Below are 228,891 nucleotides of genomic sequence, written 5' to 3' on the forward strand. Positions count from 1 at the left end.
CAATGACGATGCACGGGCCGCGACCGCCCACAATGGTCTAGCATTCACGGTTTTCCGCAGGTCTTTGCCCCCATGCCGTTCCTCGAACTCTCCCTACGCTGCAGCGAAGCCACCCAGCCCCGCTACGAAAACGCGCTGGACGACGTCGGCGCGCTGGCGGTCACCCTGCTCGACGCCGATGCCGATACCAGCAACGAGCGTGCGATCCTGGAACCGGGCGTGGGTGAGACCCCGCTGTGGAACGACCTGGTGCTGACGGCGCTGTTCGCCGCCGAGACCAACGCACTGGCGCTGTTGGCCGCGCTGGAAGCCTTCGATCCCGGCCTGGACTGGTCGCAGGCCAGCTTCCGCGCCGTCCAGGATGAAGACTGGGAACGCGCCTGGCTGGACCAGTTCCATCCGATGGCCTTCGGCGAGCGCACCTGGATCGTGCCGTGGAACCACGAACTGCCCGACGCCGCGCAGGCCGATGACGCGGCGGTGATCCGGCTCGACCCGGGCCTGGCGTTCGGCTCGGGTACCCACCCGACCACCGCGCTGTGCCTGCGCTGGCTTGATGGGCTGGCAGCGCAAGGCCTGCTGGAGGGCCGTAGCGTGCTCGACTTCGGCTGTGGCTCGGGCATCCTCGCGCTGGCCGCGCTGAAGCTCGGTGCCGCGCAGGCCGTGGGCGTGGACAACGACCCGCAGGCGGTGATCGCCACCGGCGACAACGCCGAGCGCAACGGCCTGCAGGACCGGGTGCAGGTGTACCTGCCCCATGACGAACCGCAGGCTACCTACCCGGTGGTGGTGGCCAACATCCTGGCCTCGGCACTGGATGCCTTGGCCGAGGTGCTGGCCGCGCGCGTCGCCACCGGCGGTCGCATTGCGCTGTCGGGCATCCTGCATGGACAGGAAGCGGAGCTGCTGGTGCGTTACGCACCGTGGTTCGAGCAGCTGGAGGTGGCACAGGACGACGACTGGATGCGCATCACCGGCATCCGCCGCGCGTGAGGCGGCTTGAACGTGCTTGAATGGGCGCGACCCTGCTGCCCGGCCCCGACCCGATGACCGAGCCTACGCCGCCGCCCCGCCGACCCCTGGCAACGTTCCTGCGCACCCGCCAGGACGATGCGTCACGTCCCGACCCGGCCGCCGCGGACGATGCACCGTTGCCGGCGCCGGAGGTCCGTGCGGAGGAACGGGAATCGCCGCCGGTCTCGGTGTTCGATCCACCGCCCGGCGAGCGCGATGGCGATGGCGAACAACCGCAGCCCGTCATCGAACCCAGCCAGGACACGGCCCACGCCGCGCCTGCGGCAGCGGCTGACATCGCGCCGACGGCGACGGCGACGGCGGCCGGCACTGACGATGCCGACCACCGCGCCACACCCGCTGACGCGCGTGGCGGCATCGCGCCACGTTTCATGCACGTGCCGCCCCAGCGCCTGCACACGCCACGCTGGCAGTGGGCAGTGCTGGCCGGCCTGATCGTGCTGTTGACCGTGCAGATCGCGGTGGCCGATCGCGCCCGCCTCGCTGCCGATGCCGGCACCCGGCCGTGGATCGCCGGGCTATGCAGCGTGTTGCGCTGTCGCCTGCCGGCCTGGCAGGAGCCTGCGGCGATCAGCATGCTCAGCCGCGATGTGCGACCGGTCACCGGCCAGCCCGGTGCCCTGCAGGTGCAGGCCAGCTTCCGTAACGATGCACGCTGGGCCCAGGCCTGGCCATCGCTGCGGTTGTCGCTGTCCGATGCCGACGGCCGCGTCATCGGCACCGGCGTGTTCGCACCCCGCGATTACCTGGACCCTGCGCTGGACACCCACAGCGGATTGGAACCGGGACAAAGCGCACAGATTGCATTCCGCGTGCGCGAACCGGCCGCGTCCACCGTCGCATTCACCTTCGAGTTCCTGTAACCGGGCATTCCAGGGGTGAGCGTGGCAGCCTGCCCACGCACGCGCTAGACTGGCCCCCTACATTTCTCCGCCAGGGGCTGCTGTCTACCCCGGCATCTGCACCGGGATACTTCTTGAACGCTGTCCTTTCTCGTCCTGACAATAGTCGTGGCGCGCCGAAGCCACCGCTGCGCGAACACGTGGCCCAATCGGTCAGGCGCTACCTGCGGGACCTGGATGGCTGCGATGCCGACGATGTGTACGAGATCGTCCTGCGCGAAATGGAAATCCCGCTGTTCGTGGAAGTGCTCAACCACTGCGAAGGCAACCAGAGCCGCGCGGCGGCAATGCTGGGCATCCATCGCGCCACGCTGCGCAAGAAGTTGAAGGAATACGGCATCGCCACCTGAGCGATGACGCCCGTACAACGCCTCAACCGCTCCAGAAATACCGCACCAGGTGGAAAAATACCGGTGCGGCGAAACACACCGAATCCAACCGGTCGAGCATGCCGCCATGGCCCTCGATCATGTGGCCCCAGTCCTTGATGCCGCGATCGCGCTTGATCGCCGACATCACCAGGCCACCCCAGAATCCCATCAGGTTGACCACCAGCGACATCCCGAACGCCTGCCACGGCGTGAACGGGGTCAGCCACCACAACGCCGCGCCCAGCGCGCTGGCCGACAGCACGCCGCCGATGAAGCCTTCCACCGTCTTGGAGGGCGACAGCTTCGGCGCGATCAGGCGCCTGCCGATCAACTTGCCCCAGATGTACTGCAGCACGTCCGAGGACTGCACCACGATCACCAGGAAGGCGAACAGCAGCAGGTTGCGCGCCGGCTCCACCCCGGCCAGGCGAAGGTTCAGCAGGGCCGGCACGTGTGAGATGCAGAACACGCAGATCATCAGGCCCCACTGCACCTTGGAGGTACGCTCCAGGTAATCGGTGGTATCGCCGCCGATCGTGGACAGGATCGGCAGGAACAGGAACGCGTACACCGGGATCAGCAGCGTGTACATGCCGTACCAGTCGGTCCACACCAGCCAGTACTGCCAGGGCAGCACCACGTAGAACGCCACCAGCAGCGCGTAGTAATCGCCAGCGCGGGTGGGGGTGAGGGTGATGAACTCGCGCAGCGCGAACAGCGACACCAGCGCAAACAGGATCACCACGCCGGTACGGCCGAAGAAGAACGCCAGCGCCACCACCGCCGCCATCACCCACCACGCACGGATCCGCGATACCAGGTTGGCCAGCACCGTGCTGGGCGCATGCCGTGAGCGCCAGCGCAGGGTCTCGGCAATCACCGTGGCCACCACCAACACCACGGCGATGCCGACGAACAGCAACCGGGTCTGCGCGTGGGTGGACAACCGCGCCACGTCACCGGCCAGGCTGGAGAACAACAGCACGCCCGCGGCCGCCATCATGCGCGGCCCCGGCGCGGTTGCGGGTCCAGTGCCAGCAGCGCCATGCGGGCACGCTCAAGGAACCGTTCCTTGTCCTCGTCGGCCTTCAGCCGCAGGGGTTCACCGAAGGTGGTGGTGCACAACAGCGGCAACGGCAACCAGCGGCCCTTGGGCATTACCCGCTTGAGGTTGTCGATCCACACCGGCACGAACTCCAGCTCGGGGCGCTGCCGCGCCAGGTGGTAGATGCCACTCTTGAAGGGCAGCACGCCTTCGTCGGTATTGCGCGTGCCTTCCGGGAACAGGATCAGCGAATTTCCCTCGTCCACGGCTTGGCACAGGCAGGCGATCGGGTCCTCGTGGCGCTTGCCCGGGTCGCGCTCGATCAACACGCCATTGAACACCGCATGGATCAGGTAACGGCGCAAGCGGTCGCGCTGCCAGTAGTCGGCCGCCGCGACCGGACGCACCTGGCGCCGCAGGGTGATCGGCAGTGCCGACCAGATCAGCACGAAGTCGCCGTGGCTGGCATGGTTGCCGTAGTACACCCGGTGCTCGCTGGAGGGCGCACAGCCCTGCCACAACGCACGTGCACCGGTCAGCGCGCGGATCGCACCGCTGCAGCCACGCGCGATGAGGTCAGCGAACATGGGCCGGGCTCCCTGCAGGGGCTATGTGCGCCGTCATCACACCACCGTCTTCAGCAGCAACGCGGCCAGCAGGGCCAGCGCCTGCCCCGCCACGCACAGCAACTGCCCGCGCAGCAGCCGGCGCATGCCCTGCCAGCGCGCGTGCCAGCCGCGCGTACTGGCCGCCGCCTCGCGCAAGCCCAGTTTCTGCAGCACGTCGTCGATCACCCCCGGCGCGGCGTCGGGGTGGCTGGCCTGCATCGCTTCCAGCAACGCCGCGTCGAAACTTGCCCGCGCACCGTAGTAAGCCTGCCCGGCGGCCGCCAACAACGATACAAACGCCAGCGCGGCCACGTCCCGCGCTGGCGTGGCCAGGCACAACAGCACCAGCGCGGCGGCGGCCAGCAGGCCCGATATCACCGCTGCCGTACGCGCCTGGCGCAGCACGGCGGTCATTACCCGCAACTGAAACAGCATGCTCATGCATTCACCTGTGGGGTTCCATTGACTGCCGCCGGATCCTGCACGGCCTGTTCGATTGCCGCGCGATGGCGCTCATGCAGCACGATCGACGGGCAGTCCAGCTGGAGCAGCTTGATCGCAGCATCGGCGCTGTCGGCGTGCCCGCTGCGGCACAGCCAGGTCGCAATGGCCGCGGCACTGCGCGAGTAACCCAGCGCGCAGCACACCAGCACATCCCCTCTGCGGTGCCCATGCGCGATGGCCTCGGCGGCGCGGCGCAGCGCGTCCGCTGACGGCGTGGCCAGGTCCAGCATCGGCACGCTGCGGTAGTGGCGCACCTTGCTGCGGAAGGGCAGCTCGGCACATACATCCACCACGGTCGGCATCGCCAGCGATGCCCCTGCATCGGGCATCCGCCCCAGCCACACGCCGTCGATCACCAACTGCGGCTGCGGCGCGCGTCGGGTCCACCAGCGCGAGTTCACCCATGCCGCCAGCAGGTACGGCGCCAGCAGCCAGCTGGCGGCCATGCCGAGGCGTCCGTTCTCCTGCTTCTGGAACACCGCGCTGCCCAGTACCGCATAGCCGAGCGCGACCAGCAGCAGCGACAATGCCGGCCAGGCCAGCCACAGCATCCATCCGCTGAAGGTCACCGCCAACGAGGCGCACAGCGCGCTGCCCAGTGCATACAGCCCGGCCAGGCGCCAGCGTGCCGGGTCCCGCGCCCATCGCCCCTGCGCCAGCGGTGAGCGGCCGTGCAGCGGCCACAGCCAGACGCATAGCCAGCCCACCGCCACACCGGTGGGCACATCGACAAAATGATGTTGCCAGGTGGTCAGCACCGACAGGCCGATCAGTGCGAACCACACGTGCAGCGCGGTGCGCCACGCGCCGCGCAGGTGCTGTTCAAAGCGCACCCACAGCACCACCAGCAGCACGATATGCAGCGACGGCGCCTGGTTGAACGGCTTGTCGAAGCCCAGCAGCACATCGAACAACCAGCCGAACACGCCGCCGGTTTCCGGTCGCTCCAGGCTGAAGCGCAGCGGCCACAGCAGGAAGCACGCTACCGACACCACCTGGGCGGTGAACAACCGCCGCGCGTGCATGTCCAGCTCGGCGCGCTGGGTGCAGATGAAGAACGAGGCCACGTAGAACAGGTCGATGGACCAGTACGGCACGATGGTCCAGGCCTGGAACGGGATCTTCGCTTCCCAGCCGAACACGATCGAGGGCACATACGGCAGCTGCCCGGCCATCGCGTTGGCCAGGCCGTAGCTGAGGAAGAAGAACGGACCCAGCAGGGCCAGCCAGAGCAGTGCACGCCGCCACGGCCGCGCGCCCTCAGTCATGGCCGACCCGGCGCGCCAGCGACACGGTGAAAATGCCGAAGCGGTCGATGCGCTGGGTGACCTTCTCGAACCCGGCCAGGCGCACCAGCTCGTCCATCTCCTGCTGGGTCCGGCGGCGCATCACCCAGGCGGCGCCTTCGCGATGGCTGGTCAGCGCGCGTGCGATGAACTCCAGCTGTGGGTGCCACGGCTGCCCGGTATAGACCAGGTAGCCACCCTCGCGCATCGATGCGGCAATCCCCTGCAGCGAGCGCAGTACCGCGTCGTTGTCGGCGAACAGTTCGTACAGGCCCGATACCGTGGACAGCGTGGGCGCCAGCGGCAGCGCGGCCAGCGCGGCTGCGTCGAACGCATCGCCCTGCTCGAAGGTGGCGATGTCCCCGGCAGCGAACGCGGTGATCAGCTTGCGCCCGTCGATGACGTTGCGTTCGCTGAAATCACGCAGGGTGATCGCATCGGCGCGCAGTTCCCCCTGCGCCAGCGCGTCGAGCACGTAGCGGCCATGCCCGGCGGCCACGTCCAGCACCCTTACCGGACGGCCTTCGCCATGCAGGTGCAGGGCGGCCAGCTGCAGTAGTTCGCGCACATGGGTACGGCGGATGCGGATGCCACGCCAACCGATCGCATCCAGGTAATTGCGGTCGATCATGCGCCCCAGCGGCCCCCGACCACGCGCTTGGTCACGGTAGATGTAGTCCAGCGTGCTGCCCGAATCGAAGCCGCTCTCCAGCCCCAGCGCGATGCCCTCGGACAATGCGCCACCCACCCGCAACCCGGCCCGGGTGAAGCGCCAGTACGCGTCTTTCAGGCTGTTGCGTTGCGGCGGCCAGGACAGGATTTCCGCCTCGTCGAAGGTCGGGCCGGTGCGATGCGCATCGCGCAGACTCGGGCGCAGCAGCGGTTGGGCGAAGCGTTCGCTGACAAAGCGGCGGATCGCGGCGATGGCCGGGGCGCGATCGCGTTCGCCCAGGGTGTCGTGGAAGAAACCCGGCAGCAGGTGGCGCTCCTTGATCGGCGAGGACAGCCGCTGGTAGAAGCGGTCCTGCGGCGCGCGGTGCACCACCAAGTCCGACCCGGACACCAGCAGCTGGGTCGGCACGGTGATCGCCTGCGCATCGCCGACCACGCGCTCGGCGGCCTCGTACAGGCCCAGCAGCACCCGCACGGAGATCGGCCGGGTGATCAGCGGGTCGTCGCGATAACTGGCCACCCGCGCCGGATCATGGGTAAGCCATTGCGGCTTGACGTAGCTGTTGACGAAGAAGTTGCCGCGCAGCTTCTGCATCAGCTTCAAGCCGGGCACCGCCAGCGGCACGTACAGCTTCACCTTGAAGGCCGGCGAGGCCAGTACCAGCGCGCGCAGGGGCGGCGCGTAGTCGTGCACCCAGGCGGCGGCGACCACCGCGCCCACGCTCTGGGCGACGATGGCGATGTCCTGCACAGCGATGCCATGCTGCTGGCCGATGTGCGCGATGAAGCTGTCCAGGTCGCGCACCAGCGCCTCGAAGCCGGGCGCGTCACCGCGCTCGCCGGGCGACTGGCCGTTGCCGCGCGCGTCCCAAGCGAACACCTCCGTATCGGGCAGGTCCAGCTCGTCGGCCAGGTGCGCCACGCGGCCGGAATGCTCGTGGCCGCGGTGCAGCAGCACCACCGCCCGGCGTGGCGCGGGGGCCGCGCTGGCCGGCCAATACCGGTAGAACAGCGGCTGTCCGTCAAAGCTGTGGAACTGAAGGTGTTCCTGTACGCGCATGCATCACTCCGTTGTGCATCCGACGGGCCGGCTGGTTCAGCCGGCCTCCGCCAATCCTTGTCGAACCCGCCGCCAGGTGGTCAGCAGGCACAGTGCCGCTGCCGCCCAGGCAATCCATCCCACCACCGTTGCATCGATCCAGCCCAGCGCCAGCAACAGCCCGATCACCCCGACCACCAAGGCACGGTCGCTTTTGCCCATCGGCCCGTCGTAACGGCGGCTGGCCCCCACCATCAGGCCCAGAACGCCAGCGTACTCGCAAACCGCGGCCAGCCACGCCAGCACCCACACGGCGGTCGCCTGGAGGCCGGGCAGGCTGAGCAGGCCCAGGTAGAGGGCGGCGTCGGCGATAACGTCGCAAAGCTCATTGAGATAAGCGCCCAGCCGCGATTGCTGGCCGAACTCGCGCGCCAGCATGCCGTCCACGGCGTTGAGTGCCATCCGCAGCAGCATCCACACCGGCAGCGCCAGGTACCACAGTGGCTGCGCCGGGCCCCACGCATACACGGCGGCGGCGACCGCCAGCGACACCCCGGCCGCCGCCAGGGTCACTGCATTGGCGCTCACCCCGGCGCGGAACAGTGCGCCCACCGCCGGGCGCAACAGCGCCTGGAATTTCCCTTTCAACGCATAGATCGACACGATCCGGATCCTGCAGGTCCATGGCAGATGCCGGTCAGCCTACAATATGCACCCGCTCCGCTACGACCTCCTGCCCCCATGAGTTCCGATCTGCTGCCCGTGCGCCGGGCCCTGCTGTCTGTTTCCGATAAAACCGGCCTGATCGACCTGGCCCGTGCCCTGGCCGCCCGCAACGTGGAGCTGCTGTCCACCGGCGGCACCGCCAAGGCGATCCGCGAGGCCGGCCTGGCGGTCAAGGACGTGGCCGATGTCACCGGCTTCCCGGAAATGATGGACGGCCGGGTCAAGACCCTGCACCCGACGGTCCACGGCGGCCTGCTCGGCCGTGCCGGCCTGGATGAGGCGGTGATGGCCGACCACGGCATCGAGGCGATCGACCTGCTGGTGCTGAACCTGTACCCGTTCGAGTCGGTCACCGCCAAGGCCGACTGCACGCTGGAAGACGCCGTGGAGAACATCGACATCGGCGGCCCGGCAATGCTGCGCTCGGCGGCCAAGAACTTCGCCCGCGTTGCCGTGGCCACCGACCCGTCGCAGTACGCCGAATTGCTGGCCGAGCTGGATGCCAACGACGGCCAGCTGTCGGCGGCCAGGCGCTTTGCGTTCTCGGTGGCCGCGTTCAACCGCGTGGCCCAGTACGACGCGGCGATCAGCAACTACCTGTCGGCGGTGACCGCCACCGACGCGGCCGTGCCGCTGCGCAGCGAGTTCCCGGCGCAGATGAATTCCAGCTTCGTCAAGGTGATGGACCTGCGCTACGGCGAAAACCCGCACCAGGCCGGCGCGTTCTACCGCGACCTGTACCCGGTGCCGGGCACGCTGGCGACATTCCAGCAGCTGCAGGGCAAGGAACTGAGCTACAACAACCTGGCCGATGCCGATGCCGCCTGGGAATGCGTGCGCCAGTTCGAGGCGCCGGCCTGCGTGATCGTCAAGCATGCCAACCCCTGCGGCGTGGCCGTGGGCGCCGGCAACGGCGATGCCTATGAGCTGGCCTACGCTACCGACCCGACCAGCGCGTTCGGCGGCATCATCGCCTTCAACATGCCGCTGGACCTGGCCACCGCCCAGGTGATCCTGGACCGTCAGTTCGTGGAAGTGCTGATCGCCCCGGACTACGAACCGGCCGTACTGGAGTACGCGCAGAAGAAGGCCAACGTGCGCGTGCTGCGCATTCCGCACGGGCAAGGTCGCAACAACTACGACACCAAGCGGGTGGGTTCAGGCCTGCTGCTGCAGTCCTCCGACAACCGCGGCATGAGCCGGGACGAACTGACGGTGGTGAGCAAGCTGGCACCGACCGACAAACAGTTCACCGACCTGCTGTTTGCCTGGAAGGTGGCCAAGTTCGTGAAGTCCAACGCGATTGTCTATGCCAAGGACAACCGCACCATCGGCGTCGGGGCCGGGCAGATGAGCCGCGTCTATTCGGCACGCATCGCCGGCATCAAGGCGGCCGACGCCCACCTGGTGGTGGAGGGTTCGGTGATGGCTTCCGATGCCTTCTTCCCGTTCCGCGATGGTATCGATGCCGCAGCGGCCGCCGGTATCAAGGCGGTGATCCAGCCGGGCGGTTCGATGCGCGACAGCGAAGTGATCGCCGCCGCCGACGAACACGGCCTGGCGATGGTATTCACCGGCGTGCGGCATTTCCGCCACTGAGGCTGCGATGACCACGACAAGGAACGTCGACGGCCGCCTGCGCCCACTCCCGGTTGGCGCGGTGCTTGCGCTGGTGGCGCTGGTGGCCCTGCTGGCCGGCTGCGACGGGGCCGCCCCGATCGACGCCGGCAAGCCCCGGCGTCAGCTCGACAGCAGTGCACCGATCGAGCAGACGCTGCATCCGCCGGGCACCCCGGACCAGCGCCTGCTGGCCTTCCTGCATGACCGCTACGGGCCCAAGGCAACGCTGGAAACGGCGTGGAAGGACCGCTGGGACGATCGCGAGGTGGAAGCAGAACGCCCCGTCGAGCGCCGCCTCTGCGCCCGGCAGACCGTGGAGGTGGCCGGCCAGCCGCACTACCTGCTGGCGGTCTGCCAGACCATCGAGCAGGCCGCGAGCGTTGAACCGGGCCGTATCGATCTGTTCGTGCTGCGCGATGGGGCGGTGGTCCCGGCCACCGGCGAGGTCGCGACACCGCGGCCGTTGCTGCTGATTGCCCAGCGCCTGCAGGTGAACTCGGGCAGCCGTGGCCAGCCAGGCACGGTGACAGTGGACCAGCTGGGCCCGCAGCGGCCCGCGTTCCGCGTTGTGGATGGCTGGTATGGGCAAGGCTTTTCGCTGCTCACGCGCACCTATGTGGCCCTGCAGGACAACCGCCTGCGTGAGGTGGCCAGCTACCGCGAACACATCGACAACCTGGCCCGTTACGACTGCGATGCGGACCCCGCCGAGTGCGAAGACAGCGTATTCAACATTGATTTCACCACCACGCCAGGTGGCAGCGACGAGGTCGACGGCTACAGGCCGATCGTGGTCCGCGGCACCGGGCAGGACTGCACCGGGCCTGCCTCCGAGTACTACCAGTTGATCTTCGATCCGGACCAGCGTGCCTACCCGGTACCGGAGGCCCTGCAGCGTGAGGACTGCGGCACGCCCTGAGCAGAGGCGACGCATTCACCCCCGGGCGCCGAATGCAGCCACCGCCCGCACCGCGTAAAATCCGCGGCTTGCCTTCCCTTTTGCGAGAACTGCATTGAAGATCCTGGTCATCGGCGCTGGCGGCCGCGAACACGCCCTGGCCTGGAAGCTGGCCCAGTCCGCGAAAGTAAGCGAGGTACTGGTGGCGCCCGGCAACGCCGGCACCGCGACCGAACCCAAGTGCCGCAACGTGGCGGTCAAGGTCACCGACCTGGACGGGCTGCTGGCGCTGGTGGCCGCCGAAGACATCGGCCTCACCGTGGTCGGCCCGGAAGTACCGCTGGTGGCCGGGGTGGTCGACCGCTTCCGCGCTGCCGGGCACCGCATCTTCGGGCCCACCGCCGCCGCTGCGCAGTTGGAGGGCAGCAAGGCCTACGCCAAGGATTTCCTGGCCCGCCACAACATCCCCACCGCATTCTATGCGGTGCATACCGAAGTAGAGCCGGCACTGGCCTATATCCGCGGGAAAGGCGCGCCGATCGTGGTCAAGGCCGATGGCCTTGCCGCCGGCAAGGGCGTGATCGTGGCGATGACGTTGGCCGAGGCCGAGGACGCGGTACGCGACATGCTCTCGGGCAATGCGTTCGGTGATGCCGGCGCGCGCGTGGTGGTCGAGGAATTCCTCGACGGCGAGGAAGCCAGCTTCATCTCGATGGTGGACGGCACCACCGCACTCCCAATGGCCACTTCGCAGGACCACAAGCGCGTGGGCGATGGCGATACCGGCCCGAACACCGGCGGCATGGGCGCGTACTCGCCCGCGCCGGTGGTCACCGAGGAGGTGCATGCGCGGGTGATGCGCGAGGTGGTCAACCCGACCGTGCAGGGCATGATCGCCGACGGCATTCCGTTCACCGGTTTCCTCTACGCGGGCCTGATGATCGATGCCGACGGCGCGCCGAAGGTGATCGAGTTCAACGTGCGTTTCGGCGATCCGGAAACGCAGCCGGTGATGCTGCGGTTGCAGTCGGACCTGGTGGACCTGATCGATGCTGCCATTGACGAGCGCCTGCACGACGTACAGGCGCAGTGGGACCCGCGTCCGTCGCTGGGTGTGGTGCTGGCCGCCTCGCCGTATCCGGAGACGCCCATCACCGGCGAGGTGATCCACGGCCTGGACGCGGTGCCGGCCACGGCCAAGGTGTTCCATGCCGGCACCACCCTGGGTGCGCAGGGCCAGGTGCTCAGCGCGGGCGGCCGCGTGCTGTGCGTAGCGGCGCTGGGCGACAGCGTGAGCGATGCGCAGGCCCATGCGTATGCGGGTGTGGCAGCGATTTCGTGGGAGCACGAATTCCACCGCAACGACATCGGCTGGCGCGCGATTGCGCGCGAGCGCAGCTGAGGCTGCTTGCGTCCCGGTAGCAACTGGCTGCCACGCAATGCGAAAGGCCCGGCATTGCCGGGCCTTTTTTCTAGAGGTGACCCGTCCTGAATTGAGTTGACACCTTTTCCCACAGGAAGAGGAATGTTCAATGAATTCAACAATCAGGCGCAGCCAGCGGGATTACTCGCTGGCCTTCAAGTTGTCGGTGGTGGACCAGGTCGAGCGTGGGGAGCTGACCTACAAGCAGGCCCAGGAGCGCTACGGAATCCAAGGACGGAGCACCGTGCTGTCGTGGCTTCGGCGACATGGTCGGCAAGACTGGTCAGGTGGGGCATCATCTGCCCCCATGACCACAGCTCCCAAGTCCGGAACGGCCAAGCCGCTGACACCGGAACAACAGATCAAAGTCCTGCAGGTTCAGCTGCGGGAGGCGACCGAGAAGGCGCAGCTTTTCGAGGCCATCGTGGATGTGCTCAAGGAAGACTACGGGGTGCGCATCGTAAAAAAGCCTTCCGGCAAGTCCTCACGCAAAGGCGCCTCCAAGGCGTAAGCGTGGCAAGGGCTTGCCGGCATTTTGGTATCAGTCGCCAAGCGTACTATCAGGCAGGCCATCGTCAGCAGCGGCAATTGGCCGACGGTGCTCGGGCGCTCGCGCTGGTAGGTGGCTATCGAGCGCGCCAGCCGCGCATCGGCACGCGCAAGCTGCATCATCTGATTGGACCGACGCTTCAAGCATCGGGAGTGGCAATGGGGCGCGACCGTCTGTTTGGCGTCCTTCGTGATGCCCGGCTGCTGGTCCCCATGCGGCGGGCGTACCACAAGACGACCGACAGCCATCACCGCTTCCGGCGGCACCCCAATCTTCTCAAGCCCGGCGAAGGGCGCGTGGTACCGACCGGCAGTGAGCAGGTCTGGGTAGCCGACATTACCTACCTGCCCACGCAGGGGAAATTTGTATACCTGAGCCTGATTACCGATGTGTGGTCGCGCAGGATCGTGGGCTGGAGCGTGCACGACACCCTGCAGACCGAACAGGTCGCCCAAGCACTGCAGATGGCGCTGAAGGAACGAAAAACGCGGCAGCAGCTGATCCATCACTCCGACCGGGGTATCCAGTACTGCTCGGACTACTACCAGAAGATCCACGCCAGGCATGGGGTGACCTGCTCGATGACCGATGGCTACGACTGCTACCAGAATGCGCTGGCCGAACGGGTCAATGGAATTTTGAAGGGCGAGTTCCTGCTGCACCGGCCTCGGGACCTGCTGCAGGCACGCCAGATGGTCGCCGAGTCGGTGGGGATCTATAACGCCGAGCGGCCGCACCTGTCGCTTAAAATGCAAACGCCCGATGCGGTGCATCGGGCGTCTCTGGCCGCCTGACGGCGGCCAGATCATCCGCCACAGGTGTCAACCTATGGCAGGACGGGTCAGGACGGCGTCGAGGCCCTTTCGATCGATGAGGTTCAACAACTTCAGCGATGGTCCACTGGGCTTCTTGTCACCCTGCTCCCAGCTGCGGACGGTGGAAACGCTGGTGTTGAGAACGCCTGCGAACACTGGCTGGCTGAGCTGCAGCGACGTGCGAAGTGCACGGATCTGGGCGCTGCTGTACGCGGGTACCGGCTCCAGGCAAAGCGCTTCGTAGCAGCTCAACCGGCGCTTATCGATGACCCCATGTGCATGCAGGCGCACGGCAGCATCATGCACCTCCTTCAGAAGCCTGCTCTTCGCGCGCCTGGGTTCAGATGCCTTTGTCATGACAGATCTCCTGCAGATCCTCGCATTCCACGGCGCGATCCAACTGTGTCGAGTTCATTCCCAGAAATTCCGCGGCATACAGCTGGAGCGCATCCCGTTCCGTACGGTTGATCGTCACGCGCTCATTCTTCTCATAGCCAAAAAGGAAGAACCAGTGTGTCCCGCGCCGGGTCGCCACGATGGTTCGGACACTGCCGCGCTTTCCACGATCCGGCAACGCCACCCGCTTCTTGAAAATACCACCGCCCAGGTCCGCATCCACCAAGCCCCGGCGCATCTCTTCCACCGCGCGGCACAACGCCAGGTCGGTCAGCGCGGACCTTCGCAGGCTGCGGTTGAAGCTCCGGGTGCGGAAGACACGTTGCATGATCATACCGTCCCACTAAGTGGTACGGCGTGAACATCAGCATAGAGCGCGTCTTCCTGTCGGAAAGATCAGCGGCGAGGCACTGGTGTGGATCTACCGGAAAAGAAAAGGTTCATCGCGGAATAGCGTGGAGCTTTTGCCGGCTCCCGTTACCCTTGAAGCCTGAAATCAGGGCCTCAGGGGTCAGGTCATGCTGGATCGGAAGACGATTGAGAGGCTGGGTGGCTGGGAAGGCTACCGGGTGGAGCGGATCGCCTGGCCGGAAGGCGACAGCCGGACCGTCACTATCTACCTCAAACCCACGGCCCGCACGATGCATTGCGAGCACTGCGGGAGCCGATGCCGGCAAGTGCACGAGACGACGGTGCGCCGGGTACGCGATCTGCCCCTGATGGCATTGCGCGTTGCGCTGGTGGTGCCGCGACGGCGCGTCTGGTGCCCCCAGTGCGCTGGGCCGCGCCTGGAGAAGTTGAGCTGGCTTGGCCGCTACCAGCGGGTCACTGACCGGCTGGCCGAAGCGGTCAGCCAGTTGCTGGTATCCAGCAATATCCTGGCCGTGGCACGCTTTTTCCAGTTGGGCTGGCATACGGTCAAGGCACTGGATAAAGCCTTGTTGCGTGAGTCTGTCCAAGCCCCGGACTGGAGCCAGATCCACTACCTGGCGATGGACGAATTTGCGCTGCACAAGGGTCACCGCTATGCAACGGTCGTGGTGGATCCGATCAGTCGCCAGGTACTTTGGCTGGGCAACGGGCGCTCCCGCGATACGGCGCGTGCCTTTTTTGAGCAGCTTCCCCCGGGCGTTTCCGAGCAATTGCGCGCCGTGGCGATCGACATGACGACGGCCTATGAAGTGGAGATCCGGGCCAACTGTCCCAATGCCGAGATCGTCTTCGACTTGTTCCATGTGGTGGCCAAGTACGGTCGCGAAGTGATCGACCGGGTTCGCGTGGACCAGGCCAACAAGCTCCGGCACGACAAGCCTGCGCGCCGTGTCATCAAATCCAGCCGATGGCTGCTACTGCGCAATCGCAGCAACCTGGACCGGCATCAGACGGTGCGGCTGGATGAGCTGCTGGAAGCAAATCAACCGCTCCTCACCACCTATCTGATGCGTGATGAGCTCAAGCGACTGTGGTTTTACCGCCATCCCGGATGGGCCAGGAAGGCTTGGAACCAGTGGCTGGAGCAGGCCCAGCGCAGCGGAATCGCCGCCTTGGCGCTGTTTGCACAACGGCTCAAAGCCTATCTGCATGGGATCGTGTCGCGTTGCCGACACCGCCTCAATACCAGCATCGTCGAAGGCATCAACAACACCATCAAGGTCATCAAACGCCGGGCCTACGGCTATCGGGATCAGGAGTACTTCTTCCTGAAAATCCGTGCAGCGTTCCCCGGTATTCCGCGATGAACCAAAGAAAAGGCCCGGCAGTGCCGGGCCTTGTCATCCCTTCAACGCCGCACCGCATCACGCGGTAAACAGCGCCTTCATCTTCTTCAGCGCGTTGGCTTCGACCTGGCGGATGCGTTCGGCCGACACGCCGTACTCGTCGGCCAGCTCCTGCAGCGTCACCTTGCTGTCGGCATCCAGCCAGCGGCGGGCAATGATGTCGCGCGACCGCGCATCCAGTTCGGCCATGCCTTCGCGCAGCAGCTGCAGCTGATTGTCTTCGCTGTCTTCGCGCTCGTAGGCCATCGACGGATCTTCGGCGTCGGCCATCAGGTAGGCAGCCGGTGACGGCGGCGCATTCTCGTTGTCCTCGTCGCTGGGCGCATCGAAACCGATATCGCGACCGGACAGGCGCGACTCCATTTCCAGCACTTCGCGCTCGGACACGTTGAGGTCCTTGGCCACCGCGCGCACTTCGGCCGCGTTCATCCAGCCCAGGCGGGTCTTGGACTTGCGCAGGTTGAAGAACAGCTTGCGCTGCGCCTTGGTGGTGGCGACCTTGACGATGCGCCAGTTCTTCAGGATGAACTCGTGCATTTCGGCACGGATCCAATGCACTGCGAACGACACCAGGCGCACGCCCATGTCCGGGTCGAAACGCTTCACCGCCTTCATCAGGCCGATGTTGCCTTCCTGGATCAGGTCGCCCAAGGCAAGCCCGTAGCCGTTGTAGCCACGGGCCACGTGCACCACGAAGCGCAGGTGGGAATGGACCAGTTCGCGCGCGGCATCCAGATCGAGCTCGTCGCGGAAGCGGCGGGCCAGATCCTGCTCGTCATCGACCGACAGCACCGGGATCTGGTGCACGGCACCGATGTAGGCGTCCAGCGAACCGAGCGCACTGGGAATCGGGAGATTGTTTGCCACAAGGGCAGTAGAGGTGTTCTGGCTCATGGGTCTCATCTTAGCAGTCCGGTTATTGGAGTGCTAAAGGGGAAAAAAGTTCCAGCGTTCTACTATTGAGATGCTGGCGCTGATTACCCTGCTAACCTACCGCGAAATGATGACAATGGCGAGGGCACCCCCTTGCCTCACAAATCGCTTGAAATTCAATTGGATAGGCGAAAAATCAACCCCACCTCGTGGTTTTGGGCTGGATAATCCCACGCCGCGAGCCCTATTCAGGCGGAGAGCGTTGCCAGACATTCAGCCCAATGCCGCCAGACCGCTCAACCGGTGACGTCCAGCGCCGCCCGCGGCGGCAGCGACCAGTCGATCCGGCCCAGGCCGCGGCGGCCCAGATACTCGTTGGCCATGGAAAAATGCCGGCAGCCCAGGAACCCGCGATGCGCCGACAACGGCGAGGGATGCGGCGCCTTGAGCACGCGGTGGCGACCGGTGTCGATGACCTTGCCCTTCTGCTGGGCGTAGCTGCCCCACAACAGGAACACCAGGCCCTCGCGTTCGCGGTTGAGGGTATCCACCACGTGGTCGGTAAAGCCTTCCCAGCCGCGCTTCTGGTGCGAGCCGGGCTTGCCCTCTTCCACCGTCAGCACCGCGTTCAGCAGCAGCACGCCCTGCCGCGCCCAGGGCAACAGGCAGCCGTGGTCCGGGCGCGCAATGCCCAGGTCGGCGCCCAGTTCCTTGTACATGTTCAGCAGGGACGGCGGCACCGGCACACCGGGCATCACCGAGAAGCTCAGGCCATGCGCCTGGCCGGCGCCGTGGTAAGGGTCCTGGCCAAGGATCACCACCTTGACCTGCTCGAACGGCGTGGCGTCGAAGGCGGCGAACATCTGTGGGCCGGGCGGGAACACATGCGCGCCGGCGGCTTTGCGCTGGCGCAGGAAGCTGGACAGCTCACGCATGTCCGGTCGCAGCAGCCACTCGCCAATACGTGCCTTCCAGCTGGGTTCCAGCTGGATGCTCGGTTGCGTCGCCTCGTTCATCGCACCACGGGTCTGTCGTTGAGTCGGGCCAGGCGCAGCTGGAACAGCACCTTGGTCACCAGCAGCCGTTCTTCGATCGGCTTCTGCACCAGGTCATTGGCGCCGGCCTGCAGCAGGCCCGACTGGTTGAGGGGGTTGCCATCGCCGGTCATCACCAGCACCGGCAGGCGGCGCTTGCCGTAGCCGAAGTCCACGCGGATGCGTTCCACCACGTCCAGGCCGCTGAGTTCGCCCTTGAGGGTGACATCGGTGAGCACCAGGTCGATGCGATGGCTGCTGCGGCCCAGCGACTCGGCAGTCAGCAGCGCGAACGCTTCTTCAGCGGTCATCACGTGCAGTACGTTCAGGCCCTGGCGCTCGAGCATGCGCTTGGTGGCCTCGGCCACCACCCGGCTGTCCTCGACATACAGGAGGGTCGCGCCGGGAATGGTTTCCGGCTGCACATAGCCCCGGATGAAGGTGGCCAGCGCTTCATGGCCCAGCGCCTTGTCGAAGTAGTCGGTGACGTACTCGGTGAAACGGCGCTCCTCCAGGTGCTGCTGGGCATCACCGGACACCACGATCACCGGCACGTAGGCCTGCCCCGCGGTTTCGCGCACCAGCCGCGCCAATGCCAGCCCATCGCCGTCGCTGAGCGTCAGTGACGTGGTCACCAGGCTTACCGGCCCGGCCGCCAATGCCTCACGCGCCTCCTCGATGCTGGCGCAGCCCACCACGTCCACCGCCGGCAGTTCGCGTTGCAGCACATCGGCAATCAACTTGCGGACCAGCCGGGAACCGTCGACCACCATCACGCGCGGTGCATCGTCGGCCAGGTGCTTCAGGGCTTGCGGGCGCATGCGGGCCTCAGGTTTCGGTCGGTCGGGTCTGGCGCAGGAAATGCCCTGTCACCAGCCACGCGCCCAGCCAGCCCAGCACCACGGTGCCGACCAGCACGAACGATGAATGCAGCAGGTCCAGCCCCTTCAGGACGAACGGGCTGGCATAACTTTCCGAGAGCGCCGCCAGGGGCGGACGCAAGGCCAGGCCGGCAGCGCCGATCAACGCCAGTGCCAGCGCGCCTGCGCCCAGGCCGTACCACGCGCCCAGATACAGGAACGGGCGGCGGATGAAGCCATCGCTGGCGCCCAACAGCTGCAGCACGCCGATCTCGTCGCGGCGGGCCTGGATGTCCAGCCGTACGGTATTGCCCACCACCAGCGCAGCGCCCAGGCCGAGCAGCACCGTCAGCACCTGCACCAGCCGCGCACCAAAGCCCAGCCACGCATCCAGGCGCTTGCGCCAGAGCGCGTCATGCTGGACCAGGTCGGCCTGCGGCAGGCCTTCCAGCGACTGCGCCAGGCGCGCATCGTTGCTGCCCTCGGCGGGAGTCACGATCAGCAGGGTGGGCAGCGGGTTGTCGTGCAGCGCGTCGATCGCCTCGCCCAGGCCGGCACCCTCGCGCAGTTCGGCCAGGCCCTGCTCCGGTGTCTGCACGATGACCTGGGCCACATCGGCACGGCCGCGCAGCGACTCGGCCACCTGCCCGGCCGCGGCGGCATCCACGTCGGTCTTGAGGAACAGGTTGATGTCACGCGACTGCTGCACGCTGCCGGCGAAATGCTTCAGGTTGTCCAGCGCGATCGACAGGCCCAGCGGCAACGCCAGGGCCAGCGCCATCACCATGATGGTCAGCAAGGTGGCCCACGGCTTGCGCCACGCGCGGCCCAGGCTGAACACCACGCTGTGGCCGTGGTGGTGCAGCCACACGCCCAGGCGCGACGGGGCGGCAGCGTCCTTGTTGGTGGCAGGCTTGGAGGCGGGCTTGGAAGCGGCGGTGTTCATTCGGCCAGGTCCTGCGGCGAGATATCGTCGATCAGCTTGCCGTGGTCGAGGATCAGTACGCGCTTGCGCATGTGCCGCAGCAACGCCAGGTCATGGCTGACCACCAGCACGCTGGTGCCGCGGTCGGGCAGTTCGGCGAACAGCGCCATGATCTCGGCAGCCAGGGTGGGATCGAGATTGCCGGTGGGTTCATCGGCGACCAGCAGCGTGGGTTCGCTGACGATCGCCCGGGCAATGCCGACGCGCTGCTGCTCACCGGCCGAGAGCTGCGAAGGCAGCGCCTTCTCGCGGTGGCCAAGGCCCATGCGTTCCAGCACCGAGCGCACCCGCTTGCCGATATCTGCCCGGCGGGTGCCGCGCAGGATCAGCGGCAGTGCGACGTTCTCGGCGATGCTGCGGTCCATCAGCAGGCGATGGTCCTGATAGACCGCACCGACCTGGCGACGATGCCGTGGAATGTTGCCGCCACGCACCTTGAGCAGGTTGCGCTCGTTGAAGATCACCGCGCCGCGGCTGGGCCGCTCGTCGAGGTGGATCAACTTGAGCAGCGTGCTCTTGCCCGCACCGGAATGGCCGGTGACGAACAGCATTTCGCCGGGCGCGACATCGAAGCTGACGTCCACCAGTGCCTGGTGGCCGCCGGCATATTGTTTGCTGACATTGTCAAAACGCAGGACGCTCATAACCTGATTATGCAGGACGAGTGCGGCGGCGTGCAGGTGGCAGGTGCCGTCCGTGGGTTGGCACGTCGGTGGAGCCACCCGACCAACGGTCGGGTGCTACCGGTTGATCGGCGATGCACCGGTCTGATCGGCGATGCCACGGCAGGTGCCGACCGTGGGTCGGCACGTCGGTGGAGCCACCCGACCAACGGTCGGGTGCTACCCGCTGATCGGGGTACCCGATCAGCTGCCTGACAGCATCCGGCGGATCTTGCGACCAATGCGGGTCAGGAACGACGCGCTCGGGTCGGCGGCCGGCGCCGTGCTGCGCATCGGCTTGGCGGTGACCTGCACCGGGGTCACCGGCTGCGCGGCGCCTTCGGCACCCTCGACCGGACGGCCGTGGCGACGACGACGGCGCTTGCGCGGGGCGCGCTCGCCTTCCACGGCGGTATCCGGCGCGCCTTCGGCACGCGGCGGCTGGGCCACCGGAGTGGCCGGCGCGGCTTCGCCGCCCTCGGCCAGCGCGGCGACCGCTGCCTCGCCTTCCACGCGCGGCTTGCGCTCACGACGCGGCTTGCCATCGGCACCGGTGGCGCCACTGCGCTCGCCCGGACCGCGGCGTTCGCCACGGCCACCGGACGACGGCTTGCCGCCGCGACCACTGCCACCACCACGGCGCTCTTCCTCGGCGGCACGCGCTTCGCGCGCCTCGCGGAAAATCTGGCCGACGCTTTCGTTCTGGTCTTCGTCGACCTCTTCGCCTTCGGCCGGCGGTGCGCGCTCGGCGCGCGGCAGCGAGGTCAGGATTTCGCTGGTGACCGCTTCCACCGGGATCTTCTGCTCGATGTAGGCCTCGATATCCGGCAGGCCCATCGCGTAGCGCTCGCAGGCGAAGCTGATCGCATCGCCTTCCTCGCCCAGCCGGGCGGTACGGCCGATGCGGTGCACGTAGTCTTCCGCATCGAAGGGCAGGTCGTAGTTGTAGACGTACTTGATGCCGTCGATGTGCAGGCCGCGCGCGGCCACGTCGGTGGCCACCAGGATTTCCAGCTGGCCCTTCTGGAAGCGGTTGAGCAGGCTCTCGCGCTTCTTCTGCGGTACGTCGCCGGACAACACGCCCACGCGGTAACCAGCCCGTTCCAGCGAACGCGCCACGCGCTCGACGAATACCTTGGTGTTGACGAACACCATGGTGCGCGCGCCTTCGCTGCGCGACAGCAGGCCCAGCAGCAGCGGAATCTTCTCTTCGTCGGCGGGGAAGTAGATGCGCTGGCGCACGCGGGCGGCGGTGATCGACTCGCTCTCCACCACCAGCTTCTGCGGCTCGTTCATGTGCTCGTAGGCCAGCTCCAGCACGCGGTGGCTGAGCGTGGCGCTGAACAGCAGGGTCTGGCGCGCGGTGCGCTCGGGCATGCGCCGCAGCAGGAAGCGGATGTCCTTGATGAAGCCCAGGTCGAACATGCGGTCGGCTTCGTCGAGCACGCAGATTTCGCAGGCGTGCAGCGAGACCACCTTGTGCTGCTTGACGTAGTCGATCAGGCGGCCCGGGGTGGCGATGATCACGTCCACGCCCTGCTGCAGGATCTCGCGCTGCTTGTCGTAATCCACCCCGCCGTAGACCAGCGCGAAGCGCAGGCCCAGGTCCGAACCGAACTTGACCGCATCCTTGTGGATCTGGATGGCCAGCTCGCGGGTCGGGGCCAGGATCAGCGCGCGCGGATCCTCCGGCTTGCGGTCGGCCAGCGCCGGGCGGGTCAGCAGGCGGTTCACCACCGCGACCAGGAACGCCAGCGTTTTGCCGGTGCCGGTCTGGGCCTGGCCAGCGACATCGCCGCCGGGCAATGCCACCGGCAGGGTCAGCGCCTGGATCGGCGTGCAACGGGTGAAACCAGCGCCTTCAAGGCCCGCCTGCAGGGACGGATGCAGCTCGAAGGAGGAGAAGGTCAAATCGGTCAGCGGTTTGTCGCTCATGAGTCCGTCTTGGTAAGGCCGGCCCGGCAACGCTGCACGGGAGGCTTGCAATCTTGGGGGCACCGTCGCCATTGCGGGCCCTGCGCCGGGATCGGCGAGGCCGGACCCATCGGGTCATCGGGCGCCGCACAATGCCCCAGTTTAGCGCAATGTCGGCGCCAAACCGGCGGCAACGGTCTCAAACACCCACGAGACACCAACCCCTGGCCCCAGCCGGACCCTCGCCGCCGCGGCCCGAGGGCGCGTTTTCACCGCGTTCACCGCGCCTGCCGGCAGTTGAACAGCCACCCCGGCAGGGCTGGATACAGCCGCGCGGACCCCACATCTCATGACCAGCGGCCCGTGCAACAGGGGATGCCAACGACAGGAGGCTTCTTTCCAGCCTGCCTCTGTCCGCCCACGACGATAGGGGTACACTGCCCGCCGTGAGCGACCAGGCATCCAACCTGGCGCACCGCTGGCCGCCTTCGCGGCCACGAGGCAGCAGACGCGGACGGCACCGGTGGGTGGCGCCCAACTTCAACCTCCCTCCGGCCCTGCCGGGTGCATTTCCAGATGAGAGACCAAGATGAGCGACAAGGTTGTACATGTCGGCGATGCCGACTTCGATAGCACCGTGCTGAATTCCAAGGAACCGGTCCTGGTTGATTTCTGGGCCGAATGGTGTGGTCCCTGCAAGATGATCGCCCCGGCCCTGGACGAACTGGCCGACGCCTACAACGGCCGCGCCAAGATCGCCAAGGTCAACGTGGATCAGAACCGCGCGCTGGCCGCCAAGTACCACGTGCGCTCGATCCCGATGCTGCTGGTGTTCAAGGACGGCGAAGTCCAGGCGCAGCAGATCGGCGCGGTCGGCAAGGCACAGCTGGCCGGCATGCTGGACAAGGCCCTGGCCTGATTCCAGCAGGCAGCCGGCCTGGGTCGGCTGCCCCGCGGGCCTTCGCCCGCATGAATGACCCTGCCCCACCCGGCTTGCGCGCCGCCGCGAGCCGGTGGTAGTGTCGGCAACATCCGGCCGCATTCGCGCGCCGCATCTTCTGGACGACGTTCTTTCCAGAATCCTTTCCCAACGTTCGCTGCCCTGCCGGGCGCTCGCACCTTCTAGCGAGGAATCCAGCACTTGTCCGATATCACTACTTCCGAACCCGGGAGCGCCGACGCGCCCGCCGAGAAGCGCGTGCGCAAGCCGCGCGTTGCCAAGGCCGCCGCCAACACCGCTGCCGACGCAGGTTCTCCTCCCTCCCAACCCGCCCTGCCTCTGGCTGCCGCGCCTGCCGCGCCGGCGCCGGTTGCCGCTTCATCGGCACCGCAGCAGCAGGCACCGTCCGCGCCGGCCGGCGATGCCTCGTCCGCCCAGGGCGGCGCGCAGCAGGACACCGGCGACGGTGGCCAGCGCCAGAACAACAACGGCAACAACCCGGCCAAGGGCGGGCAGAACCCGTACCAGCAGGGCCAGGGCCAGAACCAAGGCCAGAATCAAGGCCAGGGCCAGGGCAACCGCCGCGACCGTTTCCGTAATCGTCGCGACCGTCCGCGGGGCGGCGAACGCTATCCCGATGACGGCATGCCGCAGGACAATGGCGAACAGCAGCCGTTCGTGCGCAGCCAGCAGGCCAACGTGCCCGAGGGCTTCCCGGTCTATTCGCTGAGCGACCTCAAGCGCATGCCGGCGCAGAAGCTGCTCGACATTGCCGACCAGCTGCAGATCTCCGAAGGCGTGGCCCGCGCCCGCAAGCAGGACGTGATCTTCGCCCTGCTCAAGGTGCTGACCCGCCATGGCGACGGCGTAGCCGCCGACGGCGTGCTGGAAATCCTGCCGGACGGCTTTGGTTTCCTGCGCGCGGCCGAAGCCAGCTACCTGGCCGGCCCGGACGATACCTACATTTCGCCCAGCCAGATCCGCCGCTTCAACCTGCGTACCGGCGACCACCTGTCCGGCCGCATCCGCTTCCCGAAGGACGGCGAGCGCTACTTCGCGCTGTCGATCGTGGACACCATCAACGGTGAGCCGCTGGAAGCGTCCAAGAACAAGGTGCTGTTCGAGAACCTGACCCCGTTGTTCCCGCGCAAGCGCTTCACCCTGGAACGCGGCAACGGGTCGTCCGAAGACATCACCGGCCGCATCCTCGACCTGATGGCACCGCAGGGCAAGGGTCAGCGTTCGCTGATCGTGTCCCAGCCCAAGGCCGGCAAGACGATGATGATGCAGCAGGTGGCCACGGCGATCACCACCAACCATCCGGACGTGCACCTGATCGTGCTGCTGATCGACGAGCGCCCGGAAGAAGTGACTGAAATGCAGCGCACCGTGCGCGGCGAAGTCATCAGCTCCACCTTCGACGAACCGGCCGCCCGCCACGTGCAGGTCGCTGAAATGGTGATCGAGCGGGCCAAGCGCCTGGTCGAACACAAGAAGGACGTGGTGATCCTGCTCGACTCGATCACCCGCCTGGCGCGCGCCTACAACAACGTGGTGCCCAGCTCCGGCAAGGTACTCACCGGTGGTGTGGACGCCAACGCCCTGCACCGCCCGAAGCGCTTCTTCGGCGCGGCGCGCAACGTGGAGGAAGGCGGCAGCCTGACCATCATCGCCACCGCGCTGGTCGACACCGGCAGCAAGATGGACGAGGTGATCTACGAAGAGTTCAAGGGCACCGGCAACAGCGAAGTGCACCTGAGCCGCCGCATCTCTGAAAAGCGCGTGTTCCCGGCCATCGACATCAACCGTTCCGGCACCCGCCGCGAAGACCTGCTGATCGAACCGGAACTGCTGCAGAAGATCTGGATCCTGCGCAAGCTGCTGCATCCGATGGATGAAATGGCCGCGATGGAATTCCTGCTCGACAAGATGAAGAACACCAAGTCCAACGACGAGTTCTTCGGTTCGATGAAGCGCTGATCCCAGCGGTTCAGGTGAACAACAGAAGGCCCCGCACTGCGGGGCCTTCTGCGTTCTGGGTAGGTGCGGACCGTTGGTCCGCACGGTGCCGATGCTCACGATGCAGGTTGACCGCCAACAGCGTGCCGACCAACGGTCGGCACCTACCGGGACGCGGGGTTATGGGCAGCGCACTGCGCCCTCGGCCGTGTCACTGTTCACGGCCACGCGCACCTGGGTGAAAGCTGCTGCGAATGGTTTATCGGCACTCACCACGAACGGAGCTTCCACCGCGCCCAGGTCCACGCCGTGTTTGGCAAAACACGCCAGCGGCACCGTCAGGGTCTGCTTCTGCCCCGGCGCCAGCGTGGCCAGCAGCGGCGCGATATCCACCCCGCCCTCGCAGCCGGTGCCGCACTGCATGGTTACCATCACCGGCGATGCCGGCGCATGCACCAGTTGCACATCGAACTGCAACGCGCCGTGGTTGCGCGCCAGCGCGCCCAGGTTGCGCCGTGAACTGCTGCGCGCGATCAGCTGCGCCGGGGCCAGCCAGGTCACCTGCTTGGCATCCTGCTGGGTGTTCACCTGCACGGTACGCACCTGCACCACCGGTGCCGCCGCCGGCCAGCGCAGCGTAGCGTTGAGGTCGTTGCCCAGCGGTTGGGTGGCACCACCGGCGGCGACGTGCAACCCGAATGGGGCGACGTCGGCGCGGTTGAAGATCGGCAGCGTGGTCACTTCGCCGCAGTTGTCCGGATTGGCCTCGGGTAACCGCGCGACGGTGGCCGGAGCCGCATAGCCCAACCCATAGCCGAGCTTGAACAGCGCCGGCCGTTTCGGATCGGGCTGGTCGAGCGGCGCCGGGCACGGTACGCCCGGCCAGGGGAAGCTCAGCCGCCCGCGGAAGTCGCGCGCGGGTTTGCCGTCCTTGCCCGCCACCAGCACGTCGCTGATGCCCTTGCCCTCGGTACCCGGCAACCACGCCGCCACGAACGCCTGCGACAGGTTGAGCAGGTCGTTGGTGTACATCGGGCGGCCGGAGAAATACACGGTCACCACCGGCTTGCCGGTGGCGTGGGCAGCGCGCAGCACCGCCAGGTCCTGCGGGTCGGTACGGCTGTGGCTGACGCTGTCCGAATGCAGGATGTCGCCGTTGGTTTCGGCATACGGGGTCTCGCCGATCACCGCCACTACCACGTCGAACTGCGCGCCATCCAGTGCGGCGGCGTCGGCGCTGTAGGCCACCTGCTGCGGACCCAGTTCGGCGCGCAATGCCCCCAGCACCGAATCGGCGTTGGGGAAGTCGGCGTTGGTGTTGTCGGTGCCCTGCCAGGTCAGCGACCAGCCACCGGCCTGGTTGGACAGGTTGTCGGCACTGCCGCCGACCACCATCACCCGTGCATCGCGCCGCAGGGGCAACGCCTGGGCATCGTTCTTCAGCAGCACCAGCGATTCGCTCACTGCGCGGCGGGCCAGTTCACGGTGCTGCACGGCCGTGTCGTCGCCGGCGTAACGGCTGTCCGATGGCTTGTGCGCGAACAGGCCGGCACGCAGCTTCACCCGCAGGATGCGCGTCACCGCGTCGTCGATGCGCGCCAGCGGAATCTCGCCACTGTCCACCTGCGCCATGGTGTTGGCGATGAACGCCTTCCAGTCATCGGGCACCATCACCATGTCGATGCCGGCGTTGATCGCCTGCGCGCAGCTGTCATTGCGGCAGCCGGGCACCTGGGCGATGCCGTTCCAGTCGGAAACGACGAAACCGTCAAAGCCCATCTTGTCTTTCAGCGCGTCGGTGAGCAGTGCCTTGCTGCCGTGCATCTTGCCGTAGTCGACCTTGCCGGCACGGTCGTTCCAGCTGTTGAACGAGGCCATCACGGTCTGCGCGCCCTGCTCGAAGGCGCCGTAGTAGCCCTGGCCATGCACGTTGATCATGCGCGCGCGGTCCACCAGCGCCTCGCCCTGGTCGCGGCCGTTGTCGGTGGCCCCGTCGCCGATGTAGTGCTTGGCGGTGACCACCACGTTGCCGTCGTCGGCAAACCGGCCTTGCGCGCCTTTCACGTAGGCGCTCGCATACGCGCGTACCAACGCAGGGTCCGAGGAAAAACTCTCGTAGGTGCGGCCCCAGCGCGGGTCATGCGCCACCGCCAGGGTAGGCGCGAACACCCAGTCGATGCCGGTGGCGCGGGTAGCGCGCGCGGTGGCCTCGCCAATGCGTTCGATCAGCTCGGCGTCGCCGGCCGCCCCCAGCCCGATGTTGTGCGGGAACAGCGTGGCGCCGTGGACGTTGTTGTGCCCGTGCACCGCATCGGTGCCCCAGATCACCGGGATCGGCGTGGCCGCATCGGTGGCCAGCGAGGCAGCCCGGTAGGCATCGGCCAGCGCCAACCAGTCGGCCACACGGGCGTGCTTGTTCATGCCGGGCCATGAGCCACCGCCGTTGAGCACCGAGCCGATGTAGTACTGGCGCACCTGCGCCGGGGTGATCATCTTGATCTCCGGCTGGGTCATCTGCCCGACCTTCTGCGCGAGGGTCATCTGCGCCAGGATCTGCTGGATGCGCGCTTCGAGGGCGGCATCGCGCCCGATCGCGCTGGTCACCCGCGGCCAGTCCTTCAGCGGCGCGGTGGTGGCCGGGGCGGCGGCAAGCGGGGCGGCGAGGGCCAGCAGCAGGCAGCTGCCCAACAGGGTCATGGTGGGGCGGTTCACTGACATCTACCTCCGGAAGGACGCGCGATCGGGATGGGCGCTGCAGGTGCCCAGCGGCATGCGCAGCGCGCGGCCGTGTGGAAGAGACACCGTTTGGATCGTTTCAGCACCCCTGTCTGACAGCGCTGTCATACAAAGCCACGGCAGCGGTGTCAACCGATCAGGGCACACGGGGCGACGCCGGTCCCGCCGACACTGGCGTTGCCCCCCACCGCTGCGCACGATCAACGCTGCGGGTGTTGCAATGCCGCACGAAAAACACGGACGCGCCACGGGTGGTCCTGGCATGGCAACATCCGCCTGCATCGGCAACCTCGTCATGACATCCCCGCACTACCATCGGCATCTGCCGCCCTGCCCACCCAGAGGATCCACCGCACCATGCGTAGTCGAATCGAGGATGTGGCTACGCTGGCCGGCGTTTCGATCAAGACCGTCTCCCGCGTGCTCAACAACGAGCCCAACGTGCGCGCCGAAACGCGCGAGCGCGTGCGGGCGGCGGTGGCGCGGCTGGGCTACAAGCCCAACCTGTCCGCGCGCAGCCTGGCCGGGCAGCGCTCCTACGCACTGGCGCTGGTCTACAACAACCCCTCGCGCAACTACCTGATGGAAATCCAGAACGGGATGCTGGAGGCCTGCCACGCCACCCACTACAACCTGATCCTGGGGCCGGTGGGCATCGGCCGGCGCACGCTGCCGGATCTGTCCGCGCTGTTCGAGAATTCGCGGCCCGATGGCGTGGTGCTGATCCCGCCCCTCACCGACGATGCCGTGGTGCTGTCCTGGCTGGAAGAGCAGGACATCCCGTTTGCCAGCATCGCCCCGCGGCATCCGGAAGGTCGCATCGGCGTGCGCATGGACGAGACCACCGCCGTGGTCGAACTGATCGACCACCTGGTCGCGCAGGGACACCGCCGCATCGCCCACATCAAGGGGCCGCGCGCGCACGGTGCGTGCCAGTGGCGCCACGCCGGCTACCGCCGGGCGTTGAAGCAGGCCGGCATTGCCTACGACCCGGCACTGGTGGTGAACGGGCAGTTCTCGTTTGAATCGGGCATCGAAGCGGCCAATGCGCTGCTCGATCTCCCCGAGCCGCCCACGGCGATCTTCGCGGCCAACGACGACATGGCCGCCGCGGTGTTCCGCGTGGCCGGCCAGCGTGGTCTGCGCATTCCGCGCGACCTGTCGGTGTGCGGCTTCGATGACACGCCGATCGCCGGGCACATCTACCCGGCGCTGACCACCGTGCGCCAGCCGACATCGGAAATGGGGCGGCTGGCCACCGAACAGCTGATCGACCATATCCGCGCACCCGGGGCCGGCCGCATGGTCACCGTGGACCATGCGGTGCTGGTGCGCGAATCCACCCAGGCGCCTCGTCGGCGCTGAGCGCACCGTTTACGCGGCGTGGCGCGACCCGCGCCAAGCGTAGAAGACGATGTACAGGTAGCACAGCATCGGCAGCAGGAACGACAGCTGCAGGCCATGATGGTCGGCCAGCCAGCCCATCGCCAGCGGAATCACCGCACCGCCCACGATGGCCATCACCAGCAGGCTGGAGCCCTGCCCGGTCAGGTTGCCCAGGCGTGCGATCGCCAGCGCAAAGATGGTCGGAAACATGATCGAATTGAACAGCCCGATGCTGACCACCGCCCACTTGGCCAGCGACCCGCTGCCCAGCATGGTCACCACCAGCAGCGCCATCACCATCACCGCGAACACCCCCAGCACCCGGCGCGGTTCCACCCGCGCCAGCAGCACCGTGCCGATCAGCCGGCCCACCAGCGCGCCGCCCCAGTACAGGGAGACATAGCGGGTGGCTTCCTGCTCACTCAGCCCTTCGCCAATGCCCGGCATCGACAGGAAGTTGACCAGCACGCTGCCGATGGAAACCTCGGCCCCCACGTAGAAGAAGATCGCCAGCACGCCGTAGAACAGGTGGCGATGGCGCAGCGCGTCGCGCAGCCGGCCCCCGCGGGCGCCTTCTTCGACCCCGGCGATGGTGGGCAGGCGGAACATCCAGAACGCCACCGCCAGCGCGAACAGGGCCAGCGCCAGGCCGAAGTACGGCAGCTGTACCGACTGCGCCTCGGCAGCGCGGTAGGCCAGCGCCTCGGCCTGCGGCAGCAGGGCCAGCGCCTCGGGCGTCTTCGGCTCGGCCGACAGGATCAGCAGGCCGCCAAACAGCGGCGCCAGCGTGGTGCCGAGTGCGTTCATCGACTGCGCCAGGGTCAGCCGGCTGGAACTGGTCTGCTCTGGACCCAGCAGCGCCACGTACGGATTGGCCGCCACCTGCAGCACGGTGATGCCGGTGGCCAGCACGAACAACGCGCCGAGGAACAACCCATACACATGCAGCTGCGCGGCCGGCCAGAACAACAGCGCGCCGACCCCGGCGATGGCCAGCCCGGCGACGATGCCACGCTTGTAGCCTACCGCGGCCACCAGCCGGCCGGCGGGCAGCGACATCAGGAAGTACGCACCGAAGAAGGTGAACTGCACCAGCATCGCCTGCACCCAGGTCAACGCGAACGCGGCCTTCAGGTGCGGAATCAGGATGTCGTTGAGGCAGGTAAGGAAGCCCCACATGAAGAAGATGGCGGTCACCACCGCCAGCGCCACGCGATTGCTTTGTACGTGTTGCCCGCGATCCGCGGCCGGGTTGTCCATTGCATGTCCTTGATGTTGGGAATGCCGGCCACGCGGCGGCCACACATGGAACCCGCTTCGTCCTCGATTGTCCAGCGCTGTCAGACAATCGGTCATTGCAGCGGTCATCCCCTGCAAACGCTGTTTGGCGAGGTTTCGCGCAGTTCCGTTCTGCACTGCACAACGTATGGAGACGGCCAGGACAGAGCCATCACGTCCCGCATGAATTGCACGGTAGTGCCTGCATTGCAGTGCTTTCAGACACACCGGCTACCGGTTTGGAGGCAGCTGCGGTGCAGCGTATGCGGGCAGCGGATGGGGCCGTGGAGCAGCGTTTGTTGACAACGCTGTCAACCATGGCCCCCAATCCGCCCACGTGTGCAGTTGAACGATCCCAAACGACGACGAACCGCCATTTCAAAATTCCCTGGGGAGGGAGCTTCCATGAAGACGTACAAGGTCGTACCCCGCAAGGCGATGCTGACTACCGCGCTGCTCGCTGCCCTGGCAGGTCCGGCGTGGGCGCAGGAATCCACCGGTGCTGCGGCCGGCACCGACAGCCCCGATCCCACCACGCTGGATGCGGTGCAGGTCACCGGCATCCGCGGCAGCCTCACCTCGTCGATGAACCTCAAGCGCGACAGCCAGGGCGTGGTGGATGGGATCGTGGCCGAGGACATCGGCAAATTCCCCGACACCAACCTGGCCGAATCGCTGCAGCGCATCAGCGGCGTGTCGATCGACCGCACCTCCAGCGGTGAAGGCTCCAAGGTGACCGTGCGCGGCATCGGCCCGGACTTCAACCTGGTACTGCTCAACGGCCGCCAGATGCCGGCGTCCAACCTGGGCAACGGTGGCGGTGGGCTGTCGGGCTCGCGTTCGTTCGATTTCGCCAACATCGCCTCCGAGTCGATCTCGGCGGTGGAGGTGTACAAGACCACCCGCGCCGACAATCCCACCGGCGGCATCGGCGCCACCATCAACATCAAGACGCTGCGCCCGCTGGAATCGGCGCCGGTGATCAGCCTGGGGGTGAAGGCGGTCAACGACAGCTCCAACGACAACCTGCCGCGCACGCTGCAGGGCGCCAACGTCACCGGCGAACTGTCGGGCATTTTCAGCCAGACCTATGCCGACGGCCGCTTCGGCGTGGCGCTAAGCGCCAGTCACCAGGAGCGCGATTCGGGCTTCAACCAGGCCACCGTGGCCGAAGGCTGGGCCACCTTCCAGGGCAACAAGACCGATGACTGGCGCGTGCTGCCACAGCCCGGCCAGGGCTATGCGGACCGCATCCAGAACCGCCCCGGCCCGGAGGACATCTACGCCCGTCCGCAGAACACCGCCTACAACGTCAACGGCGTGCAGCGCCAGCGCACCAACGGCCAGGTCACCCTGCAGTGGAAGCCGGCCGACAACATCACCACCACGCTGGACTACACCCGCATCGAGAACAAGGTGCAGCAGCAGCGCAGCGAGCTGTCGGTGTGGTTCAACTACGGCCCCGGCGACAGCATATGGACCAATGGGCCGGTGGCCGCGCCGATCATCTACAGCGAGGACATGGTCAACTCGGACGTGGCGATGGGCGGCATGAAGCTGGCCACCAAGAATGCGATGGATTCGTTGGGCTTCAACGTCGACTGGGAAGTCAACGACGCGCTCAGCCTGTCCTTCGACGCGCACAACTCCACCGCCGAGTCCAAGCCGGACGGCCCGTACGGGTCGGCCGGCGTGCTGGGCGTGGCTGCCTATGTGCGCGGCAAGACCACCGTGGACTACAGCGGCGACCTGCCGATCATCAACATCGCACTGCCGCCCGGTGGCGTGCAGGCGTCCGATGCGCTGGTCACCGGCTCGGTGTTCCAGAACAGCTACAACAAGTCCAAGGTGGCGCAGTACCAGGGGCGCGGCACGTTCAAATTCGCCGACTATTCGGCGCTGGATTTCGGCGTGGGGCACACCAAGGTGGAAAACCGCTCGGCGTCGGCGATCATGCAGCGCGACAGCTGGGGGGGCGTGGGCAGCCCGGCCGACTATGACGACGGCATCTGGTATGCCGACGACATGGCCAAGTACTTCAAATCGTTCTCCGGGCACAGCGATCCGCGCCTGACCGGCCAGTTCCTGGTATTCGATTTCGATCGGCTGCGCGAACGTGCCGGCCAGGTCCCCAACGGTACCGAGCCGGCCTGCCCGACCTGCTACCTGGCGCCCACCGAGTACACCGAGGACATCCGCACCACCGAAACCTCCAAGAGCGCCTACCTGCAGTACCGCACCACGTTCGACTGGTCGATGCCGCTGCACGTCGCCGCCGGCGTGCGTTACGAGCAGACCGAGGTGGAGTCGCAGGCGCTGGTCAAGGTACCCACGGCCATCAGCTGGAATTCGGCCAACGAGTTCAACATCGGCTATGCCAGCCAAGGCACGTTCGTGGGCGGCAAGGGCAAGTACGATTACGTGCTGCCCAACGTCGACCTCAAGCTGGACCTGAGCGAGACCCTGGCACTGCGGGGCAGCTACAGCCGCAGCCTCGGCCGCCCGGGCTGGACCCAGATCGACAGTGGCCAGCACCTGGACAACATCGTGCGTACCCAGGGCGGTACCGGCTCGCGCGGCAACCCGGCCCTGGAACCGCTGCTGTCGGACAACTTCGACCTGTCGCTGGAGTGGTACTACGACGAGTCCAGCTATGCCTCGGTCGGCTTCTTCCGCAAGAACATCAAGAACTTCATCAGCAACACCATCGTCCGCGAAGACGCCGGCGCGCTGCATACGCCCGTCGGTGGCGCCTACTGGAACCAGGCGCTGGCGTCGGGCTGCGCTGGCACCGACATGCCCTGCATCCGCGATTACATCCTCATCAACCACGCCGGCGATCCCGGCGTCACCTCGACCGGGGTCAACTCGGCCGGGCAGCAGACCGGCAGCATCGTCGGCCAACCGGGCGATCCCATTGCCGGGTTCGACATCACGCTTCCCGCCAACCAGCGCTCGGACCATCTGGATGGCTGGGAACTGAGCGTGCAGCAGCTGTTCGGCCAGACCGGCTTCGGCTTGGCCGCCAACTACACCAAGGTGAAATCGGGGCTGACCTTCGACAACCTCAGCCTGGGCGACCAGTACCCGATGATCGGGCTGAGCGATTCGGCCAACCTGGTGCTGTTCTACGAGAAGTACAACTGGCAGGTGCGCGCGGCCTACAACTGGCGCGACAAGTTCCTCAACGGCATCGGTGGCCAGGGCCCCAACCCGAACTACACCGCCGCCTACGGCCAGCTCGATCTCAACATCAGCTACGCGCTCACCGAGCAGCTGTCGGTGAGCGTGGAGGCGATCAACCTGACCGACGAAACCATGCGCACCTATGCGCGCCACACCAACATGCTGCGCTACGCCACCCAGACCGGCCCGCGCTACATGTTCGGGGTACGCTACAAGTTCTGACCGCAGGGGCATCGGCGCAATGGCCGTCCAGCTCGACGAAGTACATGGGCTGGACCCGGCGCAGCTGCACACGCAGCTGCCCGGCTGGACCACGCCCAAGGTGGTCCGCGGGCTGGTGGCGCACTGGCCGATGGTGGCCGCCGCACGCGGGTCGGCCGAGGCGGCCGTTGCCCACCTCAAGCAGTTCGACCACGGCCAGCTGCCGGTCACCGCCACCACCGCCGCCCCGCAGGCACAGGGGCGGATCTTCTACAACGCGGACCTGACCGGCTTCAACTTCCGCCGTGAGCAGATCGCGCTTAAGGTGGTACTCGATACATTGCTGAAGTACCAGGCCGAGGCGGCACCGCCAACCATCTACGTGGCCTCCACCACGCTGGACAGCTTCCTGCCCGGGTTCGGCACGGCCAATGGGCTGGCACTGGGGGTGGACGATCCCCTGGCCAGCATCTGGATCGGCAACCGCTCCCGCATCGCCGCCCACCAGGACGTACCGGACAACCTGGCCTGCGTGGCGGCGGGGCGACGGCGCGTCACGCTGTTCCCACCGGACCAGATCAACAACCTGTACATCGGGCCGCTGGACTTCACCCCGGCCGGGCAGGCGGTGAGCCTGGTGGATTTCGCCGCGCCCGACCTGGACCGCTTCCCGCGCTTCGCCGAGGCACTCGCGCATGCGCAGGTCGCTGAACTTGGCCCCGGCGATGCGGTATTCATCCCGTCGCTGTGGTGGCACCACATGGAAGGGCTGGCGGCATTCAACGTGCTGGTCAACTACTGGTGGCGGCCGGTACCGGCGTGGATGGACGCACCGATGAACGCACTGATGCTGTCGGTGCTGGCGCTGCGCGACCTGCCCCCGGAACAGCGCGCGCACTGGCGTTCGATCTTCGACCACTACGTGTTCAACGCCGACGCGCACACCGCCGCGCATATCCCGGTGGGCGCCCGCGGCGTGCTGGGCCCGCTGGACAGCGCCAGCGCGGCGCAGATACGCGCGGTGCTGCGAAAGCGGTTGGAGCGTTGACCGACCCGGATCGGGCCAGTTCACCCACCGAACCCTGGAAACCGCGATAATCCGCCGTGATCCGCAGTTCGCCCGGGGGCGGGATGTCGACGAACCGGTGCAGCCCCGCTGCACCGCCGCCACACCACGCAGTGCGCTCCTGATTGCTTCACCGTTGCCGTTCCATCCGCCTCCCGGATGGCGCTGCACCCGCCCGTCAAGACGACCGCATGCGCCCGTTTTCCACCCGCCTCAACCTGGGCAAGCTGATCCTTGGCCTGGCCCTGCTCAGCGCGCTCATCGCGCTCGCCAATACGCTGCACGCCAGTTACCGGGTGCAGCGCGAGCAGTTGATCAGCACGACACTGGAAGCCAACCGGGTCTATGCCAGCAAGCTGGCCGAAACCACCCAGAACTTCATCCAGTCCGCGCAGCAGCAGCTGGCCTACAGTGCCACTGCACTGGGCCAGCGCGCCTATGACCGCACCGAACTGGAAGCAGAAGCGGCCCGCCTGCAACTGCAGACCAACAGCTTCAACTCGGTGCTGATCGTCGATCCGGCCGGCACCGTGCTGGCCACCTCACCGCAGAGCCTGGCGTTGCAGGGGCTGGTGCTCAACAGCCGCGGCAACACCGAAGCGCTGGCGCGCCGCGTACCGTTCATCAGCGACCCCTACCAGTCCGCGACCGGCCGCCTGCTGGTGGCCATCTCGCACCCGGTGTTCAGCGCGCAGGGCCAGTACAAGGGTTATGTCAGCGGCACCATCTACCTGCGCGAACGCAGCATCCTGCAGACCCTGCTGGGCAGGCACTATTACCGCGATGGGTCCTACCTGTACGTGGTCGACCGCCACGGCCGCATCCTGTACCACCTCGAGCCGAGCCGGGTAGGCCAGTTCGCGATGGAGAATCCGGCGGTGCAGGCCGTCAGCAAGGGCCACTCGGGGGCCCAGCAGGTGCGCAACAGCCGCGGGGTGATGATGCTCGCCGGCTATGCACCGGTTCCGATCGTGGGCTGGGGCGTGGTCGCACAGCGGCCGACCACCGCCACGCTGGCCGCATTGTCACGTCTGATGTCCTCGGTGATCTGGAATGCGATTCCGCTGGGCGTGCTGTCGCTGCTGGTCACCTGGTGGTTTGCCCGGCGCATCTCGCTGCCGCTGTGGCAGTTGGCCCGCAACGTACAGAACCGCGACACCGGCCTGGCCATCGGCCATGTCACCGGCATCCGCGCCTGGTATTACGAGGTGGCCCATCTCAAACAGGCGCTGCTGTACAGCTTCAACCTGCTGCAGGACCGCATCGGCAAACTCAACCGCGCCACCATGACCGACCCGCTGACCAGCCTGCAGAACCGCCGCGGGCTGCAGCAGGGGCTGGAGGACTGGCAGGCGCGTGGGCAGCCGTTCGGCATCATTGCGCTGGACATCGACCGCTTCAAGGCCATCAACGACCGCTTTGGGCATGCCGTGGGCGATGCGGTGATCCTGCGTATCGCGCAGCTGATGCGCGACGACTCGCGCGATACCGACCTGCTGTGCCGCAATGGCGGCGAAGAGTTCCTGATCCTGCTGCCCGGCATCGATACCGCCGGCGCTGCACGGATCGCCGAACGGCTGCGCCGGCAGGTGGCCGCGGAAGTGTTCGAGGAGGTCGGCTCGGTGACCGTCTCGCTGGGCGTGGCGCACTACCCCAGCTATCACCAGGACCCGCAGCAGGCGCTGCGGCTGGCCGACAAAGCGTTGTACATGGCCAAGGAACAAGGCCGCGACCGCACCGTGGTGCATCCTGAACCGGAGCGGCGCGAGCCGGGCTGATCGCGGCACCGGCCGGGGCGCGCATCGCCGATGGCCGGGCCACGCCCCGCCATCGCGATGGCTCGCCGCTTCAACCGCCCAGCGGGGTCAACAGGCGCGGCCCGGACTGGGCATCGGCCATGTACACCCCACCTGCCGGCAGCAGGTCGGCGGCATCATCGGCCAGGGCCTTGTCCGCACGCCACGGCGCCTGCTGGCGTGGGCCGGGAATATAGGCATCCCACATGCCGTAGCGGATATCCTCGCCGTGCAACTCAAAGCTCACCGGCATGCGCACGGTCCAGCTGCTTTCATCCTTGTCCTTGCCCGTGGTCGGGATGCGGAAGGTCCACTTGCGCGCGGCCGTGATCGAAGTACGTGCCAGGGCATCACGCATCCGGCGCATTTCCACTTCGTTGGCGATCACTTTCAGGTTGACCTGCTCGGCGGCCACGTCGATCACCCTGCCATCGCGCCCCACCTGCACCTGCAGCAGCACCAGGCCTTTTCCGCCCACTGAATAGACACTCTTGGGGTAGGACGGCGGCGTTATCTTCACCCGGGTGACGCTGTCGGTGGCCGTGGGGTCGTAGCGGTCGAAGTTGGCGGCCAGCAGCGTGACCTCCATCGTCTCGTCGTTGAGATTCTTGCCGCCCAGGCGGATGCTGACCGGCGCGCGTGCGCGTACCACGCGGCCCTCGACGATCACCGGCTCGAACCGCCAGCCCTGCACCGCGCGCTCGACGAATGCCACCAGCGCATCGTTGACCTTTTCGCGGTGGTCCATCTGGAAGGATTCCACCTGCCCTTCCGGACCGATGTCGATGACGCCGGTGAGCACCATGCTGGCCTCGGCCTGCGCGCGCACAGCACGCGCACTCTGTGCGGCGGCCTCCGGGATGACGGTCATGCCGACGCCGCTGAAGGCCAGCGCCAGCGCAAGAATTGGGATCGTTCGCATCGCACTCGCTCCTTGTGGATGTCAGCGAGCGTAGCGCAGGCCGGCCTTCACTGCCAATCAGGCCAGCCGATGGCTGGCGGCATAGGGAGGGGTGTCGGGGAAGTCGCCCGCCGCGAAGCGCGCCTGCAACCCCTGCCACCAGCCGGGATCGAACAGGTGCCGGAAATGCTCGCGCACGACGGCCAGCTCGGCGGCCGGCAGGCCCATGAACATCCAGAAGCGTTCGGGAAACACATCCCGCGGGCCGATCTGGAACCAGGGTTCGTCGGCCAGGGCTTCCTGCTCGTTGCGCGGCGCCGGCCAGGCGCGGAAGTTGCAGTCAGCCACCAGGCACAGTTCGTCGTAGTCGTAGAACACCGCCCGCCCGTGCCGGGACACACCGAAGTTCTTGGGCAGCATGTCGCCGGGAAAGATATTGTTGCGCGCCATGTCAGTGATCGCCTGGGCGTAGTCCAGCGCCGCGTTGCGCCGGGCCTCGGCACTCTGCTCGCGCAGGTACAGGTTGAGCGGGCGGAAGCGGCGCTGCACGTAGCACAGCGCGATCACCAGCTCATCGCCTTCTTCGCGGACACTGCTGCTGCAGTGGGCGAGCAGTTCCTCGCGCAGCGCGGGGGCGAAGCGCGCCCTTGGAAAACGCAGCGCGCGGTAAGGCTGCGCATCCAGCAACCGGCCCACGCGATCCAGGTTGAAGACCAGCGCGTACTTCTCTTCCACCTGGTGCCGGGTCAGGGTCTTGGGCCACGCAAAGCGGTCGCGGATCAGCTTGAACACCAGCGGATAGCTGGGCAGGGTAAACACCGCCATGACCATGCCCGGGGTGCCGTCGGCATGCACCAGCTGCTCGCCCGGATGGTCCTGGAAATGCCGGAAGAAGGTCCGGTAGCGCTCGGTCTTGCCCTGCTTGGCCCGGCCCAGCACGGTGTAGATCTCATCGATGGGCTTGGCCGGCAGCAGGCTGCGCAGGAACACCACCGCATCGCCGACCGTGGCCAGGTCGGCCTGGAAATAGCTGCGCGACACGCCAAACAGGTGCGCTACATCGCGACGCCGGGTCAGCACGGCTTCGGCCCGCAGTCCGTTCTCATCGTTGACCAGCGCAATGATGCAGGGCGAGAAGCGATGCTCCCCGAACACCCGGCCCACCAGGTAGGCGCGGCGCTCACGGTAGAACACCGTGTCGAGCAGTTCGATGCTGCGCACCGGATAATCGCCCCAGTGGGCCAGGTCATCCTGCAGCCGCACCGCGATGGCCGCCGCGCAGCGCAGCTGGTGCGCATAGGGCACCTCGAAGCGGTAATCGCCCAGCACCCGCAGCAGCGCCTCGGCCGGACGCGCCGCCGACAGCGTGTAACTGTGCCGCGCCACCGGATGGGTAATCGCGTCGGAGGGCTCCACGTCCATCGCCATGAACTCTACCGCCGCATCCACGCCCTCGGTAGCGAACAGCCGCCGCGCCAGGGTGTTGTAGAAGGTCTTGTACAACTCGGCGTCCAGCAGGCCCTCGAGCCGCCCCGCATAGGCCTGGCGTACCTGTTGCCACAGCACGCGGGTGCCCACCTCATCGCCGGCGGCACGCCGCAGCGCATCCACGGTGTCGGCGATGCACAGGTCGTACAGGCCGATACGCTCCACCGCGTCCTGCCGGGCACCGGCCCAGTCGCGGGTTTCAAAGCGCACCCGCGCTCGCCGCGTGACCGCCGCAAAACGCGCAAGGTAAGCCTCGAACCCCTCGCCGATGCGGGCCGCAAGCACGGCTGCGAGCGTGCTCATCGCAGCACGCCGCCGTAGCGGTATCGACACTGGGTAACGCGCATGCGGACACACCCGGAAGACCTGCCTTCACCATACGGCAGCCGTTGGTGGCCTTCAACGCATGATGGGACAAGCCACCGCCGGTCGCCCTCCTCGGGCAACCGGCGGCAGAGCGGAAGCTTACAGCGCCAGCTCGGCTTCCACGTCCTGCACCTTGCGCCGGGCCATGGCCAGGTTGGACTTGTTGCGATCCAGCACCAGGTACAGGAACAGCCCCTTCTTGCGCGCGACCGGACGCAGGATGTGGTACGCCTTGCCCAGCGAAATCAGGATGTCCTCGATCGTGTCGTTGAGGTTGAGCGAGGCGGCCGTCTTCATCTTCGCGCGGATCACCTCGGTGTTGCCGGCGGCCGCGACCTCCATGTCCATCCCCGATCCCGCCTCCCCCAGCAGCATCCCGCTCTCGTAATCGACCAATGCCACTGCCTGGGCACCATCGATGCTCATCAGCGCGTTCAAGGTATCGTCCAGTCCTGCCATGTTGCACCCCGTTGGTTATCGAGCCCTGGTATTCCCTGCGGATCGGCTCGTGATCCGCTGAGTTCGGCCATGATGTTGCGGCCACATTCCTTCGCACTCCACAGCACCTTGCCGATCACGCAGCGCGCATCGCAGGCGGTCATCAACAGCAGCGGCAGCGGCACCGCAGGCAGTGCCAGCATCAGCACTTTGCCCTCGCCGGCTTCGAGCATCAGTACTTCCAGTTCGCCCAGCGACAGCTCTCGCCCCACCGCCGCGGCCAACGCCAGCATCGCGCTGGTCATCGCCGCGAGCCGTTCGCCATTGCCATGGGTACCGGCAGCCGGAACCAGGGCAAAGCCATCGACGCTGGCCAGCACCACGCTGCGCACGCCGTTGATGTCATCGGCAAATGCCTGCAGGTGCCAGCCAAGCCGCTCGCGCAATGCGGGGGCCAGATGACGCGCATCGTGTCCATCAGCCATGTGCGGCCACCAATGCACCGGCTTCCATTTCACCCATCAGCACGTCCATCAGGCACAGTCCCTGTTCGCGATCCCGTGCATCGACCGGCACCACCGGCAACCAACGCCCTTCGTGCCCGGCCTGCCGCGCGCAGGCATCCAGGTCGAACTGCGGGGCGAGGTCGAGCCGCGAGATACCGATCACCGCCGGTACCTGCGCGGCATGCTGCCGCAGCACCGCCAGGTAGGTGCCCAGTTCATCGGCCACTGCCTCGCGCGTGGCGTCCAGCAGCAGCACCACGCCACTGGCGCCCTGCAGCAGGATCGGCCACAGGAAATCAAAACGCTGCTGCCCCGGCGTGCCATAAAGACGCAGCCGGTCGCCGTTGGGCAGGTCGATATCGGCGTAATCCATCGCTACCGTGGTCGAGGCCTTGTCCGCGCCTGCGCGGTCGCTGTTGTGGACGTCGGTATTGATCACCGCGCCAGCGGCGATCGCGCGGACCAGGGTCGACTTGCCGCAGCCCATGCTGCCCAGCACCACGATCTTGTATTCGCGCACGCTCAGCCCCCGCCGCGTTGGCGCACGCTGCGCCACATCCGGGCAAGCAGGCCGCCGCCCTCTGCACCGGGCCGTATCCCGCCACCCGCCGTGGCCGGCGCGTCGATGGCGGCATAGCCGCACAGGTAGGCCGGGTGCACGAAGGCACGCACGGCCTCGGCGGGCATCTCCAGCAACGATGCGCACTCGTCCACGCTGCAGGCGCGCTTGAGCAGCAGCGAGCACAGCCGGAAGCTGTCGTGCTGGTGGCCGAGCACGCGGAAATCCGGCCAGCGCAACAGACGCACCCGTGCGTGCTGCTTGAGGCGTGCGTCCAGATCGCGCCAGTGCGCCGGGTGCTGACCCCACTGCCACAACAGCGGCCGCAGCGACTGCCGCGGCTGTTCACCGGCCAGTTGTTGGTAACGTTTGGCGGCAATGCCATGCAAGGCCAGCTGCTCGAACGTATCGGACAGCATCATCGCCTGTTCGCCAACGGGCGTGCCGTCGGGCGCTACCCACTGGTCCTGTTCAAAGTCGAGCAGCAGCACCGGCTCGCCGTCCACTGCCAGCAGCCCATGCCCATGACGGGACTGCAGGCTCTCGCGCAGCGCACGGGTGATCGCTTTGGCGCCGCGGGCGGCACAGGGCTCTTCGATCGGCGCCGGGCCGGCAGGCATGCGGCGCAAGGCGTGTTCGATGGCATGGTCGTCCAGCACGGCGTGCTCATCGCCCTGGCCGTGGCGCAACTGTCCCTGCTGGTCTTCGATCCAGAACTGGATACGCGGTCGCTCGCGCACCATCCGCAGGGCGGCGTTGCGCAGGGCCGGAGTGTCCTTGATCACCAGCAGGTCGCAATCATCAAGGTCGCGGCAGCTGCGTACGGTATCGCCCGGCAACGCGGCGGCGACGCGCAGACGTTGCAGCAAGGCGTTCTCCTCCTGGATATCCGATCCGACCACCAGCACCCTGGCCATCGCCTTCCCCTGCGTTGTGAGAGATCACACTTACTGCAGTAAAGATCGTCGATAGGCTATGTCAACGCTCACGCGGCAGAAGTGATGGATCGCACAGATTGAACGGACGAAACCCGGCGTAGGTGCAAGGGATGCCGCGCCTTGCGGCAAGCAAGTTTCATGCCGTCTTTACGTTGGTCACCCGCGCGTGTGCGGCGCAGATCGGGATCGACGAAGGTCACAGTTTCTTTTGCTGCGCTGAGAAAAAGGTCTTCTCCGGTGTGAGGGGAGAGGTTCACTCACAAGGCGACAGCCGCTTGCGCGGGGGTTTCGCTTGGCTATGGCGTGAGCGTCCGCGTGCCCCTTGGCGGCCGGCAGGTCCTTGTGCAAATGTCCCCCGGCCGACGCCTGCGGCGACGGCCTCCTCCTTTATTTTGCCAAGGGCCTGCCGACCGCCAAGGGGCTCGGCTTGCGGAACGCGCAGGCGCACTCCGGTGTTTGCCGTGGGCGGCCAGAGTTCTCGACACGCGGGTACCGATGCCCGACCCACACCCAAACGTGCGTTGTGCTTTTCCCACGGAGGGGAGAGGAAGCATAAAAAACCCGCGCCGAAGCGCGGGTCTTTATCGATCACACGGCAGGCGGAATGATCGCTTACAGAGCCGCCAGTGCACCGTTGAAGGTGGCACTCGGGCGCATAGCCGCCGCGGCCTTGGCCACGTCCGGGCGGTAGTAACCGCCGATGTCCACCGGCTTGCCCTGCACCGCCACCAGCTCGGCGATGATGGCCTGCTCGTTGTCGGCCAGTGCCTTGGCCAGCGGGGCGAAGCGTGCCTTCAGTGCGGCATCGTCGTCCTGCGCGGCCAGGGCCTGGGCCCAGTACAGCGCGATGTAGAAGTGGCTGCCGCGGTTGTCGATGCCACCGAGCTTGCGCGACGGCGACTTGTCGTTGTCCAGGAACTGGCCGTTGGCCTGGTCCAGGGTCTTGGCCAGCACGCTGGCACCGGCATTGTCGTAACGGTTGCCGAGGTGCTCCAGCGAGGCGGCCAGGGCCAGGAACTCACCCAGCGAATCCCAGCGCAGGTAGTCCTCTTCGACGAACTGCTGCACATGCTTCGGCGCCGAACCGCCCGCGCCGGTCTCGAACAGGCCACCACCGGCCATCAGCGGCACGATCGACAGCATCTTGGCACTGGTGCCCAGTTCCATGATCGGGAACAGGTCGGTGAGGTAATCGCGCAGCACGTTGCCGGTGACCGAGATGGTGTCCTCACCCTTGCGGATGCGGTCCAGCGAGAACGCGGTGGCCTCGATCGGGGCCAGGATGCGGATGTCCAGGCCGGTGGTGTCGTGGTCCTTCAGGTAGGTCTCGACCTTTGCGATCACCTGCGCATCGTGCGCGCGCGCGGCGTCCAGCCAGAACACGGCCGGGGTGCTGCTCAGGCGGGCGCGGTTGACGGCCAGCTTGACCCAGTCCTGGATCGGGGCGTCCTTGGTCTGGCACATGCGCCAGATGTCACCGGTCTGCACGGCGTGCTCGAACACCACGTTGCCGGTCTCGTCGGTGACGCGCACGGTACCGTCGGCCGGGATCTGGAAGGTCTTGTCGTGCGAGCCGTACTCTTCGGCCTTCTGCGCCATCAGGCCGACGTTGGGCACCGAGCCCATGGTGGCCGGGTCGAACGCGCCGTGGGTGCGGCAGTCATCGATCACCGCCTGGTACACACCGGCATAGCAACGGTCCGGAATGACCGCCTTGGTGTCCTGCAGCTTGCCGTCGGCGTTCCACATGCCACCCGAATCGCGGATCATCGCCGGCATCGACGCATCGACGATCACGTCGCTGGGCACGTGCAGGTTGGTGATGCCCTTGTCGGAATTGACCATGGCCAGGCCCGGGCGCTTGCCGTACTCGGCGGCCAGGTCGGCCTTGATGGTTTCCTGCAGCGCCTCGGGCAGCTGCGGCAGGCGCGCGTACAGGTCGCCGATGCCGTTGTTGGGATCGAAACCGGCCTGCTTGAGCACGTCGGCGTGCTTGGCCAGCACGTCCTTGTAGAACTCTTCGACCACCACGCCGAACATGATCGGGTCGGAGACCTTCATCATGGTCGCTTTCAGGTGCAGCGAGAACAGCACGCCACGGGCCTTGGCGTCGGCGATCTGGGCCTGTACGAAGCTGGCCAGTGCGTTGCGGCTCATCACCGCCGCATCGACGATCTCACCGGCCTTGACCGCAGTCTTGTCCTTGAGCACGACGCTGCTGCCATCGGCCTTGCGCAGTTCGATCTTCAGGCTGCCGGCGGTGGCCAGCGTGGCCGACTTTTCACTGCCGTAGAAGTCGCCGCCGTCCATGTGGGCCACGTGCGATTTGCATTCGGTGGACCACTTGCCCATGCGGTGCGGGTGCTTGCGGGCATAGTTCTTGACCGACAGCGGGGCACGGCGGTCGGAGTTGCCTTCGCGCAGCACCGGGTTGACCGCGCTGCCCTTGACCTTGTCGTAGCGCGCCTTGATGTCGCGCGAGACGTCGTCGGTGGGCACGTCCGGGTAGTTCGGCAGGGCGAAGCCCTGGTCCTGCAGTTCCTTGATGGCGGCCTTCAACTGCGGCACCGAGGCGCTGATGTTGGGCAGTTTGATGATGTTGGCATCCGGGGTGGTCGCCAGCTGGCCCAGTTCGGCCAGGTGGTCCACTTCCTTCTGGTCGTCCTTCAGGTAATCCGGGAACAGCGCCAGGATGCGGCCGGACAGCGAGATGTCGCGGGTTTCAACGGCGATGCCGGCGGTGGCGGTGTACGCCTCGACGATCGGCAGCAGCGACTGGGTGGCCAGGAACGGGGCTTCATCGGTGAGCGTGTAGAGAATCTTGGGCGTGCTGGACATGGGGGACTGAGGCTCTCTTGCGGATCTGATGAGTGACACCGCGCCGGTGGGCGCGCGCTGCGGAACCCCGTCATTGTCGCGTGTTCGGCGCGCCGGGGCAAAGCCCGGCCATACGCGAACGTATTGGAACGCTGTGGTGCGTGGTGGGTGGGTATCGGGTGAAACCCGCGCATGAAACGGGTTCTTCTGCCGTCTGCGGGGCGAGCAGAAAGCGCCATTGGGTTTCCTGGCGCTGGCCAGGCAATTGGGGGGCAGCCCTCGCGCCGCAGGTGGGTCGGGCGCCGGTTACCGATGCCCCCGGTGGCAGGCAGGCCCTTGTGCAAATGTCCTCCGGCCGACGCCTTGCGGCGACGGCCTCCCCCTTTATTTTGCCAAGGACCTGCCTGCCACCGGGGGCATCGGTAACCGCGTGCCGGAAACTCTGGTCGTGCATGGCAAATATCGGATTACGCATGTGCGTCCCGCAAGCCGAGCCCCTTGGCGGCCGTCAGGTCCTTGGCAAAATAAAGGTTCATCGCGGAATAGCGTGGAGCTTTTGCCGGCTCCCGTTACCCTTGAAGCCTGAAATCAGGGCCTCAGGGGTCAGGTCATGCTGGATCGGAAGACGATTGAGAGGCTGGGTGGCTGGGAAGGCTACCGGGTGGAGCGGATCGCCTGGCCGGAAGGCGACAGCCGGACCGTCACTATCTACCTCAAACCCACGGCCCGCACGATGCATTGCGAGCACTGCGGGAGCCGATGCCGGCAAGTGCACGAGACGACGGTGCGCCGGGTACGCGATCTGCCCCTGATGGCATTGCGCGTTGCGCTGGTGGTGCCGCGACGGCGCGTCTGGTGCCCCCAGTGCGCTGGGCCGCGCCTGGAGAAGTTGAGCTGGCTTGGCCGCTACCAGCGGGTCACTGACCGGCTGGCCGAAGCGGTCAGCCAGTTGCTGGTATCCAGCAATATCCTGGCCGTGGCACGCTTTTTCCAGTTGGGCTGGCATACGGTCAAGGCACTGGATAAAGCCTTGTTGCGTGAGTCTGTCCAAGCCCCGGACTGGAGCCAGATCCACTACCTGGCGATGGACGAATTTGCGCTGCACAAGGGTCACCGCTATGCAACGGTCGTGGTGGATCCGATCAGTCGCCAGGTACTTTGGCTGGGCAACGGGCGCTCCCGCGATACGGCGCGTGCCTTTTTTGAGCAGCTTCCCCCGGGCGTTTCCGAGCAATTGCGCGCCGTGGCGATCGACATGACGACGGCCTATGAAGTGGAGATCCGGGCCAACTGTCCCAATGCCGAGATCGTCTTCGACTTGTTCCATGTGGTGGCCAAGTACGGTCGCGAAGTGATCGACCGGGTTCGCGTGGACCAGGCCAACAAGCTCCGGCACGACAAGCCTGCGCGCCGTGTCATCAAATCCAGCCGATGGCTGCTACTGCGCAATCGCAGCAACCTGGACCGGCATCAGACGGTGCGGCTGGATGAGCTGCTGGAAGCAAATCAACCGCTCCTCACCACCTATCTGATGCGTGATGAGCTCAAGCGACTGTGGTTTTACCGCCATCCCGGATGGGCCAGGAAGGCTTGGAACCAGTGGCTGGAGCAGGCCCAGCGCAGCGGAATCGCCGCCTTGGCGCTGTTTGCACAACGGCTCAAAGCCTATCTGCATGGGATCGTGTCGCGTTGCCGACACCGCCTCAATACCAGCATCGTCGAAGGCATCAACAACACCATCAAGGTCATCAAACGCCGGGCCTACGGCTATCGGGATCAGGAGTACTTCTTCCTGAAAATCCGTGCAGCGTTCCCCGGTATTCCGCGATGAACCAAAATAAAGGAGGAGGTGACGGCCACAGGCCGGCGCCGGGGGACATTTGCACAAGGGCCTGCCGGTCGCCAAGGGGCCCAAACGCTCGCGACACGCCTAGGCGCCTCTCCCCTCCAATGAGAGAGCCACGCATAAAAAAAAGGACGCAGCCTCGCGGCTGCGTCCATCGTGAGCCTGTTGCCGGGAGAGAGTCGGCGTGGGCTTACTTGACCTCGAACTCCTGCGGCATTCCAGCCGCCTTGCCATCTACCGTGACTTCCGCGCGGTACTTGCCCGCCGGCCAGCCCTTGGCATTCTTGAAGCTGACATTGGTGGTTTCGGCACCGGTGGTGTTCAGCGCCTGGGTCTGCTCACCGGCCACCTGGCCATCCTGGAAGGTCAGTTTGGCACCCACGTTGGCGTTGCTGGCCGCACCGTCGGTGCGAACCGAGACGATGATGTCGTCCTTCGGGGTGAACAGCGCCGTGGTGGCCACGCTCTTGTCGGCCGCCGCGGTCTTGCCAACGGTCACGCTGGAAACACTCACCGCCGCCGCAGCAGCCATCGGTTCAGGCGCAGCCGGGGTCATCGGTGCCGGCTCGGCCGGGGTCATTGCAGCCGGCTGGGCGTTGTTGTCGGCAGTGTCTTCTTTCTTCTTGCAGCCGACCAACGCCACGGTGGCCAGCAAGGCAGCGAGTACGGCAGTACTGATGGACGTCTTCTTCATGGAATTCCTCCCTGGGAATCTAGTGGACTACAACGGAGCGACTCAGTCTTTGGGCGGCAACTTAAGGGTCTGGCCCGGGAAAATCTTGTCCGGGTCGTCCAGCACATCGCGGTTGGCCTCGAAGATCTTCTTCCAGGCGTTGGCGTCGCCCAGTTCCTGTTTGGCGATCTTCGACAACGAGTCGCCCTTCTGCACGGTGTAAGAGCCTCCCACCTTCTCGGCAGTGCTATCCACCGAAGCGGTCACGCCGGAAAAATCGGCCTTTTCCACCTTCTGCGCAGTGCTGTCCACGCTGGAGGTGACACCGGAGAAATCAGCCTTCTTATCGGTACTCATCCACACACTCCCGTCTTCATTGACGACATGGGAGGCACGGTGTCACAGCGCTTGTTAATAGGGCATGGCGCAGATGTGAAGACGTACGGAACGCGGGCCCGGGGGACGCCGCCACGCAAGGCATGGCCCCAGCTGCCGGGCAGCGCCCGGCGTCAGGTTCATCGTCCCACGGTCGATGGCTACTGGCGCAGGTCGCGCACGGTACGAGCGGGATGCTCGATGCCCGGGCTGGCCCGCCACGGGTTGATGTCCAGGCCGCCGCGGCGGGTATACCGCGCTTCCACTTCCAGCCACTGCGGCGCGCAGCGCTGGCTGATCTCGCTGAAAATCCGCTCCACGCACTGCTCGTGGAACTCGGCATGCTCGCGGTAACTGATGAGGTACCTGAGCAGGCCTTCGCGATCCAGCTGCGGGCCCCGGTAGCGGATGCTCACGCTGGCCCAGTCCGGCTGGCCGGTGACCGGGCAGTTGGACTTGAGCAGCGCCGAGCTCAACGTCTCGGTCACGATCTGCCCCGCATCGGCGGACAGGTACTCCGGTGCCGGCGGGCCATAGCGTTCGATCGCCACGTCCAGCTCGTCCAGCGACTCACCCTCGGCCTCTTCGACCAGCAGCGGCACCCCGAAACGCACCGTGACCACCGCCCCGGCGCAGGCGGACAGGTCCGTGGTGATCTGCAGGCGGGCGGCCTCGTCGTCGTCGAAGCGCGTGCTGTTGAGCGAATTGAGATACAGCTTGAACGACTTGGACTCGATCAGGTTCGGCGAGGTGCACGGCACGCTGACCGTGGCCACCGCCACCCGTGGCTTGCCACGCCGGTCCAGCCAGCTCAGCTCGTAAGCCTGCCAGCGGTCATGGCCCACGAAGGGCAGCGCCGCCTCGTCCAGGCCGATCTGTTCGCGGGCGCCACGGCGCGGAATGGGGAACAGCAGGCCGGAATCGTACTGCGACGGGTAAGCAACCTCGCGACCGAGGCTGGAGTCCTGGGGGGTATTCATCGGGCCATTTTACGCCGCTGTAACCCGCACGTTCGACAACCAGGGCACAACGTCCTGGTGCCAAACCGGCGCAACCGATCGGCTGGCCCCGCCGAAGCCATGGCGCCCGTGCCGGTTTTCGCCCCGACCAACGGTCGGGACCTACCGGGATTCCCCCCAACTCCGGGCCGCTCCACACGCGGCAGCCCAGCGCCGACCAGGCCGCCGTTGCGGTTGCCTCAGCCCGCCGCAGCCGGCGCAGCCGGCGCACCATTGAGATAATCCAGGCTCACCTGCAGCAGCGCGCGCAGGCCCACGTCCAGCGCCTTTTCATCGAGCAGGAACTTGGGCGAGTGGTTGGCCGGGGCCGTGGCCGGGTCGATGCCTTCGCTGGTGGCGCCGACGAAGAAGAACAGGCCGGGTACCTCCTTGGCATACAGCGAGAAATCCTCGGCGCCCATCTGCAGCGGCGGTTCGTAGACATTGTCCTTGCCCACCACCGCCTGCAGGCTCGGCAGCATCCGCGCGGTCAGCGCCGGGTCGTTCACCGTGGCCGGGTTGCCTTCGGACTCATAGATGTCCGTCACCGCCTTGGCGCCGTGCGCGGCGGCCGTATGCTCGGCCACATTGCGCAGATCGGCGAAGATCTGCTGGCGCATACCCTCGTCGAAGGTGCGGATGGTGCCTACCATCTCCACCTCGTCGGGAATGATGTTGTAGCGGATGCCACCCTTGATCGCCCCGAACGTCAACACTGCCGGCTGCTTGGACAGGTTGGCGCGGCGGCTGACGATGGTCTGCGCGGTACCCACCAGGTCGGCGGTGGCCACGATCGGGTCGACCCCGTTCCACGGCGCCGAACCATGGGTCTGGCGGCCGATCACCTTGATCCCGAAGCGGTCCGAGGCGGCCATCAGCGGGCCACCGCGCACTGCGATCTGGCCCGCCTGCACGCTGGAGAACACGTGCAGGCCGAACACCGCCTCCGGCTTGAAATCGGCGAACAGGCCTTCCTTCAACATCAGCGCGGCACCGCCCTCTTCCGGCGACGGTGCGCCTTCCTCGGAGGGCTGGAAGATCAGCATCACTTCACCGGGCAGGGTGGCCTGCATCTTCACCAGCGCATCGGCCACCCCCAGCAGCGTGGCGGTGTGCGCGTCGTGGCCGCAGGCGTGCATCACCCCGACCGGCTCGCCGCGGTAGGTGCTGGTGGCCTTGGAGGCAAACGGCAGCCCGGTCTGTTCGGTCACCGGCAGCGCGTCCATATCCGCGCGCAAGGCGATCCGCGGGCCCGGCTTGCCACCCTTGATGATGGCGACCACGCCGTGGTGGGCGATCCCGGTCTTGGGCTTGAGGCCCATCGCACGCAGTTGTTCGGCGACCTTGGCGGCGGTGCGCTCCTCACGGTTGGACAGCTCCGGGTGCTGGTGGAAATCGCGCCGCCAGTCGATCACTTTGGCCTGCAACCGGGTTGCCGCAGCGGTCACTTCCGGGCGTTGCACAGGGGCGGCCACGGCCAGCGCGGGGCAGGCAAGCAGCAGGGCGGACAACAGCAGCGACAGACGGGGCATCGACAATCTCCAAGGGCGACAAGGACGGGCCAACCTGAATGTAGGGCATCAGCACGCTTGCCGCTGTAACTTTCTGCCTCGACGGGCGTTGTTCCATGGAACCTGGCCGGTCACATCCGGTCTGATCGCCCGTCCCATCGGACATACATGAAAGGCAGCGCACCGCAGGTATGCTTTGCGCCTAGCCAATCGGGCCTTGCCCTCCGCCAGCCTCAGGAGTTTTGAATGTCGCGTTTCTGGAAGATCGTGCTGCTGGTGGTCGCAGTGCTGGTGGTGGGCTTCATTGGCATGCGCATGCTCGGCGGCGGCAAGCCCAAGGGCGATGCAGCGGCGGCCAGCGCCAGCCAGGGCGGCGACGAACGCAACGCCGGGCCGGTCCCGGTGACCGTGGTCGATGCGGCGCGCCAGGACGTGCCGGTCTACGCCAGTGCGCTGGGCACGGTGGCGGCCATGAACACCGTCACCGTCAGCCCGCAGGTCGGCGGCCAGCTGGTCAGCCTGAACTTCAAGGAAGGCCAGGAAGTGAAGCAGGGCGACGTGCTGGCGCAGATCGACCCGCGCAGCCTGCAGGCCAGTTATGACGAAGCCGCCGCTGCCAAGCGCCAGAACCAGGCGCAGCTGGCCACCGCGCGCTCCAACTACCAACGCTCCAATTCGCCCGAATACCGCCAGTACGTGGCCAAGACCGACCTGGACACCCAGCGTAACCAGGTGGCGCAGTTCGAGAGCGCCGTGGCCGCCAACGAAGCCAGCATGCGTGCCGCCCAGGTGCAGCTGCAGTACACCAAGGTCACCGCGCCGATCTCCGGCATCGCCGGCATCCGCGCGGTGGACGCCGGCAACATCGTCAGCGCCGGCACCGCACTGGTCACCCTGACCCAGATCCACCCGATCCACGTGGTGTTCAACCTGCCCGAGCGCCAGCTGCCAGAGGTGCGCAAGGCCCAGCAGGCCGGTCCGGTGACCATCGCCGCGCTGGACCGCAACGATTCGCACGTGCTCACCGACGGCGGCACGCTGGACGTGGTCGACAACCAGATCAGCAGCGACAGCGGCACCTTCCGCGCCCGCGCGCTGTTCAACAACCAGGACAACAGCCTGTGGCCGGGCCAGTTCGTCAATGTGCGCATGCAGCTGCGCATGATCGCCGGCGGCGTGGTCATTCCCACCCAGGCGGTGATGCGCGGCCCGGATGGCGAGTACGTCTATATCGTCAAGCCCGACAGCACCGTGGCCATGCAGACCATCAAGAGCGGCGTGGAAGTGGGCGACAGCAACGTGCAGATCACCGAAGGCCTCAAGGGCGGCGAGCGCGTGGTCAGCGAAGGCCAGTTCCGGCTCAAGCCGGGCAGCAAGGTCACCGCGCTGAAGCCGGGCGAAACCCCGGCCGCGCCGACCGAGGCCGAGCTCAAGGCCGCTGCCCAGCAGGAAAAGGGCGGCGGTCGCCGCGGTGGCGGTCCGCGCTGATCGCGCCCGCCTGACGTTCCCGATGCCGGCCGCACTGCCGGCATCTGCCCGCTCCAACGCCGCATGACGTAACAGCAAGGATCCGCCCGTGGGCTTTTCGACGATCTTCATCCGCCGCCCGATCGCCACCTCGCTGTTGATGGCAGGCCTGCTGCTGCTCGGCATCCTCGGCTACCGCCAGTTGCCGGTGTCGGCGCTGCCGGAGATCGACGCGCCCAGCCTGGTGGTGACCACCCAGTACCCCGGTGCCAACGCCACCACCATGGCCGCGCTGGTGACCACCCCGCTGGAGCGGCAGTTCGGGCAGATCTCCGGGCTGGAGATCATGACCTCCGACTCCTCGGCGGGCCTGTCCACGATCATCCTGCAGTTTGCGATGGACCGTAACATCGACCTCGCCGCGCAGGACGTGCAGGCCGCGATCCGCCAGGCCACCCTGCCGTCCTCGCTGCCCTACCAGCCGGTCTACAACCGGGTGAACCCGGCCGACGCGGCCATCGTCACGCTCAAGCTCACCTCCGACACGCGCCCGCTGCGCGATGTCAACAATTACGCCGATTCCATCCTGGCCCAGCGCCTGTCGCAGGTGCAGGGCGTGGGCCTGGTGTCCATCGCCGGCAACGTGCGCCCGGCCGTGCGCATCCAGGTCAACCCGGCCCAGCTGTCCAACATGGGCCTGACCCTGGAAGAACTGCGCAGCGCGCTGACCCAGGCCAACGTCAATGCGCCCAAGGGCTCGCTCAACGGCAAGACCCAGTCCTACAGCATCGGCACCAACGACCAGCTGACCAGCGCCGCCGAATACCGCGACACCATCATCAGCTACAAGAACAGCCGCCCGGTGCGGCTGTCGGACGTGGCGCAGGTGCTCGATGGGGTGGAGAACGACCAGCTCGCCGCCTGGGCCGATGGCAAGCCGGCGGTCCTGCTGGAAGTGCGCCGCCAGCCCGGCGCGAACATCGTGCAGACCGTCGAGCGCATCCGTGCGTTGCTGCCGCAGCTGCAGAACGTGCTGCCCGCCGATGTGCACCTGGAGATCTTCAACGACCGCACCGAGACCATCCGCGCCTCGGTGCATGAAGTGCAGTTCACCCTGATCCTGACCATCGGGCTGGTGGTGGCGGTGATCTTCGTGTTCCTGCGCCGCCTGTGGGCCACCATCATTCCCTCGGTGGCGGTACCGCTGTCGCTGGCCGGCACCTTCGGGGTGATGGCCTTCGCCGGGATGTCGCTGGACAACCTGTCGTTGATGGCGCTGGTGGTGGCCACCGGCTTCGTGGTCGACGATGCGATCGTGATGATCGAGAACATCGTGCGCTACATCGAGCAGGGCAAGAGCGGCCCGGAAGCGGCCGAGATCGGCGCGCGCCAGATCGGCTTCACCGTGCTTTCGCTGACCATCTCGCTGGTGGCGGTGTTCCTGCCGCTGCTGCTGATGCCCGGCGTCACCGGCCGGCTGTTCCACGAGTTCGCCTGGGTGCTGACCATCGCCGTCACGCTGTCGATGCTGATCTCGCTGACGCTCACCCCGATGATGTGCGCCTACCTGCTCAAGCCCGACGCGCTGCCCGAAGGCGAAGACGCGCACGAGAAGGCCGCGGCCGCCGGCAAGCAGAACCTGTGGACGCGTACCGTGGGCGCCTACGAGCGCAGCCTGGACTGGGTGCTGGAACACCAGCCGTTGACCCTGGCCGTGGCCGCCGGCGCGTTGGTGCTGACGGTGGTGCTGTACATCGTGATTCCCAAGGGCCTGCTGCCCGAGCAGGACACCGGCCTGATCACCGGCGTGGTCCAGGCCGACCAGAACATCGCCTTCCCGCAGATGGAGCAGCGCACCAAGGCGGTGGCCGAAGCGCTGCGCAAGGATCCGGACGTGACGGGAGTGTCGGCCTTCATCGGCGCCGGCAGCATGAACCCCACGCTCAACCAGGGCCAGCTGTCGATCGTATTGAAGGAGCGCGGTGAACGCGACGGCCTGGATGAGGTCCTGCCGCGCCTGCAACAGGCGGTGGCCGGCATTCCCGGCGTGGCGCTGTACCTCAAACCGGTGCAGGACGTGACCCTGGACACCCGCGTGGCCGCCACCGAGTACCAGTATTCGCTGTCGGACGTGGACAGCGCGCAGGTTGCGCTGCAGGCCACCCGCCTGACCGAAGCGCTGCGCCAGCGCCCGGAACTGGCCGACGTGGACAACAACCTGTCCAACCAGGGGCGGGCGCTGGAGCTGACCATCGACCGCGACAAGGCCAGCGTGCTCGGCGTGCCGATGCAGACCATCGACGACACGTTGTACGACGCGTTCGGCCAACGCCAGATCTCGACCATCTTCACCGAGCTCAACCAGTACCGGGTGGTGTTGGAAGTAGCGCCGGAGTTCCGTACCAGCACCGCGCTGATGAACCAGCTGGCCGTGGCCTCCAACGGCGCCGGTGCGCTGACCGGCAGCAATGCCACCAACTTCGGCCAGGTCACCTCGTCCAACTCGTCCACCGCCACCGGCATCGGCGCGCAGAACACCGGCATTCCGGTCGGCGCGGGCAACATCATTCCACTCGCCGCGCTGGCCGAAGGCCGGATCACCAGCACCCCGCTGGTGGTCAGCCACCAGCAGCAGCTGCCGGCGGTCACCGTGTCGTTCAACATCGCCCCGGGCTACTCGTTGTCCGATGCGGTCAAGGCCATCGAAGACACCAAGGACGGGCTGGACATGCCCTCGCAGGTGCATGCGCAGTTCATCGGCAAGGCCGCCGAATTCACCGGCAGCCAGACCGACGTGGTGTGGCTGCTGCTGGCCTCGCTGGTGCTGATCTACATCGTGCTGGGCGTGTTGTATGAAAGCTACATCCACCCCTTTACGATCATCTCCACCCTACCCCCCGCCGGCGTCGGTGCGCTGTTGGCGCTGATGGTGTGCGGGCTGCCGCTGTCGGTGGACGGCATTGTCGGCATCGTGCTGCTGATCGGCATCGTCAAGAAGAACGGCATCATGATGGTCGACTTCGCCATCGAGGCGCGTCGTTCCGGTGCCAACGCACACGACGCGATCCGCCGCGCCTGCCTGCTGCGCTTCCGCCCGATCATGATGACCACCGCCGCGGCCATGCTCGGCGCGCTGCCGCTGGCGCTGGGCACCGGCATCGGTTCGGAGCTGCGCCGCCCGCTGGGTATCGCCATCGTCGGCGGCCTGCTGCTGTCCCAGCTGGTTACCCTGTACACCACGCCGGTGATCTACCTGTACATGGAACGCTTCTCCGAGCGGCTGCGCGCGCGCCGCGAACAGCGTGCGCTGCGCCACGCTGCCGCGCAGGACCGCGCATGACTCGGCTGACGTCGCGCATGCTGGCTGCCGCCAGGGCCCTGCACGCATGAACATCTCTGGACCGTTCATCCGCCGCCCGATCGGCACCGCGCTGCTCGCTATCGGCCTGTTCGTGGTGGGGCTGTTCTGCTACCTGAAGCTGGGCGTGTCGGCGCTGCCGAACATCCAGATTCCGGTGATCTTCGTGCACGCCAGCCAGTCCGGCGCGGACGCCACCACCATGGCCTCCACGGTTACCGCACCGCTGGAACGCCACCTGGGCCAGCTGCCCGGCGTGGACCAGATGCGCTCGTCCAGCTCCGAAGGCAGTTCGCTGGTCTTCATGATCTTCCAGAGCGGAGTTGATATCGATTCGGCCGCGCTGGACGTACAGACCGCGATCAATTCGGCCCAGGCCGACCTGCCCTCCGGGCTCGGTTCGCCGATGTTCCAGAAGGCCAACCCCAACGACGACCCGGTCATCGCCATCGCGCTGACCTCCCAGACCCAGTCGGCCGACGAACTGTACAACGTCGCCGATTCGCTGCTGGCCCAGCGCATCCGCCAGATCAGCGGAGTGTCCTCGGTCGACATCGCCGGTGCGTCCACGCCCGCGGTGCGGGTGGACGTCAACCTGCGCCTGCTCAACGCGCTCAACCTCACCCCCGACGACCTGCGCAATGCAGTGCGCGCGGCCAACGTCACCTCGCCCACCGGCTTTCTGACCGACGGCAACACCACCACCGCGATCATCGCCAACGACTCGGTCGCCCGCGCGGCCGACTTCGCCAACCTGGTCATCAAGACCCAGGCCGATGGCCGGGTGATCCGCCTCAAGGACGTGGCCAACGTCTACGACGGCCAGCAGGATGCCTACCAGGCCGCGTGGTTCGACCACAAACCGGCCGTGGTGATGTACGTGTTCACCCGCGCCGGGGCCAACATCGTGGAGACCGTGGACCGGGTCAAGGCGCAGATCCCGATGCTGCGCGACTACCTGCAGCCGGGTACGGTGATGACCCCGTACTTCGACCGCACCCCGACCATCCGCTCGTCATTGCATGAAGTGCAGATCACCCTGTTGATCAGCCTGGCGATGGTGATCCTGACCATGGCGCTGTTCCTGCGCCGGCTGGCGCCCACGCTGATCGCGGCGATCACCGTGCCGTTGTCGCTGGCCGGTGCGGCGCTGGTGATGTACGTGTTCGGCTTCACCTTGAACAACCTGAGCCTGTTGGCGCTGGTGATCGCCATTGGCTTCGTGGTCGACGATGCGATCGTGGTGATCGAAAACGTCATGCGCCACCTCGATGAGGGCATGCCGCGCATGCAGGCGGCACTGAAGGGTGCGCACGAGATCGGCTTCACCATCGTCTCGATCACCGCCTCACTGGTGGCGGTGTTCATTCCGCTGTTGTTCGCCAGCGGCATGGTCGGGGCGTTCTTCCGCGAGTTCACCGTCACCCTGGTGGCGGCGATCGTGGTGTCGATGATCGTCTCGTTGACGCTCACGCCGGCGCTGTGCAGCCGCTTCCTCAGCGCGCACACCGAGCCGGAAAAGCCCTCGCGCATCGGCCGTTTCCTCGACGGCATGCACGACCGCATGCTGCGCACCTACACCGTGTGCCTGGATTTCTCGCTGCGCCATGCGCTGCTGCTGTCGCTGACCCCGATCCTGCTGATCGTGGCCACGGTGATGCTCGGCGGTGCGGTCAAGAAGGGCTCGTTCCCCGCCCAGGACACCGGTTTGATCTGGGGCCGCGCCAACTCCAGTGCCACGGTGTCCTTCGAGGACATGGTCAACCGCCAGCGCCGCATCACCGACATGCTGATGGCCGACCCGGCGGTGAAAACCGTGGGTGTGCGCCTGGGCAGTGGCCGCCAGGGCTCCAGCGCGCAGTTCAACATCCAGCTGAAAACGCGCAAGGAAGGCCGCAACGAAACCACCGCACTCGCGCTGGCACGCCTGAGTGCCAAGGCTGACCGCTACCCCGACCTGCAGCTGCGGCTGCGCGCCATCCAGGACCTGCCCAGCGACGGTGGCGGCGGCAACAGCCAGGGCGCGCAGTACCGCGTGTCGCTGCAGGGCAATGATCTTGCCCAGCTGCAGGAGTGGCTGCCCAAGGTACAGGCCGCGCTGAAGAAGAACCCCAAGCTGCGTGACGTGGGCACCGACGTGGACACCGCCGGGCTGCGCCAGAACGTGGTCATCGACCGCGCCAAGGCCGCGCGCCTGGGCGTGTCGGTAGGGGCGATCGACGGCGCGCTGTACGGTGCGTTCGGCCAGCGCCAGATCTCCACCATCTATTCGGACATCAACCAGTATTCGGTGGTGGTCAACGCATTGCCCGAACAAACCGCCACCCCACGTGCGCTGGATGAAATCCACGTCCGCGCCGGCAATGGCGAGATGGTCCCGCTCACCGCCGTGGCCCACCAGGTACCCGGGCTGGCGCCGCCGCAGATCACCCACGAGAACCAATACACCACGATGGACCTGAGCTACAACCTGGCGCCCGGGGTGAGCACCGGCGAAGGCGATGCCATCGTCAAGGCCACGGTGGACGGCATGCGCCTGCCCGGCGACATCCGCATCAGCGATGGTGGCGGCTTCAACGTGCAGCTCAACCCGAACTCGATGCTGATTCTGGTGTTCGCCGCGATCATCACCGTGTACCTGGTGCTGGGCATGTTGTACGAAAGCCTGGTGCACCCGGTCACCATTCTGTCCACGTTGCCTGCGGCCGGCGTAGGTGCGCTGTTGGCGCTGTTCGTGACCAACACCGAGCTGTCGGTGATCTCGATGATCGCGCTGGTACTGCTGATCGGCATCGTGAAAAAGAACGCGATCATGATGATCGACTTCGCCGTGGTCGCCCAGCGCGAGCATGGCAAGAGCCCGCGTGATGCGGTGCGCGAAGCCAGCATCGTGCGCTTCCGCCCGATCATGATGACCACCATGGTGGCGATCCTGGCGGCGGTGCCGCTGGCGATCGGCCTGGGCGAAGGCTCCGAACTGCGTCGCCCGCTGGGCATCGCGATGATCGGCGGGCTGCTGTTCTCGCAGAGCCTGACCCTGCTCAGCACCCCGGCGCTGTATGTGATCTTCTCGTGCCTGCGCGAGCGCTGGGTCAACCGCCGCGCGCGCCGGCGTGAGCGGCGCGCATTGAAGCGCAGCGCCATCGCCCGGTAGGTACCGACCGTTGGTCGGTACCTGCATTGGTGCCTGACCGCGTTACGGCGTGACGACCAACGGTCGTCACCTACCAATGCCGCATCGCCTCCGCCCGCACGCGGATGCCTGACCGCGTCGCCTCCCGGTAGGTACCGACCGTTGGTCGGTACGCCTCGGTTTGACGCCACGTAGCAAAACGACAACAATTCTCATCCAGCCACGGTCCAGCATCGCCTTCTGCGATGCCCCCGCTGCCGGTTCCCGGCCAGCCTGCGCGATCCAGCCATCGACCCCTCCCCCGCCATCTGTAGATCGCGGACGGCGTTGTGCTGTCCGCCAAGGAACCCATCGATGCTGTCCTCCCCCCTGCCCCGCCTGGCCACGTTGGCCGTTGCGCTGTCGCTGACCTGCGCCGCCCATGCCCAGTCCGCCCCGGACGGCGCCGTGCGCGCACGCTCGGCCACTGATCTGGACGCGGTCAAAGTCACCGCCGAACGCACCCACACCGACACCGGCGCGCTCGGTGACCGCGCCGTGCGCGATACCCCGTTCGCCATGGCCGTGGTTGGCCGCGAAGACATCGAAAAGCGCCAGGTGGTCTCGCTCGGCGAGGCCTTCGCCACCGACCCGTCGGTGGTCACCCAGGTCAGCGCCTATGCCAGCGGCTGGAGTTCGCCGATCCGCAACCGCGGCATCGACCTCAGCTACGACAGCTACCGCGTCAACGGCCTGCAGGTGTCTTCCTGGGGTACCGAGTGGCCGCTGGAAGTGATGGAGCAGGTGGAACTGCTCAAGGGCCCCGGCGGCTTCATGTATGGCTTCGGACAGCCCGGCGGCATCGTCAATTACGTCACCAGAAAGCCCACCGACGTGCCGACGTTCTCCGCACAGGTTGGCTGGCGTGAGCAGGGCATCGTCAGCGGCCAGGTCGATGCCGGCGGCCGCTTCGGCAACGAAGACATGTTCGGCTATCGCTTCAATGCCTACCAGGAGCAGGGTGAAACCTTCAACGGCGGCGAGGTTAATCGCAAGGTCGGCGCGCTGTCGCTGGATGCGCGCCTGAGCGACCGTCTGACCTGGACCTTCGATGGCGTATTCCAGTCGCGCGAGCTCAGCAATGAATCGCCGCAGTACTACTTCATCGGCCTCACCCACCTGCCGCGCCCGCTGGCAGGCGATATCGACAACAGCATCGATGGCAGCTACTACGACACCCGCTCCAGCCTGCTCTCCACTGCCCTGAACTGGCAGATCAGCAGCGACTGGAAGGCCAGCTTCAGCTACGGCGTCACCACCTCGTGGAACGATGTCAACAAGATCTTCGCCTACATCGACGACCCCAACGGCGACTACAACGTCAACACCTACGAGCTCGGTGGCAAGAGCGAATGGAAGCTGGCCCAGGCCATCCTCCAGGGTCGCTTCGACACCGGCCCGCTGTCGCACCAGGTGGTCGCCGGCGTCTCGCACCAGACCGGCCTGGGCTGGGACCGCCCGAACGAATGGACCACCATCGGCCGCGGCAACCTCTACCAGCGCCCCACCCTGCGCCACGATGCGGTGGGCTCGCGGGCAATGACCCGCGGCAGCGAAACGGTACAGCAGGCCGTGTTCGTCAGCGACACCATCGGCTTCGCCCCCGGCTGGTCGCTGCTGGCCGGCGCGCGCTACAACGATTTCGAAAACAAGGGCGCTTACCACACCTACCCGGTCACCCCTACTTACGCGCTGATGTACAAGCCGGCCGAGGCCGTCACCCTGTACGCCAGCTACGTGGAATCGCTGGAAGCAGGCAGCCGCGTCGGCAGCGACTACCTCAACGCCGGCACCGTGCTGGACCCCACCATCAGCAAGCAGTACGAGATCGGCGCCAAGCTTGAAACCCCCCGCTGGAACGCCAATGCTGCCGCCTTCCGCCTCGAACGCGGCGCCAACATCGACCGCCTCACCGACGCCGGCAAGCTGCTCGTGCAGGATGGCATCACCCTGTACGAAGGCGTCGAAGTCAGTGGCGAGGTGCGTCTCACCGATGGCTTCACCCTCGGTGGCGGCGTCACCTGGCTGGACCCCAGCTACGACAAACTCTCCCCCGACAACATCGCCAACCAGGGCAACCGCACCGCTGGCGCCGCGCGCTGGCAGGGCGTCGTGCATGCCGACTACAGCATCCCGCAGATCGAAGGCCTGAGCCTCTACGCGTTGGCCCGCTACTACGGTGACGTGTTCTACGACGCTGAAAACACCCTCACGCTGCCCGACTACACCCTGGTCAACGCCGGCATCGGCTACCGCATGCAGCTCGACGGCCATCCGCTCACCTGGCGCGCCAGCGTGGAAAACCTGACCAACAAGAAATACTGGTCCAACGCCGGCGTCGGCCTGCCGCGCACATTCGCGGTGAGCGTGCGGTTCGACCTCTAACCGTTCCGGTGGTCCGGCGCATGGCGCGGCACTACCCGCTTCTCCGTTGCGCACCGACCCACTATCGGGGCTCGGTGTGGGTGGGTTGGCGGGACCGTCTTGCGCCATGGATGGCGCAAGCGAGCCTACAGGGGGGAAGGCGCATTGCTTGCGAGGCACTGCCTCGCATGCGACTGAACGCACAGCCGCCAGCGGCTGGGCCGGGCCGCGGAGCGGGATTTACGGCGTGTCCCGCCAACCCACCCACACCGAGCCAAACCGGGGCAACCGGCATCCGCGCGTTTGATTTGCGCTGTCCCCTTCACCCCCCACCGGCAATAATGGGCCACCCCGCACCCCGAGCCCGCATGTCCGCCCGAGAATCCCGCCTGAGCCGCCTGTGGGCGCATGAAAAGGCCAGCTATGGCCTGCGGGTGTTCATCGCGCTGTCGGTGGCCATGGGCGTGTGCTGGCACCTGGACCAGCTACCCGCCCTGCCCGGCGTATTCCTGGGCATCATCGCCAGCGCCATCGCCGAAACCGACGACAACTGGTGGGGCCGGACCAAATCGGTTGCCCTGTCGCTGCTGTGTTTCGTGGCCGCCGCCGCCGCGGTGGTCGAACTGTTCGCCTGGCCGTGGCTGTTCATCGCCGCCCTGGCGGTGTCCACTTTCGGCCTGACCCTGCTCGGCGCGTTGGGCGAACGCTATGCCTCCATCGCCCAGGCCACCGTCACCCTGGCCATCTACACCATGATCGGGCTTGAGCAGCACGGCGCCGCCGACCGCGCCCAGGCCATCACGGCGGTCAGCCACCTGCTTGCCGGCGCGCTCTGGTACGGCCTGCTGTCGATCCTGTGGACCGCCCTGTTCGCCAACCGCCCGGTGCGCGAACGCCTCGCCCGCCTGTACCTCGAACTCGGCCGCTACCTGCAGCTCAAGGCCGACCTGTTTGAACCGGTGCGCGACGCCGACGTACAGAAGCGCCAGCTCGCCCTGGCCGAACAGAACCGCCGCGTCGTCGACGCCCTCAACATCGCCAAGACCGCCATCCTCGCCCGCTTCGGCCGCTCCGGCCGGCCCGGCGTGCAGTCCGGCCTGTACCTGCGCCTGTACTACATGGCCCAGGACTTCCACGAACGTGCCAGCTCCTCGCACTACCCCTATGGCGCGCTCACCGACGCGTTCTTCCACAGCGACGTGCTGTACCGCTGCCAGCGCCTGCTCGCCCTGCAGGGCGAAGCCTGCGCCAACCTGGGCCTGGCCATCCGCCTGCGTCGCCCGTTCCAGTACGGCGAGCGCAGCAAACAGGCCACCGCCGATCTCACCAATTCGCTCACCTGGCTGCGCGCCCAGCAGAACCCACAATGGCAGCGCCTGCTGTCCTCGCTGGAGCTGCTCGGCAACAACCTGCAGAGCATCGAGCGGCGCCTGTCCGAAGCAGAGAAATCAGACGCCACCCTGGACAACGTGGACACCCGCCTGCGCGACACCAACCCGCACACCCTGCGCGAAATGGCCGTGCGCATCGGCCAGCAGCTCACCCCCGGTTCGGTGCTGTTCCGCCACGGCCTGCGCATGGCGCTGGCGCTGATGGTCGGTTTTGCCGCCATCCGCCTGTTCAACGCGCAGAACGGCTCGTGGGTGCTGCTCACCATCGTGTTCGTCTGCCGCCCCCACTTTGGTGCCACCCGCCAGCGGCTGGCCCAGCGCATTACCGGCACCCTGATCGGGCTGGTGCTGACCTGGGCGTTGATGCAGCTGTTCCAGGACCTGCGCATCGAACTGCTGATCGCGCTGCTGTCGGCGCTGTTGTTCTTCTTCACCCGCAGCGACCGTTACCTGGTGGCGTCGGCGGCGATCACGGTGATGGCACTGACCTGCTTCAACCTGATCGGCGACGGTTTCCTGCTGATCTGGCCGCGGCTGGTGGACACCCTGCTGGGCTGCGCGATTGCGGCCGCCGCCGCGTTCCTGATCCTGCCCGACTGGCAGGGCCGGCGCCTGAACCTGGTGATGGCGCGCGTGCTGGGCAACTGTGCGCGCTACCTGGATGCGGTGCTCGGCCAGTATCGCAGCGGCATGCAGGATGACCTGGCTTACCGCGTCGCCCGCCGCGACATGCACAACGCCGATGCCGCGCTGTCCACCGCGTTGTCGAACATGCTGCGCGAGCCGGGCCATGTACGTCGCAACCTGGATGCCGGGTTCCGCTTCCTGGCGTTGTCCAACACGCTGCTGGGGCACCTTTCCGCACTCGGCGCGCATCGCGCCCAGCTGGACAGCTACGCGCAGGACCCACAGGCACTGGCCGGTGGCGAGCGCGTTGAACAGGCCATGCAGCAGGTGGCCGCCGCGCTGGAGAAGCGCGAGCCGGTGGACGAAGCCGACAACGACGACGACCGTGCCCTCGCCGAGCAGCTGGAGCAGATCAACGACGACATGCCGCCCAAGCTGCAGCTGATCCGCACCCAGATGGGGCTGATGCTGCGGCTGCTGCCCAAGCTGCGCGGGGCGGCCAATGAGGCCGCGCGCACCTTACGGTAGGTATCGACCGTTGGTCGATACGCACGACCAACGGTCATGCGCTACCCCACACAACGCACCGCTGCGTTGCGGCAACCGATGCGCGGCCATGACGGCCGGGCGCGCAGAATGATCGCGCCCCCCGCTCAAGGAGTCCCCCATGCAACTGGATCTTTCCGGCCGGACCGCCCTGGTCACCGCCTCCACCGCCGGTATCGGCCATGGCATCGCCCACGGGCTGGCCGCGGCCGGTGCGCAGGTGATCGTCAACGGCCGCAGCCAGGCCTCGGTGGACAAGGCGCTGGCGACACTGCGCGACGCCCTCCCCGCTGCCCGCCTGCTCGGCGCTGCAGCCGACCTGTCCGATGCAGCCGGCGCCGACACCCTGCTGGCCGCGCTGCCGACAGTGGACATCCTGGTCAACAACGCCGGCATCTTCGGCCCACAGGACTTCTTTGACACCGACGATGCCACCTGGGAGCAGTACTGGCAGACCAACGTGATGTCCGGCGTACGCCTGTCGCGGGCGCTGCTGCCGGGCATGGTCGAACGTGGCTGGGGCCGGGTGCTGTTCCTGTCTTCGGAATCGGCACGCAACATTCCCGCCGACATGATCCACTACGGGGTCACCAAGACCGCCCTGCTCGGCCTGTCGCGCGGGCTGGCCAAACGCGTCGCCGGCAGCGGCGTCACCGTCAACGCGGTGCTGCCCGGCCCGACCCTGTCCGACGGCTTTGCGGCAATGATGGAAGAAGAACGCGCGCGTACCGGCAAGTCACTGGAACAGATCGGCCGCGAATTCGTCATGGCCCACCGGCCCAGCTCAGTGATCCAGCGCGCCGCCAGCGTGGAGGAAGTGGCCAACATGGTCGTGTACCTGGCGTCGGCGCAGGCCTCGGCCACGTCCGGGGCGGCCCTGCGCGTGGACGGCGGCGTGGTCGACGACATCGTCTGAACCGCGCCGGCAGCACCGCCCCGGCGGTGCTGCCATGCCCGGGCAACGGCGACAATGCTAGGCTGCGCCGGTTCGCAAGGAGTTTCCATGTCCGGCCACAGCCAGTTCGCCCTGCTCAAGCAGCGCCGTTTCCTGCCGTTCTTCATCGTCCAGTCGCTGGGCGCGTTCAACGACAACGTGTACCGGCAGGCCATCATCGGGCTGCTGTTCTACCTGGGCGTCAGCCAGGCCGAGCAGTCGCTGTACACCACGCTGGCGCCGGCCATCTTCATCCTGCCCTACTTCCTGTTCTCGGCCCTGGCCGGGCAGATCGCCGAGAAGCTGGAAAAATCGCGCCTGATCGTGATCACCACCACCATGGAGATCGCGATCATGTCGCTGGCCGCAGTCGGCTTCCTCACCCAGAGCATGCCGGTGTTGCTGGTGGCGCTGTTCTGCACCGGGCTGCAGTCCACCCTGTTCGGCCCGGTCAAGTACTCGGTGCTGCCCTCGGTGCTGAAACCGGAGGAGCTCACCGGCGGCAATGGCCTGGTCGAGATGGGCACCTCGATGTCGATCCTCACCGGCATGATCTGCGGCGGCATCATCTTCACCCTGGCCGGCAGCTTCGGTCCGATCGTGGCGGCCACCGCGGTGATCGCGCTGGCCATCTTCGGCAACGTCACTGCGCGCATGATCCCCAAGGTCGATGCCGGCGCGCCGGACCTGAAGATCAACTGGAACCCCATTCCCGAATCGCTGGCGGTGCTGCGCCTGGCCAAGAAGCAGAAGGCGGTGCGCAACGCCATCCTTGGGGTGTCCTGGTTCTGGTTCGTCGGCACCATGCTCACCTCGCAGCTGCCCACCTATGCGGTGGTCAACCTGGGCGGCGAGCCCACCCTCTATATATTCGCGCTGGCGCTGTTCTCGGTCGGCACCGGGGTCGGTTCGCTGCTGTGCGAAAAGCTGTCCGGGCGCACCGTGGAAATCGGCCTGGTGCCGCTGGGCGCGTTCGGCATGACCGCCTTCATGCTCGACCTGTATTTCGCCCGCGCCGGCACCGCCACCGCGGCTGGGCTGAGTGTGTCTGCGTTCGTGGCCGCGCCGGGCAGCGTGCGCATCATCATCGACCTGATCGGCATCGGCCTGTTCACCGGCTTCTTCGTGGTGCCCTTGTTTGCGCTGATCCAGAGCCGCACGCCGAAGTCGGAGATGTCGCGCGTGTTCGCCGCGCTGAACATCCAGAATTCCGGCTTCATCGTCGGTGCGGCGATGATCGCCCTGGCCACGCAGAAGTTCCTGCACTGGACCATCCCGCAGCTGTTCCTGGCCTTGGCCATCGCCAATGCGGTGGTGTCGATCTACATCTTCACCATCGTCCCCGAATTCCTGATGCGCTTCCTCAGCTGGGTGATGGTGCGCACCCTGTACCGGCTGCGCGTGCACGGCATCGAAGCCAACGTGCCCGACGACGACCCCGCCTTGCTCGTGTGCAACCACGTCAGCTACATGGACGCGCTGATCCTGTCGGCGACGATCCCGCGCCCGGTACGCTTTGTGATGTATTACAAAATCTTCAACATCCCGGTGATGCGCTGGATCTTCCGCACCGCCAAAGCCATCCCGATCGCCGGTGCACGCGAAAACCCGGCACTGATGCAGGCCGCCTTCGACGAAGTGGACAAGGCGCTGGCCGACGGCGAGCTGGTGTGCATTTTCCCCGAAGGCGCATTGACCAAGGATGGCGACATGGCCGCCTTCAAATCCGGCGTCGAGAAAATCCTGGAACGGCGTACGGTACCGGTGGTGCCGATGGCGCTGCGCGGCATGTGGTCCAGCATGTGGAGCCGTCGCGATACGCGGCTGGGGCGGATGCGGGTACCGCGCCGCTTCCGCGCGAACATCGAGGTGGCCGCCGCGCCCGCGGTGGCCGGCGAGACCGCCACCGCGCCGTCGCTGGAGCAGCAGGTGCGCCAGCTTCGCGGCGAAAACGCCTGAGCCCGGCGCGACGGGGATGTAACCGTATACATCGTAGCGATCACTTCGGGTAGATTACCGCCAACACGATCGATCCACCCGCTGCAACGCCTCCCACCCAGGAAAATGGAGCTTCGCCAATGAATGCCACTGCCCCGCTGCCGCCCGCCTCCGGTACCGTCCCCAACTACCTGATCTGGTCGATCATCGTCACCATCCTGGCCTTCTTCATGTGCTGCGTGTCGTGCCTGAGCTTCCCGGCCATCGCCACCGGCATCGTGGCCATCGTGTTCGCCAACAAGGTCAACACGCTGCTCAACCAGGGCGACCTGGTCGCCGCGCGCCAGGCGTCCAAGAACGCCAAGATCTGGGCCTGGGTCACCACCGGCATCCTGATCGCCGCCACCCTGTTCTCGCTGATCTGGCTGGCCACGGTGGGCGTGGATGGCTACATGGAACAGATCCAGCAGTTCCAGCAGCAGATCGAAAGCAGCCGCTGATGCCCTTGCTGCGCGGCAAGCGTTGGTTGCTGGCCGCGATCCCCCCGGCGGCGATGGTCGCCGGGGCAGGTTTCTGGACGCTGCGGCATTTCGATCCCAACAGCGCCGACAGCCCGTTTCCGCCCTGCAGTTTCTTCGCCGTTACCGGCTACTACTGCATCGGCTGCGGGCTTACCCGTGCGCTGCACGCGCTGGCCCACGGCGATGTACTCACGGCCATCTCGATGAATCCACTGGCGATGCTGATGCTGGCCATCGCACCGTTGGTGGTCGGCTGGGTGCTGGGCTGGCGCCCACGCTGGATGCAGCCGCTGATCACGCTGCTGCTCAAACCCGCCTTCTGGCTCACCCTGCTGCCGCTGTACTGGGTCGCCCGCAACCTGCCCTGGGTGCCGTTTACCTGGCTGGCGCCCGGGTAAGCACGCAACGCCAGCACCAAGCTGCTCTTGGCGCTACGCGCTGATTGATTGCCGCGATCAGGTTACCCAGCCGGCCATCACCAGCAGCGCCAACGCCGCCATCCACAGCAGCAGCATGCGCCACACCAGGCTCATCGCATCGCGCAGCTCCGGCAGGCGTCGCCATACCGGCACCATGCCCGCGTCGCTGTAATCGTGCGCCTCTTCACGCAGCTCCGCGCTCACGCTGGCGCGTGCCACCGCACCCAGGAACACCGTGGAAGCGGCCCACTGGTTGCCATGCGCCTGTCGCCAGGCCTTGTAGGCCGTATCGAAATTGCCCACCAATGCCATCGACAGCGACATCAGCTGCGCCACCGGCCATTCCAGCCACCCCAGCACCTGGCGGGCACCGGCCACGCACTCGGCGGTGGCCAGCGAACGCGTCGGCCCCACCGCCAGCAATGCCAGCAGGCGATACGCCAGCGCGCCCACCGGCCCCAGCAGCAGGAACCAGAACAACACGGCAAACCAGCGGCGCAACGCGTTGAGCACGGTCGCCTCGACCAGCGAGGACACATCCTCATGCAGGCTGCCACCGGCCGCCTGCAACTGGGTGATCGCCACGTGACGGGTGGAGGCGTCATCGGCGTCGATCACCGCCTCGATATCGCGGTCCAGGTCGCGCGGGCCCCAGCAGATCACCAGCGTGGCGACGCCCAGCAATAGCGAGGGCAGGCCGAACAGCCGCCCCTGCAGCGCCCATTGCACCAGCAGCAGCACCACCACCCACGGCAGCAGCGCCAGCACCCAGCCATGCCGGCTGCGCCAGAAGCCGGTGGGGGCAGCGTGGGCGTCCAGCCACTGCAGCCAACGCCGGTAGAGCCCGAACCGGCGCAATGCCACCGCCGCGGCAGGCGCGACATGGCCCAGCGCCAGGGCAACCAGCACGGCGACGAGGGTGGTGAACATGTAAGCCTCCGGCTCGGTTTCTGGCCGCTACTATGCCTTGCGACCCGGCAATTCCCCGGGCCGTTGGTAATGTACGCTGCGCCGCGTTCAGCCGGCGGCAACGCCGCCGTCGTGCTCAGCCCACCTGCTGGCGGTACCAGTGCTCGATCAGGCTGCGCGAGATCGAAATCGGCGGCGACAGGCGGATGCCCTGGCCGTCGTCTTCGACATCCCGGGCCAACGCCGCGCCCACTTCCTCGGCACTGAACCAGCGCGCGTCTTCCAGCTCACCATTGACGGTGGGCACGTCGTCTTCGGCGGTCGCGGCAAAACCGAGCATCAGCGCGCCCGGGAACGGCCACGGCTGGGTGCCCAGGTAGCGGCACTCACGCACCCGCACCCGGCTTTCCTCGAAGACTTCACGAACCACGGTCTGCTCCAGCGATTCGCCCGGCTCGACGAAACCGGCCAGCACCGAATAGCGCCGCGGCGCCCAGTTGGACTGGCGCCCGAGCAGCAACCGGCCGTTGTTTTCCACCGCGACGATCACCGCCGGGTCCACCCGCGGGTAATGCTCGGTGGCGCACTGCCCGCAGCGCCCGATGAAGCCACTGCGCGAGAACGTGATGCCGCCACCGCAGACGCCGCAGAAGCGGGTGCGTGACTGCCAGTACGACATCCCGCGCGCATAGCAGAACGCGCTGGCATCGGCGGCCGACCAGGTCGTGGCCGATTCGCGCAGGTCTACCCGTTGTGGTGCGGTGACATCCACCGCAGACGCCTCCAGCGAGAACCACCCGCGCGCGCCGCGCAGGCCGAGGAAGATCGCCGTGCCGGGCCCACCGCCCACCTGGGCACCGGTCAGCGGCAGCGGCTGGCCATCGTCGCCGGCCAGCGCGCGGCCGTCCTGGTCGATGACCAGCACATGCGCATCGGGCCACAGCCGCGCCAACGCATCGGCGTCATCACGCAGCGTATCGGCACGTTCGAGGGGTTCAGTGGTGAAGGCGAAACCGGACAGCGCCGTTGAAAATCTGGACATGCGGCAAGCCTGCCCACATTCGCCGACAGTGGCAAGCGCCGGACGACCTATCCGGTCGCCAGCGCGCGTGCATCACATGCTGAAACTGCTGCCGCAACCGCAGGTGGTCTTGGCGTTCGGATTGCGGATCACGAACTGCGCACCGGTCAGGCTTTCGGTGTAGTCCACCTCGGCCCCCATCAGGTACTGCAGGCTCAGCGGATCGACCAGCAGGGTCACCCCGTTGGTGTCCACGGCCAGGTCATCCTCGGCGCGGTTCTCATCGAACTCGAAGCCGTACTGGAAGCCCGAGCAACCGCCGCCCTGGATATAGACGCGCAGCGCAAGCGCGGTACTGGCCTCGTCCTGGATCAGTTCCTTGACCTTGGCCGCAGCGGCCTCGGTGAAGTTCAGTGGACGGTCCAGCGATTGGTAGTTCGGCGCGGCGACAGGGGCGCCGGGCAGGGAAACAAGCGTGCTCATGCCCCCAGCATGGGGGCGCATGGGCACGCTTTCAAGCGACCGACCGTTCAGGCCATGGCTTCGGCAAGCTTCCTGCGGGCGCTGCTGTCCTTGCCCTTGCCCGGCTCGTCGGCCTCCTCGGCCGGCGGCGGCAGCGCGGCCATCTGCCCGCTGCCGTGGATCAGGCGGCCGGTCAGCTGGGCACCGGCGTTCATCTCCACCACCTGGTAGTGGATGTTGCCGTTGACCCGGGCGGTGGGAGTCAGTTCGACCTTCTCGGTGGAATGGACATCCCCGTCCAGACGCCCGCTGATCACCACCACCTGGGCGCGGATCTCGCCCTCGATGGCGCCCTGTTCGGCCAGGGTGAGGGTGGCGTTGGTGGCCCCGTCGGCGGCGATCACCTTGCCCAGGATGGTGCCTTCCACGTACAGGCCACCACTGAACTCGACATCACCGCGGATCACCACCTGCGCGCCGATCAGCGCATCCACGACCAGATGTCCGTCGCGGTTGGACTTGTTGCTGCCAAACATGGGCTTACTCCCCTTCTTTTGCCGATGGTGCAGCCGGTGCGCCGGCCTGCTTCCAATCAAAAACCTGGGTGGCGCCCCCCGCGCCCGTTCCCAGCGTGACCCGCACACGTTGCGGGGTGAAGTCTTTTGGCAGGATGACGCTGCCGGTGAGCTGCTGGAAGTACCGGAAGGAATAGTCCTGCCCCGGCACCCTGGTGCGCTGGTGCAGCTCGTCCCAGCTGACCGAGGTCAGCTTGCCGCCTTTGACGCCCTCCACGGTGAAGCGCATCTGGCCCTGGCTGATCGCGCCACGGTTCAGATTCTGGGTGAGCACCACGGCGTACTGCCAGGTGCCGCCGGTTTCCGGCGAGAATTCGATGGAATGGGTATTGAGGCCTTTGCGCTGGCTGGTGGCCCCGACCAGGCGCTCGTAGAACGCCACGTCGGCGCGCAACCCGGCAATCTCTTCATCGCGCTCGCCCAGCGAGGCCTGCACCTCGTTGTTGGCCGCGCGGCTGATGCGGTCCGAGGCCTGCAGCGTGGCTTGGCGCTGCTGCATTTCCACCACCTGCTTCTGCAGGGTCTCGGCGCGCTTTTCAGCGGCACCCAGCTGGCTGCCGGCGTCGCCGCCCGGGCCTGCCAGCCAGCGGCCCAGCAGCACGGCCACGATCAGGGTGACCAGCCAGATGCCGGCCACGATGGCCAGGCGGCGGCGATCCTGCACCGGCGGTGCCCCCGGCCGGCGGATCTGGATGCGGGGTGGAGTCGGGTTGTTCATGGCGGTTATCCGCGGCAGCGCCTTGGGCGATACCGGCATGGCCCCTGTTGGAACGATCGACTGGCTAGTGTAAATCAGGGTGGGGGCATTTCACGCACCGGTACCGGTGGCCGGCGGTAGCGTTCATGCACGTCATCCCCGATAGTGTGGGCCTGTGCACACTTTGCAGCCGGAGCGCGTGCCATGACCGAAGCCCATCTGTTTGTAATCGGCATCCTGCTGGCCTGGCTGGCCGGTATCCGCGTGTACCTGACCGTGTTCGGCGTCGGCCTGGCCGGGCTGCTCGGCTGGGTGGACCTGCCCCCGGCGCTGCAGGCCACCCAATCGTGGTGGGTGCTGGGCACCTCGGCCACGTTGGCCGTTGCCGAATTCTTCGCCGACAAGATCCCCGGCGTGGATTCGGTCTGGGACCTGGTGCAGACCCTGGCGCGGGTGCCGGCCGGCGCGTTCCTGGCCGCCGCCACGCTTTCGCCCAGCGGTGAACTGAGCGGTACCGCGCTGGTCGCCGGGGCCGGGGTGGCGCTGGCCAGCCATGGGCTCAAATCCGGCACCCGCGCCCTGCTCAACACCTCGCCCGAACCGGCCAGCAACTGGGTTGCCTCGGCCGCCGAGGACACCATCGTCGTCGGCGGGCTGGCGCTCGCGCTGGCGCACCCGTGGCTGGCGTTGATCGGCGTGGTGGCGTGCAGCCTGATCGGTGCGCTGGTGGTATGGCTGGTCTGGCGCACGCTGTGGAAGGGCATGCGCTGGCTGCTCGGGCAAACCCCCGAGCGCGCCGTTCCGCTGCCGAACCGCGACGTGCTGCCACCGTAATCAATCGCCCGCACGGCATAATTGCGCCGCAGACCTGGAGTACTGATGGCCGTCACCGAAAACGTTCCTGCCCCTGGCCGCGCCCTGCGCGCCGAGACCCCGCCGGCTGATCACTGGCAGCGCTGGGCCGGTACGGCCACGCCCGTCACGGCGCCCAGCAACGTGGTGCCGCTGACCGCGGCCATCGCGGCCATGCCGGCCCCACCGGCGCTGCCGCCGGCGTCCTCGCTGGCCAATGAGGACGCGCCCGCCCCGGTCGGGCTGGACGCCCCCTACCGCGTGCTGATCGTCGAAGACGACCGCTCGCAGGCGCTGTTCGCGCAGAGCGTGCTGCATGGCGCGGGCATGGAAGCGGTCGTGCACAGCGATGCCGAGGGCGTACAGCAGGCCATCGCCGAGAACCGCCCCGACCTGATCCTGATGGACCTGCACCTGCCCGGCCTGGATGGCATGCGCCTGACCGCCCTGATCCGCCAGCAGCCCGGCCAGCAGTTGCTGCCGATCGTGTTCCTCAGCGGCGACCCGGACCCGGAGCGCCAGTTCGAAGTGCTCGACAGCGGCGCCGACGATTTCCTCAGCAAGCCGATCCGTCCACGCCACTTGATCGCCGCGGTCTCCAACCGCATCCGCCGCGCGCGGGCGCAGGCGGCCGCGCAGCCAGGTGCGCATGGTGCCCCGGCGATGCACAACCCCGAGACCGGCCTGCCCACCCGGCACTACGTGATGCAGCAGCTGGCCGCTTCGCTGGCCCACCGCGACCAGGGCGGCCTGTTCTTCATCGAAGTAGCCAGTGCGCTGGGTCTGCGCGAGCGCTATGGCTATGCCGCCTTTGAACGCCTGATGGTGCAGGCCGCGCAGCGCCTGGCCGATACCGCGCAGCCGCACCTGCTGGCGCGCTTGAACGACAACAGCTTCCTGGTGCTGGCCCGCGGCGTCGACGAGGACGGCCTGGATGCGGTGGCGCAGAACCTGCGCGAGCAGCTGTCCGCGCGCGCCTTCGTGATCCGCGACGACGAGTCGGTGCACCTGCGTGGCGTGGTTGGCCATGCACAGCTCTCGCTCGGTTTCAGCGACGCCGGCAGTGCACTGGAGGCGGTCGAGCGCACCACCCTGCAGGCACGCCTGCTCAGTGCCGGCGTTGCCGCGCACGTGCGCCGGGAGGATGTCGCCGCACAGGAACACCTGGCCCTGCTCGAGGGCCAGCTGGAACTGGCCTACCAGCCGATCGTGGCCGTGGCCGGAGGCAACACCGCGCAGTACCAGGTGCTGCTGCGGTTGCGCCAGGCCGATGGCAGCGTGCTGGCCGCCGGCCAGGTGATTCCGGCGGCCGAGGCGGCCGGGCGCATCGCCGATCTGGACCAGCAGGTGATGGACCACGCATTGGGCCTGTTGGACCTGTATCAGCACGCCACCCAGCCGTTGAGCCTGTTCGTGTCGCAGTCGCTGCGCACGCTGGCGCGCGATGCGTTCGCCGACTGGCTGCTGGAATCGCTGGCACGCCGCCAGGTGGCCGGCGAGGCGTTGATCATCGATGTGCGCCTGCCCGACGCACTCATCCACACCGTCACCCTGCAGCAGTTCTGCAGCCGCATGAGCGCGGCCGGCGTGCGCTTCTGCCTGAGCCAGTTCGAACCGGGCAGCGAAGCCAACGCGCTGCTCACCCAGCTGCCGCTGGCATTCGTGCGCATGGCCGCACGCTTTTCCAGCAGCCACGCCAACCAGCGCACCCGCGACGAACTGCGCGCGGCCATTGAAACCGCGCATCGCGCCGGGTTGCAGATCATCGGCCAGCAGATCGAAGACCCGCAGGCGGCGGCCGCGATGTGGATGGGCGGGGTCGACTTCATCCAGGGCAACATGGTGCAGTCGGCCGGCAGTGAACTGAACTTCGACTTCCACAACGCGGTGTTGTGACCATGACCGCCCAGGGACGGGTTCCACGCGCACTCTGGCTGGCGGCGATGGCCGCCGCCGTGGCGGCCACGGCGGCCTTGATGGCTGCACTCGGCAGCCGTGGCCCATGGCCGGCGATCGCCAGCGGCGCCGCCCTGCTCGCCGTTATTGCCAGCCTGGCCTGCGTGCAGCGCTGGCGCGATGCCCAACAACACCTGCAGCAGCTGCAGCGCCGGGGCGACACCCTGGCCACCGAGCGCGACCAGCTGCTGCACGCCGTGCAGCAACAGGACGCGCTTGAACAGGAGCTGCTGCAGGCCAAGCAGGCCGCCGAGGCGGCCACGCTGGCCAAGGGCGAGTTCCTGGCCACGATGAGCCACGAAATCCGCACCCCTCTCAACGGCATCCTGCCGATGCTGGACCTGATCGCCCGCGGCCAGCTGGGCAGCGACCAGCGGCAGATGCTGCAGACCGCCACGATCAGCTCACAGCAACTGCTGCGCATCGTCGATGACATCCTCGATTACTCCCGGCTCGAGGCCAAAGGCCTGGACCTGGAGATCACCACCTTCAACCTGCGCGAACTGCTTGAGGGCCTGGTCCAGTTGATGCAGCGCACCGCAGACCCGAAGGGCCTGAAGCTGTCGCTGGAGCTGGACCCGGCAGTGCGCCTGTCGGTGCGCGGCGACCCGGTGCGGCTGCGCCAGGTGCTGGGCAACCTGCTGGTCAATGCCATCAAGTTCACCGAGCGCGGGCACATCCGCCTGCGCGTGCAGCGCCTGGGCGAGACAAACGCACAGCACCAGCTGCGCGTTGAAGTGGTGGACAGCGGCATCGGCATCGATGCGACCCTGCAATCACGGCTGTTCCAGTCGTTCAGCCAGGCCGATGCGTCCACAACCCGCATCTACGGCGGCACCGGCCTGGGCCTGGCCATCTGCAAACGCATCATCGACCTGATGCATGGGCACATCGGGGTCAGCTCGACCCCCGGCCAAGGCGCCACGTTCTGGTTCGAAATTCCGCTGCTGAAGGTGATCGGCGACCTGCCCGCACTGGGCAGCAGCGTCACCCGTGCCCTGCTGGTCAGCACCGATACGCTGCTGGCCCAGCGCCTGGAGCGCGTGCTGCAGCACTACGACGTGCGCCTGCACGTGGCAGACAGCGCCTCGACCGCACTGGACATCCTGCGCGCGCCCCTGCGCCCCGGCATCGAGCCCCCGCTGGCCTGGGTGATCGCCGATACCGATGCCCTGCGTCACGGCGCCACCGCGCTGCATCGTGCGGTGCTGCATGACCTGCCGGGTCCGCCGCCGAAACTGCTGTGGCTGCAGGGCAGCGACGCCCTGGCGCCACTGCTGCTGGGCGATACGCTGCAGCTGCCCCGCGATGCCGCCGACAGCGAGCTGCATGCGTTGCTGCGCCCGGCCGCCGCCTCCGCACGGCCGGCCCCCCTGCTGGCCGAGGTGGATGCCACTGCAGGCAGCCCCGAGGCATCACCACAGTTGGGCCTGCGGGTGCTGCTGGTGGAAGACAACAGCGTCAACCTGCTGGTCGCCCAGCGCCTGCTGCAGGTGCTGGGCTGCACCGTGGTCACCGCCACCGACGGCGAGCAGGCCCTGCACAGCCTGGCCACGCAGCGCGTCGACCTGGTGTTGATGGATTGCCAGATGCCGGTACTGGACGGCTACCGGGCCACCGGCCGCTGGCGGGCCCGCGAGGCCGAGACCGGCGCGGCGCGGCTGCCGATCGTGGCCATGACCGCCAACGCCATGGCCGGCGACCGCGAACGCTGCCTGCAGGCGGGCATGGACGATTACCTGTCCAAGCCGGTCAACCGTGCATCGCTGCAAGCCTGCCTGCAGCGCTGGCAGGGCAGCTGCGCCCTCGGGGAGGGGGGCGTGGCCGATGGCCGCGACTTCAACGAGGTTGCCGACAACCCGCTGCCGGTACTCGACTCCAGCGTGCTGGACGAACTGCTGGAGGTGATCGGTGCACAGACCGCGCACATCATCGGTGTGTTCCTCGATGACACCCCTGCGCTGATCGCGCGTTTGCAGGAAGCCTCGGTGGCCGCCGACCTGGATCAGCTGCGCGCGCTCGCGCACAGTTTGAAATCGGCCAGTGCCAATGTCGGGGCAATTGCGCTGTCGGTGGCCGCACGTCGGATCGAGCACGACGCGCGCGCCGGCACGCTGGAACGCCCCGCCGTGGCGGTGGCGCTGTTGATCGCTGAGTTCGCACGCGCGCGGATCGCGCTGGCCGGCTACCAGAACGGCCTGCGCGCCCCGCTGCAGGGCTGACTCAGTCTTCCAGCTTGGTCAGCAGGTAGTTCGGCTCGCTGATCCGTTCGATCAGCTCCAGCTGGGTTTCCAGCCAGTCGATGTGCTCTTCTTCGGCGTCCAGGATCTTCACGAACAGCTGGCGGCTGACGTAGTCGGCGATCGAATCGGCATAGGCCACCGCTTCGCGCAGCACCTCCACCGCCTCGCGCTCCAACGCCAGGTCGCACCGCAGCATCTCGACGGGGTTCTCACCGATGCGCAGCTTGCCCAGCGCCTGGAAGTTCGGCAGGCCTTCGAGGAACAGGATGCGATCGGCGAGCATGTCGGCATGCTTCATCTCCTCGATCGATTCCTTGTACTCGTGCTCGGCCAGTTCCTTGATGCCCCAGTTCTTGTACATCTTGGCATGCAGGAAATACTGGTTGATCGCAGTCAACTCGTTGAAGAGCACCTTGTTGAGGTACTGGATGACTTTGGCGTCGCCTTTCATGGTGTGCTCCTGCATGCGGTTAACGCGGGCACTGTAGCGACTTTGGCCACGGCATGAAGGAACGCGAATCAAGCTCAGTTGCGCGTGCTGTGCGCGCCAGGGCTACGCCGGGAAGGTACTCAGGCGACCTGGGCAAGCCCGAGGATGGGCAACGGCAGGCCGTGGGTGGCACGGGCCTTGGCCAGCAGGTCGGCGGCCATATCCAGGCAGGAACCGCAGGTGGCACCGCAACCGGTGCGCATGGTCAGCTCGGACACGCTCACGACACCGCTGTGCGCGGCTTCGCGGATCTGGTGGTCGGTAACCCCGTTGCAGATGCAGACGTACACGTGCGGACTCGGCGGACAGGCCAGGAACGGCCTGTCCGTATTCAAATCGAAACGAGAATGGTTGTCAATTTCGAAGCTGAATCATTCTCGATACGGTTCAGGCCGCCGCACCCCGCGCCGTGCCGGTCAGGGCGTGCCGGGCTCGATCTTGCCGACCTTCTTGGGCCAGTAACCGCGGCTGATGGGCCGTTTGCGCGGCCGGTCATGCCCGGCCGTATTGCCCGGCATCCAGGCCTCCTGGGCCGACTTGGGCATCGACTCCACCCCGGTCCCGGCGATCCCACGCGCCAGCGGTGCCAAATGGCGCAGCGCGCGTGCATAGACCCCACGCTTGAACATCACCACGTGCTCGACCGGGTACCAGAAATCGACCCAGCGCCACTGGTCGAATTCCGGGCTGTCGGTATGGTCCAGCGTCACATGGGATTCGTCGCCGGACAGGCGCAGCAGGAACCACACCTGCTTCTGCCCGATACAGACCTGCTTCTCATTGCGGCGGATGGCCCGTGCCGGCAGCCGATAGCGAAGCCAACCCGGCGTGGCGCCGAGTACTTCGACATGCTCGGGCAACAGCCCGGTTTCCTCGTGCAACTCGCGATACATGGCTTCGACAGGCGTCTCGTCGGTGTTCATGCCGCCCTGCGGGAACTGCCAGCCATCCCGGCGCACGCGTCGTGCCCAGAATACCTGCCCGTCCTGCCGCATCAGCACAATACCGACGTTCGGTCGATAGCCGTCCGGATCGATCACGATGCGGACTCCTAGAAAAATCTACTGGTTGGGACTGTGCCATGCCGGCTGCCCACTCACAAGCGCGATGAAAAAGTGTTGACAGAATCCGTCTACGTCTCCAGAATTACCGGCTCCCTAGGCTATGTAGCTCAGCCGGTTAGAGCACAGCACTCATAATGCTGGGGTCGGTGGTTCGAGTCCACCCATAGCCACCAAGTTCAGCTTGGTTTTGTAGGGAAAAAGTGCGATACTTGCACGCAGATATTGCCCCGTCGCCAAGCGGTAAGGCACCTGACTCTGACTCAGGCATCGGTGGTTCGAATCCATCCGGGGCAGCCAAATAAAACAAAAGGCCTGATCGAAAGATCAGGCCTTTTGTTTTATTTGGTGCGGCTGACTGGGCGCGCGGCGCCCAGTACCCCCAACCTTGCGCGGCAAGGTTGGGGGCAGCCTTCTTTGCTTCCAGATCCCCGCGCCTGTCGGCGCGCCCCCTTGACTCAAGGGGGCTACTTCATCCGATGGGTTACCAGGCGCTGCGCGCTGGCAGCGGGGTGCATGCATGGCATTCGCCCGCGTCGAGGCGCCGATGCAATGCCGCCGCAGAACACGTACACACCCGATGCACGAATGGCCCTGCAGCCACCGCTGGCAGCAGGCCCGTGGCTGCAGCTCTGACCTTGCCACTCCCATGCACACCAGCCAACTGTCGAGGGTCGGCGCGGGTGGGTTGGCGGGGCCCTCCACCGCATGGATGCGGTGGCGGAGCTTACAGGGGTGAAGGCGTGCGTTTGCGAGGCACTGCCTCGCGCACGACTGAGCGCCGCGCCGCCATGCGGCGTGGCCGGGCCCCGGAGGGGGACTTGCAGCGTGCCCCGCCAGCCCACCCGCGCCGACCCAGCAAGGCGAGTGTGCAGAGTAGGCGCCTTGGCTTTGGACCAACACCAACACCTCCCACCCCACAAACGACAAAAGCCCGGCCGAGGCCGGGCTTTTGCTGTCCCCCCAGCGGGATCCCGAAGGATCCCACGCCAGGCGCGATGGATCAGCGCTTGGAGAACTGAGTGGCGCGACGTGCCTTGTGCAGGCCGACCTTCTTACGCTCGACTTCACGGGCGTCACGGGTCATGAAGCCCGCCTTGCGCAGCTCGGACTTCAGGGTTTCGTCGTACTCGACCAGCGCACGGGCGATGCCCAGACGGATCGCACCGGCCTGACCGGTGGTACCACCGCCAGCAGCGGTGACCATGATGTCGAAGCTTTCGGTGTTCTTGGTCAGTTCCAGCGGCTGACGCACGATCATGCGTGCAGTCTCACGGCCAAAGAACTCGTCCAGCGGACGGCCATTGACGGTGATGTTGCCGGCGCCCTTGCGCAGGAACACGCGGGCGGTGGAGGACTTGCGGCGGCCGGTGCCGTAGTTTTGAGTGATAGCCATGATTAGATATCCAGAACCTGAGGCTGCTGAGCGGCGTGCGGGTGCTCGGAACCCGAGTACACCTTGAGCTTGCGGTACATGGCGCGGCCCAGCGGGCCCTTCGGCAGCATGCCCTTGACGGCGGTCTCGATGACACGCTCCGGGTGGCGCTCAAGCGCCTGGGCCAGAGTTTCGGTCTTCAGGTTGCCGATGTAGCCAGTGAAGCGGTGATACAGCTTGTCCTGCAGCTTGTTGCCGGTGACGACAATCTTTTCTGCATTGATGACAACCAGGTAATCACCGGTATCAACGTGCGGGGTGTAAACCGGCTTGTGCTTGCCGCGCAGACGGCGGGCCAGCTCGGTGGACAGACGGCCCAGCGTCTTGCCGGAAGCGTCGACGAGATACCAGTCGCGCTGGACGGTCTCGGACTTTGCAGTGAAAGTGCTCATGAAAGAACTCAAGTAGGTCGGGCTCATTACGGCGCTGAACGGCCGGAACTCTGCCACGCGTTGTGAAGAGGCGGGATTGTACTGGCCCGTGCGGGCCACGTCAAACCATCAGACCCCCGCCGCTCCGCGGCCGCCCGCTGACTCAGGAGGCCCTGCCAGCAGCATCGGCGTCTTCGGCCGGGTTGGCAGGCTGACCCTGGGAGGCGAGAATCCCCTCATTCTCCGCCGTTGCAGCCCCCGCGCATGACCTCGACCCGCCAGATCACCCCGCTCGATCACCTGCTGACCGAAGCCCAGCGCGCCCTGGACACGGTGTTCGGCAACCCGCCGGCCAGCCGCCCCTACCCTGCCGATGCCACCCCGGACGTGCAGATGGACAGCGCCGCGCGCCGCCACGCCGCCGGGCTGATGCGGATCAACCACGTCGGCGAAGTCTGCGCCCAAGGCCTGTACTTCGGCCAGGCTGCGGTCGCCCGCGAACCCCAGACCCGTGCCCACCTGCTGGAAGCGGCGCAGGAAGAGACCGACCACCTGGCCTGGTGCGCCCAGCGCCTGCACGAGCTGGACAGCCGCCCCAGCCTGTTCAATCCGATCTGGTACGCCGGCAGCTACACCATCGGCACCCTGGCCGGCCTGCGCGGCGATGGCTGGAACCTGGGCTTCGTGGTGGAAACCGAGCGCCAGGTCGAAGCCCACCTGGAGGAACACCTGGACACCCTGCCCCCGGCCGACCTGCGCAGCCGCGAGATCCTCAAGGTGATGAAGATCGACGAGGCGCGCCATGCCGAGCATGCCGAACACGCCGGCGCCCGCAAGCTGCCCTTCCCGATTCCGTCGGTGATGGCGCTGGCATCCAAAGTGATGAAGAACATCGCCTATCGGCTCTAGGGCCGGGCGTGACGCCGACGTCCAGCAGGCCCGCCAACCGTCGACGGCCCCAGGGCTGAACAGAAAAACGGCCCGGCGTTTTCACACCGGACCGTCCTCGATTGGCTTCCAGGCAAGCCGGGATCTGCGCAGATCCCGGCCCACCGGGCGACCCGCTCCGCCTCCGCGAGACCTCCGGATCGGCGCCGGACAGCCTTCGCCAGGGGCTTACTCGGACAGGTTGCGCCCGTGGAACAGCTCTTCGATCTCGCGCTTGAGCAGCGCTTCGATCTTCATGCGTTCCTTGAAGGACAGGTTCTTGGCCTTCTCTTCGAACAGGTACTGGTCCAGGTCGAAGTCCTGCAGGTGCATCTTCGTGTGGAAGATGTTTTCCTGGTAGACATTGACGTCGAACATCTCGTAACGCGACTTGATGTTCTTGGCCAGGAAGTTCTGGATCGAGTTGATCTTGTGATCGATGTAGTGCTTCTTGCCCTTCACGTCACGGGTGAAGCCACGCACGCGGTAGTCCATGATCACGATGTCCGATTCCAGACTCTCGATCAGGTAGTTCAGCGCCTTCAGCGGCGAAATCACGCCGCAGGTAGCCACGTCGATGTCGGCGCGGAAGGTGGCGATACCTTCCTGCGGATGCGTTTCCGGATAGGTGTGCACGGTGATGTGCGACTTGTCCATGTGCGCGACCACGGCATCGGAGATCAACTCCTTGCCCGCCAGCTTCTTGTCGATCACCGGCTCTTCGGAGATCAGGATCGTCACCGAGGCACCCTGGGGGTCGTAGTCCTGGCGGGCCACGTTCAGGATGTTGGCACCGATGATCTCGGCGACGTCGGTCAGGATCTGAGTCAGCCTATCGGCGTTGTACTCTTCATCAATGTATTCGATGTAACGCTGGCGCTCCTCTTCGGTGCGGGCGTAACAGACGTCATAGATGTTGAAGCTCAGCGCCTTGGTGAGGTTGTTGAAACCCTGCAACCTGAGGCGAGGCAACGGCTTGACCACGGCGGTCGATCCTGTGTGTGGTGGGAAAGGCGCAAGTATGGGGCAAAGTGATCGAGGGCGAAACTTGCATCGAAACGAGTAGCTGTGCTCTGTTTGCCCTTAACAAACCGGATCGTTAAGCTCGCGGCACATAGCCGTGAATTGTTCATGAGCAAAGGGAGCGCCTCAAACGTGTCAACTGTGCGCCTTGCCACAAGTCCACTGGCCCTGGATATCGCCACCATCGACAGGTTTCTGGCCCACAGCCATCGTCGCCGCTATCCCGCCCGTACCGATGTATTCCGCCCTGGAGACCCGGCTGGCACCCTTTACTACGTGATCAGCGGCTCGGTTTCCATAATGGCCGAGGAAGAGGATGATCGAGAGCTGGTCCTGGGCTACTTCGGTTCCGGGGAGTTCGTCGGCGAGATGGGGCTGTTCGTCGAATCGGACCGTCGCGAGGTCATCCTGCGCACCCGCACCCCCTGTGAGCTGGCTGAAATCAGCTATGAACGCCTGCACCAGCTGTTCCTGGGGCCGCTTTCGGCCGATGCCCCGCGCCTGCTGTATGCGCTGGGCCAGCAGATCTCCAAGCGCTTGCTCGATACCAGCCGCAAGGCCAGCCGCCTGGCCTTCCTGGACGTCACCGACCGTATCGTCCGCACCCTGCACGACCTGGCGGTCGAGCCGGAGGCCATGAGCCACCCCCAGGGCACCCAGCTGCGCGTGTCGCGCCAGGAACTGGCCCGGTTGGTGGGTTGCTCGCGTGAAATGGCCGGCCGCGTGCTGAAGAAGCTGCAGACCGACGGCCAGTTGCATGCCCGCGGCAAGACCGTGGTGCTGTACGGCACGCGGTAAGCACGGCGCTGCGCACCGTCGTCCGACCAACGGTCGGACGCTACCAGATGCCGCGTCGCGGGTAGGTGCCGACCGTTGGTCGGCATGCCGTGCCGCGACCTTCACCCTCAACAGCTAGGCTGCGGTCATGGAGCTTGGCAGTGAATTCTATTGGTTCATCCTGATCGGCCTGGGCGCGCAGCTGGTCGACGGCGCGCTGGGCATGGCCTTCGGGCTGGTGTCCTCCTCGGTGCTGTTGAGCATGGGGCTGCCGCCCGCGGCGGTCAGTGCCAGCATCCATACCGCCGAAGTCTTCACTACCGGGGCCTCCGGGGTCTCACACCTGGTGGCCGGCAATGTCGACCGCCGGCTGTTCCTGCGCCTGGCCATTCCCGGGGCGGTAGGCGGCGTGATCGGGGCCTATGTGCTGACCCAGCTGCCAGGGGAGTACATCCGTCCCTTCATCTACTGCTACCTGCTGGTGCTGGCGATCTTCATCCTGTTGCGCGCGGCCGGCCGGCTGATGCCGGCCCAGGAGGTCAAGCGGGTGCCGGTGCTGGGCTTCGTGGCCGGCCTGCTGGACGCCAGTGGCGGCGGCGGCTGGGGTCCGGTGGCAACCTCCACCCTGCTGGCCCGCGGCGGCCAGGCGCGGACCACGATCGGCACGGTCAACGCCGCCGAGTTCGTGGTCACCCTGGCGGTGTCGATCACTTTCCTGCTGACCATGGGCCTGCAGTACCTGAACATCGTCGCCGGCCTGCTGATCGGCGGCATGATGGCCGCACCGGTAGCGGCGCTGCTGGTGAAACGGGTCAAGGAGCGCTGGGTGCTGGTTGCCGTCGGCGTGCTGGTGTTGGCGATCAGCCTGTTCCAGATCGGCCATGCGCTCATCCAGTGGCGCGCAGCCTGAGCCGGACGCGACACCCCACCGGGGGACGTCGTGCCGGATCGCGCGCGTCCGATCATCCCCTGACGTGCCCGCTCAGACCGGATCGCCGGCCCGATCCACGCAACCCCAGTTGAGCACCGGGGTGCCCGGCGGCAGCACCTGGCGGAAATACGCTACCCGCGAGGCCTTCGGATTGACCACCACCGGCGCGGTCGCGGCCAGCAACAGCGGCAGGTCGGCGCTGCTGTCGGAGTAGGCGATGGCGATGTCGCCGTAGCCACGCTCGCGCAGCATGCGCATCTTCTCTTCGTTGTGGCAGTGGCGGGTGGCGATCACCGCGCCCAGGAACGGCCCCACTTCGGTGCCGATCACCGGCACGCCCTGGTGGGCGACGAATGCCAGGATCGCGCGGGCCAGCTCCGGCGGCGCGCCGGTGGCCACCACCACACGCTCGCCCGCGGCGCGATGGCCATCGAACACCTCCAGCGCCACCGGCAGCAGCCGCCGACGGATATCCGCCTCGTGCTTGAGCACGTAGCGGTCGATGGCCTTGTTGAGGTCGCGCGCCCGGTGCAGGCCGAAGGTGGCAATCCAGACATAGCCGGAAATGCCCCGGCGACGGGTGGGCAGGAACGCCACCAGCGGTCCCAGCAGCGGGGTGGCCAACAGCGCGGCCAGCAGCCGCAACGGATTGCGCTTGATCAACCAGGCAAACAGGTGGCTGCCCGAATCGCCGTCGTAGAGGGTGTGATCGAAATCGAAGACCACCAGCGGGGCGTCGTCGCGCGGCGTTGGGTAGATCGCAGTCATGCGCTGAAGAATAGCTGACGCAGGCCCTCGCCGGGCTCTTCGACGCGCATGAAGGCCTCACCGACCAGGAATGCGTTGACCCCGGCGTTGCGCATCAGGCTGACGTCATCGGCGCCGAGGATGCCGCTCTCGGTCACCAGCAGGCGATCGCGCGGCACGGCCTGGCGCATGTCCAGGGTGGTCTGCAGGGACACCTCGAAGGTGCGCAGGTTGCGGTTGTTGATGCCCACCAGCGGCACCGGAACCTGCAGCGCGCGCTCAAGCTCGTCGATGTCATGCACTTCCACCAGCACGTCCATGCCCAGCTGCATGGCCAGGTCGGATAGCTCAGCCAGTTGGCGGTCGTCGAGCGCGGCCACGATCAACAGAATGCAGTCGGCGCCCAGCACGCGCGCCTCATACACCTGGTAGGGATCGATGACGAAGTCTTTGCGCAACACCGGCAACGTGCAGGCCTCGCGGGCCTGCTGCAGGTAGGCATCGCTGCCCTGGAAGAAGTCCACGTCGGTGAGCACCGACAGGCAGCTGGCCCCGCCGAACTCGTAGCTGACGGCGATGTCGGCCGGGCGGAAATCCGGGCGGATCACTCCTTTCGAGGGGCTGGCCTTCTTGATCTCGGCGATCACGGCCGGGTTGCCGGCGGCGATCGAGGCGCGCAGCGCATCGGCAAAACCGCGTACCGGGGGCGCCTGCTCGACGCGGGCCTGCAGCGCCGCCAACGGCACCTCGGCGCGCCGGGCGGCAACTTCTTCGGCCTTGCGGGCCAGGATGGTGTCGAGGATGTCGCTCATGGGGGTCAGGGTCCTTCAGGCCGGCCATTATCGACCAGGCGCAGGCAATGCGTGAAACCAATACGGCAACCGGGGCTCACGCCTCGGCGCGGATGCGCAGGGTGGCGGCGACGTACTGCTCCATCCGCGACCGGGCGCTGCCGTCGGCGATGGACGCGCGGGCACGCGCCAGGCCATCGGCGATGCTGTCGGCCACACCGGCCACGTACAGCGCCGCACCGGCGTTGAGCGCGACGATGTCCAGTGCCGGGCCGGGCTGGTTGTCCAGCACGGCCCGCAGCATCGCGATCGATTCTTCCGGGTTGGCTACCTTGAGGTTGCGGCTGGCCGACATCGCGATGCCGAAATCCTCCGGATGGATTTCGTACTCGCGCACCTTGCCATCGCGCAGCTCGCCCACCAGGGTGCCGGCGCCGAGCGAGATCTCATCCATGTTGTCGCGGCCCCACACCACCAGCGCGCGCTCGGCACCCAACTCGCGCAGCACGCGCGCCTGGATGCCGACCAGGTCCGGATGGAACACGCCCATCAGCACGTTGGTGGCACCCACCGGGTTGGTCAGCGGGCCGAGGATGTTGAAGATCGTGCGCACGCCCATTTCGCGGCGGACCGGCGCCACCACCTTCATCGCCGGGTGATGCATCGGCGCGAACATGAAGCCGATCCCGGTTTCGGTGATCGCGCGCGCGACCTCCTCCGGGCGCAGGTCGATGATCGCGCCCAGTGCCTCGACCGCATCGGCGCTGCCGGACTTGGACGATACGCTGCGGTTGCCATGCTTGGCCACCTTGGCGCCGGCGGCAGCGACCACGAACATCGCGCAGGTGGAGATGTTGAAGGTGTGCGAGCCGTCGCCACCGGTGCCGACGATATCCACCAGGTGGGTCTTGTCCTGCACCGGTACCGCCAGCGCCAGCTCACGCATCACCGAGGCCGCACCGGCGATCTCGCCGACGGTTTCCTTCTTCACCCGCAGCCCGGTAAGGATCGCGGCGGTCATCACCGGCGATACGTCGCCGCGCATCACCTGGCGCATCAGATCGACCATTTCGTCGAAGAAGATCTCGCGGTGCTCGATCGTGCGTTGCAGCGCTTCCTGGGGGGAGAAGGTCATGCGGGGTCCTTTGCGATGCAGGTGCGACGCCGTTCAGCGCTGCAGGAAATTCTTCAGCAGGGCGTGGCCATGCTCGGTGAGGATCGATTCGGGGTGGAACTGCACGCCTTCGACCGGATGTTCGCGGTGGCGCAGGCCCATGATTTCCTCCATCGAGCCGTCGTCGTTCTCGGTCCAGGCGGTCACTTCCAGGCACGCCGGCAGGGTGGTCTTGTCCACCACCAGCGAGTGATAGCGCGTGGCCTGGTAGCGGTCCGGCAGGCCGGCGAACACGCCCTTTCCTTCATGCCGGATCGACGAGGTCTTGCCGTGCATGATGGTGCCGGCGCGGATCACATCGCCGCCGTAGACCTGGCCGATGCCCTGGTGGCCCAGGCACACGCCGAGGATCGGCGTGGTCGGGCCGAGCCGGCGGATAAGCTCCAGCGATACGCCCGCTTCGTTGGGCGTGCACGGACCGGGCGAGATCACGATGCGCTCGGGGGCGAGCGCGGCGATCTCATCGACGCTCATTGCATCGTTGCGCACCACCTTCACCTCGGCGCCCAGCGTCTGCAGGTACTGCACGAGGTTGTAGGTGAAGCTGTCGTAGTTGTCGAGCATCAACAGCATGATCAGGATCCGTCGGTAATGAGGAAAATGGCGTAGACGTTTTCGGTGTACGTGATGGGCGAGGCGGTGAGCAGTTCGCCGCCCGACTGCGCGCGATAGCGCGATCCGGTCACGCTCACCTTGTCCAGGGATGTGCTTTCTCCGCCGTAGCCGAAGCCATCCCGGCCGGGCGTGCCCCAGGTGCCGGCCTGCACGCCATAAGCGAAGTTCGGCGCGACGTCGGAAATGCTGTACAGACCGGTGATCTTCGTGCCATACGCGCCGGCCAGACCCTTGGCCGATTCGCGCGTTTGCGCGGCGGCTTCGGCCTTCAGTTCGCCACGCAGGCGGCGTTCGCCCGAATACGTGGGTTCAGCGGTGCTGACCTGGACCTCGCGACTGGCCTTCAGTTCGCCCAGGAAGCCTTTCAGCGCCAGCGCGTCCGGGAATTCGGCCTCCAGGTCGCGCCGGGCGGCGGTGCCGTTGAACACCTCCTCATCGTTGCGATAGCGCGTAGAGGGCGCGATGCTCAGGTTGGCGGCGCGCACGCTATCGTCGATGGCGCCATGCTGGGTAAACAGCTGCAGCACCCGCTCGGCGTTGGCCTGTACCCGGGCGCGGGCGGTGTCGGTCTGCATGTCGATCGATTCCAGCGCCACCTTCACCGTGAAGCGGTCCGGCATCACCGTGCGGGTGGCGCTGCCCTTGACCAGCAGGTGCGGTTGCGAGGGGATGGTACTGGCCTGCGCCCATGCGGGCCCGGCCGCCGCGGCCAACGTCGACGACAACAACAATGCGCTCAGCAGCTTCATGCGGTATTCCTTGTCTGGGCGGTGCAGCGGGAACCGTGGCCGAGGCCGACCACAGCGGGAATACACAGGCGGGTCGGCCCACGACCGCACACGCCACGATCGGCGGCGACAACGCGGCGCAGCGGGCGAGAGGGGGGCATTCTGTGGGGATACGCCTTGGGGCAACACTCAACCAGCTCCTCTTGGGGGGAGCCGCCGTGCCGGGGAGCGTTGAACTGGATCTTGCCCGCCGATACGGCGGCAAGGTGCGGTCCACGACCGCGACGACCTGCCGCTTCCTATTGGAAGCGCCACCACTTGGCTACGTTGTTCAGCAGGGTGCGGGTCATCGGGCAACTCTGGGTTTCTACCGGGTGCATCGGCCTGTGGGGACCGATGCGGTGTGTGCGGCTAAGCGTATCAGATCCCCGATGCCGGGGCGCGGGGGATAGGGGCAGGTCCGGATCAGCGCTTTGGATGCAGGGGCAGCCGGAAGGATGACGCAATTGCCATGGTACTGGTGGGGCAGCGTCGCAGTTCTGCAGATTGCCACCTGGCCCTCTGTGACTGGCCTTGCAGTTGCCGACCTCTGTGGTTGAGGGAACCACCCCGTGCACACCACCCTTCCCCGCACTTTCAGCAGCGTAGGAGCGCCAGGATGGCGCGATTGTTCATTGTTGTAGGCGACGGGCTCAGCAGCGGCGGCAACGTGGTCACCGGCTCGCCGTTCACCGACATTGACGGGCGTCCCATGGCCCGCGTGGGCGACCGCACCCTCTGTCCGGCGCACGGCCCCGGCACGATCATCACCGGCGATGGCACGCTGATTGTGGATGGCAACGCCGCCGCCAGGCATGGGGACTGGGTGAGTTGCGGGTGCCAGTTGATTGCGGGGCGGCAGAATCTGGTGTTTGTGGATGAGGGTGCATCTCCAGTCGTAACAGCGCCCACGCCACGACGCGAAACACCACACCAACCAGACGCCGCGACTCAACCAGCGCCACCCGCCTCCACAACACCTTCCGGGTTTGGCCGGCGCCAACCGGCGGGATCCGCTTGCTGGGCCAATGACCACAGCATCAGGGTCTCCGCGAATGCACATGGTCGTTACTATCAAGTCTATGGTCCCGGAGGAGCAGCTCGGACCTTCAGCTTTGAGCGTCGATTCAGGATCGCCATTCCGCTGCGTAGCACTGGCGATGTTGAAGTCATCGTGAAGCTCAAGATTGCGCCCATGGAAAGCATCCAGCCACCCAGTGTCACGGAGGCTGACATCGCTGTGCTGAAAGCACGCATGGAGACAGGTATTGAGGAGTTCTGGAACGATAAATTCAGACTGGTAGTGACAGATCCTATGTGTGGTGAGCTGACCTTTCCCATACGGTACAAGGTGGAATGGGTAACCGGCGGGCACGACTACACGATGAAAGTTGCTGCGACTGCGGTGCACGAGAATGTTGCGAGCCTGGAGATGAACGTCTGGAAGGACACCACCACCTGGATACTTGCCCACGAGTACGCGCATTGTGTTGGGATTGCTGACGAGTACGCCTACGCCGATGAAGACTGGACACTACGTTACTATGCAAGCGACGGCGTGCAGGACGAAGCAGTCATCCAGCTTCCTGCGGTCAAACCCGAATCTGACCCAACGGCCACGATCATGTCTACTTCAGGCACCGCCACAACAGCGTTGCGGCATGCCTGGCCGATCGCCCTGGAAGCACAGACTTCGCTCAGCGTCGCGATAGGGAGGGCAATAACATGTACCGTCAGTTGATCATTCATGCCGCTATCCTCTTGAGCAGCGGCACAAGCGCAGAGATCCAATCCGTGAATGCAAACCCCGATTTTGAGGTGAGTGCTGCCTGCGCAGGGAATTCCCACTGCATTTTTGATCATGACAATGTTGATTTCATTGTCACCGTAAGAAATGTCAGCAACGCGGCGATCAAGTTCCCACTGGAATTCATTCGACACGGCGGCCCGTACATCGTTCTACATGACAACAGGCGCGATTACTCAGAATCCGTCCCAACAGGCATGCGGGATGAGAAATTGCTGAGTAACTTTACCCTTCTCCAGGCAGGTCAATCTGTCTCGGTACCGGGATCCATCAGTGCCGCCCAGCTTGAGGAGTGGGGGGGCTCGTCCGTGGATCTTACGGCAAAGATAAAGATATCTGCTCCACTGGACGGAACCTTCAAGTTCCGCCTGATTGGTGAAACCACGCTCCGCATCGTCGGTAAAGAGGTCGATGAAGGCCGCTGATTTACGGCTGCGGACATGCGTCAGATAGCGCTTTGCATGGCAATGGGATTCAGCAGCCTACTCAATGCGGGAGATCGCCCTATGGGCGGCAATCCAGATTTCGAAGTCACTGCCACCTGCAACGGCCAAGCGCCATGCATTTTCAATGGCCGCAGGATCGATTTTGAGATCAGCGTGACGAACATCAGGGATACTCCGATTCATCTACCCTTGGAGTTCATCCGTTACGGAGGCCCTTCGATTGTTCTTCACGACAACCGAAAGCACAGCGACCTGACGCTTCCGTCACACATGCTGGATGACACCCTTTTGACCAGTATTACCGTGCTGGCGCCAGGCCAATCGGTCTCAGTAGCGGGGTCCATTGACCCCTTCTATTTGGAGCAATCAGGTGGCGCAGAGGCAGATGTCACCGCCATAGCGACGCTCGGCGCTCCCTTGGACGGCTCCGCAGACTTCCGTCTTATCGGAAACGTACCGCTTCGAATCCTGGGAACCAAGGCAGCCGAAGGCCATCGGTGAGCGCCGCAGGGCGCCCACCACTCACAGCCCCTTGGCCGCCTGGGCCACCGCGCGGAACAGCGCACGCCCCTTGTTCATCGTCTCGTCCCATTCCTTGCCGGGATCGGAGTCGTACACAATCCCGGCGCCGGCCTGCACATGCAGGCGGCCGTCCTTGATCACCGCAGTGCGGATCGCGATCGCGGTATCGGCATCGCCATGCCAGCCGATGTAGCCGATGCTGCCGGCGTAGACGTTGCGCTTGATCGGTTCCAGCTCGCGGATCACTTCCAGCGCGCGGATCTTCGGTGCGCCGCTGACGGTGCCGGCCGGGAAGGTCGCACGCAGCACGTCTGCGTAGCTCAGGCCCGGCTGCAGCTTGCCGGTGACTTCGCTGACGATATGCATGACGTGGCTGTAGCGTTCGATCACGAACTGTTCGCCCACTTCCACCGTGCCCGCCTGCGAGACGCGACCGGCATCATTGCGACCCAGATCGATCAGCATCAGGTGCTCGGCGCGCTCCTTGGGATCGGCCAACAGCTCGGCTTCCAGCGCATTGTCTTCTTCCACCGTGGCCCCGCGCGGGCGGGTGCCGGCGATCGGGCGCACGGTGACGTTGCCGTCCTGCAGACGCACCAGGATCTCCGGCGAGGAGCCCACCACCTGCACATCACCGGTGTCCAGGAAGTACATGTACGGCGAGGGATTCAGCGCGCGCAGCGCGCGGTACACATCCACCGGGCGCGCCTTGAACGGCACGCTCAGGCGCTGGCTGAGCACCACCTGGAAGATGTCGCCGGCACGGATGTATTCCTTGGATTTTTCCACCGCGGCAATAAAGCCCTCGCGGGTGAAGCCGGATACAAAATCGTTCTCGTCCAGCACGTCGCTGGTGATCGGCGCAGGGTATCCCGCGCCCGGTGCACGCAGCTTGGCCACCAGCGCATCGAGCTTGGCCTGCGCTTCATCCCACGCGCCGGGCTGGCCCGGGTCGGCGTGCACGATCAGGTACAGGCGGCCCTTGAGGTTGTCGAACACCGCCAGTTCTTCGGAGTGCAGCAGCAGGATGTCCGGCGTGCCCAGCTCGTCGCGGCCACGCGGCGGGGCCAGGCGCGGTTCGATGTAACCAATGCACTCAAAGCCGAACCAGCCGACCAGGCCGCCGGTGAAACCCGGCAGGCCGGCCAGCTTGGGCACCGAGTGGGCGCAGCGCAGCGCCTCGACCTCGGCGAAGGGATCGGCCACCTCGCGGGTTTCGACCACCTGGCCGGCCTCGGTAACGGTCAGGGTGTGGCCATTGAAGGCATACACCCGGCGCGCCGGCAGGCCAATGATGGAATAGCGCCCGAAGCGTTCGCCGCCTTCGACCGATTCAAACAGATAGGTATGCGGGCCGTCGGCAAGCTTCAGATAGACAGAAAGCGGGGTGTCCAGGTCCGACAGCACTTCGCGGACGACGGGGATGCGGGTGTGGCCTTCAGCAGCCTGCTGCTGGAACTGCTCGAACGTGATCAAGACGACTTTCCTTCCGGGATGCGGCGATGGTGCGACGGACGACGGCAACAGGCCACCATCGCCACCAACGGCGAGCGGAAGAAAGGGTATGCGGGGTCGTCAAAATGGACACCCGGTGACTGTATCGCACTGACCGGCGCGAGGAAACCCCGGCGGTTGGGCCGGGTGGGGCCGCACGCTGGAGCGACGCGGTAGAGCCGATGCGTAGAGCCGACGCGTAGAGCCGACTGTTAGTCGGCTATCGCGCGAAGCGCGAAATGCCCGAAATGCCCGAGGTGCCCGGAAGGGTGGGAGCGCCAGGTGGGGCGTCAGGTGCCGCGCCAGGAGCAGCCGACTAACAGTCGGCTCTACTCCTGCGCGCTGCCGGGCCCCAGCAACGCACTCCCGGGATGCAGGTGCATCCGCACCCGTGCCGCCACGCATTCGATACGGAAATGCTGCGCCTTTACCGGCTCCCCGTCCAGATTCAGGGTCATCGGCTGTTCGGCGTCGATCTCTACCCAGGCGGCGCGGGTGCGTTCGGCCACCTGCTCCAGTGCGCCGGCCTTGCCGCCTTTGACCAGCGCGGCAAAGGTCGAACCGACCTCGCCGCTCAGCTCGGGGATGACCGTGACATCGAGCAGGCCATCATCGATCAGCGCTTCCGGGCACAGCACCTGGCCACCGCCGGCCTGCCGTCCGTTGCCGATGCCCAACGCGATGAAGCCGCCTTCCCACTCGAAATCCGGCGTGCGCAGGCGCGCGCGGATCGGGTCGATCCGGCCCAGCCGCGAAATGCCGGTGACCAGGTAGGCCAGCCCGCCCAGCACCTTCTTCAGCCCCTCGTCGGTTTCCACCGTGACCTCGGTACCGAAGCCGCCGCTGGCCACGTTGGCGCACCACCACCGCTTTCCGTCGGCATCGATGTTGAGCAGGTCGACCGCCCGGGCGGCGTTGTCTTCGATCAGGGCCAGCGCCTCCAGCGGCACATCGGGAATGCCCGCGGCCGTGGCGAAATCGTTGGCGGTGCCCAGCGGCACCAGGCCCAGCGAGGGCAGCGTATCGGCCGACTCCGGGCGATGCGCCAGGGTCTCGGCGACTTCGCTCAGGGTGCCGTCGCCGCCGGCGGCGATGATGGTGTCCACGCCGTGTTCGATCGCTTCGGCCACGTAGCGCTCGGCATCGCCGTCTTCCCAGGTCACCCGCACTTCCAGCGTTATCCCGCGCTCGCGCAGCGCATGCACCGCCTCGCGCAGATCCGTGTTGCCAGTGGACTTGCCATTGAGGATCAGACGCCAGCGGGGACGGCTCATGCAGCACTTCCAAGGGTGGGGGAAGCGCAGGCTAGCAGTGCGGTGCACCCGCGCCGGTGAACGTCATCAAACGGTCACCGATGCCGCGGAGAATAAGAGTCCATAGCAAGGAAGATGGATGGAGGCAGGATCAGCCTCCCGCTATTCCCAAGGCCGTGCCCGCGAGGGTGCGGCCTTTTTTTGTCGGGCCGGGCCGGGCCCGTGCGGGAATGCGATGTTGGTGGCGGCCGATCATCCGATCCCGTCACAGTCTTTTGACCTGGTCCGCGTACGCGTCCCAGATCGCACGTTGCCTTGTGGCATCAACGTGCGGTCGTCCGCTAACGTCTTGAGTAGAAATACGCATGCGCGCCGCGGCGCGTTTCGCGCCATGCCCTTCTCGATACACACGGAGCACCTTGATGGACTGGCGGACGACCTTGGATGCGCTGAACCAGGCGATTCTGGACAACCTGAAGAACAGCGCGCCGGATGTGCTCAGAGACCGTATCAATGGACCAGCCGAAGAACAGGAGCGATTTCAACGTGTCGTCACCGCGACCGAGGAAGCGCTGAGCGGTAAGCGCCACTGGTTCGGCTTTCCCGGCGCATCCGAACAGGAAATATCCGCGCGCGAGACTCAACTCGGCGTGACGTTTCCTGAAAGCTACCGCGAGTTTCTGAAGGTATCCAACGGGTTCATCATTCCGGGAAGCTTCAACGGCCCCTTGCTGCCGGTGTCGGAGGTTGAGTTTTTTGGCGAAACGAACGCGTGGATATGCGCACTGTGGGCGGATGCCGATTACCCTGAAATCACCGCGGAGAGCCGCTTGAAGTCATTGGTCCGGGTTTCATCTACCGGGCTGTGGACCAGCGACTACCTGTTGATTGAGCCGATGCCACCAACCGCTGACTGGCCGTACACCGCCTACCAATATGACCGTATGGGCGTGGAAGAAATGGCGACATTTTCGGACGTGATTGCCGAAGAGATCCGCTGGCAGAAAAGCTGCGCAGCAGGCCAATGAGGAGTGCACCGCTTCCAACAACCGCAGCGCCCAAGATGCAGCCTTTCAGCCGACCTCGGCCAGAGCGCGCAAGGTCTCTTTCGGGTTCATCTTGATGACATGAAGCAGCGCGCGGGCCGGTCCGGTAGGATCGCGCCGGCCCTGCTCCCAATTGCGCAGTGTCCCGACCTCGACATGGATGATGCTTGCGAACTTCTGCTGCGACAGGCCGGTGGCCTTTCGGATCGCGCGTACTTCCACGGGACTGATATGAAGCTCCCTCGATGGGCTGCGTTCACCGTTCAGAATTTCATCCGCTTCGGCCACGCTTCCCATCAGCTCAGCAAAAAGATTCTTGTCCATGCTCATGTCCAGTTCTCGATGATCGTGCGAAGTGCCTTTTGCTGCGAGGCGCTCAGGGTGTCCAGAACGTTCTTTGGATATGCCAACAGCATGACGATCTGCGATGCCGAAGAAAAATGGTAGTAGATGACGCGCGCGCCACCCCGCTTTCCTCGCCCCGCCAAACCAACCCGGATCTTGCGAAGGCCTCCGGTGCCTTCAATCAGATCGCCACTCTCGGGAGCTGAAGCAAGCTCAAGCTGGAACCTGGCGTAATCCTCGTCGGCCATCAGCACCTTGATCAGGCGCGTGAACGTGGGCGTTTCAATGAAGACCATGACGCATATATACGCCAATGGCGTACATACATCAATGGCGCATGTCAGCCAGCCGCAAACGCCTGCAGCGCCTCGCCTTCCATCCGGTACACCGTCCACTCGCTCTGTGGCTTGGCGCCGGCGGCTTCGTAGAAGTTGATGGCTGGCTCGTTCCAGTCCAGCACCGACCACTCGAACCGCCCGCAGCCCTCGGCTACCGCGATGCGGGCAATGTGCTGCAGCAGCGCCTTGCCCGCGCCACTGCCGCGGCTTTCCGGGCTGACATACAGGTCTTCCAGGTAGATGCCGTTGCGGCCCAGCCAGGTGGAATAGTTGTAGAAGTACACGGCGTAGCCGATGGGGTTGCCATCCACTTCGCATACCAGCGCATGCGCCTTTGCGTCCGGGCCGAACAGGCTGGCGCGGGTGCCCGCCTCGTCGGTCTGCACCGACGATTCCGCCTTTTCGTAGATGGCCAGCTCGACGATGAAGCGCAGGATCAGCGCGGCATCGTCGGCGATGGCCTTGCGGATGGTCACCGTCGTCTTCGCCATGGCTCAGCCCCGCGCCGCAGCAATATTGGCGCGCATCTGCGCAATCGTGTCCTGGTAGCTGGTGTTGGCGTTGAAGATCGCCGAGCCCGCCACGAAGGCGTCAGCACCGGCAGCGGCAATGGCGCCGATATTGTCGGCCTTCACTCCGCCATCGATCTCCAGGCGCACGTCGCGGCCGCTGGCATCGATCTTCTTGCGGATCACCCGCAGCTTGTCGAGTGCCGAGGGAATGAACGCCTGGCCGCCAAAGCCCGGGTTGACCGACATCACCAGCACCAGGTCCAGATCGTCCAGCACCCAGTCCAGGATGTCCACCGGGGTGGCCGGGTTGAGCACCAGGCCCGGCTTGCAGCCCAGCGAGCGGATCAACTGGATGGTGCGGTGCACGTGGCGGCTGGCCTCGGGGTGGAAGCTGATGTAGGTGGCACCGGCCTCGGCGAAGTCCGGAATGATGCGGTCCACCGGCTCCACCATCAGGTGCACGTCGATCGGCGCGGTCACCCCGTGCTTGCGCAGTGCCTGGCACACCATCGGGCCGATGGTCAGGTTGGGCACGTAGTGGTTGTCCATCACATCAAAGTGCACCCAGTCGGCACCGGCGGCGAGCACGTTGTCCACTTCCTCGCCGAGGCGGGCGAAATTGGCGGACAGGATTGAGGGGGCGATGATGCAGTTGGACATGGCCGGGGCCTTCAGTACGTGGAGAGGGGGCGCCGCGCGCGATCAGCGCTTGCGCAGGGTCTTGATGCGGTCGTAGGCGGCATTGAGCTGGCGCGATTTGCGCTCGGCCTGCTGGCGCAGCTCGGGGGCGGCGCCGATGACCTTGTCGGGGTGGTACTGGGACATCAGCCGGCGGTAGGCCAGGTCGACCTCCGCATCGGTGGCCTCGGAGGTCAGCCCCAGCTCGCGATAGGGGTTCTCCTTGTTCAGGCGGAACCAGTCGGCGTCGAAGGCATGGCCGATCAGCAGGCCGACCACGGCGCCAAACAGCGGGTTGGGCCTGAACAACAGGGCCCCGGCGATGAATCCGAGCAGTTTTCCGTACCAGCGCATGGTCGTCAGGGCGGCCGTGGCAATAAAGGATCCTCATTTTACGTCACAGCGGGCCCAACCGGCTTTACACTAGGCCGCCCGCTGTCTGTGCGGGCCCTCGGGTCCCCCTGGACAGCTGTCATGACGAAGCCTCAGGAGTGCCCGTGCCGACCACGTTGTTGCAATCCGATCTCCCCGGCCTGCCCTTGCGCCATCGCGGCAAGGTGCGTGATGTTTTCGACATTCCGCGCGACCGGCTCCCCGCCGGCACTCCGCCGGGGGACTACCTGCTGATGGTCGCTACCGACCGTCTGTCGGCCTTCGACGTGGTGCTTCCCGATCCGATTCCGGGCAAGGGCGAAATGCTCTGCCAGGTTTCCAACTTCTGGTTCGCCAAGACCGCGCACCTGATGCCCAACCACCTGACCGGCATCGACGTGGCCAGCGTGCTGCCCGACGGCGTCGACCCGGCGCTGTACGCCAACCGCGCGGTGGTCACCCGCAAGCTCAAGCCGGTACCGGTCGAGGCGATTGCCCGCGGCTACCTGATCGGCAGCGGCTGGAAGGATTACCAGCGCACCGGCAAGGTCAGCGGCATCGACCTGCCCGATGGCCTGCGCCAGGCCGAACAGCTGCCCGAACCGATCTTCACTCCCTCGACCAAGGCCGCCGTCGGCGACCATGACGAGAACATCGATTTCGATGCGATGGTGAAGGCCGTGGGTGTGGACCTGGCCGAGCGCGTGCGCGATGCCACCCTGCGCATCTACAAGTTCGCCGCCGATTACGCCCGTGAGCGCGGCATCATCCTGGCCGATACCAAGTTCGAATTTGGTACCGATGCCGATGGTCGCCTGTACATCATGGACGAGATGCTGACCCCGGATTCGTCGCGTTACTGGCCGGCTGACGAGTACGAGGTGGGCACCAGCCCGCCGAGCTACGACAAGCAGTTCGTGCGCGATTACCTGGAAACGCTGGACTGGGGCAAGACCGCCCCGGGTCCGAGCATCCCGGCCGCGATCATCGAGCGCACCCGCGCCAAGTACGCCGAAGCGCTGCAGCGCCTGGCGGGGATCTCGGTCGACTGACCGCCACGGCGTTCCCCGGCCGCCAGCCGGGGAACGCCGTTGTCGATGCCGGGCGCCGATACAGGGCAGCCGACCAACGGTCGGCTCTACGGGTTGGGGGCGGTATGCTGTGCCGATTCCTGGGAGGGAACATGGCCACCACCACCGTCGCGCGCCCGATCGACCGCTACTTCGCCAGCTATTCCGACGACCACCGCAACGCGCTGAACCAGCGCATCCACGTGGTGGCCGTGCCGGCGATCCTGTGGTCGGTGGTGGCGCTGCTGTGGTGCCTGCCGCCGCTGATCACCTGGTTCCAGAACGGGATCTGGGCAGCGATGGGGATGTTCGCGGCGTGGTGCTGGTACAACCGGATGTCACGCCCGCTGGGCATCGGCATGCTGGTGCTGTTTTTCGTGTGCGGCTGCCTGTGCCGCCTGCTGGAAGCGGAACTCGGCCTGGGCGGGCTGCTGAAGACCGCCATCGCGGTGTTCGTGGTGGCCTGGATCGCGCAGTTCGTCGGCCACAAGCTGGAAGGCCGCAAGCCCAGCTTCCTGACCGACCTGACCTACCTGCTGATCGGCCCGGCCTGGGTGATGGCCAAAGGCTACCGGGCGCTGGGCTGGCGCTATTGACCCGGTGAGGCGGGTTGGGGGCGGCCGACGCTTTTTCTGAACGAGAGGGATGCTCACGGGCGCGCCACGGCGAGGCGTCCAGCATCGTCATGGGCGGCATGTGGAACCGGCAATCTGTTCATGTGCGCGTCATCGGCCGACCCCGCGCAGCCCCTGCCATTGCTGGGCCGGAACCTTCACGAGGGACCAGAAACGGCAAAGTGGGCGGCACCGATCCATACGGGCTTGAACAGTCTCGAATGGGGACGATACGAGGCCTGAAAAAATGAATCACGCACGTTACATGCAATTGGTGGCTTATTCGGGTGTATCGGCAACAATTGCCTGCCTGTTAGACTAAACGACCTGCTCGTGAATCCCGCATTCCCTGCATGAATCCAAGCCTGCTCCTGCTGCTCGCCCTGCCCTTCCTGATGGCCGTGGCGGTCGCCTCATTCCGCCACACCTCCCGCTCCACGGCCGCCTGGTTGGCCGCGGCCGCTCCCTTGGGCGGGCTGGTGCTGCTGGCCACGATGACCCCTGACATCCTCGATGGCGGGGTCGTGCGCAGTGTCGGCCAGTGGTTGCCGCAGATCGGGCTGGCCTTCTCGCTGCGCCTGGACGGGCTGGCCTGGATGTTCGCCGGGATGGTGCTGGCCATCGGCGCGCTGGTGGTGATGTATGCGCACTACTACCTCAGCGCGCGCGACAGTGCCCACCGCTTCTACTGCTACCTGCTGCTGTTCATGGGCGCCATGCTGGGCATGGTGCTGTCGGGCAACCTGCTGCTGCTGATGGTGTTCTGGGAAATGACCAGCATCAGCTCGTTCCTGCTGATCGGCTTCTGGTCACACCGCCAGGATGCGCGCGAAGGTGCGCGGATGGCGCTGGTGGTCACCGGTGGCGGTGGCCTGGCCCTGCTCGGCGGCGTGCTGCTGATCGGGCGCATCGTGGGCAGCTTCGAACTGGACGTGGTGCTGGCCAGCGGTGATCTGATCCGCGCCAGCGCGCTCTATCCCTATGCCCTGTTCCTGGTGCTGGCGGGCATCTTCACCAAGAGCGCGCAGTTCCCGTTCCACTTCTGGCTGCCGCACGCGATGGCCGCGCCCACCCCGGTGTCGGCCTACCTGCACTCGGCCACGATGGTCAAAGCCGGCGTGTTCCTGCTGGCGCGGCTGCATCCGGCGCTGGCCGGTACCGACCTGTTCTTCTATACGGTCAGCGGCATCGGTGCGATCACCCTGCTGATCGGCGCCTGGAATGCGATCTTCCAGCATGACCTGAAAGGCCTGCTGGCCTACTCGACCATCTCGCACCTGGGCCTGATCACGATGCTGTTCGGGCTGTCCACGCCGATGGCGGTGGTGGCCGGGGTGTTCCACATCCTCAACCACGCCACCTTCAAGGCGTCGTTGTTCATGGCCGCGGGCATCATCGACCACGAAACCGGCACCCGCGACATGCGCAAGCTCGGCGGGCTGCGCCGGTTGATGCCCTTCACCAGTGCGCTGGCGATCATCGCCTCGCTGGCGATGGCCGGCATTCCGCTGCTCAACGGCTTCCTGTCCAAGGAAATGCTGTTCGCCGAGGCGCTCAGCGCCGGCGGCCCGGAGACCATGCGCATCGCGATGTCGATCGCCGCGCTGCTGGCCGGCGTGTTCGGCGTGGCCTACAGCCTGCGTTTCGTGCACGACACCTTCTTCGGCAAGGGCCCGCACGATCTGGACCGCGTGCCGCATGAGCCACCGCGCTTCATGAAGGTGCCGGTGGAAATCCTGGTGGTGGTCTGCGTGGCCGTGGGCGTGGCCCCGGCGATCACCATCGCCCCGGTGCTGCACGCGGCCGCATCGTCGATCCTGGGCCCGGCGATGCCCGCCTACAGCCTGTCGGTGTGGCACGGCTTCAACACGCCGCTGATGATGAGCATCGCCGGGGTGATCGGCGGCATCGCGCTGTACTTCGGCCTGCGCCGCCTGATCAACCTGCACGCGGTAGTGACCCGCACCCTCGGCCGCAACCTGTTCCACAAGCAGCTGGACCTGGTGTTCGGCTTCGCCCACCGGCTGACCCAGGCAGTGGCCAACGGCAGCCTGCAGCGCATGCTGATGGCGCTGGTGGTGGTGGCGATCATCGTTGCGGCCGCGCCGTTCCTGGCCGACCCCGGTTCGCCGAACTGGCCCTCGCCGCAGCCGATTCCGCTGCTGGGCTGGGCCCTGTGGCTGGTGATGATGGGCTGCGCGGTGAGCGCGTTGTTCGTCTACCGGCAACGCCTGCTGGCGGTGCTGGTGCTGGGCGGGGTCGGGCTGATGGTGTCGCTGACCTTCGTGTTCCTGTCCGCACCGGACCTGGCGCTGACCCAGCTGCTGGTGGAAATGGTCACCCTGGTGCTGATGCTGCTGGGCATGAACTACCTGCCTGCGCAGTCGCCCCCGGAACACTCGCGCTGGCGCAAGCGCCGCGATGCGGTGATCGCGATGATCGGTGGCGGTGGCCTGGCCGCGCTGGCCTATACCGCGATGACCCTGCCGCCCAACACGATGGCCGGCGAGCTGGTCGCGCGTGCGCTGCCCGAGGCTTACGGGCAGAACGTGGTCAACGTGATCCTGGTGGACTTCCGCGGCTTCGATACGTTCGGCGAGATCACCGTGTTCGGTATCGCCGCCCTGGTGGTGCACGCGATGCTGCGACGCTCGCGGATGGCACCGGAGCAGATCATGCCGGGCCCGCCGATCAAGCTGCCGGTGCCGGCCGATCTGGCCCAGATCATGTTCCCGCTCACCCTGACCGTATCGATCTTCCTGTTCCTGCGCGGCCACAACGCGCCCGGTGGTGGCTTCATCGCCGGTCTGGTGCTGGCGGTGCCGCTGCTGATCCAGTACGTCATCCAGGGCACCACCTCGGTGGAATCGCGGTTCGGCTTCGACTACATCCGCTGCATCGGCGCCGGCCTGTTGATCGCCATCGTCAGTGGCAGCGCATCGATGCTGTTCGGCGTGCCGTTCCTGACCAGCGGCCACCTGGACCTGCACATTCCGCTGATCGGCGAGGTACCGCTGGCCAGCGCGATCGGGTTCGATACCGGCGTGTACCTGGTGGTGTTCGGCGGGGCGATGCTGATGCTGTCGATGATGGGCACGATCAAGCCCTCGCGCACCCGCAATGCCCGCAAGGGCGAGATCGATCCCAACCGACGTTCGGCCAAGACCGGGGAGATGCACTGATGGAACTGGCCCTGGCAAGCGCGATCGGCGTATTGAGTGCGATCGGCATCTACCTGCTGCTGCGTGCGCGCACCTTCGATGTGATCCTCGGGATGACCTTCCTGTCCTACGCGACCAACCTGCTGATCTTCGCCGGTGGCCGGGTGGTGTCGGGCAAGGCACCGGTGCTGCGCGAAGGGATCGACAGCAATCTGGGCAACTACACCGACCCGTTGCCGCAGGCGCTGGTGCTGACCGCGATCGTGATCGCCTTTGCGATGACCGCGGTGAGCATCGTGCTGGCCATGCGCAGCCGTAGCGACAACCACAGCGACCACGTCGACGCGCACGAGGAAGCGCCCGATCCGGCGCCTGCCGATACGGCCCCGGGCCGGGAGGGCGGCGCATGAACCATGCGGTGATCCTGCCGATCCTGATCCCGCTGTTCGGCGCGGCCTGCTCGCTGTTCGTCGAGCACCGCCGCTATGGGCCCCGGGTGCAGCGCGCGGTGGCATGGACCACGCTGGCCGCGCTGGCCGCGGCGGTGGCGCTGCTGTTTGCGCAGACCGCCGACGGCAGCATCGCGGTGTACCTGCTCGGCGACTGGCCCTCGCGGCTGGGGATCGCGCTGGTCGCCGACCGGCTGTCGGCCTGGATGCTGGTCACCACGCTGCTGCTGGCCATTCCCTGCCTGCTGCATGCGTGCTCGGGCTGGGACCGGCGTGCGCCGCACTTCCACGCCCTGTTCCAGTTCCAGCTGGTGGGCCTGAACGGTGCGTTCCTCACCGGCGACATCTTCAACCTGTTCGTGTTCTTCGAGGTGATGCTGATCGCCTCCTACGGCCTGCTGCTCAGCGGCGGGCGCGGCCTGCGCATGCGCATCGGCCTGCACTACGTGGTGTTCAACGTCACCGCCTCGACCCTGTTCCTGATCGCACTCGGCCTGCTGTACGCCTCGCTGGGGTCGCTCAACATGGCCGAGCTGTCGCAGCGCATCGCCGAGGTACCGCCCTCGCACCTGGTGCTGGTCAAGGCGACCATGGGGTTGCTGCTGCTGGTGTTCTGCAGCAAGGCCGCGCTGATGCCGCTGTACCTGTGGCTGCCCGAGGCCTATGCGCGCGCCCCGGCGGCGGTGGCCGCGCTGTTTGCGATCATGACCAAGGTAGGCCTGTATGCGGTGCTGCGGGTCAGCACGCTGTGGTTCGGTGAAGACGCCGGTCCGATGGCCGGTTACGGCAGCGACTGGCTGCTGTGGGCCGGCGTGGCCACGCTGGTGTTGGGCGGGCTGGGTGTGCTGGCCGCCGCGCGCCTGCGGGTGATGATTTCCTACCTGGTGGTGGTGTCGGCCGCCACGCTGTTCATCGCCTTTGCGATCCGCACGCCTGCCGTGTTGTCGGCCGGCCTGTACTACCTGCCGCACAGCACCTTCGTGGCTGCCGCGCTGTTCCTGGTCGCCGACCTGATCCGTCGCCGCCGTGGCGGTGCCAGCGACAGGAAAGAGATCATCGCGCCGATGCCGGGCAAACAGACCCCGGCGGTGCTGTTCCTGATTGGTGCGGTCGCCGTGGCCGGGTTGCCGCCGTTGTCCGGGTTCCTGGCCAAGGCCGCGCTGCTGGCCGGGATGCCGGCGCAGTACACCGGCGTGGTCTGGACGGCAGTGCTGGGCAGCAGTCTGATGGTCATCATCGGCATCACCCGCGCCGGCATCCGCCTGTTCTGGCGCGTGCCCGCGCAGGAAGCAGGTGTACCGCCGCCGCGCAAGGCGCCCACCCGCACGGTGGAACTGTTCGCCGCCGCGCTGCTGCTGGTCTATGGCATCGGCATGAGCGTGTTCGCCAATCCGCTGATGCAGCACACCGATGCGATGGCCCGGCAGTTGCTGCAGCCGGCCGGGTATGTGGGTGAACTGCGCGCCACCACGCCGGAGATCCGCCAGCCATGACGCGCAGACCCTCGCTGTTCAAGCGGCTGATTCCCTCGCCATCGTTGAGCGTGATGGTGGTGGCGTTCTGGCTGTTGATGTCCGACAGCTTCACCCTCGGCCAGTTCGTGCTTGGCCTGGTACTGGGCGTGGTGGTGCCGCTGTTCGCCGCCCGGCTGGACCGCGAGTTCGCCCGCATCGGTTCGCTCAAGCCACTGCCCAAGCTGATCTGCGTGACCTTGTGGGACATCCTGGTGTCCAACATCCGCGTGGCCATCCAGGTGCTCGGCCCGGAACGGCGCATCCATCCCGGCTTCATCTGGTTGCCGCTGGACATCGCAAACATCCATGGCATCGCCGCGCTGACCAGCATGATCACGCTGACCCCGGGCACGGTGTCGGCGGCGCTGTCCGATGACCGCCGGCACCTATTGGTGCACGTGCTGCACCTGGACGATCCGGACGAACTGATCCGGCAGATCAAGACGCGCTACGAAGCGCCATTGATGGAGATCTTCCCATGACTGGTTTCACCTTCATCCAGACCACCATGGTGGTGTGCATGCACGTGGTTGGCCTGGCCATGCTGCTGGCCACCTGGCGCCTGCTGCGCGGCCCGACCGTGCCCGACCGCATCCTGGCCCTGGACACGCTGTCGGTGACCGCCATCGCCGAGCTGATGCTGTTCGGCATGTACCTCAACTCGGCGGTATATTTCGAGGCCGCGCTGATCATCGCCATGCTCGGCTTCGGCAGCACCGTGGTGCTGAGCAAGTTCGTGCTGCGCCGGGACATCGTCGAATGATCACCTTCATCCAGATCGTGCTGTCGATCCTGCTGCTGTTCGGCTGCTTCTTCATCCTGGTCGGCGCGCTGGGGCTGGTGAAGCTGTCCACGTTCTTCAAGCGCCTGCATGCACCCACCAAGGCCAGCACGCTGGGCGTGGGCTGCGTGCTGGTGGGATCGGTGTGTTACCACATCTTCCTGGGCGAAGATCCGCAGCCGCGCGAGCTGCTGATCACCGTGTTCCTGTTCATCACCGCACCCATCAGCGCACACATGATGGCCAAGGCGGCGCTGTCGCTGATGATGGGAAAACGCCCCAGCCTGCCCGGCCATGAAACCGCCAAGGAAGAACAGCTGCCGCCCCCGCGCCCGGAAGGCGAACAGACCCGGTAGAGCCGACCGTTGGTCGGCTGCTCTTCGGCACGATGCGCGCAGCCGACCAACGGTCGGCTCTACCGGGCGTGGATTGGTGCAGCCGACCAACGGTCGGCTCTACCGCCGGGGCGCGACGGTCGCCGACACTGCCTCTCAGCCGCCCCAGACCAGTGCCAGCTCCAGCGCCACCCAGCCCAGGAATGCCACCAGCAACACCGCGCCTTCGCGGCGACTGATGGTGAGGTCGCCGCGCAGCATCGGGTACAGCACCAGCACGAAGGCGATCGCGGCCGGCAGTTCCAGCTTCACGAACGACTCGGGCAGGGCCAGCGGCCGCAAGGCCGCCATGCCGCCCACCACCACCAGCAGGTTGAACAGGCTCGAGCCGATCACGTGGCCCAGCACCATGTCACCCTGCCCGCGCCGCGCCGCGGCGATGGCCGCGGCCACTTCCGGCAATGCGGTGCCGATGGCCACCGGCAACAGGCCCACCAGCAGCGGCGACCAGCCCAGGCCCGCGCCGAACACCGGCGCCGCCTGCACGATCCAGCGCGCGCCGTAGTACAGGCACAGCCCGGCGAACAACAGCCGGAGGATATTGAGGAACACCCCGGTGCGGGTCATCGCATAGCCGGCAATGGCCTCGCGCACCGGCTCGGACTCCCCCCGTGCGCGGCGCAGCACGAACACCATCATGGCAACGAAGCCCAGCAGCAGCAGGCCGCCTTCCCAGCGCGTGACCACCCCGTCCAGGCCGAACACGATCAGCGCCAGGCTGGCCACCGCCAGCAGCACCAGCATCGGCGACAACAGCCGCGCGCGGACCAGCAGCGGTGCCGCCAGTGCGGCCAGGCCCAGGGTCAGGCCGACGTTGACGATGTTGCTGCCCACCGCGTTGCCCAATGCCAGTTCTTCGGCTCCCACCACGAAGGCGCGTGCGTTGACCACCAGTTCCGGCAACGAGGTGCCGAAGGCCACCAGCAGCAGGCCTGCCACGAACGGCGAGGCACCCAGCCGCTGGGCCAGGCCGGAGGCTGCCTTGACGATCGAATCCCCGCCCAATGCCAGCAGCAGCAGACCCAGCAGGAACCAAGCGGTGGCAGCGATCATCGGGAAGGTCCGGCAGTCAGGCGTGAGCCGATTCTAGGGCCAGTCGGGGTGCGTGGGGTGAGAGGGCCTCAGGAACAGCCCTCGACGTAATCCACCTGCGGGGGCTGGCCCACGCGCCAGGCGGTGACGGTATCGTCGCCGTTGATCTCGAAGTTGACGATCGCCCCACCCTCGCTGGCCGGACGCACGCGCAGGTTATGGCCCTTCTCGTCGTACTTGTGCGCGGTGATATCACCCCGATCGGGGTACAGCGTCTGCAGTTGCCCCAGCGACATGCCGACCTTACCGCCACCGGGTGCGGTAATGCGGTCGTTGCGCACGTCGTAGCGGACCAGGCGCTTGCCTTCGATCATCAGGATCACGTCATCGGCCTGTGCACCCTCGGGCCGCAGTGCGTGGCAGTAGTCGTCAGGCACCTCGCCGCGTAGCGGCTGCTTCCAGGCCGCGCGCACCGCTTGCACCGTGCTGCCCAGTGCAAGCGGGCCGTAGCCATCCAGCCGGGCCGGGCCGGTGGCAGCCGGGTCCTGCGTTGCAGCGGGCGCGGCCGCGGGCGCCTCGGCCGGCGTCGGCACCGCGGCCTCGGCATCCCTGGACGGGGTTTCAGGAGTGCGGTCGCAGCCGCCCAACGCCAAGACGATACCCAGTGCCAGAACGCTTCCCAGCTGTTTCATGTGCAGTCCTCCGGTCGATGCAGGGCAGCCTAGCGCGATCACCGTGCACTGGCTGCATGCACTGGCGTGGCTGTCATCGCAGTTTCACCTGCCGCGTTCAGGCTCGGCCTGCACCGCAACGACCCCCGCCCATGCAACCGCGCAAGACCGACCTCGCCCGTACCGCCCTGCAGGCCCACCGCGCGCCCCTGGACATGCGCCAGCGCCGCCTGCTGATCCTGTGCGACGGCCAACGCGACCTGCCGCAGCTCACCGCCATGATCGGGCCGGAAGCGTCCGCGATGGTGATCCAGCTGATCCAGGCCGGGTACCTGCAATCGACCGCGCCGGCCGAACCCGCGCCCGCCGCGCGCCCTGCCAATGCCGCAACCATGGCAACCGTTGCCGCCGCACCGGTCACCGAACGCCGCCGCTCGCTGGTCGCTGCGCGGATCTACCTACTCGACATCCTCGAACTGCAGCGGCACCCGCACGCGGCCGCACTGCTGCACGCGTTGCAGCAGGCACGCAGCGACGACACCGTGCTCGCTGCACTGTGCACCGCCCTGGATGCGCTGCCGACACTGACTTCTACTGGATATGCCGAGCGCGTGCGGCAGCGGATGCTGGAGGTGTTGCCTATCGAACATGCGCCGCAGCTGGCCACGGCATCCACTGCGTCAGCTTGATACTCTCTGGATGCCGTGGTTTTGATTGATTGCGACTATCGCAATTCTCCGTCGAGCGACCACCTCCCACAAGGTCAATTGACCTCGCCAGATCGATGCGTACGATTTTCTGTACAAGCCCGGCGGAGGCATCGACCATGCAGCTCCTGACCTACAGCGCGGCGCGTGCCGCTTTGGCTGAAACAATGGATCGCGTCATCAATGATCACGAACCGGTCACCATCACCCGCAGCGGACAGAAGGCCGTGGTGATGATGTCGCTGGAGGATTACCGCTCCATCGAAGAAACCGTGTATCTGTTGCGCTCACCGGCCAACGCGGCCCGCTTGGCGACCGCGATTGAGCAGCTCGACGCAGGCGGAGGCACCGCGCGCGAGCTCATCGAGTGAGGCTGCCGTTCTCCGATGCGGCGTGGGAGGACTATCTACACTGGCAGCACGCGGACAAGCGCAAGGTCGCACGCATCAATACCCTGCTGAAAGCCATTGTCCGCACCCCCTACGAAGGTATAGGCAAGCCGCAACGGCTTCGGTTCGACCAGCCAGGATGGTGGTCGCGGCGCATCGACCAGGAGCATCGTGCGGTCTACCGCGTCGAAGCGGGCGTGGTGCTGACTGCCTCGCTTCGCTTCCACTACCAGGCCGCGTGACACCAGCGCGGTATCGGCCAATGCAGACACCGCATTCCGATCATCCCGTGAAGTGCTTCTTCAACCCCGCCCAGCACTGCTGGTACCCACGCTGCCGGTGCGTGGCATCCATCGCCTGCGCGGTGGGCCGGATCACCCCGCGGGTTTCAAACATGAAGGCCATGGTGTCCTTGATCACATCGGGCTTGCTCAGGTCGGCCGCCGAGGCCTTTTCGAATGTGACCGCATCCGGGCCGTGGCCGCTCATGCAGTTGTGCAGCGAGGACCCACCCGGCACGAAGCCTTCGGCCTTGGCATCGTACGCGCCGTGGATCAGGCCCATGAACTCGCTGGCGATGTTGCGGTGGAACCACGGCGGACGGAAGGTGTTCTGCGCTACCAGCCAGCGTGGCGGGAAGATCGCGAAATCCATGTTGCTGGTGCCAGGTGTGTCGCTGGGCGAATGCAGCACCAGGAAGATCGACGGGTCCGGATGGTCGTGGCTGATCGAGCCGAGGGTGTTGAAGCGGCGCAGGTCGTAGCGGTATGGCGCGTAGTTGCCATGCCATGCGACTACGTCCAGCGGCGAATGATCCAGGGACGCACGCCACAACTGGCCACCGAATTTTGCGATCAGCTCGAAGTCGCCGTCGAGGTTCTCGTAAGCGGCTTCAGGCGTTTCAAAATCACGCGGATTGGCCAGGCCATTGGACCCGATCGGGCCCAGGTCGGGCAGCTTCAGCAGCGCGCCGAAGTTTTCACAGATATAGCCACGCGCCTGCCCGTCGGGCAGTTCGACACGGAAGCGCACGCCGCGTGGCACCACCGCGATCTGCTGCGGCTCGATGTCGATCACGCCCAACTCGGTCAGCAACCGCAGGCGGCCCAACTGCGGCACGATCAGCAGCTCACCATCGGCGTTGTAGAAATAGCGGCCCTGCATGTCGGCATTGGCCGCATACAGATGGATGCCCACGCCATGGTGCGCATCGGGCGCGCCGTTGCCGCCCATGGTGTACAGGCCATCGACGAAATCGGTGGGCGCGTCAGGTAATGGCAACGGGTCCCAGCGCAACTGGTTCGGCGAAACCGTACCCTGCGCGAAATCGCCGTGCAGGTGCGGTTGCGGTTGCGCATACGCGCTGAATTCGCCGTGCGACACCGCCGGACGGATCCGATACAACCAGCTGCGCCGGTTGCTGCCGCGCGGAGCGGTGAATGCCGTGCCCGAGAGCTGCTCGGCATACAGGCCATGGGCCACCCGCTGCGGCGAGTTGCGGCCTATCGGCAGCGCGCCCGGCACGGCCTCGGTAGCGAACTCGTTGCCGAATCCAGTCTGGTAGCCGCGGGCGGTGGTGGAGGTGGTCATCGTTGGATGTCCTGGCGGGGCCGGGGATGAACCGCCGGGCAGGGCCCGGCGCTACGGAAGCGCGACCGGGCCGGGCCCGGTGTTGCGGGCGGCCGGAGCCGCCCTTGCCACGTTACAGCACGCTTTGTTGCAGCATGCCTTGTTGCAGCATGCCTTGTTGCAGCATGCTGCCTTACAGCATGCCGCCTTACAGCACGCCGCGCCGGATCTGGTCGCGCTCGATGCTTTCAAACAGCGCGGTGAAGTTGCCTTCACCAAAGCCTTCGTTGCCCTTGCGCTGGATGATCTCGAAGAAGATCGGGCCGATGCAGTTGGTGGTGAAGATCTGCAGCAGCTTGCGCTGGTGGGTTTCCGGGTCGGCGTCGATCAGGATCTTGTTTTTGGCCAACCGCGCCACGTCTTCACCATGGTTGGGCACGCGCATGTCGATCACGTCGAAGTAGGTCTCCGGCGTATCCAGGAACTCCACGCCCTGTGCGCGCATCGCTTCCACGGTGTCGTAGATGTTCTCGGTGAAGCAGGCGATGTGCTGGATGCCCTCGCCCTTGTAGGCGTCCAGGTACTCGTTGATCTGGCTCTTCGGATCGGACGACTCGTTGAGCGGGATGCGCACGATGCCGTCCGGGGCGGTCATCGCCTTGGACACCAGGCCGGTCTTGAGGCCCTTGATGTCGAAGTAGCGGATCTCGCGGAAGTTGAACAGGCGCTCGTAGTAGTCCGACCACTGCTGCATGTTGCCGAAATACAGGTTGTGGGTGAGGTGGTCGATGAAGGTCAGGCCGAACCCGGTCGGGTGCTGGTTGACGCCTTCGATCGGTGCGTAGTCGGTGTCGAACATGCTGCCGTTGGCACCATAGCGATCCACCAGGTACAGCATGCAGTCGCCGATGCCCTTGATCACCGGAGCCGGCACGGCCTTGGTGTCCTGCTTGAAGTCGATCACTTCGGCGCCGTTGCCCAGCGCCATCTGCAGCACTTCCTCACCGGGCTTCTTGAAGCGGATCGCAAAACCGCAGGCGCACGGGCCGTGCTTTTCGGCGAAGTCCGAGGCGAACGAATCGGGCTCTTCGTTGACCAGGAAGTTGACGCCACCCTGGCGGTAGACGGTGATCGCGCGCCGCTTGTGGCGCAGCACCGCGGTGAAGCCCATCTTGCGGAAATAGTCGTGCAGTTCGGCGCCGCGGCCGGCCGGCGCGGCGAATTCGACGAACTCGAAACCGTCGATGCCCATGGGGTTTTCGAAGGTGGTGACCTGCATGCCCGGATCGGGGGCGTGGGACACGGTGCTCGGTTGGCTGTTCATGCGGTGGCTCCAAAGCAAGTCCGCATCGGAAAAAACCAGGTGCGGGAGGCGGGCAGACCCGCGAGAATGCGGAATCCGGAAAGAAGGTTATAGTTTCACATGAAACCACCATCAAGGTGCACCGCAGCATGAGCCCGCCCGATCCCAGCAGCCACAGCATCCGCGCATCGCACGCCCTGCTCGACCTGGAGCAGTTCCTGCCGTATCGGCTGAGCGTTCTGTCCAACCGGGTCAGCGGCAACATCGCCAAGCTCTACGGGGACCGTTACGGCCTGGCGATTCCGGAATGGCGGGTCATCACGATCCTGGCGTTGTACCCGGGCTCGTCGGCCAGTGAGGTCTCAGACCGCACTGCGATGGACAAGGTGGCCGTCAGCCGTGCCGTGGCCAGACTGCTCGAGCGCGGCTTCATCAAGCGTGAAACCCACGGCGACGACCGCCGCCGCTCGGTGCTGGCGCTGTCGGCGGCCGGCTTCGAGGTGTACGAAACCATCGCCCCGCTGGTGATCGAGATCACCCGCAAACTGATGTCGGTGCTGAGCGAGGAGGAGGAGCTGATGCTGGAGAAGCTGATCCTGCGCCTGGCCGGCGAAGGCCTGCAGAAGATGGACGCGGGTTGACCGAAAGCGTACCCACCAACGGTGGGTACCTACCGGCACCGCGGCCCAGATCGGTAGGAAACGACCGTTGGTCGTTTCAGGGGCGCGGAAAGCGCACCCACCAACGGTGGGTACCGAACGACCGGTAGCAAACGACCGTGGGGCGTTTCAGCTCAGATGCTTGCGCCGCGCATGCACCCACGGCGCGGCCAGGGCACCGATGGCACCGCCGGCGAAGGCGAGCGAAGCGGCCACGACGGCCGCTTCGATGGCATTGGGCAGGGCCAACGCGGCCAGCACCAGCAACGCTGATGGCAGGCCGATGAAGGTGGCCATGAAGTAGCCCCATCGTGGCGCCCAGGTGCCCACCTGCAGCAGGCTTACCGGCATCCAGGTTTCGCCCGCGGCGTCCTGTTTGACCTTGGCCGCCACCTGGGTCAGATCCACCTCCACCGGGCCCTTGCCGGTGCGCGCGGTGGCCAGCAGCTGCGCCACCTCGTCCACCGGTGGGAACGAGGTCGGCCAGGTCGCCGGAGCACCGACCCCATAGGCGGTCAACACCGGCACGCTGATCCACGGCGCCAGCAGCGGCCGCACTTTGCGCCGCTCCAGCACGCACCAGAGCTGGCTGATGCCGTTGGCCACCACCGCGTACAAGGCCAGCTGGCCGGGGTCGGGGTACGGCAGCATGCTTACCCGCGCGGCCATGCTGTCGTAGCCCATCTGGCGCAGGAACCCGGGCCGGGTGCGGCCCTCATGGGTCCAGGCCAGGCCCAGCGCGCCCACCAGGTAGGCTTCGGCCGGGTCCTTGACCCCGGCGCTGGCGCGGTCGTCGCTGGCCAGGAAGAACGCCAGCGACTTGGGCTCGTCCACGTCGTCGCGGTCCCAGCGCCCGGCATCGCCGAGGACGTGCTTGAGCGGCAGCCGCGCCGGAGCGGTTTCGGCCTTGGCTGCGTTCTGCAGGAACGGTAGCACCGACAGCACGAACGCCTGCAGGTCCACCGCGCGCAGGCCACTGCCTTTCCACTCCACCGGCAGCAGGCCGGCCACGGCCGGGTTGCGTGCCAGGACGTCCAGCTGCGCCTTCTGTTCGACCAGTTTCTGCACGGCCGCCTTCAGCAGCACGTTGTCGGGCACCGCCACCAGCGGCAGGCGGTAGTGGATGGCGCCGGGGGCGGGCGTCTCGGCATCCGGGTCGTCCCGGTCCAGCGCGCCCTGATCGTCGAGCAGGGTTTCCACCGGCGGCAGGCTCACACCGGCCGGTGCATCCAGGGTGGTATCGGAGGTGCTGTCATGTGTGCCCGGCTGCATGCGTATCGATCCGTCGGTTGTGCGCCACGAACAGCGCGGCATGAGGTCCTTGCAGGTAACGGCAGGGCGGCGCGGAAGTTGAGTGCTGGACGGAAGTTGAGTGCTGGACGGAAGTTGAGTGCTGGTGCGGGTGAATGAGGCGGCGGGGCGCAGATGAGATGAAGGTTCTTCTCCCATCTGCGGGGGACGCATGAAATGCCGTGCGGCGATCCACGTCACCACCCACGGTGGTGACCTCCGCCGGCCGTAAGCCGAGCCGCTTGGCGGCCGGCAGGTCCTTGGCAAAATAAAGGAGGAGGTGACGGCCGCAGGCCGGCGCCGGGGGACATTTGCACAAGGGCCTGCCGGCCGCCAAGCGGCCCCCGACGCGCGCGGCATGCCCCGACGAAGAGACGCCCTCGCCCGAAAAGCAAAAAAAAGGTTCATCGCGGAATACCGGGGAACGCTGCACGGATTTTCAGGAAGAAGTACTCCTGATCCCGATAGCCGTAGGCCCGGCGTTTGATGACCTTGATGGTGTTGTTGATGCCTTCGACGATGCTGGTATTGAGGCGGTGTCGGCAACGCGACACGATCCCATGCAGATAGGCTTTGAGCCGTTGTGCAAACAGCGCCAAGGCGGCGATTCCGCTGCGCTGGGCCTGCTCCAGCCACTGGTTCCAAGCCTTCCTGGCCCATCCGGGATGGCGGTAAAACCACAGTCGCTTGAGCTCATCACGCATCAGATAGGTGGTGAGGAGCGGTTGATTTGCTTCCAGCAGCTCATCCAGCCGCACCGTCTGATGCCGGTCCAGGTTGCTGCGATTGCGCAGTAGCAGCCATCGGCTGGATTTGATGACACGGCGCGCAGGCTTGTCGTGCCGGAGCTTGTTGGCCTGGTCCACGCGAACCCGGTCGATCACTTCGCGACCGTACTTGGCCACCACATGGAACAAGTCGAAGACGATCTCGGCATTGGGACAGTTGGCCCGGATCTCCACTTCATAGGCCGTCGTCATGTCGATCGCCACGGCGCGCAATTGCTCGGAAACGCCCGGGGGAAGCTGCTCAAAAAAGGCACGCGCCGTATCGCGGGAGCGCCCGTTGCCCAGCCAAAGTACCTGGCGACTGATCGGATCCACCACGACCGTTGCATAGCGGTGACCCTTGTGCAGCGCAAATTCGTCCATCGCCAGGTAGTGGATCTGGCTCCAGTCCGGGGCTTGGACAGACTCACGCAACAAGGCTTTATCCAGTGCCTTGACCGTATGCCAGCCCAACTGGAAAAAGCGTGCCACGGCCAGGATATTGCTGGATACCAGCAACTGGCTGACCGCTTCGGCCAGCCGGTCAGTGACCCGCTGGTAGCGGCCAAGCCAGCTCAACTTCTCCAGGCGCGGCCCAGCGCACTGGGGGCACCAGACGCGCCGTCGCGGCACCACCAGCGCAACGCGCAATGCCATCAGGGGCAGATCGCGTACCCGGCGCACCGTCGTCTCGTGCACTTGCCGGCATCGGCTCCCGCAGTGCTCGCAATGCATCGTGCGGGCCGTGGGTTTGAGGTAGATAGTGACGGTCCGGCTGTCGCCTTCCGGCCAGGCGATCCGCTCCACCCGGTAGCCTTCCCAGCCACCCAGCCTCTCAATCGTCTTCCGATCCAGCATGACCTGACCCCTGAGGCCCTGATTTCAGGCTTCAAGGGTAACGGGAGCCGGCAAAAGCTCCACGCTATTCCGCGATGAATGACCCGTCCTGCCATAGGTTGACACCTGTGGCGGATGATCTGGCCGCCGTCAGGCGGCCAGAGACGCCCGATGCACCGCATCGGGCGTTTGCATTTTAAGCGACAGGTGCGGCCGCTCGGCGTTATAGATCCCCACCGACTCGGCGACCATCTGGCGTGCCTGCAGCAGGTCCCGAGGCCGGTGCAGCAGGAACTCGCCCTTCAAAATTCCATTGACCCGTTCGGCCAGCGCATTCTGGTAGCAGTCGTAGCCATCGGTCATCGAGCAGGTCACCCCATGCCTGGCGTGGATCTTCTGGTAGTAGTCCGAGCAGTACTGGATACCCCGGTCGGAGTGATGGATCAGCTGCTGCCGCGTTTTTCGTTCCTTCAGCGCCATCTGCAGTGCTTGGGCGACCTGTTCGGTCTGCAGGGTGTCGTGCACGCTCCAGCCCACGATCCTGCGCGACCACACATCGGTAATCAGGCTCAGGTATACAAATTTCCCCTGCGTGGGCAGGTAGGTAATGTCGGCTACCCAGACCTGCTCACTGCCGGTCGGTACCACGCGCCCTTCGCCGGGCTTGAGAAGATTGGGGTGCCGCCGGAAGCGGTGATGGCTGTCGGTCGTCTTGTGGTACGCCCGCCGCATGGGGACCAGCAGCCGGGCATCACGAAGGACGCCAAACAGACGGTCGCGCCCCATTGCCACTCCCGATGCTTGAAGCGTCGGTCCAATCAGATGATGCAGCTTGCGCGTGCCGATGCGCGGCTGGCGCGCTCGATAGCCACCTACCAGCGCGAGCGCCCGAGCACCGTCGGCCAATTGCCGCTGCTGACGATGGCCTGCCTGATAGTACGCTTGGCGACTGATACCAAAATGCCGGCAAGCCCTTGCCACGCTTACGCCTTGGAGGCGCCTTTGCGTGAGGACTTGCCGGAAGGCTTTTTTACGATGCGCACCCCGTAGTCTTCCTTGAGCACATCCACGATGGCCTCGAAAAGCTGCGCCTTCTCGGTCGCCTCCCGCAGCTGAACCTGCAGGACTTTGATCTGTTGTTCCGGTGTCAGCGGCTTGGCCGTTCCGGACTTGGGAGCTGTGGTCATGGGGGCAGATGATGCCCCACCTGACCAGTCTTGCCGACCATGTCGCCGAAGCCACGACAGCACGGTGCTCCGTCCTTGGATTCCGTAGCGCTCCTGGGCCTGCTTGTAGGTCAGCTCCCCACGCTCGACCTGGTCCACCACCGACAACTTGAAGGCCAGCGAGTAATCCCGCTGGCTGCGCCTGATTGTTGAATTCATTGAACATTCCTCTTCCTGTGGGAAAAGGTGTCAACTCAATTCAGGACGGGTCATGAACCAAAAAAAAGCCGCGGAATCCGCGCCTTCTCGTTCACGGCGCCGTGGCGGGCGCCCAGTCCTTCATGAAGGCGAAGAACCGCGTGCGGTCGTAGCCCTTCGGCTGGCCCTTGTCGGCCTCCAGCTCGCCGGTGAACTGCGAATGCAGCAACGTGCCGTCGGCGTCGAGCACGAACAGGTGCGGGTAGCCCTTGATCGCCGGGAACTGCGCCAGGAACGCCGCGTTCTCGTTGTCTTCGCTGTAGTTGACCTTCATCCACACGTAGTTGGCATCGCGGAAGCTGCGGATCTGCGCATCGCCCTCGATGAAGGCATCCATCAGGTGGCACCACTAGCACCACTCGCCGCCCACGTCCAGCACGATCCGCTTGCCACCGCGCTGGGCCTCGACCTTGGCCGTGGCCAGGTCGGCGACCGGGTCGCGGCCCGGATCGAACTGCGCGTTGAGCGCGGCGATCGCGGCGATATCCGCCGCGGCCGGGGTGTTGCCCGAGGCCACCGGTACGCTGGGATCAGCGACCGGCCGCTTCTGCTCGGTGGTGTCCAACGGCTGCGCAGGGGCGGTGGTGGGCGCCGACGACGGTGAGCACGCGGCCAGCAGGCCGGCCACCATCATCGACACACAACCGGTTTTCATGCGCATCGCCGACCTCACTTGACGCCGTGCATCAGCTTGTTGATCAACGGCGCGATCAGGAACAGCACCACGCCGGAGATGATCAACGCCCAGAAGCCGAAGGTGTAGCCCTTCAGTGCCGACTCGACGGTCATGCCGCCTTCGCCGCTGACCGCACCGGCAAAGATGCCCGACAGGTTGTTGCCGATGCCGGTGGACAGGAACCAGCCGCCCATGCCGAAGCCCACCAGGCGCACCGGGGCCAGCTTGGTCACCATCGACAGACCGATCGGCGACAGGCACAGCTCACCGACCGACTGGATCACGTAGACCATGAACAGCGTCCAGAACGGGATCTTGCCATCCACCACCATGCTCGACAGCGCCACCATCAGCAGCGCGAAGGCCGCGCCGTTGAACAGCAGGCCCAGGCCGAACTTGCGCGGGATCGACGGGTTGGCGCGACCCAGCTTGATCCAGATCCAGGCGATGATCGGGGCCAGGGTGATGATCGCCACCGAGTTGACCGACTGGAACCAGGCGGTCGGGAAGGTCCAACCGCCCAGGTTGCGGTTGACGATGTTGTCGGCCAGGAAGGTGAACGAGCTGCCGGCCTGTTCGAAGAACATCCAGAACATCACGTTGAACACGAAGATGATCAGCATCGCGATCACACGGTCACGCTGGACCTTGCCTTCGCGGATACCTTCCACCAGCAGCAACGCGCCCAGCGCGATGAACAACAGGCCCAGAATCCAGGCCAGCGCGGTGGCGCCGGTGGACAGCAGGAAGAAGGCCACCGGGATGGCGACGATCGCACCAATGAACACCATCACCACGCGGCCGAAGCCTTCGGCACCGGCCGGCGGAGCGCCGATGCCCTTCAGCCCGGCGCGACCGACATAGAACCACGCCAGGCTGATCAACATGCCGATGCCCGAGGCGATGAACACCATCTTGTAGGACGGCATGGCCTGGGTGCCGAACACCTGCTCGGCAAGCCACTGGGTGAGCACCGGGGCGATCATCGCGCCGATGTTGATGCCCATGTAGAAGATGGTGAAGCCCGAATCGCGGCGCTCGTCCTTCAACCCGTACAGCTTGCCGACCATGGTCGAGATGTTGGGCTTGAACAGGCCATTGCCGATGATGATCGTGGCCAGGCCCAGCTCGAACACTTCCTTGTTCGGCATGGCGACCATGAACAGACCGGCGGCCATGATCACCGCACCGGTCAGGATCGACCGCTGGTACCCCAGCACCCGGTCGGCGACGTAGCCACCGAAGATCGCCGCGGCATACACAAGCGCCAGGTAGGCACCGTAGGTACGGCTGGCTGCAGCCTGGCCGGCCGAGTCGCCCTCGAAGAACTGCGACACGATGTACAGCACCAGTGCCCAGCGAATGCCGTAGAACGCGAAGCGCTCCCAGAATTCGGTCATGAACAGCATCCACAAGGGGCGTGGATGGCCCAGGGTGGTCTTGAACTCCGGCAACGCCGGATCGGGAATGGATTTCGCGGCGGCGTCTACGCTCATGCGGGATTCCTGGGTTCGGTGGAAGACATGCACGTCCGATGTGCGAGACAGCGCGGGAGAATCCCAGACCAACGGCGTTCACGTCAAATACACGCCGATCCCTACCGCTGGCGGCGTGCTCGCCGAACTTGCATCTGAAACTGACGCCTCGGCCCCGCCAGTGCAGCAACGGCGGGGGCTGCGGCCAGCCCGGCGGTCATCCGGGCGTCATCATGAATGGGGGAATCGGCCCCTCGTGCCGCTCAGGCGTCCGGCGGCATCGGGTCGTCGTTGCGGATCGTGGTGCGCACCTGGAACAGCTCCGGGAAGAAGGTCAGCTCCAACGCCTGGCGCAGGAATCCCACCCCGCTGGAGCCGCCGGTGCCACGCTTGAAGCCGATCACCCGCATCACCGTGCGCATGTGCCGGAAGCGCCACAACTGGAACGCCGTCTCCAGGTCCACCAGGTCTTCGCACAGTGAGTACTCGCGCCAGAAGCGGTCGGTGTTCTGGTAGATCCGCTCGAACACCGGGTGCAGCGCATCGTCGGCCACGTGCGGCTGCTGCCAGTCGCGTGCGGTGTAGGTGGCCGGCACCGGGTGGCCGAAACGGGACAGATAGCGCAGGAACTCTTCATACAGGCTGGGCGCGTCCAGCACCTGCTGCAGCTGCGCCTGGCCGGCCGGGTCGTGCGAGAACACCTGCAGCATCTGCGCGTTCTTGTTGCCCAGCATGAACTCGATGGAGCGGTACTGCAGCGACTGGAAGCCCGAGGAGGGGCCCAGCACGTCGCGGAAGCCCATGTATTCGGACGGGGTCAGCGTCTCCAGCACCGACCACTGCTCGGTGAGCTGGCGCAGCACCTGCTTGCTGCGCGCCAGCACCTTGCGGCACTGCCAGACCTCGTCGCGCTGCAGGAAGCCGATCGCCGCGCGCAGCTCGTGGGCCAGCAGCTTCAGCCACAGCTCGGAGGTCTGGTGCTGGATGATGAACAGCATTTCGTCATGGTGCGGCGGGTTGGACAGCGGCTGCTGGGCCGACAGCAGCTGGTCCAGCCGCAGGTAGCCCGCGTAGGTCAGGCGCCCTTCCAGCTCGGTGTGGATACCGGCTTCAAGATCGCGTTGGTTCTTCTCGACGGACATGGCGTGGGCCAAATGAGGGGGTCAAAGGGTAGCGCAGAGCATGCGCTCCCGCGCGGGTGCTGCCATGCGCCGGCGTCCGTTGCAGCGGGCGGGGCTGATTCCTGCGCGGCGCGGCCGGCGGCGGTCGAAGGCCAGCGGCTTGCGCATACGTCGCTCATGCCCGGTTGCGACAACTGAATACGTTGGAGTCATCGGCATTGCACCCCCCTTGGAGGGAAAACAGGGCCGATGTCCACCGGGACACTTGCTGCGCCGCAGGACGGCTTTTCTGCACGGCCTCCTTACCATGGCAATTCATATCATTTGTAACTTCCTGTCGAAGGTGCAGTACGCAATGACGGTTGCCGCTGAGTTCAAGATCCACTATCTGCAGTACCTGGACACGGACGGCACCCTCGTCCGCGATGACCTGCCCGAGGCCCTGCGCGACCCGCGCGCGCTGCTGCCGATGTTCAAGCAGATGCTGTTCGTGCGCGTGTTCGACGGCAAGTCGATCGCGCTGCAGCGCACCGGCAAGCTGGGTACCTACGCGGCCTGCCTGGGCCACGAAGCCGCGCACGTGGGCATCGGCGCGTCCATGCAGAAGGACGATGTGTTCGCCCCGTCCTACCGCGAGTATGGCGCGATGTTCATGCGCGGCGTACGCCCGCGCGACGTGTTGATGTACTGGGGCGGCGACGAGCGCGGCAACGACTACGGCGGCAATGCGGCCAAGGATTTTCCGTTCTGCGTGCCGATTTCCACCCAGTGCCTGCATGCGGCCGGTGCGGCGCTGAAGTTCAAGCTCAACAACGAAAAGCAGGTCGCGGTGGCCGTGTGCGGCGACGGCGGCAGCTCCAAGACCGATTTCTACGCTGCGCTCAACTCGGCCGGCGCTTACACGCTGCCGCTGATCCTGTGCATCGTCAACAACGGCTGGGCCATCTCGGTCCCGCGGTCGGCCCAGACCGGTGCCGAAACGCTGGCGCAGAAGGGCCTGGCCGGTGGGCTGTTCTGCCTGCAGGTGGACGGCAACGACCTGCTCGCGGTGATGACCGCCATGCACCAGGCCCGTGAGCGGGCACTGGCCGGCGACGGTGGCACCGTGCTGGAACTGATGACCTACCGGCTGTCCGACCACACCACCGCCGATGACGCGCGCCGCTACCGCGACGACGCCGAAGTGAAGGATGCGTGGCTGCGCGAGCCGATGCTGCGCCTGCGCAAGTACCTCACCAACGCCGGTGTGTGGAGCGAGGAAGAGGAAGCGGCGTGGACGGCCGAGTGCGGCAAGCGCGTGGACGAAGAGGTCAACCTGTACCTCAATACCCCGGTGCAGCCGGTGGAAGCGATGTTCGACTTCCTCTACGCCGATCCGCCGCCGGACCTGCTGGCCCAGCGCGCACAGGCCATTGCTCTGGAGCAGCGCCATGGATGAGATCAAGCACGACGCTTCAAGCGCGCAGACCAGCGCCGCCGACAGTGCCGCCCTCGCGCGCGGAGAACAGACCATGGCCACCACCCCGATCACCCTCATCGAAGCCATCACCCAGGCGCTGGCCTGGGAGCTGGAGCACGACGCATCGGTGCTGGTGCTGGGCGAAGACGTGGGCGTCAACGGCGGCGTGTTCCGCGCCACCGCCGGCCTGCAGCAGCGCTTCGGCGCCGACCGCATCCTGGACACACCCCTGGATGAAACCACCATCGCCGGCCTGACCATCGGCCTGGCCGCACAGGGCATGAAGCCGGTCGCCGAAGCCCAGTTCGACGGCTTCATGTACCCGATGGTGGACCACATCATCTGCCACGCCGCGCGCCTGCGTTATCGCACCCGTGGCCGCCTGCACTGCCCGATGGTGCTGCGCGTACCGTGGGGCGGTGGCATCCGTGCGCCCGAACACCACAGCGAAGCCAACGAAGCCATCTTCACCAACGTGCCGGGCCTGCGCGTGGTGTTGCCGTCCTCGCCGCAGCGCGCCTACGGCCTGCTGCTGGCCGCGATCCGCGAACCGGATCCGGTGATCTACATGGAGCCCAAGCGCATCTACCGCCAGTACAAGGAAGTGGTCGTCGATGACGGCGAAGCCTTGCCGCTGGATGTGTGCTTCGTGCTGCGCGACGGTACCGACGTCACCCTGGTGACCTGGGGCGCGCAGGTGAAGGAAGCGCTGGAAGCGGCCGACAAGCTGGCCGGCGAAGGCATCAGTGCCGAGGTCATCGACGTGGCCACGCTGCGCCCGTTGGACTTTGCCACCATCGCCGAATCGGTGGCCAAAACCGGGCGCTGCGTGATCGTGCAGGAGGCCCCCAAGACCGCGGGCTTCGGTGCGGAGATCGCCGCGCGCCTGGCCGAGGAATCGCTGTACGACCTGCTGGCACCGGTCGAGCGCGTCGCCGGCTATGACACCCACATTCCGCTGTTCCGCCTGGAAATGAAGTACCTGCCCAGCGTGGACCGGATCGTCGGCGCGGCCAAACGCGCCATGGCGGCAGGTTGACGTGCGGGCCCGCCTGCTAGGCGCTTACCGCAGCCAGTATCGCAACCCGCTCCGGTTCCGCGCCGGCCAGATCGTCGAACTGGGTGTTCGTGACGAGGAATGGCCGGCGTTTGCCTGGGTACGCACCGATGACGGGCGTGCCGGCTGGGCACCGGTGGCGTGGATGCAGCTGCTGGACGATGGACGCGCAGAGGCCCTGCGCGACTATGACGCCCGCGAACTGGATGTGGACAGCGGTGAACTGGTCAAACTGCATCATGAACACGGGGGGTGGTGGTGGTCCGAGCGCGCGAACGGCGCGACGGGCTGGCTGCCGGCCCGCGATCTCGAACTGCTGGAAGAGAACTGCACATGAGTGAGAACAAGAGTTTCCACCTCCCCGATCTTGGCGAAGGCCTGCCCGACGCCACCATCGTGGCGTGGTTCGTCAAGGAAGGCGACGTGATCAAGCTGGACGAACCACTGGTCTCCATGGAGACCGCCAAGGCCGTGGTGGAAGTACCCTCGCCGTTCTCCGGCACGGTGCTGAAACTGGCCGGCGGCGAAGGTGACATCATCCCCACCGGCAGCGTGCTGGCCCAGTTCGCACTGGACCCGAGCCTGCCGCAGCGTGCCGATGGCCAGGACACCGGCCACAGCCACGGGCATGCCGCCCCGGCCGCCGCCAGTGCGCCCGCGCCGATCCCGGCCGCGGCTGCGCCGGTTGCCGCCGAAGAAACCCGGCCGCCCGCCGAACGCGATGACGCCGGCACCGTGGTCGGCGCGATGCAGAGCTCCAACACCGTGCATGCCGAACAGGCCGTCGCCGTCGGGGGCGTCAAGGCGGTACCGGCGGTGCGTGCCACCGCGCGCAAGCTGGGCGTGGACCTTACCCGCGTACGTGCCACCGGCACCGATGGCGCGGTGACCATGGCCGACGTCAAGCAGGCCGCCGCCGATGGCAGCGCCAGGCTCGGTGCGGCCCCCGCCCCGGTCCGCGCCGCCGTCGCCGCACCCGCTGCGGTGGCCGCTGCCGCACCGATACGCCAGGACGACGCGCGCACCGCGGTGTCGGCCGCTGGCCGCCCGATGCGTACCCAGCCGCCGGGCGTGGTCGCCAAGGGCCAGCCGGAACCGCTCAAGGGCGTGCGCCGCAACATGGCGCGGGTGATGGCCGACGCGCACAGCAAGGTCGTGCCGACCACGCTGAACGACGATGCCGACATCCACGCCTGGGCACCGGGCAATGATGTCACCGCGCGCCTGGTGCGCTCGATCGTTGTCGCCTGCCAGAAGGTGCCGGCGCTCAATGCCTGGTTCGACGGCGATGCATTGACCCGCACGCTGCACGCGCAGGTGGACATCGGCATCGCCGTGGACACCGACGACGGTCTGTTCGTGCCTGCGCTGCGCAATGCCGACATGCTCGATGCACGCGGCATCCGTGAAGGCGTCAACCGCCTGCGCGAACAGGTGGAATCGCGCGCGATCGCCGCCTCCGAGCTGAGTGGTTACACCATCTCGCTGTCCAACTTCGGCATGTTCGCCGGCCGCTACGCGACCCCGGTGGTGGTGCCACCGTGCGTGGCCATCGTCGGTGCCGGCCGTGCCCGCCACCAGATGACCCCGGTGATGGGCGGCGTGGAAGCGCACAAGGTGGTCCCGCTGTCGGTGACCTTCGACCACCGCGCCGCGACGGGCGGTGAGGCGGCGCGTTTCCTGCGCGCGATGATGGATGACCTGGCATTGGCCAGCTGATCCGGTAGTGCCGGCCGCTGGCCGGCTCCTCCGGATGCCGTGCAGCCGACCAACGGTCGGCTCTACGCCGTCAGCTGCGCCGCGCCCACGATGTGGACGCCCGGCCTTGGTGCCAATGCCGCGTCCACCATCGCCGCGGCGATGTTCTGCGCCGGGTTGATCCGCCAGGCCTTGGGCAACACCGGCCCCAACGCGCCCAGCACCAGGCTGCCCAGGTGTTCGCCGGTACGCCGTTCGCTGCGCTCGCCGCCGATCAGCCCCGGGCGGACCAGCGTCAGCGAGGGATACCCAAGGCCGCGCAGGTCCTGCTCCAGCCGGCCCTTGACCTGGTTGTAGAAGATCCGCGAGTCCGCATCGGCGCCCATCGCCGAATTCAACACGAAAGCGTGCGCGCCGTGGGCCTGGGCCAGGGTAGCCACCTGCAACGGGTAGTCGTGGTCGATCCGTGCGAAATTCTCACGGCTGCCGGCCTGCTTGAGGGTGCTGCCGAGCGCGCAGATCACCGCGTCCACTGCCCACCAGCCAGCGTCCACCGGCAGCCGGTCGAAGTCCACCACCGGGTTGAGCAGGGCCGGATCGGCCAGCGCCAGCGGCCGCCGGGCCGGGGCAACCACCGCATCGCAGCGGGGGTCGTCCAGCAATTGGTGCAGCACATGGCCGCCGACCAATCCGGTCGCCCCTATCAGCATCACTTTCATCGCACGCTCCTGCCCTCAACCTGACTACCATCGTGCCATGGCCCGGCCGGTTCAAGCCGGCCCGGTCCGCGCCGATACTGTTCCAACCTCACCCGCCCCGGCAGCCTCGCCGGTCACCGCCAAGGATGCCGCATGACCGATTCGCACGATGCTCCTCCCAGCGCCGGCACCGCCATGGGCCGGTTGCTGGCGCGGCGGCAGGCAAGCAGCGTGGTGATCGACGAGGCCAGCAGCACCGCGCCGGGCCCCAAGGGCGGCGGCAGCGCGATGCTGCAGCGCCTGTTTGCCGGCATCGACAGCCCCGAGCCGCTGCTCGCCGCCTTCGCCAACGGCATGTCCACCCTGCCCGGCGAACTGGGCGACATGGGCCTGCGCCTGCAGTCGGCGCAGCGCAGCGCCGACTGGTTCAGCTATGGCCGCGCCATGCGCCAGCTGATCGACAAGTACATCCGTACCATCGAACAGGAGAGCCCCGACGGCCAACCCGACAGCCTGCGCCTGCGCGAGCTGCTGCGGCACACCCTGGGGGTGACCGTGGCCAGCCTGCTGCAGAACATGCCGGACCTGAAGGACGCGCCGGCCGCCATTGCCAGCGAGCTGCGCCAGTGGCACCCCGGCCAGCCATTGCAGCCACTGGAAGTGCGCCTGCGCGAGCTGTCGCACCAGATCGGGGTGCGCAGCGACGGCTGGCAGGAGCAGCAGGAGTTGTTGCTGAGCTTGTTCGACCTGCTGCTGGACAACATCGGCGAGCTGCTCGACGACAGCAGCTGGCTGCACGGCCAGGTGCACGCCGTGCGCAACCTGATCGGCGGGCCGTTGGACCGCGACTCGGTCGAGCAGGCACGCGCCAACCTGCGCGAGGTGATCTACAAGCAGGGCCTGCTCAAGCAGGGCATCAGCGAATCCAAGACGGCGATGAAGCACCTGATGGGCGGCTTCATCGACAGCCTCGACGGCATGGCGGCCAGCACCGGCGAATACCACGACCGGATCAGCAGCTATGCCCTGGCCTTGAAGGAAGCGCGCAGCATCGCCGACCTCAACCAGCTGCTGCAGGACGTGCTGCAGGACACCAGCCGGGTACAGCAACAGGCATTGCAGGCGCGCGACCACCTGGGCAACGCGCGCCGCGAAGTGGAACAGGCCGAAGCGCGCATCGCCGAACTGGAGCAGGCGCTGCGTGATGTCTCCGGGCTGGTGCGTACCGACCCGCTGACCGGGGCGCTCAACCGCCGCGGCCTGGATGAACTGCTGGAGCGTGAGCTGGCCCGCGCCGGCCGCCATGGGCATCCACTGGCCCTGGCCTTGATCGACCTGGATGACTTCCACCAGACCAACGAGCAGCACGGGCATGCCGGCGGCGATGCGGTGCTGCGCCATCTGGTGACGGTGTGCCAGCTGCTGATGCGCAACACCGACGCGATCGCCCGCCTGGGCGGTGACGAATTCGTCCTGCTGCTGCCCGAAACCCCGGGCGCCGACAGCATGTCCACCCTGTTGCGCCTGCAGCGCTCGCTGGCCCAGCGCCCGCTGCAGCTGGACCAGCAACGGGTGCCGGTGCACTTCAGCGCCGGGGTGGCGCAATGGCGGCCGGGTGAAAATGCCGACGCCCTGCTGCGGCGCGCCGACGGGGCGCTGTATGCGGCCAAGCGGGTAGGCAAGAACCGCGTCCAGGTAGCCGACGCCCCCGCATGATCGTGGCGCCACTGTGATATCTGCCGCGTCGGTGCGAATCACCCGGGTATGCACATGAACGCGACTTCCCCCGACCCACGCACCCGCTTCTCCAGCCTGCTGGAGCAGCACCGGGGCATCGTGCTGAAGATCGCGCGGGGCTACTGCGCCCACCAGCAAGACCGGCTCGACCTGATCCAGGAAATCTGCGTGCAGGCCTGGGATGCGTTCGAGGGATTCGATCCGGCCCGTGCCCGCTTTTCCACCTGGCTGTACCGGATTGCCTTGAACGTCGCGATCTCCCAGCTGCGGCGGCAGCAGCTGCGCCAACGCCACCATGCCGCGCTGGACGAGGACGCCCTGCCGGTCGACGCCGCGGCGCCGGCCGAACAGCAGCATGCCCTGCAGCAGCTGGAGATGGCCATCCGCACGCTGCCCCCGCTGGACCGGGCGCTGATGCTGCTGCACCTGGACGACCACGACCATCGCCAGATCGCCGACATCCTCGGGATCAGCAGCGCCAACGTCTCCACCCGCCTGCATCGGCTGCGCCAGCAGCTGCGGGCACGCTTCAACCCCCTTCCCTGAGGCCATCGCCATGCACACCGACCCACTCAAGCAGTTGTGGAACCAGGCCAGCGACAGCAACGGCAGCGAAGAAGCTACCGCCATGGACGGGTGGCGCCGCCGCCGGCAGCATGCGGCGCACCGCCAGTTGTCGGCGTTCGGCGCGGTGCAGGGGGTGCAACTGCTGTTCTGGCTGGGGCTGGCGATCTACTGCGGCAGCATCTGGTGGGCACAGCCGCCGTTGGCGGTGATGCTCAGCGCGCTGGCCCTGCATGCCTACAGCGTGGCGGTGATCATCGCCAGCGTGGCACGGCTGCACCTGCGCCGGCAGCTGCAGCCGGACCAGCCGGTGCTGCAGCAATCGCAGCGATTGGCCGCGCTGCGCACCCAGACCGCCGTCGGCGAACTGCTGCTCGGGCTGCCGTGGTGCTGGTTGTGGCTGGCGCCGCCGGTGCTGCTGGCATGGCAGGTCTGGGGCATCGACCTGTCGATGTTCGCCGCACGCTGGCTGCTGATCTCACTGGTGGCCGGTATCGCCCTGATGACGGCCCTGCTCGTGCTGGCAAGGCGCTGGCAGCAGCGCGATCCGCACGCGCCCGGCCTGCAGCGGGCGATCGATGCCTTGTCCGGACGCCGGCTGGCGCGCGCGCGCGCCGAACTGGACGCGCTGCGTGAGTGGAACACCCGCTGACAAGGCCGCTGCCGTGCGGGGTGCAGCCCCCACGAGGATGCCGCAACACGCGCGGTGGAGCGCTTAGTGCGCGGTGTTGTTGCCGCGCAGCTTCTGGAATGCGGTCACCGCCGCCAGCACGATCGCCCCGGCAATCACGCCCACCACCGCATTGGCCAATGCTTCCACCAGCCATGACACACCGCCGGCCTTGGCCCCCAGCGCGATCACCAGGTGGTGCAGCACCGGTACGTTGTGCACCAGGATGCCGCCACCGACCAGGAACATCGCCGCGGTGCCGGCCACCGACAGGAACTTCATCAACCACGGCGCGGCAACCAGCAGGCCACGGCCGATCGCCGCCAGCGCCGCACCCTTGCGCGACAGGTACAGGCCGACGTCATCGAGTTTCACGATACCGGCCACCAGGCCGTACACGAATACCGTCATCGCCAGCGCGATCACCACCAGCGCAGTGACCTGGTTGAGGAACGGTGCAGCCGAGACCACGCCCAGCGACAGCACGATGATTTCAGCGGACAGGATGAAGTCGGTGCGCACCGCGCCTTTCACCTTGTCGTTTTCCCAGGCGACCATGTCCACTTTTTCATCGGCCAGCGCCTTGATGCGTTCGGCCTTGTGCTGCTCGTCCTCGTCCCTGGAATGCAGGAAGCCATGCGCCAGCTTTTCCACGCCTTCAAAACACAGGAACGCACCGCCGATCATCATCAACGGCACCACGATCGGCACCGGGTAACCCTTGCTGCGCAGCCACGCTTCCAGCGCGCTGATCGCCAGCGCGGCCGGCACCAGGATCGCCTTGTTGACCAGCGAGCCCTTGGCCACCGCCCACACCACCGGCAGTTCACGGTTGGCGTTGACCCCGGTCACCTGCTGCGCGTTCAGCGCCAGATCGTCGCCCAGCACGCCGGCGGTTTTCTTCGCGGCGACCTTGGTCAAGACCGACACGTCGTCCAGCAGCGCGGCGATATCGTCGAGTAGGGCAAACAGGCTGGCACCGGCCATGGCGATCCAAGTGAATCAAGGGGAAGTCTGGATTCTGACCGATCCGGGCCGGTTCGCGGTAGCGCCCCCGATGATTCACCGCTCCACCACCCGGCCCCGGCCACACTGGTGGCGATGACGTCCAGGAGCCCTGCTTGAACACCACGCCTGCCTCTCCCGGTTCTCCCTCGCTGGTCAAGGGCATGAACCGCCGCAGCCAGATCCTGCGCCTGCTGCTGCGCTACCGCAATTCCGGGGTGTTCTCGGGGATGAACCTGGATGCACGCGCGGTCCACGAGGTGCCCCCGGAGGGCAACCCGGAGCAGTTCGTCACCGACCTGGAGTCGCTGGGGCCCACTTTCGTCAAACTCGGGCAGATGCTCTCCACCCGCCCGGACATGGTGCCGGTGGAGTTCGCCACCGCGCTGGAGCGGATGCAGGAGAGCGTTGCCCCCATCCCGGTCGAGCGCATCCAGAACATCATCGAACAGGAACTGGGCGCCCCGGTGGGCAAACTGTTCGCCAGTTTCGACCCGGTGCCGCTGGGCTGCGCCTCGATCGCGCAGGTGCATCACGCCGTGCTCCACGATGGCCGCGAGGTCGCCGTCAAGGTACAGAAACCGGAAGTGGCCGCGCAGCTGCGCTCGGACCTGGAGGTGCTGCGCAGTTTCGCGCTCGCCGCTGACCACCTCACCCAGGTCGGTCGCCGGGTCCGCCTGCGCGACTGGCTCAACGAGTTCGCCAAGACCTTGATGCAGGAGCTGGACTACCAGGCCGAAGCGGAGAACCTGCAGCGCTTTGGCCAGCACCTGCGGCCGTTCAAGCTGTTGTGGGTGCCGCAGCCGATCTGGGACTACTGCAGCCACCGCGTGCTGACCATGGAAATGGCCAATGGCGTGCGTGTGGACATGATCCCCGACATCCGCCGCACCGAGCAGCCGATGCAGCCGTTGGCCGCCGCGCTGATCCGGGGCTACATCGACCAGATCTTCGTGCATGGTGAAATCCACGCCGATCCGCATCCAGGCAACCTGCGCGTCACCCCGGACCACCGCCTGGCGATCTTCGACCTGGGCATGGTCGCGCACATGCCACCGCGCCTGCGCGAGCGCCTGCTCAAGCTGCTGTTCGCCGCCGTGGATGGCCGCGGTGAAGAAGTGGCCGACGAGATCATCGGCATCAGCACGCGGCTGGAGTCATTCGATGAGGAGCGCTACCTGCGCGAGACCGGGCAGATGATCGCCCGCTACGCGGCCAACAGCAGCTTCTCCGAAGGCCGCGTCGTGCTGGACCTGGTTCGCATCGCCACCGCCAGCGGACTCCGTACCCCGCCCGAGTTGAGCCTGCTCGGCAAGGCCCTGCTCAACCTGGAAACGGTGTGCCGGCTGCTGTCGCCGGAACTGGATACGCGCCGCATCGTCGAGCGCCAGCTGCAGCATGTGATGCGCGCGCGGCTGAAAAAATCGCTGTCGGCCGCCAACCTCGCCAGCGAGGCGATGGAAGTGCAGCAGCTGCTGCGCGAAGGCCCGCGCAAGCTGTCGGACATCCTCGCCCTGCTCGCCGAGAACCGCCTGCAGATGAAGGTGACCGGGCTGGAAGAGTCGCGCCTGATGGAGAACCTGCAGAAGATCGCCAACCGCGTGTCTGCCGGCATCGTCACCGCGGCGTTGATTCTCGCCGCGGCGATGATGATGAAGGTCGACACCGGCTGGCATCTGTTCGGCTACCCGGCCATCGCCATGTCGCTGATGCTCATCGGTGTAGTGCTGGGCCTGGGCATCATCCTCAGTGCGTTGATCTTCGACAGGCGCGCGCGCTCCAAGGAAGAACGCGGGCACCGTTGAAGCGCGGCAGCACGGCGTAACGTCGATGATGGTGCGTGTCGACGCGTGTTCAGCGCGCTTCTTCACGCATGCTTTACACCATGGATATCAATGCGTTGTAGCACCGTGGCGCAGGCGGCGAACAAACATTTCAGTCAGGTTAGTGTAGGCATGATCGAGTCATCGGCTTGTCATGCAGGTGTGGTTGGGACAGCCGGTCGGATGGGAAAACACGCTGTCATGGCGTCCATCACCAACTGTCTCCGCTGCCGATATTGCCCATGCTCTGGATCCTGCTGCTGTCCCTGTTGCTGCTCACCTGGCTGTTGCTCGCTTCGAGCAAGTGGGTGTGGTGGAAAGCCGGTTTGATGTCGCTGCTGCTGGTGCTGCTGAGTACCTGGTGGTTGATCAACAAGCTGTCCGGAGATGGATTGAACGCGGCCACGCTGTACCACCTCGGTGCAGACATGGAAGGTGCCGGGATCGGCGACTTCAAGGGTTACATCGCCGGCTACATCGCGCTGCTTCTGGTATCTCTGTCGCCGCTGGCGATGGCACGCGTGCATCGCTGGCGCCGCATCGAACACGGCAAGGTGGTGTTCGGCAGCTTTGCGGCACTGTGGCTGCTGGCGATCCTGGTCAGCCCGTTGTACAGCGATGGCCAGCGCCTGTACCAGCAGATGCGCCCGGTGGATTATGCGGTCATCGCGCCGGAGTACCGCATCCCGCAGCAGCCGCTGGCCAAGCCGCGCAACATCGTGTGGATCTACGGCGAAAGTCTGGAACGCACCTACCTGAATGAAGCCGCCTTCCCCGACCTGATGCCCAATCTCAACCGCCTCGCCGGTCAGGCACTGGACGTGCGCGGGCTGGTCTCGGCCGAAGGCGGTGGCTGGACCATCGCCGGGCTGGTGTCCTCGATGTGCGGCGTGCCGCTGACCACCGCCAAGGAAGACGAGAACAGCATGGGCCGGATGGGCAGCTTCCTGCCCGAAGCGGTCTGCCTGGGCGACTACCTCAAGCAGCAGGGCTACACCAACCACTACCTGGGCGGCGCCAACGGGCAGTTCGCCGGCAAGGGCCAGTTCCTGGCCACGCACGGCTTCGATACCGTCGACGACCTGGCCTGGTTCAAGCAGCAGAAGATCGCCCGCTCGCACTTCTCCACCTGGGGCGTGCACGACGACGTGCTGCTGGACAAGGCCTACGACCGTTTCATGCAGTTGTCCAAGGCCGGCCAGCCGTTCATGCTGACCACGCTGACCATGGACACCCACCACCCGGCTGGGCACCTGCCGGTGGCGTGCAAACGCACCCGCTACAAGAGCGACTACGGCAACATCGGCCTGCTCAACGCGCTCAAGTGCACCGATGGCCTGATCTCCAGGCTGGTCGACCGCATCCGGGCCAGCCCGTACGGCGAAGACACGCTGATCGTGATCGCCTCGGACCACCTGGCCATGCCCAATGATCTCAGCCACCTGCTGGCCAAGCAGACGCGCGAGAACATGCTGCTGTTCCTGGGCAAGGACATCGCCCCGCGCCAGCTGGCCGCCACCGCCGGGTCCACCCTGGATTCGGGGGCGACACTGCTGAGCCTGATCGAACCGCAGATCAACGCGATCGGCTTTGGCCGCTCGCTGCTGGACCCCAAGCGCGCCGACAGCGCCAGCGCGGCGGCGTTCCGCGACAACGGCAAGGACTACCCGCGTTACCTGGCGTTCTCGCGCTCACTGTGGCTGGGCGACAAGACCCGCCAGCTGCGCATCGACGAGGACAACCAGGTGGTGATCGGCCTGCAGCACGTGCAGCCGCCGGTGCTGCTGGAATACGACAAGCAGTGGGACCTCAAATCGGTGTACCTGGAGAACACCTCCAAACAGTTCGACCTGGCCGACCCGGCCAACACCCTGGCCTACGTGGACCGCTGCACCGCCTTTGAAGATGGCTCGGCCGATGGTGACTGGTGCGCGATGCTGGTCAACCAGGACAAGGGTATCAAGCTGTACCGCGACGACGCGCTGCGCCAGGGCTTTGCCGTGGATGGCCCGCTGGAGCCGTTCAACGGCCCGCGCCCGAGCATCCGCCAGGCCCACATGATCACCCAGAAGGGCCGCCGCACCCGCGCCGGCCAGTACATGCTGCAGTTCGTGGCCAAGCAGTCGCCAGACCGGGGCTTCTGGATTGAAGCGGTGTCCTCGCAACGCAAGGTGGTGGTCGCCCAGCAGTGGGTGCAGCCCGATGCACAGGGGCGCATCAGCGTGCCGTTCGGGCTGGACCACGAAGTGGACGATCTGGAAATCCGCGCCTGGTTGAACCACGCCGAGAAGCTGGCCGTGGACAATTTCGCACTGGTACCGTCGCGGCGCGGCAACCGCGGCTGATCGCCGCACGCCAGGACGGCGGGATCGCGCGTGTCACGACCAACGGTCGTGACCTACCGGGTCTCGGGCGGTGCTGCCGGGTCGCGGACCAGATGGATATCGGTCGGCGACGACAACGCGATATCCGCCTCGGCAAAGGTCTGCAGCATCGTGAAGTACAGATCGCTGCGCACGCCGTACACCGCGCGCGGACCGGACACGTAGGCGAAGCTGTTGATCGCGATCTGCCCGTTGGCGATCGAGTCGATGAACACCGAGGGTGCCGGGTCGGCCAGCACCGCCACGTGCCCGGCGTAGCAATCCAGCAGGATCTGCCGCACCGCCGCCACGTCGGTGCTCAGCGGCACCGAGAACTGGATCTGGATGCGCCCCTGCGCATTGCCCATCGTCATGTTGCGGATGGTCTTGGTGATCAGTTCGGAGTTCGGCACGATCAACGTGGACTTGTCGCCCACCTGGATCTCGGTGGAGCGCACGCTGATCCGCTTGATGTCGCCTTCCTGGTCGCCCAGCTTGACCCAGTCGCCGATCTTGACCGGGCGCTCGGCCAGCAGGATCAACCCTGAAACGAAGTTCTGGGTGATGGCCTGCAGGCCGAAACCGATACCCACCGACAACGCACTGACCACCAGCGCCAGCTTCTCGAAGGGAATGCCCAAGGTCGTCAGGCCCCACAGCACCGCGGCGATGATGCCCAGGTAGCGGGTGACGGTACTGATGGAATTGCGCGCACCGGCGTCCAGCTCGGTCTTGGGCAGGTAGGTTTCGGTCAGCCAGCGCTGGAACGCCTGCATCACCGCCCACACCAGCACGAACACCAGCACGAACACCAGCAGTGCATACACCACGCTGCTCGGCTTGAGCGTGGTCTTGCCGAAGGTGTACCCCGCCGACAGTGAATCCAGGCTTCCATAGAACGCGTTGAGGTTGCCCAGCGGCGCGGCCAGCGCCAGCATCGCCAGCACGATCACCCCGACCCGCAGCACCGCCGACAGCAGCACCCCGGCCTGCTCCACGCGCGACTCGCTCAGCCCGGTGGTGAGCACGATGGTCTGCCCGGCGCGACTGGTGGAGGACAGCAGCCAGGTCGCCAGGTCGTCGGCGAACTTGAGCAGCAGCGAGGCCGCCAACAGCACCACCGCGCCCCAGACCAGCTGCTGGGCCACGAACAGCGCGAAGTTGAGGTACCCCAGCAGGGTGGCGATCACCGCCGCGGCCACCACCACATGCCCGGCCAGCCGCGCCACCACGATCCAGCCGCTCCGGCGCACCGGGCCCTTCTGCTTGCCCTTGGCACCCGATTCGGCCTGCGCCTCCAGCTTGGCCTCCGCTTCGGCGGCCTGGCGCCGGTGCAGCCGCGCCAGCGAGACCAGGATGGCGATGATCAACGCCATGTAGGTGATGGCGATCAGCCCATCCACCGCCACCGTGGTGATCTCACTGGTGCGCGAGGCACGGTTGATCTCCACCAGCAGGATGCTGATCCAGGTCAGCCCGGCGGCGCCCCAGGCGTACTTGCGCAACCGCCAGGCGGCCATGTCGTCCAGGTTCAACAACCGCCACGACGGCCGCTTGGGCACCAGCAGGCAGGCGCTGAGCGCGGTGATGAACGCGGCCACGAAGGTCGCCACCTGGAAGTGCAGGGCCAGCTTTTCCAGTCGCGGTGGAATGGCGCCGATGGAATCCAGCGAGGCCACCAGCACCATGGCCGCCAAACCGGGCAGCAGCGTGCCCACCACCAGCAGCCACACCGCCAGCCCTGACCGGCGCAGGCGGCCGTCCGGCGCCCGCTCGGAGGCGGCGTAACGGCGGCCCAGCGAACGCAGCCACAGCCGCAGCGGGAAGAACATCAGCAGCGCCAGCACCACCCCGGTCAACGGTGCGCTCCAGCCATGCTCGGCGATGGCCTTGCGGGCGGTGCGCTCGCCCTGGTGGTACAGCCCGGCCAGACCCCGGTAGTCGGTCGGCACATCGGTGGCGAAGGTGCGCCACAGCGACGGCGACAAGGGCGAATTGACCTTGCGCGCCAGTTCTTCGCTGAACTGGGTGACGCGCATTTTTTCGATATCGGCACCCAGCTGCCGGGCGTCCCCGGCCAGCAGGTTGGCGCGGGCGATGGCCGAGGTGATGTCGCTGCGTTGCTGGTTCAGCGCTTTGCGCTGCTGGGCGATGTCGCGCGCCTCCACGGTGCCTTCGGCCACCTCGCCCAGCTGGGCAAGGCGTGCGTCCAGCTGGTCCAGCTGCGGCTGCAGCGCATTGCGCGCAGCGTCGGCGTCGCGCTGCACGGCCAGCGCGCTGTCGGACAGGGTTTTAAGCGTCTCGCGGCTGTCGGCCTCGTCCAGCGAGGCCTGGATCTGCTTGTAGTCCTTGTCGGCCTGCGCCAGCTGCGCGATCGGGTCCGCCTCGGCGTCCGCATCGCCCTGGGCCAGGGCCACCGGCGCCAGCGCCAGCCAGGCACACACCATCAACCAGGCCAGCGGCCGCGAGTAACGAGAAGGAAGACGGGAAGACAAGCCGGTACACCGCACAGGATCGCGCGGACCACCGCGCCTGCGCGAACTATAAACCGCCCCCCGTTCACACCGGGTGTGCGGCGCTCAATACTTCAGGCGCAGCTCTTCCACCTGCGGCTGCAGGCGCCCGTACCAGTCCTGGAACTCTTCTTCGCTGATCTCGTCCGGTGCATACACCGCCACCTCGTCCCAGGCGTGGGCGGTGGGCAGGGGCTGGCGCGGACCGGCCCGCAGTGAATAGGTCACGCCCTCGTGGTCGACCACGTCCTCGACCGTCTCCCAGCGTTCGCGCGAATAACCGCTGTCGCTCTTGAGCAGGATCACCTGGTACATCTGCAGCTCCCATGACAAGTAAACACCGGCGTGGATGCCGGTGTTGCAAGCATAGCGCTGCGGCACGGGCACCGGCGCGACACCACCGCCACACCGCGGCAACGCAGCGTTCTCGACACCACGCTCGCCTCGGCTTCACCCATTTATGGCAGCCCGCCCGGCATCGTGGTGGTGACCTCCACTGCCCGCCTGCGATGAACACACACGCCCCCCTGAAAACCGTCCCCGATCTCAAACTGCCGCGCTACCTGGGCACCTGGTATGAAATCGCCCGCCTGCCGATGAAGCACGAACCGGACGACTGCACGGATGTGTCCGCGCATTACAGCCTCAAGGACTCCGGCCATGTGGCGGTGCTCAACCGCTGCCGCATGGGCGAGCAGATCGAGCAAGCCGAAGGCGAGGCCTGCGCGGTGGACAACGACAGCGCGCGGCTGGAAGTGAGTTTCCTGCCCAAGGGCCTGCGCTGGATTCCCTTCACCAAGGGCGACTACTGGGTGATCCAGGTCGCTCCGGACTACAGCGTGGCGCTGGTCGGCAGCCCGGACCGCAACTACCTGTGGCTGCTGTCGCGCACCCCCACGCTGGACCTTGCCGTGCAGGAACACTACCTGGCCCAGGCGCGCCAGCAGGGCTTCGACCTCTCCCGCCTGATCCAGACGCCGCACACCGGCCGGCCCACGGCCTGACCCCCATGGACCTGAAGAGTGGCTACCCGTTCTGGGCGGTCCGCAACGGACTGATGCATGCGTTTCCGCCCCTGCAACAGGACCTGCACTGCGAGGTGCTGGTGGTGGGCGGGGGCATTACCGGGGCGTTGATTGCCAATGAGCTCAGTGCCCATGGCCACCAGGTCGGGGTGATCGAGCAGCGCGACATCGGCTGGGGCAGCACCGCTGCCAGTACCGCGTTGCTGCAGTACGAGATCGACACCCACATGATCGACCTGGCCCGGCAGTATGGCGAGGCCAATGCGGTACTGGCCTACCAGGCCTGCGCCGAGGCGATCCCGGCCCTGCGTGCCGTGGCCGGTGCGTTTTCCGGGGTGGACTGCCAGCGCATGCAGAGCCTGTATTACGCCAGCAAGCGCGGCCACCGTGCCGTGCTGCAGCAGGAATACGCGCTGCGCCAGCGGCATGGGTTCGACGTGCGCTGGCTGGAGGCCGACCAGGTGCAGGCGCAGTTCGGCATCGATGCACCCGGGGCGATCCTCAGCGCCCTGGCCGCGCGGGTGGACCCCTACCGGCTGGCCTACCGGCTGTTGATGCGGCTGGAGCGGCAGGGCTGCGGGGTCTACGACCGCACTGTCCTGCAGTCGCTCGCCCCTACCCCACGCGGGGTCACTGCCCTCACCACGACGGGCGTGCAGATCCGCTGCCGGCACGTGGTGATGGCCGCCGGCTATGCCAACCAGCATTGGCTCAAGCCCTCGGTGGCGCGCAACCGCAGCAGTTATGCGCTGATCACCGACCCGATCGCCCCGGACCTGCTGGGCCCGCTCACCGACACCCTGGTCTGGGAATCGGCCCGCCCCTACCTGTATCTGCGCAGCACCGGCGACGGCCGCCTGCTGATCGGCGGCGAAGACGATGCGATGGATATCCCGGCCCGGCGCGATCGCCGGGTTGAAGCCAAGGCCGCCAAGCTGCTCAGGAAGGCCACCACGTTGTTCCCGCATCTGCCCCTGCAGCCCGCGTTCTCCTGGGCCGGTACCTTCGCCGAAACCGCCGACGGGCTGCCGTTCTTCGGCCCGCACCGGCAATGGGGGCCGCGGGTGCTGTTCGCCATGGCCTACGGTGGCAACGGCATTACCTATTCGATGATCGGCGCCCACCTGCTGCGCGCCCGGATCGAGCGCCGCCGGCATCGGTTGGCCGCGCTGTTCGGCTTCGAGCGGCTGGAGTAAAGTTCCCGGGTAGCCGGTGCCATGACAGGCATCGTTCAAGCAGCCGGTGATAGCGTCAGCGCTGTCAGCGGCCTGCCTGCTGCCCGCCCGCCCCGGAGCCACCCATGATCCGCACGCTGTCCCTGCTGCTGTGCCTGCTTGCCCCCGGTGTCGCCCTGGCCCAGTCCGCCGCAGGTGCCACCGGCCCGCAGTCGGCCACCGACCTCAACCTGGCCCTCCCGCAGGCGCCGATGCAGTACCTGGGCGACGGCTCGCTGCGCGGGGATCCGCCCGGCACCTTCTATGGCGACAAGAGCGGCCGCCGCCTGGGCGACCCGGGCGCGGCCAACGGCATCGCCAACGTCACCGACGACAAGCTGCGGGTCAACGGCAGCCTGACCACCGGCATCGGCTATTCCAGTAATTTCGGCAACAGCCATTACAACGCCGCCGAAGTGAACCTGAGCAAGAACTACACCACCGACGAAGGCAAGACCCACAACGTCAACCTCAACATCCGGGTCAGCGAGGGCAAGGGCCCCGGCTTCTTCGGCCCGTATGGTGGCTATGGCCGCTACGGTGGTTACGGCCCGGGGCCCGGTTACTGGGATTACCCACCGTCGGGCTGGTAAGCCGGCCCGTGGCAGCTGCATCGAAACGGCCGGGCAACCGGCCGTTTCCGCGTCTGGCTGGGGAACAGCGCCGGCCGTCAGTCCCACCAGGCCTCGCGCTTGCTCGACAGCACGCGCCCGTCATGGCCGCTCATGCGTACTTCCACGCGCTGGTTGCGGGCGTTGCGGGCCTCCAGCTTCCAGGTCGCGCCATCGCGCTCGAACGACTCGATCTGGCCGAATCCGGCCTTGCCGGCGCGCTCCAGGATCTGCCCGGCATCGAGCAGCGCGCGGCCACTGCGCGGGTCGAAGATTTCACCGTTGGCCGGGTCGACGATCACTTCCTCGAAACTGCCATCGGCACGGGTGACATCCGCTTCCCACAGGCCATCATCGCGCTCCAGTTCGAGCACCTGGGTATAGCCGGCGGCACGCAGCTTGGCCTGCACGTCGGCGGCGGACAGGTCCGCGGCGAAGGCCGGGGTGGACACCAGCGCGGTGGCCAGGGCAGCGGTGAGGATCAGCTTGTTCATGAGGGGCTCCAGTAGTGGCCGGTCTGTCCCGGCACCGCCAGTCTGGCAAGCGCACTTAAGCGGACCATGAGCTGGGGTGTTAGACAACGTTTAAGCGCGCGGCGTATACCGTTCGCATCCCCTGGAGCTTTCGCGCATGTCCGTTGCCCCCGCCTTGTTGCTGCCGCTGCTTCTGGCGCTTGCCCCGCAGGACCCCTTGCGGGTGCTCGACGGTGGCGGCAGCCAGCAGCAGGCCGTACGCGATGCGGTGCGCCAGGGCCGGTGGGTGCCGCTGCAGCAGGTGGTGGCCGATGCGCTGCGACGTTACCCCGGCAAACTGGTGGAAGTGGAGCTGGACGACGGCAAGTACGAGATCGAGATCCTCGGCGCCAACGGGATGGTCATGGAGCTCGATTACGATGCTGCCACCGGGCGCCTGCTGAAGATGGAGGAAGACTGATGCGGATCCTGCTGGCCGAAGACGATGTGCCGCTGGCCACGCGCCTGCAGGCGTTGCTGGAAGAGGCCGGCTACGTGGTGCTGCACAGCACCGAGGGCCGGGCCGCCGAAGAACTCGGGCAGATCGAGGACATCGCCGCCGCCGTGGTCGACCTGGGCCTGCCAGGCCTGGACGGGCTGAGCATCATCGAGCGCTGGCGCCAGGCCGGGCGCGGCTTCCCGGTGCTGGTACTGACCGCGCGCGCACGCTGGCACGACAAACTGGCCGGCTTCGATGCCGGCGCCGACGACTACCTGACCAAACCGTTCCAGCCCGAAGAGCTGCTGCTGCGCCTGCGTGCACTGATTCGCCGCAGCGCCGGCCACGCCAGCCCGCGGCTGCACTGCGGGCCCTTGCTGCTGGACGTCAATGCCGGCCGCTTCGAACTGGACGGTGAACTGCTGCACCTGAGCCCGCAGGAGCAGCGCATCCTCAGCTACTTCCTGCACCACCCGGACATCGTGATCAGCCGTTCGCGGCTGGGCGAGCATGTGTATGACGCCGGATTCGATCCCGACTCCAACACGCTGGACGTGCTGATCGGGCGGATCCGCCGCAAGCTCGGCAGCACGCTGATCCATACCCATCGCGGGCAGGGCTTCCGCCTGTCGGCAACGCCATGAACACCGGCTCGCTGCGCACCCGCCTGCTGCTCGCCGGCGGCCTGGGCCTGGTGCTGGTCTCGGCAGTGGCGACGTGGTGGTTGGGCGCGATGTTCGAGCGTTCCGCGCGCGCGGCGATGGACCAGCGGCTGGGCAATGAACTGATCGCGGTGCTGGCGCTGGCTGAAAGCGATGCGCAGGGGCGCCTGCAGATGCGCCGCGCGCTGTTCGACGAACGCTACCAGCGCGTGTTCTCCGGTACCTACTGGCAGATACAGGACGCCAATGGCCAGCCGCTGGGGCAATCACGCTCGCTGTGGGACGAAACGCTGGCGGTACCGCCCACCCTGCAAACCGGCCCGGCGCAGGCCTATGACAGCACCGGCCCGCTGCACACGCCGCTACGCGCGCTGGCCCAGCAGGTCACCCTGCCGCGCGTGCCCACGCCGCTGCGCGTGGTGGTGGCCACCGACCGCAGCGAGCTGGATGCGCAGGTCAGCGCCTTCCGCCAGCGCACCGCCCTCGCCCTGGCGGTACTGGTGGCCCTGTGGTTCGCGGTGCTGGTCACCCAGGTGCATTACGGGCTGCGCCCACTGGCCGACCTGGGGCGCATTGCCGGACAGGTCCGCCAGGGCGAGAACGTGCGTTTCCCGCAGCGCGGACTGGTCAAGGAAGTCGCGCCGCTGGCCGCACAGCTCAACGACCTGCTCGACCATCACCAGCGCATGGTGGTGCGTGCCCGGCGCAGTGCCGAAGACCTCGCGCACGCCCTGAAAACCCCGCTGACGGTGCTGGCCACCGAGGCCCACGGCGATGGCAGCGACTGGCGCCAGACCCTGCGCAGCGAAACCACGCGCATGCAGGCCAGCATCGACCGTTATCTCGCCGCCGGCATCGGCGCCGACAGCCAGCAACGCACCGTGGCCGCCCCGGTGATCCATGCGCTGTGCACGTTGATGCAGCGCGTGCATAACGAACGCGGGCTGGCGTTCCAGCACGATGCCAACGCCCAGGGCATCTTCGCCGGCGCACGCGAAGATCTGGAGGAAATGCTCGGCAACCTGCTCGACAACGCCGGCAAATGGGCTGCGCACCAGGTGGGGGTCACCCTGCGCCCGGTGGGCAACACACTGCAGATCACCGTCGAAGACGACGGCCCGGGCCTGCCCGACCAGGACCTCCACCGCGTGCTGGAGCGCGGCGTGCGGCTGGACCAGCGCGCATCGGGCAGCGGATTGGGCCTGGCGATCGTGGCCGATATCGCCGAAAGCTACGGCGGCACGCTGGTGCTGGCCAATGCCGCGCCGGGCCTGCGCGCCACCGTGACCCTGCCGGCCGGGTAGCGCCGACCGTTGGTCGGCTGCCTTCGGCGCGGAAACCGATCGCACGCGTTGGGGGCCAGCCGACCAACGGTCGGCTCTACCGGGCGTGGTGCATCCACCAGCAGTCGATCGCATCCAGCACGATATGCAGCATCAAGCCGATCCCGAACAACCGCGTCTTCTTCGGTACGCACAGCCCGGCATACACCGCAATCGCCGGCGCGGTGTGCAGCGGATGGAAACCGATGCTGCAGCGGTTGGGTGCGTAGATCGGATCGGCCAGCAGGTGGTCCAGGTCGATGATCCAGCCCAGCAGCAACAGCACCCATGCCGAAGCGAAGCGCTTGCGCCAGAACATCCACGCCAACAGTGCAGGCACCGCGGCGTGGAGGAACAGGTGGAAGATCGCGCGGGCGCTCATGCGTGGGGTGCCGCCGGGCAACGCCGGGCACAGCCCGGCGCTACGCTCATGCCAGCGGTTCGTCGGACAGGTAGGTGTACCCGGTCAGACCCGCTTCCAGCGCGTCGGACAGCTCCCGCGCGCGTTCCGGGGTGAGATCGGCGGCCGCCACGCGCTCGGCGTAACTGGCACGCAGGTCGGCCAGGCGGTAACCCACATAATCCAGCATCACATCGGTGGTGTCACCGCGGCGCTGCTGGGTGATCGCATAGCCATCGGCGTCGGCCAGCACTTCCACCGCGTCGGTATCGCCGAACAGGTTGTGGATGTCGCCGAGGATTTCCTGGTAGGCGCCCACCATGAAGAAGCCGATCCGGTAACTTTCGCCGGACTTCAATGCATGCAGCGGCAGCGAGCTGTCCAGGCTCTCGTTACCGACATAGGTCTTGACCATGCCGTCCGAATCACAGGTCATGTCGGCGATGATGCCGCGGCGCTGCGGCCGCTCGTCCAGGCGTTCGATTGGCACGATCGGGAACACCTGGTCGATCGCCCACGCATCGGGGATCGATTCGAACACGCTGAAGTTGACGAAATACTTGTCCACCAGGCGCTCGTTCAATTCGTCCAGCGCCGGGCGATGGCTCTTCTCGTCATAGCTCAGGCGCGCACGCACCGCATGGGCGATGGCGTAGAACAGGTCGTCGATGCGCGCCCGCTGCGGCAGGTCGATCTGGCCCAGCGCGTAGCTGGACAGGCCTTCGGCATGGAAATGCTGCGCTTCCTGGAACAGCTCCACCGCCGGGCGCACATCCAGCTCGTCGTGGATCTCGCGCAGGTGGCGGATCGCCGCCGGCTCGTCGTCGTGCTGGTCCGGCACGCGGCCTTCCTGGGCCTGTTCCACTTCAGACACGTTGGCGATCAGTACCGCATGGTGCGCGGTCATCGCGCGGCCACACTCGGTGACGATGCGCGGCGGGGTCAGGCCGTGTTCTTCGCAGGCGTTGGCCAGCGGCTGCACGATGTTGCTGGCGTAGGAGTTCAGCCCGTAGTTGATCGAGCAGAAGCTGCGCGAACGGGTGCCTTCGTAATCCACGCCCAGCCCACCGCCCACGTCCACGTGGGTGATCTTGGCGCCCAGGCGCGACAGCTCCACGAAGTAACGGGTGGCCTCGCGCATGCCGTTGGCGATGTCGCGCACGTTGGAGATCTGCGAGCCCATGTGGAAATGCAGCAGGCTCAGGCAGTCGGCGTACTCGGTATCGCGCAGCGACTTCCACAGGTCCAGCAGCTGGCGCGGGGACAGGCCGAACTTGGCCTTGTCGCCACCGCTGTTCTGCCACTTGCCCGCGCCCAGCGAGGCCAGCCGCATGCGCACGCCCAGGCCCGGCTTGACGTCCAGTGCCCTGGATTCCTCCAGCACCAGCTTCAGCTCGGACGGCTTCTCGATCACGATGTAGGTCTGCAGGCCCAGCTTGCGCCCGATCAGGGCCAGGCGGATGTACTCGCGGTCCTTGTAGCCGTTGCAGACAATCAACCCGCCCGGGCGCGACAGTGCCAGCACCGCCATCAGTTCCGGCTTGCTGCCCGCTTCCAGGCCGAAGCCCTCGCCGTGGTGGCTGGCCAGGGTGCCGGCCACGCCACGGTGCTGGTTGACCTTGATCGGGTACACGGCGGTGTAGCCGCCCGGGTACTCCCAATCGGCCTGGGCCTGCGCGAAGGCGGCCTGCAGCTTGCCCAGGCGCTGGCCCAGGATGTCCGGGAAGCGCACCAGCAGCGGCAGCTTGGCACCGGCCTCGCGCGCGGCATCGACGATCTTCGGCAAGGACACCACCGGGCCGTCCTGGCCAGTCGGTCTCACCACCATGTGTCCTGCCTGATCCACGTCGAAGTAACCATCCGCCCAATGCGGAATCGAGTAGGTCTTGCGGGCTTGGTCGAGGGACCAATCGGTCATTTCAGTAGGCCTGAACAGGAAAAAGGGCGTGCATGATAACGCCTGTGTCGCCAAGGGTCCGTTACAATCCGCGCCCGCGCCTGTTCCCGCTCCCCCGAGCCTGAACGGGCCGCCGTCCGGAACCGGCCGCACCTCGGCCGCCCGCCCGGCTTTTCCCTTCCCGCACAGGATCGTTACCCCATGACTGACAACAACAACTGGTACATCGAGCACTTCGAGCGCACCGGCTCGGCCATCGGCTACCGCCTGAAGGGCAAGCCGGGTGAAAAGCTTGATGAAGTGCAGTCGCCGTTCCAGAAGATCGAGATCTTCGCAACCACCGACTGGGGCAACCTGATGACCATCGATGGCGCCATCATGTTGACCAGCAAGGACAATTTCTTCTATCACGAGATGATCAGCCACCCGGTGCTGTTCACCCACGCCGCGCCCAAGCGCGTGGTGATCATCGGCGGCGGCGACTGCGGCACCCTGCGCGAAGTGCTCAAGCACGCCGGCGTGGAGAGCGTCACCCAGTGCGACATCGACGAGCAGGTCACCCGCATGGCCGAGAAGCACTTCCCGGAACTGTGCGCGTCCAACGGCGATGCGCGCGCCGAGCTGATGTTCGATGACGGCGTGGCCTACATGGCCAACTGCCCGGAAGGCAGCGTGGACGTGGTGATCGTGGATTCCACCGACCCGGTCGGCCCGGGCGAAGGCCTGTTCAACAAGGCGTTCTACGCCAGCTGCTTCAAGGCGCTCAAGGACGACGGCATCCTGGTGCAGCAGTCCGAGTCGCCGCTGATGCAGCTGGACCTGATCAACGAAATGCGCACCGAGATGGGCAAGGCCGGCTTCGGTTCGTTCAAGACCCTGCCGTTCCCGCAGCCGTGCTACCCCACCGGCTGGTGGAGCGTGACCCTGGCGCGCAAGGGCGAAAGCAGCTTCGATTTCCGCCAGGCCGATTCGGCCGCCAAGACCTTCGACACGCTGTACTACACCGCCGCGCTGCATACCGGCGTGCTGGTGACCCCGCCGTTCGTGGCTTCAGCCCTGAAGGGCTGAAGCGGGAGCGTGCCGACCAACGGTCGGCACCTACCGGACGCGGCCCAATCCACCGGGAATCCACGCATCCGGGTACCCACCGGGCCAGCGCGGATCCACCACCCAGCGGGCATCGACCGTTACGCGATGCGGATCCACCACCCGGTAGGCATCGACCGTTGGTCGATGCGCCGTTGGCCGAGGCAACACGATCCCCAACAAAAAACCCGCGCTGGCAACAGCGCGGGTTTTCGTTGCCTGCGTGCCGACCAACGGTCGGCACCTACCGGGGATGGCGCGACAAGGTAGGCATCGACCGTTGGTCGATGCGACGTTGACCTCTCCGGCTCAGATCGCCCAGATTCCGGCGATCACCGCCAGCACCAGGCCCCACTTGATCACCTGATAGGCCACCACGCTGCGCTCGCGCAGCGCCTTGGCCTTCAGCCGCACCTTGTAGACGCTGCCGAACGCCTTGTTGACGCCCCCGGTGGGATCGCCCGGCAGGTTCGGCGAGGCACCGCCGGCCAGCAGCGTGGCGGCCACCGCGCGGTTGAACAGCCCCGGCAGGCCGAAGTGCAGCGGGCGGGCGATATCGCAGAACAGGATCACCCGGTCGTGGTCGGTTTCGTTATGCGCGTGGTGGATGTAGGTTTCATCGAACATCATCCACTCGCCATCGCGCCAGCTCTTCTTCACCCCGTCCACCACGATGTAGCACGCATCGTCATTGGGCGTGGCCAGCCCCAGGTGCAGGCGCAGCGAGCCGGCGAACGGGTCGCGGTGCGGGCGCAGTTCGCTGCCCGAGGGCAACTGGGCGAACATCGCCGCGCGCACGTCCGGCAGCGACTCCAGCAGCGCGGTGGTCTTCGGGCACAACGCCTTGGCCGACGGGTGCGAGGGGCCATACCACTTCAGGTAGAAGCGCTTCCAGCCACGCCGGAAGAACGAATTGAAACCGGCATCGTTGAACGTGCTGGACGCGGCGATCTTGTCGGCATCGCGCAGCGCCAGCGCCTCGTCGCGGATCATCTGCCAGTTCTGGCGCAGCGGCTCCAGCTGCGCAAACTCCTTGGCCGGGTCCAGGAACGGCGTGGTCGGCACCTTGGAGAACAGGTACATGATCACGTTGATGGGCGCCATGAAGCTGGAGTGGTCCAGCAGCTGGCGCGACCAGCGCGCACGCACCTTGCCGCGGTAATGGATGTACAGCACGCAGGCGATGAACAGCACTGCCAGCACGATCTTGATCATCGAATATTCCTCCGGCCAAGCCGGACCCGAAACGGTGGGGGCGATGCACGGGGGCCGGCACCGGTAGCGCGACAGGAAGCGGGGACGTGCCGGTGGGGGCGGCCGCTGCTGTCGCAATCAACAGCGTATGGTCGGCAGCGGCCGCGTCGGGGTCAAGCGCGAAGTGAGTCTCGTTCAGCCCCAGCTTTGGACGCACGCCTGCCGTACCGATCACGCACCTCTCCCACCACGGTCACTGCATCTTATTGATTTACCTATCTTTCAAGGGATAGTGAGACGACATTGTCCGAATAGTGCGACGAACTGTTCCAGCGCCGATTACGACATTTCTCCGACATTATCTGGATTCGTGTACTGGTGAGTATTAAAATTAACGAAATCTTAGTACTTCCCCCTGTCCAGCCGCAACACCGGTACGCCTGACGCTTTGCGCCGACCACCGGGTCGCCCAAAGAGCGTCATGAACCTACCCATCTCCCCGTGCGTCGCCGACGCCGTCCCCGCCCAGCTGCTCAAGCGCGGCGAACGCCTGCTCGAACCCGATGTCTACCGCACCTGCCTCAACGGCCAGCAGGCGGTGGTCAAGGATTACACCCGTTACCGTGGCACGCCGCTGTCGCCGGTGGCGCGCCTGCTGGTGCGCCGCGAGGCGCGCATCCTGCAGCGCCTGAGCGGCTGGAAGCATGCCCCGGCGCTGCTGGGTACCATCGGTGGGCTGGCGCTGGGCATGGAGTTCATTCCCGGCCAGACCCTGAGCGCGGCCCAGTCGGTGGGCGTGGAGGTGTTCGAGCAGCTGCAGTTCGCGCTCAGCCGCCTGCATGCCGCCGGCATCACCCACAACGACCTGCACGGCACCAATGTGATGGTCAGTGGCGGGGTACCGGTGCTGGTGGACTTCACCTCGGCCTGGCGCAGCCCGCGCTGGCTGCCGGTGCACCCGGTCTCGCACCAGCTGCGGCGCAGCGACATGAAGAACCTGCTGAAGATGCGCCAGCGCCTGACCGGCCTCAAGCCCACCCCCACCCAGGCCGCGCTGGTGGCCGACCCGCGCTGGGTGGCCAGCCTGCGCGTGGGCTGGAAGCGTTTCTACCGGTGGTTCAAAGGCCACGCGTAACCGCGCGGTCGCGCCACCGTAGTGCCGGGCTCTGCCCGGCAACCGCGCGCTGCGCGGCAACAGCAGCCGGGCAGAGCCCGGCGCCACGAACGGCTTGGTTGCCGACCCATCCGGTTACAGCGCGTCGGCGTCCAGTTCACCGGTACGGATGCGCACCACCGTGCCCAGGTCGTACACAAACACCTTGCCGTCGCCGATCTTGCCGGTGCCGGCCGCCTTGACGATGGCCTCCACCACCTCCTCGACCTGGCCATCGGTGACGGCCACTTCGATCTTCACCTTGGGCAGGAAATCGACCACGTATTCCGCGCCGCGGTACAACTCGGTGTGCCCCTTCTGCCGCCCGAAGCCCTTGACCTCGGTGACCGTGATCCCGGTGACGCCGCGCTCGGCCAGTGCTTCGCGCACGTCGTCGAGCTTGAACGGCTTGAGCACCGCCATGACCATCTTCATCTGCTTGGCTCCTTGTATCTGGCAGCGAGGATAACGCCTGTCGCCCGGTGAACGCGATGCATGCAGGGCGTGCTGGCACCGGCGCGGCGGACTATCCTTGGCGGATACACCCATCAATGCACGGGTTGCGCCGGTCCTGTCGACCGGGCCCACCGTGCCGCGGAGCAGAGCATGATCGACCTCAACCACCTGGATGACCTCGCCCGCCGCCTGAGCGACATGGTCCCGCCGGGCCTGCGCCAATCGCGCGAAGAACTGCAGGCCACCTTCAAGAGCGCCCTGCAGGCCGGGCTGGGCAAGCTGGACCTGGTGACCCGCGAGGAATTCGATGTGCAGCGCGCGGTGCTGCTCAAGACCCGCGAGAAGCTGGAGGCGCTGGAGAAGACCGTGGCCGAGCTGGAAGCGCGCGGTAATGGGACGCCGGCCGAGTAGGCCAACGCCCGCGCCTTATCGTTCCTGCAGCACGAACCGCTCGATCGCCAATGCCACGCCATCCTCGGCGTTGGTCGCGGTCACAAACCGCGCCGTCTGCTTCACTGCCTCAATCGCATTGCCCATCGCCACGCCGGTACCGGCGAACTGCAGCATGGTCAGGTCGTTCTCCTGGTCGCCCAGCGCCATTACATTGGCCCGCTCCACGCCCAGGTGCTCGGCCAGCTTCTGCAGGCTCGGCCCCTTGCCTGCCCGGTGATCGAACACCTCCAGGAAAAACGGCGCGCTCTTCAGCACCGCAAAGCGATCGGTGAGCGCGGCAGGCAGGCGCTGGATGGCCGCGTCCAGCACGTCCGGCTCGTCGATCATCATCAGCTTGATGAACTGCATCGCCGGGTCCATGTCCTCGACCCGGCGGTACGACAGCGGCACATGCGACAGGTGCGAATCGGCCACCGTGTAGATGCTGATGTCCTGGTTGGGCGTGTACATGCGCTGGCCGTCCAGCGCCTGGAAATGAATGCCCAGCGCGCGCGCCACCTGCTCGCAGAACAGGAAATCCTCGAAGCTGAGCGGGTACTCCACCACGCGCTGGCCCGTGCCGAGGTTCTGCACCAGCGCGCCGTTGCAGGCGATGCAGTACTCCTGGTCGCCGTCGATGCCCAGCTCGTCCAGGAACGGTGCCAGCCCCGACACCGGCCGGCCGCTGGCCAGCACCACCTGCACACCCTGCGCACGGGCAGCGGCGATGGCCTGCTTCACCCGGGGCGTGAGCTTGTGTGCCGGGGTGAGCAAGGTCCCGTCCATGTCGATGGCAATCAGTTTGACCGGGGCGTGGTGGTGCGGCATATCCATGTTCAACAGGCTGCGGTACGTGCGGGACACCCAGTCTAGCCGCAGCCTGTGACCTGCCAACAGCGGAAGGCCTGTGCCGCCACATTGCGCGGTGCGCGACCCCATGCGGTGGCAGCAGAACGCCCACGCCAGTCAACGGACTGCACCTACATACGCGGGGCGGGGCAACACCCATCATCGCTGGCATTGAAGGCAACCCCGGAATCCTGCATGAGTCTGGCGCTGGTGCACAGCCGTGCCCGTGCGGGCGTCAACGCGCCCGCGGTACGCATTGAAGTCCTGCTCTCCGGTGGGCTGCCGCACACCCAGATGGTGGGCCTGCCGGAAACCGCCGTGCGCGAATCACGCGACCGGGTCCGCGCGGCCATCGTCTGCTCGCAGTTCGAGTTTCCGCAGCGGCGCATCACCATCAACCTGGCCCCGGCCGACCTGCCCAAGGAAGGCGGCTACCTGCAACATTATAGGATGGACGCAATCCATTACACCTAGCATGGACGGACAATGTGTCCAGATATCAGATAAGAACCCAGCTGGCACAAGTTGTAGCGATCTCACTTGATCCTCCCGAAGACCTAGGTTCAGACGTCGTGTCAGGCACCCACAGGCTGCCCGTTGGGCTTCCGCAGCTCGTCTGGGGCAATGGAGCGCCATGGCGGGAAGCCAACGTGTGGCTTCTCTCTCGTCGGAACGCCGGCCTCGAGGCGGAAACGCTAAGGAAGGATGCCCAACTTGTGGGGGCCTATGCCAAGTGGGTAGAGGAGGCCAGCCTTTCGTGGCACCACTTTCCGTTACGCAAGGAGGAGCGCGTTCTCAATCGGTACCGACAGCACCTTCTCCATCTGAGAACCGCGGGCGAGCTCGCGGCGAGCACCGCAACCCATCGAATGAGAGCAGTAATCTCGCTGTACAGATGGCTCGTGGACGAGCAGTTGATCTCCACCAAGTGGCCACTTTGGGAAGACCGAACATTCGGTGTGCGGATCACGACCGACTTTGGCCTGCAGCGCTCGATCAATGTGACGACGAGTTCGCTTGCGATCAAAAACAAGCGCCATCCGGGATACCGCCTTGAAGGAGGGGTGCTCCCGATAAGCGCCACCTTGCGTACTCAGATACTGGAGGGGGCTCGCGCGTACGCTCCGCTTGAGCTGTTCTTGATGCTCGCTTGCGGCTTCTTCACTGGCATGCGGATCGGATCTATCTGCGATCTTCGGGTTGGCACGCTCACCAACGCTGCGCGCGACTCGAAGTTGAACGGCTTTGTGTACCTCACGATCGGACCTGCGGCTACGCCACAGGTCCACACGAAGTTCGGCGTCACTGGCCAGGTGATCATGCCAGCAACGCTGTTCGATGAACTTCTGGGTTATGTCGAATCGCCGAGGCGCCTCAAACGCGTTAGTCGCGCCGCGCCGAGCGATCACAACCGGGTGTTCCTGACCAGTGCAGGGAGAACATACGCGGCCAAGTCGCCTGGCCACGGAGCTACGGTAAGTGTGCTCATGTCACGGCTGCGACGCGACGCCGCGAACGTCGGCATAGATCTCGGCGGCTTCCATTTCCACCAGACCCGCGCCACCTTTGCCACCGAGGTAGCCGAGACGGCGTTGCGCTCAAACCTCCGTCTGAACGCGATCTCAATCGTCAAGGACCTGCTGTTGCACGCTCACGAGGCTACCTCGCTGCGTTACATCCGGTTCGTCGAAGACGAGAAGGTAAAAGCAGAGATTGGGAACGATTTCTCTCGCGCGTTCTTGAAGGAAGCCGTGATGCCCCAAAAAAATGACTAGGCTTGCTGATCTCCCTGCGCTTTCTGTCAAGACGGACCGCATTGGCAGCACCGTCTGGGACTACCGGGTGTTCCTGTGTCACGGCATGAGCAAGGTGCGCAAGCAAACTGCAGACAAGATGCTGAAGAACCCTGCCCAGGTCCGCGGCTTTCGAGCGACGCGTCTGTCCTTGGTACTGGCACTCAGGGACCACGCTAAGGCGCAGTTCGACGAAAGCCCCTCTCATCGCACCTTCGTGAGCAATTATCAGATCCTAAGGGGCTTTTATGTCTACTGCGACGAGCACGAATTGGATCCTACGGCAAATAATGTCGTTGACATTTTCATTGCCTGGACAGAGGACCGTCGCAGTAGCAAGCAACCGATGTATCACTACTCGAGTGCAACGCGCCTTGTGAGAATGCTCTCGGAGGCTGCCGACATCAGTGGTGATCGCTTTAGGATTCCCGCCAGGCTGGTCAAGCCACTAGCGCGGGAGAATAGGGGGCGGGTCGACGCTCAGGACCTAGAGAAGACCTTTCGTTTTGGCGAACTTGTATCCGTTGTTTCCACTCTTCTTTCGACGGAGACCATTATGGGGCCCTTGCCGCTCAAGTTCAGCTTTGGCGAAAAAACGCTGGAGCTTTGGGCCGGCATCGCTTCGGACGATGCCTTGCGCGCCGTACACGCCGCGAAGGGGCACCCAGAACATGAATGGACGCCTGACAAGCACCGTATTCAAACGCTTGCTGCGGGGTCACCGGTCTCGCGGAGGACGCTCGTCAATCTCAGGGTCGAGACAGAGCTGGCCATTTTTATTGCGCAAACGGGAATGAACCTGTCGCAGGCGTTCACGCTAAGCATTGGACGATTCCGATACCGAACCCGCGAGGGAGGCTACCTAGTTAAAGGAATCTACAAAGACCGAAGAGGAGGTGAGGTTGCCTTCGAGATATTCAAGGCCTACCGACGGCACTTCGAGCAATACCTCAAGTGGCGCGACGTGGTCACGGAGGCAGACGATCCGCGCCTGTTCCCGTTTGCCACCCGGCCTGGTGATCCACATCGCCAGGAGCACCATTCCAATGGCCTGCGGCGCCTTTGCCACCAAGCCGGGATCGGGTACATCGGCGCACGCGAATTGCGCTGCACTCGCGTTAACTATTTCTTGCGCCGTAGCGACGACCTCGTGCTCACCGCAGCCGTGGCGCAGCACTCAGTTGGTGTGCTGATGGGCTACCAACGGCCCCATCACCAGCGAGCAGCCACCGAGATTACGGGCTTCTGGATCGATGTGGCTTCGTCGACGCTAGCGGCTGGGAGCGGCACCTGCAGTGGGTCCCCCCAGCCCATGCCCGCACGCGCGGGACAGCCTGTCCCTGACTGCCGATCGGCGGCGGGCTGCCTGTTTTGCCTTGACCATCGGGACGAGATGTCACTCGACTACGCTTGGTCCTTGGTCAGCTACCGCTACCTCAAGTCGCTTGAACTCGCCGCCTATCCTCCTACTCGGCGAACGTCGCCCGAGCCCACCACACCCGAGATCGTGATCACCGCCCTGTCCGAGAAGCTCAAGCAGATGTGCCTACAGAATGGGCACGGGGCGAAGCTCGTTCAGGAGGCGGAGGATCGAGTCATGGAAGGTGACTTCCACCCACGCTGGTCCGCCATCATTAATGCAGCAGAGCCTTACCATGACAAGACTGACCTATAAGCTACTGCTTCATTCCAACGGCCGAAGTCCGCCGGTCGCCCTGCCCTCATGGCCGCCGGCACCCAGTACGGCGATGTCATTCGATGCCTTGGGGAATGTGGTCAGTCGTTTCGAAGACCAGACCTGGGACTTCTCGGCTGCGGCCGGCAAAAGCTGCCGGCTCTATTTTGAACCCGTGTCTACGGAGCACCCCGGCATCGGCCGGAAGAACCTCCAGACGTTTAAAGAGATCGTCGCGTGGTGGCTCTTTGGCGAGCGACGTGTTATCAAGCCCTCGTCGCTGCACACGTATCACGCCCGCTTCAACCTTCTGGTCCGATTCGCCACACGAAAGGGGATCGATCTGAAGAGGTTCAGTGAGTTACCCGGCGAGGTTCGACAGTTCGCGACACAACTGCCGGGATCGCATGCCGACACGCTGCTGATCGAGCTTCAATCTCTTCTCACCTTCTCCGATCAGATCGGCTTTCTCGTCTTCGACAAGAAGGCGATGAGCCTCTTTTCGCAGAGCTTGCCCGATCATGTGCGACGTCAGACCGCGTACATACCGCCCCGCATATGGGCTTACCAGCTCGCCCGCTTAAACCAATACCTGACTGACTATCTCCACCACAAAGGCAAGCTCACTGCGGCGTACCGACAAGCATGCGAGGTATACTTGGCCAACCAGGCTTTCGCGTTGGCCAGCAGCAATTTGGATAAGACTTTCTTCTCGCCCTTTCTTCGCGGCTGTACCAGATATCCTGGCGCAAAGTACCTCGGTTCAATGGCCGATTTCCTTGCTGACCATGGGCTAATCGAGTTCATGGAGACGTGGCGCGGCCCGAAAGAAGGCCTGAAGCTACCATCATTCGGTTCGATGTTTTCGCTGGCCAGTTTCGCCGCGAGTGCCTTTATTGCGAACTTGACTGGCATGCGCATCGGGGAGGTGTTCTCCCTCCGGCAGAATTGCTTCATCGCCGAAGCCGACGACATCCTGGGAACGATTTACTTTATCAGGGGCAAGACGACCAAAACTATCAATGAAGATGAAGCCTTCTGGATCACCTGTCGGGACGTCCAGAAAGCGCTGGAGGCGCTCGATGTTGTCCACACGATGCGGAACAGCCCGTCGCCGCACCCCTCTGATGGGAAGGAGGACAATCGACTGCTTTTCACTTGGTGTGCCGAGCCTTGGGCGGCGGTCAAGGGCCGGCGGCCCGAGAACGACGACATCCGGGCGCCCATCCATGCCTACGCAAGCTGGCAACTCCAGTTTCCACAGCTGTTTGATCCTGAGGAGCTGAAGATTCGACCGAGCGACTTGGATGACGCGCGTCGCGTTACGCCCTCACTGGACGCCAGGCGCTACTCCGTCGGCGCGCTTTGGCCCTTGGCGTGGCACCAAATCCGCCGTACCACGGCGGTGAACATGTCGGCTTCCGGAATCGTCAGCGATGCCAGCCTCCAGTACCAGTTGAAGCATCTGAGTCGGTCAATGTCCATCTATTACGGCCGGGGCTATTCGTCCAAGGCGATCAGCCGTGACATGCAGGCGGAGTATCTCAAGGAGGCGCTCGAGTCGATGGTGCGGGCCTCCGACGAGCTGTTCGAGGACCGGTTTGTCTCGCCTTACGGGCAGGAGCACAAGTTCCGCACCCTCTCCGGGGCCACCAAGCATCTAAGCGGAAACCGCAAGCAAACGCCGGTCTTCCGCCGCACGCTGCTTGGTGTTTGTGTCAAGGCCGGCTCGTGCCCCTCAGGTGGATACGACGACATCGGGCCCTGCATGGGTGGGGATCGATCGAAGGGTTGTCCAGATGCGATGGTGGATCGCGAGCGCCGACAGGTCTTAGAGCGACTGCTCGACCACAAGCGCTCAGAGTATTCAAACTGCGGGGCCAGTGAAGGGCGACGCAGACAGATTGCCTCACAGGTTCGCAGCCTGGAACTTTCGCTGGAGTTGATCGATGGTGCCTAAGCAATCCGTAGGTATGGCAGCCACTGCTGAGAGTCGCTTTCGAGATGCATTCCATCGTTTACGCGATGGATGCCCTCGGTTGCTTGAGCCAGGTAGCAGGGTCACGCAGAACAATGTTGCCCGCGAGGCGGGTTGCGATCCGAGTGCCCTGAAGAAAGCCCGCTTTCCCACTTTAGTGGCAGAGATCCAGGCGTTCGCATCAAAGCACGAGGATGCTGTTGGAGGGCCGGCGGTTCCAAGTCCCCAGCAAAGTGTGCAAGTGTGTCCGAGGTGCGCCAGCCTCAGAGATCAACTTCTTCAGCTTACACTGCAGCGCGACGCTGCGATGTCAGCGCTGGTTCTGGCCGATGCCCACGTGCTTGAGCTCGCGCAACGATTGCTCCAGCTGGAGGGGACTGCAACAAACGACCCGAACAAGCGACTGCTCCGCTGACGTCGATCCACTGGACGTTGTCCATGCAGTGCGCTGAGCGGGGGTCTGTGCCGGTGCGGTGGGCGCGGAAGGCAATCCGTGTTGGGCGTTTGCGTGCTACGGACGCAAGGTCGAGTAGGCCATTGAGCTGCGTAAAGCAGGATCACGGGTTGTAATCGTCCACGAGCTCGACTTTCACGATGCATTGGTCGATCACGGGAGCTAGACGACATTGGTTCCCGATAGACAAAACGACGGAGCTATTCACCTGGCCACCTCCGATAGTATAGGCCATCACGCTCCTGGCTTCCTCGGCGGCAGACGGTCGTCACGTTCGTGCCAGGGCGGGAGATCCAGCGCGTGGCGTTTGAGCATGGCATGGATGCGCGCGCGCGCCTGGCCCCTCTCCGTGTGCGCACATTGGTCCAGAATCTCTGCAGCCAGCATTTCAAACTGCGGCCAGAACTGCGCCGGATGGCGCACCTGCGCCAACCAGTGGGCCAGCATCTGGGCCAGCGCATCAAGCTGTACCTGTATTTCGGGGCGAACGTTCATCTCGGGGGCGCAGCCAGGTCAAGCGCGACACGGTAATGATGACCGTCGTCGCGGAGCAGCACGGTAAGGTCCGGCTGCAACAGGCCATCCACATGCAGCGTAGACTGACCCCGCGCATTTCGGGTCACCACGAACTCATAGCGGCTGCGGCCGAAGCGGTAGCTCAATTCGAATGACGGCCAGTGATCGGGCAAGCAAGGTGCAAGCGATAGACGATCGCCCTGGCGACGTATGCCGAGCAGGGATTCGACCAGCAGGCGATACATCCAACCGGCCGAACCGGTGTACCACGTCCAGCCGCCTCGCCCGACGTGCGGAGACACGGCGTATACATCGGCTGCCAACACATACGGTTCGACGCGGTAGGTCTGTACCGCCTCCGGATCCTGTGTGTGATTGAGGGGGTTGATCATGCCGGCCAGCTCCCAGGCACGCACCGCATCTCCCTGCTGTGCGAAGGCCATGGCCGCCCACACTGCCGCGTGGGTGTACTGGCCGCCATTCTCGCGCACGCCCGGTACGTAACCACGAATGTAACCGGGGTCCTCGGTAGTCTGGTCGAAGGGCGGATCGAGCAGCTGGATAAGCTTGGCGTCTTTTCGCACCAGGTGCGTGTAGAGCGAATCCAGTGCTTGCCGGGCACGCTCAGGCGCGGCAACGCCTGACAGCACCGACCAGCTCTGGGAAATCGAATCGATGCGGCATTCCTGATTCTGTGACGAGCCCAACGGGGCGCCGTTGTCGAACCAGGCGCGGCGATACCATTCCCCGTCCCAGGCATGGTGTTCCAGGTTCTGACGCAGGCTGTCGGCCTGCTGTTGGCACCACTGCCCACGGGCAACATCACCCCGCGCGTTGGCCAGCACGATGAAGCGGCGAAGCGTGTCATGCAGGAAGAAGCCGAGCCACACACTTTCACCGCGCTGCTGGTCGCCGACGCGGTTCATGCCGTCGTTCCAATCGCCGCTACCCATCAACGGAAGACCGCGCTCGCCGAGCAACCGGCAACCGCGTTCGAGCGCGAGGACGCAGTGCGCATACAGGGTGCCGCGCTGTGCCGAAGGTGTGGGCATGTCGTAATACCCTTCCTCTTCCGGTGTCACCGCGCGCCCCTCGATGAAGCCGACCACTTCGTCCAGCACGCTGGCGTCGCCGGTAACCTCCAGGTAACGGCATGCGCCCTGAGGCAACCAAAGATAATCGTCCGAGCAGCGGGTGCGCACGCCGCGACCCTGCGGAGGGTGCCACCAGTGCATCACATCGCCTTCGGCGAACTGGTGTGCAGCGCATAGCAGCAGGTGTTCGCGGGTCAGGTCCGGGCGAGCGTGTACGAGGGCGAGCGCGTCCTGCAGCTGGTCGCGGAAGCCGAACGCTCCACCTGACTGATAGTATCCACTGCGCGCCAGGTAGCGGCAGCCCAGGGTCTGGTAGACCAGCCAGCCATTGGCCAGTGCATCCAACGCCGGGTCCGGCGTGCGCACCTGCACCGTGGCCAGCACATTGCGCCAGTGGATGCGCACTGCGTCCAGCGCATCGATTGCCTCATGAGTGCCCTGGCGGCTTCGTGCCAACGCGAGCGTTTCCTCGCGGTCGCGCCCCGCGCCAAGGCGGAACGTGGTTTCACTGCGGTCGCCCGGCGCCAGCTCCAGCGGCACCTGGATCGCCGCGCAGGGATCCAGGCCCGCACCCGCTCGTGCATCCAGACGTTCGCGACGTAGCGCCGCCGGTGCGTGCAGACCGCCGTTGCGGCCGATGAACTCCAGGCGATCACAGGTCCAGCCGAAGCCCTCGGCATCGGTGTCGAAGAAGGCCATCCGGCCGCCGAACTCGGTGCTGTAACTGTTGCGCGCCAGCAGCGCCCCGGTCTGCGGGTCGCACTCGGTGACCACGTGCATGCGCGACTTCGTGCGCAGGTCACCCATGACCCATTCAACGTAGCCGATGGCCGACAGCCGCCGTGGCCTGCCCGACAGGTTGTGCAACCGCAGGACCGAGAACTTCAGCGGCGCGGCGACGTTGACGAATACCCACAACTCGCTGGCGATGCCGTCTTCGATATGCTCGTAGACCGTGTAGCCAAATCCATGGCGCGTACGGTACGCCCCGGTGCCCCTGCACGGCAGCGGCATCGGCGACCAGACACGGCCGGTGTCCTCGTCGCGCACGTAGAAGGCCTCGCCGCCCGTGTCGGAGACCGGATCGTTGATCCAGGGCGTCAAGCGGAATTCGTGCGCATTCTCGAACCACGTGTAGCCCGGTGCACTCTCGCTGACGACCGTGCCCAGGCGGGCGTTCGCGATCACGTTGGCCCAAGGCGCGGGCGTCGGGACACCTTCGCGCACCACCACGACGTATTCGCGGCCGTCCTCGCTGAAGCTACCGGTACCGTTGTCGAATCGGCCGGCGCCGCGGTAGGGGACAAAAGGCCACGGGTCGTCCACCTCTTCGTCGTGCTCGGCGCCCGGGGGCATTCCGGGTTCGGGTGCCGGTTCGGCGACGACGGGCAGCCCGGGCGTCGCCTCCATCGACAGTGCCATTTCCTCCTGCACGGCCTGCGGCACCAGGGGCGGGATCCGTCGCGCGGGCAGGGGCTGGCGCCCCACCTGCGCGGCCAGCGTACCGTCCTCGTCGCTGATCACCACCCGTGCCACCGCCTGCAACAGAATGCGGTCCTCGTGGGTCATGTTCTGCACCGGCCGCACGAAAATGCCGCCAGGGCGATCGAGCAGGCCCGTCTCCGAACTGGCGGCCACCATCCCCAGAATCTGGTCCTGTAGTTCCTGCCGATAGCCGGCCTTGCTGTCGTTCCAGATGACCAGGTCGGTGTTGAGTCCCTTCTGGCGCCAATACGCATGCGCCTGCACCAGTTGCCTGACCAGTTCCACGTTCTCCGCATCGGTGACTTTGAGCAGGACGATGGGCAGGTCGCCCGAGATGGCATGGCCCCACAGCCCGGACTGTCCTCGCTGGTTCTGCTGCAGGACGCCATCGCCCGCGCGCAGCAGCGGATTGGTATACAACACGTGGCTGGCCAGGCGCTCGTACAGCGACGCCTCGGCTTGGCTTGCATTGATCTGCCGGCGCACCACTTGGCTGTGTGTCCAGGACAGGTCGAAGACACGGTCGGCCAGGCGGCGATCACGGTATTTATCTACGAGTGCGTCGCAACCGGGGCGGTCGGTACCGATGCCGTACACCATGTCCAGTTGCACGGTCTGCTCGGGCTCCAGCACCACCCGGACGCGGATGGCCACGATCGGGTCGAGCACCGAGCCGTCCGTGCCGGAGAGGTCGGTATCAGTGGTCAACGCCTGCGGCGTCCGCGGCGTGTTGCCACGACCCAGGAAGCGCGCACGGTCGGTTTCGTAGGAGATCGCCACCACCTCCGCGTCATGCACCGCGACCAGATGGAACATCCACGGTGGCACCTCGTCGTGCGAACGTGGCCGCCGCGTGCATAGCACGGCCTGCTTGTCTGCCAGAATCTCGCTCTGCACGAAGAGGTTGCTGAAGGCCGGATGTGCATCGTCGGACGCTGCGGGTGCCAGCACCACTTCGGCATAGGTAGTGATCTCCACTGTGCGCTGGCGACGGCTGCGGTTGGTCAGGCGCAAGCGCCTGAGCTCGATGTCGTCCTCTGCGGAGATGGCGACCTGCAGGTGGCTCTCGCAGCCGCGGCGGGCACCACGGAACTCTGCCTTGGCGTCAGAGAAGATCGCCTCGTAATGGTCCATCGCCACGCAGGTGGGCTGGTACGCGGCAGACCAGAACTCGCCGCTGTCCACGTCGCGCAGGTAGCAGAACGTACCCCAGGCATCGGTGGTGCCGTCTTCGCGCCAGCGGGTGAGCGACAGGTCGCCGTGGCGGCTGTAGCCGCCGCCGGCATGGGTCAGCATGCCGTGGTAGCGTCCGTTGGAGAGCAGCTGCACTTCCGGGCGCGGGCCACCCGGGTCGCGCAGGACGCGCAGGGAGGTCTCGTGCTCGGCCATGGCGGAGTGCTCGCCCAGGGCTTCGACCTCATGGGGATGGAAGACGCCGATGCGCGGGATGCGTTCCTGCAGCAGCAGCAAGGTGGCCTGGAACTCGGTATCGGCAACGAAGCGGCGCTGCATCGGCTGGTCGCGCAACAGGTAATCCAGCGACAGCAGGCCCATGCCTTGGTGGTGGGCCATGAACGAACGCAACAGAACGTGATCCTGCCCCGGCGGCACCCGGGCAGGGGTGTAGTCGATCGCTTCGTACATGCCAAAGCGCCCGGAGAACCCCAATCCTTCCAGCGCTTGGAGATTCTGGCACGCCGCCTCCGGCGCCACCATCAGCGCCATCATGCTGGCGTAAGGCGCGATGACCCGATCCTGGCCGAGGCCGCGCTTGAGACCCAATCCCGGCACGCCGAACGCGCGGTACTGGTAGTTCAGGCGGGCATCGACGGCGTTATAGCCGGACTCGGACACGCCCCACGGCAGGTTCAAAGTACGGCCGTAGACGATCTGCGCCTCGACCGCGTGCCGCGCGGTCTGGTCGAGCAGCGTGTCCGGATAGCTGGGCATCACCAACTGCGGCATGAGGTACTCGAACATCGAGCCACTCCATGACAACAGCGTCGGCGTACCGTTGACCTCGGTGAGCATCCGGCCGAGTGCAAACCAGCTCTCCTGCGCCAACTGGCCCTGGGCGATGGCGACGAAGGCGCACAGCCGCGCCTCGGAAGCCAGCAGATCGTAGAAACTGTTATCGAGGCGGTGGTCGTCGACGTTGTACCCGATCGAGAGCAGGTTGCGGGTACGGTAGAACAGGAACCTGTATTCCATCAGCGAGAACTGCCCGGCGCGGTGCGCCAGGTCCTGCAGTTGCTCGATGCGCGCGCGCGCGTCCGCACCGACGGAACCGGGCAGGGTTGCCAGCTGGCGCAGGCTTGGCACCGGCGCCTCCACGTCTGCGCTGGCATCGACAGGGAGGTCGACGAGTGACGCCTGCGCGGCATGGCATTCGGCAGCGAACAGGGCCGGCCAGTGCAGCTCACCTTCCTCCGCCGATGGCGGTGCCGGCCACTGCACCAGCACGGCATCGGCCAGACCGACCAGCTCCTGCAACCGGGCGAGCAGCTGCGCCGTGCCGCGGGGGCGGTCGGTACGCGTTGACGCCAGGCGCTGGCGCAGGTGGTTGAGCGCCTCGCCCAGTTGTGCGTCACCGGGGCGATGGCGCTGCCGTTCCTCTTCCAGCACGCCGAGCGTATCGGCCAGGCCGTCGAAGGTGTGCGGCGCCAACACCGGCGCGTCCACCAGTGCGAGCAGGCCTTGGCGCAGCGTCAGCAGGTGGCCGGCAAGATTGCCGCTGTCCACGGTGGAGACGTAGCGCGGCGGCAGCGGCGCCAGGGTCTGGGTGTCGTACCAGTTCAGGAAGTGGCCGCGATGGCGCGGCAACTGGTCCAGCGTATCGAAGGTGAGGGCGGTACGTTCAGCGACCGCGCCCTGCTGGAGATAGCCGAAATCCCACGCAGATAGATTGGCCAGCAGGGACAGGCCGATGTTGGTCGGCGAGGTGCGCCGCGCCACCACCAGCGTCGGGTGCTCCTGGATGTTGTCTGGCGGCAACCAATGATCCCGCTCGCGCACCCAGGCCTGGAAGAACGACCAGGTGCGCCGCGCCAGCCGGCCCAGGAACGCCCGCTGGGTCACGGACAGTTCGGCCACGCTCGCCGCCGGCGGCCGGCCCAGCCACGCCATCAACGCGGGCGCGAAGGCCCATGCCAGCAGCAAGGGCAGGGCTAGCGGCAGCGCCTGCGGACGCAGGCTGGCCACGACAGCCGCCAGCGCAACCGCCAGCAACGACGCCGGCGCCATCACCCGCCACTCCGCGCCGCGGTCGCCGCCGAGGCGGCGCTCGACTTCGCTGGAGGGATTCCATTGCAGCAGGTGGCGGCGGGTGACGGCCATGCGCCAGAGCGTGCGCAGCACCGCGCCACTGGCCAACAACGCTTCGTAGGGCAGACAGGCGACCTGGGTGGCCGCGCGCAGCAACGACTGCAGCGTGCCGCGCCCGACCATGATGTAGTGTGCCTCCAGCGGCGTGTCGTCCGGAACGCTCAGCGCATCGCGCAGCATTCCTATCAGCGGCGGCGCGAACCACAGTGCCAGCACCCACGCCGTCCATGCCGCCGGGTTTTCGGCAGACAGCCAGCCCGCCATCAACAAGGCCAAGGCAGCGATCGGCACCAGGCTCCGGCGCAGGTTGTCCAGCAACTTGCCGCGCGACAGCAGGCTGAGCCGGTTGCGTTCCCATCCGGATCTTGGCCGCGGTGTCCACGGCAACAACCAGGGCAACAGTTGCCAGTCGCCGCGGATCCAGCGCGCACGGCGCTTGGCGTCGGCGGCGTAACGTCCGGGATAGTCCTCGTACAGGCGCACGTCGCTGACCAGACCAGCGCGGGCATAGCAGCCTTCCAGCAGGTCGTGGCTGAGGATGCGGTTCTCGGGCAGGCGGCCCTCCAGCGCATGCTCGAAGGCCTCGACGTCATAGATGCCCTTGCCCACGAACGAGCCTTCGTCGAACAGATCCTGGTAGACGTCCGAGACCATGCGCGAGTACGGATCGATGCCGGGCTCGCTACCGAACATCCTGGCAAACCGCGAGGTGCGGCGCGTGCCCAGGCTGGTGCCGACGCTGGGCTGCAGGATGCCGTAGCCCTCAACCACGCGTTGCAGTTTCGGATCAAAGCGCGGGCGGTTGAGCGGGTGCGCCAAGGTGGCGACGAATGCGCGTGCGGCATCTCGCGGAAGTTGCGTGTCCGCATCCAGGGTGATGACGTAGCGGACGCCGACCAGGGCAGCCGCGTCACCGACGATCCGCATGAACGCGGCCACATCGCCTTGACGGAGCAGGGCATTGAGCGCTGCCAGCTTGCCGCGCTTGCGCTCGTGCCCCATCCACACACCTTCGCCTGGATTCCATTGCCGGGGGCGGTGCAGCAGGTAGAAGCGATCGCCGCGCTCGGACGCGTAGCGACTGTTCAATCCCTCGATCCGCTCCACGGCGTGCGCAAGCAGGGTGTCGTCCATCGGCTCGGTGGCTGCCGCGGCGTCGAGAAAATCCGTCAGCAGCACGAAGCGCAGCTGAGGATCGCGGTTGGCCAGGAAGCGGACCTCCAGCGCTTCGGTCAGGACACCGATGCCCTCGATGCTGGACAGCATCGACGGGACCGCGACCACGGTGGAACAGGCGGCAGGGATACCTTCGCTGAAATCGAGCTTGGGAAGCGGCCTGGGGGTGACCAGTACCGTCGCGGTCCAGTTCACCAGGACGATGCCCAGCTCGCTGAACACCAGCAGCCCGAGTAGCGCGGCCAGCCAGATGGGCACCGCGCCCCTGCCCGACGCCAGCAGGCCAGTGATGGCGAGCACCGCCAGCAGGGCGATCGGCAGCAGGTACAACGCGAGCGGCACGCGATGCGCCAGCCACCGTGCCTTGCGGTGGCGCGGCGCTGCCTCGGCCACCGCTTCAACGGTGGCGTTCACGCCTTCGCCGACGAGCCAGTAGCCCACGTGCGTACGCGGCCCATCGAGCGGCGCAGCCGCCCGTGCCAGGTCCAGCGCGATGGTCGCAACGCGTTCTTCCGCGACGCGGCTACCGCGCGCGATCTTCTCTACTACGTGGCGATAGGCGTCGCGGGTGCCGAAATCCATCTGCGGATAGACGGCCATCGGGTCTTCCCGCAGCCGCCGCTCGACCACACTCATGTCTTCGACAAAGGTGCGCCAATCCATGGTGGAGAGAAAGCGCAGGCTGCCGATGCTGTTGCCGATGGAGACCTGATCGGCCGCTTGCTGTTGCCCCTCGGCGGCGACCAGCTCGTCGATGCGCTGCCCAGCCGCTGCCGCCCATTGTTCCAGCCAGGCGATGGGCATGGCCCACGCACCGCCGCGGCCCTGCAGCGAGCGGGTCAGCTCGGCGATGAAGGCGCCGGTCAAGGGCGGCGTGGACCGCGCCATGTCGGCCACCACCAGGACCACATCGGTCGGGGTCTCGGACGCCGCGCGATTGAGGTTGTCAGCCCATTGCGCAGCCAAGCGACGGTCAGTCCCATCGCGCATCACCCGCGCCGCCATCCGCCGCAGATTCTCCAGCAATGCCAGGCGCAGCATGATGGGCACGGCCCACAGCTCGCCCAGGCTCAGGGGCGCGAGCGACTGGTACGAGGCGATGAAACGGCCAAGCGTATCGGCGTCAATGCGGCCATCACCATGCGCGATGGCCTGCATCGACAGCTCATACACGCGCGGCAACCCGGCCGATGGGCCGGCGGCCAGCGACGGCAACTGCCGGCTGTAGCCGCGCGGCAGGTGGCGTCGCGCGGTCTGGATCTGTTCTTCAATCAGGTAGTAGTTGTCGAGCAGCCATTCCCCAGCCGGCGTTACCGGCCGCTGTTCGCGCACCACGCTGCTGAGCAGCGTGTTGGCGTCTTCCAGGACACGCTCGTTCGCTTGCAGGCGATCAAGCAGGCGCTCCGCGCTGGGCCGCGTCCGTACGCGATGCTGGCGCGCAAGCGCGCGGCCGTACACCTCCATCTGTTCAACGCTGTACAGCGCGGCACGCAGTGGGACCTCGGTGGCTTCGATGGTCGGGACCGAGGCTTGCCGCTCACGCCAGCGCCAACGCACGAGACGACGCAGGCGCAGCCAACGGCCAAAAAGACGACGAAGATGGGGCATAGGTTACCGAGGAGGCAGATCGCGTCCTGCATAGTTGCATTGGAGGTGCCGTGGTAGCTGTGAAGGCCGGGCTCGGTTGGTGCCGCCGGCGATCAATAGCCCAAACGAACTACCTTGATTTCGGTGAGTTCCGCGACGCCGACCCCGTTCACTATGGGCTGGCCGGATAGCAACGATAGGATTTTCGTGGTGCAACTGACCCGCTCGAGCTATCAGGTATACCTTAGCCAGACGGTATGGGATTGGATCAATCCGCGAACCTGCCGGCCGGCATGGCGGCCAACCATCGGCGAGGCCCTGGGCGTGGCACAGACGCTGGACAGGGCAGGGGCCGCCGCACTGGCGGCGGCAGGGCGGCAGGCGTTCAGTGCCTCCCACAGCCTCGTGCTTTTGTCTGCCGCGGGGTTGCTCGGTGTTCTGAGCGCGGTCGTGTTCTTCATGCTGAAACAGCGCCGTTCGGACGCTGGCACGGCGTCAACCGGCACCGCCGAAGCGGATCATCGTGAAGGTGCAGACGATGCGGCCCACTAGAATCAGCGCGAAGGTCTGCAGCGCGCCCGCCTGGCCAGGGATGACACATGTTCACTGCGTATTACGTACTGCTTGCCCTGCTCGTCATCGAGCTGATCCTCCAGGTGACCTGGCTGCCGCTGTACTACCGTTCGGGCATCCCACTGTTCAGCGTGCGCATTCCGGCACCGGCGGCCGCGCGCGCGCGGCTGGTGGCAGCTGGCCTCGAACATGACGTGGCCGAAGAGGGCGCGCTGGTGCTGGCCTTCCGCCAGCTTCCCGATGGCAACATCGCGTTCCGCGAGAGCTACGGACTTACCCTGCGCCGCTACTACCCAGCGATGCATGGCCTGATCGTGATCGATGCCGACCAACGTGAAGTCCGTGTCATGGGCTTGGCCAACTGGTTCACCTGGGGCCTCCTACTGCTGATGGGCGCCATGATCGCGGTGAGGCCGGCAACGGCAGTGATGCTCCTGATTCTGCCCATTCTGTTCCTGGGCTATTGGCTGCAGCGACGCCGGTACCAGAACGTGGTCGATGCGGTCCGCGAGCAGTTGGCATACGACCGCTCGCTGCTGCTCGAGCTGTCCCGATTGAAGCGGCCGTAGTCGGTCACGCCCCTGCCGGGTAAAGCCCTGGCAGGGGCGGGGTGACATTCAGTGCGCGCCAGCGCCACCCAGCCCTTTCTGCCGCAGTTTCAGATGGATCATGCACTTGCTTTGCGCTGATGCCGGTGCCGGTGCCGGTGCGCCAGCGTAACGATCTGGTCCGGGCTGGTCGGGCCGAGGCTCATAGCGCAACGCGCTCGCACTCATTCGCGCGACCGTCAGCGCTCGCCGCTCGCTCAACCCCTTCTCGACCATGCTCCGCGCCAGCAGCCTGCGCCCCGGTGCGGTCATTACTTTTTTCGCAACGCGTCCTTGATGACGTCGTTCTCGAGAACCTGCTCTGCCAGTAGTTTCTTCAGGCGTGTGCTCTTCGCCTCCAGGTCCTTGAGCCGCTTGGCGTCGGGCACGCTCAGCCGATTGCGTCCATGGCCGGGTGGTCCAGTGCCAGAACCGCCATCCCCTCGGCCACATCGGCGGTGCCGAAGCCGCCCCGCTTGCTGCCCTTGTCGTCGTAAAGCACCAGGCCGGCAACGTTGAAGGGCCGGCGGTATTGGATCCCGTCGATGATCGGGACCGTCAGCCAGCTTGCAAGCGATCAGAGGCAGCTCGGCGTCGAAACCGCTTGAGTCGGGTCCACTCCTGAACTAGCTTGCCTTTCGTACCCAAATCAAACGGCCTCCGATAGTGCCGGTGCGGATTGACATGTCCATGAGATCGATTGCTGGCCATGGACACTCCAGTGGTGACTGTGCCGCCTGTTTGTTGCCTTCTTTCGAATGTCCATACCAATGATGTTGCAGGTAGACGGACGCTTCGACCTGGCCATCGCGCTGGGCATCCTGGCCGCCAGCGGGCAGATCGACCCGCAGGTACTGTCGCGCTATGAATTCCTGGGGGAGCTGGCGCTCACCGGGGAACTGCGCGGCGTGAACGGCGTGTTGCCCGCCGCGCTGGCCGCGGCCCGGCTTGAGCGCACCCTCATCGTGCCGCCGGAAAACGGCGCCGAAGCCGGCCTGGCCCGGCATGCCGATGTACGCGTGGCGCGGACGTTGCTGGAGGTGTGCGCCGGGTTCGCCGAGCGCACCCTGCCCCGGGCCATGCCCGCTGACGTGGTGCACCTGCCGATGCCCGACCTGCGCGACATCCGCGGCCAGCCACAGGCACGGCGCGCGTTGGAAGTCGCCGCCGCCGGAGGCCACCATCTGCTGTTGATCGGTACCCCGGGATGTGGAAAGACCCTGCTGGCATCGCGGCTGCCCGGCATCCTGCCCGACGCCAGCGACACCGAAGCCCTGGAGACCGCCACGGTGGCGTCCTGCAGCGGCAGTGGTATCGACACGGCACGCTGGCGGCAGCGGCCTTACCGGTCACCGCACCACACCGCCAGCGCGGTGTCGCTGGTGGGCGGCGGCGCGCTTCCACGTCCGGGCGAGATCTCCCTCGCGCACAACGGGGTGCTGTTCCTGGACGAACTGCCCGAGTGGAGCCGGCACGCACTGGAAGTGCTGCGCGAGCCGCTGGAATCGGGCCACGTGGTGGTATCGCGCGCCTCGCGTAGCGATGCGTTTCCAGCACGGTTCCAGCTGGTCGCCGCGATGAACCCCTGCCCCTGCGGCTGGGCCGGTGACCGAAGCGGGCGCTGTCGTTGCGCGGCCGACAGCATCCAGCGTTATCGCGGACGCGTCTCCGGCCCGTTACTGGACCGGATCGACCTGCATGTGGAGGTGCCGCGACTGGAACCCCATGCGCTGCGCGATGACGCGCCGCAGGGCGAAGACAGTGCCGTGGTGCGGGCGCGGGTGGTGACCGCCAGGGCGATGCAGCTCACGCGCAGCGGCAAGCCCAACGCACAGTTGGTGCCCGCCGAACTGGGCCGGCACTGTCGCTTGTCCGGGGATGACCAGCAGTTGCTGGAAGACGCGGTGGAGCGGCTGCAGCTGTCGGCGCGGTCGATGCACCGGATCCTGCGCGTGGCGCGCACCATTGCCGATCTGCACGGGGCAGCGGACATCGCGACCGCGCATCTGGCCGAGGCGATCGGCTATCGGCAATTGGACCGGGGTGGAAGTGCCTGAGGCGATGCCGCCCGGCCCGCACCGGCATTGTTGATCCCCACGCAAAAGAACTTTCCCCGCAGGCAACTTACTCCGCAACCCTCCAGGCAACAGACTACCGGCCAGCCGCTAGACCGGCGTCCGCTACGTCCCCCCCGACTGGAGTCATTCCTTGAGCATTCCTTCTTTTGGCGTCGGCACCTTCCGGCTGACCGGCCAGACCGTCATCGATTCGGTCCGCAACGCACTGGCATTGGGTTACCGCGCCATCGATACCGCGCAGATCTACGGCAACGAGGCCGAGGTCGGCCAGGCCATCGCCGACAGCGGCGTGCCGCGCGAGTCGCTGTTCATCACCACCAAGATCTGGGTGGACAACCACGCCGCAGACACGCTGTTGCCCAGCCTGCGCGAGAGCCTGGCCAAGCTGCGCACCGACTACGTCGACCTCACCCTGATCCATTGGCCGGCCCCGGACGGCGCCGTTGAACTGGCCGAGTACATGACTGCCCTGGCAGAGGCCAAGCAGCTCGGCCTTACCCGGGAAATCGGCGTCTCCAACTTCAACATCGCCCTGACCCGGCAAGCCATCGCGGTGGTGGGCCAAGGTGAAATCGCCACCAACCAGATCGAGCTCAGCCCATACCTGCAGGGCCACGCGCTCACTGACTTCCTCACTGCCGAAGGCATCGCGGTCACCTCGTACATGACCCTGGCCTACGGCAAGGTGCTGCAGGACCCGGTGCTGGTGCGCATTGCCGGCAAGCACCAGGCCACGGTGGCGCAGGTGGCGTTGGCCTGGGCGCTGCAGCTGGGCTACGCGGTGATTCCTTCCTCGACCAAGCCGGAGAACCTGGCCAGCAACCTGCTCGCCCGCGACCTGCAGCTGGACGCGGATGACATGGCGCTGATCGCCACGCTGGAACGCAACGGCCGCGAAGTGAATCCGCCCGGCCTGGCCCCGGTGTGGGATTGAGCGGCGCGCGGCCATGACCCCTGCGCTCGCCCGCCTCACCGCCGGTGGCTTCAGCATCGGCGTGGAGGCCCCCCTCGACAACGACTGGACACCCGGCGGTGAACTGGCGCGGCGCAACAGTGGTCGCCTGCCCGGCGAGCCGGACATGCAGCGCCATGCGGCACTGGCGCAGCTGGTCGACCGGCTCGGTTTCCGTGCGTTATGGGTACGCGACGTACCCGTGTACGACCCGTCCTTCAGCGATGCCGCGCAGGTGTTGGAGGTGTTCACCTACCTGGGCTACCTGGCCGGCATCACCCACGACATCCTGCTTGGTACGGCAGCGGTGGTGCTGCCGCTGCGCGAGCCGCTGCTCACGCTCAAGGCTGCTGCCAGCGTGCAGCAGCTCAGCGGCAACCGCCTGCTGCTGGGCGTGGCCAGTGGCGACCGGCCGGTGGAGTACCCGTTGTTCGGCCGCGATTTCGCCAACCGCGGTGCCCGCTTCCGCGAGCAGGTGGCCCTGCTGCGTGACCACGCCCGTACCCGCCTTCCCGAAGCACTCGACCTGCTGCCCCGGCCGTCCACCCCACTGCCCCTGCTGGTGGCCGGGCTGGCGCAGCAGACCCCGGCCTGGATCGGCCAGCACATGGATGCCAGCCTCGCCTTCCCGGGCACCCCGGAGGAACACGCACACCGTGTGGCCGCGTGGCGCGCGGTGGCCGGCGACAAACCCTATGCCAGTTTCATCCACCTGGCGTTGGATGCGCATCCGGATGCACCGATGAAACGCTGGCGCTTCGGCTTCAGTGGCGGCCGCAATGCGCTCATCCATGAGCTGCAGGCAATGCGCGCGGCCGGCGTGAACCACATCGGCCTGCACGTGCGCCGCAACCCGCGCCCGCTGGACGACACCTTCCACGAGATCGCCGACTACGTGCTGCCGCACTTCCACCCGGCACCGGCCCGCACCGACGTGCCCGCCCCCTCCCCACCTTCCTGCACAGAGGCATGATGAAACGTCTGACTTCCCTCGCCCTCGCCGCCAGCCTGCCTCTGGCCCTGTTCGCCGCTGCCGCTGGCGCAGCCGACTGGTACCCCTCCGCCTACGGTGCCGATGATGAGATCGGCGCGGCCAACCTGCTCACCGCCGAGGGGGTCAGGCAGGCGGTCAGCCTGGTCAAGACCGGCAAAACCTACCCGCTGGCAGTGCCCGTGGACAAGCACCTGCCGGCCTTCCGCCACCGCAGTTTCCACCTGTACAACGTGCAGGTCGGCCAGCAGGCGGGCAAATCGCTGGGCCCCAACAAGTTCACCTTCAACGATGAGCTGGTCAACGGCTGGACCGGCGTGGGCACCCAGCTCAACGGCATCGGCCACATCGGCATCGACAACGTGTACTACAACGGCAACCGTGCCGCCGACTTCGTCACTGTCGACGGCGTCAACAAACTGGGCGTGGAGAAAGTGCCACCGATCGTCACCCGTGGCGTCGTGCTCGACATGACCGCGCACTACGGCAAGGCCATCGTGCCCGGCGGCACCGAGTTCAGCGTGGCCGACATCCAGGCCGTGCTGAAGCGCCAGCAGCTCACCCTGCGCAAGGGCGATGTGGTGCTGTTCAACACCGGCTGGCTGGAACTGATCGGCAAGGACAACGCGCAGTTCCTGGAGATCGAACCGGGCATCGGCATGGACGCGGCCAGGTGGTTGGCCGACCAGGGCATCGTCGCTTTCGGTGGCGACACCTGGGCCTCGGAGGTGTATCCCAACCCGCACGGCGCCGACGAATTCCCGGTCAACCAGTACATGCTGGCCAAGCGCGGCATCTACAACCTGGAACTGATCGACAGCCGTGCACTGGTGCGCGACCAGGCCTGGGAATTCCTGTTCGTGCTCGGCCAGCCGCTGTACACCGGATCCACCCAGGTCAACATCAATCCGGTCGCGATCCGCTGAGCGCGCAAGACAGCAAGGAGAACACAATGCGCATTTCCGTCCCCACCCGCATGGGCTTCGGCACCGCCCCCCTGGGCAACATGTACCGCAACATCCCCCAGCAGGAGGCGCTGGCCACCGTCGAAGCGGCCTGGCAGCAGGGCATCCGTTACTTCGACGCCGCCCCCATGTACGGCGCCGGGCTGGCCGAACTGCGCCTGGGCGAGGCGCTGCAGCACCATCCACGCGACGCCTACGTGCTCAGCACCAAGGTGGGTCGACTGATCCTGGACGAGGTGGAAGACACCGCCACCCGCGACCTCGGCGAGAAGGGAGGGCTGTTCGAGCATGGCCTGCCCAACAGGATCGTCTACGACTACAGCGCCGAGGGCACCCTGCGCGCCATTGAGGCCAGCCTCAAGCGACTGAAGACCGACCGCCTGGACATCGTGTGGATTCATGACCCGGCCAAGGACTTCCACGGCGAGGCCTGGCGCGAGGTGTTCGACACCGCGATGAACGGTGCCGCCAAGGCGCTCACCCGCCTGCGCGAGGAAGGGGTGATCAAGGGCTGGGGCCTGGGCGTGAACCGGGTGGAGCCGTGCGAGATGGCCTTGAACCAGTCCGACCCGGATGGCTTCCTGATCGCAGGCCGCTACACGTTGCTGGACCACGCCGATGCGCTGCGGGCCTTGATGCCGGCCAGCATCGCGCGTGGCCTCGGCATCGTGGTGGGCGGGCCGTACAACTCCGGCATCCTGGCCGGTGGCACGCACTACGAATACCAGCAGGCCACGCCGGAGATCCTGGCCCGCGTCGCTGCATTGCGCACGCTGTGTGCCACGTTCGGCGTGGATATCCGCGCCGCCGCACTGCAGTTTGCGCTGGCGCATCCGGCGGTGGCCGCCGTGATCCCCGGTGCCAGCCAGCCTGGTCGCATCGCCGAGAACCTGGCGTTGGCCGCGGCGGTGATTCCACCAGCGTTCTGGCAGGCGCTGCGGGCGCAGGGGCTGGTAGCCGTCGAAGCGCCGTTGCCGGGGCTGGCGTAACGACGCAGGGCCGCCTGATTGCTGACCGTGGCTGATGCCAGCCGCCGATGGTTCCCGCGCAGCCCAGAAGGGCATGCTCAGGTCGCGTCGGCATAGATCCGGTAGCGCAGCAGCCGCAGCCCAACCACGTCGCCCAGCACGGGCAGCGGCAGGGCCGGTGTGGCGGCCAGCTCAACGTCCACGGTGCCGGCCTGCCCCGGCAGTGCCAGTGCGATGGTGGCGCGGTCGGCCAGGGTGCGGGTCGCCAGCACGCGCGCCTGCAACCCGTCGTCGGCCGTGGTCAGCGCGATGTCGTGCGGCCGCACATGCAAGGTTGCGCGGCCGTGCCCGATGCTGTGGCAGGCCAGCGGCGCGGTTTGCCCGTCGATGAGAAAGCGGCTGCCGTCGCGCGTACCGGCGAGCGTGTTGGCACGGCCGATGAAGCCGAACACCGCGCGTGATGCCGGGGCGTTGTAGATCTCCTCCGGCGAGCCGACCTGGTCGATGCCGCCTTCGCGCATCACCACGATGCGGTCGGCCAGTTCCAGCGCCTCGTCCTGGTCATGGGTGACGAACAACGTGGTCTGCCCGGTCTGTTCGTGCAGCCGCCGCAGCCAGCGACGCAGCTCGACGCGCACTTTCGCGTCGAGCGCGCCGAAGGGCTCGTCCAGCAGCAACACGGTGGGTTCGATGGCCAGGGCACGCGCCAATGCCACGCGTTGTTTCTGCCCACCGGACAGCTGCTCGGGGTAGCGCCCGCCCAGGCCGGGCAGCTGGATCAGCGCCAGCAGCTCGTCGACGCGGCGCAGGATGCTCGCGTTGTCCGGGCGCCGGTGGCGGGGGCGGCTGCGCAGGCCGAAGGCGATGTTCTCGGCCACGGTCATGTGGCGGAACAGCGCGTAGTGCTGGAACACGAAACCCACGTTGCGCTCGCGCAGGCTCAGCCGCGTCGCATCGGTATCGCCGAACAGGACGCGGCCATTGTCGGCCGGCAGCAGCCCGGCGATGACCCGCAGCAGCGTGGTTTTGCCGGAACCAGACGGCCCCAGCAAGGCAACCAGCTCGCCCGCCTCGATCTGCAGGTCGATGCCATCGAGCGCGGGTTGCCCTGCATAGCGCTTGGACACCCCTTCGATACGCAGGTCGGTGCCCTGTGCGTGCGAGCGCCGGCCGGCAATTGCCTGCGTCTGCAGCTCGCGCGGCGCGATGCTGCGATGGCCGGGTGCGGCGGCGTCGTGCTCGATCTCGGGGCAACTGCCGATGCGCGCGAACGACGCGGCGACCTTGTGCGGGCTCATAGCGGAATCCTGGAAAGAGGGTGATGGATCAGGCACGTCGGCGTCATCACTGGCGCCGGTGCGCGGCGGCCAATGCATCGCCGTGGCGCGCTTCCAGCCAGTACTTGGCCACCAACGTGATCAGCGCCAGCGCCGCCAGCAATGAGGCCACCGCGAACGCCGCCGTGGCCTGGAACTCGTTGTAGAGGATCTCGATATGCAGCGGCAGCGTATTGGTCAGGCCACGGATGTGGCCGGACACCACCGAGACCGCACCGAACTCACCCATCGCGCGCGCGCCGCACAGCAGCACGCCGTACAACAGCCCCCACTTGATGTTCGGCAGTGTCACCCGGAAGAACATCGTCCATGCGCCGGCCCCCAGCGAACGCGCCGCCACTTCTTCCTCGGTGCCCTGCTGCTCCATCAGCGGCACCAGCTCGCGCACCACGAACGGGAAGGTGATGAACAGCGTGGCCAGCACGATGCCGGGCCGCGCGAACAGGATGCGGATATCCCAATGCGCCAGCGCTGTCGCAAACCAGCCGTTGGCGCCGAACAGCAGTACCAGGCACAGACCGGCCACGACCGGCGATACCGCAAATGGCAGGTCGATCAACGCCATCAGCGCCCGTTTGCCCGGGAAATGAAACCGGGTGATCGCCCAGGCGGTGGCCAGCCCGAACACGGCATTGACCGGGATCACGATGGCGGCGGTGAACAGGGTCAACTGCAGTGCCGAGACCGCGTCCGGGTCGGTCAGCGCGGCAAACCAGCTGCCCGCGCCCTTGGCGAACCCGGCGGCCAGCACCATCACCAAGGGCAGGATCACCAACAGCGCCATGACCAGCGCGGCCAGCCCGATCAGGCTCCAGCGTACCCAGGCCGGTTCGTCCAGCGGATGCTGGTGGGCTACCTGTGGCTCAGTGTGCATGCGGCCGCCGCCTTGCATGTGCGAACAGCAGTGGAATCGCATTGATGACCAGCAGGCACAGGAACGAGGCCACCAGCAGCACTGCGGCAATGGCGATGGCGCCGTTGTAGTCGTACTCCTCCAGCCGGATCACGATCAGCAGCGGGGCGATTTCGGTCTGGAACGGCCGGTTGCCGGCGATGAAGATCACCGACCCGTACTCCCCCAACCCGCGCGCGAACGCCAGCGAGAACCCGGTGAGCAGTGCCGGCATCAGTTCGGGCAACAGCACCCGGCGCAGCGTGGTCAGCCGCGAGGCACCCAGCGAGGCGGCCGCTTCTTCCTGCTCGCGCCCCAGCGTCTGCAGGATCGGCTGCACCGTGCGCACCGCGAACGGCAGGCCGATGAAGACCAGCGCGATGACGATGCCGGTGGTGGTATAGGCCAGCTGGAGCCCCAGCGGGGCCAGCCAGCGGCCGACCCAGCCGTTGGGCGCATAGATCGCGGTCAGCGCGATGCCCGCTACTGCGGTTGGCAGCGCGAACGGCAGGTCAACGAGCGCATCGAGCAGGCGCCGGCCCGGAAACCGGTAGCGCACCAGTACCCAGGCCAGCAGCGCGCCAGCCAGCAGGGCCAACACGGCCGCGACCAGCGCGGTGATGAAGCTGACCTTCAGCGCGGCGTGCATGCGCGGGTCCTGCAGCGCGCGCAGCCAACCGCTGCTGCCCAGGCCGGCGGCATGCACGGCCAGTGCGGTCAGGGGCAGCAGCACGACCAGGCTCAGCCAGGTCATGCCCAGCCCCAGGCCCAGCCCGAACCCTGGAAGCGGCTGCCGCCAGCGCCGGCCGGGCAAGGCGATGGCGCTCATGCCCGGGACCGCAGGCGTAGCGTCGGGGCGAAGAAAGGCCTCATTTCGGCTGGTAGATCCGGTCGAAGAAGCCGCCGTCGGCAAAGTGCGTGGCATGCGCCTTGGCCCAGCCGCCGAAGGCCTCGTCGATGGTCACCTGCGCAATCGGGTGGAACCGTGCCAGCGACGCGGCAGGCACACTGCCCGGCACGACCGGACGGTAGTAATGCGCTGCGGCCAACCGCTGCCCGGTGGGCGAGTACAGGTAGCGCAGATAGGCCTCGGCCAGCGCCTGGTTGCCGTGGCGGGTGGCGTTGCGGTCGACCACCGCAACCGGCGGTTCGGCCTTGATGCTCAGGCTCGGATAGACGATCTCGAAGTTGCGGCTGATCGCCGGGTCGGCCAGGGTCAGCAATGCCTCGCTCTCCCAGGCCAGCAGCACATCACCAATGCCACGCTCGACAAAGGTGGTGGTGGAGCCGCGTGCGCCGGTATCGAGCACCGGCACATTGCGGAACACCTTGCCGAGGTAGTCCAGCACCTTGTCGCCATCGCGATAGGTGCGCGAGGCCCAGGCCCAGGCCGCCAGGTAGTTCCAGCGTGCGCCGCCGGAGGTCTTCGGATTCGGGGTGATCACGCCGATGCCCGGCTTTGCCAGGTCGCCCCAGTCGGCGATGCGCTTGGGGTTGCCCTTGCGCACCAGGAACACGATGGTCGAGGTGAACGGCACGCTGTTGTGCGGCAGACGCGTCTGCCAGTTGGCCGGCAGCAGTTGGCCGTTGCGGGCGATGGCGTCGATATCGCCCGACAGTGCCAGGGTCACCACGTCGGCTTCCAGGCCGTCGATCACCGAGCGTGCCTGTTTTCCGGATCCGCCGTGCGATTGGCGGATTTTGAGGGTATCGCCTGCCTCGCCGCGCCATTGCGCAACGAAGGCGGCATTGAACTCGGTGTAGAACTCACGGGTGGGGTCGAAGGAAACATTGAGCAGCTCGACCTCCTTGGCACTTGCCGCCGAAGACACCAGGGCGAGCGCCAGCAGCGCGGTCTTGAGGAGAAGCTTCATCGTGGGCGGTCCGGGCAAGGTGGGGAATCAGGCGGCGTGTGCGAGTGCGGTAGCGGGAACAGCGTCCAGCGGCGGTGCACCGAACCAGTGCAGCGACGCGGCCAGTGCGGCCACTTCGCCGATGACCAGCAGCGCCGGCGAACGCACGTGGTGCGCGGTGGCGCGTTCGGCCAGCTCGGCCAACGATCCGGTCACCACGCGTTGGTCGTGGCGGGTGCCGTTTTCGATCAGCGCGAACGGGGTATCGGCCGCACGACCGTGCGCGATGAGCTGATCGCGGAACGCGGCCAGCCGGGCAACGCCCATGTAGATGGCCAGCGTCTGCCGCGGCTGCGCGAGTGCGGCCCAGTCCAGGCTGTCCTCGGTGCGGGCGCAGTGTGCGGTGAGCAGGCGCACCGACTGCGCATGCCCGCGGTGGGTCAGCGGAATACCGGCATAGGCGGCGCAGGCGACCGCCGCGGTGATGCCGGGCACCACTTCGTAGGCGATGCCGTGCGCGCGCAGCACTTCAAGTTCCTCACCGCCACGCCCGAACACGAACGGGTCGCCGCCCTTGAGCCGCACCACGCGCCGGCCGGCCTGCGCATGTTCGACCAGCAGCGCGTTGATCTCGTCCTGGGTGGTGGCGTGATGGCCGGCCTGCTTGCCCACCTCGATGCGCTCGGCATCGCGGCGCGCCAGGTGCAGCACGTCATCGCTGACCAGGCGGTCGTGCAGGATCACATCGGCCTCGTTGAGCACGCGCAGGGCACGCAGCGTGAGCAGGCCCGCATCGCCCGGACCGGCACCCACCAAGGCAACCGAGCCGAGGGTCGGCGCGTCCGCGCTGGCGGTGTCGTCCTGCGCGGCCAGCACGGCATCGAAGGCGCGCGCGGCATCGATATGCCGGCGGCGGCGCAGCAGCGACTGCAAAGGGCCGGCCAACAGGCGCTCGAACGCGCGGCGGCGCGCACCGATGTCCGGCCAACGGGCACGGATCCGGTCGCGATGCTGCGCCAGCAGTTCGGCCAGGGCACCGAAGGAGGCATCGAACTGGATTTCCAGCCGTTCGCGCACCAGCCGCGCCAGCATCGGCGCACCGCCGCCGCTGGAGATGGCAATCTGCAGCGGGCCGCGCTCGACCCGTGCCGGCACGTGGAAGCGCGACAGCGCGGTGTCATCCACCACGTTGGCCCAGATCCGGCGGGCGGTGGCGGCCTCTGCGACCTGTGCGTTGACCGTTGCGTCGTCGGTGGCGGCGATCACCAGCCAGGCCGTGTCCAGCCAGCTGGCCTCGAAGCTGCCATCGAGATGGCGAATCTTTCCCGATGCGGCCCACGCGGCCAGGGCCGGCTCCAGCCAGGGTGCACCGACGTGCACCTGCGCACCGGTGTCGAGCAGCGACTCGACCTTGCGCCGGGCCACCGCACCGCCGCCGACCACCAGCACGACGCGGCCGCGCAGGTCGGCGAACAGCGGATAGAGGCGGGCATCATCCAGGGACATGCGTCGGCTTCGTGGCGAGGGAGAGGTTGACGCTAGCGGTCGGGCCGCAGGCGCGGAAATAGCGCACGCGCCTGCCATCATGCGATCCGGGCATAAGTGCCGGATCCGGAACGGGGCAGGCGCAGCGGCGGACTAGACCGCCAACTCGGGGCCATCGTCGAAATGCAGGCCGCATTCACGTTTCAGGCCGAAGAAGCGCGTGTCTTCCTCGCGCATGCCAGGCTCCAGCTTGCGCGAGGTATGCCGGTCGCCGATGGAGACGTACCCTTCGTGCCACAAGGGGTGGAAGGGCAGCGCGTGCTGCTCCAGGTAGGCCCGCACGTCCGCATCGCTCCAGTCGGCCAGCGGGTGCAGCTTCCAGCGGCCGTCGCGGCGTTCCAGGAACTCGATACCGGCCCGTGTCTTGGCCTGGCTGCGGCGCAGCCCGGCAAACCAGGTGCCCACCTCCAGCTCGCGCAGCGCACGCTGCATCGGTTCGACCTTGCGCAGGCGGTTGTAGCGGGTGATGCCGTCCACCCCGTCCTCCCATACCCGCCCCAGCCGCGCCTCCATCCAGGCGATGCCGATCTGCGGCCGGTACACCTTCAGGTTCAGGCCCAGACGCTCGGTCATCGCATCGATGAAGCAGTAGGTCTCGGCGAACAGATAGCCGGTATCGACGACGATCACCGGCACGTTCGGCTGCTGCTGGGTGACCAGGTGCAGCGACACCGCCGCCTGCGCGCCGAAACTGGAGGACAGCGCATGCGTACCGGGCGTGTTGGCCAGGGCCCATTCAATGCGCTGCTCGGCGGTGCGGGTGCCAAGCCACTGGTTGAGGTCGGCAAGGGCGACGGAGGATTGGGCGGCGGTGCTCGGATCGGGCGGTGTCATGTGGGAACCTGTGCGGATTTCCTGAGGGTGGGAAAAAGACAGCGTGTGGGCCAAGCCCGCTCAGGCCAGCAGCCGGAGCGGTAAGACGTTATTGCGGTCATCGCGTGGATCGATCGCGATCAGCTGCTGGCGCAGCAGGAAATCACCGAAGCCTTCGTCGGCTTCCCGTGCCTGCGCGTACGTGGCGAACAGCGGATCCAGCGCACTGAGAATCTGTGCCTCGGTGATGTTCTCGCGGTAGAGCGTGTTCAGGCGTTGCCCGCGATGGTCCGCGCCCAGCATCAGGTTGTAACGCCCCGGTGCCTTGCCCACGAGCGCGATCTCGCCCAGGTACGGGCGCGAGCACCCGTTGGGGCAGCCGCTGATGCGCAGGTGGATCGAGGCATCGCCGATGCCGTGCTGATCGAGCAGCGCTTCCACCTTGCCGACAAAATCGGGCAGGTAGCGCTCGGCTTCGGCCATCGCCAGGCCGCAGGTGGGCAGCGACACGCAGGCCAGTGCATTGCGCCGCAGCGCGCTGGCGGTACGCCAGCCATCCAGCCCATGCGCGGTGACCAGCGCATCCACCTCTTCGCGCAGGGCAGCGGGAATGCCGGCGATCACCAGGTTCTGGTTCGCGGTCATGCGGAAGCGTGCGCCATGGCCGGCGCTGGCATCCAGCAGACGCGCGATGTCGCGCAAGCCGGTGAGGTGCGTGACCGCTGCACCCAGGCCATCGAGTGCACCATCGACGATGCGACCGGCCGGAATGCGCAGGGTCAGGTGCGCCTCGCCGTTGTCACCTTCCATCCAGCCGAATCGATCCCCGTTGTGGACGAAGGCGAACCCGCGCGGCGGCTGGAATGCAAAGCCAGTGCGGCGCTCGACCTCGGCCTTGAACCAGTCCAGCCCGTGGTCGTCGATGGTGTACTTGAGCCGCGCGCGCTTGCGCACCTCGCGGTTGCCATGGTCGCGCTGCGCGGTGACCACCGCCTCACCCACCGCAATGACCTGCGCGGGCGTGACAAAGCCGATGACATTGCCCAGCCGCGGGTAGGTCTCGGCATCGCCATGGGTGGCCCCCATGCCGCCGCCCACGCTGACGTTGTAGCCCAGCAGCGTGCCGACATCGTCATCCAGGATCGCGATGAAGCCCAGGTCCTGCGCGAACACATCCACATCGTTGTACGGGGCCACCGCGAAGCCGACCTTGAACTTGCGCGGCAGGTAGCGCGTGCCGTAGATCGGCTCCTCCTCCACCCCGCTCCCCACCACCAGCACTTCATCCAGCCAGATCTCGTGGTACGCACGCGTGTTGGGCAGCAGGTGTTCGGACAGCGCCGCCGCATCGGCATGGATCCGCGCATGCACCGCCGACAGCTGCGGGTTGGCCGAGACCGCGACATTGCGGTTCACATCGCCGCAGGCCGCCAGCGTATCGATCAACGTGGCGTTGATCGCCTGCATCGTGGCCTTCAGCTCGGTCTTGATGACGCCGTGGAACTGGAACGCCTGCCGGGTAGTGATGCGCAGGCCACGCTCGGCGTAGGTGGTGGCGATGGCATCGAGCTTCAGCCACTGTGCCGGGGTCACCACGCCGCCGGGGGTGCGGGTGCGGATCATGAAGCTGTAGGCCGGCTCGACCTTGGCCTGCCGGCGCTCTTCGCGGATATCGCGATCATCCTGCTGGTAGCTGCCGTGATACTTGATCAGGGTCTGGTCGTCTTCGCGCAGGCTGCCGGTGACCGGGTCGGCCAGGCTTTCCAGCAACGAGCCGCGCAGGCGGTGGCTGCGCGATTTGATCTCTTCAACCGAATGCGCGGACATCAGTACACCTCCCGGGCGTAGCGGCCCTGCGACTGCAGGGCGGAAACACGTTCGGCCGCCGCCTCGTGGCTGCCCAGGTGCTCGGCGAAGATGTCCAGCAGCGCCTGATGGACATCGCGGCCCATGGCCAGCGCGCCGCACACATACAGGTGCGCGCCACCTTCCAGCCAGTCCACCAGCGCCCTGCCCTGCTCGCGCAGGCGGTGCTGTACATACACCTTGTTGGCGCCGTCGCGCGAGAACGCCAGGTCAATGCGGTCCAGGGTGCCGGCCTTGAGCGCCCGTTGCCACTCCAGCTGGTAGAGGAAATCGCTGCGGAAGCGCGGGTTGCCGAACAGCAGCCAGTTGCGGCCGCTGGCGCCGATGGCGGTGCGTTCCTGCAGGAAGGCGCGGAACGGTGCCACGCCCGTACCGGGCCCGATCATGATGACGTCGCGGGACGGATCGGCCGGCAGCCGGAAGCGCTCGTTCGGCTCGATGTAGATCGGCAGCTGCTGCTCTTCACCGGTATCGGCCAACAGGTGCGAGGCGACGCCCCAGCGCGGCTGCCCTGCCCGCGTATAGGCAACGTGGGCGACGGTGAGGTGTGCCTCGTTGCCCACCACCTTCTGGCTGGAGGCGATCGAGTACAGGCGCGGCGTCAGCGGGCGCAGTGCCGCCACCAGTGCAGCGGCATCCCACTGCCCGGGCGCATCGTGCAGCAGGTCGATGACCTGGCGTTCGGACAGCCACGCGGCCAACCCTGCGGCGTTGTCCGGTGACAACGCGTTACGCAGCACCTCGTCATTCGCGCGTTCGGCATGCGCCGCCACCAACGGCCGTGCCAACCGTGTCAGCTCGCGCTTGCTTGAAAGCCACTCGCGCAGCGGCAGTTCCGCCCCGCCGTGGCTGACCGGCGCGTCCCCGTCCAGCCGGCTGGCGGCCAGCACCGCATCCACCAGCGCGTCGGCGTTGCGCGGCCACAGGCCCAGCGCGTCACCGGGCTGATAGCTCAAGCCGGCGCCTTCCAATGACAGCTCGATATGGCGCACGTCCTTGTCGCTGCCGCGCGTGGTGATGCGCTGGTTGACCAGCAGGTCGGCGGCGAAAGGTACTTCGCGGGAAAAGGCGGAGGTTGCCGCAGCGGCATGCGGACGCAGCGGCGTCACCGTGGCAATCGGCTTGAGCACGTCCTTGGCGGCGGTGATCGCACGACCGCGCCACGGCACCGCAACCGTCTCGATATCCAGGTCCGCCTCACCCAGCTCCAGCAGGCGCTGCCCACCAAGCTCGGCCAGCCGCGCATCCAGCTGCCGAGCGACGGCGCAGAACTGCGGGTAGCTGGTATCGCCGAGGCCGAGCACGGCGAACTGCAACTGCTCCAGCCGCGGTGCACGCTTGCCGAGCACGAAGGCATGCAGCTCACGCGCGTCGTCGGAGGGCTCGCCTTCACCCTGGGTGCTGACCACCAGCACCAGGTGTCGCTCGGTCTTCAGTTCCCGCGATGAATACGCATCGGCCCGCAGCAGCCGCACGTCGATACCGCCCGCCCTGGCGTCCTCGGCCAGCTGTTCGGCCACCCGCCGGGCGTTGCCAGTCTGGCTGGCGTAGACGATGGTCAGCTGCCCGGCCTCCACGGCGGCTGCACGCAGCCCCGGAGCGGTGTGGGCGGGCGGCGCCCCCCGCGTCGCCAAGCCTGCGGCGTAGCCCGAGAGCCACCACAGCCCCGTTGCATCGAGGCCTTCGACGATACGGCCAAGCGCCGCTGCCGTCTCCTCGGAGAAGGGGGTGGGCTGCAGGGCGTTGGGAGGCGACATGGGCAGGGCGACCGTCGGGCCGCAGGTTCGGAGTCGACCCCAAGGCTAGGTCAGCAGCGTTACGCGGAGAAGCAACCGACGGTTATCGCCTTATGCCGCGCGGTGATTTACGGAGCGGGTGGGGGCGCTGCCTAGAATGCGGCCAGTCCCAACCGACCGCCTTGGCCTACCACCGCACATGAGCCTCACCTCCACCGCCAGTGATCTCGACCGGCTTGAAGCCGAAAGCATCCACATCCTGCGCGAGGTCGCCGCCGAGTGCCGCAACCCGGTGCTGCTGTACTCCATCGGCAAGGACAGCTCGGTGCTGCTGCACCTGTTGTTGAAGGCCTTTGCACCGGCGCGCCCGTCGATTCCGCTGCTGCATGTGGACACCACCTGGAAGTTCCAGGAAATGATCACCTTCCGCGACCGACGCGCAACTGAGACCGGCGTGGACCTGCACGTGCACATCAACCCCGACGGCGTTCGCGACGGTGTAGGCCCGCAGTCGCACGGTGCCAGCGTGCATACCGAAGTGATGAAGACGCTGGCGCTCAAACAAGCACTGGCGGCCGGTGGCTACGATGCCGCCATCGGCGGGGCGCGCCGCGACGAAGAGAAGTCGCGTGCGAAAGAACGCGTGTTCTCGTTCCGCGATGGCCAGCACCGCTGGGACCCGCGCCAGCAGCGCCCGGAGCTTTGGAATCTGTACAACGCACGCGTCAGCAAGGGCGAAAGTGTTCGCGTGTTTCCGCTGTCGAACTGGACCGAACTGGATGTGTGGCGCTATGTGCAGCGCGAGCAGATTCCGGTGGTTCCGCTGTACTTCGCCGCCGAGCGCCCGGTGGTCGAACGCGATGGCGCGCTGCTGATGGTCGATGACGCACGCTTCGTGCTGCGCGAAGGCGAAGTGGTGCAGTCACGCCGGGTGCGCTTCCGCACGCTGGGCTGCTACCCGCTGACCGGCGCAGTGGAATCGGACGCCGAAGACCTGGAGGCGATCATCGCCGAGATGCTGGCCGGGCGGGAGTCCGAACGTGCCGGGCGGCTGATCGACCATGCCGACGGCGACTCCATGGAAAAGAAAAAGCGCGAGGGGTACTTCTGATGCACCGCGCGCCCTACAACCTGGGAAGAAACGTGTCATGAGGCAAACAGCGGCATTGGATTTCCTGCGCGTGGTGGCCTGCGGCAGCGTCGATGACGGCAAGAGCACCCTGATCGGGCGCCTGCTGCACGAGGCCGGCCGCGTACCGGATGACGAACGCGCGGCACTGGCACGCGCCAGCGCCAGCCACGGCACGCGCGGTGACGACATCGACTATGCGCTGCTGCTGGACGGGCTGGACGCCGAGCGCGAACAGGGCATCACCATCGATGTTGCCTGGCGGCATCTGCAGACCGCGCAACGACGCTTCCTGGTCGCCGATTGCCCGGGCCATGTGCAGTACACCCGCAACATGGCCACCGGTGCGTCGATGGCCGATATCGTCATCGTGCTCGTCGATGCCGGCAAGGGCCTGCTGCCGCAGACCTTCCGCCACACCGCCATTGCTGCGCTGTTCGGCGTGAAGCATGTGCTTCTCGCCGTCAACAAGATGGACCGCATCGGCTACCAGCGCGACACCTTCGAGCAGATCGCCGCGCAGTACCGCAGCCACGCCGCACGCTTGGGCATCGACAACGTCACCGCGATTCCGGTAGCCGCCGCGGTCGGCGACAACGTCACCACCCGCTCCACGGCCATCCACTGGTACGACGGCCCCAGCGTGCTGGAGCACCTGGAAACGGTGCGCATTCCCTCGCGTGAGGGGGATGCCACGCGGCTGCCGGTGCAGTCGGTGCTGCGCGATGCCCAGGGCGCGCGCTGGCTGACCGGCACGCTGGCGGCAGCCGGGCTGGAACCGGGCGATAGCGTTCGCGTGGAACCGGCCGGCGTCGCCGCCACCGTCGCGGCGATCCATGTGGCCGGCCAGCCGCGCGAGGCGGCCTACGGCGGCGACGCGGTGGCGGTGCGCCTGCGCGAGGATGTCGATGCCGGGCGCGGTGATGTGCTCACCCTGGCCCACGCGCCGCTGCAGAGCAGCGACCAGTTCGTCGCCGATGTGCTGTGGTTCGACGAACAGCCGCTGATCCCCGGCCGCCGCTATCAGTTCAAGCTGGCCACGCGCACCGTGGGTGCACGGATCAGCGAGCTCAAGCACCAGCTCGATCCGGAGAGCCTGCAGCCGCTGGCCGCCAAGCGGCTGGCATTCAACGAGATCGGCGGCATCGCCCTGTCGCTGGATGCGCCGGTCGCCTTCGCCCCGTTCGACGAAGACCGCGCGCTCGGCGGCTTCATCCTGGTTGACCCGCTGACCCGGGCCACCGTGGGGGCGGGCATGATCCGGCACAGCCTGCGCCGCGCCGACAACGTGCACTGGCAGGCGCTGGATGTGGATCGCACGGCGCGCGCCACACTGAAAGGCCAGCGGCCCCGCTGCGTGTGGTTCACCGGCCTGTCGGGCGCGGGCAAATCGACGATTGCCAACCAGGTGGAGCGCAGCCTGCTGGCACGCGGCGTGCATACCTACCTGCTCGACGGCGACAACGTGCGCCACGGCCTGAACCGCGACCTGGGCTTCACCGATGCCGACCGCGTGGAGAACCTGCGGCGGGTGGCCGAGGTGGCCAAGCTCATGACCGACGCCGGGCTGATCGTTCTGGTCAGCCTGATTTCCCCGTTCCGCGCCGAGCGCGCTGCCGCGCGTGCGTTGTTCGGCGAGGGGGAATTCGTGGAGGTCTTTGTCGATACCGCGCTGGAAGAGGCCGAGCGCCGTGATGTCAAAGGCCTGTATGCCAAGGCACGGCGCGGTGAACTGCCCAACTTCACCGGCATCGATTCGCCCTACGAAGTGCCGGCCTCGCCCGAACTGGTGCTGGACACCGCAGTTGAAACTACCGATCAGTCGGCCCGGCGGGTAATCGCCGCCCTGCTTGACTGAATCCGGGTACGGCTTGCCGTGCTGGGCCTGACGTGGTCGCGACACCGTGTGCCGGCTGGACGCACGCGGCCCACTGCTGCACCCTGTCATGCATGCGCATTGAACAGCTCACGCTTCCCACCGCCGATGTCGCCGTCACCGCCGCCTACTTCCAGGACGTGCTCCAGCTTCCTGTGCGGGATGCACAGGTGACTCTTGGCTGGAGCCGGCTGCAGCTGGAACCGGCCGGCAGCCGCCCCGTCGGTGGCGTCCACCTCGCCTTCAACGTGCCGCACAACCGCTTCACCGAAGCCACCCGCTGGCTCGACGCGCGCGCCACGCGCCAGCGCAACGCCGAGGGCCAGGAGCACTTCAGCTTTGAAGGCCGCTGGGATTCGGAGTCGATTTACTTCACCGGGCCGGATGGCCTGATTCTGGAGCTGATCGCCCGTCGCCGGCTGCCTGCGTCATCCCGGCAGGGCCCGTTCCACGGCAGCGAGATGACCTGCATCAGCGAGGTCGGCCTGCCCGTGGCTGCCGTGGCTGCCGCGCATGCGCAGCTTGACGCCGCCTTCGGCATGCAGCCACTGTCCTCGCCCACGCCGTACTTCGCGCCGTTGGGCGACGACGAGGGCCTGCTGATCGTGGTGGATGCCACCCGCCGCTGGTTCCCCGAGCAGCGCGTGCTGCCCAATGCGCAGGGGTTGCAGGTGCGCCTGAGCGGCGTAACTGCCGGTGCCTCGCTCGCCGATGCCGCGCAGGGCTGGCGTGCATACGCCGACTAGCACAGCCCTACCAGCTGCCCGATGCGCCACCGCCACCGCTGCGCCCACCGCTGCCGGACCAGTCACTGGACGAACTGCTGGACGAACTGGATGAACTGTCCGATGCGCTGCTGGCGCTGGAACCGCGGCCGCCGCTGGACCCACCCCGGCTGCTCCGTTCCATCACGTTCATGGTGAACACCCAGATGAAGTACAGCACGAAGCTGCCCACGCCCAACGCCGCATAGCCTTCGGCAGTGCCGGCGTTCGCAAAGAGCGTGTTCACCCCCCACGCAAACGCCGCCGTCACGGCGGAAAGCAGCAGCAGACGCACGCAGAAGCCGGTGCGGCCGGCCTGCCAGCGCGCCCGCAACGCAAGCACCTGGAAGGCCACCAGCATGCCCACAATGCCCAGCGCCACCATGAAGGTGATGTTCAACGCCAGGCTGGGCACCGGGCGGCCGTCAGCCACGCACGCCAGGCTGGCCAACGCGCTGGCGCCCAGCAGCGCGCACAGCACCCAGCGCAGGCCGCGGCTGCGCGGCCACAGCCAGCCCAGCAACACGGTGCCCGGCACCAGGAATGCCATCACCAATGCCAACGCCAGCGTATCGCCCGGCGTGATCAGCGCGCAGGCCAGTGCGCCCAGCAGCACCGCGCCCACCCCCAGCAGCGGTCGCAGCCACCACGGGTGCTTGCCGCCGCGCTTTGGGCCATGCGGGCGAGGCGCTGGCCAAACGCCGATGGCAAAGCCCGCTGCCAGGACCAGCGCAACGATGCTGTCGCCGCGCCGCCACTCCTCTGGGAGCTTCACGTGGTTGGGATTGTTGTCGGCCACCTCGCTCGGTGGCGGCAGTGCCTCGCCGTCCACCAGGCCTACCAGCAGCGCGCTGCCGTCGAGCAGCCCTTGCCCGGGGTCGCCTTCGCGCAGGCGCGGGAGGATCGCCTCATCGATGATGCGCCGGGCGTACGCATCGGGAATGGCGCCTTCCAGCCCATAGCCCACCTGGATGCGCACGCGCCGGTCGTGCATGGCCAGTACCAGCAATACGCCGTCATCCACGCCCTTGCGGCCAATCTGCCACTGGTCGAACACCCGCTGCGCGTAGGCCTCGATGCCGTCCTCGCCGGTGCTGTCCACCACCAGCACCTGCAGCTGCGCACCGCGCCGGGCCTGCAGGTCCAGCGCCTGCGTCCGCAGCTGGTCGGCCTGCGTGGCCGACAGCGCCTGCACCGTGTCCACGACCGGGTCGTGCAGGTCGGGGATCGGCGTGGGCGCGGCCAGCGCCATGAGCGGCAGCAGGCACAGCAGCCATATCCATCGCCCCCACTGCATCATCCTGCGCGCCATCGCTGCGTCCGGTTAGGTGTGTGGGCGCATGCTAAGCGAAATACAGCGGCGTCAGGGCGGGCACCCGCGTCATGCCATTGCCTGCGTCCGCCCAATCACCCGGTGTCAGCCACACTGCGCGGCCAGCGTCCGCGCGCGCGCGCTGGCCGCCTCCACCGCCTGATCGATCAGAGCTTCCCAACCGCCGCCCTCAAGCACGGCTACCGCCGCCTGCGTCGTGCCACCCGGCGAGGTTACCCGCGTGCGCAGCGCGACCGGTCCGTCGGCCGACACCGCCAGCATCCGTGCGGCACCCAGCACGGTCTGCACCACCAGCTGCCGGGCCAGCGCCGGCGGCAGGCCACGCACGCACGCGGCCTGCTCCAGCGCCTCGGCCAGCAGATACACATACGCCGGGCCGCTACCGGCAACGGCGGTAACGGTATCCAGCTGCGCCTCGTGCTCCAGCCACACGGTCTGCCCTGCGCCGCTGAACACCGCTTCGGCGCAGCCACGCTGCCCGGCACTCAGGCCTGCGGCGGCATGCAGGCCGGTGATGCCCGCGCCGATCGCTGCGGGCTGGTTGGGCATGCTGCGCACCAGCGTGTCGATGCCCAGCCACTGCTGCAACTGCGCCTGGGGGACGCCGGCCATGATCGAGATCACCAGCGGGCGCACGTCTGCAGCCACGCCCGCCAGCGCTGCGCAGACCGCAGGTGCCACCTGCGGTTTCACCGCCAACACCCATACCGGCGCGACCGCGGCAGCCTCGGCGCTGTGTTCGAAGACACGCACGCCCAGGTCATCGGCCAACGATTGACGAATGCCCGGCGCGGGATCGGCCACCGCAATCCGCACGCCCGCCCTGCCCTGCGCAAGCAACCCTTCGATCAAACAGCGTGCCATGTGCCCGCCGCCGATGAAGGCAATGTCGGCCACCGCCGTCATCGGGGCCGCTCCGCACCCAACTGTGTGTCCAGCCACTCCAGCACGCGCTGCTGCACATCGCGCCCATGCGCGGATTCAAAGAACCAGTGCGGCCCGCGCGGGTAGGTCACCATGTCCACCGGCGTGCCGTTGAAGCGCAGTGCGCGATACAACATCTGCCCCTGCGACAGCGGCACGCGCTGGTCCTGTTCGCCATGCAGGATCAGCACCGGCACCTTGATCCGGTCCGCGTAACGGATCGGCGAGTGCGCGTCGTAGACGGCGCGGTTGCGTACCGGGTCGCCGAAGTAACCGGGCAGGTAGTCGGGGGTGTCGGTGGTCAGCGCCATCGCGCCGATGTCGATCACGCCGGCACCAACAATCGCGGTCTTGAAGCGGTCGCTGTGAGTCACCGCCCACGCCGCCATGTAACCGCCGTAGCTCCAGCCCCCGATTGCCAACCGCTGGGGGTCGACCACGCCTTCGCTTTCCAGCATGTCCACGCCATCCAGGATGTCCTGGAAATCCGCGCCGCCCCAGTCATTGCGCGCCATCTCGGTGAACGCATGGCCGGCGCCTTCGGAGCCGCGCGGGTTGGGCAGGAACACCGCATAGCCGTGCGTGGCCAGCAGCTGCGCCCAGTCATGCCACGAGCCCAGCCAGCCCGACCACCACGCCCACGCCGGGCCGCCATGGCCCTGCACCAGGGTGGGCAGTGGCGTGCCGCGCGTCCAGCCCGGCGGGGTCACCAGCAGGCCGGTGATGGGCAAGCCATCGCGCGAGGAAGTCCATGCCAGCTCGCGCACCTCTCCGTGGGCCCAGCCCGCCACCTCCTGATGGTGCTCGGTGCGTACGGCCAGCGTGCCGCCGTTGCGCACCCACACTTCCGCCGGCTGCGCATCGCCGATGCCGATGTAGGCGCTGCGGCCGCTGGCGGTGGTGGTGAACCCGGCGTACGGAATCTGCGGGCGCGCCATTTCCCGCCAGCGGCCGGTGCTGGCGTCCAGCTGCAGGAATGCACCGCGCACGCCGCGTTGGCCCAGGCCGACCAGGCGGTGGTTGTCCTGCCAGCGCGCCAGCCACAGCGTGCCGTTCCAGTCCGCGCCAAGCACCACGCGCCGGCCCGTGGCGAGGTCATGCACGGTGATGTCGGCGACCATGCCGTGCTCACCCAGGTGCCCGTAAAGCAGCCGGCGGCCATCGGGCGACCATTGCAGCGGATGGGCCGAGGCGCGCGCTTCCAGCACCTGCCCCAGCGTGCCGCTGGCGGCATCGAGCAGCACCACGCGCGAGCGGTACCAGTAGTCATTGAGGGTGGTGCCATCGGAGACGCGCAGCGCGAGCGTGCGCCCGTCCGGCGACCAGGCCAGGTCGTGCACCTGCAGGGTCGGCGCGGTCAGCGCGCGGGTGTCGCCACTGCGCAGGTCACGCAGCCATACGCGCGTGAACGCGGCAGGCTGCTCGACCACCACCGCATCGTCCTTGGCAGCGTGTGCGGCAGTGAGCGCGGCATCTGGCGCATCCGCGGCCAGGTAGGCCACGCGCGTGCCGTCAGGCGATACCTCAAAGGCGCTCACCGCGCCGCTGGCGCGGGTGATCGGCGTGGCGCTGTCGCCGCGTGCATCGATGCGCCACACCTGCATGTCGGCCAGGCCGGCGGTGGCCTCGGTGGCCGGCAGCGGCCGGTTCGAGAGAAAGTCCAGGTGCTGGCCGTCGGCACTCCAGCGCGGATGCGCCTCGCTGGCCGTCTCCGGCGCGGCCAGTTCATGCGCGGGCGTCGTGCCGCTGGCCGCAACCCACCAGATCCGGCTGCGGGGCGGCTTGCCCGCTGCCTGCGGCGTACCCACGGTATAGGCGATCCACGCACCGTCGCGGTCGATCTGCGGATCGGCGACGGTGTGCAGCGCCATGATCTGCGCAGGGGTTGGCACCACCGGCGGCGCCTTCGCGGCCGCCAGGGCCGGCAGCCACGCGGCGATGCACAGGCAGGCGGCGAGCATCCGGTGCGGCATCGGGGTCATGCGGAGTGTCCTTGCGGGGTGGATTGCAGCAGATGCTGGCGCGCCCATTCTGCGCCGCGGGCGATGGCATCGCGCGCGGTGTCCGATACAGCCATCGCTTCGATGAAGCTGTGCGGCGCGCCCGGGTAGACCTGCGTGCGGGTCTGCACCCCGGCATCGGCCAACCGCTGCGCCATCGCGAGGTTCTGCTCGGCCAGCACATCGCGGTCCCCCCACAGCAGCAGCGCCGGCGGCAGCGCGTGCAATCGCGCGTGCAGGGGCGCCATCAACGGCCCCGCCGCGTGCGCGGCGTCCGGCCCCAGGTAGGCGGCCCAGAACTCGTCCATCTCCGCGCCGCTGAGCATGTCCTCCGGCCCGCCCAGCGTCTGCCGCGCGGTATCGGACAAGGCGGGCGTCCAGGCGCCGTAGTTGAGCACCAGCGCCTGCACCCGGTGCTGCTCACCGGCCTCGCGCAGGCGCAGGGTGGTGGCCACAGCGAGATTGGCGCCGGCCGAATCACCGCCCAGCGCCAGCCGGTCGGCATCGATACCGATGCCCGCGCCGTGGCTGCGCAACCAGTCCAGCGCGATCAGCACCTGGTCCAGCGCCGCCGGGTACGGGTGCTCAGGTGCCAGGCTGTAGTCGATGGCCACCATCGGCATCTGCGCGGCAGCAGCGTACTCGCGCAACAGCCGATCGTGCGTATCCAGCCCAAACAGACACCAGCCGCCGCCGTGCAGATACACCAGCGCGGGCGACGGCGTAGCCGCTACCGCGTGCGGGTACAACACGCGCACGCCGAACGGACCCTGCGCAGAGGCAAGGCGGACATCGACGATCTCGCGCATCTGCGGCCCGCCCGCGCACCAGGGTGCGCGTGCCTGCGCGGCAATCACCCGGCGTTCGGGCCAGCCCAGCGCACGCCCGCCGCCCAGCCGTGCACCTTCGCGGCAGACGCTCTCGATGAAGCCACGAATCTGCGGGTCCAGCGCGTCCAGGCTGCGGCTCATGCGCGCTCCCCGGCGAAATCCCGCATCCAGTCCACCAGCGCCTGCTCGCCATCGGCCTGCAGGCCCAGCAGCAACTGCGCGAAATCGAACCGCGCTTCGTCCTGGCCCAGCTTGAAGGTGGCGCGTACCTCACGCACCGCCCCCCGCAGCGCACTCACTCCGGTGGCCAGCCGCGCATAGCGCTCGCCCATTTCTTCCAGCGCCCAGGCGCGGGTGCGGCCGGCCTCCATCTGGGTGATCAGCGCATCCAGCTCGGCGCGGATGTCCGCTTCCTCCTCGCTGACCGCCACGTCCAGATCGAACACGGCGGCGGCGTAGTTCCAGCTGGGCGCCTGGGTACGGTCGTCCAGCCAGCTCGGCGACACATAGGCGTGCGGCCCCATCACCAGTGCCTGCGCGCGACCGTCGCGGTGCAGCCGCGCCACATGCGGGTTGCGCCGCGCCAGGTGGCCGCGCAGTGCCACCAGCTGCCCCTGCGCATCGCATTCGGCGCGCAGCGGCAGGGGGGTGAACGCGGCATCCTCGCCACCGGCCGACACCAGCCAGGCGAAGGGTTGGGCGGCAAGCAGGCGCAGTACGTCGTCCTGGCTGCGCGCGGCATAGCGGCTGTCGCGGGCGTGTCCCATCAGTGCATCTCCTTCAATGCGGCGGCCACCGAAACCGTTGGCCAGCGGTCGCGCCACGGCGCGGCCTGTTCAAGTTCGGCCGCCAGCTGCAGCAGCAGCGGCTCCTGTCCGCGGTCGGCGGCAAACTGCACGCCCACCGGCAAAGCGCCGGCCTGGCCCAGTGGCAGCGAGATCGCCGGGGTGCCGGCCAGGTTCTGCAACGGGGTGTAGCTGATCCAGTCGAACATCGCCGGCATCAGCGCGTCGAAATCACGGTCCGGCGCCAACTCGCCCAGCAACGGCGGCGGTGTGCGCAGCGTGGGCGTCAGCAGCACATCGAAGCGCTGATGGAAGCGATTGAACACGCCCGGCAAGCCCGCCAGTACCGCGTAGGCCTGCTCCAGCGCATCCACGTCGCAGTGCATCCGGTGATACCGCGCCAGCCCATGCGTCCACGGCTCCAGCGCCCGCGCAGCGAAGTCCTCGCCGCCCTGCGCCGCAGCCAATTCCACCGCATCCAGCCCAAGCCGCGACCACAGCGTGTACAGCGCCTGCCAGACCTCGCTGCCCGGCAACGGATAGGCGGTGGCCTGCACCTCGTGGCCCAGCGCCGTGCACAGGCCCACCACCTCGGCCAGCACCGCGGCCACCGCCGGATCGGGCGCCACCCCGGGCAGCGCATCGCTTACCACGCCGATCCGCAGTCGGGCTGGCGGTCGCGCCAATGCGTCCAGGTCCAGCCCGGCATGCGGGTGCGCCATCGCGAACGCCCACGCGGTATCGCGCACGCTGCGCGACATCAGGCTGTCGGCCACGATCAGGTCTTCGATTGCGTGCCGGCCGCGCACCGCCACGGTGCTGCCACGGCCGGGCTTCAACCCCACCACCCCGCAGGCCGAAGCGGGAATCCGGATCGAACCGGCGCCATCACTGCCATGCGCCAGCGCCACGATGCCCGCGGCCAACGCCGCGCCGGCACCGCCACTGGAGCCGCCCGGCGAGTGCGCCGGCGCCCACGGATTGCGCGTGACCGGCCCCAGCAGCGGCTCGGTGGAGCCCATCAACCCGAACTCGGGCATGCAGCTCTTGCCGATTGCCACCAGCCCAGCCGCATCGAAGCGCTGCACGAAGGGCGACGCATCGATGGCGGCCACGCCACTGCGCGAACGCGAGCCGCCGCGCGTGGGCATGCCCGGGTAGCGCAGCGAATCCTTCGGCAACCACGGCACGCCGGCCATCGGCGCGGTGCGGTCCACCTGCGCGGCACGCAGCAGCGCGGCATCGAAATCGGTGTGGCTGAGCGCCCCCAGCGCGGGGTCCAGATGGCGGGCGCGCACGATCCCAGCGGCAGTGAGTTCGGCCGGCGACAGTTCGCCACGGCGCACCAGCGCGTGTTGGTCGTGCGCGTCCAGCCGACCCAGCTGCAGCGCGTGGGCCAGGGGAAAATCATCAAGCATCATGCGTTGGCGTCCTGCACAAGCCGGCGCGCGCGGCGCTGGCCATAAACGAGATAAAGGAAGGCGCCGATCAGCACATAGACCAGCAAAATGGTGGCCGGCAGGGTGTCGCCGCGACGCACCTGCGCCACCATGTCGCCCAGCACCGGGGCCATCATCGCCAGGCACATCACGATGCCCAGCACCGGCACCACGCCGATCCAGGTGCGGCCGATCCAGATCCCGCCCAGCGGCACGCGGAAGCCACCGCGCAGGTCCGGGCGGGTCGAGCGCAGCCACATCACCGCGATGCACACCACGATGAACGCCGAGGCGATGCCCAGGCAGATCAGGTCGCCCAGGATGCTGATCGGCAGCAACGCGGCGAGCAGCGCACTGGCCGTGCCGAACACCGCGCTGGCCAGCCAAGGCGTGCCCAGGCGGGGATGCACGCGGGTGAAGAACGCCGGCAGCAGCCCATCGCGGGCGATGCTCAGGCTGATTCGCGAGGCACCATACGCATTGGCCAGCAGCACCGAGCCCAGCCCGGTTAACGCGCCCACCTTGATCAGCACTGCAAAGCCGGGCCAGCCGATGCGGTCCACCGCCAGTGCCACCGGATCGGGCACGCCCAGCTCGCGGAACGGCACCAGCCCGGTCAGCACCGCACCGGCGGCGATATACAGCAGCGTGCACACCACCAGCGAGCCGAGGATGCCCACCGGTACATCGCGGCGCGGGTTGCGCGCTTCGGCCGCCGCCATCGACACGGTCTCAAAGCCGAGATAGGCGAAGAACAGCATCGCCGCCGCGCGCATCACCCCGGGCCAGCCATACGCGAACCCGCCTTCATTGGCCGGCAGGAACGGCTGCCAGTTGGCGCTGTCGATGAACTGCGAACCGACCCCGATAAACGCCAGCAGCACCGCGATCTTGATCAGCACCAGCACCAGGTTGGCCAGCGCCGAGCGGCCCACCCCGGCGATCTGCACCGCCGCGGCGGCCAGCACCGCCAACGCGGCAACCACGTTGGCGCCACCACTGAACGACAGCTGCGTGTGCCCGCCCAGCTGGCTGGCAACAACGCTGGAGGTAGCCAGCGCCATCGGCACCTGCACCTGTAGATCGCCAAGCAGACTGGTGAGATAGCCGGAGAATCCGGCCGCCACCGCGGCGGCGGCCAGCAGGTATTCCAGGATCACCATCCAGGCCAGCGCCCACGCCGCGCCTTCGCCCAGGGTGACGTAGCAGTACGAATACGCCGAGCCGGACACCGGGATCACCGAGGCCAGCTCGGCATAGCACAGCCCGGTGAACCCGCAGGCCAGCGCCGCCAGCACGAACGCCAGCAGCACCGCCGGCCCGGCGAAGCTGGCCGCAGCGGTGCCGGTGACCACGTAGATGCCCGCGCCCAGGATGTTGGCTATCCCCAACACCAGCAGGCTGCCCGCGCCCAGCCGACGGTGCAGGCCGGCGCGCTCGCCATCGGCCACCACCGACTCCAGCGTCTTGCGGCGGCCGGCCAGCTGCCAGCGCCCGATCGAACGGTGTTGCACCCCAACCCTGCCGTCCATGGCCTCAGTAACGCCAGTGCACGGTGACACCAACGGTACGCGGCCGCACCAGGCCTTCACCCACGCCGTTGGTTTCGGTCACGCTGCGGGTGATGCCACGCTTGTCGGTGAGGTTGCTGCCAAACAGGCTGACGTCGGTGGTGCCGAAGGTCATCCGGTAGCGCAGGTCGAACAGGTTGTAGTTGCCCTGCCGGTTGGGCGTAACCCCGGGCACCGCCGAGTTCAGATCGCTGATACCGCCGCCCACGTACTGGTGCGAGAGCGACATGGTGGGGTCGAAGCGCGCGTCGAAGTGGTAGGTGAGCAGGTTGCTCACCGTCCAGTCGGCCGAGCCCGGCAGCTGCGCACCGGCCGGCGCGGTGCCGTAGTAAAGAATCAGCAGGTCTTCATCCAGCCGCGCGTGCTGCCAGGTGGCCGACGCCTGCCATTCAAATGCATCCAGCGGGCGCCAGGTTGCGGAGAATTCCACGCCACGGCTGTAGGCCTTGCCGCCATTGCTGGCGTAGTTGAAGAAGTCCGGCGTCTGCAGCCGCAGCTGGATGTCCTTCCAGTCCACGTAGAACAGCGTGGCATCCAGCAGCAGGCGCCCACCGGCCCAGGTGGTGCGCGTGCCCAGCTCGTAGTTGATCAGGCTGTCGCTCTTGGACCCCGACGGCACCGGGTAGATGCTCAGGCCAGCGGTGTTGGGCTCGCCGAAGCGGAAGCCCTCGGACACCAGGCCGTACACCATCACATCGTCGCTCGCCTGCCAGGTCAGCGACACCTTCGGATTGAAACCGTCTTCCTCGGTCTGCTGGGTGGACACGATCGGCGCGCCGGGATAGGTCGAGAAACCCTCCTGCGTGGTGGTCGTGCGCACCTTGTTGCGGAACAGGCGGCCGCCCACGGTCAGCTTCCACGCCTCATTGAGGTGCAGGCTGGCTTCACCGAACAGCGCCGCCTCCGAGCCACTCAACTGCGTGCCGAAGCCGTTGAAGATCTCTCCGTTCGGCGCGATCACCGCACCACTGCCTGGGCCATACAACCGCGAGCGGTCGAAGGCGCCGGCCGCACCCTGCGCGCCCAGTGTTTCGTACAGGCTCTTGTCCGAATCGAAATACATGCCGCCCACCAGCCAGTCGATGCGACCACCTGGCTTGGACGACAGCCGCAGTTCGATGCTCTTGCCGCGGCTCTCGCCGCCGGAGGCGATGTACAACGGCGCGGTCAGGTCCAGGCCCAGGTCGGCGTTGTAGGCGGCGCGCACCGGGGTGTAGTCGAAGCGCCAGTCCTGCTGTTTCTTCTGGTAGGACAGCAGCGCGGTGAGGTCGGCAAAACCCAGGTCCTGGTCCAGCCGCAGGCTGTGCACGGCCACCTTGGTGTTGGTGAACTCCGGCAGCGCGGTCTTACGCTCCAGCTCGCCCAGGCCCACGATGCGGTAGCTGTTGTCGTCGCTGTCGGTGTTCTGCAGTAGGCTCAACCAGGTCAGCGTGGTGGCTTCGCTGGGGGTCAGCACCACCGACAGGCGGCCGCCATCCACCGTGCTGCTGTTGGCGCCGTTCTTGCCGGTGCCGATGTTGTCCAGGAAGCCGGGCGCGTCGCGATACTGCGCCACCGCGCGCACCGCCAGCAGGTCCTCCTTGATCGGCAGGTTCACCATCGCCTTGGCCGAATAGCCCACGTCGGCATTCCTGGTCTGGCTCACCGTCACTTCGGCGGCAGCGTCGAAGCCACTGCTGTCGGCCACGTTGGCCACGTAGTTGATCGCGCCGCCCATCGACGCCGAGCCGAACAACGTACCTTGCGGGCCGCGCAGCACCTCCACGCGGTTGAGGTCGAACGCATCGATATCGGGAATGGCGATGGTCCAGCCCGGCTCGGTCAGCGGCACCTCGTTGAGGAAGTAACCGGTGGTCGGCTGGCCCTGCACATTGCCCGCACTGGTGGCGATGCCGCGCATCACCACATGCGACACGCCCGGCTGGTAGTTGTTGAACACCACGCCCGGCGTGCGCTGGATGTAATCGGCCAGCGATTGCGCGCCGATGTCCTGCAGTTGCTGGTCGGTGACCGCCGAGACCGAGCCGGCGATCTCGCGCACCGACTCCTTCAGCTTGCCGGCGGTGACCACGATGGTCTCCAGGGTCTTGGCCGCATCCCCCGCCCCGGGGGCCGGCGCGGCGTCCTGTGCCCAGCTGGGCGCGCTGGCGATCAGGCCCAGGCAACAGGACAGGTGGATGGCGCGGGTCAGCTTGCGTACGTGGAAATGCGACGACATTGGCACGGTCCCCCAAGTGGCGATGGATGACGCTGCCGGCGGATTTTTCTGCGCGGCGGCGATCACGGCTGAGGTCGAGTGAAAGTGAAAACGGCTATCGCTGTCCAGCAGAAATGACGGGGCACTCACTGGCGCCAACGCATTGATTGCATTATGGTTATCTCGACAAAAGCCGAAGATGTGGCCGATATCACCGGTGAATTACGCAGAATCTGCGGCACCGGCCATCAAATAGCGAACAACCTGCGGTGCATGCCGCCCCGGAGTGTCATGACTGCCAAGGCGCTTGATCGCACCGACCTGAAGATCCTCGACGTGCTGCAGCAGGACGCGCGCATCACCAACCAGGCGCTGGCCGAGCGCGTCGCGCTTTCGCCCAGCGCCTGCCTGGCCCGTGTGCGCACGTTGGAGACCAAGGGACTGATCCGCGGCTATCGCGCGCATGTGGCGGTGGACCGGATCCGCTCGGTCACCGTGGTGCTGGCGCTGGTGACCTTCAAACAGCATGTGCTGGAAGAGTTCACCGCGTTCGACCGGCGCATCCTGGCCATGCCCGAGGTGGTCGAGGCGTGTCGCATCTCCGGCGCCTCGGACTATCTGCTGCGGGTGATCGTCAACGACGTCCACCACTGGAAGGACATCGCCCGGCAGCTGCTCGGCGGCGACTTCGGCGTGGAAAAGATCGTGTCGCAGTTCCTGATGGACGAGGTGAAACCCTTCAGCGGCTACCCGTTGGTGGATGCGTCGTCGAGCAAGCGCGGCGGGTAACGCGCCCTACCCCGCCGGTTGCCCGCGCCCGGCCATCGCGTTGAGCCAGGTGTGCTTGAGGAAATCGCGCACGGCCTGGAAACGCGGCGTTTCATACAGCGACCGATGCGTCCACAGCCACACATCCTTGCTCAACGCCGGTGCATCACGCACGCGCACCAACCCACCCACATGCTGGGCCACCGTGCATTCCACAACACCCAGCCCGCCGCCGGCGGTGACCCCATCGAGCACCCCCACCGAATAGTTGCAGCGCAACCACGGGCGATTCGCACCGGGCAGCGAGCGCAGCCAGCGCTCCACCTCAAACTCCACGCGCGGCTCGTCCAGCCCCACAAATTCCAGTTCATGCCATGCCTGGCTGGCAATCGCCGCCTGCCGCCGCGCGGCGTAGGCCTGGTTGGCGTACAGCGCATATTCCACCCGCCCCACGCGGTCACCGCGCAGGTCGGCGGTGTCCGGCGGCCCGTAACGCAGCAGCGCGTCGGCCTCGCGCCGCGCCAGGTTGTAGGGCTCGCGCGAGGTGAGCACCTCCACGCCCAGCCCGGGGTGCTGGCGGTTCAACCCGGGCAGCAGGGTAATCAGCAGGAAGCTGGCCCACTCGTCGGCATTGATGCGCACCGTGCCCACCAGCTCCTTGGGCGTATCGGCCTCGCGGGCGATCTCATCAGCGGCCTCTTCCATCTGCTCGGCCAGCGCGAACACCCGCTGCCCCAGCTCGGTGGGGATGCAGCCGGTGGAGGTGCGCTCCACCACCTTGCCGCCCAGCCGCTCTTCCAGCGCATCCAACCGGCGCGACAGCGTGGCCGTGCTCATCCGCGCGGCCTTGGCCGCCTCGCGCAGGGTGCCGCCGCGCACTACGGCCAGCAGCACCATCAGGTTGTCCCAGGGAAAGTGTTTCATATTTGAAACGGACGCCTGCAGTATTGGGGGTTTTCTGCCATTTTTGAAACTTATACCATGGCTGCCGGGCGCGCTACGAGCGTCGATCGCCGCCCCGCCTCCCCCTCCTTCGATCCGCTCTCCCCCCCCGCTTGGCGCTGCCGGCGGTGAACATCAGGTGCTGCACCATGAAAACCGAAAAGACCCTCTGGGACCGTGTTGTCCACGCTGTGCTGTTTGAGAGCATCGCCCTGCTGCTTTGTGCGCCGGTGATGTCCCTGGTGCTGGGCAAGTCGCTGTTTGAAACCGGCGTGCTGACCATCGCCTTGGCGACGTGCGCGATGCTGTGGAACATGATCTACAACGCGATGTTCGAGCGGGTGGAGAAGAAGTTCGGGTTCAAGCGCACCGTGCCGGTGCGCATCGGGCATGCGGTGGGGTTTGAGGGCGGGCTGGTGATTGTGGTGGTGCTGCTGGCGGCGTGGTGGCTGTCGATCTCCTACTGGGATGCGTTCCTGTTGGAGATGGGGTTGATCGCGTTCTTTTTGCCTTATACCTATGTGTACAACCTGGTGTATGACAAGGTGCGGGAGCGGTTGGTGCGGCGGGCTGCGGATCGGCGGGTTAGCGAAGCCTGATTGATTGTTGGGCCGGCACTGGAAATTCAACGTCACGGCAGGGCCACAGATGGCTTCCGGTACAGGAAAGACAATGAATCCAGGCGCTTCCGTTGAGTTCGTTGAGTAGCGCCCGCCTGGGCTCATTGGCGCTCACGTGCACCTCGCGGCCATTTTGGAAGCGATCCAAACCAATGTTCAGGCCACCCATCCTCCAGAGAGTGCAGGCGCCAGATCTGACGCTACTCAGCAAATACGTAGGTGCCAGTTCGCTGAGCAGTACTGCCATCTGCGGCCCGCTTTAACCCGGTGAGGTCTGTGTCAACAACATGGTTTGGCGCCGATTCCCGTCGTCCCAGCCGATCCACTTCGCGTCGGCATGCTATACCGGTGCACCATCAGTGCACACGGAGGGGCGGCTTATGCGCGGCGACAAGGTATCTGCACGCCCACTGTTACGAAAGTGGAGGCACTGGATATGCTCAGTTGTTGTCGGCGCGTTGATGGTGGCATGCAGTGAGCACGATGAGCCACGAACTCTCGACCTTGACGATGTCCATTTTCTCAATGTCCAGCAGACCCAACCGGGACAACTTCGAATACTGGGACTAATAGTTCATAGTGGCCAATCGGTGAGTCAGATCGAAAGCGTGTATGGGGATCGAACGATCCAGGTGAGGGTCGGGCTTGTCAACGCGAGGAAGGGACAATCCGGACGCTTCGAATACCTGGTTCCCCTGAACTCCGCAGTGGAGAGCGTGACGTTTGGAGACAAGCAGATCCTGATCTGGACCCGCAACGGGGGTGTTGTTAGACAGCGCTATGAGACCGGGAACATAGGCACACCCGAGAATACAGAATGACGGGCAATCCGGTGTCGATGGGAGGCCGATTGGGTGTGCGTTGAGGACCTGAGACAGACTTCTGCTCGATCCCGATTTCGGCCAGAAGTGCTCTTCATGAATCTAGGGAATTCACCGCGCAGTGGTCCTGGCTTAGCACGGACATCACCAGGGGAGGCAACTCACAGCCTCTTCTCTGAGCGCCATTGCCTCTACCATCGCAGGAATGACCCAAGCTAGTACGGAACAAGCTTGCTACGCAGGAAAATACTCGCAGACTTCTTGATCAAGTGGTAACTGGGAAGGGAGCCCACTGCTGCCCTGGGTTGCATCCGTTGCCCGTAAGGAGCAAAGTCTGCATATCCACAGGGGGATGGGCAATGGAACGCTCGCAATATATCGTTGATCGATGTCTGTATTCAGACGACATAGTGGCGCGAGCTGCACATCGCTACACGGGGCAGTTTGGTGTAGAGCTACGTAGCCAAAGCGATGGTCTGTCCGTCGTGTTTTCGGCATTGGGTAGTGACCCGCTTCCAAGCGATCTTTCCGTAAAGTTTTCTCGCGATTTGCTGGACGAACGGCTAAGGGCCGCTGTCCGCACGGAGACAGCCGGCCTGCAGCAGAAACTGATTAAGGCTGCCTTGCTGCAGGCAGAGCCGTCGGTGATCGTTGATGTCAAAGTTTAGGCCTCCGCAGGCCTTTGCCGCCTCGCAAACCTACCAACTGCTACCGTTCCGATTCCGGCGCCTTCCTTGGGACCCGGACCGGGCGTTTGTGTCCTCGATGGCCGGCGATTGGCTCGTGATGGGCATAGAGGATCTCCAACGGCTTGTTTCCCATGAACTGCCGACGGGATCACCCGCTTTTGCCGACGTGGAGGCCCGCCACCTGGCCGTAGCCGACACAAGCCGGAGCAGCTTGGCTCCCCTGCTTAGCCAGATCCGCAGCAGAAAGTCATACATATTGGGTGGCCCTGCGCTCCATATTTTCGTGGTCTCGCTTCGCTGTCACCACACTTGCAGCTACTGCCAGGTTTCGCGCCAAGAGACCAGCGCCACCACTTTCGACCTGGCCGAATCGCATGCCGAGCAGGCGGTAGAGCGCCTGTTCGAGTGGCCAAGCCAAGAGCTGACTATCGAGTTCCAAGGCGGCGAGCCCCTGCTCAATTTTGACCAGGTGAAAGCCATCACCCGGCGCATCGTCAAGCGCAACCGCTCCGCTCGGCGCTCGTTGCGGTTTGTCTTGGCCTCCACGTTGCACGATCTCACCGAAGCGCAATTGGACTTCCTGGCCGAGCACCGCTTCAAGTTGTCCACGTCGCTTGACGGCCCCGAGTGGCTTCACAATGCCAATCGTCCACGTCCCGGTCGAGACAGCTACCGCCGCACCCTTGACGGTATCGAGATGGGGCGGCGATGGCTAGGCGAGGACGGCGTATCCGCACTGACCACCCTGACCCGGCGCAGCCTTGAAGTTCCAGAGGCCATCATCGACGAATACCAGAAGCTCGGGTTCCACAGCATCTCGCTTCGGCCCTTGAGCCCTTATGGGTTCGCTTCCCGAACGGCGCGACGCACCGGCTATTCGACAGACGACTACCTCAGCTTCTATAAGCGCGCATTCGAGCATCTGGTCGCGATCAATCGTTCCGGATATGCCATGGAAGAATCCTATGCGTCCCTGCTGCTTTCCCAGCTCTTCACATCGTTCGGGCACGGATACGTCGATCTCCGTTCACCATCTGGCGCGGGGCTTGGTGCAGTAATTTACGACCATGACGGGCGCGTCTACCCATCCGACGAAGCGCGAATGCTCGCCGCCATGGGTGATGACAGCTTTTCGCTGGGCACTGTGTCCGAGCCGATAGCCAAGTGGGTCTCCTCGCCTGCCATGGCACGCCTGTTGGAAGCAGGTGTCGCAGAGGCCCTACCAACCTGTTCTGATTGTGCATACGTGTCGATGTGCGGGGCTGACCCAATTGAGCACTACGCCCGCCAAGGCGATACGGTGGGGCACCGGCCAAGCAGCGATTTCTGCAGACGCAACATGGGGCTGTTCGACTTTTTCCTGGAACGCTACGAGACCGCAGATCCGTTGACCCGGCGCTTGATGCGTTCTTGGGCGATCCCGAAGGCGCCCATGGAGGAGATGGCCGATGCTGCCGCTTGAGGCCAAGGCGGAGCTGTCGCCCCTGACCAAGGCATCGCTCCTCAAGGTGGTAGATCTAACCGATTTCGCCCAGGCAACCCTGCCCTTTGAACGCTTGGCGCTGGATCTTCGCGGCATTGCTCCCCAGCAGCTGAGCGAATCCCTGCTACAGCTTCCTTGGGGCGCCGTGATTCCACCTACAGGTGCAGCATTGCTGGGAGAGCTGCCGCTTGTTCGCCTCGAGGGGCCGCCCGGCCTTTGCAAATCCGGTGATGTCGTCGAGCTCAACCCCATCCAGCGCAAGGTTGCGATTCGATACCGACGTGGTGACACGGGCAATGTCCTGTTCGCTACCGAGCGCTGCAACAGCTACTGCCTAATGTGCTCCCAGCCACCTAGAGACATAGAAGATAACTGGAGAGTCAGGCACCTGCTCGATCTGATCGACTTGATCGACCTCGATGAATCCTCGCTGGCGATCAGCGGCGGTGAGCCGACGCTGCTGGGCGACGGCTTGGTCAACGTCGTCCGCAAGTGCGCGGACGCCCTGCCCAACACGCACATCCACATCCTTTCCAACGGCCGATTGCGCGACCCAGGCTTGCATGAGAAATTCGCCGGTCTTCACCCAAATTTGAGCTGGGGCGTCCCTTTGTATGGGGACCACTATGCACTGCACGACTATGTCGTACAGAGTGAAGGTGCATTCGCCCAGACCCTGCGCGGACTATATGCCCTGGATGCTGCCAAGCAGCGTATTGAAATCCGGGTCGTCCTGGTACGACCGACCTTCGAACGCTTGGTGCAGCTGTCCCGCTACATCTGGCGAAACCTACCCTTCGTGGAGCATGTCGCCTTGATGGGCATCGAGCCGATTGGCTTTGCCAAGGCTCACCAGCGCGAACTCTGGGCCGACCCGGCCGACTACGCGGAAGATCTTGCCGAGGCCGTCAGCATTCTCGCGGAGGGCGGAATTCCTGTTTCGCTTTACAACCTTCCACTCTGCACGCTGGATCGATCCCTGTGGCCCTACGCGGTGCAGAGCATCTCTCCTTGGAAGAACGACTATTTGCCTGCCTGTGACGCCTGCTCTGTTCGGCAGCGCTGCGGCGGATTTTTCTCGTGGATTACCCCGGCGTGGACCAGCCGTGCCGTCTCTCCCGTTCTGGAAGCCTAATCATGTCCAACGCACTGATGATTGTCGGCGCCGCCACGCTAGGAGCTCTGAGCACAGAGCCCCCCAAGGGTCAGTCCGATCTGTCCAGGCTTTCAGAAATGGACGGCAAGTACGCAACTGTCTTGAGCACGTCGCTCAATGCCGGACGCCACAACCTGTACGCCGGGCACCGGAGCCACAGCTCGCACCGGTCGCACAGCTCCCACCGATCCCACTCGTCTGGATCCGGAAGCTCCTATCGGTCCTATTCCCCGCCACCGGCCACCTACACGCCTCCGCCGAGCAGCTACACCGCGCCTGCCACTCCACGGACCAGTGGCACTAGTGGGAGCAGCGGCGGCAGCACCACGGGTTATCAAGGTCAGAATCTTCAGCCTGCGCCTCGAGCAACCTCGCCGGCAACCAACAACCTGACCCTGCAGCCCAGCTACAATGCCAAGCCAATTTCAGAAGGCCGGGACGCTGACGCGCTCAAGATGCTCATCATGCGTGTTCAGGCGGCGCTGTATTCCAAGGGCTACGACCCGGGTGCAATCGATGGCACGATGACCCCCGAGACCCAGTCTGCTCTCCGGATGTTCCAAATTGCCTATGGAATTCGAGCTACGGGTACGATGACGACCGCGACGCTGGATGCCCTCGGCGTGCGAATCTGAGCACGCCTTGCAGGTACTTCAAGAATCTGGCCCGGCGCCGATATGCCGCTTGGGCCGAGTCGTTGAAACCACCATGCACGCCGATTCGCGACGCCGGCGCTTCAGATATGGAGCGACGTCTGCTCTGGGCCAGAAGCGGGCGCTTGCTGTGGCTGACCACAGCCTACTATACCCTGGGTGATTCAAGCGGTAGTGGCCTACAGTCGATAAAAATGGCTTCCTTATGATTGCGCTCACGCCTCCGCGATATTTGCAGGTCCCCAGGGTGCAATCCACTGCTGCCAGTGCATTGTGCCAAGCGCGCGAATGTAAGCAGCGACTGTATGGGACGGCAGAGTCGCACCATCTCATTGGAGCTCAAAATGGCCCTATACAAGTACCTTCCGCCGGATCCGAACATCGTTATCGGCAACCTGAAACTTAGGTTCACACGTCCCAGCGGCCTAAACGACCCTTTCGAGCTGAGGCCCCATTTCAAGCATATCGTTAGCGAACAAGAGATAGCGGATAGGTTCAACGAACGATTCAACATCGTAGCTGCACTAGAGCAAGGATACGAAGACCTGCCGTTTGAAGTGAAATCTCGGTTGAGCAAAGCCGGTTTTGTCCAGTTCGCGCATGATGCGATTTCGGACAACAAGGAGGAGTTCGAGGGAACTATTCAATGTGTCCTCGATTCGTTTTTCCAAGAGCTCCCTAAACATGAGCAGGGCTTCAGACGAGCTTAATGAACACCTTGAGCGGATTGGCATTCTCAGTCTCACAACGGAGCCCGACAGCATATACATGTGGACGCATTATGCTGCGGCGCATTCGGGCTACGTCGTGGAATTCGATGAAACTCATCCATACTTCGACAGAAGAAGAACTGGGAAGGACGAATTCCTATATCTGCGGGAGGTCACCTACTACGATCAACTTCCGAAATACAACAGCCTAGGCGAGCTAGACGGGACCAAGGTTTTCTGCACCAAGTCATCGCAGTACGCGCAGGAAAAAGAGTGGCGCATGCTCGTCCCCCTGCCTTCGCTCACGCAGGAATCCAGCATCTCCGAAGAACTATTCGAATTCCCGGCTGATGCGGTCAAGAGCGTTGTATTCGGCGCGAAATCAACCGAAGAATTCAGAGCCAAGATTCGTCAGCGGCTAGCTGAAAATCCGGAGTTCTCCCACGTTGCATGTCGCCAAGTGACTGCTGACCACACCCTCGGCCGACTCATTGTGCGTGACGCTGAAAGCGCCGGCTGCCTGCACGGCGCTGACAGTGTTAAACCGATACAGGCCGAGCAAAGTCAAGTCGACCTACCACAACTTTAAAGGGTGGAGGGTACCGACCGTTTCGTCGACAACTAAAGTGAGAACATGAAGCAAGCCAACATTAACTACGTCACCGTCGGTGCCGGACAGTGGTGCGGGACATCTGGTAATCCCCCCGCTTTTAGCGGTCGCCAAAAGTGGAACTACGCTGCCAGTGCAAGCTTCTGCATTGGCGTGATGCCGCCGAGCGCCATGTTCGGGCGCTCGTGGTTGTAAGTCCATAGCCAACGGGTGGCGATGTCCTGGACCTGCTGGATGTCATTGAACAGATTGCTGGCAAGCCAAGCGTAACGCACGGTCCGGTTGTAGCGTTCGATGTAGGCGTTCTGCTGAGGATTGCCTGGCTGGATGTAGAGCAGCGCAATGCCTTGCTGCTCGGCCCATGCTTGCGTAAGCTCCCCCGTCAAGCAGACATTTCTAAAGTAGAGCTTCTGGTGTGAGCGGTACGGTACTCGACGGGGCTCATGCCGCTGAGCGAGTCATGTGGACGAATCTCGTTGTAATCGATCATCCACCAATGCGCTGCCTCACGTACGTCCTCAAGGCGTGCGAAGAGGTGCTGGTCCAGCACTTCCTCACGGAACGTGCGGTTGAAGCGTTCGATGAAGGCGTTCTGGTTGGGCTTTCCAGGTTGGATGTATCGCAGCGCCACGCCGCCGAGTTTGGCCCACTGGGTAAATGCTTCGCCCAGGAACTCAGGGCCATTGTCCGACCGTAGAACCTGCGGTAATCCGTGATCACGTTTGAGCTGCTCGAACACGCGCACCAAGCGACCAGAGTTGAGTGATGTATCCACCTCGATATGCAGCACCTCGCGGTTGAAGTCGTCGACCACATTGAACGTTCGGAATCGTTTGCCACAGGCCAACGCGTCACTCATGAAGTCCATGGACCAGACGGTATCTGGCTGCCTGGGAACATACAGCGGCACCCGCTCGCGCTTTGGCAGACGGCGCTTGGCCGCTCTTCTCAGGTTGAGCTTCATCGCCTTGTATACCCGATAGATCCGCTTCGGATTCCAGTCCCGTCGCTTCTTGCGTAGTTGATCGCTGCACTTCCAGAAACCTCGACTGGGCCGCTCCTCGACCAGCTTGGCCAATGCCGAGATCAACTCCGCATCGCGCACGGTCCAGTCCAGTGGCGGCGCATACCAGGCCGCACGAGACAAACCCACATAACCGCAGGACCGGCTCAGGGGGCGCGCGTGCACCTCGGTGAGGAAACGCACTGCCTCACGCTTCTGACCCGGCCCTACAGTTTTTTTGCGATCAGGTCCTTCAGCGCCGCGTTGTCCAGCGCCATTTCCGCATACATGCGTTTGAGCTTGGCGTTCTCAGCTTCGAGGTCCTTGACTCGACGAAGCTCGGACGCCTCAAGCCCGCCGTACTTGCTCTTCCACTGGTAATACGTCGCCGTGCTGATGCCGGCCTGGCGACATAGATCCTTCACCGCAAGCCCGGCATCGCCCTGCTTGAGGATCGTGATGATCTGCGTCTCGGTGAATCTTGATGTGCGCATGCAACCTCCTGGCTGGTTAAAGATGCCAGAAAGCTCTACTTATCGGGTGTCTGGCTGCCGGGGGAGCTTACGCTTGCAGCGCTCCGCTGATGTACTCGGGCCCATTGTCGCAGCGTATGGCGCGAGGCTTTCCGCGCCATTGAATGATCTGTTCCAAGCTGCGGATAACGCGCGCCGCAGGCAAGGAGATGTCGACCTCCATCGCCAGACCCTGCCGGTTGAAATCATCCAGTACGTTGAGCATCCGGAAGCTGCGTCCATCAGCCAGTTGGTCGTGCATGAAATCCATCGACCAAGTGTGGTTCGCCGCCTTCGGAACCGCTAGCGGCGCCGGCACTTCTCGGACGATGCGCTTACGCGGCTTGATGCGCAGGTTCAGCTCCAAATCGCGATAGATCCGATACACGCGCTTGTGGTTCCAAGCGAAGCCCTTCACGTTGCGCAGGTGCAGGAAGCACAGCCCAAAGCCCCAATCGCGGTAGGCGCTGGTCAGCCTGAGCAACCAGTCAGCGATGATCGCATTTTCTTGGCAGGCCTTGGCCTGATAGCGGTAGCAGGTCTGACTCACCTCGAACGTCCTGCACGCATGAACGATGCTGGTGATGCCTGCCTGGACCGCCAGTCTGGCCATCTCGCGACGCTGAGATGGCCTCACCATTTTTTTGAGAGCGCTTCCTTCAGCAGCTCGGCACTGAGCTGGGCATCGGCGTACATCTTCTTCAGCCGCCGGTTCTCGTCCTGCAGTTCTTTTAGCTGGGACACCATGGACGCATCCATGCCGCCGAACTTGCTGCGCCACTTGTAGAACGTCGCTGAGCTGATGCCATGCTGTCGGCAAAGGTCCGGGACAGGCGTGCCGGCCTCGGCCTGCTTGAGTACGGCGATGATCTGGCTGTCGGTGAATCGTGATTTCTTCATGGGATCTCCTCGGGTTAGGTTACGAGAAAATTCCACTTCTGGCTGCTACTAACCTGCGGGGGGATTACCATCTGACCGGGGTCCGCTTCCGGCCAATAGTCGCGACGAATCATGAGCATGCACCACACGTCATGTTCGGCCCCAGCTATGACAAGAATCGCCAATGAAATAATCCAGCTGCCATTCACGCCGAGCCGCAAAAGAACCACCACGCCGTGGGGAAGAGCATCGCCAAGAGGGAAAACACTTGAATGGCCGGCTTACCTGGTTCCGGCGGCAGAGGCCCTGGTGGATTCGCAGGGCTGGCGGTACTGCTATAAGATCCGCTTGTTGAACGGCAGAGTCAGCGCGCAGTCACTGGCAAGTGAGCGACAGGGGCTGCCTCCGCACGAAGTCAGATTCTCTGAGCAGCGCGGGCATCCTGCCTGCCCAGAAACGCCGACAAACGGCTGTCGTTATGCGCAGAATGTTGCGGCATCTGGAATTCCTCGAACTCTTGAGCGGCCATCACCCATGCGCTCGTGTTGGTCGAGCTACCAAGCGCGATGTCCTTCAACGATGTGCTGCCCCAGGGACGCCGGTCAACTTTGACGAAGGCCAGCACCCCGCCAACCATTATCCGATACATGTTGAGTCCGTTCTTGCGATCCAATTTTGGAGCTCGATAAGCGAAGACGCTGACATCGTCGGCATTGAGCCGAAGACGCATAAGCGCGGCATCAAAGAAGCCGGGAATCGGAGCACCCTCAAAGGCAACCTTCTGTAGCTCCGATTTGTACGGTCCGAGGTCGATCCTGCCAAGGTTGGGGCGGGTAACTGCGTATTTCCAGAGCAACGCTGCGTAGAACCGCAACGTAACGTCAGGCATCTGCTGAGCACTGACCACCGCCCCATCCCGTGCACCTATGCCAGCGTTCCGTAAAGATTCGAACGCTCTTGCAGTACTCCCTTCGAAACGGCCGATCAACGCATCACAGGGGGCGCAGAGGATGCTCAGGTCCACAAAACCTGACTGGCTCTCGCGATAGCGCTGAGTAGATGATGAGAGGACGGCATGCGCGCTCCCAACTTGGACTTCTACGGCCATCACGCGCGGAATAAGGTGCGACTTGATCGTAGGACTCGCGCCGCAAACAAGACAGTTCATTTCTTTCCCCACTTGACGAAGAATAGGCCGCATGAAATTAAGGTCCGACTAGTCCCCAGGTAACAATGTGACACCTGACATGCGAAGAAGGCCTACAACGCTAGTCCGGTCTCACCGTGACCGGGCCATTCGCCTCTTCACCACTTCAAAGCCTCTTCTGCGGCCTCAACGCCTGCTCGTTCGGCGTGTTTTGCCCAAAGGCTTGACACCCGGTTTTCACGGACACTTACGAGAAGGTCGACCGAGGCTCCCCACTAGAAAACCAACTTATCGGCCTTCATCAATGAAGCGCGCGATGTCGCCATGATCATCCCAAGTCATATTCATGCCCCATTTCCTCATGTAGTGACGCAATTCCTGCAAAGAGTCATCGAGAGCTTGCTTTGCTTCTTTGTATTCAGCCGCCCCCACACGGAGTGCATCCGCTACAGCGCCAGCTTGAGCAAGCTCTTCCCTGAAGGTGTAACGTTCGTTCATCAGGTCGATGAGTGCATTAGGGTCTGAGTAGTCATCTTGTTCCGAGATGGTCCTTCGGATCTCGCTAGCGCGCTCAACGACGACCGCGAGGCACTTCTGCACTCGCGAAAAAGCCGCTTCATTCGCGGCTTCAGCTATTACACTGGCGCTGCGCCGGCAGAAACGATCATTCTTTAGATCGAAATCGATTCTAACATTCCCTTTTGGGGTCGCCCGATAATCCTTACTGACATCCACGCGATGCAGAAACATTTCTTTTATCGAAAGATCCACAAGAACCACAAACACGGGCAGATCAAGCTCACGCCAGTAAGCAAGCTGCCTCTCGCTAACATACCTAAAGCTCTTCTCTTCCTCGCTGGTCGCCTTGATCTGAAAGGCAACAAATCGACCCGTGCTAGATCTGTCGTCGCTGATAACCTCTACTTGAGCATCAATTCCAATGTCGATGTCAAGCAATCTACACGGCCATGCCAGGACGCTGGAAATTTGATAAGCAAAGAAAAACTCCCCCGCATCGCCGTGGGCACTTTTGATCGGATACTTCATTTTGTAAAATTACCAACTAGCCATGGCATTACATTATAGCCGTGGGAAATAAGAGTTTCGATGTAGAAATGCTATCCTGCAACTAAAAGCAGCTCGGCTGCCGCAGAACTCATGTTTTGGGTCGGATAGCACCTTACGGCCTGGCGCTTCCCTCATCTATCCCTGATAAGCACCCCTTATCTCGCTCCTTGCTTTCCGGAGAGCGGCGTCCGCTTCCGGCCAGCAGCAGACCTTGGCGCAGAGCTCGAAGCTACAATAAATCTAGGCAGCCCCCGACAGTAGAGCGCCAGATGGCTTTGCTGAAGCCAGAGCTCGCCGGCCAAGCAAGCTTGGCTCGGCGCTAGCGCTTGGGGCTGACTCGCTTCTTCTTCAACCGAGCCTCAAACTCCGACACGACGTCTGCGAGCGAAACACCGCAGACCCCGGCCAGGTCTCTTAACTCGATCAGGTCGAGTCGGCGGGTGCCTCTCTCCACGTCACTCAAGTGGGACTGGGTGACGCCCAGCTGAGTCGATACGTCGGTCTGGGTGAGGCCTGCCTCCAAACGCATTTCCCGGACCAATTCGACTAGAACTGCGTACTCCGGACGATAGATGGTCTTTGGCATGGCCGCGTATATGGGAAGAGCGGCTTCCAAAGCTATATCGCACTTCCATATATCGGAACATACGATATTCTACAGACTCTTCCAAAGCGGAGAGACGGGATGGACGTACTGATTTCGGACCTCTACAAGCCATGCAAGAAGCGATTCCTGTGCGGCCGGCGCATCTCGCGAGCCGATCCCCCGCTGAGTGCACCTTGTACAGCTATTGGTCGCATAGACCTTCGGCGGCGGTCCATTGCCTCCGCTGCATGTGTGGCACCAGAAAATCTCGTGTCGATGTTTGCCCCACACAGCGTCAGCTTGCGCACCATCACCCCCATCTCTCCAAACTCACAACTCCAATTCACCCCATCAGTCGCACCACCTGAGACCCCCTGCGAGCGCCATCCCACTTCCACACATCCAGCGCACTCCACTTCGCATCATCGCAAATGCTGCCCACCTGTTCGGTTGACCCTCTGCGTACCCGCACGCATGGTGCACGCATGAACACACTCACGCGCATCGCCCTGCTGGGCGAGGTGGCCAGCATCCGCCAGGGCCATCCCTTCCGTGGTGCCATCAGCGCCGTGCCGACGGGCCCGGTGCAGGTCATCCAGTTGAAGAACCTTGCCGCCGATGGCCTGCACGAACGCGAGCACCTGCTGCGCACCGCGCTGCGCACACGCAAGCCGCCCGACTGGGTGCAGGATCAGGATGTTCTTATTGCAGCGCGCGGCAATCACCCGCTGGCGATGCTGCTGCACAACCCGCCAGACTCCACTGTGTGCAGCCCGCACCTGTACGTGGTGCGGGTAACCACGCCCGACCTGCTGCCGGCCTTCCTGGCATGGCAGTTGAACCAACGCGCCGCGCAGGCGTACCTGCGACAGCAGGCAGCAGGGTCACGCCAGCAGAGCCTGCGTAAAACAGCGGTGGCGCAGCTGCCGGTGCAGGTGCCGCCGCTGGTGCAGCAACGGCGCATCGTGGGCATGGCCAGCGCGGCACAGGCCGAACAGCGCTGCCTGGAAGCATTGATCCACATTCGACAACAGGAAATCGCCGTGGTGGCCGAGCAGGTATTGCAGGGGTGTGCGCGATGAACGTGATGGCTGCCTTGCCGGGTGCGCATGCCACCCAGGCCGCGCTGAATGCCGCGCGCGAAACCCTCAACGATGCCGCCGATGGTGGCGCGGCCACCTACCTGCTGTTGGCACTGCTGCTGCTCAAGATTGCCAGCGACACCGATGCGGCCGCACAAGACCCCGATGGCGCCTATGGCGCGCCGCTGGACTGGCCGCCCACCGCGCCCGGCGCGCAGTTATTGGTGGTGCCGGCCGAGGCGCGCTTTGAGCTGCTGTACCGGCAGCGTTTCAGCCCGGGTAACGAGCGCCGCATCATCACCGCGCTGCAGCAACTCAGCCAGGCCAACCGCGCCACCCTGGCCGAGGTGTTCGATGTGTTGCGCCTGCACGATGGCTGGCCACGCGATGCCGAGCGGCGCGATGTGGCGCTGTCGCGGCTGCTGGGCCGGCTGGCGGTGCCGGCGCTGGACTTCCGCGCCCTGCGTGGCACCTACCGCGCCGATATCGGGCAAGCGGTGGACCGCCTGCTGGAGCGCAGCCAGCCACGCCGCAGCCCCCTGCCCCTGGCCCACGTGCCCGACCCGCTGGGCTGGCTGATGGCCGCGCTGATGGACCCGTGCGAAGACGAGAGCATCTGCGATGTTGCCTGTTGCAATGGCAGCCTGCTGCTGGCGGCCAGCCAGTGGGCGCGCAGCACGCACGGTGCGCGCCGGCATCAACTGCTGGGGCAAGAGGAAGACGACACCGCCTGGGCGTGCGCACGCCTGCGCCTGCTGCTGCATGGCGAAGACAACCACGCGGTGCATGCAGGCACGCCGCTGCTGCACGACACCCTGGTGGATGCCAGCGGGCAGTTGCGCCGCTTCCAGGTGCAGCTCACCCACCCGCCGTTTGCGTTGGCATGGTCGCCCGAGCGCGGCCTGCGCGATACACACCAGCGCTATGTGCACGGCCTGCCGCCGCGCCAGTGGGGCCATCTTGCGTTGCTGCAGCACATGCTCAAGGCGATGGACCCGCGCACCGGGCGCATTGCGATGGTGGTGCCGCACGGGGTGCTGTTCCGCGATGGCGAGGAAGCGCTGATCCGCCGCAGCCTGCTGGAGGCCAACCTGATTGAGGCGGTGATCGGCCTGCCCGACCGGCTGTTTGCGGGCAGCCCGGTGGCTACTGCGTTGCTGGTGCTGCGCGCCGTGCGCACGGAGGAAACGGTGTTGTTTGTGGATGCGCGCCAGCTGCTGCCGGCTACCAAGCGCGGGCCCCGGTTGGACCAGGCCGCCGCCGAGCAGGTGCTGGCATTGTGCGAGCGCCGCCATACTGTTGCTGGCGTTGCCTGCCTGGCCACGCCGCAGATGCTGGCCGCGCAGGGCGGCAACCTGAGCATTGCGCGCTACGTGCAGCGCGACGATCACGCGCAGGCGCCCACATTGGAAGCGCTGCGCGGGGAACGCGCCCAGCTGCGCTCGCGGTTGGGCGCGTTGGAACAAGCACTGGAAGGCGATCTGGCCGCGTTTGAGGAGCGGCCCGCGAAAGCAGGTTGAGCGCCCGTCGTGGTGCGGCGCAGGTGGCATTGATTGGTGCACGCTATCTGTACGCACTTGGGCATTGAAACTGTTCACTGCGCGGTGCAGTGGATGTGCAGGAAACGGAATGGTGCACACGGCGGGGCCTGCCGCTGCTGCGCCAGACTGCAGGCATGCCGTATTGCACACTTCACTTCACTCCGCCGCTATTCATTCCGCCGTTGTCGCCACCGTGCGATTGCGCCTGGCAGGGCACTTGGTCATGAGCCGCGTACCGGCGCGTGGCGTGGTGACCGGCTCGGCGCTGGGTTGGTTGCGCCGATTGGGTTGGCAGTACCTGGCCCCCAACCGTCGCAGCGCACTGCGTGGCACCCCCGACGCTACGGTGCTGGAGGAGCGTTTGCGCCAGCGCCTGCAGGCGGTGCGGTACGAGGCAGATGGCCAACAGCGCGCGCTGGATGCGGACGGCGTTGCGCAGGTGCTGGCCGCAGTGGCGCAAGGTTCGCTGCGGCGCGGCACCCACGCGGGCGATGAGGCCTTGCTGGCGTTGCTGCGTGACGGCGTACAGATTGAACAGCGGCTGCCGGACGGGCGCGCCGTGCAAGCCACGGTGCCATTGATCGACTGGGCCACGCCCTCGAACAACCAGTGGGATATTGCCAGCGTGCGTGACGCGGGCCAGCCGGCGCTGGATGCCGTGCCGCGCGTTGAAATGCTGGTGGGCTACGTCAATGGCCTGCCGCTGGTGCGCCTGCTGTGTGTGGAGCGCGATGGCCAGGGGCGCTGGGGGCAGGACACCACAGCAATTGCCTTGCACCAGGCGCAGATACGCGCCGGGGGCAGTGGGTGCTGTGCACCGTTGCTGCTGGCCCTGGACCGGCGCGGCGGGCGCTACGCCAGCAGCAACGCCGCGACCACCGGCTGGGTGCGCTGGCGCGAGCACGGCTGGGCCACCGATGCCACGCAGCAGATCCGGCATGCCGTGCCCACCGCAAAGATTGGTACGCCCGATGCCAACGGCCGCCAGCTACGGGCGGTGCACGCGCCCTTGCTGCCCGGGGTGGCGGCGCCAGCACGATTGCTGGCGCTGCTGCACGGCTTTACGCACAGCGGTGACGACGGCCGCCCGCGCATTGCGCGGGCCGCGCAGTTCTTTGCGGTGCAGGCCGGGCTGGCACAGTTGCGTCGCATCGACGTGCAGGGCTGCCGTGGGCGCGGGCGGTTGCAGCTGGCCGCTGGCGTGGGAATGGCGCTCACCCGCCACTGGCTGCTGCAGCACCTGCGGCGCGATCCGTGGCTGCGCCATTGCCGGGTGTTGTTGGTGCAGCAGCGCTCTGCCGGCGACCCGCTGCGCGACGATCAGGACGGCACGGCACTGTCGCCCGGGCGGCGGCTGGCCGCGTTCATGGCCGACGGGCGCGGCAGTACCCTGCAGACCACGCCGGGCACGTTGCAGGCATGGTTGCGGCGCCGCGATGCCGGGCATGACGGCGATGACCTGATCGTGCTGATGGACGCGCACCTGCAGGCCGGGCCGCCGGCCTGGCTGGACCGCGCACGCCAGCAGCTGCCGCGCGCGGGTTGGTTGTGGCTGGGCACCGGCCCGCTGCCGGCGGACACGCCGGAGATGGCAGCCGATCCACTGCTGTTTGCCTGCTCCGATGCCGAAGCCATCGCCGATGGGCTGCTGGTGCCGGTGTATCGGCATGCGCTGGCGCCTATCCGGCCACGCCGCAAGCAGGCGAAACCGGGTTTCAGTACCGATCCCGAAGCAGACACCGCGTGCGGCGGGCGTTGGGCGGCCACCCTTGCCCAGCACCTGCGCGACACCCTGCAGCACACCGAGCGCGACCTGCGTGCGCTGTTGCTGGTGGCCGATGCCGAGGCGATGCGCGGGTATCAGCGCGCCTTCCTCAAAGACGGTGCGGTGCACAGCGCGATGGTGGGCCCGGCGGCGGGGCGTGCGAATGCGGCGCAGCAGCAGGCGCAACTGCTGATCGCCACCGATCCGCATGCGCTGCGCCACCTGGATGCACGACTGGCGCTGGTCTACCTGGACGTGGCGGTGGATGGACCGACCTTGGCGTGCGCGTTGGCGCTGGTCAATCGCCCGCACCCACACAAGCACTGCGCGTGGTTGATCCACCTGCCGGGCGTGCCGGCGGCATGGCGGGAGGAGGCGGCAGGTGCGTGGGCGCCGCTGTCGCTGCAGCAGCTGCAGGCCGGCTTGCCGCGCCAGCACCGCCGCCTGCGCGCGCTGTTGCCGCCCACCGCCAGCGTGGATTTCCATGCCTGCCGCGACCATCTGGGGCCTTACTGGTGCGTGGACGCGCGCGGCCAGCAGCGTGACCTGCACCGCCTGCGCCGGCGCGGCCTGCACCAGCGCGTGACCGGGTTTGGCCAGCGTTTGCAGGCAGCCATGCTGGCGCTGCCGGCCGAGGGTGCCGGCACCGAGGCGGATACCCCGCAACAGCGCTACCGCTACGACCTGCATTTCTGCTCGCTGCTGCGTGACGCCGTAAGCCAGGAAGCCTGCGAACAGCATCTGAGCGGGGCCGAAGACGTGCGCATCCGGCATTGGGCGCGTGAGCGCGCACCGGAAGTACGCGATGTGGGCTGGGACTATCCTGGCCCGGCCGCAATGCCGCCGGCCAACCCGCGCCACGACGCCGATGCGCTGCACAGCCAGCTGCGCCACGCGCTGCAGACCAGCACCGCCGGGCGCGCGGCGCGCCTGCAACTGCAACGGCAGTTGCAGGCACTGCTGACCACACCGGGTACGCCTGCCGAACGCCTGCGCCAGTTGCAGGCGCTGCAGGCACTGCAGGTACTGCGGGGCCGCGCACTGGAGCTTCCCCGCACAGGCGGCGCATCGCGGCTGCAACAGGCCTGCCGTGGCGTGCTGTTACGTACCTTGGGCACACCGAAGAACACAGCGCAACGGCAGTTGCATCACGCGCTGGCCGATCAGTTGGCCAGCGCCATCGGTGCGGTACATGCGGCACAGCCGCGTGCGCCGCACCTGGTAGTGGCCGACCTGCAACGACGGTTGGCCCCGGCGCTGGCGGCGGTGCTGCCGCCTTCCCACTGCGCGGCGCTGTTGGCCGAGCTGCCGGCGTTGCTGGCCGACACCAGCACCCCCCTGCCCCACCCGTAGAGCGGGGCTCCGCCCCGCTGCCTTGCATCCGCGCCAACAGCAGCCGGGCAGAGCCCGGCGCTACGTGGATCGGTGTCGGCACGTCTGCGTTACGGCATCACCGGCGGCACGTAGGTGAGCGTCATGCCCAGCAGCCACAACAGGCCCAGCACCAGCGGGATGTGCACCAGCAACTGGATGAAGGTGAAGCCCACGATGTCGCGCGCCTTCAACCCCAGCACGCCCAGCAACGGCAGCATCCAGAACGGGTTGATCAGGTTGGGCAGCGCTTCGGCCGCGTTGTACACCTGCACGGCCCAGCCCAGGTGCGCCTTGAGTTCATTGGCAGCCTGCATCACATACGGCGCTTCGATGATCCACTTGCCACCGCCGGAGGGCACGAAGAAGCCCAGCACCGCCGAGTACACGCCCATGACCAGGGCAAAGGTGTCGGCGGTGGCGATGTGCACGAACAGGCTGGACAAGCGGTGCGCCAGGGTTTCATCGCCACTGCCCACCGCGTGGGTGAGGATCATGGCGATGCCGCCATACAGCGGGAACTGGATCAGCACGCCGGTGGTGCTGGGCACGGCCTTGGCCACCGCGTTGAGGAAGCTGCGCGGGCGCCAGTGCAGCAGCAGGCCCAGCGAAATGAACAGGAAGTTGTAGGTGTTGAGGTTGGCAATGGCGCTCACCAGCGGCTTGTTGGCGAACTCGCCAAACAACCAGCCAAACGCCAGCAGCGAGAGCAGCACGGTCAGCAGCGGGCTGTATTCCAGCCATTCGCCGGGACGGGTGCGGGGCTGCAGCGGCTGCGGCTCGGCCTGGGCGGCACCCTCGAAGTCGCGCGCGGTGCGAGCGGTGGCCGGGCCCGGGGCGGTGAGCCAGGCGATCAACAGCGAGACCAGGATCAATGCAGTGGTCAGGGCGATGGACTGCCACAGGAAGATGGTTTCGGTGAAGGGCAGCACGCCAGTGATCTCCACCAGGCCGGGCGGCATGCTGGCCGGGTTGGCCTGCAGCTGGGCGGCCGACGAGCTCAGGCCCATCGCCCAGACCGCGCCCAAGCCCAGGTAGGCCGAGGCGCCGGCGGCGCGGTAGTCCATGTTGAGGTCTTCGCGGCGGGCCAGCGCGCGCACCAGCAGGCCGCCGAACACCAGCGAGAAGCCCCAGCTGAGCAGCGAGGCCAGCATGCTGACCAGGCCCACGTAGACCACCGCGCCGCGCCCGGTGCGCGGCACTTTGGCCAGCTGGTCGATGAAACGCGCCACGATCGGGGCGGTGGCCAGCGCATAGCCGCCGATGACCACGAAGGCCATCTGCATGGTGAACGGAATCAAGCTCCAGAAGCCTTCGCCAAAGGCGCTGGCGGTGGCCTGCGGGGTGGCGCCGAACCCCATTGCCGCGGCGGCCACGATGACCACGCCGAGGACGGCGAAGACGTAGGTATCGGGGAACCATTTTTCCGCCCAGGCGGCCGAGCGCAGTGCCGCGCGGGCCATGAAACCGTCTCGTGCTGCTGTCGACGTCGCCATCGGCTTGCTCCTCCCAGGTCATTCAATGCGGGGAGTGTGCTGGTTGGGTGGCGGGCTGTCAGTCGCCTATTGGTCGTAGGGGGTAGTGCCGGCCGCTGGCCGGCTCCCCAGAATGGTCGGGAGCCGGCCAGCGGCCGGCACTACCAGGCACGGGGCGTCGATCCCGGGCCAATCGGACATCGCCGCAATCGGTAGCCCCCGACCGTTGGTCGGGGGAGGGCCCTAATGGAACGCCAGCGCGGCAGCGATACCGGCAAACAAGGTGGCACCGACCCAGTTGTTGTGCAGGAAGGCCTTGAAGCAGGGGTCGCGCTCGCGCTTGCGGCACAGCAGGAACTCGTAGGCGATCAGCAGTGCGGCCACGCCTATCGATATCCAATACGCCGACCCCAGTCCGGCGCGCACACCGACCAGCGCCATGGCGCCCAGGAACAGGGCGTACAGAATGCCCTGGATGACCAGGTCCAGGTCGCCAAACAGGATGGCGGTGGAGTGCGAGCCCATCCTCAGGTCATCGTCGCGGTCGACCATGGCATACCAGGTGTCATAGGCGGTGGACCACAGGATGTTGGCGCCATACAGCAGCCAGCCGATCACCGGGACTTCGCCCTGGACGGCGGCAAATGCCATCGGGATGCCCCAGCCGAACGACATGCCCAGGTAGACCTGCGGCAGGTGGGTGTAGCGCTTGAGGTAGGGGTAGCTGGCGGCCAGGAAGATGCCGATGAAGCTCAGGCCGATGGTGAGCGCGTTGAGGGTGAGCACCAGGGCGAAGGCGACCAGCATCAAGCCGGCGAACAACAGCAGCGCCTCGCGCCCGGACACGCGCCCGCTGGCCAGCGGGCGGTCCTTGGTGCGCTTGACGTGCGGGTCCAGCCAGCGGTCGGCGTAGTCGTTGATGACGCAGCCGGCCGAGCGGGTCAACCACACGCCCGCGCTGAACACGAACAGGATCCACAACGACGGCAGGCCGCCGGTAGCCAGCCATAACGCCCACCAGGTGGGCCACAGCAGCAGCAGGGTGCCGATCGGGCGATCGGCGCGCATCAGTTTCCAGTACTGGCCCCAGCGCGACGGTGCGGGACCGGCCGGGGCGTCAAAACGTTCATAAGCCATGCGCGAAGGATACCGCTGTGGTCGGCAACCGGCGCTGTCCCGCTGCGCAATTCAGACAGGGGCAGACCTGCGCCGCATTTACCGCTAGAATGGCCCTCCCCGCGCCGCCAAGGCGAATGGCGGCCTGCGCAGGCGCCCGGGGAATGCAGGATCAAACGCGCTCGTAGCTCAGCCGGATAGAGTAGTGGCTTCCGAAGCCATTGGTCGGGGGTTCGAATCCCTCCGGGCGCACCATCCTTGCCTTGTGGCCCATCGCCACGCCCTCTGAACGACCAGAATCCTGCCCTGCGTCGCACCCATTGCGATACCTGCAGCCCAGGATGCGTCGTGCGGTGGTCCACCCCGATCCGGTTTGCGTAGACTCGTCCACATGGGCATTGCCTTGCCAGCGCAGGACACCTTCGGCTTCGGCCTGTATTCGTATGCGGACGCCGCGCGCTTCATTGGCGGCAAGCCGAGCGAACTGCGCCGCTGGTTGAAGGGCTACAGCACCCACCGTGGTGAACGGCACATCGACCACGCCCCGTTGTGGTCGCCGCAGTGGACCGGCACGGGCATTGAAGGCATTGGCTTCCGCGACCTGATCGAGCTGCGCTTCGTCCGTACGTTCGTTGCCGGTGGCGTGCCACTGAACCTGATCCGCCGCACTATCGATGAGGTCCACGAGCAGCTGGGCAGGAACTACCCCTTTACCAGCACCAGCTTCAAGACCGACGGGCGCCGGATCTTCATGGAGCTGCTGGATGCCAGTGGTGATGCGGCACTTGTGGATGTGGTCAAGCGCCAGGACGTGATCCGGAAGGTGATTGCACCATCGTTGCGCGATGGGATCGAGCTGAACATCGACGACGAAGCCACGCGCTGGTACCCGCTCAAAGGATCCCGCGCGGTGGTATTCGACCCGCAGCGCAGCTTTGGGCAGCCCATCCTTGCCGGCTCCGGCGTACCCACGGTGGCCATCGCCGAAGCGCTGCAGGTGGAGAGTGGCGATGCACAACGGGTCGCCCGGCTGTATGGCATCTCTGCAGCCGATGTGCGCAAGGCAGTCAGCTTCGAACAACGGGTCGCGCCTTGAAGGCGCAGATCGACGAGAACCTGCCGCCTGCCCTGGCAAGGGCGATCGATCCGATTGCGCGCGTGGATGACCACGAGGTGGTGCACGTGCGTGATTTTGTCGGCAGCGGCACCAGGGATGTGGCGCTGTTTGAACTGGCGATCCAACAGGGCATCCAGGTCCACGTTACCCAGGACCATCACCATCGACGTCCAGTCGAACGCGAGGCAATTGCACGGCTGGGCCTGACGGTGTTCGTTCTGGCCAAGGGCTGGAGCACGTTGAACCACTACGACTGCGCGGCCCGGCTGCTGGAATGGTGGCCGAAGATGATGCAGTTGGCCCAACTCACCCAGCCAGGTGGCATGTTCAGGGTGCCGCACCTGCGCGCATCGCGGGGAAGGTTGATTCCCATCAAACCGGTACGTTGACGGCCGTGGCGAGGGTGGGTGAAACGAGGCCGGGGGAGAGCCCGGCGCTACAGCAATCAGGTCGAGTAGCGGACAGACTGCCGGGGGCCAGGGCGAGGTCTTCCCACCTGCCTGGCGGTGGACAACGAGGACGACCCGATGATGCGAGTACAACTGCCATTGGCCCTGCTGAGCCTTCTCCTGCCGATGATGGCCAGCTGTGCATCGCCACCTGGGCGCTACCAGCCGGCGACGATCCAGGACCGCGATGGCGTACCGTGTTTTGGGGTGCCTGACACACGGGAAACACGCACCCACGCGCCGATCATCGCAAGGGTGTCGGTGAAAGAAAGCGGCGCGGGAGGTACCCCCGTGTGGGAGTACATCTTCCTGCGTTCGGGAACTGCCGAACCTGCGCTGCCCCCCAGCCAGTGCCTGGCTTATGGCCACGGTGGCACGTCCGCCCCTGCGTTACGCGCGGGGACGCGCTATGAAGTGGTTATTTCGGGATATACGCCGGGCAACCAGGGTGAAGCACAGAAGCGCGTGTTCGGCAGCTGCTTCCATGTGGTGGATGTCGCCGGGAAGGGCGTGATGACGTCCGTGATATCGGACTGCGCGACCGCGCGCTCTTCTGGGCCGCCCCCCGTGCGCCAGGGTGCCCACTAGCGACTGTGGAACCGAGGTAGGGATGGCTGGCGGCCAGAAGAATGCCGATGCCGTTCAAGCCGATGGGCAGCGGGCCATCGGCTTCAGCCGCAGCGGTCGCGATCGACCCTGCGCCCCGGTGTCATCAAACTGCATGCAAGACACGCCAGCATCAGAACGCCAAGCCGGTCACGTTAGGGCGGCTTCATTGCAACACGGTGACAGTCATGATGGGTCGAGGTTCAAGCGGTGGTTACGCTGTGCTGGCCTGCGCCGGGCTCTGGCTGGGCGTGTCTGCGCCGGTTGCGTGGGCCGACGCGGTGGCGCCGGCCGCGAGCTGCATCGAGCTGGAGGTCAATGGCCAGCGCATCCCCGATTACGCCTGCATCAGCCGCCTGCTGGCACCGGTTGCGCCGGCACCGCGCGCGGCCGTGGTGCTCGGTTCGGAACGCCTGATGCAGCAATCCCCCAGTGCTTTGGGGCTGGCCAACCGGGCCGCTACCCAGCAACGGATGGGCACCAGCTTCGGGGTATCCACCCAACCGCAGCGGCCTGCCCCGCCTCCGCCACCGGTGCGTCCGTGAGCGGCTCAGCGCGTGGCCGGATCAACTACTTGCAGGGCCAGCCCCAGGCGCAGGGGTTGGCGCATGTCCGGTGGTGGCGCTGCGGGCAGGGGCGCGTGCTCCAGCAGGGCACGTAGGTCGGCGTCGGCCTGCGCGTCACCCAGTGAGGCGAAATGGCTGCCGGTGACGTTGCCACCCGCGTCGATCCACAGGCTCACCGCGAGGGTATCCGCGCGCACCGCATCGGGGCGCTGCTGCAGGAAAGACTGCAGGCGCGCCACGCGCTCGTCATCGCTACGGGCTAGGCGTTGGGCCAGTGCGTTGCTGGCGGTGGCGGCATAGGCCAGCCAGGTGCCCGGTACCGGCGGTTCGGCCGTGCTGCCGGTGCTGGCTGCGGCCAGTCCACCCAGCAACAGCCAGCCCCGCATGCGCGCCCAGCCGCGCCATTGCCACATGCCCATCGCCACTGCTCCGTCGTGTCAGGAACCAGGGCCACGCGGTGCCGCCGGTTGCACGGGCCGGCCGCTGGCCTGGTGGGCAGGTACTGTGCGCGCGCCGCGTGACAGTGCGATGGCGATGACGGTAGCCGTCAGTACTTCCCGTCGAAGGCGAAGATCGGCTTGCGCTTCTCCCACAGCCCGGCAGTGAAGTCCGGGAACTCCAGGGTCTGGAAGCTGTTGGCGATCGACTGCTCGGACAGCGGGGTGATCGCGCTCCAGGTGACCGCGTCGTAGATGTCGATCGGCATCGGTGCCTTGGCCTTGAGCGCTTCGACGAAGGCATGGATCACGAACCAGTCCATGCCACCGTGGCCGGCGCTGGCGGCGGTGTCGGCGTTCTGCTTCCACAGCGGGTGCTCGAACTGGTCCTGGTAGGTCTTGAAGTCTTCCCACTTGTGCGGCGGGCTGCGGCCTTCGATGTGGATCGATTGGTTCACATCCATCCACAGGCCCTTGGTGCCCTGCACGCGGAAGCCCATCGAGTACGGGCGCGGCAACGAGGTGTCGTGCTGCAGCAGGATGGTTTCACCGTTGGCACAGGCCAGGGTGGTGGTGACGATGTCGCCCAGCTTGAAGGTGACCTTGGTGCTGGGGTGGGTGGTGCCACCGCTCTTGGCCACGGTGTACTCATGCAGGCCGCGCGCCTTGCTGGCAAAAGCATTGATGTGGGTGAAGCGGTTGCCGCGGTTGATGCCGGTGTACATCGCGCACGGGCCGATACCGTGGCTGGGGTACAGCTCGCCGTTGCGCTGCACCGAATGCTCGGTGCGCCAGCGCGCCTCACTCCAGCCCTTGGCGCCGAACTCCACGCCGCTGTCGTACGGCTGGGCGGGATCGCCGGAGTTGAACTTCACCCCGCGCAGGTCATGCTGGTAGCCGCCCTGCAGGTGCACCAGTTCACCGAACAGGCCCTGCCGCACCATCTGCAGCGCGGCCATCACGTCACGGCGGTAGCAGACGTTTTCCAGCAGCATGTACGGGGTGCCGGTGCCCAGCTGGGTCTTGAGCACGTCCCAGTGGTCCTGCAGGGTGATGCCGGCCACCACTTCACAGCCGACCGCGACTTTGGCCTGCATCGCGGCGATCGCCATCGGCGCGTGGTACTCCCACGGCGTGGCGATGATCACCCCATCAAGGCCGCGCTGTTCGATCAGGCGCTTCCAGGCGTTGATGTCACCGTCCTGGCCATAGGCGGTCGGGGCCGGCTTGCCGGCCTTGGCCACCATCTCCATGCCGCGCTTGAGCATGATCGGTTCGATGTCGCACAGCGCCACCACCTCCACGTCATCGCGGCGGACCAGTTCCTTCAGCAGTACCAGGCCGCGCATGCCGGTGCCGATCACGCCCAGCCGCACCTTGCGGTTGCGGGCCCAGGCGGGGGTCTGGGTGAGCAGGCTGGTGGCGGCCAAGGCGGCGCTGGCCTGGATGAATTCCCTACGTTTCATGGCAAACATTTCCTCTTATTGGCATCGCGCCGGCCACGGCCGACGCGATGGAACCCTTAGAACTTGTAGCCGACCGTCAGACTGTAACCGCGGCCGAAGATGGTGGCGTAATCGCTGGAGTCGCCCAGGAAGCTGTTGGGGTCGTAGAACGGCAGCCGGTCGAACAGGTTCTTGACCGTGATGCCCACGTTCCAGTGCGCATCCGGGCGCCAGGCCACGCTCAGGTTGGCCGTCCACCACGACGGTGCGCCGTCGCACTTGCTCTGCTGCACCGGCAGGTAGCCGGCGGTGCAGGTCTGCGGATTGTTGTCTTCTTCATCGATCTGCTGCAGCGCCCACTTGGTGCCACCCACGTAGTTGATGAACATGCTGGTGGTGACCTGCTTGTAGTTCCAGTCGGCATTGAGCGTGGCGCGCAGGCGCGGGTTGTTGTAATAGCCGACCAGGTCGCCGTAGTACCAGCCGCTCTCATCGTCCAGGTAGGAACGGTTGCGGTTGGCGATGGTGGCGGCCACGCCGATGTTCAGGGTGCCCCACTCGCCCAGCCCGAAGCGGCTGCGCGCGTCGATGTCGAAGCCGTCGATGAGCGTCTTGCCGCGGTTCTTGTACTGGCCCACCACGCTGGCCACGTTGCCGGTGCTGTAGCCGGGCAGCGTGCCGGGGCAGCTGACCCCACTGGCCGGGTCGGCGCACATGGCCGCCAGCGCGGCCTGGTTGGCACGGTCGGCTTCGGTGATCGGCGAGCGCGTGGAGGAGATGATGTCTTCGTCGCGGGTGTAGTCGGGCGCGACGATTTCGTTGGTGCGGTAGATGAACCAGTAATCGGCCGACACCGACAGCCACTGGGTAGGCTCGTAGACGAAGCCCAGCGTGGTGATCTTGGCCTTCTCCGGCTTCAGCTCCGGGTTGGGCTGGGTCATGCGCGCCACGGTGCGGCTGCAGTCGCTGTTGAGCAGGGTCTTGCCCAGATCCACGTCACCCCCGCGCTGGGACTGCAGCAACAGGTTGGCAATCGCGTTGGTCTCGTTGCAGCGCAGCTCGTCGCGGTAGCCGCCGAGCTGGGCGAACACGCCACCGTTGCCGGACTCGGCCAGGCTGGGCGCGCGGAAGCCGGTGGAATAGGTGCCGCGCAGCATCAGCTTGTCGAAGGCCTGGTACTTCAGGCCGATCTTCGGGGCCAGGTTGGCGCTGAAGTCGGGGTACTTGTCCACGCGCAGCGCCGCGTCCAGTTCCAGCTTCTCGGTAAGCGGGGCCACGGTCTCGGCAAACAGCGCATAGGTATTGCGCGCCCCGTCGAACCACGAACCGCCCTGCTGGGTGATCAGGCCGTTGGCCGCGTCCGGGTTACCGGGGGTGTAGAAGGTTTCACGCGAGGCGTTGAAGCCGAACGCCGCGCGTACTTCACCGGCAGGCAGGTTGAACAACGGGCCTTCGATCTTGCCGTCCAGGGTATGCAGGCGGGTCCAGGACTGGATGTCGAAGGTGGGGAAGGCCTCGCGGATCAGCGCGGCGTTGGCTTCACTGATCTCGCCGAAGCGGTAGGCCGGATGGTCGGAGATGATCACCCGCCCGGTGCCCGGGTCGATGCTGTACGGGCCGAACGCCTTCTCGAAGCCGGCCAGGTTGACGTTGGTGGTCTGGTAGGTGACCGAATGCGAGCCGGCGGTGGCGAAGGCGGTTTCCCAGTTCCAGTCGCCGACATCGCCGCGCAGCCCGGTGACCACGCGATAGCTCTGGTCGGTGTTGCGCTGGCCGAAGTGGTTGGCACCCACGTCCTGCAGCAGGTACTGCAGGCCGACTACGCCGCCCATCAGCGCTTTCAGCTCGGGGCTGGCGTGGTTGTACTCGTTGTTGGGGCCCAGGAACGGATACAGGAACTGGTTGACCGTGGTGCCGGTGTTGCGCGAGAACCAGCTGGTAGGGTTGCCGGTGGTGGTGCCATAGGCACGCGGGGTGCCACCGTTGGCGGTCAGGTCGATGTCGGTATAGGTCGCCTCGGCGAACGCCTCGATGTTGTCGCCGATCAGGAAGTGCGCGTTGACGTAGGCGGTGTTGCGTTCGGACTTGGCGCCGGCGTCGATCTCGTTGTTCATCCAGGTCTGCCAGATGCAGCGCGGGCCGGCCGCTTCGCTGGTGAGCACGTTGTTGCAGCCCGGCGCGGCTTCCTGCACGCGGCGGCCGGTGACCGGGTCGAAGGCGAAGTAGCTGCCGGGGTTGAATTCGCCCGGCTTGCTGCCGCTGTCCAGGCGCAGGTTGGGGATGTAGTTGGGATTGTTGACGTAGTACTGGCTGGGGCGTTTGTTGTAGAAATCGCTCAGCGGGATCGCGTCACGCCGGTACAGGTTGACCGAGGCGTAGACGTTGTAGCGGTCTTCATCGAGGTCGCCGAAGCCGGCGGTGATGCTGCCCTGGTGCTCGCCGTAGGAACTGATCCGCGAGGACTTGTCGGTGGTCAGGTTGATCTCCGCGCCCTGGTAGGAACGCTTGGTGATCACGTTGATCACACCGGCCACCGCATCGGTGCCGTACACGGCCGAGGCGCCGTCGGTCAGCACTTCCATGCGTTCGATGGCCGCGGCCGGGATGGCATCGATATTGACGAACTGGGTCTGGAAGCCGGCCGGTGCACCGTAGAACGACAGGCGGCGCCCGTTCAACAGGACCAGCGTGCCCTGCGCGCCGAGGCCACGCAGGTTGGCCTGGGAGGCACCATCGGAGCCGGTGAACAGCGAGCGCGAATCCTGCTGCGCCGGCCGCGCGGCCGGCAGGTTGTCGAGCACCTGCAACAGCGTGCGCGCGCCCATGTTCTCGATGTCCTGCTTGCTGATCACCTGCACCGGCGAGGCGGTTTCCACGTCGGTGCGGCGGATGTTGGAGCCGGTGACTTCAACCCGCGACAGCTCGGTGGCCTTCGGGTCGGGCGGGGTGTCCTGCGCGCTGGCATTGCCGACCACGGCAAGGGCCAGGCCCAGCGCGATGGACAAGGGGGTGGCGGGGATGCAGCGATGGCGATGGCGTTCGGTCAACATCTTTGGCTCCTTGTTCTATCCGCAGCGTGGGGCTGCCATTGGGTAGTTTTTTCGGGCAAACGTCCCCCGTTCCGCGGCCAGGCGGCCGCAGTCGGGGAAACGGAGAGAGCAGTGGCTGAAAGCGCGGTTGCGGGGTTACGGCGACACGATGCTGGCGGTATCGCCCTCCTGTCCGATCAACGCGGCATTGGCCCAGTTGCCGCAGACCTGCGCAGGCGTGCTGCCCTGCGCCCCGAGCGTGCGCAGGCTCAGCCGTTGCAGGCCGCGCACGTCCAACTCCGGTTTGACCACGCCCGGTGCCTTGACCAGCCCGCTGTCGTACAGCAGGCGGTCATCGCCCCAGACCTGGAACTGCATGCCACCGGCAGCACGGCAGCTGTCGTCGATGCCGAGGTCGGCGCGCAGCAGGCGCCAGCCACCGCCCAGCTGCAGGTCGATGCGGCTGCTGGCGTTGACGCCCAGGCCGCGGCGGAAATGCAGGCCGTTCATGCGCATGTCGGCCTGCCCGCCGAAGGCATGGTCGGTGGCGACGCCGGCCGGCAACGTCAGCGTGGACAGGTACAACTGCTGGGCCGGGCGCTCGGGCTGCTGGTGCTCGAGGATATGGAAGGTGGACAGCACGATCGGGCCGACATCACGCGGCTGCAGCGCATCCACCGCACGCGCCACGCTGCCCTGGGCGGCGCTGACCATCGGGTCGGCAGCGCTGGCGCCGTCGCCGTCGGGGTTCTGCGTGCTGAGCACGCGGAAGCGCAGCAGGCGGGCGGCATGGGCGGGGAAATCGATCTGCTGCGTGCCCTGCTGCAGGGTCAGGCGGCCACGCTTGACCGGCGCGCCCCACTCACCGTTGCTGTCGCCCAGGTAGATTTCGTAATCGCGGATCTGGCCACTCTTCCAGTGCTGGTCATTGCGCGGGGCCAGTGCGATGCCGTCCACCAGCTTGCGTTCGCCGAAGCCGATCACCCATTCGTGGGCTCCGGTCTTGACCGCCTGGTTGCGCACCGTGCGGAACCAGGTGGCCGGGTCGTCGTCGAAGGCCTTTTCCATTTCATAGCCCTGCTCTTCGGCCGGGCGGTTGACCACCAGCAGGCTGTCCGGCGGCAGCGCACGGCCCAGTTCGGGCGCGGCGGGATAGGCGTCATCGGCCGGCGCGGCCGCCACCGGCAGCGCCAACTGCAACGCCACGGCCTGGCCGATCTCGGTGGGCGCGGTACGCACGTGCAGCGTGCCGCGGCGTTCCCCGGCGTCGAAGTACCAGCCTTCGTTGGCGGCCTGCCAGGCGGCCTTGTCGGCCAGCATCGGCAGCTCCCGCGTGCCCAGCAGCACCGCACTCGGGCGCTGCCGGCTGAGTACGCGCAGCGCATAGCGACGCTGCGGCAGCTGGCCGGCGTAGTGGCCCTGTACCGCATCGATGCGCACCTGCACCGGGCCACTGCCCTGCGCCGGCGCCTGCACATGGATCTGCTGGGTGCTGGACTCGCCCGTTTCGTAGCGGCGGGTGGCGCCATCGTCTTCGTACAGGGTGTACTGCGCATCGCCCTGCGGATACAGGTCGAAGGTGACTTCATCCAGCGGCTTCTCGCCGTCGTAGAGCATCGCCGGGTACATCGGAATGATCGCACCGGCACGCACGAACACCGGGATCGTGGCCAGGTCGACCGGACGGTCCAGCGAACGTCCGTCCGCACCGGCCTGCAGCTGGCGGCCGTCCCAGTAATCGATCCAGCGGCCCTGCGGCAGGTGGATGTCGCGGCGCCAGCCACGGCTGGCGGCCTGGCTGCGGTAGACCGGGGCGATCAGCATCTCGCGACCGAGCAGGAACTGGTACTTGTGCGCCTCGGTGTAGGCCTGCGGATCGTTGGGGTAGTCCCACATCAGCGCGCGCAGCAGCGGTGCGCCGGTGGTGGCCGCATCGTGCGCCAGCCCGTACATGTACGGGGTCATACGCATCTTCAGTTTCAGGTAATCGCGGTTGACGCTGCGGTAGGGTTCGGCGAACCACCACGGGTGCTTGCGCGCGTTGCCCGACCAGCCGGACATGCCCATCAGCACGGGAGTAAAGCTCTTCCACTGCAGGTCGCGGGTAAAGGTTTCGGCGCTGCCGCCGAAGATCGCATCGACGTCGCCGCTGGCATAGGCCATGCCTGACAAGCCCGAGCCGATCAGGGTGGGAATGTGCCAGCGGATGTAGTCCCAGCTGCTGCTCTGGTCGCCGGTCCAGGCCACCGCATAACGCTGGATGCCGCCCCAGCCCATCACCGTCCACAGGAACGGGCGCGAATCGGAGTTGTGCAGGATGCCGTTGAACGCGGACTGGTTGGCATCCATCGCGAACTGATAGCCCTTGCCGGTCCAGGCCACGTCCAGCTTCTGCACGCGGCTGCCGGCGGTGCCCACTTCCCAGGCGATCTTGTCCACGCCGTTTTCGGTCCACAGGCCGGTCTTGAAGCCGTACTTGGCCAGGCCCTGCACCGTCTCGGGCAGCTTCTTGTAACCGCAGCCGTAGCCGTCGTTGGGCAGGATCCAGCCGCCGGGCATGTCGTGGTCGCGGTACTGCCTGGCCACGCTGTCGACCACGTCCGGGGTGGTGCCGGTGGGGCCGTCGCTCCAGCCGTCGGGCACGCTGCCGGGCTTCTTGATGTTGTCGCCGTCGTTGTAACAGTCCGCATCCCCGTAGGAGAACGCCCAGCGCGGCAGCAGCCCGGCGCGTCCGGTCAGCGCGGTGTAGCGGTCCAGCAGCGTATGCAGGCTGGGGCCGACGAAGTAGTAGGCGTCGAAGCGGTCTTCGCGATGCAGCAGGGTGGCCTGGTCGGCCTGGCGCAGGTCGTAGCTGCCATCGCTCCAGGTGTTGCGCAACATGCCCCAGCCGCGCGAGCTGAGCAGCATCGGCGCCGGATTGGGGCGGTCGCCCTCTTCCCAGCCGCCGGAGTAGGACACCTCCAGCTCGCGGCCCTTGAATTCAAAACGGCCGTTCTGCTGGCCGCCCCCGTAGAAGTGTTCGTCGGCAGCGCTGGACAGCACCTGCACGCTCTGGTCCTTGTCCAGGTCCAGCGGCTGCAGCTCACGCCACAGCGCGACATCGCGGCCGTCCTGGCGGCGGTCCAGCGCCAGCCGCAGCGGTTGGCGCTGGATGTGCAGTACCAGTGCATCGGTGCGGATGCGGACTTCGTTGCCGTCTTCTTCCAGCACGAAGGCCACCTTGGCCGCCGCCTGCGGCACCACGATCGGGGCGGCCTTGTCGCCGGCGCCGGTCAGCGTGCCCTTGCGCCCGGCCTGCACCCGCAGCACGTCGTCGCGCAGCAGGTCCACGCGCACCACGGCACCGTTGTCGGTGGTGATGGACCAGCCGGGGCTGCCGTCCTTGCCGGGCGCGGTGGTGATGCCGCGCAGGTTGCCCAGCGGCTCGGCCATCGCCGGTGCCGCCGCCAACGCCAGCGCGGAAAGCAGGGCCACCGTCAAACCACTGTGTCGTATCCGGGATTCCACCTTGCCCCCAAGCCCGCGGTTGGCGGGAATCTGAAACCAGTGCGGCCGACTCTAGGGCAGGGTCTCGAAAGATGTCAACAAATTGCAAAGAAAAAAGAAGGTTATTTTCTCACAAACGAAAGATGACGCAAAGCAGCACTTTCTATACGACGGCTGAATACGCGGTTTTGTACCGCATGAAACTAGCTCATCGTGCGATCTCGTGAATCCGTTGTCGGTGGCGGAGGCTCGAATCTGTGACCGAACTATCTTTTCTTTATCTTTCGATATTTGACATTTCGAAAGAAAACGCAGAAGGTTCGGTCGCCCAACAGGAAATGCGAATGGACCTGTCTCTACTCACTGATACGCCCACGTGGCAGCGCCTTGGCGGCGCCCACACCGCTGAAGAAATCGCCCAGCAGCCGCGCATGTGGACCGCGCTGGCCGACGTGCTCCAGGACGCGCAGGCACGCATCGATGCGTTCCTCGGCCCGGCCCTGCGCGAGCCCGGCCAGTTGGTGATCTTCACCGGCGCCGGCAGCTCCGGCTTCATCGCCGAGATGGTGGCCGACCAGATCAACGCGCAATGGCCGGCCGAAGTCCGCGCGATCCACACCACCAGCCTGCTGACCCACCCGGCGCTGTACCTGCGCGGCGACCGCCCGACCCTGCTGGTGTCCTTCGGCCGCAGCGGGTCCAGCCCGGAAAGCGTGGCCGTGGTGGACCTGGTCCGCGACCAGGTGGATAACGCGCGTTTCCTGGACATCACCTGCAACGCCGAGGGCGCGCTGGCCACGCGCGGCCAGGGCCGCAGCGATACCTTGTCGCTGCTGATGCCGCCGGCCAGCTGCGACCGCGCCTTCGCCATGACCAGCAGCCTGAGCAGCATGCTGCTGGCGGCGCTGAGCGTGTTCGACAACGCGCCGTGGCCGCAGCGGCTGGAGCGCCTGCGCACGCTGGCCACGCACGGCCAGCAGGCCTTGCAGGGCTGGGACGCCGGCGTGGCCGCACTGGCGCTGGGGGCCTACTCGCGGGTGATCTACCTGGGCAGCGGCCCGCTGGAAGCACTGGCCCGCGAGGCCGCGCTGAAGGTGCTCGAACTCACCGGCGGCCGCGTGCTGGCCTTGGCCAATACTCCGTTGGGGTTCCGCCATGGGCCCAAGTCCACCCTCAACAATGAAACACTGGTGGTGATGCTGCGCAGCGCACAGCCGCTGCCGCGCCGCTACGAACAGGACCTGCTCAACGAACTGCGCGCTGACGGCATTGCCGCGCGGGTGATCTCGGTGGGTGCCGACGGCGATGACCGCGTCGAGGGCGACTTCGTCCTCGCCGCACCGCCGCTGGCCGATGCATGGCTGGCCCCCCTCTGGCTGCTGGTGCCGCAGTGCTACGCCCTGCAGCGCTCGGCCGCGCTGGGCATGACCCCGGACAATCCGTTCCCCGATGGCACGGTGAACCGGGTCGTGCAGGGCGTGACCATCCATCCCCACGGCTGAGCGCGCATGCAGACCTGGTACGGCATCGACATCGGCGGCACCAAGATCGAACTGGTTGCGTGCGACGCGCAGCTGGCGGTGCTGCACCGTCAACGCGTGACCACGCCCGGCCAGGATTACCCGGCGTTCCTGCAGGTCGTCACCGACCTGGTGCAGGCCGCCGATGCCGCACTCGGGCCGGGCTGCCAGGCCATCGGGATCGGCCTGCCCGGCGTGCGTGACCGCGACAGCGGCCGCCAGCTCAGCGCCAACGTGCCCAGCCTGACCGGCCACAACGTCGGCGCGGACCTGCAGGAGCGTTTGCAACGCCCGCTGGCGCTCGGCAATGACCTGCAGTGCTTTGCCCTGTCCGAAGCGCACGACGGCGCCGCTGCCGGCTATCCCAGCATGTTCGGGGTGATCCTGGGCACCGGCGCGGGCGGCGGTTACTGCCTGGGCGGGCAACTGGTGGTTGGCAACAACGGGATTGCCGGCGAATGGGGCCACTGGAGCGTGCCGGCCACGCTGCTGCTGCGCCACGACCTGCCCCTGCTGGACTGCGGCTGCGGCCTGCGCGGCTGCCTGGAGCGTTATGTGTCCGGCAGTGGCCTGGCGCTGATCCACGAACGCCGTGGTGGTGATCCCGTCGAGGCCACCGAGGTGGTGGCGCGCGCGCAGGCCGGCGATGGCATCGCCGCACAGGCGCTGGCGATCCACCGCGACCTGCTCGGTTACAGCTTTGCCAACCTGATCCTGGCCATCGACCCGCACGTGATCGTGCTCGGCGGCGGGCTGTCCAAACTGGAACAGCTGTACCGCGACCTGCCGGCGGCGATCGCCCCGTATCTGTTCAACGGCGTGCGCGTGCCACCGATCCTGCCGCCGGCCTTCGGCGATGCCGGCGGTGCACGCGGCGCGGCGCTGCTGGCCCGCCAGCAACACCCTTCCCCCTGAATCCCGCTGTGCCTGGAGTTGCCATGTCTGCCATCCAATCGCTGATCGCCGCCCACCGCCAGGGCCACCCCGTCGGGCTGTACAGCGTGTGCTGCAGCAACGAGCAGGTGCTGCTGGCCGCCATGCAGGTGGCGCAGCGCTACGACACCCTGCTGCTGATC

At 66.3% G+C, this 228,891-nt stretch carries 190 protein-coding genes, 3 tRNA genes and 7 pseudogenes (1 of these 200 only partly in view); 98 read left to right on the forward strand and 102 right to left on the reverse strand.

Going from position 1 to position 228,891, the window contains the following annotated elements:
* Positions 1-72 precede the first annotated feature (72 nt).
* From prmA to fis, 3 genes are all read left to right on the forward strand, one after another.
* Positions 73-993, forward strand: a complete 921-nt coding sequence (gene prmA / locus AC3IR9_RS18775) for a 50S ribosomal protein L11 methyltransferase (protein ID WP_489292647.1) — start codon at positions 73-75, stop codon at positions 991-993.
* Between the two features lie 53 nt (positions 994-1,046).
* On the forward strand, positions 1,047-1,898 hold the full coding sequence (locus AC3IR9_RS18780) for a DUF3426 domain-containing protein (RefSeq protein WP_489295903.1): 852 nt from the start codon (positions 1,047-1,049) through the stop codon (positions 1,896-1,898).
* A 113-nt stretch (positions 1,899-2,011) separates the two neighbouring features.
* Positions 2,012-2,287, forward strand: a complete 276-nt coding sequence (fis, locus tag AC3IR9_RS18785) for a DNA-binding transcriptional regulator Fis (RefSeq protein ID WP_038685853.1) — start codon at positions 2,012-2,014, stop codon at positions 2,285-2,287.
* A gap of 22 nt (positions 2,288-2,309) precedes the next feature.
* Here fis and AC3IR9_RS18790 read toward each other — a convergent pair whose 3' ends face one another.
* The 6 genes from AC3IR9_RS18790 to AC3IR9_RS18815 are packed head-to-tail and all read right to left on the reverse strand — an operon-like array spanning position 2,310 to position 8,128.
* Positions 2,310-3,308: a phosphatidate cytidylyltransferase gene (locus AC3IR9_RS18790; protein WP_489295905.1), complete on the reverse strand. Its 999-nt coding sequence runs from the start codon at positions 3,306-3,308 to the stop codon at positions 2,310-2,312.
* Positions 3,308-3,940 (reverse strand): lysophospholipid acyltransferase family protein, encoded by a 633-nt coding sequence (locus AC3IR9_RS18795; RefSeq protein ID WP_489292649.1) that lies wholly within the window; start codon positions 3,938-3,940, stop codon positions 3,308-3,310. The genes AC3IR9_RS18790 and AC3IR9_RS18795 overlap by 1 nt, the downstream gene beginning before the upstream one ends.
* Positions 3,941-3,976: 36 nt before the next feature.
* Positions 3,977-4,402 carry a hypothetical protein gene (locus AC3IR9_RS18800; RefSeq protein ID WP_489292651.1) on the reverse strand — a complete coding sequence of 142 codons (426 nt, stop codon included), beginning with the start codon at positions 4,400-4,402 and terminating at the stop codon, positions 3,977-3,979.
* Positions 4,399-5,733 (reverse strand): phosphatase PAP2/dual specificity phosphatase family protein, encoded by a 1,335-nt coding sequence (locus AC3IR9_RS18805; protein ID WP_489292653.1) that lies wholly within the window; start codon positions 5,731-5,733, stop codon positions 4,399-4,401. The genes AC3IR9_RS18800 and AC3IR9_RS18805 overlap by 4 nt, the downstream gene beginning before the upstream one ends.
* Positions 5,726-7,483, reverse strand: coding sequence for a bifunctional alpha/beta hydrolase/class I SAM-dependent methyltransferase (locus AC3IR9_RS18810; protein ID WP_489292655.1), 1,758 nt, complete (start codon positions 7,481-7,483; stop codon positions 5,726-5,728). Before AC3IR9_RS18810 ends, AC3IR9_RS18805 begins: the two co-directional genes overlap by 8 nt.
* A 36-nt stretch (positions 7,484-7,519) precedes the next feature.
* A complete protein-coding gene (locus AC3IR9_RS18815) occupies positions 7,520-8,128 on the reverse strand; it encodes a CDP-alcohol phosphatidyltransferase family protein (RefSeq protein WP_489295907.1) in 609 nt (202 codons plus the stop codon).
* Positions 8,129-8,203: 75 nt separating this feature from the next.
* On the opposite strand from AC3IR9_RS18815, the gene purH reads away from it, so the two are divergent.
* The 4 genes from purH (at position 8,204) to AC3IR9_RS18835 (ending at position 13,473) form a co-directional block, all read left to right on the forward strand.
* Positions 8,204-9,787: a bifunctional phosphoribosylaminoimidazolecarboxamide formyltransferase/IMP cyclohydrolase gene (purH, locus tag AC3IR9_RS18820; protein WP_489292657.1), complete on the forward strand. Its 1,584-nt coding sequence runs from the start codon at positions 8,204-8,206 to the stop codon at positions 9,785-9,787.
* 7 nt (positions 9,788-9,794) lie between these two features.
* Positions 9,795-10,727, forward strand: coding sequence for a hypothetical protein (locus AC3IR9_RS18825; RefSeq protein ID WP_489292659.1), 933 nt, complete (start codon positions 9,795-9,797; stop codon positions 10,725-10,727).
* A gap of 94 nt (positions 10,728-10,821) precedes the next feature.
* Entirely contained in the window at positions 10,822-12,108 is a 1,287-nt protein-coding gene (purD, locus tag AC3IR9_RS18830; protein ID WP_489292661.1) for a phosphoribosylamine--glycine ligase, read from the forward strand.
* A gap of 130 nt (positions 12,109-12,238) precedes the next feature.
* Positions 12,239-13,473, forward strand: a protein-coding gene (locus tag AC3IR9_RS18835) for an IS3 family transposase (RefSeq protein WP_489291031.1) whose coding sequence is annotated in 2 segments (ribosomal slippage) — positions 12,239-12,590 and positions 12,590-13,473 — 1,236 coding nt in all. Because the reading frame shifts where the segments join, the coding sequence is not laid out codon by codon here.
* Positions 13,474-13,500: 27 nt separating this feature from the next.
* On the opposite strand, the gene AC3IR9_RS18840 is transcribed toward AC3IR9_RS18835, so the two are convergent.
* Both AC3IR9_RS18840 and AC3IR9_RS18845 read right to left on the reverse strand, forming a co-directional pair.
* Positions 13,501-13,851 (reverse strand): helix-turn-helix domain-containing protein, encoded by a 351-nt coding sequence (locus tag AC3IR9_RS18840; RefSeq protein WP_489292663.1) that lies wholly within the window; start codon positions 13,849-13,851, stop codon positions 13,501-13,503.
* Complete coding sequence (locus tag AC3IR9_RS18845; protein WP_489292665.1) at positions 13,835-14,218, reverse strand: type II toxin-antitoxin system RelE/ParE family toxin; 384 nt, start codon at positions 14,216-14,218, stop codon at positions 13,835-13,837. The genes AC3IR9_RS18840 and AC3IR9_RS18845 overlap by 17 nt, the downstream gene beginning before the upstream one ends.
* Before the next feature lie 190 nt (positions 14,219-14,408).
* On the opposite strand from AC3IR9_RS18845, the gene AC3IR9_RS18850 reads away from it, so the two are divergent.
* A complete protein-coding gene (locus AC3IR9_RS18850; RefSeq protein WP_489291085.1) occupies positions 14,409-15,629 on the forward strand; it encodes an ISL3 family transposase in 1,221 nt (406 codons plus the stop codon).
* A gap of 57 nt (positions 15,630-15,686) precedes the next feature.
* Here AC3IR9_RS18850 and rpoH read toward each other — a convergent pair whose 3' ends face one another.
* The 6 genes from rpoH to rhlB all read right to left on the reverse strand — a co-directional run bounded on the left by rpoH (position 15,687) and on the right by rhlB (position 22,017).
* Positions 15,687-16,562, reverse strand: coding sequence for an RNA polymerase sigma factor RpoH (gene rpoH / locus AC3IR9_RS18855; protein WP_489292667.1), 876 nt, complete (start codon positions 16,560-16,562; stop codon positions 15,687-15,689).
* Between the two features lie 275 nt (positions 16,563-16,837).
* Complete coding sequence (gene ung / locus AC3IR9_RS18860) at positions 16,838-17,557, reverse strand: uracil-DNA glycosylase (RefSeq protein ID WP_489292669.1); 720 nt, start codon at positions 17,555-17,557, stop codon at positions 16,838-16,840.
* Complete coding sequence (locus AC3IR9_RS18865) at positions 17,554-18,396, reverse strand: response regulator (RefSeq protein WP_489292671.1); 843 nt, start codon at positions 18,394-18,396, stop codon at positions 17,554-17,556. The genes ung and AC3IR9_RS18865 overlap by 4 nt, the downstream gene beginning before the upstream one ends.
* Before the next feature lie 7 nt (positions 18,397-18,403).
* Entirely contained in the window at positions 18,404-19,381 is a 978-nt protein-coding gene (gene ftsX, locus AC3IR9_RS18870; RefSeq protein ID WP_489292673.1) for a permease-like cell division protein FtsX, read from the reverse strand.
* The gene (gene ftsE / locus AC3IR9_RS18875) at positions 19,378-20,064 is read right to left on the reverse strand and encodes a cell division ATP-binding protein FtsE (RefSeq protein ID WP_489292675.1); all 687 of its coding nucleotides are present in this window, start codon (positions 20,062-20,064) and stop codon (positions 19,378-19,380) included. The genes ftsX and ftsE overlap by 4 nt, the downstream gene beginning before the upstream one ends.
* A 222-nt stretch (positions 20,065-20,286) precedes the next feature.
* Complete coding sequence (rhlB, locus tag AC3IR9_RS18880) at positions 20,287-22,017, reverse strand: ATP-dependent RNA helicase RhlB (RefSeq protein WP_489292677.1); 1,731 nt, start codon at positions 22,015-22,017, stop codon at positions 20,287-20,289.
* Between the two features lie 568 nt (positions 22,018-22,585).
* Here rhlB and trxA point away from each other — a divergent pair.
* Together trxA and rho are read left to right on the forward strand one after the other, a co-directional pair.
* Positions 22,586-22,915, forward strand: coding sequence for a thioredoxin TrxA (gene trxA / locus AC3IR9_RS18885; protein WP_136004572.1), 330 nt, complete (start codon positions 22,586-22,588; stop codon positions 22,913-22,915).
* Positions 22,916-23,137: 222 nt separating this feature from the next.
* Complete coding sequence (gene rho, locus AC3IR9_RS18890; RefSeq protein WP_489292678.1) at positions 23,138-24,916, forward strand: transcription termination factor Rho; 1,779 nt, start codon at positions 23,138-23,140, stop codon at positions 24,914-24,916.
* A 159-nt stretch (positions 24,917-25,075) separates the two neighbouring features.
* Here rho and AC3IR9_RS18895 read toward each other — a convergent pair whose 3' ends face one another.
* On the reverse strand, positions 25,076-27,607 hold the full coding sequence (locus tag AC3IR9_RS18895; RefSeq protein ID WP_489292680.1) for a glycoside hydrolase family 3 protein: 2,532 nt from the start codon (positions 27,605-27,607) through the stop codon (positions 25,076-25,078).
* Positions 27,608-27,988: 381 nt separating this feature from the next.
* Here AC3IR9_RS18895 and AC3IR9_RS18900 point away from each other — a divergent pair, with 381 nt between their 5' ends.
* Positions 27,989-28,996 carry a LacI family DNA-binding transcriptional regulator gene (locus AC3IR9_RS18900; protein WP_489292682.1) on the forward strand — a complete coding sequence of 336 codons (1,008 nt, stop codon included), beginning with the start codon at positions 27,989-27,991 and terminating at the stop codon, positions 28,994-28,996.
* Between the two features lie 9 nt (positions 28,997-29,005).
* Here AC3IR9_RS18900 and AC3IR9_RS18905 read toward each other — a convergent pair whose 3' ends face one another.
* Entirely contained in the window at positions 29,006-30,277 is a 1,272-nt protein-coding gene (locus AC3IR9_RS18905) for a sugar MFS transporter (protein ID WP_489292684.1), read from the reverse strand.
* Positions 30,278-30,700: 423 nt separating this feature from the next.
* On the opposite strand from AC3IR9_RS18905, the gene AC3IR9_RS18910 reads away from it, so the two are divergent.
* From AC3IR9_RS18910 to AC3IR9_RS18920, 3 genes are all read left to right on the forward strand, one after another.
* Entirely contained in the window at positions 30,701-33,703 is a 3,003-nt protein-coding gene (locus AC3IR9_RS18910; RefSeq protein ID WP_489292686.1) for a TonB-dependent receptor, read from the forward strand.
* A 19-nt stretch (positions 33,704-33,722) separates the two neighbouring features.
* On the forward strand, positions 33,723-34,730 hold the full coding sequence (locus AC3IR9_RS18915) for a cupin-like domain-containing protein (RefSeq protein ID WP_489292687.1): 1,008 nt from the start codon (positions 33,723-33,725) through the stop codon (positions 34,728-34,730).
* Between the two features lie 209 nt (positions 34,731-34,939).
* Positions 34,940-36,526, forward strand: coding sequence for a GGDEF domain-containing protein (locus AC3IR9_RS18920; protein ID WP_489292688.1), 1,587 nt, complete (start codon positions 34,940-34,942; stop codon positions 36,524-36,526).
* A gap of 70 nt (positions 36,527-36,596) precedes the next feature.
* Here AC3IR9_RS18920 and AC3IR9_RS18925 read toward each other — a convergent pair whose 3' ends face one another.
* From AC3IR9_RS18925 to AC3IR9_RS18955, 7 genes and pseudogenes are all read right to left on the reverse strand, one after another.
* Positions 36,597-37,466: an energy transducer TonB gene (locus tag AC3IR9_RS18925; protein WP_489292689.1), complete on the reverse strand. Its 870-nt coding sequence runs from the start codon at positions 37,464-37,466 to the stop codon at positions 36,597-36,599.
* Positions 37,467-37,523: 57 nt separating this feature from the next.
* On the reverse strand, positions 37,524-39,236 hold the full coding sequence (gene aceK, locus AC3IR9_RS18930; RefSeq protein WP_489292691.1) for a bifunctional isocitrate dehydrogenase kinase/phosphatase: 1,713 nt from the start codon (positions 39,234-39,236) through the stop codon (positions 37,524-37,526).
* A gap of 162 nt (positions 39,237-39,398) precedes the next feature.
* On the reverse strand, positions 39,399-39,758 hold the full coding sequence (locus tag AC3IR9_RS18935; protein WP_489292692.1) for a hypothetical protein: 360 nt from the start codon (positions 39,756-39,758) through the stop codon (positions 39,399-39,401).
* A gap of 50 nt (positions 39,759-39,808) precedes the next feature.
* Positions 39,809-40,222, reverse strand: a pseudogene (locus AC3IR9_RS18940) (roadblock/LC7 domain-containing protein); the annotation flags it as partial.
* Entirely contained in the window at positions 40,215-40,763 is a 549-nt protein-coding gene (locus AC3IR9_RS18945; RefSeq protein ID WP_489292694.1) for a GTP-binding protein, read from the reverse strand. The gene AC3IR9_RS18945 and the pseudogene AC3IR9_RS18940, both read right to left, overlap by 8 nt.
* A gap of 2 nt (positions 40,764-40,765) precedes the next feature.
* On the reverse strand, positions 40,766-41,719 hold the full coding sequence (locus AC3IR9_RS18950) for a hypothetical protein (protein ID WP_489292696.1): 954 nt from the start codon (positions 41,717-41,719) through the stop codon (positions 40,766-40,768).
* A 633-nt stretch (positions 41,720-42,352) separates the two neighbouring features.
* Positions 42,353-44,578: an NADP-dependent isocitrate dehydrogenase gene (locus AC3IR9_RS18955; protein ID WP_489292697.1), complete on the reverse strand. Its 2,226-nt coding sequence runs from the start codon at positions 44,576-44,578 to the stop codon at positions 42,353-42,355.
* A 589-nt stretch (positions 44,579-45,167) separates the two neighbouring features.
* Here AC3IR9_RS18955 and AC3IR9_RS18960 point away from each other — a divergent pair.
* A complete protein-coding gene (locus tag AC3IR9_RS18960) occupies positions 45,168-46,388 on the forward strand; it encodes an ISL3 family transposase (RefSeq protein ID WP_489291085.1) in 1,221 nt (406 codons plus the stop codon).
* Positions 46,389-46,593: 205 nt separating this feature from the next.
* Here the strand turns inward: AC3IR9_RS18960 and AC3IR9_RS18965 are convergent, their stop codons facing one another.
* From AC3IR9_RS18965 to AC3IR9_RS18980, 4 genes are all read right to left on the reverse strand, one after another.
* Positions 46,594-47,097 (reverse strand): hypothetical protein, encoded by a 504-nt coding sequence (locus AC3IR9_RS18965; RefSeq protein ID WP_489292698.1) that lies wholly within the window; start codon positions 47,095-47,097, stop codon positions 46,594-46,596.
* Positions 47,098-47,139: 42 nt separating this feature from the next.
* On the reverse strand, positions 47,140-47,433 hold the full coding sequence (locus tag AC3IR9_RS18970) for a LysM peptidoglycan-binding domain-containing protein (RefSeq protein ID WP_489292699.1): 294 nt from the start codon (positions 47,431-47,433) through the stop codon (positions 47,140-47,142).
* A 179-nt stretch (positions 47,434-47,612) separates the two neighbouring features.
* Positions 47,613-48,431, reverse strand: coding sequence for an NADPH-dependent 7-cyano-7-deazaguanine reductase QueF (gene queF / locus AC3IR9_RS18975; RefSeq protein WP_489292700.1), 819 nt, complete (start codon positions 48,429-48,431; stop codon positions 47,613-47,615).
* Between the two features lie 218 nt (positions 48,432-48,649).
* Positions 48,650-49,981, reverse strand: a complete 1,332-nt coding sequence (locus tag AC3IR9_RS18980) for a M20 family metallopeptidase (protein WP_489292702.1) — start codon at positions 49,979-49,981, stop codon at positions 48,650-48,652.
* 225 nt (positions 49,982-50,206) lie between these two features.
* On the opposite strand from AC3IR9_RS18980, the gene AC3IR9_RS18985 reads away from it, so the two are divergent.
* From AC3IR9_RS18985 to AC3IR9_RS19025, 9 genes are all read left to right on the forward strand, one after another.
* Positions 50,207-51,448 carry an efflux RND transporter periplasmic adaptor subunit gene (locus AC3IR9_RS18985; protein ID WP_489292703.1) on the forward strand — a complete coding sequence of 414 codons (1,242 nt, stop codon included), beginning with the start codon at positions 50,207-50,209 and terminating at the stop codon, positions 51,446-51,448.
* Between the two features lie 88 nt (positions 51,449-51,536).
* A complete protein-coding gene (locus AC3IR9_RS18990; RefSeq protein ID WP_489292705.1) occupies positions 51,537-54,767 on the forward strand; it encodes an efflux RND transporter permease subunit in 3,231 nt (1,076 codons plus the stop codon).
* Between the two features lie 46 nt (positions 54,768-54,813).
* Entirely contained in the window at positions 54,814-57,939 is a 3,126-nt protein-coding gene (locus AC3IR9_RS18995; protein WP_489292706.1) for an efflux RND transporter permease subunit, read from the forward strand.
* A gap of 333 nt (positions 57,940-58,272) precedes the next feature.
* The gene (locus AC3IR9_RS19000; protein ID WP_489292707.1) at positions 58,273-60,342 is read left to right on the forward strand and encodes a TonB-dependent siderophore receptor; all 2,070 of its coding nucleotides are present in this window, start codon (positions 58,273-58,275) and stop codon (positions 60,340-60,342) included.
* 347 nt (positions 60,343-60,689) lie between these two features.
* On the forward strand, positions 60,690-62,867 hold the full coding sequence (yccS, locus tag AC3IR9_RS19005) for a YccS family putative transporter (protein WP_489292708.1): 2,178 nt from the start codon (positions 60,690-60,692) through the stop codon (positions 62,865-62,867).
* Positions 62,868-63,006: 139 nt separating this feature from the next.
* Positions 63,007-63,801 carry an SDR family NAD(P)-dependent oxidoreductase gene (locus tag AC3IR9_RS19010; RefSeq protein ID WP_489292709.1) on the forward strand — a complete coding sequence of 265 codons (795 nt, stop codon included), beginning with the start codon at positions 63,007-63,009 and terminating at the stop codon, positions 63,799-63,801.
* A gap of 87 nt (positions 63,802-63,888) precedes the next feature.
* Positions 63,889-65,778, forward strand: a complete 1,890-nt coding sequence (locus AC3IR9_RS19015; protein WP_489292710.1) for an MFS transporter — start codon at positions 63,889-63,891, stop codon at positions 65,776-65,778.
* Between the two features lie 119 nt (positions 65,779-65,897).
* The gene (locus tag AC3IR9_RS19020; protein ID WP_489292711.1) at positions 65,898-66,257 is read left to right on the forward strand and encodes a CD225/dispanin family protein; all 360 of its coding nucleotides are present in this window, start codon (positions 65,898-65,900) and stop codon (positions 66,255-66,257) included.
* Positions 66,257-66,676, forward strand: coding sequence for a DUF2752 domain-containing protein (locus AC3IR9_RS19025; RefSeq protein ID WP_489292712.1), 420 nt, complete (start codon positions 66,257-66,259; stop codon positions 66,674-66,676). Before AC3IR9_RS19020 ends, AC3IR9_RS19025 begins: the two co-directional genes overlap by 1 nt.
* Positions 66,677-66,733: 57 nt before the next feature.
* Here AC3IR9_RS19025 and ampE read toward each other — a convergent pair whose 3' ends face one another.
* From ampE to AC3IR9_RS19050, 5 genes are all read right to left on the reverse strand, one after another.
* Complete coding sequence (gene ampE / locus AC3IR9_RS19030) at positions 66,734-67,627, reverse strand: regulatory signaling modulator protein AmpE (RefSeq protein ID WP_489292713.1); 894 nt, start codon at positions 67,625-67,627, stop codon at positions 66,734-66,736.
* A gap of 115 nt (positions 67,628-67,742) precedes the next feature.
* Entirely contained in the window at positions 67,743-68,648 is a 906-nt protein-coding gene (gene nudC, locus AC3IR9_RS19035) for an NAD(+) diphosphatase (RefSeq protein ID WP_489292714.1), read from the reverse strand.
* A 72-nt stretch (positions 68,649-68,720) separates the two neighbouring features.
* Positions 68,721-69,110 carry an iron-sulfur cluster insertion protein ErpA gene (gene erpA, locus AC3IR9_RS19040; protein ID WP_489292716.1) on the reverse strand — a complete coding sequence of 130 codons (390 nt, stop codon included), beginning with the start codon at positions 69,108-69,110 and terminating at the stop codon, positions 68,721-68,723.
* Between the two features lie 47 nt (positions 69,111-69,157).
* Complete coding sequence (locus AC3IR9_RS19045) at positions 69,158-69,625, reverse strand: bactofilin family protein (protein ID WP_489292717.1); 468 nt, start codon at positions 69,623-69,625, stop codon at positions 69,158-69,160.
* A 4-nt stretch (positions 69,626-69,629) separates the two neighbouring features.
* The gene (locus tag AC3IR9_RS19050; protein WP_489292718.1) at positions 69,630-70,382 is read right to left on the reverse strand and encodes a DUF6776 family protein; all 753 of its coding nucleotides are present in this window, start codon (positions 70,380-70,382) and stop codon (positions 69,630-69,632) included.
* Between the two features lie 183 nt (positions 70,383-70,565).
* Here AC3IR9_RS19050 and AC3IR9_RS19055 point away from each other — a divergent pair, with 183 nt between their 5' ends.
* Genes AC3IR9_RS19055 through AC3IR9_RS19065 form a run of 3 tightly spaced genes read left to right on the forward strand, consistent with a single transcriptional unit; the run spans position 70,566 to position 75,391 of the window.
* On the forward strand, positions 70,566-71,195 hold the full coding sequence (locus AC3IR9_RS19055; protein ID WP_489292719.1) for a DUF4126 domain-containing protein: 630 nt from the start codon (positions 70,566-70,568) through the stop codon (positions 71,193-71,195).
* A gap of 21 nt (positions 71,196-71,216) precedes the next feature.
* Positions 71,217-73,109 (forward strand): EAL domain-containing protein, encoded by a 1,893-nt coding sequence (locus AC3IR9_RS19060; protein WP_489292720.1) that lies wholly within the window; start codon positions 71,217-71,219, stop codon positions 73,107-73,109.
* A 59-nt stretch (positions 73,110-73,168) separates the two neighbouring features.
* Positions 73,169-75,391 (forward strand): ATP-binding protein, encoded by a 2,223-nt coding sequence (locus AC3IR9_RS19065; protein ID WP_489295909.1) that lies wholly within the window; start codon positions 73,169-73,171, stop codon positions 75,389-75,391.
* Position 75,392: 1 nt separating this feature from the next.
* On the opposite strand, the gene bfr is transcribed toward AC3IR9_RS19065, so the two are convergent.
* The 3 genes from bfr to AC3IR9_RS19080 form a co-directional block, all read right to left on the reverse strand.
* On the reverse strand, positions 75,393-75,863 hold the full coding sequence (gene bfr, locus AC3IR9_RS19070; RefSeq protein ID WP_489292721.1) for a bacterioferritin: 471 nt from the start codon (positions 75,861-75,863) through the stop codon (positions 75,393-75,395).
* Positions 75,864-75,982: 119 nt separating this feature from the next.
* Entirely contained in the window at positions 75,983-76,192 is a 210-nt protein-coding gene (locus AC3IR9_RS19075) for a (2Fe-2S)-binding protein (RefSeq protein WP_489292722.1), read from the reverse strand.
* Between the two features lie 126 nt (positions 76,193-76,318).
* Complete coding sequence (locus AC3IR9_RS19080) at positions 76,319-76,942, reverse strand: RNA pyrophosphohydrolase (protein ID WP_489292723.1); 624 nt, start codon at positions 76,940-76,942, stop codon at positions 76,319-76,321.
* Positions 76,943-77,062: 120 nt separating this feature from the next.
* Here AC3IR9_RS19080 and AC3IR9_RS19085 point away from each other — a divergent pair.
* Both AC3IR9_RS19085 and AC3IR9_RS19090 read left to right on the forward strand, forming a co-directional pair.
* Positions 77,063-77,139 (forward strand) — tRNA-Met (locus AC3IR9_RS19085).
* A 50-nt stretch (positions 77,140-77,189) separates the two neighbouring features.
* Positions 77,190-77,263: transfer RNA gene (locus AC3IR9_RS19090), tRNA-Gln, on the forward strand.
* A gap of 703 nt (positions 77,264-77,966) precedes the next feature.
* Here AC3IR9_RS19090 and rpsI read toward each other — a convergent pair.
* A complete protein-coding gene (gene rpsI, locus AC3IR9_RS19095; protein WP_017354549.1) occupies positions 77,967-78,359 on the reverse strand; it encodes a 30S ribosomal protein S9 in 393 nt (130 codons plus the stop codon).
* Positions 78,360-78,361: 2 nt separating this feature from the next.
* Positions 78,362-78,790 carry a 50S ribosomal protein L13 gene (gene rplM / locus AC3IR9_RS19100; protein ID WP_038685795.1) on the reverse strand — a complete coding sequence of 143 codons (429 nt, stop codon included), beginning with the start codon at positions 78,788-78,790 and terminating at the stop codon, positions 78,362-78,364.
* Positions 78,791-79,033: 243 nt separating this feature from the next.
* On the opposite strand from rplM, the gene coq7 reads away from it, so the two are divergent.
* Positions 79,034-79,678: a 2-polyprenyl-3-methyl-6-methoxy-1,4-benzoquinone monooxygenase gene (coq7, locus tag AC3IR9_RS19105; protein ID WP_489292724.1), complete on the forward strand. Its 645-nt coding sequence runs from the start codon at positions 79,034-79,036 to the stop codon at positions 79,676-79,678.
* A gap of 207 nt (positions 79,679-79,885) precedes the next feature.
* On the opposite strand, the gene speD is transcribed toward coq7, so the two are convergent.
* Positions 79,886-80,680 (reverse strand): adenosylmethionine decarboxylase, encoded by a 795-nt coding sequence (gene speD / locus AC3IR9_RS19110; protein ID WP_489292726.1) that lies wholly within the window; start codon positions 80,678-80,680, stop codon positions 79,886-79,888.
* Between the two features lie 147 nt (positions 80,681-80,827).
* Between speD and crp the strand changes: the two genes are divergently transcribed.
* Positions 80,828-81,517: a cAMP-activated global transcriptional regulator CRP gene (gene crp / locus AC3IR9_RS19115; protein WP_489292727.1), complete on the forward strand. Its 690-nt coding sequence runs from the start codon at positions 80,828-80,830 to the stop codon at positions 81,515-81,517.
* Between the two features lie 127 nt (positions 81,518-81,644).
* The gene (locus tag AC3IR9_RS19120) at positions 81,645-82,406 is read left to right on the forward strand and encodes a sulfite exporter TauE/SafE family protein (RefSeq protein WP_489292729.1); all 762 of its coding nucleotides are present in this window, start codon (positions 81,645-81,647) and stop codon (positions 82,404-82,406) included.
* 72 nt (positions 82,407-82,478) lie between these two features.
* On the opposite strand, the gene AC3IR9_RS19125 is transcribed toward AC3IR9_RS19120, so the two are convergent.
* The 5 genes from AC3IR9_RS19125 to AC3IR9_RS19145 all read right to left on the reverse strand — a co-directional run bounded on the left by AC3IR9_RS19125 (position 82,479) and on the right by AC3IR9_RS19145 (position 86,503).
* The gene (locus tag AC3IR9_RS19125; RefSeq protein WP_489292730.1) at positions 82,479-83,195 is read right to left on the reverse strand and encodes a haloacid dehalogenase-like hydrolase; all 717 of its coding nucleotides are present in this window, start codon (positions 83,193-83,195) and stop codon (positions 82,479-82,481) included.
* Positions 83,192-83,986 (reverse strand): indole-3-glycerol phosphate synthase TrpC, encoded by a 795-nt coding sequence (trpC, locus tag AC3IR9_RS19130; RefSeq protein ID WP_489292731.1) that lies wholly within the window; start codon positions 83,984-83,986, stop codon positions 83,192-83,194. Before trpC ends, AC3IR9_RS19125 begins: the two co-directional genes overlap by 4 nt.
* Positions 83,987-84,062: 76 nt before the next feature.
* Positions 84,063-85,100, reverse strand: a complete 1,038-nt coding sequence (gene trpD, locus AC3IR9_RS19135; protein ID WP_489292732.1) for an anthranilate phosphoribosyltransferase — start codon at positions 85,098-85,100, stop codon at positions 84,063-84,065.
* Positions 85,101-85,133: 33 nt separating this feature from the next.
* Entirely contained in the window at positions 85,134-85,712 is a 579-nt protein-coding gene (locus AC3IR9_RS19140) for an anthranilate synthase component II (protein WP_489292733.1), read from the reverse strand.
* 2 nt (positions 85,713-85,714) lie between these two features.
* Positions 85,715-86,503 carry an SIMPL domain-containing protein gene (locus AC3IR9_RS19145; RefSeq protein WP_489292734.1) on the reverse strand — a complete coding sequence of 263 codons (789 nt, stop codon included), beginning with the start codon at positions 86,501-86,503 and terminating at the stop codon, positions 85,715-85,717.
* Between the two features lie 637 nt (positions 86,504-87,140).
* Between AC3IR9_RS19145 and AC3IR9_RS19150 the strand changes: the two genes are divergently transcribed.
* From AC3IR9_RS19150 to AC3IR9_RS19160, 3 genes are read left to right on the forward strand one after another with little or no spacing between them, the layout of a single operon-like run.
* The gene (locus AC3IR9_RS19150; RefSeq protein ID WP_489292735.1) at positions 87,141-88,262 is read left to right on the forward strand and encodes a PAAR domain-containing protein; all 1,122 of its coding nucleotides are present in this window, start codon (positions 87,141-87,143) and stop codon (positions 88,260-88,262) included.
* Positions 88,247-88,753 carry a hypothetical protein gene (locus AC3IR9_RS19155; RefSeq protein WP_489292736.1) on the forward strand — a complete coding sequence of 169 codons (507 nt, stop codon included), beginning with the start codon at positions 88,247-88,249 and terminating at the stop codon, positions 88,751-88,753. Before AC3IR9_RS19150 ends, AC3IR9_RS19155 begins: the two co-directional genes overlap by 16 nt.
* Positions 88,754-88,789: 36 nt before the next feature.
* Positions 88,790-89,275: a hypothetical protein gene (locus tag AC3IR9_RS19160; protein ID WP_489292737.1), complete on the forward strand. Its 486-nt coding sequence runs from the start codon at positions 88,790-88,792 to the stop codon at positions 89,273-89,275.
* Between the two features lie 21 nt (positions 89,276-89,296).
* Here the strand turns inward: AC3IR9_RS19160 and trpE are convergent, their stop codons facing one another.
* Complete coding sequence (gene trpE, locus AC3IR9_RS19165) at positions 89,297-90,772, reverse strand: anthranilate synthase component I (protein ID WP_489292739.1); 1,476 nt, start codon at positions 90,770-90,772, stop codon at positions 89,297-89,299.
* Between the two features lie 347 nt (positions 90,773-91,119).
* A complete protein-coding gene (yegS, locus tag AC3IR9_RS19170; protein WP_489292741.1) occupies positions 91,120-92,064 on the reverse strand; it encodes a lipid kinase YegS in 945 nt (314 codons plus the stop codon).
* A 401-nt stretch (positions 92,065-92,465) separates the two neighbouring features.
* On the opposite strand from yegS, the gene AC3IR9_RS19175 reads away from it, so the two are divergent.
* Positions 92,466-93,071 carry an SMI1/KNR4 family protein gene (locus AC3IR9_RS19175; RefSeq protein WP_489292742.1) on the forward strand — a complete coding sequence of 202 codons (606 nt, stop codon included), beginning with the start codon at positions 92,466-92,468 and terminating at the stop codon, positions 93,069-93,071.
* Between the two features lie 45 nt (positions 93,072-93,116).
* Here AC3IR9_RS19175 and nadS read toward each other — a convergent pair whose 3' ends face one another.
* From nadS to AC3IR9_RS19200, 5 genes are read right to left on the reverse strand one after another with little or no spacing between them, the layout of a single operon-like run.
* Positions 93,117-93,413 (reverse strand): NadS family protein, encoded by a 297-nt coding sequence (nadS, locus tag AC3IR9_RS19180; protein WP_489292744.1) that lies wholly within the window; start codon positions 93,411-93,413, stop codon positions 93,117-93,119.
* Between the two features lie 2 nt (positions 93,414-93,415).
* Positions 93,416-93,730 carry a type II toxin-antitoxin system RelE/ParE family toxin gene (locus AC3IR9_RS19185; protein ID WP_489292746.1) on the reverse strand — a complete coding sequence of 105 codons (315 nt, stop codon included), beginning with the start codon at positions 93,728-93,730 and terminating at the stop codon, positions 93,416-93,418.
* 44 nt (positions 93,731-93,774) lie between these two features.
* Positions 93,775-94,263 carry a GNAT family N-acetyltransferase gene (locus AC3IR9_RS19190; RefSeq protein WP_489292747.1) on the reverse strand — a complete coding sequence of 163 codons (489 nt, stop codon included), beginning with the start codon at positions 94,261-94,263 and terminating at the stop codon, positions 93,775-93,777.
* A gap of 3 nt (positions 94,264-94,266) precedes the next feature.
* Positions 94,267-94,944, reverse strand: coding sequence for a ribulose-phosphate 3-epimerase (gene rpe / locus AC3IR9_RS19195; RefSeq protein ID WP_489292748.1), 678 nt, complete (start codon positions 94,942-94,944; stop codon positions 94,267-94,269).
* 42 nt (positions 94,945-94,986) lie between these two features.
* On the reverse strand, positions 94,987-95,316 hold the full coding sequence (locus AC3IR9_RS19200) for a J domain-containing protein (RefSeq protein ID WP_489292750.1): 330 nt from the start codon (positions 95,314-95,316) through the stop codon (positions 94,987-94,989).
* Positions 95,317-95,459: 143 nt separating this feature from the next.
* On the opposite strand from AC3IR9_RS19200, the gene AC3IR9_RS19205 reads away from it, so the two are divergent.
* The 8 genes from AC3IR9_RS19205 (at position 95,460) to AC3IR9_RS19240 (ending at position 103,279) form a co-directional block, all read left to right on the forward strand.
* Positions 95,460-96,386, forward strand: coding sequence for a phosphoribosylaminoimidazolesuccinocarboxamide synthase (locus tag AC3IR9_RS19205; RefSeq protein ID WP_489292752.1), 927 nt, complete (start codon positions 95,460-95,462; stop codon positions 96,384-96,386).
* A gap of 131 nt (positions 96,387-96,517) precedes the next feature.
* Complete coding sequence (locus tag AC3IR9_RS19210) at positions 96,518-97,000, forward strand: Mpo1 family 2-hydroxy fatty acid dioxygenase (RefSeq protein ID WP_489292754.1); 483 nt, start codon at positions 96,518-96,520, stop codon at positions 96,998-97,000.
* A 371-nt stretch (positions 97,001-97,371) separates the two neighbouring features.
* Positions 97,372-100,200: a monovalent cation/H+ antiporter subunit A gene (locus AC3IR9_RS19215; protein WP_489292755.1), complete on the forward strand. Its 2,829-nt coding sequence runs from the start codon at positions 97,372-97,374 to the stop codon at positions 100,198-100,200.
* Positions 100,200-100,589, forward strand: coding sequence for a Na+/H+ antiporter subunit C (locus tag AC3IR9_RS19220; protein WP_489292756.1), 390 nt, complete (start codon positions 100,200-100,202; stop codon positions 100,587-100,589). Before AC3IR9_RS19215 ends, AC3IR9_RS19220 begins: the two co-directional genes overlap by 1 nt.
* Positions 100,586-102,121, forward strand: a complete 1,536-nt coding sequence (locus AC3IR9_RS19225) for a monovalent cation/H+ antiporter subunit D (protein ID WP_489292757.1) — start codon at positions 100,586-100,588, stop codon at positions 102,119-102,121. Before AC3IR9_RS19220 ends, AC3IR9_RS19225 begins: the two co-directional genes overlap by 4 nt.
* Positions 102,118-102,624 (forward strand): Na+/H+ antiporter subunit E, encoded by a 507-nt coding sequence (locus AC3IR9_RS19230; RefSeq protein WP_489292759.1) that lies wholly within the window; start codon positions 102,118-102,120, stop codon positions 102,622-102,624. The genes AC3IR9_RS19225 and AC3IR9_RS19230 overlap by 4 nt, the downstream gene beginning before the upstream one ends.
* Positions 102,621-102,905, forward strand: coding sequence for a K+/H+ antiporter subunit F (locus tag AC3IR9_RS19235; RefSeq protein WP_489292761.1), 285 nt, complete (start codon positions 102,621-102,623; stop codon positions 102,903-102,905). The genes AC3IR9_RS19230 and AC3IR9_RS19235 overlap by 4 nt, the downstream gene beginning before the upstream one ends.
* Complete coding sequence (locus AC3IR9_RS19240) at positions 102,902-103,279, forward strand: Na+/H+ antiporter subunit G (RefSeq protein ID WP_489292762.1); 378 nt, start codon at positions 102,902-102,904, stop codon at positions 103,277-103,279. Before AC3IR9_RS19235 ends, AC3IR9_RS19240 begins: the two co-directional genes overlap by 4 nt.
* Positions 103,280-103,414: 135 nt before the next feature.
* Here AC3IR9_RS19240 and AC3IR9_RS19245 read toward each other — a convergent pair whose 3' ends face one another.
* Together AC3IR9_RS19245 and AC3IR9_RS19250 are read right to left on the reverse strand one after the other, a co-directional pair.
* Positions 103,415-104,371: a sodium:calcium antiporter gene (locus AC3IR9_RS19245; RefSeq protein WP_489292764.1), complete on the reverse strand. Its 957-nt coding sequence runs from the start codon at positions 104,369-104,371 to the stop codon at positions 103,415-103,417.
* A gap of 68 nt (positions 104,372-104,439) precedes the next feature.
* On the reverse strand, positions 104,440-105,042 hold the full coding sequence (locus AC3IR9_RS19250) for a hypothetical protein (RefSeq protein ID WP_489292765.1): 603 nt from the start codon (positions 105,040-105,042) through the stop codon (positions 104,440-104,442).
* A 131-nt stretch (positions 105,043-105,173) separates the two neighbouring features.
* Here AC3IR9_RS19250 and AC3IR9_RS19255 point away from each other — a divergent pair, with 131 nt between their 5' ends.
* The 3 genes from AC3IR9_RS19255 (at position 105,174) to AC3IR9_RS19265 (ending at position 106,359) form a co-directional block, all read left to right on the forward strand.
* Positions 105,174-105,710, forward strand: a complete 537-nt coding sequence (locus AC3IR9_RS19255; protein WP_489292767.1) for a hypothetical protein — start codon at positions 105,174-105,176, stop codon at positions 105,708-105,710.
* A 137-nt stretch (positions 105,711-105,847) separates the two neighbouring features.
* The gene (locus tag AC3IR9_RS19260; protein WP_489292769.1) at positions 105,848-106,099 is read left to right on the forward strand and encodes a type II toxin-antitoxin system Phd/YefM family antitoxin; all 252 of its coding nucleotides are present in this window, start codon (positions 105,848-105,850) and stop codon (positions 106,097-106,099) included.
* Positions 106,096-106,359 carry a Txe/YoeB family addiction module toxin gene (locus AC3IR9_RS19265; protein WP_489292770.1) on the forward strand — a complete coding sequence of 88 codons (264 nt, stop codon included), beginning with the start codon at positions 106,096-106,098 and terminating at the stop codon, positions 106,357-106,359. Before AC3IR9_RS19260 ends, AC3IR9_RS19265 begins: the two co-directional genes overlap by 4 nt.
* A 40-nt stretch (positions 106,360-106,399) precedes the next feature.
* Here the strand turns inward: AC3IR9_RS19265 and hmgA are convergent, their stop codons facing one another.
* Together hmgA and hppD are read right to left on the reverse strand one after the other, a co-directional pair.
* A complete protein-coding gene (gene hmgA, locus AC3IR9_RS19270) occupies positions 106,400-107,707 on the reverse strand; it encodes a homogentisate 1,2-dioxygenase (RefSeq protein WP_489292771.1) in 1,308 nt (435 codons plus the stop codon).
* A gap of 187 nt (positions 107,708-107,894) precedes the next feature.
* The gene (gene hppD / locus AC3IR9_RS19275; protein ID WP_489295911.1) at positions 107,895-108,965 is read right to left on the reverse strand and encodes a 4-hydroxyphenylpyruvate dioxygenase; all 1,071 of its coding nucleotides are present in this window, start codon (positions 108,963-108,965) and stop codon (positions 107,895-107,897) included.
* Between the two features lie 173 nt (positions 108,966-109,138).
* On the opposite strand from hppD, the gene AC3IR9_RS19280 reads away from it, so the two are divergent.
* Positions 109,139-109,630 carry a MarR family winged helix-turn-helix transcriptional regulator gene (locus AC3IR9_RS19280; RefSeq protein WP_489292773.1) on the forward strand — a complete coding sequence of 164 codons (492 nt, stop codon included), beginning with the start codon at positions 109,139-109,141 and terminating at the stop codon, positions 109,628-109,630.
* A gap of 147 nt (positions 109,631-109,777) precedes the next feature.
* Here AC3IR9_RS19280 and AC3IR9_RS19285 read toward each other — a convergent pair whose 3' ends face one another.
* The 6 genes and pseudogenes from AC3IR9_RS19285 to AC3IR9_RS19310 all read right to left on the reverse strand — a co-directional run bounded on the left by AC3IR9_RS19285 (position 109,778) and on the right by AC3IR9_RS19310 (position 117,259).
* The gene (locus AC3IR9_RS19285; RefSeq protein ID WP_489292775.1) at positions 109,778-110,920 is read right to left on the reverse strand and encodes a hypothetical protein; all 1,143 of its coding nucleotides are present in this window, start codon (positions 110,918-110,920) and stop codon (positions 109,778-109,780) included.
* A 422-nt stretch (positions 110,921-111,342) separates the two neighbouring features.
* Complete coding sequence (locus tag AC3IR9_RS19290; protein WP_489291085.1) at positions 111,343-112,563, reverse strand: ISL3 family transposase; 1,221 nt, start codon at positions 112,561-112,563, stop codon at positions 111,343-111,345.
* 129 nt (positions 112,564-112,692) lie between these two features.
* Positions 112,693-113,927, reverse strand: a protein-coding gene (locus tag AC3IR9_RS19295; protein ID WP_489291031.1) for an IS3 family transposase whose coding sequence is annotated in 2 segments (ribosomal slippage) — positions 112,693-113,576 and positions 113,576-113,927 — 1,236 coding nt in all. Because the reading frame shifts where the segments join, the coding sequence is not laid out codon by codon here.
* Positions 113,928-114,018: 91 nt separating this feature from the next.
* A pseudogene (locus AC3IR9_RS19300) lies at positions 114,019-114,608 on the reverse strand (thioredoxin family protein).
* Positions 114,609-114,635: 27 nt separating this feature from the next.
* Positions 114,636-116,138 carry a peptide MFS transporter gene (locus tag AC3IR9_RS19305; protein ID WP_489292776.1) on the reverse strand — a complete coding sequence of 501 codons (1,503 nt, stop codon included), beginning with the start codon at positions 116,136-116,138 and terminating at the stop codon, positions 114,636-114,638.
* Between the two features lie 242 nt (positions 116,139-116,380).
* A complete protein-coding gene (locus tag AC3IR9_RS19310) occupies positions 116,381-117,259 on the reverse strand; it encodes a tryptophan 2,3-dioxygenase (protein ID WP_489292778.1) in 879 nt (292 codons plus the stop codon).
* 334 nt (positions 117,260-117,593) lie between these two features.
* On the opposite strand from AC3IR9_RS19310, the gene pdhA reads away from it, so the two are divergent.
* From pdhA to AC3IR9_RS19330, 4 genes are read left to right on the forward strand one after another with little or no spacing between them, the layout of a single operon-like run.
* A complete protein-coding gene (gene pdhA, locus AC3IR9_RS19315; RefSeq protein ID WP_489292780.1) occupies positions 117,594-118,676 on the forward strand; it encodes a pyruvate dehydrogenase (acetyl-transferring) E1 component subunit alpha in 1,083 nt (360 codons plus the stop codon).
* Positions 118,669-119,736 carry an alpha-ketoacid dehydrogenase subunit beta gene (locus tag AC3IR9_RS19320; RefSeq protein ID WP_489292781.1) on the forward strand — a complete coding sequence of 356 codons (1,068 nt, stop codon included), beginning with the start codon at positions 118,669-118,671 and terminating at the stop codon, positions 119,734-119,736. Before pdhA ends, AC3IR9_RS19320 begins: the two co-directional genes overlap by 8 nt.
* A gap of 1 nt (position 119,737) precedes the next feature.
* Positions 119,738-120,091, forward strand: coding sequence for an SH3 domain-containing protein (locus AC3IR9_RS19325; protein ID WP_489292782.1), 354 nt, complete (start codon positions 119,738-119,740; stop codon positions 120,089-120,091).
* Positions 120,088-121,473 (forward strand): dihydrolipoamide acetyltransferase family protein, encoded by a 1,386-nt coding sequence (locus AC3IR9_RS19330; RefSeq protein WP_489292783.1) that lies wholly within the window; start codon positions 120,088-120,090, stop codon positions 121,471-121,473. The genes AC3IR9_RS19325 and AC3IR9_RS19330 overlap by 4 nt, the downstream gene beginning before the upstream one ends.
* A gap of 62 nt (positions 121,474-121,535) precedes the next feature.
* Here AC3IR9_RS19330 and AC3IR9_RS19335 read toward each other — a convergent pair whose 3' ends face one another.
* Complete coding sequence (locus tag AC3IR9_RS19335) at positions 121,536-122,171, reverse strand: NAD(P)H-binding protein (RefSeq protein WP_489292784.1); 636 nt, start codon at positions 122,169-122,171, stop codon at positions 121,536-121,538.
* A 132-nt stretch (positions 122,172-122,303) separates the two neighbouring features.
* Here AC3IR9_RS19335 and AC3IR9_RS19340 point away from each other — a divergent pair, with 132 nt between their 5' ends.
* From AC3IR9_RS19340 to AC3IR9_RS19350, 3 genes are read left to right on the forward strand one after another with little or no spacing between them, the layout of a single operon-like run.
* Complete coding sequence (locus tag AC3IR9_RS19340) at positions 122,304-123,866, forward strand: GGDEF domain-containing protein (RefSeq protein ID WP_489292785.1); 1,563 nt, start codon at positions 122,304-122,306, stop codon at positions 123,864-123,866.
* Positions 123,867-123,920: 54 nt separating this feature from the next.
* Positions 123,921-124,433: an RNA polymerase sigma factor gene (locus AC3IR9_RS19345; protein ID WP_489292787.1), complete on the forward strand. Its 513-nt coding sequence runs from the start codon at positions 123,921-123,923 to the stop codon at positions 124,431-124,433.
* Positions 124,434-124,443: 10 nt separating this feature from the next.
* Positions 124,444-125,103, forward strand: a complete 660-nt coding sequence (locus tag AC3IR9_RS19350) for a hypothetical protein (RefSeq protein ID WP_489292789.1) — start codon at positions 124,444-124,446, stop codon at positions 125,101-125,103.
* Between the two features lie 63 nt (positions 125,104-125,166).
* On the opposite strand, the gene AC3IR9_RS19355 is transcribed toward AC3IR9_RS19350, so the two are convergent.
* Positions 125,167-126,108, reverse strand: coding sequence for a DUF808 domain-containing protein (locus AC3IR9_RS19355; protein ID WP_489292791.1), 942 nt, complete (start codon positions 126,106-126,108; stop codon positions 125,167-125,169).
* A 182-nt stretch (positions 126,109-126,290) separates the two neighbouring features.
* Between AC3IR9_RS19355 and AC3IR9_RS19360 the strand changes: the two genes are divergently transcribed.
* A complete protein-coding gene (locus AC3IR9_RS19360) occupies positions 126,291-127,931 on the forward strand; it encodes an ABC1 kinase family protein (RefSeq protein WP_489295913.1) in 1,641 nt (546 codons plus the stop codon).
* Between the two features lie 260 nt (positions 127,932-128,191).
* On the forward strand, positions 128,192-130,294 hold the full coding sequence (locus AC3IR9_RS19365; RefSeq protein ID WP_489292792.1) for a phosphoglycerol transferase I: 2,103 nt from the start codon (positions 128,192-128,194) through the stop codon (positions 130,292-130,294).
* 53 nt (positions 130,295-130,347) lie between these two features.
* Here AC3IR9_RS19365 and AC3IR9_RS19370 read toward each other — a convergent pair whose 3' ends face one another.
* Positions 130,348-132,759, reverse strand: a complete 2,412-nt coding sequence (locus AC3IR9_RS19370; protein WP_489295915.1) for a DUF3772 domain-containing protein — start codon at positions 132,757-132,759, stop codon at positions 130,348-130,350.
* A gap of 132 nt (positions 132,760-132,891) precedes the next feature.
* Positions 132,892-133,140, reverse strand: coding sequence for a hypothetical protein (locus tag AC3IR9_RS19375; RefSeq protein WP_489292793.1), 249 nt, complete (start codon positions 133,138-133,140; stop codon positions 132,892-132,894).
* A gap of 194 nt (positions 133,141-133,334) precedes the next feature.
* On the opposite strand from AC3IR9_RS19375, the gene AC3IR9_RS19380 reads away from it, so the two are divergent.
* The 3 genes from AC3IR9_RS19380 (at position 133,335) to AC3IR9_RS19390 (ending at position 135,657) form a co-directional block, all read left to right on the forward strand.
* Positions 133,335-133,829: a lipocalin family protein gene (locus AC3IR9_RS19380; RefSeq protein WP_489292795.1), complete on the forward strand. Its 495-nt coding sequence runs from the start codon at positions 133,335-133,337 to the stop codon at positions 133,827-133,829.
* A gap of 5 nt (positions 133,830-133,834) precedes the next feature.
* A complete protein-coding gene (locus AC3IR9_RS19385; RefSeq protein WP_489292797.1) occupies positions 133,835-135,046 on the forward strand; it encodes an NAD(P)/FAD-dependent oxidoreductase in 1,212 nt (403 codons plus the stop codon).
* 104 nt (positions 135,047-135,150) lie between these two features.
* Positions 135,151-135,657, forward strand: a complete 507-nt coding sequence (locus AC3IR9_RS19390; RefSeq protein ID WP_489292799.1) for a hypothetical protein — start codon at positions 135,151-135,153, stop codon at positions 135,655-135,657.
* A gap of 77 nt (positions 135,658-135,734) precedes the next feature.
* On the opposite strand, the gene AC3IR9_RS19395 is transcribed toward AC3IR9_RS19390, so the two are convergent.
* Complete coding sequence (locus AC3IR9_RS19395; protein WP_489292800.1) at positions 135,735-136,169, reverse strand: PepSY domain-containing protein; 435 nt, start codon at positions 136,167-136,169, stop codon at positions 135,735-135,737.
* Positions 136,170-136,305: 136 nt separating this feature from the next.
* Between AC3IR9_RS19395 and AC3IR9_RS19400 the strand changes: the two genes are divergently transcribed.
* Genes AC3IR9_RS19400 through AC3IR9_RS19410 form a run of 3 tightly spaced genes read left to right on the forward strand, consistent with a single transcriptional unit; the run spans position 136,306 to position 138,592 of the window.
* Entirely contained in the window at positions 136,306-136,608 is a 303-nt protein-coding gene (locus AC3IR9_RS19400; RefSeq protein WP_489292802.1) for a PepSY domain-containing protein, read from the forward strand.
* Positions 136,608-137,270 (forward strand): response regulator transcription factor, encoded by a 663-nt coding sequence (locus AC3IR9_RS19405; RefSeq protein WP_489292804.1) that lies wholly within the window; start codon positions 136,608-136,610, stop codon positions 137,268-137,270. The genes AC3IR9_RS19400 and AC3IR9_RS19405 overlap by 1 nt, the downstream gene beginning before the upstream one ends.
* Complete coding sequence (locus tag AC3IR9_RS19410; RefSeq protein ID WP_489292805.1) at positions 137,267-138,592, forward strand: sensor histidine kinase; 1,326 nt, start codon at positions 137,267-137,269, stop codon at positions 138,590-138,592. Before AC3IR9_RS19405 ends, AC3IR9_RS19410 begins: the two co-directional genes overlap by 4 nt.
* Before the next feature lie 76 nt (positions 138,593-138,668).
* Here AC3IR9_RS19410 and AC3IR9_RS19415 read toward each other — a convergent pair whose 3' ends face one another.
* Positions 138,669-138,992 (reverse strand): DUF6122 family protein, encoded by a 324-nt coding sequence (locus AC3IR9_RS19415; RefSeq protein WP_489292806.1) that lies wholly within the window; start codon positions 138,990-138,992, stop codon positions 138,669-138,671.
* Between the two features lie 46 nt (positions 138,993-139,038).
* Entirely contained in the window at positions 139,039-140,928 is a 1,890-nt protein-coding gene (speA, locus tag AC3IR9_RS19420; RefSeq protein WP_489292807.1) for an arginine decarboxylase, read from the reverse strand.
* 180 nt (positions 140,929-141,108) lie between these two features.
* Between speA and speE the strand changes: the two genes are divergently transcribed.
* A complete protein-coding gene (gene speE, locus AC3IR9_RS19425; RefSeq protein ID WP_489292808.1) occupies positions 141,109-141,975 on the forward strand; it encodes a polyamine aminopropyltransferase in 867 nt (288 codons plus the stop codon).
* Positions 141,976-142,302: 327 nt separating this feature from the next.
* On the opposite strand, the gene AC3IR9_RS19430 is transcribed toward speE, so the two are convergent.
* Positions 142,303-143,208, reverse strand: coding sequence for an aspartyl/asparaginyl beta-hydroxylase domain-containing protein (locus AC3IR9_RS19430; RefSeq protein ID WP_489292809.1), 906 nt, complete (start codon positions 143,206-143,208; stop codon positions 142,303-142,305).
* Between the two features lie 460 nt (positions 143,209-143,668).
* Between AC3IR9_RS19430 and AC3IR9_RS19435 the strand changes: the two genes are divergently transcribed.
* Complete coding sequence (locus AC3IR9_RS19435) at positions 143,669-144,322, forward strand: RIO1 family regulatory kinase/ATPase domain-containing protein (protein ID WP_489292811.1); 654 nt, start codon at positions 143,669-143,671, stop codon at positions 144,320-144,322.
* Positions 144,323-144,436: 114 nt separating this feature from the next.
* Here AC3IR9_RS19435 and AC3IR9_RS19440 read toward each other — a convergent pair whose 3' ends face one another.
* On the reverse strand, positions 144,437-144,775 hold the full coding sequence (locus tag AC3IR9_RS19440; RefSeq protein ID WP_489292812.1) for a P-II family nitrogen regulator: 339 nt from the start codon (positions 144,773-144,775) through the stop codon (positions 144,437-144,439).
* A gap of 171 nt (positions 144,776-144,946) precedes the next feature.
* On the opposite strand from AC3IR9_RS19440, the gene ubiK reads away from it, so the two are divergent.
* Entirely contained in the window at positions 144,947-145,207 is a 261-nt protein-coding gene (gene ubiK / locus AC3IR9_RS19445; protein ID WP_489292813.1) for a ubiquinone biosynthesis accessory factor UbiK, read from the forward strand.
* 15 nt (positions 145,208-145,222) lie between these two features.
* On the opposite strand, the gene yidA is transcribed toward ubiK, so the two are convergent.
* The gene (yidA, locus tag AC3IR9_RS19450; RefSeq protein ID WP_489295917.1) at positions 145,223-146,062 is read right to left on the reverse strand and encodes a sugar-phosphatase; all 840 of its coding nucleotides are present in this window, start codon (positions 146,060-146,062) and stop codon (positions 145,223-145,225) included.
* A gap of 210 nt (positions 146,063-146,272) precedes the next feature.
* On the opposite strand from yidA, the pseudogene AC3IR9_RS19455 reads away from it, so the two are divergent.
* The 4 genes and pseudogenes from AC3IR9_RS19455 to AC3IR9_RS19470 form a co-directional block, all read left to right on the forward strand.
* Positions 146,273-146,509 (forward strand): annotated as a pseudogene (locus tag AC3IR9_RS19455) (magnesium chelatase domain-containing protein); the annotation flags it as partial.
* A gap of 470 nt (positions 146,510-146,979) precedes the next feature.
* Entirely contained in the window at positions 146,980-147,852 is an 873-nt protein-coding gene (locus AC3IR9_RS19460; protein WP_489292814.1) for a hypothetical protein, read from the forward strand.
* An 85-nt stretch (positions 147,853-147,937) separates the two neighbouring features.
* Complete coding sequence (locus tag AC3IR9_RS19465) at positions 147,938-149,545, forward strand: hypothetical protein (RefSeq protein WP_489292815.1); 1,608 nt, start codon at positions 147,938-147,940, stop codon at positions 149,543-149,545.
* 73 nt (positions 149,546-149,618) lie between these two features.
* Positions 149,619-151,505, forward strand: coding sequence for a hypothetical protein (locus AC3IR9_RS19470; RefSeq protein WP_489292816.1), 1,887 nt, complete (start codon positions 149,619-149,621; stop codon positions 151,503-151,505).
* A 706-nt stretch (positions 151,506-152,211) separates the two neighbouring features.
* On the opposite strand, the gene AC3IR9_RS19475 is transcribed toward AC3IR9_RS19470, so the two are convergent.
* On the reverse strand, positions 152,212-152,472 hold the full coding sequence (locus tag AC3IR9_RS19475; protein WP_489292817.1) for a hypothetical protein: 261 nt from the start codon (positions 152,470-152,472) through the stop codon (positions 152,212-152,214).
* Entirely contained in the window at positions 152,469-161,180 is an 8,712-nt protein-coding gene (locus AC3IR9_RS19480) for a glycoside hydrolase family 94 protein (protein WP_489292818.1), read from the reverse strand. Before AC3IR9_RS19480 ends, AC3IR9_RS19475 begins: the two co-directional genes overlap by 4 nt.
* A 189-nt stretch (positions 161,181-161,369) precedes the next feature.
* Between AC3IR9_RS19480 and AC3IR9_RS19485 the strand changes: the two genes are divergently transcribed.
* Entirely contained in the window at positions 161,370-161,711 is a 342-nt protein-coding gene (locus AC3IR9_RS19485) for a hypothetical protein (protein WP_489292820.1), read from the forward strand.
* 47 nt (positions 161,712-161,758) lie between these two features.
* Entirely contained in the window at positions 161,759-162,301 is a 543-nt protein-coding gene (locus tag AC3IR9_RS19490) for a hypothetical protein (protein WP_489292821.1), read from the forward strand.
* 167 nt (positions 162,302-162,468) lie between these two features.
* On the opposite strand, the pseudogene AC3IR9_RS19495 reads toward AC3IR9_RS19490, so the two are convergent.
* Positions 162,469-162,714, reverse strand: a pseudogene (locus tag AC3IR9_RS19495) (IS3 family transposase); the annotation flags it as partial.
* Between the two features lie 393 nt (positions 162,715-163,107).
* Here AC3IR9_RS19495 and AC3IR9_RS19500 point away from each other — a divergent pair.
* The 5 genes and pseudogenes from AC3IR9_RS19500 to AC3IR9_RS19520 all read left to right on the forward strand — a co-directional run.
* A pseudogene (locus tag AC3IR9_RS19500) lies at positions 163,108-164,376 on the forward strand (YifB family Mg chelatase-like AAA ATPase); the annotation flags it as partial.
* Between the two features lie 151 nt (positions 164,377-164,527).
* Complete coding sequence (gene dkgB / locus AC3IR9_RS19505) at positions 164,528-165,331, forward strand: 2,5-didehydrogluconate reductase DkgB (RefSeq protein WP_489292822.1); 804 nt, start codon at positions 164,528-164,530, stop codon at positions 165,329-165,331.
* A 13-nt stretch (positions 165,332-165,344) separates the two neighbouring features.
* Positions 165,345-166,322 (forward strand): TIGR03571 family LLM class oxidoreductase, encoded by a 978-nt coding sequence (locus tag AC3IR9_RS19510; protein WP_489292824.1) that lies wholly within the window; start codon positions 165,345-165,347, stop codon positions 166,320-166,322.
* Positions 166,322-167,266 (forward strand): cyclase family protein, encoded by a 945-nt coding sequence (locus AC3IR9_RS19515; RefSeq protein WP_489292825.1) that lies wholly within the window; start codon positions 166,322-166,324, stop codon positions 167,264-167,266. Before AC3IR9_RS19510 ends, AC3IR9_RS19515 begins: the two co-directional genes overlap by 1 nt.
* Positions 167,267-167,292: 26 nt before the next feature.
* Positions 167,293-168,294, forward strand: a complete 1,002-nt coding sequence (locus AC3IR9_RS19520; protein WP_489292826.1) for an aldo/keto reductase — start codon at positions 167,293-167,295, stop codon at positions 168,292-168,294.
* Between the two features lie 77 nt (positions 168,295-168,371).
* Here the strand turns inward: AC3IR9_RS19520 and AC3IR9_RS19525 are convergent, their stop codons facing one another.
* The 8 genes from AC3IR9_RS19525 to AC3IR9_RS19560 form a co-directional block, all read right to left on the reverse strand.
* The gene (locus AC3IR9_RS19525; protein ID WP_489292828.1) at positions 168,372-169,571 is read right to left on the reverse strand and encodes a sulfate/molybdate ABC transporter ATP-binding protein; all 1,200 of its coding nucleotides are present in this window, start codon (positions 169,569-169,571) and stop codon (positions 168,372-168,374) included.
* Between the two features lie 46 nt (positions 169,572-169,617).
* Positions 169,618-170,484, reverse strand: a complete 867-nt coding sequence (gene cysW, locus AC3IR9_RS19530; RefSeq protein ID WP_489292830.1) for a sulfate ABC transporter permease subunit CysW — start codon at positions 170,482-170,484, stop codon at positions 169,618-169,620.
* On the reverse strand, positions 170,474-171,331 hold the full coding sequence (gene cysT, locus AC3IR9_RS19535) for a sulfate ABC transporter permease subunit CysT (protein WP_489292832.1): 858 nt from the start codon (positions 171,329-171,331) through the stop codon (positions 170,474-170,476). Before cysT ends, cysW begins: the two co-directional genes overlap by 11 nt.
* Positions 171,332-171,371: 40 nt before the next feature.
* A complete protein-coding gene (locus tag AC3IR9_RS19540) occupies positions 171,372-172,376 on the reverse strand; it encodes a sulfate ABC transporter substrate-binding protein (RefSeq protein ID WP_489292833.1) in 1,005 nt (334 codons plus the stop codon).
* 27 nt (positions 172,377-172,403) lie between these two features.
* Positions 172,404-173,861: a siroheme synthase CysG gene (cysG, locus tag AC3IR9_RS19545; RefSeq protein ID WP_489292834.1), complete on the reverse strand. Its 1,458-nt coding sequence runs from the start codon at positions 173,859-173,861 to the stop codon at positions 172,404-172,406.
* Positions 173,862-173,993: 132 nt separating this feature from the next.
* Positions 173,994-174,734, reverse strand: a complete 741-nt coding sequence (locus AC3IR9_RS19550) for a phosphoadenylyl-sulfate reductase (protein WP_489292836.1) — start codon at positions 174,732-174,734, stop codon at positions 173,994-173,996.
* Between the two features lie 60 nt (positions 174,735-174,794).
* Positions 174,795-176,540 (reverse strand): assimilatory sulfite reductase (NADPH) hemoprotein subunit, encoded by a 1,746-nt coding sequence (cysI, locus tag AC3IR9_RS19555; protein WP_489292837.1) that lies wholly within the window; start codon positions 176,538-176,540, stop codon positions 174,795-174,797.
* Positions 176,540-178,336: an assimilatory sulfite reductase (NADPH) flavoprotein subunit gene (locus tag AC3IR9_RS19560; RefSeq protein WP_489292839.1), complete on the reverse strand. Its 1,797-nt coding sequence runs from the start codon at positions 178,334-178,336 to the stop codon at positions 176,540-176,542. The genes cysI and AC3IR9_RS19560 overlap by 1 nt, the downstream gene beginning before the upstream one ends.
* 178 nt (positions 178,337-178,514) lie before the next feature.
* Here AC3IR9_RS19560 and cysD point away from each other — a divergent pair, with 178 nt between their 5' ends.
* The 3 genes from cysD to AC3IR9_RS19575 all read left to right on the forward strand — a co-directional run bounded on the left by cysD (position 178,515) and on the right by AC3IR9_RS19575 (position 182,066).
* The gene (gene cysD, locus AC3IR9_RS19565; protein WP_489292840.1) at positions 178,515-179,426 is read left to right on the forward strand and encodes a sulfate adenylyltransferase subunit CysD; all 912 of its coding nucleotides are present in this window, start codon (positions 178,515-178,517) and stop codon (positions 179,424-179,426) included.
* A 37-nt stretch (positions 179,427-179,463) separates the two neighbouring features.
* Positions 179,464-181,302 carry an adenylyl-sulfate kinase gene (cysC, locus tag AC3IR9_RS19570; protein WP_489292841.1) on the forward strand — a complete coding sequence of 613 codons (1,839 nt, stop codon included), beginning with the start codon at positions 179,464-179,466 and terminating at the stop codon, positions 181,300-181,302.
* 92 nt (positions 181,303-181,394) lie between these two features.
* Positions 181,395-182,066 (forward strand): VOC family protein, encoded by a 672-nt coding sequence (locus AC3IR9_RS19575; RefSeq protein WP_489292843.1) that lies wholly within the window; start codon positions 181,395-181,397, stop codon positions 182,064-182,066.
* 7 nt (positions 182,067-182,073) lie between these two features.
* On the opposite strand, the gene AC3IR9_RS19580 is transcribed toward AC3IR9_RS19575, so the two are convergent.
* From AC3IR9_RS19580 to AC3IR9_RS19615, 8 genes are all read right to left on the reverse strand, one after another.
* Positions 182,074-183,396 (reverse strand): TPM domain-containing protein, encoded by a 1,323-nt coding sequence (locus AC3IR9_RS19580; protein ID WP_489292844.1) that lies wholly within the window; start codon positions 183,394-183,396, stop codon positions 182,074-182,076.
* 105 nt (positions 183,397-183,501) lie between these two features.
* Positions 183,502-184,323, reverse strand: a complete 822-nt coding sequence (gene proC / locus AC3IR9_RS19585; RefSeq protein WP_489292845.1) for a pyrroline-5-carboxylate reductase — start codon at positions 184,321-184,323, stop codon at positions 183,502-183,504.
* Positions 184,320-186,323, reverse strand: a complete 2,004-nt coding sequence (locus tag AC3IR9_RS19590; protein WP_489292846.1) for a S9 family peptidase — start codon at positions 186,321-186,323, stop codon at positions 184,320-184,322. The genes proC and AC3IR9_RS19590 overlap by 4 nt, the downstream gene beginning before the upstream one ends.
* Positions 186,320-187,312: an alpha/beta hydrolase gene (locus AC3IR9_RS19595; RefSeq protein WP_489292847.1), complete on the reverse strand. Its 993-nt coding sequence runs from the start codon at positions 187,310-187,312 to the stop codon at positions 186,320-186,322. The genes AC3IR9_RS19590 and AC3IR9_RS19595 overlap by 4 nt, the downstream gene beginning before the upstream one ends.
* A complete protein-coding gene (locus AC3IR9_RS19600) occupies positions 187,309-187,938 on the reverse strand; it encodes an FMN-binding negative transcriptional regulator (RefSeq protein ID WP_489292849.1) in 630 nt (209 codons plus the stop codon). Before AC3IR9_RS19600 ends, AC3IR9_RS19595 begins: the two co-directional genes overlap by 4 nt.
* Positions 187,938-189,377, reverse strand: coding sequence for an amidase family protein (locus AC3IR9_RS19605; protein WP_489292851.1), 1,440 nt, complete (start codon positions 189,375-189,377; stop codon positions 187,938-187,940). The genes AC3IR9_RS19600 and AC3IR9_RS19605 overlap by 1 nt, the downstream gene beginning before the upstream one ends.
* On the reverse strand, positions 189,374-190,909 hold the full coding sequence (locus tag AC3IR9_RS19610) for an amino acid permease (protein WP_489292853.1): 1,536 nt from the start codon (positions 190,907-190,909) through the stop codon (positions 189,374-189,376). The genes AC3IR9_RS19605 and AC3IR9_RS19610 overlap by 4 nt, the downstream gene beginning before the upstream one ends.
* 22 nt (positions 190,910-190,931) lie before the next feature.
* A complete protein-coding gene (locus AC3IR9_RS19615; RefSeq protein ID WP_489292854.1) occupies positions 190,932-193,184 on the reverse strand; it encodes a TonB-dependent receptor in 2,253 nt (750 codons plus the stop codon).
* A gap of 270 nt (positions 193,185-193,454) precedes the next feature.
* Between AC3IR9_RS19615 and AC3IR9_RS19620 the strand changes: the two genes are divergently transcribed.
* Entirely contained in the window at positions 193,455-193,952 is a 498-nt protein-coding gene (locus AC3IR9_RS19620) for an Lrp/AsnC family transcriptional regulator (protein WP_489292855.1), read from the forward strand.
* A 6-nt stretch (positions 193,953-193,958) separates the two neighbouring features.
* Here the strand turns inward: AC3IR9_RS19620 and AC3IR9_RS19625 are convergent, their stop codons facing one another.
* Complete coding sequence (locus tag AC3IR9_RS19625; protein WP_489292856.1) at positions 193,959-194,855, reverse strand: LysR family transcriptional regulator; 897 nt, start codon at positions 194,853-194,855, stop codon at positions 193,959-193,961.
* 167 nt (positions 194,856-195,022) lie between these two features.
* Here AC3IR9_RS19625 and AC3IR9_RS19630 point away from each other — a divergent pair, with 167 nt between their 5' ends.
* The 7 genes from AC3IR9_RS19630 (at position 195,023) to AC3IR9_RS19660 (ending at position 201,594) form a co-directional block, all read left to right on the forward strand.
* On the forward strand, positions 195,023-195,472 hold the full coding sequence (locus tag AC3IR9_RS19630) for a multidrug/biocide efflux PACE transporter (protein WP_489292858.1): 450 nt from the start codon (positions 195,023-195,025) through the stop codon (positions 195,470-195,472).
* Between the two features lie 1,201 nt (positions 195,473-196,673).
* Positions 196,674-196,982 carry a hypothetical protein gene (locus AC3IR9_RS19635; RefSeq protein WP_489292859.1) on the forward strand — a complete coding sequence of 103 codons (309 nt, stop codon included), beginning with the start codon at positions 196,674-196,676 and terminating at the stop codon, positions 196,980-196,982.
* Entirely contained in the window at positions 196,969-198,465 is a 1,497-nt protein-coding gene (gene hxsB, locus AC3IR9_RS19640) for a His-Xaa-Ser system radical SAM maturase HxsB (protein WP_489292860.1), read from the forward strand. Before AC3IR9_RS19635 ends, hxsB begins: the two co-directional genes overlap by 14 nt.
* Positions 198,452-199,621, forward strand: a complete 1,170-nt coding sequence (hxsC, locus tag AC3IR9_RS19645; protein WP_489292861.1) for a His-Xaa-Ser system radical SAM maturase HxsC — start codon at positions 198,452-198,454, stop codon at positions 199,619-199,621. The genes hxsB and hxsC overlap by 14 nt, the downstream gene beginning before the upstream one ends.
* Before the next feature lie 2 nt (positions 199,622-199,623).
* On the forward strand, positions 199,624-200,277 hold the full coding sequence (gene hxsA, locus AC3IR9_RS19650; RefSeq protein WP_489292862.1) for a His-Xaa-Ser repeat protein HxsA: 654 nt from the start codon (positions 199,624-199,626) through the stop codon (positions 200,275-200,277).
* A 362-nt stretch (positions 200,278-200,639) separates the two neighbouring features.
* On the forward strand, positions 200,640-201,005 hold the full coding sequence (locus tag AC3IR9_RS19655; RefSeq protein ID WP_489292863.1) for a hypothetical protein: 366 nt from the start codon (positions 200,640-200,642) through the stop codon (positions 201,003-201,005).
* Positions 200,980-201,594, forward strand: coding sequence for a DUF2971 domain-containing protein (locus AC3IR9_RS19660; RefSeq protein WP_489292864.1), 615 nt, complete (start codon positions 200,980-200,982; stop codon positions 201,592-201,594). The genes AC3IR9_RS19655 and AC3IR9_RS19660 overlap by 26 nt, the downstream gene beginning before the upstream one ends.
* Positions 201,595-201,737: 143 nt before the next feature.
* On the opposite strand, the pseudogene AC3IR9_RS19665 reads toward AC3IR9_RS19660, so the two are convergent.
* The 6 genes and pseudogenes from AC3IR9_RS19665 to AC3IR9_RS19690 form a co-directional block, all read right to left on the reverse strand.
* A pseudogene (locus AC3IR9_RS19665) lies at positions 201,738-201,980 on the reverse strand (integrase core domain-containing protein); the annotation flags it as partial.
* A gap of 17 nt (positions 201,981-201,997) precedes the next feature.
* A protein-coding gene (locus AC3IR9_RS19670) for an IS3 family transposase (protein WP_489292866.1) occupies positions 201,998-203,112 on the reverse strand; the annotation gives its coding sequence in 2 pieces (ribosomal slippage) (positions 201,998-202,860 and positions 202,860-203,112; 1,116 coding nt in all).
* Positions 203,113-203,185: 73 nt separating this feature from the next.
* Positions 203,186-204,030: pseudogene (locus AC3IR9_RS19675) on the reverse strand (IS3 family transposase); the annotation flags it as partial.
* Positions 204,031-204,424: 394 nt separating this feature from the next.
* Positions 204,425-205,177 (reverse strand): hypothetical protein, encoded by a 753-nt coding sequence (locus AC3IR9_RS19680; protein WP_489292867.1) that lies wholly within the window; start codon positions 205,175-205,177, stop codon positions 204,425-204,427.
* 267 nt (positions 205,178-205,444) lie between these two features.
* On the reverse strand, positions 205,445-206,203 hold the full coding sequence (locus tag AC3IR9_RS19685; RefSeq protein ID WP_489292868.1) for a DUF4365 domain-containing protein: 759 nt from the start codon (positions 206,201-206,203) through the stop codon (positions 205,445-205,447).
* A 340-nt stretch (positions 206,204-206,543) separates the two neighbouring features.
* A complete protein-coding gene (locus AC3IR9_RS19690; protein WP_489292869.1) occupies positions 206,544-206,810 on the reverse strand; it encodes a helix-turn-helix domain-containing protein in 267 nt (88 codons plus the stop codon).
* Positions 206,811-207,295: 485 nt separating this feature from the next.
* On the opposite strand from AC3IR9_RS19690, the gene AC3IR9_RS19695 reads away from it, so the two are divergent.
* The 3 genes from AC3IR9_RS19695 (at position 207,296) to AC3IR9_RS19705 (ending at position 212,551) form a co-directional block, all read left to right on the forward strand.
* Complete coding sequence (locus AC3IR9_RS19695; RefSeq protein WP_489292870.1) at positions 207,296-207,892, forward strand: restriction endonuclease subunit S domain-containing protein; 597 nt, start codon at positions 207,296-207,298, stop codon at positions 207,890-207,892.
* Positions 207,889-209,412: an HsdM family class I SAM-dependent methyltransferase gene (locus AC3IR9_RS19700; protein ID WP_489292872.1), complete on the forward strand. Its 1,524-nt coding sequence runs from the start codon at positions 207,889-207,891 to the stop codon at positions 209,410-209,412. The genes AC3IR9_RS19695 and AC3IR9_RS19700 overlap by 4 nt, the downstream gene beginning before the upstream one ends.
* A 244-nt stretch (positions 209,413-209,656) precedes the next feature.
* Complete coding sequence (locus tag AC3IR9_RS19705) at positions 209,657-212,551, forward strand: type I restriction endonuclease (protein WP_489292873.1); 2,895 nt, start codon at positions 209,657-209,659, stop codon at positions 212,549-212,551.
* Positions 212,552-212,640: 89 nt separating this feature from the next.
* On the opposite strand, the gene AC3IR9_RS19710 is transcribed toward AC3IR9_RS19705, so the two are convergent.
* Both AC3IR9_RS19710 and ubiA read right to left on the reverse strand, forming a co-directional pair.
* Positions 212,641-214,032, reverse strand: a complete 1,392-nt coding sequence (locus AC3IR9_RS19710; protein WP_489292875.1) for a short-chain fatty acid transporter — start codon at positions 214,030-214,032, stop codon at positions 212,641-212,643.
* Between the two features lie 255 nt (positions 214,033-214,287).
* Positions 214,288-215,181: a 4-hydroxybenzoate octaprenyltransferase gene (gene ubiA, locus AC3IR9_RS19715; protein WP_489292877.1), complete on the reverse strand. Its 894-nt coding sequence runs from the start codon at positions 215,179-215,181 to the stop codon at positions 214,288-214,290.
* Positions 215,182-215,338: 157 nt separating this feature from the next.
* Here ubiA and AC3IR9_RS19720 point away from each other — a divergent pair.
* The 4 genes from AC3IR9_RS19720 (at position 215,339) to AC3IR9_RS19735 (ending at position 217,877) form a co-directional block, all read left to right on the forward strand.
* A tRNA-Arg gene (locus AC3IR9_RS19720) sits at positions 215,339-215,415 on the forward strand.
* 118 nt (positions 215,416-215,533) lie between these two features.
* On the forward strand, positions 215,534-216,256 hold the full coding sequence (locus tag AC3IR9_RS19725) for a DUF433 domain-containing protein (RefSeq protein ID WP_489292879.1): 723 nt from the start codon (positions 215,534-215,536) through the stop codon (positions 216,254-216,256).
* Positions 216,253-216,666 carry a PIN-like domain-containing protein gene (locus AC3IR9_RS19730; protein ID WP_489292880.1) on the forward strand — a complete coding sequence of 138 codons (414 nt, stop codon included), beginning with the start codon at positions 216,253-216,255 and terminating at the stop codon, positions 216,664-216,666. Before AC3IR9_RS19725 ends, AC3IR9_RS19730 begins: the two co-directional genes overlap by 4 nt.
* An 857-nt stretch (positions 216,667-217,523) precedes the next feature.
* Positions 217,524-217,877 carry a hypothetical protein gene (locus tag AC3IR9_RS19735; RefSeq protein ID WP_489292881.1) on the forward strand — a complete coding sequence of 118 codons (354 nt, stop codon included), beginning with the start codon at positions 217,524-217,526 and terminating at the stop codon, positions 217,875-217,877.
* A 5-nt stretch (positions 217,878-217,882) separates the two neighbouring features.
* Here AC3IR9_RS19735 and AC3IR9_RS19740 read toward each other — a convergent pair whose 3' ends face one another.
* From AC3IR9_RS19740 to AC3IR9_RS19755, 4 genes are all read right to left on the reverse strand, one after another.
* Positions 217,883-218,317 carry a hypothetical protein gene (locus tag AC3IR9_RS19740; protein ID WP_489292882.1) on the reverse strand — a complete coding sequence of 145 codons (435 nt, stop codon included), beginning with the start codon at positions 218,315-218,317 and terminating at the stop codon, positions 217,883-217,885.
* Positions 218,318-218,445: 128 nt separating this feature from the next.
* Complete coding sequence (locus tag AC3IR9_RS19745) at positions 218,446-219,801, reverse strand: Gfo/Idh/MocA family protein (protein ID WP_489292884.1); 1,356 nt, start codon at positions 219,799-219,801, stop codon at positions 218,446-218,448.
* A 56-nt stretch (positions 219,802-219,857) separates the two neighbouring features.
* Positions 219,858-222,830, reverse strand: coding sequence for a TonB-dependent receptor domain-containing protein (locus AC3IR9_RS19750; RefSeq protein WP_489292885.1), 2,973 nt, complete (start codon positions 222,828-222,830; stop codon positions 219,858-219,860).
* 135 nt (positions 222,831-222,965) lie between these two features.
* Complete coding sequence (locus tag AC3IR9_RS19755; protein ID WP_489295918.1) at positions 222,966-226,241, reverse strand: TIM-barrel domain-containing protein; 3,276 nt, start codon at positions 226,239-226,241, stop codon at positions 222,966-222,968.
* Positions 226,242-226,639: 398 nt separating this feature from the next.
* Between AC3IR9_RS19755 and AC3IR9_RS19760 the strand changes: the two genes are divergently transcribed.
* The 3 genes in view from AC3IR9_RS19760 to AC3IR9_RS19770 are tightly spaced (at most 23 nt apart) and all read left to right on the forward strand, a layout consistent with a single transcriptional unit that may run on beyond the window.
* Complete coding sequence (locus AC3IR9_RS19760) at positions 226,640-227,797, forward strand: AgaS family sugar isomerase (protein ID WP_489292887.1); 1,158 nt, start codon at positions 226,640-226,642, stop codon at positions 227,795-227,797.
* Positions 227,798-227,803: 6 nt separating this feature from the next.
* Entirely contained in the window at positions 227,804-228,730 is a 927-nt protein-coding gene (locus tag AC3IR9_RS19765; RefSeq protein WP_489292889.1) for an ROK family protein, read from the forward strand.
* A 23-nt stretch (positions 228,731-228,753) separates the two neighbouring features.
* A protein-coding gene (locus AC3IR9_RS19770) for a D-tagatose-bisphosphate aldolase, class II, non-catalytic subunit (protein ID WP_489292891.1) crosses the window boundary here: on the forward strand, positions 228,754-228,891 show its beginning. 1,191 nt of this gene lie beyond the right edge of the window; 138 of the gene's 1,329 nt are visible here — the first part of the coding sequence; the start codon lies at positions 228,754-228,756; its stop codon lies beyond the right edge, outside the window.

The organism is Stenotrophomonas sp. GL_101, assembly GCF_057835675.1.

Coding starts and splice junctions, on each gene's coding strand:
- AC3IR9_RS19255 (WP_489292767.1), top strand. CDS start 105,174: ATGCAACCGCGCAAGACCGACCTCGCCCGTACCGCCCTGCAGGCCCAC.
- rpsI (WP_017354549.1), bottom strand. CDS start 78,359: ATGGCTATCACTCAAAACTACGGCACCGGCCGCCGCAAGTCCTCCACC.
- AC3IR9_RS19310 (WP_489292778.1), bottom strand. CDS start 117,259: ATGTCCGTCGAGAAGAACCAACGCGATCTTGAAGCCGGTATCCACACC.
- AC3IR9_RS19010 (WP_489292709.1), top strand. CDS start 63,007: ATGCAACTGGATCTTTCCGGCCGGACCGCCCTGGTCACCGCCTCCACC.
- AC3IR9_RS19140 (WP_489292733.1), bottom strand. CDS start 85,712: ATGCTGTTGATGCTCGACAACTACGACAGCTTCACCTACAACCTCGTG.
- AC3IR9_RS19230 (WP_489292759.1), top strand. CDS start 102,118: ATGACGCGCAGACCCTCGCTGTTCAAGCGGCTGATTCCCTCGCCATCG.
- AC3IR9_RS19045 (WP_489292717.1), bottom strand. CDS start 69,625: ATGTTTGGCAGCAACAAGTCCAACCGCGACGGACATCTGGTCGTGGAT.
- AC3IR9_RS19655 (WP_489292863.1), top strand. CDS start 200,640: ATGGCCCTATACAAGTACCTTCCGCCGGATCCGAACATCGTTATCGGC.
- purH (WP_489292657.1), top strand. CDS start 8,204: ATGAGTTCCGATCTGCTGCCCGTGCGCCGGGCCCTGCTGTCTGTTTCC.
- aceK (WP_489292691.1), bottom strand. CDS start 39,236: ATGAGCACGCTCGCAGCCGTGCTTGCGGCCCGCATCGGCGAGGGGTTC.
- AC3IR9_RS18900 (WP_489292682.1), top strand. CDS start 27,989: ATGCGTAGTCGAATCGAGGATGTGGCTACGCTGGCCGGCGTTTCGATC.
- yccS (WP_489292708.1), top strand. CDS start 60,690: ATGTCCGCCCGAGAATCCCGCCTGAGCCGCCTGTGGGCGCATGAAAAG.
- AC3IR9_RS19580 (WP_489292844.1), bottom strand. CDS start 183,396: ATGGCGCGCAGGATGATGCAGTGGGGGCGATGGATATGGCTGCTGTGC.
- AC3IR9_RS19700 (WP_489292872.1), top strand. CDS start 207,889: ATGAACGTGATGGCTGCCTTGCCGGGTGCGCATGCCACCCAGGCCGCG.
- AC3IR9_RS19680 (WP_489292867.1), bottom strand. CDS start 205,177: ATGAACTGTCTTGTTTGCGGCGCGAGTCCTACGATCAAGTCGCACCTT.
- prmA (WP_489292647.1), top strand. CDS start 73: ATGCCGTTCCTCGAACTCTCCCTACGCTGCAGCGAAGCCACCCAGCCC.
- AC3IR9_RS19440 (WP_489292812.1), bottom strand. CDS start 144,775: ATGAAGATGGTCATGGCGGTGCTCAAGCCGTTCAAGCTCGACGACGTG.
- AC3IR9_RS19240 (WP_489292762.1), top strand. CDS start 102,902: ATGATCACCTTCATCCAGATCGTGCTGTCGATCCTGCTGCTGTTCGGC.
- cysI (WP_489292837.1), bottom strand. CDS start 176,540: ATGTCCGCGCATTCGGTTGAAGAGATCAAATCGCGCAGCCACCGCCTG.
- ftsE (WP_489292675.1), bottom strand. CDS start 20,064: ATGAGCGTCCTGCGTTTTGACAATGTCAGCAAACAATATGCCGGCGGC.
- AC3IR9_RS19390 (WP_489292799.1), top strand. CDS start 135,151: ATGATCCGCACGCTGTCCCTGCTGCTGTGCCTGCTTGCCCCCGGTGTC.
- AC3IR9_RS19260 (WP_489292769.1), top strand. CDS start 105,848: ATGCAGCTCCTGACCTACAGCGCGGCGCGTGCCGCTTTGGCTGAAACA.
- AC3IR9_RS19280 (WP_489292773.1), top strand. CDS start 109,139: ATGAGCCCGCCCGATCCCAGCAGCCACAGCATCCGCGCATCGCACGCC.
- AC3IR9_RS18960 (WP_489291085.1), top strand. CDS start 45,168: ATGCTGGATCGGAAGACGATTGAGAGGCTGGGTGGCTGGGAAGGCTAC.
- AC3IR9_RS19695 (WP_489292870.1), top strand. CDS start 207,296: ATGAACACACTCACGCGCATCGCCCTGCTGGGCGAGGTGGCCAGCATC.
- AC3IR9_RS19540 (WP_489292833.1), bottom strand. CDS start 172,376: ATGAAGCTTCTCCTCAAGACCGCGCTGCTGGCGCTCGCCCTGGTGTCT.
- yegS (WP_489292741.1), bottom strand. CDS start 92,064: ATGAGCCGTCCCCGCTGGCGTCTGATCCTCAATGGCAAGTCCACTGGC.
- AC3IR9_RS19550 (WP_489292836.1), bottom strand. CDS start 174,734: ATGACACCGCCCGATCCGAGCACCGCCGCCCAATCCTCCGTCGCCCTT.
- rplM (WP_038685795.1), bottom strand. CDS start 78,790: ATGAGCACTTTCACTGCAAAGTCCGAGACCGTCCAGCGCGACTGGTAT.
- AC3IR9_RS19160 (WP_489292737.1), top strand. CDS start 88,790: ATGGCAATGGGATTCAGCAGCCTACTCAATGCGGGAGATCGCCCTATG.
- erpA (WP_489292716.1), bottom strand. CDS start 69,110: ATGAGCACGCTTGTTTCCCTGCCCGGCGCCCCTGTCGCCGCGCCGAAC.
- AC3IR9_RS19595 (WP_489292847.1), bottom strand. CDS start 187,312: ATGAGCCGCAGCCTGGACGCGCTGGACCCGCAGATTCGTGGCTTCATC.
- AC3IR9_RS19685 (WP_489292868.1), bottom strand. CDS start 206,203: ATGAAGTATCCGATCAAAAGTGCCCACGGCGATGCGGGGGAGTTTTTC.
- AC3IR9_RS18840 (WP_489292663.1), bottom strand. CDS start 13,851: ATGACAAAGGCATCTGAACCCAGGCGCGCGAAGAGCAGGCTTCTGAAG.
- AC3IR9_RS19055 (WP_489292719.1), top strand. CDS start 70,566: ATGACCGAAGCCCATCTGTTTGTAATCGGCATCCTGCTGGCCTGGCTG.
- AC3IR9_RS18790 (WP_489295905.1), bottom strand. CDS start 3,308: ATGGCGGCCGCGGGCGTGCTGTTGTTCTCCAGCCTGGCCGGTGACGTG.
- AC3IR9_RS19575 (WP_489292843.1), top strand. CDS start 181,395: ATGCGCATTGAACAGCTCACGCTTCCCACCGCCGATGTCGCCGTCACC.
- AC3IR9_RS19735 (WP_489292881.1), top strand. CDS start 217,524: ATGGGTCGAGGTTCAAGCGGTGGTTACGCTGTGCTGGCCTGCGCCGGG.
- AC3IR9_RS19400 (WP_489292802.1), top strand. CDS start 136,306: ATGTCCGTTGCCCCCGCCTTGTTGCTGCCGCTGCTTCTGGCGCTTGCC.
- queF (WP_489292700.1), bottom strand. CDS start 48,431: ATGAATACCCCCCAGGACTCCAGCCTCGGTCGCGAGGTTGCTTACCCG.
- AC3IR9_RS18845 (WP_489292665.1), bottom strand. CDS start 14,218: ATGCAACGTGTCTTCCGCACCCGGAGCTTCAACCGCAGCCTGCGAAGG.
- speA (WP_489292807.1), bottom strand. CDS start 140,928: ATGACCGATTGGTCCCTCGACCAAGCCCGCAAGACCTACTCGATTCCG.
- AC3IR9_RS19625 (WP_489292856.1), bottom strand. CDS start 194,855: ATGAAACACTTTCCCTGGGACAACCTGATGGTGCTGCTGGCCGTAGTG.
- AC3IR9_RS19335 (WP_489292784.1), bottom strand. CDS start 122,171: ATGAAAGTGATGCTGATAGGGGCGACCGGATTGGTCGGCGGCCATGTG.
- AC3IR9_RS19150 (WP_489292735.1), top strand. CDS start 87,141: ATGGCGCGATTGTTCATTGTTGTAGGCGACGGGCTCAGCAGCGGCGGC.
- AC3IR9_RS19380 (WP_489292795.1), top strand. CDS start 133,335: ATGAACACACACGCCCCCCTGAAAACCGTCCCCGATCTCAAACTGCCG.
- ung (WP_489292669.1), bottom strand. CDS start 17,557: ATGAACGAGGCGACGCAACCGAGCATCCAGCTGGAACCCAGCTGGAAG.
- AC3IR9_RS19465 (WP_489292815.1), top strand. CDS start 147,938: ATGAGCAAGGTGCGCAAGCAAACTGCAGACAAGATGCTGAAGAACCCT.
- AC3IR9_RS19200 (WP_489292750.1), bottom strand. CDS start 95,316: ATGCGCTGGTACGGAAAACTGCTCGGATTCATCGCCGGGGCCCTGTTG.
- ubiA (WP_489292877.1), bottom strand. CDS start 215,181: ATGGCTTATGAACGTTTTGACGCCCCGGCCGGTCCCGCACCGTCGCGC.
- AC3IR9_RS19375 (WP_489292793.1), bottom strand. CDS start 133,140: ATGTACCAGGTGATCCTGCTCAAGAGCGACAGCGGTTATTCGCGCGAA.
- AC3IR9_RS19305 (WP_489292776.1), bottom strand. CDS start 116,138: ATGAGCGTAGACGCCGCCGCGAAATCCATTCCCGATCCGGCGTTGCCG.
- hxsA (WP_489292862.1), top strand. CDS start 199,624: ATGTCCAACGCACTGATGATTGTCGGCGCCGCCACGCTAGGAGCTCTG.
- rpe (WP_489292748.1), bottom strand. CDS start 94,944: ATGTCCAACTGCATCATCGCCCCCTCAATCCTGTCCGCCAATTTCGCC.
- AC3IR9_RS19475 (WP_489292817.1), bottom strand. CDS start 152,472: ATGAACGTTCGCCCCGAAATACAGGTACAGCTTGATGCGCTGGCCCAG.
- AC3IR9_RS19600 (WP_489292849.1), bottom strand. CDS start 187,938: ATGGGACACGCCCGCGACAGCCGCTATGCCGCGCGCAGCCAGGACGAC.
- AC3IR9_RS19235 (WP_489292761.1), top strand. CDS start 102,621: ATGACTGGTTTCACCTTCATCCAGACCACCATGGTGGTGTGCATGCAC.
- AC3IR9_RS18955 (WP_489292697.1), bottom strand. CDS start 44,578: ATGTCCAGCACGCCCAAGATTCTCTACACGCTCACCGATGAAGCCCCG.
- AC3IR9_RS18995 (WP_489292706.1), top strand. CDS start 54,814: ATGAACATCTCTGGACCGTTCATCCGCCGCCCGATCGGCACCGCGCTG.
- AC3IR9_RS19430 (WP_489292809.1), bottom strand. CDS start 143,208: ATGATCAAGATCGTGCTGGCAGTGCTGTTCATCGCCTGCGTGCTGTAC.
- trpC (WP_489292731.1), bottom strand. CDS start 83,986: ATGAGCGACATCCTCGACACCATCCTGGCCCGCAAGGCCGAAGAAGTT.
- AC3IR9_RS19355 (WP_489292791.1), bottom strand. CDS start 126,108: ATGGCCGGTGCCAGCCTGTTTGCCCTACTCGACGATATCGCCGCGCTG.
- AC3IR9_RS19760 (WP_489292887.1), top strand. CDS start 226,640: ATGGACCTGTCTCTACTCACTGATACGCCCACGTGGCAGCGCCTTGGC.
- AC3IR9_RS19615 (WP_489292854.1), bottom strand. CDS start 193,184: ATGTCGTCGCATTTCCACGTACGCAAGCTGACCCGCGCCATCCACCTG.
- AC3IR9_RS18985 (WP_489292703.1), top strand. CDS start 50,207: ATGTCGCGTTTCTGGAAGATCGTGCTGCTGGTGGTCGCAGTGCTGGTG.
- AC3IR9_RS19755 (WP_489295918.1), bottom strand. CDS start 226,241: ATGGCCGAGCCGCTGGGCAACCTGCGCGGCATCACCACCGCGCCCGGC.
- AC3IR9_RS19620 (WP_489292855.1), top strand. CDS start 193,455: ATGACTGCCAAGGCGCTTGATCGCACCGACCTGAAGATCCTCGACGTG.
- AC3IR9_RS18805 (WP_489292653.1), bottom strand. CDS start 5,733: ATGACTGAGGGCGCGCGGCCGTGGCGGCGTGCACTGCTCTGGCTGGCC.
- AC3IR9_RS19525 (WP_489292828.1), bottom strand. CDS start 169,571: ATGAGCCCGCACAAGGTCGCCGCGTCGTTCGCGCGCATCGGCAGTTGC.
- AC3IR9_RS18920 (WP_489292688.1), top strand. CDS start 34,940: ATGCGCCCGTTTTCCACCCGCCTCAACCTGGGCAAGCTGATCCTTGGC.
- speE (WP_489292808.1), top strand. CDS start 141,109: ATGACTGACAACAACAACTGGTACATCGAGCACTTCGAGCGCACCGGC.
- AC3IR9_RS19290 (WP_489291085.1), bottom strand. CDS start 112,563: ATGCTGGATCGGAAGACGATTGAGAGGCTGGGTGGCTGGGAAGGCTAC.
- AC3IR9_RS19560 (WP_489292839.1), bottom strand. CDS start 178,336: ATGTCGCCTCCCAACGCCCTGCAGCCCACCCCCTTCTCCGAGGAGACG.
- AC3IR9_RS18910 (WP_489292686.1), top strand. CDS start 30,701: ATGAAGACGTACAAGGTCGTACCCCGCAAGGCGATGCTGACTACCGCG.
- hxsC (WP_489292861.1), top strand. CDS start 198,452: ATGCTGCCGCTTGAGGCCAAGGCGGAGCTGTCGCCCCTGACCAAGGCA.
- AC3IR9_RS19185 (WP_489292746.1), bottom strand. CDS start 93,730: ATGGTCTTCATTGAAACGCCCACGTTCACGCGCCTGATCAAGGTGCTG.
- AC3IR9_RS19690 (WP_489292869.1), bottom strand. CDS start 206,810: ATGCCAAAGACCATCTATCGTCCGGAGTACGCAGTTCTAGTCGAATTG.
- AC3IR9_RS19215 (WP_489292755.1), top strand. CDS start 97,372: ATGAATCCAAGCCTGCTCCTGCTGCTCGCCCTGCCCTTCCTGATGGCC.
- AC3IR9_RS19025 (WP_489292712.1), top strand. CDS start 66,257: ATGCCCTTGCTGCGCGGCAAGCGTTGGTTGCTGGCCGCGATCCCCCCG.
- AC3IR9_RS19155 (WP_489292736.1), top strand. CDS start 88,247: ATGTACCGTCAGTTGATCATTCATGCCGCTATCCTCTTGAGCAGCGGC.
- crp (WP_489292727.1), top strand. CDS start 80,828: ATGAGCAAAGGGAGCGCCTCAAACGTGTCAACTGTGCGCCTTGCCACA.
- yidA (WP_489295917.1), bottom strand. CDS start 146,062: ATGGATATGCCGCACCACCACGCCCCGGTCAAACTGATTGCCATCGAC.
- AC3IR9_RS18965 (WP_489292698.1), bottom strand. CDS start 47,097: ATGAAGAAGACGTCCATCAGTACTGCCGTACTCGCTGCCTTGCTGGCC.
- AC3IR9_RS19750 (WP_489292885.1), bottom strand. CDS start 222,830: ATGTTGACCGAACGCCATCGCCATCGCTGCATCCCCGCCACCCCCTTG.
- AC3IR9_RS18950 (WP_489292696.1), bottom strand. CDS start 41,719: ATGGCCAGGGTGCTGGTGGTCGGATCGGATATCCAGGAGGAGAACGCC.
- AC3IR9_RS19740 (WP_489292882.1), bottom strand. CDS start 218,317: ATGGGCATGTGGCAATGGCGCGGCTGGGCGCGCATGCGGGGCTGGCTG.
- AC3IR9_RS18795 (WP_489292649.1), bottom strand. CDS start 3,940: ATGTTCGCTGACCTCATCGCGCGTGGCTGCAGCGGTGCGATCCGCGCG.
- AC3IR9_RS19145 (WP_489292734.1), bottom strand. CDS start 86,503: ATGAAGCTGCTGAGCGCATTGTTGTTGTCGTCGACGTTGGCCGCGGCG.
- AC3IR9_RS19330 (WP_489292783.1), top strand. CDS start 120,088: ATGAGTGAGAACAAGAGTTTCCACCTCCCCGATCTTGGCGAAGGCCTG.
- cysD (WP_489292840.1), top strand. CDS start 178,515: ATGAGCCTCACCTCCACCGCCAGTGATCTCGACCGGCTTGAAGCCGAA.
- AC3IR9_RS19345 (WP_489292787.1), top strand. CDS start 123,921: ATGAACGCGACTTCCCCCGACCCACGCACCCGCTTCTCCAGCCTGCTG.
- rpoH (WP_489292667.1), bottom strand. CDS start 16,562: ATGAGCCAGAACACCTCTACTGCCCTTGTGGCAAACAATCTCCCGATT.
- AC3IR9_RS19370 (WP_489295915.1), bottom strand. CDS start 132,759: ATGGTGTGTGCCTGGCTGGCGCTGGCGCCGGTGGCCCTGGCCCAGGGC.
- AC3IR9_RS19635 (WP_489292859.1), top strand. CDS start 196,674: ATGGAACGCTCGCAATATATCGTTGATCGATGTCTGTATTCAGACGAC.
- AC3IR9_RS18850 (WP_489291085.1), top strand. CDS start 14,409: ATGCTGGATCGGAAGACGATTGAGAGGCTGGGTGGCTGGGAAGGCTAC.
- ubiK (WP_489292813.1), top strand. CDS start 144,947: ATGATCGACCTCAACCACCTGGATGACCTCGCCCGCCGCCTGAGCGAC.
- cysW (WP_489292830.1), bottom strand. CDS start 170,484: ATGCACACTGAGCCACAGGTAGCCCACCAGCATCCGCTGGACGAACCG.
- AC3IR9_RS19245 (WP_489292764.1), bottom strand. CDS start 104,371: ATGATCGCTGCCACCGCTTGGTTCCTGCTGGGTCTGCTGCTGCTGGCA.
- AC3IR9_RS19515 (WP_489292825.1), top strand. CDS start 166,322: ATGAAACGTCTGACTTCCCTCGCCCTCGCCGCCAGCCTGCCTCTGGCC.
- AC3IR9_RS19435 (WP_489292811.1), top strand. CDS start 143,669: ATGAACCTACCCATCTCCCCGTGCGTCGCCGACGCCGTCCCCGCCCAG.
- hppD (WP_489295911.1), bottom strand. CDS start 108,965: ATGCAGGTCACCACCTTCGAAAACCCCATGGGCATCGACGGTTTCGAG.
- AC3IR9_RS19225 (WP_489292757.1), top strand. CDS start 100,586: ATGAACCATGCGGTGATCCTGCCGATCCTGATCCCGCTGTTCGGCGCG.
- AC3IR9_RS19015 (WP_489292710.1), top strand. CDS start 63,889: ATGTCCGGCCACAGCCAGTTCGCCCTGCTCAAGCAGCGCCGTTTCCTG.
- AC3IR9_RS19510 (WP_489292824.1), top strand. CDS start 165,345: ATGACCCCTGCGCTCGCCCGCCTCACCGCCGGTGGCTTCAGCATCGGC.
- AC3IR9_RS19385 (WP_489292797.1), top strand. CDS start 133,835: ATGGACCTGAAGAGTGGCTACCCGTTCTGGGCGGTCCGCAACGGACTG.
- hxsB (WP_489292860.1), top strand. CDS start 196,969: ATGTCAAAGTTTAGGCCTCCGCAGGCCTTTGCCGCCTCGCAAACCTAC.
- AC3IR9_RS18980 (WP_489292702.1), bottom strand. CDS start 49,981: ATGCCCCGTCTGTCGCTGCTGTTGTCCGCCCTGCTGCTTGCCTGCCCC.
- proC (WP_489292845.1), bottom strand. CDS start 184,323: ATGACGGCGGTGGCCGACATTGCCTTCATCGGCGGCGGGCACATGGCA.
- AC3IR9_RS18825 (WP_489292659.1), top strand. CDS start 9,795: ATGACCACGACAAGGAACGTCGACGGCCGCCTGCGCCCACTCCCGGTT.
- AC3IR9_RS19520 (WP_489292826.1), top strand. CDS start 167,293: ATGCGCATTTCCGTCCCCACCCGCATGGGCTTCGGCACCGCCCCCCTG.
- AC3IR9_RS19050 (WP_489292718.1), bottom strand. CDS start 70,382: ATGAACAACCCGACTCCACCCCGCATCCAGATCCGCCGGCCGGGGGCA.
- AC3IR9_RS19405 (WP_489292804.1), top strand. CDS start 136,608: ATGCGGATCCTGCTGGCCGAAGACGATGTGCCGCTGGCCACGCGCCTG.
- AC3IR9_RS19365 (WP_489292792.1), top strand. CDS start 128,192: ATGCTCTGGATCCTGCTGCTGTCCCTGTTGCTGCTCACCTGGCTGTTG.
- AC3IR9_RS19480 (WP_489292818.1), bottom strand. CDS start 161,180: ATGCCCCATCTTCGTCGTCTTTTTGGCCGTTGGCTGCGCCTGCGTCGT.
- nadS (WP_489292744.1), bottom strand. CDS start 93,413: ATGGACAAGAATCTTTTTGCTGAGCTGATGGGAAGCGTGGCCGAAGCG.
- AC3IR9_RS18970 (WP_489292699.1), bottom strand. CDS start 47,433: ATGAGTACCGATAAGAAGGCTGATTTCTCCGGTGTCACCTCCAGCGTG.
- AC3IR9_RS18800 (WP_489292651.1), bottom strand. CDS start 4,402: ATGAGCATGCTGTTTCAGTTGCGGGTAATGACCGCCGTGCTGCGCCAG.
- AC3IR9_RS19340 (WP_489292785.1), top strand. CDS start 122,304: ATGACCGATTCGCACGATGCTCCTCCCAGCGCCGGCACCGCCATGGGC.
- nudC (WP_489292714.1), bottom strand. CDS start 68,648: ATGTCCAGATTTTCAACGGCGCTGTCCGGTTTCGCCTTCACCACTGAA.
- coq7 (WP_489292724.1), top strand. CDS start 79,034: ATGACCTCGACCCGCCAGATCACCCCGCTCGATCACCTGCTGACCGAA.
- pdhA (WP_489292780.1), top strand. CDS start 117,594: ATGACGGTTGCCGCTGAGTTCAAGATCCACTATCTGCAGTACCTGGAC.
- AC3IR9_RS19175 (WP_489292742.1), top strand. CDS start 92,466: ATGGACTGGCGGACGACCTTGGATGCGCTGAACCAGGCGATTCTGGAC.
- AC3IR9_RS18905 (WP_489292684.1), bottom strand. CDS start 30,277: ATGGACAACCCGGCCGCGGATCGCGGGCAACACGTACAAAGCAATCGC.
- AC3IR9_RS19190 (WP_489292747.1), bottom strand. CDS start 94,263: ATGGCGAAGACGACGGTGACCATCCGCAAGGCCATCGCCGACGATGCC.
- AC3IR9_RS19705 (WP_489292873.1), top strand. CDS start 209,657: ATGAGCCGCGTACCGGCGCGTGGCGTGGTGACCGGCTCGGCGCTGGGT.
- AC3IR9_RS19630 (WP_489292858.1), top strand. CDS start 195,023: ATGAAAACCGAAAAGACCCTCTGGGACCGTGTTGTCCACGCTGTGCTG.
- AC3IR9_RS19710 (WP_489292875.1), bottom strand. CDS start 214,032: ATGGCCCGCGCGGCACTGCGCTCGGCCGCCTGGGCGGAAAAATGGTTC.
- AC3IR9_RS19120 (WP_489292729.1), top strand. CDS start 81,645: ATGGAGCTTGGCAGTGAATTCTATTGGTTCATCCTGATCGGCCTGGGC.
- trpD (WP_489292732.1), bottom strand. CDS start 85,100: ATGACCTTCTCCCCCCAGGAAGCGCTGCAACGCACGATCGAGCACCGC.
- AC3IR9_RS19395 (WP_489292800.1), bottom strand. CDS start 136,169: ATGAACAAGCTGATCCTCACCGCTGCCCTGGCCACCGCGCTGGTGTCC.
- AC3IR9_RS19470 (WP_489292816.1), top strand. CDS start 149,619: ATGTCATTCGATGCCTTGGGGAATGTGGTCAGTCGTTTCGAAGACCAG.
- AC3IR9_RS18915 (WP_489292687.1), top strand. CDS start 33,723: ATGGCCGTCCAGCTCGACGAAGTACATGGGCTGGACCCGGCGCAGCTG.
- AC3IR9_RS18865 (WP_489292671.1), bottom strand. CDS start 18,396: ATGCGCCCGCAAGCCCTGAAGCACCTGGCCGACGATGCACCGCGCGTG.
- AC3IR9_RS19350 (WP_489292789.1), top strand. CDS start 124,444: ATGCACACCGACCCACTCAAGCAGTTGTGGAACCAGGCCAGCGACAGC.
- ampE (WP_489292713.1), bottom strand. CDS start 67,627: ATGTTCACCACCCTCGTCGCCGTGCTGGTTGCCCTGGCGCTGGGCCAT.
- cysC (WP_489292841.1), top strand. CDS start 179,464: ATGAGGCAAACAGCGGCATTGGATTTCCTGCGCGTGGTGGCCTGCGGC.
- AC3IR9_RS19210 (WP_489292754.1), top strand. CDS start 96,518: ATGGCCACCACCACCGTCGCGCGCCCGATCGACCGCTACTTCGCCAGC.
- AC3IR9_RS19660 (WP_489292864.1), top strand. CDS start 200,980: ATGAGCAGGGCTTCAGACGAGCTTAATGAACACCTTGAGCGGATTGGC.
- hmgA (WP_489292771.1), bottom strand. CDS start 107,707: ATGACCACCTCCACCACCGCCCGCGGCTACCAGACTGGATTCGGCAAC.
- AC3IR9_RS19360 (WP_489295913.1), top strand. CDS start 126,291: ATGAACCGCCGCAGCCAGATCCTGCGCCTGCTGCTGCGCTACCGCAAT.
- AC3IR9_RS19320 (WP_489292781.1), top strand. CDS start 118,669: ATGGATGAGATCAAGCACGACGCTTCAAGCGCGCAGACCAGCGCCGCC.
- AC3IR9_RS19415 (WP_489292806.1), bottom strand. CDS start 138,992: ATGAGCGCCCGCGCGATCTTCCACCTGTTCCTCCACGCCGCGGTGCCT.
- AC3IR9_RS18935 (WP_489292692.1), bottom strand. CDS start 39,758: ATGGCAGGACTGGACGATACCTTGAACGCGCTGATGAGCATCGATGGT.
- trxA (WP_136004572.1), top strand. CDS start 22,586: ATGAGCGACAAGGTTGTACATGTCGGCGATGCCGACTTCGATAGCACC.
- cysT (WP_489292832.1), bottom strand. CDS start 171,331: ATGAGCGCCATCGCCTTGCCCGGCCGGCGCTGGCGGCAGCCGCTTCCA.
- bfr (WP_489292721.1), bottom strand. CDS start 75,863: ATGAAAGGCGACGCCAAAGTCATCCAGTACCTCAACAAGGTGCTCTTC.
- AC3IR9_RS18810 (WP_489292655.1), bottom strand. CDS start 7,483: ATGCGCGTACAGGAACACCTTCAGTTCCACAGCTTTGACGGACAGCCG.
- rhlB (WP_489292677.1), bottom strand. CDS start 22,017: ATGAGCGACAAACCGCTGACCGATTTGACCTTCTCCTCCTTCGAGCTG.
- AC3IR9_RS19285 (WP_489292775.1), bottom strand. CDS start 110,920: ATGCAGCCGGGCACACATGACAGCACCTCCGATACCACCCTGGATGCA.
- ftsX (WP_489292673.1), bottom strand. CDS start 19,381: ATGAACACCGCCGCTTCCAAGCCCGCCTCCAAGCCTGCCACCAACAAG.
- AC3IR9_RS18925 (WP_489292689.1), bottom strand. CDS start 37,466: ATGCGAACGATCCCAATTCTTGCGCTGGCGCTGGCCTTCAGCGGCGTC.
- AC3IR9_RS19590 (WP_489292846.1), bottom strand. CDS start 186,323: ATGACCCCGATGCCGCACCGGATGCTCGCCGCCTGCCTGTGCATCGCC.
- AC3IR9_RS19220 (WP_489292756.1), top strand. CDS start 100,200: ATGGAACTGGCCCTGGCAAGCGCGATCGGCGTATTGAGTGCGATCGGC.
- AC3IR9_RS19745 (WP_489292884.1), bottom strand. CDS start 219,801: ATGAAACGTAGGGAATTCATCCAGGCCAGCGCCGCCTTGGCCGCCACC.
- cysG (WP_489292834.1), bottom strand. CDS start 173,861: ATGTCCCTGGATGATGCCCGCCTCTATCCGCTGTTCGCCGACCTGCGC.
- AC3IR9_RS19125 (WP_489292730.1), bottom strand. CDS start 83,195: ATGACTGCGATCTACCCAACGCCGCGCGACGACGCCCCGCTGGTGGTC.
- AC3IR9_RS19765 (WP_489292889.1), top strand. CDS start 227,804: ATGCAGACCTGGTACGGCATCGACATCGGCGGCACCAAGATCGAACTG.
- AC3IR9_RS19020 (WP_489292711.1), top strand. CDS start 65,898: ATGAATGCCACTGCCCCGCTGCCGCCCGCCTCCGGTACCGTCCCCAAC.
- AC3IR9_RS19605 (WP_489292851.1), bottom strand. CDS start 189,377: ATGATGCTTGATGATTTTCCCCTGGCCCACGCGCTGCAGCTGGGTCGG.
- AC3IR9_RS19490 (WP_489292821.1), top strand. CDS start 161,759: ATGTTCACTGCGTATTACGTACTGCTTGCCCTGCTCGTCATCGAGCTG.
- AC3IR9_RS19250 (WP_489292765.1), bottom strand. CDS start 105,042: ATGAAACAGCTGGGAAGCGTTCTGGCACTGGGTATCGTCTTGGCGTTG.
- AC3IR9_RS18780 (WP_489295903.1), top strand. CDS start 1,047: ATGACCGAGCCTACGCCGCCGCCCCGCCGACCCCTGGCAACGTTCCTG.
- AC3IR9_RS19410 (WP_489292805.1), top strand. CDS start 137,267: ATGAACACCGGCTCGCTGCGCACCCGCCTGCTGCTCGCCGGCGGCCTG.
- AC3IR9_RS19000 (WP_489292707.1), top strand. CDS start 58,273: ATGCTGTCCTCCCCCCTGCCCCGCCTGGCCACGTTGGCCGTTGCGCTG.